This is a genomic window from Streptomyces sp. NPDC058326 (genome assembly GCF_042879855.1).
Taxonomy (GTDB): Bacteria; Actinomycetota; Actinomycetes; order Streptomycetales; family Streptomycetaceae; genus Streptomyces.
In genome coordinates, this window is record NZ_JBHVZO010000007.1 from 167,651 (window position 1) to 330,124 (window position 162,474).

At 71.5% G+C, this 162,474-nt stretch carries 150 protein-coding genes, 1 tRNA gene and 1 pseudogene; 71 read left to right on the forward strand and 81 right to left on the reverse strand.

What is annotated here, in order from left to right:
• The 6 genes and pseudogenes from ACFVYX_RS16000 to ACFVYX_RS16025 form a co-directional block, all read left to right on the forward strand.
• A pseudogene (locus ACFVYX_RS16000) lies at window positions 1–1,566 on the forward strand (hypothetical protein); the annotation flags it as partial.
• 114 nt (window positions 1,567–1,680) lie between these two features.
• Window positions 1,681–2,616 carry a cellulose-binding protein gene (locus ACFVYX_RS16005; RefSeq protein WP_389681969.1) on the forward strand — a complete coding sequence of 312 codons (936 nt, stop codon included), beginning with the start codon at window positions 1,681–1,683 and terminating at the stop codon, window positions 2,614–2,616.
• 103 nt (window positions 2,617–2,719) lie between these two features.
• Window positions 2,720–3,688, forward strand: a complete 969-nt coding sequence (locus ACFVYX_RS16010; protein WP_389681970.1) for an ABC transporter ATP-binding protein — start codon at window positions 2,720–2,722, stop codon at window positions 3,686–3,688.
• Between the two features lie 3 nt (window positions 3,689–3,691).
• Window positions 3,692–4,471: an ABC transporter permease gene (locus tag ACFVYX_RS16015; protein WP_389681971.1), complete on the forward strand. Its 780-nt coding sequence runs from the start codon at window positions 3,692–3,694 to the stop codon at window positions 4,469–4,471.
• A 191-nt stretch (window positions 4,472–4,662) separates the two neighbouring features.
• The gene (locus tag ACFVYX_RS16020; RefSeq protein ID WP_389681972.1) at window positions 4,663–5,814 is read left to right on the forward strand and encodes an ABC transporter ATP-binding protein; all 1,152 of its coding nucleotides are present in this window, start codon (window positions 4,663–4,665) and stop codon (window positions 5,812–5,814) included.
• Window positions 5,811–6,644, forward strand: a complete 834-nt coding sequence (locus ACFVYX_RS16025; protein ID WP_389681973.1) for an ABC transporter permease — start codon at window positions 5,811–5,813, stop codon at window positions 6,642–6,644. The genes ACFVYX_RS16020 and ACFVYX_RS16025 overlap by 4 nt, the downstream gene beginning before the upstream one ends.
• Window positions 6,645–6,662: 18 nt before the next feature.
• Here the strand turns inward: ACFVYX_RS16025 and ACFVYX_RS16030 are convergent, their stop codons facing one another.
• On the reverse strand, window positions 6,663–6,989 hold the full coding sequence (locus ACFVYX_RS16030; RefSeq protein ID WP_389681974.1) for an ATP/GTP-binding protein: 327 nt from the start codon (window positions 6,987–6,989) through the stop codon (window positions 6,663–6,665).
• A gap of 198 nt (window positions 6,990–7,187) precedes the next feature.
• Here ACFVYX_RS16030 and ACFVYX_RS16035 point away from each other — a divergent pair, with 198 nt between their 5' ends.
• Window positions 7,188–8,222 (forward strand): LLM class flavin-dependent oxidoreductase, encoded by a 1,035-nt coding sequence (locus tag ACFVYX_RS16035; protein ID WP_389681975.1) that lies wholly within the window; start codon window positions 7,188–7,190, stop codon window positions 8,220–8,222.
• Window positions 8,223–8,330: 108 nt separating this feature from the next.
• Here the strand turns inward: ACFVYX_RS16035 and ACFVYX_RS16040 are convergent, their stop codons facing one another.
• The gene (locus ACFVYX_RS16040) at window positions 8,331–8,723 is read right to left on the reverse strand and encodes an SCO5389 family protein (protein WP_055641302.1); all 393 of its coding nucleotides are present in this window, start codon (window positions 8,721–8,723) and stop codon (window positions 8,331–8,333) included.
• 248 nt (window positions 8,724–8,971) lie between these two features.
• Between ACFVYX_RS16040 and nucS the strand changes: the two genes are divergently transcribed.
• A complete protein-coding gene (gene nucS, locus ACFVYX_RS16045; RefSeq protein ID WP_389681976.1) occupies window positions 8,972–9,643 on the forward strand; it encodes an endonuclease NucS in 672 nt (223 codons plus the stop codon).
• A gap of 106 nt (window positions 9,644–9,749) precedes the next feature.
• Here the strand turns inward: nucS and ACFVYX_RS16050 are convergent, their stop codons facing one another.
• The 3 genes from ACFVYX_RS16050 to ACFVYX_RS16060 all read right to left on the reverse strand — a co-directional run bounded on the left by ACFVYX_RS16050 (window position 9,750) and on the right by ACFVYX_RS16060 (window position 13,900).
• Complete coding sequence (locus ACFVYX_RS16050; protein WP_389681977.1) at window positions 9,750–12,404, reverse strand: ATP-binding protein; 2,655 nt, start codon at window positions 12,402–12,404, stop codon at window positions 9,750–9,752.
• Window positions 12,405–12,602: 198 nt separating this feature from the next.
• Window positions 12,603–12,926: an STAS domain-containing protein gene (locus ACFVYX_RS16055; RefSeq protein WP_030210572.1), complete on the reverse strand. Its 324-nt coding sequence runs from the start codon at window positions 12,924–12,926 to the stop codon at window positions 12,603–12,605.
• A 125-nt stretch (window positions 12,927–13,051) separates the two neighbouring features.
• On the reverse strand, window positions 13,052–13,900 hold the full coding sequence (locus tag ACFVYX_RS16060; RefSeq protein ID WP_389681978.1) for a 3-hydroxyacyl-CoA dehydrogenase family protein: 849 nt from the start codon (window positions 13,898–13,900) through the stop codon (window positions 13,052–13,054).
• Between the two features lie 221 nt (window positions 13,901–14,121).
• On the opposite strand from ACFVYX_RS16060, the gene ACFVYX_RS16065 reads away from it, so the two are divergent.
• From ACFVYX_RS16065 to ACFVYX_RS16075, 3 genes are read left to right on the forward strand one after another with little or no spacing between them, the layout of a single operon-like run.
• Complete coding sequence (locus ACFVYX_RS16065; protein WP_389681979.1) at window positions 14,122–15,036, forward strand: DMT family transporter; 915 nt, start codon at window positions 14,122–14,124, stop codon at window positions 15,034–15,036.
• Window positions 15,033–15,812, forward strand: coding sequence for a hypothetical protein (locus tag ACFVYX_RS16070; RefSeq protein ID WP_389681980.1), 780 nt, complete (start codon window positions 15,033–15,035; stop codon window positions 15,810–15,812). The genes ACFVYX_RS16065 and ACFVYX_RS16070 overlap by 4 nt, the downstream gene beginning before the upstream one ends.
• A 32-nt stretch (window positions 15,813–15,844) precedes the next feature.
• Window positions 15,845–16,996 carry a cysteine desulfurase family protein gene (locus ACFVYX_RS16075; protein WP_389681981.1) on the forward strand — a complete coding sequence of 384 codons (1,152 nt, stop codon included), beginning with the start codon at window positions 15,845–15,847 and terminating at the stop codon, window positions 16,994–16,996.
• Window positions 16,997–17,015: 19 nt separating this feature from the next.
• On the opposite strand, the gene ACFVYX_RS16080 is transcribed toward ACFVYX_RS16075, so the two are convergent.
• Window positions 17,016–17,654, reverse strand: coding sequence for a TetR/AcrR family transcriptional regulator (locus ACFVYX_RS16080; protein WP_389681982.1), 639 nt, complete (start codon window positions 17,652–17,654; stop codon window positions 17,016–17,018).
• 88 nt (window positions 17,655–17,742) lie between these two features.
• On the opposite strand from ACFVYX_RS16080, the gene ACFVYX_RS16085 reads away from it, so the two are divergent.
• The 3 genes from ACFVYX_RS16085 to ACFVYX_RS16095 are packed head-to-tail and all read left to right on the forward strand — an operon-like array spanning window position 17,743 to window position 19,885.
• A complete protein-coding gene (locus ACFVYX_RS16085; protein ID WP_389681983.1) occupies window positions 17,743–18,516 on the forward strand; it encodes an ABC transporter ATP-binding protein in 774 nt (257 codons plus the stop codon).
• Window positions 18,517–18,549: 33 nt separating this feature from the next.
• Window positions 18,550–19,299, forward strand: coding sequence for an ABC transporter permease (locus ACFVYX_RS16090; RefSeq protein WP_389681984.1), 750 nt, complete (start codon window positions 18,550–18,552; stop codon window positions 19,297–19,299).
• Window positions 19,300–19,312: 13 nt separating this feature from the next.
• Window positions 19,313–19,885: a cob(I)yrinic acid a,c-diamide adenosyltransferase gene (locus ACFVYX_RS16095; protein WP_389681985.1), complete on the forward strand. Its 573-nt coding sequence runs from the start codon at window positions 19,313–19,315 to the stop codon at window positions 19,883–19,885.
• Here ACFVYX_RS16095 and ACFVYX_RS16100 read toward each other — a convergent pair.
• A complete protein-coding gene (locus tag ACFVYX_RS16100) occupies window positions 19,805–20,425 on the reverse strand; it encodes a hypothetical protein (protein WP_389681986.1) in 621 nt (206 codons plus the stop codon). The two genes, ACFVYX_RS16095 and ACFVYX_RS16100, sit on opposite strands and share 81 nt — an antisense overlap.
• A gap of 152 nt (window positions 20,426–20,577) precedes the next feature.
• Between ACFVYX_RS16100 and ACFVYX_RS16105 the strand changes: the two genes are divergently transcribed.
• The 3 genes from ACFVYX_RS16105 (at window position 20,578) to ACFVYX_RS16115 (ending at window position 24,389) form a co-directional block, all read left to right on the forward strand.
• Window positions 20,578–21,774 carry a sensor histidine kinase gene (locus ACFVYX_RS16105; RefSeq protein WP_389681987.1) on the forward strand — a complete coding sequence of 399 codons (1,197 nt, stop codon included), beginning with the start codon at window positions 20,578–20,580 and terminating at the stop codon, window positions 21,772–21,774.
• Window positions 21,771–22,415 (forward strand): response regulator, encoded by a 645-nt coding sequence (locus ACFVYX_RS16110; RefSeq protein WP_389681988.1) that lies wholly within the window; start codon window positions 21,771–21,773, stop codon window positions 22,413–22,415. The genes ACFVYX_RS16105 and ACFVYX_RS16110 overlap by 4 nt, the downstream gene beginning before the upstream one ends.
• Before the next feature lie 126 nt (window positions 22,416–22,541).
• Window positions 22,542–24,389, forward strand: coding sequence for a glycosyl hydrolase family 18 protein (locus tag ACFVYX_RS16115; RefSeq protein WP_389681989.1), 1,848 nt, complete (start codon window positions 22,542–22,544; stop codon window positions 24,387–24,389).
• 56 nt (window positions 24,390–24,445) lie between these two features.
• Here the strand turns inward: ACFVYX_RS16115 and ACFVYX_RS16120 are convergent, their stop codons facing one another.
• From ACFVYX_RS16120 to ACFVYX_RS16240, 25 genes are all read right to left on the reverse strand, one after another.
• The gene (locus ACFVYX_RS16120; RefSeq protein WP_189834231.1) at window positions 24,446–24,892 is read right to left on the reverse strand and encodes a DUF2550 domain-containing protein; all 447 of its coding nucleotides are present in this window, start codon (window positions 24,890–24,892) and stop codon (window positions 24,446–24,448) included.
• A 145-nt stretch (window positions 24,893–25,037) separates the two neighbouring features.
• A complete protein-coding gene (locus ACFVYX_RS16125) occupies window positions 25,038–25,412 on the reverse strand; it encodes a F0F1 ATP synthase subunit epsilon (RefSeq protein WP_024761909.1) in 375 nt (124 codons plus the stop codon).
• Between the two features lie 112 nt (window positions 25,413–25,524).
• On the reverse strand, window positions 25,525–26,967 hold the full coding sequence (gene atpD, locus ACFVYX_RS16130; RefSeq protein ID WP_389681990.1) for a F0F1 ATP synthase subunit beta: 1,443 nt from the start codon (window positions 26,965–26,967) through the stop codon (window positions 25,525–25,527).
• Window positions 26,967–27,884: a F0F1 ATP synthase subunit gamma gene (locus ACFVYX_RS16135; protein ID WP_389681991.1), complete on the reverse strand. Its 918-nt coding sequence runs from the start codon at window positions 27,882–27,884 to the stop codon at window positions 26,967–26,969. The genes atpD and ACFVYX_RS16135 overlap by 1 nt, the downstream gene beginning before the upstream one ends.
• Before the next feature lie 20 nt (window positions 27,885–27,904).
• On the reverse strand, window positions 27,905–29,503 hold the full coding sequence (gene atpA, locus ACFVYX_RS16140) for a F0F1 ATP synthase subunit alpha (RefSeq protein ID WP_376400029.1): 1,599 nt from the start codon (window positions 29,501–29,503) through the stop codon (window positions 27,905–27,907).
• Between the two features lie 145 nt (window positions 29,504–29,648).
• Window positions 29,649–30,464 (reverse strand): F0F1 ATP synthase subunit delta, encoded by an 816-nt coding sequence (locus tag ACFVYX_RS16145; protein WP_389681992.1) that lies wholly within the window; start codon window positions 30,462–30,464, stop codon window positions 29,649–29,651.
• The gene (locus ACFVYX_RS16150) at window positions 30,461–31,006 is read right to left on the reverse strand and encodes a F0F1 ATP synthase subunit B (protein WP_389681993.1); all 546 of its coding nucleotides are present in this window, start codon (window positions 31,004–31,006) and stop codon (window positions 30,461–30,463) included. The genes ACFVYX_RS16145 and ACFVYX_RS16150 overlap by 4 nt, the downstream gene beginning before the upstream one ends.
• 41 nt (window positions 31,007–31,047) lie before the next feature.
• On the reverse strand, window positions 31,048–31,314 hold the full coding sequence (atpE, locus tag ACFVYX_RS16155) for an ATP synthase F0 subunit C (protein WP_055599282.1): 267 nt from the start codon (window positions 31,312–31,314) through the stop codon (window positions 31,048–31,050).
• 94 nt (window positions 31,315–31,408) lie between these two features.
• Entirely contained in the window at window positions 31,409–32,218 is an 810-nt protein-coding gene (gene atpB / locus ACFVYX_RS16160) for a F0F1 ATP synthase subunit A (RefSeq protein ID WP_389681994.1), read from the reverse strand.
• Between the two features lie 225 nt (window positions 32,219–32,443).
• The gene (locus ACFVYX_RS16165; RefSeq protein ID WP_389681995.1) at window positions 32,444–32,857 is read right to left on the reverse strand and encodes a hypothetical protein; all 414 of its coding nucleotides are present in this window, start codon (window positions 32,855–32,857) and stop codon (window positions 32,444–32,446) included.
• A gap of 262 nt (window positions 32,858–33,119) precedes the next feature.
• Window positions 33,120–34,433: an MraY family glycosyltransferase gene (locus ACFVYX_RS16170; protein ID WP_389681996.1), complete on the reverse strand. Its 1,314-nt coding sequence runs from the start codon at window positions 34,431–34,433 to the stop codon at window positions 33,120–33,122.
• Window positions 34,434–34,551: 118 nt separating this feature from the next.
• Window positions 34,552–35,799, reverse strand: coding sequence for a serine hydroxymethyltransferase (gene glyA, locus ACFVYX_RS16175; protein WP_389681997.1), 1,248 nt, complete (start codon window positions 35,797–35,799; stop codon window positions 34,552–34,554).
• Between the two features lie 98 nt (window positions 35,800–35,897).
• Window positions 35,898–36,545, reverse strand: a complete 648-nt coding sequence (locus ACFVYX_RS16180) for a protein-tyrosine-phosphatase (RefSeq protein ID WP_383580035.1) — start codon at window positions 36,543–36,545, stop codon at window positions 35,898–35,900.
• Entirely contained in the window at window positions 36,542–37,189 is a 648-nt protein-coding gene (locus ACFVYX_RS16185; RefSeq protein WP_189834241.1) for an L-threonylcarbamoyladenylate synthase, read from the reverse strand. The genes ACFVYX_RS16180 and ACFVYX_RS16185 overlap by 4 nt, the downstream gene beginning before the upstream one ends.
• Window positions 37,190–37,241: 52 nt before the next feature.
• Window positions 37,242–38,087 carry a peptide chain release factor N(5)-glutamine methyltransferase gene (prmC, locus tag ACFVYX_RS16190; protein WP_158990488.1) on the reverse strand — a complete coding sequence of 282 codons (846 nt, stop codon included), beginning with the start codon at window positions 38,085–38,087 and terminating at the stop codon, window positions 37,242–37,244.
• A gap of 52 nt (window positions 38,088–38,139) precedes the next feature.
• Window positions 38,140–39,216 (reverse strand): peptide chain release factor 1, encoded by a 1,077-nt coding sequence (prfA, locus tag ACFVYX_RS16195; protein WP_389681998.1) that lies wholly within the window; start codon window positions 39,214–39,216, stop codon window positions 38,140–38,142.
• Window positions 39,217–39,325: 109 nt separating this feature from the next.
• Window positions 39,326–39,547, reverse strand: a complete 222-nt coding sequence (rpmE, locus tag ACFVYX_RS16200) for a 50S ribosomal protein L31 (protein WP_030210647.1) — start codon at window positions 39,545–39,547, stop codon at window positions 39,326–39,328.
• Window positions 39,548–39,703: 156 nt separating this feature from the next.
• The gene (locus ACFVYX_RS16205; RefSeq protein ID WP_389681999.1) at window positions 39,704–40,801 is read right to left on the reverse strand and encodes an LCP family protein; all 1,098 of its coding nucleotides are present in this window, start codon (window positions 40,799–40,801) and stop codon (window positions 39,704–39,706) included.
• A 206-nt stretch (window positions 40,802–41,007) separates the two neighbouring features.
• The gene (rho, locus tag ACFVYX_RS16210; protein ID WP_389682000.1) at window positions 41,008–43,062 is read right to left on the reverse strand and encodes a transcription termination factor Rho; all 2,055 of its coding nucleotides are present in this window, start codon (window positions 43,060–43,062) and stop codon (window positions 41,008–41,010) included.
• Between the two features lie 415 nt (window positions 43,063–43,477).
• Complete coding sequence (gene thrB, locus ACFVYX_RS16215) at window positions 43,478–44,395, reverse strand: homoserine kinase (RefSeq protein ID WP_015036193.1); 918 nt, start codon at window positions 44,393–44,395, stop codon at window positions 43,478–43,480.
• A 268-nt stretch (window positions 44,396–44,663) separates the two neighbouring features.
• Window positions 44,664–45,734 (reverse strand): threonine synthase, encoded by a 1,071-nt coding sequence (gene thrC, locus ACFVYX_RS16220; protein WP_389682001.1) that lies wholly within the window; start codon window positions 45,732–45,734, stop codon window positions 44,664–44,666.
• Window positions 45,735–45,740: 6 nt separating this feature from the next.
• Window positions 45,741–47,033 carry a homoserine dehydrogenase gene (locus ACFVYX_RS16225; protein ID WP_389682002.1) on the reverse strand — a complete coding sequence of 431 codons (1,293 nt, stop codon included), beginning with the start codon at window positions 47,031–47,033 and terminating at the stop codon, window positions 45,741–45,743.
• Between the two features lie 150 nt (window positions 47,034–47,183).
• Complete coding sequence (gene lysA, locus ACFVYX_RS16230; RefSeq protein WP_389682003.1) at window positions 47,184–48,575, reverse strand: diaminopimelate decarboxylase; 1,392 nt, start codon at window positions 48,573–48,575, stop codon at window positions 47,184–47,186.
• An 18-nt stretch (window positions 48,576–48,593) separates the two neighbouring features.
• On the reverse strand, window positions 48,594–49,556 hold the full coding sequence (gene nrtL / locus ACFVYX_RS16235; RefSeq protein WP_389682004.1) for an ArgS-related anticodon-binding protein NrtL: 963 nt from the start codon (window positions 49,554–49,556) through the stop codon (window positions 48,594–48,596).
• Between the two features lie 267 nt (window positions 49,557–49,823).
• Entirely contained in the window at window positions 49,824–50,312 is a 489-nt protein-coding gene (locus ACFVYX_RS16240; RefSeq protein WP_389682005.1) for a response regulator, read from the reverse strand.
• 159 nt (window positions 50,313–50,471) lie between these two features.
• Between ACFVYX_RS16240 and ACFVYX_RS16245 the strand changes: the two genes are divergently transcribed.
• Window positions 50,472–50,543 (forward strand) — tRNA-Arg (locus ACFVYX_RS16245).
• Between the two features lie 136 nt (window positions 50,544–50,679).
• Here ACFVYX_RS16245 and ACFVYX_RS16250 read toward each other — a convergent pair.
• From ACFVYX_RS16250 to ACFVYX_RS16270, 5 genes are all read right to left on the reverse strand, one after another.
• A complete protein-coding gene (locus ACFVYX_RS16250) occupies window positions 50,680–52,632 on the reverse strand; it encodes an ABC transporter permease (RefSeq protein WP_389682007.1) in 1,953 nt (650 codons plus the stop codon).
• A gap of 90 nt (window positions 52,633–52,722) precedes the next feature.
• Entirely contained in the window at window positions 52,723–53,526 is an 804-nt protein-coding gene (gene modA, locus ACFVYX_RS16255) for a molybdate ABC transporter substrate-binding protein (protein ID WP_389682008.1), read from the reverse strand.
• 90 nt (window positions 53,527–53,616) lie between these two features.
• A complete protein-coding gene (locus ACFVYX_RS16260; protein ID WP_389682009.1) occupies window positions 53,617–54,006 on the reverse strand; it encodes a molybdopterin-binding protein in 390 nt (129 codons plus the stop codon).
• A gap of 196 nt (window positions 54,007–54,202) precedes the next feature.
• Entirely contained in the window at window positions 54,203–55,816 is a 1,614-nt protein-coding gene (locus ACFVYX_RS16265; protein WP_389682010.1) for a M4 family metallopeptidase, read from the reverse strand.
• A 503-nt stretch (window positions 55,817–56,319) separates the two neighbouring features.
• Complete coding sequence (locus tag ACFVYX_RS16270; RefSeq protein WP_389682011.1) at window positions 56,320–57,408, reverse strand: Ku protein; 1,089 nt, start codon at window positions 57,406–57,408, stop codon at window positions 56,320–56,322.
• A 51-nt stretch (window positions 57,409–57,459) separates the two neighbouring features.
• On the opposite strand from ACFVYX_RS16270, the gene ligD reads away from it, so the two are divergent.
• From ligD to ACFVYX_RS16295, 5 genes are all read left to right on the forward strand, one after another.
• Complete coding sequence (gene ligD, locus ACFVYX_RS16275; RefSeq protein ID WP_389682012.1) at window positions 57,460–58,356, forward strand: non-homologous end-joining DNA ligase; 897 nt, start codon at window positions 57,460–57,462, stop codon at window positions 58,354–58,356.
• On the forward strand, window positions 58,353–59,258 hold the full coding sequence (locus tag ACFVYX_RS16280; RefSeq protein WP_389682013.1) for a DNA ligase: 906 nt from the start codon (window positions 58,353–58,355) through the stop codon (window positions 59,256–59,258). The genes ligD and ACFVYX_RS16280 overlap by 4 nt, the downstream gene beginning before the upstream one ends.
• Before the next feature lie 207 nt (window positions 59,259–59,465).
• Window positions 59,466–61,577: a HEAT repeat domain-containing protein gene (locus tag ACFVYX_RS16285; RefSeq protein WP_389682014.1), complete on the forward strand. Its 2,112-nt coding sequence runs from the start codon at window positions 59,466–59,468 to the stop codon at window positions 61,575–61,577.
• A gap of 114 nt (window positions 61,578–61,691) precedes the next feature.
• The gene (locus tag ACFVYX_RS16290; RefSeq protein ID WP_389682015.1) at window positions 61,692–63,071 is read left to right on the forward strand and encodes an FtsW/RodA/SpoVE family cell cycle protein; all 1,380 of its coding nucleotides are present in this window, start codon (window positions 61,692–61,694) and stop codon (window positions 63,069–63,071) included.
• 28 nt (window positions 63,072–63,099) lie between these two features.
• Window positions 63,100–64,575, forward strand: a complete 1,476-nt coding sequence (locus ACFVYX_RS16295) for a penicillin-binding transpeptidase domain-containing protein (RefSeq protein ID WP_389682016.1) — start codon at window positions 63,100–63,102, stop codon at window positions 64,573–64,575.
• 92 nt (window positions 64,576–64,667) lie between these two features.
• Here the strand turns inward: ACFVYX_RS16295 and ACFVYX_RS16300 are convergent, their stop codons facing one another.
• Together ACFVYX_RS16300 and ACFVYX_RS16305 are read right to left on the reverse strand one after the other, a co-directional pair.
• Entirely contained in the window at window positions 64,668–65,498 is an 831-nt protein-coding gene (locus ACFVYX_RS16300) for a hypothetical protein (protein ID WP_389682017.1), read from the reverse strand.
• A 76-nt stretch (window positions 65,499–65,574) separates the two neighbouring features.
• Window positions 65,575–66,684 carry a ferritin-like domain-containing protein gene (locus ACFVYX_RS16305; RefSeq protein WP_389682018.1) on the reverse strand — a complete coding sequence of 370 codons (1,110 nt, stop codon included), beginning with the start codon at window positions 66,682–66,684 and terminating at the stop codon, window positions 65,575–65,577.
• Between the two features lie 238 nt (window positions 66,685–66,922).
• Here ACFVYX_RS16305 and ACFVYX_RS16310 point away from each other — a divergent pair, with 238 nt between their 5' ends.
• The 4 genes from ACFVYX_RS16310 (at window position 66,923) to ACFVYX_RS16325 (ending at window position 70,526) form a co-directional block, all read left to right on the forward strand.
• Window positions 66,923–67,858 (forward strand): diiron oxygenase, encoded by a 936-nt coding sequence (locus tag ACFVYX_RS16310; protein WP_389682019.1) that lies wholly within the window; start codon window positions 66,923–66,925, stop codon window positions 67,856–67,858.
• 73 nt (window positions 67,859–67,931) lie between these two features.
• Window positions 67,932–68,660 (forward strand): TetR/AcrR family transcriptional regulator, encoded by a 729-nt coding sequence (locus ACFVYX_RS16315; protein ID WP_389682020.1) that lies wholly within the window; start codon window positions 67,932–67,934, stop codon window positions 68,658–68,660.
• Between the two features lie 19 nt (window positions 68,661–68,679).
• Window positions 68,680–68,988, forward strand: coding sequence for a hypothetical protein (locus tag ACFVYX_RS16320; protein WP_389682021.1), 309 nt, complete (start codon window positions 68,680–68,682; stop codon window positions 68,986–68,988).
• 74 nt (window positions 68,989–69,062) lie between these two features.
• Window positions 69,063–70,526, forward strand: a complete 1,464-nt coding sequence (locus ACFVYX_RS16325; protein WP_389682022.1) for a C40 family peptidase — start codon at window positions 69,063–69,065, stop codon at window positions 70,524–70,526.
• 22 nt (window positions 70,527–70,548) lie between these two features.
• Here the strand turns inward: ACFVYX_RS16325 and ACFVYX_RS16330 are convergent, their stop codons facing one another.
• Entirely contained in the window at window positions 70,549–70,818 is a 270-nt protein-coding gene (locus tag ACFVYX_RS16330; protein ID WP_389682023.1) for a DUF6584 family protein, read from the reverse strand.
• Between the two features lie 238 nt (window positions 70,819–71,056).
• Here ACFVYX_RS16330 and ACFVYX_RS16335 point away from each other — a divergent pair, with 238 nt between their 5' ends.
• Window positions 71,057–71,728, forward strand: coding sequence for a DUF4097 family beta strand repeat-containing protein (locus tag ACFVYX_RS16335; protein ID WP_389682024.1), 672 nt, complete (start codon window positions 71,057–71,059; stop codon window positions 71,726–71,728).
• Between the two features lie 117 nt (window positions 71,729–71,845).
• Here ACFVYX_RS16335 and ACFVYX_RS16340 read toward each other — a convergent pair whose 3' ends face one another.
• The 5 genes from ACFVYX_RS16340 to ACFVYX_RS16360 form a co-directional block, all read right to left on the reverse strand.
• Complete coding sequence (locus ACFVYX_RS16340) at window positions 71,846–73,081, reverse strand: styrene monooxygenase/indole monooxygenase family protein (protein WP_389682025.1); 1,236 nt, start codon at window positions 73,079–73,081, stop codon at window positions 71,846–71,848.
• A gap of 29 nt (window positions 73,082–73,110) precedes the next feature.
• Entirely contained in the window at window positions 73,111–73,698 is a 588-nt protein-coding gene (locus tag ACFVYX_RS16345; protein WP_389682100.1) for an ATP/GTP-binding protein, read from the reverse strand.
• Between the two features lie 91 nt (window positions 73,699–73,789).
• The gene (locus ACFVYX_RS16350) at window positions 73,790–74,212 is read right to left on the reverse strand and encodes a DUF742 domain-containing protein (RefSeq protein WP_389682026.1); all 423 of its coding nucleotides are present in this window, start codon (window positions 74,210–74,212) and stop codon (window positions 73,790–73,792) included.
• Window positions 74,209–74,700: a roadblock/LC7 domain-containing protein gene (locus ACFVYX_RS16355; protein ID WP_389682027.1), complete on the reverse strand. Its 492-nt coding sequence runs from the start codon at window positions 74,698–74,700 to the stop codon at window positions 74,209–74,211. The genes ACFVYX_RS16350 and ACFVYX_RS16355 overlap by 4 nt, the downstream gene beginning before the upstream one ends.
• Window positions 74,697–77,648, reverse strand: coding sequence for a nitrate- and nitrite sensing domain-containing protein (locus ACFVYX_RS16360; RefSeq protein ID WP_389682028.1), 2,952 nt, complete (start codon window positions 77,646–77,648; stop codon window positions 74,697–74,699). Before ACFVYX_RS16360 ends, ACFVYX_RS16355 begins: the two co-directional genes overlap by 4 nt.
• 360 nt (window positions 77,649–78,008) lie before the next feature.
• On the opposite strand from ACFVYX_RS16360, the gene ACFVYX_RS16365 reads away from it, so the two are divergent.
• Window positions 78,009–78,800, forward strand: coding sequence for a hypothetical protein (locus ACFVYX_RS16365; protein ID WP_389682029.1), 792 nt, complete (start codon window positions 78,009–78,011; stop codon window positions 78,798–78,800).
• Between the two features lie 76 nt (window positions 78,801–78,876).
• On the opposite strand, the gene ACFVYX_RS16370 is transcribed toward ACFVYX_RS16365, so the two are convergent.
• Window positions 78,877–79,359: a MarR family winged helix-turn-helix transcriptional regulator gene (locus ACFVYX_RS16370; RefSeq protein ID WP_389682101.1), complete on the reverse strand. Its 483-nt coding sequence runs from the start codon at window positions 79,357–79,359 to the stop codon at window positions 78,877–78,879.
• Between the two features lie 231 nt (window positions 79,360–79,590).
• On the opposite strand from ACFVYX_RS16370, the gene ACFVYX_RS16375 reads away from it, so the two are divergent.
• Both ACFVYX_RS16375 and ACFVYX_RS16380 read left to right on the forward strand, forming a co-directional pair.
• Window positions 79,591–80,418 carry a lysozyme gene (locus ACFVYX_RS16375; protein WP_389682030.1) on the forward strand — a complete coding sequence of 276 codons (828 nt, stop codon included), beginning with the start codon at window positions 79,591–79,593 and terminating at the stop codon, window positions 80,416–80,418.
• Window positions 80,419–80,613: 195 nt separating this feature from the next.
• Window positions 80,614–81,486 carry a lytic polysaccharide monooxygenase gene (locus ACFVYX_RS16380; protein WP_389682031.1) on the forward strand — a complete coding sequence of 291 codons (873 nt, stop codon included), beginning with the start codon at window positions 80,614–80,616 and terminating at the stop codon, window positions 81,484–81,486.
• Here ACFVYX_RS16380 and ACFVYX_RS16385 read toward each other — a convergent pair.
• Together ACFVYX_RS16385 and lon are read right to left on the reverse strand one after the other, a co-directional pair.
• Window positions 81,483–82,187, reverse strand: a complete 705-nt coding sequence (locus ACFVYX_RS16385; protein WP_389682032.1) for a DUF4240 domain-containing protein — start codon at window positions 82,185–82,187, stop codon at window positions 81,483–81,485. The genes ACFVYX_RS16380 and ACFVYX_RS16385 overlap by 4 nt on opposite strands.
• A 142-nt stretch (window positions 82,188–82,329) precedes the next feature.
• Window positions 82,330–84,741, reverse strand: coding sequence for an endopeptidase La (gene lon, locus ACFVYX_RS16390; protein ID WP_389682033.1), 2,412 nt, complete (start codon window positions 84,739–84,741; stop codon window positions 82,330–82,332).
• Window positions 84,742–84,872: 131 nt separating this feature from the next.
• Between lon and ACFVYX_RS16395 the strand changes: the two genes are divergently transcribed.
• From ACFVYX_RS16395 to ACFVYX_RS16445, 11 genes are all read left to right on the forward strand, one after another.
• A complete protein-coding gene (locus tag ACFVYX_RS16395) occupies window positions 84,873–85,511 on the forward strand; it encodes a GNAT family N-acetyltransferase (protein WP_389682034.1) in 639 nt (212 codons plus the stop codon).
• A 66-nt stretch (window positions 85,512–85,577) separates the two neighbouring features.
• Window positions 85,578–86,207 carry a hypothetical protein gene (locus tag ACFVYX_RS16400; RefSeq protein ID WP_389682035.1) on the forward strand — a complete coding sequence of 210 codons (630 nt, stop codon included), beginning with the start codon at window positions 85,578–85,580 and terminating at the stop codon, window positions 86,205–86,207.
• Window positions 86,208–86,248: 41 nt separating this feature from the next.
• Window positions 86,249–86,869, forward strand: coding sequence for an RNA polymerase sigma factor (locus tag ACFVYX_RS16405; protein WP_389682036.1), 621 nt, complete (start codon window positions 86,249–86,251; stop codon window positions 86,867–86,869).
• The gene (locus ACFVYX_RS16410) at window positions 86,866–87,777 is read left to right on the forward strand and encodes a zf-HC2 domain-containing protein (RefSeq protein ID WP_389682037.1); all 912 of its coding nucleotides are present in this window, start codon (window positions 86,866–86,868) and stop codon (window positions 87,775–87,777) included. The genes ACFVYX_RS16405 and ACFVYX_RS16410 overlap by 4 nt, the downstream gene beginning before the upstream one ends.
• Window positions 87,774–88,571, forward strand: a complete 798-nt coding sequence (locus tag ACFVYX_RS16415) for an ABC transporter ATP-binding protein (protein WP_389682038.1) — start codon at window positions 87,774–87,776, stop codon at window positions 88,569–88,571. The genes ACFVYX_RS16410 and ACFVYX_RS16415 overlap by 4 nt, the downstream gene beginning before the upstream one ends.
• Entirely contained in the window at window positions 88,568–89,890 is a 1,323-nt protein-coding gene (locus ACFVYX_RS16420) for a hypothetical protein (protein WP_389682039.1), read from the forward strand. Before ACFVYX_RS16415 ends, ACFVYX_RS16420 begins: the two co-directional genes overlap by 4 nt.
• Window positions 89,887–90,486: a hypothetical protein gene (locus ACFVYX_RS16425; RefSeq protein ID WP_389682040.1), complete on the forward strand. Its 600-nt coding sequence runs from the start codon at window positions 89,887–89,889 to the stop codon at window positions 90,484–90,486. The genes ACFVYX_RS16420 and ACFVYX_RS16425 overlap by 4 nt, the downstream gene beginning before the upstream one ends.
• A gap of 119 nt (window positions 90,487–90,605) precedes the next feature.
• Window positions 90,606–91,277 (forward strand): spermidine synthase, encoded by a 672-nt coding sequence (locus ACFVYX_RS16430; protein WP_389682041.1) that lies wholly within the window; start codon window positions 90,606–90,608, stop codon window positions 91,275–91,277.
• A 71-nt stretch (window positions 91,278–91,348) separates the two neighbouring features.
• Window positions 91,349–92,086, forward strand: a complete 738-nt coding sequence (locus tag ACFVYX_RS16435) for a response regulator transcription factor (RefSeq protein WP_384115393.1) — start codon at window positions 91,349–91,351, stop codon at window positions 92,084–92,086.
• Between the two features lie 53 nt (window positions 92,087–92,139).
• A complete protein-coding gene (locus ACFVYX_RS16440) occupies window positions 92,140–93,231 on the forward strand; it encodes an ATP-binding protein (RefSeq protein ID WP_389682042.1) in 1,092 nt (363 codons plus the stop codon).
• Window positions 93,232–93,521: 290 nt separating this feature from the next.
• Complete coding sequence (locus ACFVYX_RS16445; RefSeq protein ID WP_389682043.1) at window positions 93,522–97,340, forward strand: multifunctional oxoglutarate decarboxylase/oxoglutarate dehydrogenase thiamine pyrophosphate-binding subunit/dihydrolipoyllysine-residue succinyltransferase subunit; 3,819 nt, start codon at window positions 93,522–93,524, stop codon at window positions 97,338–97,340.
• A gap of 68 nt (window positions 97,341–97,408) precedes the next feature.
• Here the strand turns inward: ACFVYX_RS16445 and fxsT are convergent, their stop codons facing one another.
• The 7 genes from fxsT to ACFVYX_RS16480 all read right to left on the reverse strand — a co-directional run bounded on the left by fxsT (window position 97,409) and on the right by ACFVYX_RS16480 (window position 109,097).
• The gene (fxsT, locus tag ACFVYX_RS16450) at window positions 97,409–100,432 is read right to left on the reverse strand and encodes an FxSxx-COOH system tetratricopeptide repeat protein (RefSeq protein ID WP_389682044.1); all 3,024 of its coding nucleotides are present in this window, start codon (window positions 100,430–100,432) and stop codon (window positions 97,409–97,411) included.
• Window positions 100,433–100,490: 58 nt separating this feature from the next.
• On the reverse strand, window positions 100,491–101,768 hold the full coding sequence (locus ACFVYX_RS16455; protein ID WP_389682045.1) for an HEXXH motif domain-containing protein: 1,278 nt from the start codon (window positions 101,766–101,768) through the stop codon (window positions 100,491–100,493).
• Window positions 101,769–101,879: 111 nt separating this feature from the next.
• On the reverse strand, window positions 101,880–102,077 hold the full coding sequence (locus ACFVYX_RS16460) for a hypothetical protein (RefSeq protein ID WP_389682046.1): 198 nt from the start codon (window positions 102,075–102,077) through the stop codon (window positions 101,880–101,882).
• 137 nt (window positions 102,078–102,214) lie between these two features.
• Window positions 102,215–105,412, reverse strand: a complete 3,198-nt coding sequence (locus tag ACFVYX_RS16465) for an SAV_2336 N-terminal domain-related protein (protein ID WP_389682047.1) — start codon at window positions 105,410–105,412, stop codon at window positions 102,215–102,217.
• A gap of 7 nt (window positions 105,413–105,419) precedes the next feature.
• A complete protein-coding gene (locus tag ACFVYX_RS16470) occupies window positions 105,420–106,436 on the reverse strand; it encodes an AAA family ATPase (RefSeq protein WP_389682048.1) in 1,017 nt (338 codons plus the stop codon).
• 121 nt (window positions 106,437–106,557) lie between these two features.
• On the reverse strand, window positions 106,558–108,603 hold the full coding sequence (locus tag ACFVYX_RS16475) for a trypsin-like peptidase domain-containing protein (RefSeq protein ID WP_389682049.1): 2,046 nt from the start codon (window positions 108,601–108,603) through the stop codon (window positions 106,558–106,560).
• Complete coding sequence (locus ACFVYX_RS16480; protein WP_389682050.1) at window positions 108,600–109,097, reverse strand: CU044_2847 family protein; 498 nt, start codon at window positions 109,095–109,097, stop codon at window positions 108,600–108,602. Before ACFVYX_RS16480 ends, ACFVYX_RS16475 begins: the two co-directional genes overlap by 4 nt.
• A 94-nt stretch (window positions 109,098–109,191) precedes the next feature.
• On the opposite strand from ACFVYX_RS16480, the gene ACFVYX_RS16485 reads away from it, so the two are divergent.
• A complete protein-coding gene (locus ACFVYX_RS16485) occupies window positions 109,192–109,377 on the forward strand; it encodes a DUF6104 family protein (RefSeq protein WP_030207192.1) in 186 nt (61 codons plus the stop codon).
• A 224-nt stretch (window positions 109,378–109,601) separates the two neighbouring features.
• Here the strand turns inward: ACFVYX_RS16485 and ACFVYX_RS16490 are convergent, their stop codons facing one another.
• Window positions 109,602–110,441 carry a hypothetical protein gene (locus ACFVYX_RS16490; protein ID WP_389682051.1) on the reverse strand — a complete coding sequence of 280 codons (840 nt, stop codon included), beginning with the start codon at window positions 110,439–110,441 and terminating at the stop codon, window positions 109,602–109,604.
• Between the two features lie 147 nt (window positions 110,442–110,588).
• Between ACFVYX_RS16490 and ACFVYX_RS16495 the strand changes: the two genes are divergently transcribed.
• Entirely contained in the window at window positions 110,589–111,464 is an 876-nt protein-coding gene (locus ACFVYX_RS16495; protein ID WP_389682052.1) for a DUF4097 domain-containing protein, read from the forward strand.
• Between the two features lies 1 nt (window position 111,465).
• A complete protein-coding gene (locus ACFVYX_RS16500) occupies window positions 111,466–112,365 on the forward strand; it encodes a PadR family transcriptional regulator (RefSeq protein WP_389682053.1) in 900 nt (299 codons plus the stop codon).
• Window positions 112,366–112,444: 79 nt separating this feature from the next.
• Here the strand turns inward: ACFVYX_RS16500 and ACFVYX_RS16505 are convergent, their stop codons facing one another.
• The 3 genes from ACFVYX_RS16505 to ACFVYX_RS16515 form a co-directional block, all read right to left on the reverse strand.
• Entirely contained in the window at window positions 112,445–113,779 is a 1,335-nt protein-coding gene (locus tag ACFVYX_RS16505) for a cellulase family glycosylhydrolase (RefSeq protein WP_389682102.1), read from the reverse strand.
• A 242-nt stretch (window positions 113,780–114,021) separates the two neighbouring features.
• The gene (locus tag ACFVYX_RS16510; protein WP_389682054.1) at window positions 114,022–114,987 is read right to left on the reverse strand and encodes a zinc-binding dehydrogenase; all 966 of its coding nucleotides are present in this window, start codon (window positions 114,985–114,987) and stop codon (window positions 114,022–114,024) included.
• Between the two features lie 284 nt (window positions 114,988–115,271).
• Window positions 115,272–116,483 carry an NADP-dependent malic enzyme gene (locus tag ACFVYX_RS16515; RefSeq protein ID WP_389682055.1) on the reverse strand — a complete coding sequence of 404 codons (1,212 nt, stop codon included), beginning with the start codon at window positions 116,481–116,483 and terminating at the stop codon, window positions 115,272–115,274.
• 538 nt (window positions 116,484–117,021) lie between these two features.
• Here ACFVYX_RS16515 and ACFVYX_RS16520 point away from each other — a divergent pair.
• Genes ACFVYX_RS16520 through ACFVYX_RS16530 form a run of 3 tightly spaced genes read left to right on the forward strand, consistent with a single transcriptional unit; the run spans window position 117,022 to window position 119,728 of the window.
• Window positions 117,022–117,984 carry an ABC transporter substrate-binding protein gene (locus ACFVYX_RS16520; protein WP_389682056.1) on the forward strand — a complete coding sequence of 321 codons (963 nt, stop codon included), beginning with the start codon at window positions 117,022–117,024 and terminating at the stop codon, window positions 117,982–117,984.
• A 29-nt stretch (window positions 117,985–118,013) separates the two neighbouring features.
• Window positions 118,014–118,964 (forward strand): amino acid ABC transporter permease, encoded by a 951-nt coding sequence (locus tag ACFVYX_RS16525; protein WP_389682057.1) that lies wholly within the window; start codon window positions 118,014–118,016, stop codon window positions 118,962–118,964.
• Window positions 118,961–119,728 carry an amino acid ABC transporter ATP-binding protein gene (locus ACFVYX_RS16530; protein WP_030553409.1) on the forward strand — a complete coding sequence of 256 codons (768 nt, stop codon included), beginning with the start codon at window positions 118,961–118,963 and terminating at the stop codon, window positions 119,726–119,728. The genes ACFVYX_RS16525 and ACFVYX_RS16530 overlap by 4 nt, the downstream gene beginning before the upstream one ends.
• A gap of 62 nt (window positions 119,729–119,790) precedes the next feature.
• Here ACFVYX_RS16530 and ACFVYX_RS16535 read toward each other — a convergent pair whose 3' ends face one another.
• A complete protein-coding gene (locus ACFVYX_RS16535) occupies window positions 119,791–120,540 on the reverse strand; it encodes a class I SAM-dependent methyltransferase (protein WP_389682058.1) in 750 nt (249 codons plus the stop codon).
• A gap of 94 nt (window positions 120,541–120,634) precedes the next feature.
• Between ACFVYX_RS16535 and ACFVYX_RS16540 the strand changes: the two genes are divergently transcribed.
• On the forward strand, window positions 120,635–121,249 hold the full coding sequence (locus tag ACFVYX_RS16540) for a CGNR zinc finger domain-containing protein (RefSeq protein WP_389682059.1): 615 nt from the start codon (window positions 120,635–120,637) through the stop codon (window positions 121,247–121,249).
• Here the strand turns inward: ACFVYX_RS16540 and sodX are convergent.
• Window positions 121,168–121,587 carry a nickel-type superoxide dismutase maturation protease gene (gene sodX, locus ACFVYX_RS16545; RefSeq protein WP_389682060.1) on the reverse strand — a complete coding sequence of 140 codons (420 nt, stop codon included), beginning with the start codon at window positions 121,585–121,587 and terminating at the stop codon, window positions 121,168–121,170. The genes ACFVYX_RS16540 and sodX overlap by 82 nt on opposite strands.
• A gap of 150 nt (window positions 121,588–121,737) precedes the next feature.
• On the opposite strand from sodX, the gene sodN reads away from it, so the two are divergent.
• Window positions 121,738–122,133 carry a superoxide dismutase, Ni gene (gene sodN / locus ACFVYX_RS16550; protein ID WP_015036129.1) on the forward strand — a complete coding sequence of 132 codons (396 nt, stop codon included), beginning with the start codon at window positions 121,738–121,740 and terminating at the stop codon, window positions 122,131–122,133.
• Window positions 122,134–122,140: 7 nt separating this feature from the next.
• Here sodN and ACFVYX_RS16555 read toward each other — a convergent pair whose 3' ends face one another.
• Together ACFVYX_RS16555 and ACFVYX_RS16560 are read right to left on the reverse strand one after the other, a co-directional pair.
• Window positions 122,141–123,295 carry a tyrosine-type recombinase/integrase gene (locus tag ACFVYX_RS16555; RefSeq protein ID WP_389682061.1) on the reverse strand — a complete coding sequence of 385 codons (1,155 nt, stop codon included), beginning with the start codon at window positions 123,293–123,295 and terminating at the stop codon, window positions 122,141–122,143.
• 24 nt (window positions 123,296–123,319) lie between these two features.
• Complete coding sequence (locus ACFVYX_RS16560; RefSeq protein ID WP_389682062.1) at window positions 123,320–123,820, reverse strand: helix-turn-helix transcriptional regulator; 501 nt, start codon at window positions 123,818–123,820, stop codon at window positions 123,320–123,322.
• A gap of 121 nt (window positions 123,821–123,941) precedes the next feature.
• Here ACFVYX_RS16560 and ACFVYX_RS16565 point away from each other — a divergent pair, with 121 nt between their 5' ends.
• The 6 genes from ACFVYX_RS16565 (at window position 123,942) to ACFVYX_RS16590 (ending at window position 129,792) form a co-directional block, all read left to right on the forward strand.
• A complete protein-coding gene (locus ACFVYX_RS16565; protein WP_116158880.1) occupies window positions 123,942–124,136 on the forward strand; it encodes an AlpA family transcriptional regulator in 195 nt (64 codons plus the stop codon).
• A 628-nt stretch (window positions 124,137–124,764) separates the two neighbouring features.
• On the forward strand, window positions 124,765–125,904 hold the full coding sequence (locus tag ACFVYX_RS16570) for a DUF3631 domain-containing protein (protein ID WP_389682063.1): 1,140 nt from the start codon (window positions 124,765–124,767) through the stop codon (window positions 125,902–125,904).
• A gap of 315 nt (window positions 125,905–126,219) precedes the next feature.
• Window positions 126,220–126,771 carry a hypothetical protein gene (locus ACFVYX_RS16575; RefSeq protein ID WP_389682103.1) on the forward strand — a complete coding sequence of 184 codons (552 nt, stop codon included), beginning with the start codon at window positions 126,220–126,222 and terminating at the stop codon, window positions 126,769–126,771.
• Window positions 126,761–128,458, forward strand: a complete 1,698-nt coding sequence (locus ACFVYX_RS16580; RefSeq protein ID WP_389682064.1) for a relaxase/mobilization nuclease domain-containing protein — start codon at window positions 126,761–126,763, stop codon at window positions 128,456–128,458. Before ACFVYX_RS16575 ends, ACFVYX_RS16580 begins: the two co-directional genes overlap by 11 nt.
• 141 nt (window positions 128,459–128,599) lie before the next feature.
• Window positions 128,600–129,142, forward strand: coding sequence for a hypothetical protein (locus ACFVYX_RS16585; protein ID WP_389682065.1), 543 nt, complete (start codon window positions 128,600–128,602; stop codon window positions 129,140–129,142).
• A complete protein-coding gene (locus tag ACFVYX_RS16590) occupies window positions 129,139–129,792 on the forward strand; it encodes a hypothetical protein (RefSeq protein WP_389682066.1) in 654 nt (217 codons plus the stop codon). The genes ACFVYX_RS16585 and ACFVYX_RS16590 overlap by 4 nt, the downstream gene beginning before the upstream one ends.
• Before the next feature lie 110 nt (window positions 129,793–129,902).
• Here ACFVYX_RS16590 and ACFVYX_RS16595 read toward each other — a convergent pair whose 3' ends face one another.
• Window positions 129,903–130,721: a class I SAM-dependent methyltransferase gene (locus ACFVYX_RS16595; RefSeq protein WP_389682067.1), complete on the reverse strand. Its 819-nt coding sequence runs from the start codon at window positions 130,719–130,721 to the stop codon at window positions 129,903–129,905.
• Complete coding sequence (locus ACFVYX_RS16600; protein WP_389682068.1) at window positions 130,718–132,055, reverse strand: helix-turn-helix domain-containing protein; 1,338 nt, start codon at window positions 132,053–132,055, stop codon at window positions 130,718–130,720. Before ACFVYX_RS16600 ends, ACFVYX_RS16595 begins: the two co-directional genes overlap by 4 nt.
• Before the next feature lie 105 nt (window positions 132,056–132,160).
• Here ACFVYX_RS16600 and ACFVYX_RS16605 point away from each other — a divergent pair, with 105 nt between their 5' ends.
• The 3 genes from ACFVYX_RS16605 to ACFVYX_RS16615 are packed head-to-tail and all read left to right on the forward strand — an operon-like array spanning window position 132,161 to window position 134,120.
• Window positions 132,161–132,661, forward strand: a complete 501-nt coding sequence (locus ACFVYX_RS16605) for an ATP-binding protein (protein WP_389682069.1) — start codon at window positions 132,161–132,163, stop codon at window positions 132,659–132,661.
• Complete coding sequence (locus tag ACFVYX_RS16610) at window positions 132,658–133,773, forward strand: hypothetical protein (protein ID WP_389682070.1); 1,116 nt, start codon at window positions 132,658–132,660, stop codon at window positions 133,771–133,773. The genes ACFVYX_RS16605 and ACFVYX_RS16610 overlap by 4 nt, the downstream gene beginning before the upstream one ends.
• Window positions 133,770–134,120: an ASCH domain-containing protein gene (locus tag ACFVYX_RS16615; protein ID WP_043224968.1), complete on the forward strand. Its 351-nt coding sequence runs from the start codon at window positions 133,770–133,772 to the stop codon at window positions 134,118–134,120. Before ACFVYX_RS16610 ends, ACFVYX_RS16615 begins: the two co-directional genes overlap by 4 nt.
• A 32-nt stretch (window positions 134,121–134,152) precedes the next feature.
• Here the strand turns inward: ACFVYX_RS16615 and ACFVYX_RS16620 are convergent, their stop codons facing one another.
• The 3 genes from ACFVYX_RS16620 to ACFVYX_RS16630 form a co-directional block, all read right to left on the reverse strand.
• Window positions 134,153–135,241, reverse strand: coding sequence for a VRR-NUC domain-containing protein (locus ACFVYX_RS16620; RefSeq protein ID WP_389682071.1), 1,089 nt, complete (start codon window positions 135,239–135,241; stop codon window positions 134,153–134,155).
• A 363-nt stretch (window positions 135,242–135,604) separates the two neighbouring features.
• Window positions 135,605–136,234: a hypothetical protein gene (locus tag ACFVYX_RS16625; RefSeq protein ID WP_389682072.1), complete on the reverse strand. Its 630-nt coding sequence runs from the start codon at window positions 136,232–136,234 to the stop codon at window positions 135,605–135,607.
• A gap of 584 nt (window positions 136,235–136,818) precedes the next feature.
• Window positions 136,819–138,309: a SulP family inorganic anion transporter gene (locus ACFVYX_RS16630; RefSeq protein ID WP_389682104.1), complete on the reverse strand. Its 1,491-nt coding sequence runs from the start codon at window positions 138,307–138,309 to the stop codon at window positions 136,819–136,821.
• A gap of 430 nt (window positions 138,310–138,739) precedes the next feature.
• On the opposite strand from ACFVYX_RS16630, the gene ACFVYX_RS16635 reads away from it, so the two are divergent.
• The gene (locus tag ACFVYX_RS16635; RefSeq protein WP_389682073.1) at window positions 138,740–139,153 is read left to right on the forward strand and encodes a MerR family transcriptional regulator; all 414 of its coding nucleotides are present in this window, start codon (window positions 138,740–138,742) and stop codon (window positions 139,151–139,153) included.
• A 173-nt stretch (window positions 139,154–139,326) separates the two neighbouring features.
• Here the strand turns inward: ACFVYX_RS16635 and ACFVYX_RS16640 are convergent, their stop codons facing one another.
• Complete coding sequence (locus ACFVYX_RS16640; protein ID WP_389682074.1) at window positions 139,327–139,812, reverse strand: GNAT family N-acetyltransferase; 486 nt, start codon at window positions 139,810–139,812, stop codon at window positions 139,327–139,329.
• Entirely contained in the window at window positions 139,809–140,777 is a 969-nt protein-coding gene (locus ACFVYX_RS16645; RefSeq protein WP_389682075.1) for a LysR substrate-binding domain-containing protein, read from the reverse strand. The genes ACFVYX_RS16640 and ACFVYX_RS16645 overlap by 4 nt, the downstream gene beginning before the upstream one ends.
• A gap of 184 nt (window positions 140,778–140,961) precedes the next feature.
• Here ACFVYX_RS16645 and snpA point away from each other — a divergent pair, with 184 nt between their 5' ends.
• Window positions 140,962–141,606: a snapalysin gene (gene snpA / locus ACFVYX_RS16650; protein WP_389682076.1), complete on the forward strand. Its 645-nt coding sequence runs from the start codon at window positions 140,962–140,964 to the stop codon at window positions 141,604–141,606.
• A gap of 61 nt (window positions 141,607–141,667) precedes the next feature.
• On the opposite strand, the gene ACFVYX_RS16655 is transcribed toward snpA, so the two are convergent.
• Together ACFVYX_RS16655 and ACFVYX_RS16660 are read right to left on the reverse strand one after the other, a co-directional pair.
• The gene (locus ACFVYX_RS16655) at window positions 141,668–142,087 is read right to left on the reverse strand and encodes a DUF6304 family protein (RefSeq protein WP_389682077.1); all 420 of its coding nucleotides are present in this window, start codon (window positions 142,085–142,087) and stop codon (window positions 141,668–141,670) included.
• Between the two features lie 324 nt (window positions 142,088–142,411).
• Window positions 142,412–142,993, reverse strand: coding sequence for a dihydrofolate reductase family protein (locus tag ACFVYX_RS16660; protein WP_389682078.1), 582 nt, complete (start codon window positions 142,991–142,993; stop codon window positions 142,412–142,414).
• A gap of 113 nt (window positions 142,994–143,106) precedes the next feature.
• On the opposite strand from ACFVYX_RS16660, the gene ACFVYX_RS16665 reads away from it, so the two are divergent.
• The gene (locus tag ACFVYX_RS16665; RefSeq protein ID WP_389682079.1) at window positions 143,107–143,682 is read left to right on the forward strand and encodes a TetR/AcrR family transcriptional regulator; all 576 of its coding nucleotides are present in this window, start codon (window positions 143,107–143,109) and stop codon (window positions 143,680–143,682) included.
• Between the two features lie 90 nt (window positions 143,683–143,772).
• Here ACFVYX_RS16665 and ACFVYX_RS16670 read toward each other — a convergent pair whose 3' ends face one another.
• Both ACFVYX_RS16670 and ACFVYX_RS16675 read right to left on the reverse strand, forming a co-directional pair.
• Window positions 143,773–144,816 (reverse strand): family 2 encapsulin nanocompartment cargo protein polyprenyl transferase, encoded by a 1,044-nt coding sequence (locus ACFVYX_RS16670; RefSeq protein ID WP_389682105.1) that lies wholly within the window; start codon window positions 144,814–144,816, stop codon window positions 143,773–143,775.
• A gap of 106 nt (window positions 144,817–144,922) precedes the next feature.
• Window positions 144,923–146,338, reverse strand: coding sequence for a family 2B encapsulin nanocompartment shell protein (locus ACFVYX_RS16675; protein ID WP_389682080.1), 1,416 nt, complete (start codon window positions 146,336–146,338; stop codon window positions 144,923–144,925).
• Between the two features lie 254 nt (window positions 146,339–146,592).
• On the opposite strand from ACFVYX_RS16675, the gene ACFVYX_RS16680 reads away from it, so the two are divergent.
• Window positions 146,593–147,183, forward strand: coding sequence for an N-acetylmuramoyl-L-alanine amidase (locus tag ACFVYX_RS16680; RefSeq protein ID WP_389682081.1), 591 nt, complete (start codon window positions 146,593–146,595; stop codon window positions 147,181–147,183).
• Between the two features lie 29 nt (window positions 147,184–147,212).
• Entirely contained in the window at window positions 147,213–148,124 is a 912-nt protein-coding gene (locus tag ACFVYX_RS16685) for a 1-aminocyclopropane-1-carboxylate deaminase/D-cysteine desulfhydrase (RefSeq protein ID WP_389682082.1), read from the forward strand.
• Between the two features lie 112 nt (window positions 148,125–148,236).
• On the opposite strand, the gene ACFVYX_RS16690 is transcribed toward ACFVYX_RS16685, so the two are convergent.
• The gene (locus ACFVYX_RS16690) at window positions 148,237–149,835 is read right to left on the reverse strand and encodes a Na+/H+ antiporter (protein ID WP_389682083.1); all 1,599 of its coding nucleotides are present in this window, start codon (window positions 149,833–149,835) and stop codon (window positions 148,237–148,239) included.
• 39 nt (window positions 149,836–149,874) lie between these two features.
• On the opposite strand from ACFVYX_RS16690, the gene ACFVYX_RS16695 reads away from it, so the two are divergent.
• The 3 genes from ACFVYX_RS16695 to ACFVYX_RS16705 all read left to right on the forward strand — a co-directional run bounded on the left by ACFVYX_RS16695 (window position 149,875) and on the right by ACFVYX_RS16705 (window position 151,996).
• Window positions 149,875–150,135, forward strand: coding sequence for a UBP-type zinc finger domain-containing protein (locus ACFVYX_RS16695; RefSeq protein WP_389682084.1), 261 nt, complete (start codon window positions 149,875–149,877; stop codon window positions 150,133–150,135).
• 356 nt (window positions 150,136–150,491) lie between these two features.
• Window positions 150,492–150,905 carry an anti-sigma regulatory factor gene (locus ACFVYX_RS16700; RefSeq protein ID WP_019889334.1) on the forward strand — a complete coding sequence of 138 codons (414 nt, stop codon included), beginning with the start codon at window positions 150,492–150,494 and terminating at the stop codon, window positions 150,903–150,905.
• Window positions 150,902–151,996 carry an RNA polymerase sigma factor SigF gene (locus tag ACFVYX_RS16705; RefSeq protein WP_389682085.1) on the forward strand — a complete coding sequence of 365 codons (1,095 nt, stop codon included), beginning with the start codon at window positions 150,902–150,904 and terminating at the stop codon, window positions 151,994–151,996. The genes ACFVYX_RS16700 and ACFVYX_RS16705 overlap by 4 nt, the downstream gene beginning before the upstream one ends.
• A gap of 6 nt (window positions 151,997–152,002) precedes the next feature.
• Here ACFVYX_RS16705 and ACFVYX_RS16710 read toward each other — a convergent pair whose 3' ends face one another.
• Window positions 152,003–152,422 carry a hypothetical protein gene (locus ACFVYX_RS16710; protein ID WP_389682086.1) on the reverse strand — a complete coding sequence of 140 codons (420 nt, stop codon included), beginning with the start codon at window positions 152,420–152,422 and terminating at the stop codon, window positions 152,003–152,005.
• A gap of 282 nt (window positions 152,423–152,704) precedes the next feature.
• Between ACFVYX_RS16710 and ACFVYX_RS16715 the strand changes: the two genes are divergently transcribed.
• On the forward strand, window positions 152,705–153,673 hold the full coding sequence (locus ACFVYX_RS16715) for a diacylglycerol/lipid kinase family protein (RefSeq protein WP_389682087.1): 969 nt from the start codon (window positions 152,705–152,707) through the stop codon (window positions 153,671–153,673).
• A 317-nt stretch (window positions 153,674–153,990) separates the two neighbouring features.
• Window positions 153,991–154,248, forward strand: coding sequence for a WhiB family transcriptional regulator (locus ACFVYX_RS16720; RefSeq protein WP_003953983.1), 258 nt, complete (start codon window positions 153,991–153,993; stop codon window positions 154,246–154,248).
• A 149-nt stretch (window positions 154,249–154,397) separates the two neighbouring features.
• Here ACFVYX_RS16720 and ACFVYX_RS16725 read toward each other — a convergent pair whose 3' ends face one another.
• On the reverse strand, window positions 154,398–155,864 hold the full coding sequence (locus ACFVYX_RS16725; RefSeq protein ID WP_389682088.1) for a sensor histidine kinase: 1,467 nt from the start codon (window positions 155,862–155,864) through the stop codon (window positions 154,398–154,400).
• Between the two features lie 294 nt (window positions 155,865–156,158).
• Window positions 156,159–156,809 (reverse strand): TetR/AcrR family transcriptional regulator, encoded by a 651-nt coding sequence (locus ACFVYX_RS16730; protein ID WP_389682089.1) that lies wholly within the window; start codon window positions 156,807–156,809, stop codon window positions 156,159–156,161.
• An 83-nt stretch (window positions 156,810–156,892) separates the two neighbouring features.
• Between ACFVYX_RS16730 and ACFVYX_RS16735 the strand changes: the two genes are divergently transcribed.
• Both ACFVYX_RS16735 and nagB read left to right on the forward strand, forming a co-directional pair.
• Window positions 156,893–157,723 (forward strand): SDR family oxidoreductase, encoded by an 831-nt coding sequence (locus ACFVYX_RS16735; RefSeq protein ID WP_389682090.1) that lies wholly within the window; start codon window positions 156,893–156,895, stop codon window positions 157,721–157,723.
• 322 nt (window positions 157,724–158,045) lie between these two features.
• Window positions 158,046–158,831: a glucosamine-6-phosphate deaminase gene (nagB, locus tag ACFVYX_RS16740; protein ID WP_389682091.1), complete on the forward strand. Its 786-nt coding sequence runs from the start codon at window positions 158,046–158,048 to the stop codon at window positions 158,829–158,831.
• Window positions 158,832–158,915: 84 nt separating this feature from the next.
• On the opposite strand, the gene ACFVYX_RS16745 is transcribed toward nagB, so the two are convergent.
• From ACFVYX_RS16745 to ACFVYX_RS16755, 3 genes are all read right to left on the reverse strand, one after another.
• On the reverse strand, window positions 158,916–160,442 hold the full coding sequence (locus ACFVYX_RS16745; protein ID WP_389682092.1) for a glycoside hydrolase family 3 protein: 1,527 nt from the start codon (window positions 160,440–160,442) through the stop codon (window positions 158,916–158,918).
• Between the two features lie 10 nt (window positions 160,443–160,452).
• Window positions 160,453–161,223 carry a carbohydrate ABC transporter permease gene (locus ACFVYX_RS16750; RefSeq protein WP_389682106.1) on the reverse strand — a complete coding sequence of 257 codons (771 nt, stop codon included), beginning with the start codon at window positions 161,221–161,223 and terminating at the stop codon, window positions 160,453–160,455.
• A gap of 92 nt (window positions 161,224–161,315) precedes the next feature.
• Window positions 161,316–162,338, reverse strand: coding sequence for a carbohydrate ABC transporter permease (locus ACFVYX_RS16755; protein ID WP_389682093.1), 1,023 nt, complete (start codon window positions 162,336–162,338; stop codon window positions 161,316–161,318).
• Between the last annotated feature and the right edge of the window lie 136 nt (window positions 162,339–162,474).

A 162,474-nucleotide genomic window follows, 5' to 3' on the forward strand; every position in this document is an offset into this window, starting at 1 on the left:
CAGGCCGACGCGCTCCTCGCCGAAGCCACCACCCAGGCCGAACGGCTCACCGCCGAAGCGGTCGAGCTCATGGAGACCACCGAACAGGACGCCCGACGGCTCCGTACCGAGGCCGAACAGGTCAAGGCCGACGGAGAGGCGCACGCGGAGGCGCTGCGCGCCGCGGCGATCGCGGACGGCGAGCAGGTCCTCGACGAGGCCCGTAAGGCCGCCGACAAGCGGCGCGGCGACGCCGCCGAACAGGCCGACGCGCTCCTCGCCGAAGCCACCACCCAGGCCGAACGGCTCACCGCCGAAGCGGTCGAGCTCATGGAGACCACCGAACAGGACGCCCGGCGACTCCGCGCCGAGGCCGAACAGGTCAAGATCGACGGGGAGGCGCACGCCCAGGCGCTGCGGGCGGCGGCCCTCGCCGACGGCGAGCAGGTCCTCGACGAGGCCCGCAAGGCCGCCGACAAGCGACGCGGCGACGCCGCCGAACAGGCCGACGCGCTCCTCGCCGAAGCCACCACCCAGGCCGAACGGCTCACCGCCGAGGCGAACGCCGAGGCCGAGCGGGTCACCCGGGAGGCGGGCGAGCTCGCCGACGCCCTCACGGCGGACGCGCGCGCCGAGGCCGAGGCGACGGTGGGTTCCGCGCGGCAGGACGCCGAGCGGATCCGTACCGAGTCGGAGCGGCTGCGGGCGGACGCGGAGGCGGCGGCCGAGCAGATGCGGTCGGAGGCCCGCGAGGAGGCGGACCGCACGCTCGACGAGGCGCGGGAGGCCGCGGCCCGGAAGCGTTCGGACGCGGCCGAGCAGGCGGACCAGCTCATCGCCAAGGCCCAGGAGGAGGCGCTGCGCGCCACCACCGAGGCCGAGACGCAGGCGGACACGATGGTCGGCGCGGCCCGCAAGGAGGCCGAGCGGATCGTCGCCGAGGCGACCGTCGAGGGCAACTCGCTGGTCGAGAAGGCCCGTACGGACGCGGACGAGCTCCTGGTCGGGGCGCGCGGCGACGCGACCGCCATAAGGGACCGGGCCGAGGAGCTGCGGAGCCGGGTCGAGGGCGAGATCGAGGAGCTGCACGAGCGGGCGCGCCGCGAGAGCGCCGAGCAGATGAAGACGGCGGGCGAGCGGGTCGACAACCTGGTGAAGGCAGCGACGGAGCAGCGCGCCGAGGCCGAGGAGAAGGCGAAGGAGCTGGTCTCCGAGGCGAGTTCGGAGGCGAGCAAGGTCCGTATCGCCGCGGTCCGCAAGGCGGAGGCGCTCCTCAAGGAGGCCGAGCAGAAGAAGGCCTCGCTCGTCGCGGAGGCCGAGAAGATCAAGGCGGAGGCCGAGCGCGTCAGGTCGGAGGCCCAGGCCGAGGCCGAGGCGACGATCGAGGAGGGCAAGCGCGAGCTCGAGGTGCTCGTGCGCCGCCGCAAGGACATCAATGCCGAGATCTCCCGTGTCCAGGACGTCCTGGAAGCGTTGGAGTCTTTCGAGACCCCGTCGGTCGGGGCGAAGTCCGCCGGGGCCGTGGGCGCGAAGGCGGGTGCGTCAGCGGGGTCCACTCGTTCGGGTGGCAAGCCCCAGGACGACTAGCCACTCAAAAGGCTGGACATTCTCCAGATCAAACGGGCATACGCTCGATGACACGCCGCTTCGGCCCCTAGGATTCCCCCTAACACCTCACCGGTCTCATTCGACAGGAAACCCATGAGCGACACATCCTCCCCCTTCGGCTTCGAGCTCGTGCGGCGCGGTTACGACCGCGGTCAGGTGGACGACCGCATTACCAAGCTCGTGTCCGACCGCGACAATGCCCTGTCCCGCATCACCGCCCTGGAGAAGCGAATCGAGGAGCTCCACCTCGAGACGCAGAACGCCCAGGCGCAGGTCACCGACGCCGAGCCGTCGTACGCGGGGCTCGGCGCCCGGGTCGAGAAGATCCTCCGGCTCGCCGAGGAGGAGGCGAAGGACCTGCGTGAGGAGGCCCGTCGCGCCGCCGAGCAGCACCGTGAGCTGGCCGAGTCGGCCGCCCAGCAGGTGCGCAACGACGCGGAGTCGTTCGCGGCCGAGCGCAAGTCGAAGGCCGAGGACGAGGGCGTACGGATCGTCGAGAAGGCGCAGGGCGAGGCCAACTCGCTGCGTGCCGAGGCGCAGAAGGACGCGCAGTCGAAGCGCGAGGAGGCGGACGCCCTCTTCGAGGAGACCCGCGCCAAGGCCGCCCAGGCCGCCGCGGACTTCGAGACGAACCTGGCGAAGCGCCGCGAGCAGTCGGAGCGTGACCTGGCCTCGCGTCAGGCGAAGGCCGAGAAGCGCCTCGCGGAGATCGAGCACCGCGCCGAGCAGCTCCGCCTGGAGGCCGAGAAGCTGCGGACGGACGCGGAGCGCCGGGCCCGTCAGACGGTGGAGACGGCGCAGCGCCAAGCCGAGGACATCGTGGCCGACGCGAACGCCAAGGCCGACCGGATCCGCAGCGAATCGGAGCGCGAGCTCGCGGCTCTGACGAACCGCCGGGACTCGATCAACGCCCAGCTGACCAACGTCCGCGAGATGCTGGCGACGCTGACCGGTGCCGCGGTGGCGGCGGCCGGCTCGCCGATCGACGACGAGCGTCCGGCCGGTGTCCCGGCCCAGCAGTCCCGCTGACGCGGTCCGCCGAGAGGCCGAACCGGTAACAAGTGCGTAGCGTTGCCCGAACCCCCCGTCATTCCGGTGGCGGGGGGTTTTGTGCGACCGTAGGTTGGTACGCATGATCGAGCTTGAGGGCCTGACCAAGCGTTACGGGGCGAAGACCGCGGTCGACCAGCTTTCCTTCCAGGTGCGGCCTGGCGTGGTCACCGGCTTCCTCGGGCCGAACGGGGCGGGCAAGTCGACGACGATGCGGATGATGCTGGACCTGGACAACCCGACGAGCGGGACGGTCCGGATCGACGGCAAGCACTACCGCGACCTGCCGGAGCCGCTGAAGTACATCGGGGCGCTGCTCGACGCCAAGGCGATGAACGGCGGCCGCTCGGCGTACAACAACCTGCTGTGTCTCGCGCAGTCGAACCGCATCCCGGAGCGCCGTGTCGGCGAGGTGCTGGACCTGGTGGGTCTGACGGCGGTGGCGAAGAAGAAGTCGAAGGGCTTCTCGCTCGGCATGGGGCAGCGTCTTGGCATCGCGTCGGCGCTGCTCGGGGATCCCGAGATCCTGATGTTCGACGAGCCCGTCAACGGCCTGGATCCCGAGGGAATTCACTGGATCCGCAATCTCATGAAGGCGTTGGCGGCCGAGGGCCGGACGATCTTCGTTTCCAGCCATCTGATGAGTGAAATGGCGCTGACGGCTGATCATCTGATCGTCATCGGGCAGGGAAAGCTGCTGGCCGACACGTCGATGGCGGATTTCATCCAGCAGAATTCCCGGAGTTATGTGCGGCTGCGTTCGCCGCAGCAGGAGCGGCTCAGGGACGTGCTGCGGGCCAATGGGTTCGTTCCGGTCGAGGCGGGCAACGGCACCGTCGAGGTGGACGGGGCGACGACCGAGAAGCTCGGCGAACTGGCGGCGGAGAGCGGGCTCGTCCTGCACGAGCTGAGCTCCCAGCGCGCCTCGCTCGAAGAGGCCTTCATGCAGATGACGGCCGGTGCGGTGGAGTACCACGCGCACGGCACCGATGTACACGGTGGCGCTCCGGCGCCCGGCCCCCAGTGGGGCACGACCTCCCAGGGAGCCTGAACGATGGCAGCGGCATCCGCGGTCCTGCAGTCCGAGTGGACCAAGATCCGGACGGTGTCGTCGACCGTCTGGACGCTGGCGAGCGCCCTCCTCGTCACGGTGGCGATGAGCGCGGCCCTGTGCGCGTTGATGAGTTCCACCTTCGACCAGCTGAGCGACGTCGAGCGGGCCACCTTCGACCCGACCCTGATCAGCTTCTCCGGGATGATCCTGGGGCAGCTGGCGATGGTGGTCTTCGGGGTCCTGGTGGTGGGGACCGAGTACTCCTCCGGCATGATCCGCACCTCGCTCGCGGCCGTGCCGCAGCGGGCGACCTTCCTCTTCTCGAAGATCGCGGTGGCCGGCGGTCTCGCGCTCGTGGTGGGTCTCGCGACGAGCTTCCTCTCCTTCTTCCTCGGACAGGCACTGCTCGGCGAGCACCGGACCTCGATCGGCGAGGAGAACGTGCTGCGGGCGGTGATCGGCGGCGGTCTCTACATGGGGCTGATCGCGCTGTTCTCCATGGGTGTGGCGGCGATGCTGCGCTCGTCGATGCTGTCGCTCGGCATCCTGGTGCCGTTCTTCTTCCTGGTCTCGCAGATCCTGTCGGCGGTGCCGAAGGCCAAGGAGGTGGCCCGCTACTTCCCGGACCAGGCCGGCGCGAAGATCATGCAGGTCGTGCCGGACGCCATGAACTCGGAGGAAGCTCCGTACGGCCCGTGGGGCGGGCTCGGGATCATGGTGATCTGGGTGGTGGCCGCGCTGCTCGGCGGCTATCTGGTACTGAAGAAGCGGGACGCCTGATCCCGCCGGTCCTCCCCTGACGTCCCCTGGGTGAGAACCCTGAGGTTTCCCTGGGAGACCGCCCTCGGGCGGTCTCCGCTTTCGCCGGAACCGTCAATGGCTGGATAAGCTCCTAGCTCATACGGGGGGCTCCGGCCGACGGCCGCCACGCCCCGACATGGATGCGACCGACCTGTCGATGGGGCTGGAGAATGATCGAGGCAGTCGGCCTGACGAAGCGCTACGGCGCCAAAACGGCCGTGTACAACCTTTCCTTCCAGGTGAGGCCCGGTGTCGTCACCGGGTTCCTGGGGCCCAACGGGTCCGGCAAGTCGACCACGATGCGCATGATCCTGGGGCTCGACCAGCCCACGGCGGGACATGTCACGATCGGCGGCCACCCCTTCCGGCAGCTGCCGAACGCGCCCCGGCAGGTCGGCGCGCTCCTCGACGCCAAGGCCGTGCACGGCGGGCGGAGCGCGCGCAGCCATCTCCTTTCGCTCGCGCAGCTCGCCGGCATCCCGGCGCAGCGCGTCGACGAGGTCCTGGGCGTGGTCGGCCTCCAGGACGTCGCCAAGCGCCGTTCCAGCGGCTTCTCGCTCGGCATGGGGCAGCGGCTCGGTATCGCGGCGGCGCTCCTCGGCGACCCGCAGGTGCTGCTCTTCGACGAGCCCGTCAACGGTCTGGACCCGGAGGGCATCCTCTGGGTCCGCAACCTGATGAAGAAGCTGGCCGCCGAGGGGCGGACGGTCTTCGTCTCCAGCCACCTCATGAGCGAGATGGCCCTCACCGCCGACCATCTGATCGTGATCGGGCGGGGGCAGCTGCTCGCGGACATGAGCGTCACGGACTTCATCTCGGCGAACTCCGCCGACTTCGCGCGGGTACGGACCCCCCAGGCCGAACCCGGGCAGCGGGAGAAGCTGACGGCGGCGCTCATGGAGGCCGGCGGCCAGGTGCTGTCCGAGCCGGACGGCGCGCTGCGGGTGACGGGCCTGCCCCTGCCGAGGATCAGCGATCTGGCGCACGACGCGGACGTACGGCTCTGGGAGCTGTCCCCGCACCAGGCCTCCCTCGAGGAGGCGTACATGCGGCTGACGCAGGGCGCCGTGGACTACCGCTCCACCGACGACCGGCTCGCGCACCTCCAGCCCCCGCAGCCGGGCGGGCCGGGATACGGCATGCCGCCGCAGCCGGTGGTCCAGGACGTGCCGCAGCAGGGCTGGTACGCGCCGCCGCCGCCCGGACAGAACCCGTACGCCGGGGCTTCCGGCCAGGCCGCCGTGCCGGGCCCGTACGCCCCTCCGGCCGCCGCGCGGCCGAGCAGCCCGCAGCCGAGCGACACCACCAAGGACGCCCGATGACCGCCCCCGCCCCGCACCACGCACCGGCGCCGCACTCCTATGTCTCCCCCATCCCGGTCCGCAGGGCGCACCTCGGTGACGCCCTCGCCTCCGAGTGGACGAAGATCCGCTCGGTGCGCTCGACGCTGTGGACGCTCGGGGTCATGATCCTGCTGATGCTGGCCATCGGCCTGGGGGTGGCGGCGATCGCCGCGGCCTCGGAGGCCCCGATGGGGGACGAGTCCGCGCTCGCCTTCGGCTTCTTCGGGATGCTGCCGGCCTCGATCTGTGTGATCACGCTCGGAGTCCTCACGATCGCCTCCGAGTACGGCACCGGCATGATCCGTACGACCCTGACGGCCTGCCCGAGCCGCGGCCGGGTGCTCACGGCGAAGGCGATCGTCTTCTTCCTGCTCGTCTTCACCGTCACCACCGTGGTGGCCGGCGTCGTGGCGGCGGGCCAGGTCGCGATCGTGGACGCGGCGGAGCCGACGGCGGCCGAGTGGCTGCGGGCGACGGTCGGAGCGGGCGGCTATCTGGCGATGCTGGGGCTGCTGTCGCTGGCGCTCGGGACGGTGATCCGGCACTCCGCGGGCGCGATCACGGTGATGATCGGTCTGCTGCTGCTCCCGCTGGTGGCGGCCCTCTTCATGTTCTCCGAGGCGCTCAGGTCCGTGCAGGAGTGGCTCTTCACGTACGCCATCCCGGCGCAGATGATCGCGCTGTACGCCACGGAGCCGCCGTTCGGCGGGAACGGCCCGGCGGGCTGGGAGCCGCTGCTGATCGTGACGGGGATCGCGGGGGTCGCGCTCGCCGGTGCCTTCGCCCTGCTGAACAGCCGGGACGTGTAGGCCCGGGGAACCCCTGGCTCAGTACCTGGGCGCGTTACGGGACCGCTGCACCCTGCTGGTGCGGCGGTCCTTCGCGTTCCAGCAGGCCTTGTGCCAGTGGCGCCGGTCGTCCACTCCGCCGTACTCCGGCCAGGCGACCAGGTGCGGGGCGCCACCGGGGATCTCCTGGTCGCAGCCGGGGCAGCGGTAGCGCTTGCCGGGCGCGCTCGCCCCGGCGACGAAGCGGATGTACCACTCCTCGCCCTGCCAGGTCTCCGTGCTCTGCACGCCGCCGTACCGGTCGCCGGGATCGCCCTGCTGCGCGGGCTTCTCGCCGCCTCGGGAACGGTTGTGGCGCGGGGACACGGGCACACCTCACGGAGTCTGGGAACACGGACCGTCTTCTCAAGCCTACGGGCCGCGACGCGGTGCCCCGGGCCCCGTCCGCGACGGCTTAGCCGAAAATCGCAAGAACTTCATGAACGGCCGTTGCCTTTGGCACGTGTCAGACGTTGTTGCCAGTGCGAGGGGAGAGCCGCGTCGGTCGCAAGGAGGCAGAAGACGATGCGCGTGGGTACGTTCGTTCTGGCCGCCCAGTTCCCGGGCCAGGGACAGGGTGAGGCCCTGCATCGGGCGGTGCGGACCGCCGAGGTCGCCGAGGAGGCGGGCCTCGACTCGGTCTGGCTGGCCGAGCACCATTTCGTACCGTACGGGGTCTGCCCGTCGGCCGTGACACTGGCCGCGCTGCTCCTGGGCCGCACACGGCGGCTGCGGGTGGGCACGGCGGTGAGTGTGCTGCCGACGGTCCATCCGGTCGCCCTGGGCGAGCAGGCGGCGCTGCTGCACCTCACCTCGGGTGGCAGGTTCACCCTGGGGGTGGGCCGGGGCGGGCCCTGGGTCGATCTGGAGGTGTTCGGCGCGGGTCTCGGCGCGTACGAGCAGGGCTTCCCCGAATCCCTCGACCTGCTGCTGCGCTGGCTCACCGAGCCTCGTGTGGGCGCCGAGGGAGAACGATTCGCCTTCCGTGAGGTACCGGTGGTGCCCCGTCCCGACGAGCTCATCGGCGGGGCGGCGTCCCCCGAGGTGGTGGTGGCCTGCACCTCGCCGAAGAGCGTGCGGCTGGCCGCGGAGCGCGGACTGCCGATGCTGCTCGGCATGCACTGCGGCGACGCCGACAAGGCGGAGATGGTCGCGGCCTGGGCGCGGCACGCACGGGAGGCCGGGCGGGACCCGGACGAGATCGCGCGGATCGGCTCCTGCCACGTCTCGGCGGGCGTCGCCCAGCTCGCGGACCGGGGGGCCGACGCCGCGGAGGCGCTTGTGAAGGCGATGCCGGGCTGGCTGAAGCAGGGCCTCGACGCCCATGTGACGGTCGACGGCCGGCACCGGGCGATGCGGGACCCCGTGGCGTACACGGAGCTGTTGTGCGGGATGCACCCGGTGGGCACGCCCCGGCGCGCGGCGGACCGGCTCGCGGCGACCGCGGAGCGTACGGGCATCACGCGCTTCGCCCTGCTCGCGGAGGGCACGGGCGACCTCGCGGCGACCGAGGAGAACGTCCGGCGGCTCGGTGCGGAGGTCCTGCCGCTTCTGGTGTGAGACCTGTCATGGCGGGGACTGTGCCGCCGCTCCGGCATCTTCGCGCGGCGATGCGCGTCGACACGCATCGATCGCGTCTCGCGCGATGCGGAGCGGCAGCACCATGTCTCAGCAGTCGCGCATCTCCGGCGACTGGTTCAGCAGCTGCCCCCGTACGGACGTGAAGCGGGCGAGCCGCTCGTCCACCGCCGGGTCCAGCGGGAACACCGCGACGCGGTGGCAGTTCTGGAAGGCGAGACGCACCCCGAAATGCCGCTGCAGCGCACCACGAATGGCATCGCTCGCGAGCGCGCGCAGCAGCTGACCACGTGCCTGCTCATTCGGCGGCGGCGTCTGGTTGTCGGCGAACTCTCCGCCGTCGACCTTCAGCTGGGCCACCAGAGAACTGATCATCTCCCATGCGTAGGGCAGGGAGGTCCGGACGCAGTCGACGAAGTCGGCTTCGTCGACCTCGCCTCGCTCGGCCTGTTCCAACAGTGCCGGTGAGACGTCGAGCGACATGGGTTCTCCTCTCGCGACCCCGCGGGCGGGGTCTTGCGGGCAGGGCGAAAGCCGGTCGGCCGCCACGCAGCGTGCACGGACGACGACCTCCAGCTTCCACGGTAAGCGCGCAGTCCTGACCGCACCAGGAGATGGGGAAGACAACCGGCTGATAACCGACGGGTGTTCGGCTCAGGATCATTCATCGGGGGCGCGCGTCCGATGCCCGAATCGCGCGGAAGAGCGCCCGTCTTGTAGCGTTGCCGACCATGCGTCTCGTCATTGCCCGTTGCTCCGTGGACTACGCGGGCCGGCTCACGGCCCACCTGCCCTCCGCGCCCCGTCTGATCCTGATCAAGGCAGACGGCAGCGTCTCCATCCACGCGGACGACCGGGCGTACAAACCGCTCAACTGGATGTCGCCGCCGTGCACCCTCAAGGAGGGTGCGGACGGTGAGAGCGGCATCTGGACCGTGATCAACAAAGCGGGCGAGAAACTGATCATCACGATGGAGGAGATCCTCCACGACTCCTCGCACGAGCTGGGTGTGGACCCGGGTCTCATCAAGGACGGCGTCGAGGCGCACCTCCAGGAGCTCCTCGCCGACCGGATCGAGACCCTCGGCGAGGGGTACACCCTGATCCGCCGCGAGTACCCGACCGCGATCGGCCCGGTGGACATCCTCTGCCGGGACTCGGACGGCGGGACGGTCGCGGTGGAGATCAAGCGGCGCGGCGAGATCGACGGCGTCGAGCAGCTGACCCGCTACCTGGAGCTGCTCAACCGCGACCCGCACCTGGCGCCGGTCAAGGGCGTCTTCGCGGCGCAGGAGATCAAGCCGCAGGCACGGGTGCTCGCGACGGACCGCGGGATCGGCTGCGTGGTCCTGGACTACAACGCGATGCGCGGCATCGAGGACGACAAGCTGCGGCTGTTCTGACGGTCGGCGGTACGGGAGTACGGGGAAGGCCCCGGGTGCGGAGGACGCACCCGGGGCCTTCGTCGTCCCGTACGTCGGTACGTCGACCCGGGCTCCCGTACGTCCGTCAGGCGGGGGTTTCCGCGCTGGTGGAGTCGCCGGGGGCGGGCCGGCCGACGAGGGTGGCGGAGGCGGAGTTGCCGGGGTCCTCCGTCTCCGACGGGGCGGTGGTCGTCGCCGGGGGCGTCGTGGGCGGCTCGGTCGTCGTCGGCGGGCTCGTCGTCGGCGAGGGCGTCGTGGGCGGCTCGGTCGTCGTCGGCTCGGTCGTGGTCGGACGCGGCCCGCTCGGCGTGGTGGGAGCCGTCGGCGGCTTCGTGGTCGTCGTGGGGGGTGTCGTCTCCGTCGGGCTGTCCGAGGGGGAGGGCGAGCGGGTGGCACCGGGGCCGGTGGAGGACGACGACGGGCCGTTGTCCGGACTCGGCGGGCTCGGGGAGCCGGAGTGGGTGGGGTCGCCCGTCTCGCCCGGCTCTGCCCCCTCCTCCTCGGCCGGCGGCTCCTCGCCGTCCACGCCGTCGTCGGTGGTGTCCTCGGTCACCGTGCTGTCGGAGGTGACGCGGTTGGTGGCCGGGGCCTCACCGTTGCCCGAGGTGGCACCGAGGGTCACGACGGTGCCGAGGACCGCGACGAGGAGCGCGCCCGCGCCGACGGCGGCGAGGTTGCGGCGGGCTCCCCCGATGATGCCGCCCTTCAGGCTGGTCCGGCCGCCGCCGGGAGTGGTGTCGGGGCGGGTGACGAGCGTCGGGCCCTCGTCGGCGAAGTCGGGGAACGCGGGGAACGCGGCGGCCGCCGGGGTTCCCGCCGCACCGCCGGCCGGCGGTGACGTCCGTACGGGTCCGCCCGGCAGGGGGGCGGTGACGGGCTCCGGCCGTGCGGGGCGGGCCGCCGGGCCGGGCAGGGCGGGGGTGCCGCGCGGCGGGGAGACGGGCTCGGCGGCGAGGGCGCCGGCCGCGGTGCCGTGCTCCCCGGAGCGGTCGGCGACGAGGGCGAGCGCCCGGCGGCCGGCGACGGTGCCCCGCTTGTCGGCGAGCACGCCGCGCATGCCGATGGAGGCTTCGAGTTCGGCGCGGGCTCGCTCCAGGTTTCCGGTGCAGAGGGCGAGGATGCCGAGCTCGTGGTGGAAGTACGCCTCCTCGGCGACGTCGCCCGTGAGCCGGGCGGCCTCCTGTCCGGCGCGCAGGGCGCGCTCCCAGGCGCCCCAGTGGAGTCCGGCGGCGAAGGCGGGAGCGGCGGCACGGGCGAGGAGGACGGCGGTGGCGCGGTGCTCGGCGGTGACGTCGGCGTCGGCTCCTCTGCCGGTGCCGGAGCCGACGCAGACGGCGAGGGCGGCGAGCAGGGCGTCGGACTCGGCGGCGGCCCGCTCGGGGGTGACGGACGGGTGTGCGGCCCACCAGGCGTAGTGCTGGGCGACCGTGTGGGCGCGGTCGGCGGCCGTGTGGTCGGGTTCGTACCCCTGGGCGAGGAGCTGGGTGAGGACGCCGGCGGCGAGCCGGTAGCGGGTGCCGACCGGGGAGAGCAGGCCGCAGGCCTTGAGTTCACCGAGGGCGGCGTCGGCGTGGGTGTCGCCGACGAGGGCCGGCAGATGGGCCTGGTGGGGGACCTCGCCGCCGAGGGCGACGGCGAATCGCAGCGCGGTCTGGGCGGAGCGGCTGAGCCGGGAGGCGAGCAGGGCGGCGGGGGCGGCGCCCTCGCCGAGGCTGGGCAGGGGTATCTCGCGGAGTTCGACGTCGTGGTCGTCGATGCCGTCGAAGGCCGCGGCGGCGGCGGCCGCTGCCGCGTCGGGATCGGTGGGCCCGAAGGCCTCTTCGAGGGCGCCGAAGGCGTCGAACTCGGCCGGGGTGACACGCAGCCGGTCGCGCTGGCTGAGCAGCGCCCCGGCCTGGACGAAGCGCAGCGGCAGGCCCTCGGATTCGAACCACAGGTCGCCGGCCCAGTTGGCCTCGTCGTCGGTGAGGGTGCGGCCGACCGCGCTCTCCAGGAGCGTGAGGGCGGCGCCTCGGCCGAGGCCGCCGAGGGAGACCTCCTCGACGGGGGCGCCGGAGGTGGGGGCGGGCGTGTCGGGTCCGGCGGCGAGGAGGAAGGCGCACTCGGGGGCGGCGGCGAGGAGTTCGTCGAGGGCGGCGCCTCCGAACTCCAGGTCGTCGACGACGACGACGGCGCCGATGTCGCGGAGCCGGTCGAGGAGTCCGTCACGGCCGGGCCGGTGGTCCGGGGCGTAGCGGACGGCGGCGAAGAGCTCGTGGAGGAGTTCGGTGGGGGTGCGGTGGTGGCCGGAGAGCCGGACGACTCCGTCGGGGGCGAGCCCGGCGCAGTCGGCGGCGACCGCGTCGAGAAGGGTGGTGCGGCCGGATCCGGCGGGGCCGGTGAGGCGGGCGGAGCGGCCTCGGCCGAGGATGCCGACGAGACGCTCGCGCTCCTCCTGGCGTTCGAGGAGGGGCAGCTCGGGGGCGGCGGGTCCCGGCGGGACGGGCGGCGCGGCGGCGCGGGCGGCCTCGGCGCGTTCCTCGGGGGTACGGGGGCGGGCGGGCGCGGGTTCCTGTCCGGGCGGGCAGGGTTCGATCTCGCTGCCGTCGACGGGGTTGACGGTGACGAGCAGGTCGCCGGAGACGAGCCTGACGACACGGGCACGCGCGGGCGCGGGTGCGGGCGTGCCGCGTCCCTGGCGGACGTCGTCGCCCTCGGCGTCGTGTCCGTACTCCTCCGGCCCCCGGTTGATCGGGTCCATGGTCCAAGCCCCCAAGAAGCGGTGTCCGGTGCCCGCCGGGTGGGTCCGTCAATGTGCAGGCGACCGAACCCTAGACCGTGGTCAGGCGGCCGGGAACAGGTGGGGTGCCCCGAAGACCAAGACGTCACGGTCTTGTGAGGATTGAGCGTGACGCCTGGTTCACACAGCTGCTTCACAGGGCGCGGCGGCCCGGGCGGCTCACACCCGGGGCAGGGACTCCAGGGCGAGGCCGCCCTCGATGGCGAGGATGCGGTGCAGCCGGGTGGCGACGAGCAGCCGCTGCATCTGGGGCGGCACCCCGCGCAGGACGAGGCGACGGCCGCAGCGGCCGGCCCGCCGGTGGGCGCCCATGATGACGCCGAGCCCGGTCGCGTCCCAGGAGTCGAGGCCGGTCAGGTCGAGCACCAGGTCGCCGACTCCGTCGTCGACGGCCGAGTGCAGGACCGTACGGGCGTCCGCCGCGCTGCGGACGTCGAGGCGGCCCCCGACGACCAGCTCGACGTGGTCGCCCCTGATGTGCATATGTGCTCCCCGAGAGTCTCCGTCTTCGCAACAACTGACTGCCGAGACAGCAGAAGCGTTGCGCCTTGTCAGCGAACCGGTACCGAAATTCACCCCACGGGGTGAGGCGGGGTGGCGGAACGGGCTCAGTACTTGTAGTAGCCCTGCCCGCTCTTGCGGCCGATGTCACCCGCGTCCACCATCCGGCGCATCAGCTCCGGCGGTGCGAACTTCTCGTCCTGGGACTCGGTGTAGATGTTGTTGGCCGCGTTCACCAGGATGTCGATGCCGGTGAGGTCGGCCGTGGCGAGCGGGCCCATGGCGTGGCCGAAGCCGAGCTTGCAGGCGATGTCGATGTCCTCGGCGGTGGCGACGCCCGACTCCTGGAGCTTGGCGGCCTCGACGACGAGGGCGGCGATGAGCCGGGTGGTGACGAAGCCGGCCACGTCGCGGTTGACGACGATGCAGGTCTTGCCGACGGACTCGGCGAACTCCCGCGTGGCGGCGAGGGTCTCGTCGCTGGTCTTGTAGCCGCGGACGAGCTCGCAGAGCTGCATCATCGGGACCGGGGAGAAGAAGTGGGCGCCGACGACGGCCTCGGGGCGCTCGGTCACCGCGGCGATCTTGGTGATCGGGATCGCGGAGGTGTTGGAGGCGAGGACGGCACCGTCCTTGGCGACCTTGTCGAGCGAGCGGAAGATCTCGTGCTTCACGTCGAGGTTCTCGAAGACGGCCTCGACGATGACGTCCGCGTCGGCGACGGCCTCGAGCTCGGTGGTGGCGGTGATCCGGCCCAGCGCGGCCTCGGCGTCGGCGGCGTCGAGCTTCCCCTTCGCGACGAAGCGGTCGTACGACGCCTTGATGCCGTCGGTGCCCCGGGTGAGGGCGGCGTCGGTGACGTCACGCAGGACGACGTCCCAGCCCGCCTGTGCCGAGACCTGTGCGATGCCGGACCCCATGAGTCCGGCTCCGATGACGGCGAGCTTCCTTGCCACGGTTTTCCACCCCTCAACGCCTGTTCACTTCTGGCTCTCCGGCGGAGATTAGCGGTCGGGGGGCGCCATGTGACCGCTAAGTAACGCGCGTCACGCTGTCTTTGACGGACGTCACACTCACAACACCCCGTTCGGCCACTCGTACGGTCGCGGCATACCCCAGGGGGGTATATAGTCAGGCGCACTTGTCCGACGGTCGTCGTTCGGAAGGAGCTGCCGTCATGCGTCCGTACGCCCTGGGGACCGCCCCCGCCCCGCTGCTCCTGCTGACCGGCATGATCAGCCTCCAGTTCGGCTCCGCCTTCGCGAAGCGGCTCTTCGAACAGACCGGCCCGGCCGGCGCGACCCTGTTACGGCTGCTCATCGCCGCCACCCTGCTCTGCCTGCTCTCCCGGCCCGCGCCCCGGCTCCTGCGCGACCACTGGCGACTGCTCCTCCCCTACGGGGCCGTCTTCGCCGTGATGCAGTTCTCCTTCTACGAGGCGACCTCACGCCTCCCCCTCGGGGTCGTCGTGACCCTGGAGTTCAGCGGACCGCTGCTGCTCGCCGCCTTCACCTCGCGCCGCGCCCTCGACCGGATCTGGGTGACGCTCGCGGGCACCGGCCTGCTCGTCCTCGGCGGCACGAAGGGCATGGACGACCCGGTCGGCCTGGCCGCGAGCCTGCTCACCGGAGCGGCGCTCACCGGGTACATCCTGCTCGGCGCACGGGTCGGCAGGGCCGTCCCCGGCGGCTCCGGTCTGGCCATCGGACTCACGGTCGCCGCCGTCCTCGCGCTGCCCACCGCCCCCGTACTGGGCCTGCCCTCCCCCGGCGTCCTGCTCGACCCGGGGGTGCTCGGGGCCGCGCTCGCGGTGGCCGTCCTCACGACCGTCGTGCCGTTCTCCCTGGAGTTCGCCGCGCTGCGGCGGATGCCACCGCGGGTCTTCGCCGTCCTCTCGACCGTGGAGCCGGTCATCGCCGCCCTGGTGGGCCTCGCCCTGCTCGGCGAACGGCTCTCGTGGGTCCAGTGGGCGGCCGTCCTCTGCGTGGTGGGCGCGGCCGTCGGCACGGCGCGGAGCTCCGCCGCGCCGCCGGACCCGCCGCCCCTACCGAACGACCGAACCCCCTCCCGGAAGAACGGAGTGCCCACGTGACCAGCCCGACGAGCACGACCAGCCCTCTCCCCCCTCGGAGCCGTACGGTCCCGGCCCGGGTCGCGCCCCTGCTCGAGACCGTCTCCCCCACCTCACGCTCGGCGCTCCTCGTCGCGGGAGGCTACTTCGACACGACGGCCGGCATCGGCGCGTTCTCACTCAACTCCTTCGCCCTCGCGCAGGAGACCGGAGCGGCCGCCCGCCGGCTCCACCGCGGCAACAAGGTCCTGTACGACGTCATCGTCAACGACCTCGGCATGTCCTGTTCCACCGACGTCTGCACGCTGCCGGCGGCCGGCCCCGCCGAGACCGACCTCTCCCCGCTCACCGCCTCGGCCGCCGCGGCCGGGATCGACTTCACCGTCACCCGCGAGCGGAACCTGCGCAACCGCGCCGCCCGGTCGATGAAGCGGTGGCTGCGCGACCCCGCCGCCCACCCCCTGTTCACCCGCGAGGGGGACGAGATCGTCTTCCGCTCCCGCCAGTACGAGAAGGTGCTCGCCGGCGTCGTCAAGGACGACCACGTCGTACCGCGCTGCCCACTCATCGTCGCCGAGTACTTCGCGCGCTACTTCGCCCGGCTGCGGGCCTTTCCCGACTGCGCGCACCGCCATGTCGTCGACATCAACTCGCTCGCCGACCGGGACAAGGTGACCAAGGGCGCCGAGATCTACCTCCGCACCCTCGGCACGCCCGAGGAGGAGATCGTGCTTGTCTTCGCCGACGCGGCCTGCGCCGATCCGCTGGCCCTGACCTACACCGCGTACGACTTCTGACCACCCGTCACAGCGGAAGAGGGAGAACCGGCATGGCCACGATCTACCTGGACCACCAGGCGACCACCCCGATGGACCCGGCGGTCGTCGAGGCGATGAACTTCGCCGCCACCCACTGCTACGCCAACCCGTCCAGCCCGCACGCCGCCGGCATCCGCGCCTTCCGCGAGGTCGAGCGCGCCCGCGGCGCGGTGGCCCGGCTCATCGGGGCGGGGCGCAGCGAGATCTACTTCACCTCCGGTGCGACGGAGGGAAACAACCTCGCGATCAAGGGAGTCGCCACGACGACGGGCGGACCCCGCCATGTGGTGACGACGGCGGTGGAGCACAAGTCGGTGCTCGACACGTGCCGTTCGCTGCGGGACGCGGGCCACGAGGTGACGGTGCTGCCGGTCGACGCCGAGGGCCGGGTCGATCCGCGGCGGGTCGCCGCGGCGCTCCGGCCGGACACCGCGCTCGTCTCGGTGATGCTCGCGAACAACGAGGTCTCCACCATCCAGCCGGTCGCCGAGATCGGCGCGCTGACCCGGGCGGCGGGCGTGCCGCTGCACTGCGACGCGACGCAGGGGGTGGGCTCGCTGCCGGTGGACGTACGGGCGCTCGGGGTCGACCTGCTGACCTTCTCCGGGCACAAGATCTACGGTCCGAAGGGTGTCGGCGTGCTGTACGTCGCGAACCGGCTCTCGGACCGGACGCCGCTCGCGCCACTGCTGCACGGCGGCGGGCAGGAGCGGGGGCTGCGCGCGGGCACGCTCAACACCGCCGCGGTCATCGGCCTCGGCGCGGCCGTGGGGGTGCTCGCGGCGGGCCGGGAGGAGGAGGCGGCCCGGCTCGCGGGGCTGCGGGGCCGGTTCCTCGCGGAGCTGGCGGATCTCGTCCCGTACACACTCAACAGCGGTACGGGGCCGGGCTTCCTGCCGCACGCGGTGAACCTGTCGTTCCCGGACGTGGACGCGCAGCAACTGCTCCTGGAGGTCGCCGACCTCGCGGTCTCGACGGGTTCCGCCTGCAACAGCTCGGCGCAGGAGCCGTCGCACGTCCTGCGGGCGATCGGGCTGCCGCCCGAGCGGATCAGGGGCAGCGTCCGGATCGCGTTCGGCCGCTTCAGCACGGAGGCGGAGGCGGTCGGCGCCGCCCGCGCGCTGGCGACGGTCGCGGGCGGACGGCCGAAAGTGACGGCCTAGGGGAGCGCCTGGGGGGCCGTCAGCGCTCGCGTACCGCGTACGTCAGGACCCGCTCGCTCAGCAGCTCCTCGATCTCGTCGAGGAGCACCAGGGCCTGCCGGGAGACGGTGGTCGCCTTGCCGCCGGTGGTCATCTCGCGGGTGATGTACCCGACGACCGCGTTCTCGATCCAGGCGAGCTGCCCGCCGACGAGCAGGGGCAGCGGATCGTCGGCGGGCGCGCCGGTCTCCTCGCGGAGTGTGGTGACGACGGCGTCCTGGACCTGCTCCTGGACGTGGAAGAGCCGGGCCTTGAGGGTGGGGGCGTGCTCGATGACGTTCATGAAGGCGTCGAAGCCGTCCATGAGTCCGTACGCGGGTGAGACGGCTCCGATGTCCTGGCGGAGTTCGCGCAGCACGGCGCGGGCCGCGGACTCCCCCCGGTCGCGGCCCCTGATCATCCGGGCGAGGCGTTGGGTGACGCCGTCCATCCGGTCGAGGAAGAGGTCCTCCTTCGCCGGGAAGTAGTTGTAGACGGTGTTGACGGAGACGTCCGCCGCCTCGGCGACATCGGCGACGGTCACGTGCGCGAAGCCGTGTTCCAGGAAGAGCCCCGTCGCGATGTCCGAGATCCGCTGCTTCGTCTCGCGCTTCTTGCGTTCCCTGAGTCCCTCGGCCATGCGCTCATCCTAGGCTCCCTGAAATTTCGGTGTCACTGAAATTTTGGGGACGTTGCAAAATTTCATCGACTCTGTTTCTGTAGTCGCCATGCCCATCATCAGCACCGCCGGGCTCGCCCGGACCTTCTCCACCAGGAACGGCCCCGTGGAGGCCGTCCGAGGGATCGACCTGACCGTCCGGCCCGGCGAGATCCTCGGACTCCTCGGCCCCAACGGCGCCGGAAAGACCACCACCCTCCGGATGCTCACCACGCTGCTCCCGCCCACCGCCGGCGCCGCGACCGTCGCCGGCCACGACCTCGTACGGGACCCCGCGGCCGTACGCCGCCGCATCGGGTACGTCGCCCAGTCCGGAGGCCTCGACCCGCAGGAGACCGTCCGCTCCGAGCTCGTCACCCAGGGCAGGCTCTACGGAATGAACCGGGCCCGCGCGGCGGCCCGCACCGAGGAACTCGCGGCCGACCTCGGGCTCACCGAGCTCCTCGACCGCCCGACCCCCGCGCTCTCCGGCGGCCAGCGCCGGCGGCTCGACCTCGCGATGGGCCTCACCCACCGGCCGGAGATCCTCTTCCTCGACGAACCGACGACCGGACTCGACCCCGGCAGCCGCGCCGACCTGTGGACGCTGGTCCGGCGGCTCCGCGACGAGTACGGCACCACCGTCGTCCTCACCACCCACTACCTGGACGAGGCGGACTCCCTCGCCGACCGGCTGGTGATCGTGGACAAGGGCACGGTCGTGGCCGAGGACAGCCCCGCCGCCCTGAAGGCCGCCCACGGCGCGGCCACCCTCCAGGACGCCTTCCTCGCCGTCACCGGGCGGGGTCCGGCGCCCGTCGACACCACACCCGTAGCCGTCTGACCCCGCGCGGACCCCGCACCCCTAGGACAACCGATGCTTCTCCACGACACCGCGCTCCTCTTCGGACGCTACGCCCGCCAGACCCTGCGCTCCCCGTTCCAGATCTTCTTCGGCGTCCTGATGCCGCTGCTCTACCTGCTCTTCTTCGGGCCCCTGCTCACCGGACTCCCCCTGGGCCGCGAGGGCGACTCCTGGCAGATCCTCGTCCCGGGCCTGCTCCTGCAACTGGGGCTCTTCGGAGCCTCGTTCGCCGGGTTCTCGATCATCATGGAGAAGAACTGGGGCGTGTTCGACCGGATGCGGGTCACCCCGGTGAGCCGGCTCGCCCTGCTGCTCGGCCGGGTGCTGCGGGACGCCGCGCTCTTCGTCTTCCAGGCGGTCCTGCTCGTCCTGGTGGCCCTGCCGATGGGACTGCGGGCCCCGCTCGCCGGAATCCTGATCGGCTTCGGCTTCGTGGCCCTGCTGTCGGTGGCGCTCGCCTCCCTCTCGTACGCCCTGGCCCTGAAGCTCCGCACCCCGCAGGAGTTCGGCCCGGCGATCAACACGCTCGCGATGCCGGCGATGCTGCTGTCCGGCCTGATGCTGCCGATGACGCTCGCCCCCGGGTGGCTCGACGTGCTCTCGCGCCTCACGCCGTTCCGCTATCTGGTGGACGCCGTCCGGGAGGCGTACGTCGGCCACTACACGACACCGACCCTGCTGTACGGGGTCCTCGTCGCCCTCGGTGTGGCGGCGCTCGCCGTGACGGTGGGCACACGGACGTTCCGGAGCGCCGGTGCCTAACTAGGCTGGGCCCATGGTCAATCTGACGCGCATCTACACCCGTACCGGCGACCAGGGCACCACGGCGCTCGGCGACATGAGCCGGACCGCCAAGACGGATCTGCGGATCTCGGCCTACGCCGACGCCAACGAGGCCAACGCCGCCATCGGCACGGCCGTCGCCCTCGGGCAGCTCGACGAGGAGGTCGTGAAGGTCCTCGTCCGGGTCCAGAACGACCTCTTCGACGTGGGCGCGGACCTGTGCACACCGGTGGTCGAGGACCCGAAGTATCCGCCTCTGCGGGTGGAACAGCCGTACGTCGACAAGCTGGAGGCCGACTGCGACCGCTTCCTGGAGGAGCTGGAGAAGCTGCGCTCCTTCATCCTGCCGGGCGGCACGCCCGGTGCGGCCCTGCTGCACCAGGCGTGCACGGTGGTCCGGCGGGCGGAGCGCTCCACCTGGGCGGCTCTGGAGGTCCACGCGGAGACGATGAACCCCCTCACCGCGACCTACCTCAACCGCCTGTCAGACCTGCTCTTCATCCTTGCGCGGGTCGCGAACAAGGAGGTCGGGGACGTCCTCTGGGTCCCTGGCGGGGAGCGCTGACGCGCCCTCGGGGGCCTTCTTCGGCCAGACCACGTAGCTGAGCACGATCAGGCCGTGAATGCCGACCGCCCGCCAGACGCCGGCGACCGAGGCCTCCAGCTTCGAGGTGTCGCCGGCCTCGCCGACGTACCAGATCGCGGCGAGCAGGAGGGCGGCGGCCACGGAGGCCGCGACCACCGAGCCGAGCCAGATCCGTCCCTCGTGACGGGCGCGGGCCATCCCGTACCGGGGCGGCTTCGGGGGCGGCGGGCCGCCGCCGAGGCGATGGGCGGCGTGGCCGTCGAGCCACTTCACGGTCCGGTGGCCGTGACCGACCGTGTAGCCGATGTAGATGGCGGCGAGGCCGTGCCGCCAGCTCGGCTCGGCCCCGTTCTTGAGGTCGATCGCCGTGACGACGAGGAGCAGGACCTCGAGGAGCGGTTCGCACAGCAGCAGTGCCGCGCCCAGCTTCGGCTTCCTCAGCAGATAGCGGGCGGCGAGGCCGGCGGCCAGCAGGACCCAGAAGCCCACCTCGCAGACGACGATCAGCGTGACGATCACGGCGGTTCCCCTTTCGGTTCCCCTTCAGCGTCCCGTGGGATCCGGCCTCGTACGTCGTCATCGGTGACGACGTACGCCTACATCCTTCGGCGGAGGAACGGATCGGCCCGGACGAGGAGGTCGGGGCGGGCGCGGACGTGTTGGATGAGTACGTGACACTCCCCCGCCCCCACCGCTTCGACCTGCTCATGGGCTTCCTGGGGCTCGCCATCGGGCTGCTCCTGTGGTCCTTCGGCCTCTACACGACCGGCGACCGGGTCCTCGACCAGCGGTGGGCGACGCTGATCCCGCTCACGGTGATGGCCTCGGCGGAGACACTGCGCCGGACCCTGCCACAGACGGCGCTGGTCGTCGGCACGCTCGCGATCGTCGCCGACCAGTTCACCAACGGGAACCTGGTCACCGTCCTGATGTTCACGGACGTGGTCTACGCGGCCGTCGTGTACGGCAAGCCCGCCTCCGCGCGTCGGGTCCCGTACACGACCGGGCTGATCACGGTCGCGGTGACCATCGGCTTCCTCGTCTGGTGGCAGAACGCGATCGCCCTGCTCGTCGGGGTGCTCACCGGCATGATCTCCTTCATGCCCGCGCTGACCGGCGCCGTCGTCCGCAACCACCGGGAAGCGGCGGAGGCCGCCCGGCTCCGGGCGGAACAGACAGCCCTGCTCGCCGAGATGGACCGGGCGCAGGCCGTGGTCGCCGAGCGGGCGCGGATGGCGCGCGAGCTGCACGACATGGTGGCGAACCACCTCTCGGCGATCGCGATCCACTCCACGGCGGCGCTCTCCCTCGACGAGCCGGCCACCACCCGGCAGGCGCTCACCGTGATCCGGGAGAACAGCGTGGCGGGCCTGGCGGAGATGCGACGGCTGATCGGCATCCTCCGGGACAGCAGCGGGGACGCGGAGCCGTCCGTCGCCCCCACCCTCGCCGGTCTGGACGCCCTGGTCGACCGGGCGCGGGCGAACGTCGGGCCGAGCGGTCTCGTCCTCGCCCTCGACGACACCCGGAAGACCGTGGCGCCCCTGCCGGCGCCGGTGGAGCTGGCCGCGTACAGGATCGTGCAGGAGTCCCTGACGAACGCGCTCAAGCACGCGGCGCCGGGCGAGGTGCGGGTGACCCTGGGCCAGGGCCCCGGAGCGCTGTGGGTGCGGGTGACGAGTCCGTACGGGGAGCGCCCCGGCCCGACCGCACCCGGTTCGGGGGCGGGCCTGGTGGGGATGCGGGAGCGGGTGGCCCTGCTCGACGGGATCTTCGAGGCGGGTGCGGTGACGGACGAGGGGGGCCGGAGACTGTGGCGGGTACGGGCGGAGCTGCCCGTGGACGCGAGTGACGAGGAGCGGGCATGACGGTGCGGGTGGTGGTCGCCGAGGACCAGTCGGCGGTACGGGCGGGGCTCGTGCTGATCCTGGGCAGCGCGCCGGACATCGAGGTGGTCGGGGAGGCCCCGGACGGGGAGCGCGCGGTGGAGCTGGCGCGGGAGCTGCGGCCCGATCTGGTCCTGATGGATGTGCAGATGCCCCGGATGGACGGGGTGACGGCGACGGGGATCGTGGTCACGGAGGGGCTCGCGGACGTGCTGGTCCTGACCACGTTCGATCTGGACGAGTACGTCTTCGGGGCGCTGCGGGCGGGCGCGGCCGGTTTCCTCCTCAAGAACGCGGACGCGCGGGAGCTGATCGAGGCGGTCCGGACGGTGGCGCGCGGCGAGGGCCTGATCGCCCCGGCGGTGACCCGGCGGCTGATCGCGGAGTTCGCGGCGACGGGGCGGTCCGCACGGACGCCGGACCCCGGCATCCTCGCGTCGCTGACCCCCCGGGAGCGGGAGGTGCTGTCGGCGCTCGGGCAGGGTCTGTCGAACGCGGAGATCGCGGTACGGCTCGACATGGCGGAGGCGACCGTGAAGACGCACGTCAGCAAGGTGCTGGGGAAACTGGAGCTGCGGAGCAGGGTGCAAGCGGCGGTGCTGGCGCGCGAGTTGGGCGTCTAGGACAACGGCGGCGACGTTGGTCTGGACCTCTTGACGATTGGTCCAGACCTTCCTACGCTCGCGGGGCGCGCGCATCTTCACGGACCACCCCCACCCCCTCGTCCGTCCGCAACTTGAGGAGCACCGTTGAGCACTCAAGCACCGACGCGCAGAACAGGGTTCAGACACCGGGCCGCCGCCGGTCTGACCGCCCTGATCCTGCCCCTGGCCGCCATGGTCGGCCTCGCCACCCCCGCCGAAGCGGCCACCTCGGCCACGGCCACCTACACCAAGACCCAGGACTGGGGCACCGGATTCGGTGCCAACTGGACCATCAAGAACACCGGCACCACCACCATCAGCGCCTGGACCGTCGAGTGGGACTACCCCGCCGGCACCTCCGTGACCTCCGCCTGGGACGCCACCGTCACCAGCTCCGGCACCCACTGGACCGCCAAGAACGTCGGCTGGAACGGCACTCTCGCCCCCGGCGCCTCCGTCTCCTTCGGCTACAACGGCGCCGGCCCCGGCGCTCCCACCGGCTGCAAGATCAACGGCGCCTCCTGCGACGGCACCAGCCAGCCCGGCGACAACGCCCCCTCGGCCCCCGGCACGCCCACCGCCTCCGGCATCACCGACACCTCGGTGAAGCTCACCTGGACCGCGGCCACCGACGACAAGGGCATCAAGAACTACGACGTCCTCCGCAACGGCGCCAAGGTCGCCACGGTCACCGGCCTCACCCACACCGACCAGGGCCTGACCGCCGGCACCGACTACAGCTACACGGTCGTCGCCCGCGACACCGTCGACCAGACCGGCCCGGCGAGCGGCGCGGTCTCCGTCCGCACGACGGGCGGCGGCACCAACCCGCCCGTCGGCAACACCGTGAAGATGGGCTACTTCACCAACTGGGGCGTCTACGGCCGCAACTACCACGTGAAGAACATCGTGACCTCGGGCTCCGCGTCCAAGATCACCCACATCAACTACGCCTTCGGCAACGTCACCGGCGGCAAGTGCACCATCGGTGACGCCTACGCCGACTACGACAAGGCCTACACCGCCGACCAGTCCGTCGACGGCGTGGCCGACACCTGGGACCAGCCGCTGCGCGGCAACTTCAACCAGCTGCGCAAGCTGAAGAAGGCCTACCCGAACATCAAGATCCTCTGGTCCTTCGGCGGCTGGACCTGGTCCGGCGGCTTCGGCCAGGCCGTGCAGAACCCGGCCGCCTTCGCCCAGTCCTGCTACGACCTGGTCGAGGACCCGCGCTGGGCCGACGTCTTCGACGGCATCGACCTCGACTGGGAGTACCCCAACGCCTGCGGTCTCACCTGTGACACCAGCGGCGCCGCCTCCTTCAAGAACATGATGCAGGCCATGCGCGCCAAGTTCGGTACCAACAACCTGGTCACCGCGGCCGTCACCGCCGACGCCTCCGCCGGCGGAAAGATCGACGCCGCCGACTACGGCGGCGCCGCGCAGTACATGGACTGGTTCAACGTCATGACGTACGACTTCTTCGGCGCCTGGGCGGCGAAGGGCCCGACGGCCCCGCACTCCCCGCTCACCTCGTACGCCGGCATCCCGCAGGCCGGCTTCAACTCCGCCGAGGCGATCGCCAAGTTCAAGGCGAAGGGCGTCCCCGCCAAGAAGCTGCTGCTCGGCATCGGCTTCTACGGGCGCGGCTGGACCGGCGTCACCCAGTCGGCCCCCGGCGGCACGGCGACCGGCCCGGCGGCGGGCACGTACGAGCAGGGCATCGAGGACTACAAGGTCCTCAAGGCCTCCTGCCCGGCCACCGGCACCGTCGCGGGCACCGCGTACGCCCACTGCGGCACCAACTGGTGGAGCTACGACACCCCGGCCACGGTCACGTCCAAGATGAACTGGGCGAAGAACCAGGGCCTGGGCGGCGCCTTCTTCTGGGAGTTCAGCGGTGACACCGGCAACGGCGAACTCGTCGGAGCCATCAACACCGGCCTGAACTAGCACGCACGAAAGAAGCGGGGGACGGCGCAGCACGCCGTCCCCCGCTTCTTTCACGTCTACGCGACGTTCACCCTCTGCCCCGGAGGCGCCGCCTCCAGCCAGGCCATGAAACCGGTCCGCGCGTCCTCGCTCATCGCCAGCTCCAGCCGCACGCCCTCGTACATACAGGGCTGGATCACCGCATCGGAGAGCAGCGCTAGCTCCTCCTCGCCCTCCGGCATCCGGCGCTCCAGAGCCACGATGGACGAGCGCTCCAGGACCCGGCGCGGGCGGGGCGCGTACGAGAAGACACGGAACCAGGCGATCTCGTCACCGCTGTAACGGGCGACGCCGTAGACCCAGCCCTTGCCGCTCGGATCCGGATCGTCCGGGACGTTCCAGTGCAGGGAACAGTCGAAGGTGCCGCCGGCGCGCTGGATCAGCCTCCGGCGCAGTCCGAAGACGAAGAGCCCGATCACCACCAGTGCGACGACCAGGCCGCACACGAGCAGAGCGAGGAACATCTTCACCGACCTCCTCGCTGCGTCCCGTAGCCGGCACCGCCGGCAGAACCGAATACAACCTGCATATGCATCGCCTCAGCCGCGGCACGGTCCGGAAAATTCCGGATCGTGCCGCGGCTGAGGGCACTACTGCTCGGCGCGGACCTTAACGGACCGCTACCGCGCGCAGCCGGACATCGGCGCGCCGCTCGGCGGCGGCGTCGGAGTCCGACTTCGCACGCTCCAGCGCGCGCTCGGCGCGCTGGGCGTCGATCTCGTCCGCCAGCTCGCAGATCTCCGCGAGCAGAGACAGCTTGTCGTCGGCAAACGAGATGAATCCGCCGTGGACGGCGGCGACGACGGTCGCGCCCTCGCTCGTACGGATGGTCACCGGGCCCGACTCCAGCACACCGAGCAGCGGCTGGTGGCCGGGCATGACGCCGATGTCGCCGGAGGTGGTACGCGCGATGACCAGGGTGGCCTCGCCGGACCAGACACTCCGGTCCGCGGCGACCAGCTCGACGTGCAGCTCAGCAGCCAAGGGTGGCTCCTCGGGTCACCACCCGGCGGGTCTGCCGGGTGTTGGGGTCAATTCTAATGGGCGTGGAGCGGGGGCGGGACGGATCCCGCCCCCACTCGGGCGAGCACGGGGCTCAGGAGACGCCGAGCTCCTTGGCGTTGTTCTTGAGGTCCTCAAGACCACCGCACATGAAGAACGCCTGCTCGGGGAAGTGGTCGTACTCACCGTCGCAGATCGCGTTGAACGCGGCGATCGACTCGTCGAGCGGAACGTCCGAACCGTCCACACCGGTGAACTGCTTCGCCGCGTGGGTGTTCTGGGACAGGAAGCGCTCGACACGGCGGGCGCGGTGGACAACGAGCTTGTCCTCCTCGCTCAGCTCGTCGATACCGAGGATCGCGATGATGTCCTGGAGATCCTTGTACTTCTGCAGGATTCCCTTGACGCGCGTGGCGGCGTCGTAGTGGTCCTGCGCGATGTAGCGCGGGTCCAGGATCCGGGACGTGGAGTCCAGCGGGTCCACGGCCGGGTAGATGCCCTTCTCGGAGATCGGACGGGAGAGAACCGTCGTCGCGTCGAGGTGGGCGAAGGTGGTGGCCGGAGCCGGGTCGGTCAGGTCGTCCGCGGGGACGTAGATCGCCTGCATCGAGGTGATCGAGTGACCACGGGTCGAGGTGATGCGCTCCTGGAGGAGACCCATCTCGTCGGCCAGGTTCGGCTGGTAACCCACTGCGGAGGGCATACGGCCGAGCAGGGTCGAGACCTCGGAGCCGGCCTGGGTGAAGCGGAAGATGTTGTCGATGAAGAACAGCACGTCCTGCTTCTGCACATCGCGGAAGTACTCCGCCATGGTCAGACCGGCGAGGGCCACGCGCAGACGGGTGCCCGGGGGCTCGTCCATCTGGCCGAAGACCAGCGCGGTCTTGTCGAGAACGCCGGCCTCCTCCATCTCGACCATGAGGTCGTTGCCCTCACGGGTGCGCTCGCCGACGCCCGCGAAGACGGAGACACCGTCGTGCAGCTTGGCCACACGGACGATCATTTCCTGGATCAGAACGGTCTTGCCGACACCGGCGCCACCGAACAGACCGATCTTTCCACCCTTGACGTACGGGGTGAGAAGGTCGACGACCTTCAGGCCGGTCTCGAACATCTCGGTCTTGGACTCGAGCTGGTCGAAGGCGGGAGCCTTGCGGTGGATCGTCCAGCGCGGCGCGTCGGCCACGGTGGACTCGTCGGCGTTCAGCACCTGGCCGAGCGTGTTGAACACACGACCCTTGGTGACGTCACCGACCGGGACGGTGATGCCCGTGCCCGTGTTGGTCACCGGGGCCTGGCGGACCAGGCCGTCGGTGGGCTGCATCGAGATGGTGCGGACGACGCCGTCACCGAGGTGCTGGGCGACCTCGAGGGTCAGCGTCTTGGTGCCACCCTCCACGGCCGGGTCCGGGACCTCGACGTTCAGGGCGTTGTAGATCTCCGGCATCGCGTCGACGGGGAACTCCACGTCGACGACCGGGCCGATGACCCGGGCGACGCGGCCCGTGGCGGCGGCCGTCTCAACAGTGGTCGTCATTACTTGTCACTCCCCGCGGTCGCGTCGGCCAGGGCTGCGGTGCCACCGACGATCTCGCTGATTTCCTGGGTGATTTCGGCCTGGCGGGCCGCGTTGGCAAGTCGGGAGAGGTTGTTGATCAAGTCTCCCGCGTTGTCGGTCGCCGACTTCATCGCGCGGCGCGTGGCAGCGTGCTTGGAGGCAGCCGACTGGAGCAGCGCGTTGTAGATCCGGCTCTCGACGTACCGGGGCAGCAGGGCGTCGAGGACGTCCTCCGCCGACGGCTCGAAGTCGTACAGCGGACGGAGCGTGTCCGAACCGCCGGCCTCCTTCGCCACCTCGTCGAGGCTGAGGGGCAGCAGCCGGGCCTCGACCGCCGTCTGCGTCATCATCGAGACGAACTCGGTGTAGACGATGTGGAGCTCGTCCACACCACCCTCCGCCGTGTCCTGCTCGATCGCCTCGATCAGCGGAGCCGCGATCGTCTTGGCGTCGCCGTACGACGGCTGGTCCGTGAACCCGGTCCACGTACCGGCCAGCTTCCGCTCACGGAAGTTGTAGTGCGCGATACCACGACGGCCGACGACATAGACGGTGACCTCGCGGCCCTCGCCCTCCAGCTTCGCCGTCAGCTTTTCCGCCGCCTTGATGGCGTTGGAGTTGAAGGCGCCGGCCAGACCGCGGTCGCTCGAGAGGAGCAGAACCGCGGCGCGAACCGGGTTCTCCGCCTCGGTGGTCAGCGGGTGCTTGTCATTGGCACCCGTGGCCACCGCCGTGACCGCGCGCGTCAGCTCGGTCGCGTACGGAGTCGACGCCTGCACCTTGCGCTGCGCCTTGACGACACGCGAGGCGGCGATCATCTCCATCGCCTTGGTGATCTTCTTCGTCGCGGTGACGGATTTGATGCGACGCTTGTAGACCCGGAGCTGCGCTCCCATGAGTCAGGTCCCTTCCGTCGTCACTTCGAGACGTTGACGGCGGCAGGAGCGTCCTCGCCCAGCAGCTTGCCGTCAGAGGTCTCGAACTGCTTCTTGAACTCCGCGATGGCGTCACCGACGGACTGCAGGGTGTCGTCGGACATCTTGCCGCCCTCACGGATGGAGGTCATGAGACCCGAGTGGTTCTGGCGCAGGTACGCCAGGAGCTCGGCCTCGAAGCGGCGGATGTCGGCGACCGGGACGTCGTCCATCTTGCCGGTGGTACCGGCCCAGACGGAGACGACCTGGTTCTCGGTGGGCATCGGCTGGTACTGAGCCTGCTTGAGCAGCTCGACCATGCGCTGTCCACGCTCCAGCTGCGCCTTCGACGCGGCGTCCAGGTCGGAACCGAAGGCGGCGAACGCCTCCAGCTCACGGAACTGGGCCAGGTCGACACGGAGGCGACCGGAGATCTGCTTCATCGCCTTGTGCTGGGCGGAGCCACCGACGCGGGAGACCGAGATACCGACGTTCAGGGCCGGACGCTGGCCGGCGTTGAACAGGTCGGACTCAAGGAAGCACTGGCCGTCGGTGATGGAGATGACGTTGGTCGGGATGAACGCCGACACGTCGTTCGCCTTGGTCTCGACGATCGGAAGACCGGTCATCGAACCGGCACCCAGCTCGTCCGAGAGCTTCGCGCAGCGCTCGAGGAGACGCGAGTGCAGGTAGAAGACGTCACCCGGGTAGGCCTCACGGCCCGGCGGGCGGCGCAGCAGCAGCGACACGGCGCGGTAGGCGTCGGCCTGCTTCGACAGGTCGTCGAAGACGATCAGGACGTGCTTGCCCTGGTACATCCAGTGCTGACCGATGGCGGAACCGGTGTACGGCGCCAGGTACTTGAAGCCGGCCGGGTCGGACGCCGGGGCGGCGACGATCGTCGTGTACTCGAGCGCACCGGCCTCTTCCAGGGCGCCGCGAACGGACGCGATGGTCGAGCCCTTCTGGCCGACGGCGACGTAGATGCAGCGGACCTGCTTGTTCACGTCGCCCGAGCGCCAGTTGTCGCGCTGGTTGATGATCGTGTCGACGCACAGCGCGGTCTTGCCGGTCTGACGGTCACCGATGATCAGCTGACGCTGGCCACGGCCGACCGGCGTCATGGCGTCGACGGCCTTGTAGCCGGTCTCCATCGGCTCGTGCACCGACTTACGGGCCATAACGCCCGGGGCCTGCAGCTCGAGGGCGCGACGGCCCTCCGTCGCGATCTCGCCGAGACCGTCGATCGGGTTGCCGAGCGGGTCGACGACGCGACCCAGGTATCCCTCACCGACACCGACGGAGAGGACCTCGCCGGTGCGCTGCACCGACTGTCCCTCCTCGATACCGCTGAACTCGCCGAGGACGATCGCGCCGATCTCGCGCTCTTCGAGGTTCAGGGCGAGACCCAGGGTCCCGTCCTCGAACTTCAGCAGCTCGTTCGCCATGGCCGAGGGAAGACCCTCGACCTTCGCGATACCGTCACCGGCCAGGCTGACCGTGCCGACCTCCTCGCGCGAGGCCGCGTCCGGCTGGTACGACTGGACGAAGTTCTCCAGTGCGTCCCGGATCTCCTCCGGCCGGATCGTGAGCTCCGCCATCTGGGTTCCCTGCTCTCCTTGTTGGGCCCGAAGTTTCTTAAGGGGTCTGGGGGCCGACCCCCAGGAATCTTCTGCAATCTCTGCACGGCCCAACCGGGCCGCTGGTGATGCTGTGGTGCTGTGATGCCTTGTGCTGTGGCTGCCGTCAGCCGGCGAGTCGACGGGTCGCCTCGTCGAGGCGCTCCGCGATGGACCCGTTGATGACCTCGTCGCCGACCTGCACGGTGATCCCGCCGAGGACCGCCGGGTCCACGTCCAGGTTCAGGTGCATCTCGCGGCCGTACAGCTTGGCGAGGACGGCACCGAGGCGCTGCTTCTGCTGGTCCGACAGCGGCACCGCCGAGGTGACGACGGCGACCATCCGGTTCCGGCGCGCCGCGGCGAGCTTGGACAGGGACTCGAGTCCCGCTTCCAGGCTACGTCCACGGGGCTGGGTCACGAGACGGACGACCAGACGCTCAGTGGTCGCGTGGGCCTTGCCGCCGAGCAGGCTGCGGAGCAGCGCGCCCTTGGCGGCGGCCGTGGCGGCCTTGTCCGTCAGCGCCGAGCGGAGCTCGTTGCTGGAGGACACGATCCGGCCGAACCGGAACAGCTCGTCCTCGACGCCGTCGAGCGCGCCCGCCTTCTGCGCCGCGGTGAGGTCGGCGGTGTTCGCCAGTTCCTCGGCGGCGTCGACCAGGTCACGCGAACGCGACCAGCGGGAACGCACCATGCCGGACACCAGGTCGAGGGTCACGCCGTCCACCTGACCGCTCAGGAGTCGCTGCGCGAGCTCGGCCTTGGCCTCACCCGACTGCGCGGGGTCGGTCAGGACCCGGCGCAGCGACACCTCGCGGTCGAGCAGCACGGTGACGGCGGCCAGCTCGTCCGAGAGCTTCGTCGCGTCGACCGAGGTGTTGTCGGTCAGCGCGTCGAGGGACTCACGGGCGGCGGCCAGTGCCTCGCGGCTCGCTCCGTTCATCGGACGGCCTCGGCCTTCTCCTCGAGCTCGTCGAGGAAGCGGTCGATCGTGCGGCTCTGGCGGGCGGTGTCCTCGAGGGACTCGCCGACCAGCTTGCCGGCCAGGTCGGTGGCGAGCTTGCCCACGTCCTGACGCAGCGACGCGGAGGCGGCCTTGCGGTCGGCCTCGATCTGCGTGTGGCCGGCCGCGATGATCTCCTCGCGCTGGCGCTGGCCTTCCGCCTTCATCTCCTGGATGATCGCGGTGCCCTGCTCCGTCGCCTCCTGGCGAAGACGCGCGGCCTCGTGGCGGGCCTCGGCGAGCTGGGCCTTGTACTGCTCCAGCACACTCTGAGCCTCGATCTGGGCCGACTCGGCCTTCTCGATGCCACCCTCGATGGCCTCGCGACGCTGCTCCAGAACCTTGTTGATGTTCGGGAGGAGCTTCTTGGCGAGGAAGCCGAAGACGATGACGAAGGCGATCAGGCCGATGACGAGCTCGTCGAGATGCGGGAGCAGAGGAGGCTGGGGCTCCTCCGCCGCCGCAAGAAGCAGAGCGTTCACATCAGTGCCTTCCGTAAAAAGAATCGGGCAGTCGGTCCGGCTTACTGGTAGACGAAGCCCATGACGATGCCGATGAGGGCGAGCGCCTCACAGAAGGCGAAGCCCATGATCTGGTTGGTGCGGATCAGACCGGCGGCCTCGGGCTGGCGGGCGAGGGCCTGCGTACCGTTACCGAAGATGATGCCGACGCCGACGCCGGGGCCGATCGCGGCGAGGCCGTAGCCGATGGACGCGACGTTGCCGACGAGGGTGGTCTTGGCGGAGTCACCGGGGGCGGCGAGGTTGACCAGTTCGAGAGCAGCGGACATGCCGTTACTTCCTTCTCTTTCAATGACCCGGTGGGGGTTGGCCACCGGACGACTGTTGGATTGGGGGTGAAGCTACGATCCGGGACGGATCGGCTCAGTGGTGCTCGGAGAGCGCGCCCTGGATGTAGCTGCAGGCCAGGAGTACGAAGACGTACGCCTGGACGGCCTGGATGAAGAGCTCGAACGCCGTCATCACAAGGACCATCACGAACGAGGCGCCGGCGTAGACAAAGCCGAGGCCGTTCATGAGGTACCAGGTGGCCAGCGTGAACATCACGATGAGCAGGTGACCGGCGAACATGTTCGCGAACAGTCGCACCGCGTGCGTGAAGGGCCGGATGATGAGGTTCGAGAAGAACTCGAGTACGACGACCATCGGGAGGATCGCGCCGAGGGACTTGTCGTAGCCGACGATGTTCTTCCAGCCACCCACGAAGCCGTGCTTCTTGAAGGTGAGCGAGATCCACATCACGTACACGATCAGGGCGAGACCGGCCGGGAAGGCGATCAGCGACGTGACCGGGAACTGGGCGAGCGGAACGATCGACCAGAGGTTCATGATCCAGACGAAGAAGAACAGCGACACCATGAAGGGGACGTACTTCTCGCCGTCCTTCTTGCCGATGATCTCGTAGACGATGCCGCGGCGCACGAAGTCGTATCCGGCCTCGCCGACCATCTGCAGCTTGCCGGGGATCAGCTTGGGCTTGTTGAAGGCGGCCCAGAAGAACCCGACGATCACGATGGAGCCGAGGATGGCGAGCAGCATCGGCTTGGTGATCTCGATGCCGGCCACCGTCGCGACGGGCTCGTACATGAACGTGTGCAGCCCCGGCGCCGGGAAGCCACATCCACTGAAGATGTGGCAATCCGGGTCGAAGGCAAGCGTCTGGTCAGCACTCACCGCGGGCTCCTTCAGCGTGGCGCATAGGTACGGCAACCTCGTTGTGTCGGCGCGGCACGCAGCCGCGGGTCGGCACTGGACTGGTCTTACGGATAAGGGGGCGGCGGTTCGGCATCGAGCCTCGCGCTGGGACAGGCGCCGCTTCGGATGCCCGCGCCCGCAGTGCCGCAGTTGGCACCGGACGATAGCAGGAAGCCGAACGCGGCTTTATCCCGGCCCTACCCTTCACGACTTCGACCCCGTGTTTCCGGGGTCGATGTACGTGATCTTGGCCTTCATGTAGGCCCGGGCCTGTGCGGCGACCCACACCACGGTCGTCGCGAGCAGCGTGAAGGCGAAGGCCTTGAAGTCGAACAGCGAGGTGTTCTTGAGCAAGGCCAGGAAGATGAAGAGCACCAGCAGCTGGGCCGTGTAGAGCATGAGCCCCATGGCCTGGAAGAGGTGCGGGAACGACTTCGCCGTCCGCTGCAGAACCAGCTGCCCGATTCCCATGAAGAGGAGGACCACCAGGGTGCCGACGACCGCTCCGAGCGCACCCTTGCCACCGGCGACCACCCCGCTGATGACCGTGGCGACGGCGCCGACGGCTGCGGTGGGTACGGCGGTGTGCAGAAGGATGCGTGCGTCGTTGGACGGCATGGCGGTGTCTCCGCTTGCTGAAGGGGGCGATGGTGTCGTCATGGACGAGCGTAAGCCCGGTCCGAGGTGGGTCTCGGGGCCAACGGACCGTCGCACTACGGTCTTTCGGCTCTGTCGCCGGGTCTCGTGAACCGTATCACAAACTATTTGAATAGGTCTTTACCCAGAAGGTGTGCCAACTGTCACACATGAGAGTTACTCCGCGCGTGTGTGCGCGACAGTAGGGCATCTTGTCTGGTAACGGCCGCGGATGCGGCTTTCGTCAACTTGGCGTTCCGGCCTTCCGCCGGTCGGTGAAGCGCGCGCGGTTGCCGATGGCCGTGGAGCCGTTGAGGCCCGCCGGCACCGGAACCCGCTCCTCCTCGACCGCGACCGGCTCCGGAGCGGCCTCCACGACGGGAATCCGCTTGCGGCGGCGGTAGCGGGGCGGTACGACCGACTCCGCCCAGCGGGGCGCGCGCGGCGTGAAGCGCGGCAGCAGGAGCAGCACCAGACCGATCGCGCTCAGCCCGACGACACACAGGACGATCCACATCGAGGCCGAGTGGACCGAGTACGCCAGCGTCCCGAAGGCGATGAGCGCCGACCAGAAGTACATGATCAGCACGGCGCGGCTGTGCGAGTGCCCGATCTCCAGGAGCCGGTGGTGGAGGTGGCCGCGGTCGGCGGCGAACGGCGACTGGCCCTTCCACGTGCGGCGGACGATCGCCAGGACGAGGTCGGCCATCGGGATCGCGATGATCGTCAGCGGCAGCAGCAGCGGGATGAAGACCGGCAGGGCGGCGTGGGTGGCCTCCCGGGTCGAGCCCTCGAAGATCTTCAGCGCGTCCGGGTCGACCTGGCCGGTGATCGAGATGGCGGAGGCCGCCAGGATCAGACCGATCAGCATCGAGCCGGAGTCGCCCATGAAGATCCGCGCCGGGTGCATGTTGTGCGGCAGGAAGCCCAGGCACATGCCCATGAGGATGACGGTGAAGAGCGTCGCGGGGGCGGCGGCCTCGATCGTGTAGCCGTACCAGAGGCGGTACGCGTACAGGAAGAAGGCGGCGGCGGCGATGCAGACCATGCCGGCGGCGAGGCCGTCGAGACCGTCGACGAAGTTGACGGCGTTGATGGTGAGGACGACCAGGGCGACGGTGAGGAGCGTGCCCTGCCAGGGGGTCAGGGAGACCACGCCGACACCCGGGATCGGCAGCCACAGGATCGTCAGACCCTGCGCGACCATCACGCCCGCCGAGATCATCTGCGCGCCCAGCTTGATCAGCGCGTCCAGCTCGAACTTGTCGTCGAGGACGCCGATCAGCCAGATCAGGGCGGCACCGGAGAGCAGCGCGCGCGGCTCGTTGGAGAGCTCGAAGACGCTGTTCAGGTTCTGCAGGTGGTCGGCGACGAGGAGTCCCGCGCACAGCCCGAAGAACATGGCGATGCCACCGAGCCGCGGAGTCGGTTCTCGGTGTACGTCGCGGGCGCGGATCTCCGGCATCGCCCCGGTGGCGATGGCGAACTTCCGCACCGGACCGGTGAGCAGATAGGTCACCGCCGCCGTGACACACAGCGTCAGCAGGTAATCACGCACGGGCTGCCCCACAGGAATCGCTGGCCATCTCAGCCCCACACCCTAGCCGTGCCGTCCATGTGCTTGGAGACACGCGGGCCGCCCGAACGGTTGCGTTCGGTCCTCCCCCGGTCTTTCCTCACCGTCCATACGGGGGAAATCGGCCGGTCAGAGCCCGTACCTCCGCCCGTACCCGGGCGGTCTCCGCGGCGTCCTCCCGCAGCGCGGCGGTGAAGAGCGCGACGATCCGGACCATCTCGGGGGCGCCCATGCCCTGGGTGGTGACGGCGGCGGTGCCGAGCCGGATGCCGCGCGCCTCCCCGTGGGGCAGGGCGCAGGTGTCGAGCACGATGCCGGCGGCGGCGAGCCGGGCGCGTGCGGTCCGCCCCTCGATGCCGAGGGGGGCGGGGTCGGCGGTGATGAGATGGGTGTCGGTGCCGCCGGTGGTCACGGCGAAGCCCTCGGCGGCGAGCGCGGCGGCGAGGACCCGGGCGTTCTCGACCACCTGATGGGCGTACGCGGTGAACGCCGGGGTGGACGCCTCGCCGAAGGCCACCGCCTTCGCCGCGATCGTGTGCATCTGGGCGCCGCCCTGGGTGAAGGGGAACACCGCGCGGTCGATCCGCCCCGCGAGGTCGTCGCCGCAGAGGATCATTCCGCCGCGCGGACCCCGCAGCACCTTGTGGGTGGTCGCGCAGACCACGTCGGCGTACGGGACGGGGCTGGGGGCCGCTCCCCCGGCGACGAGACCGATCGGATGGGCCGCGTCGGCGATGAGATAGGCGCCGACCTCGTCGGCGATCTCGCGGAAGACCGCGTAATCCACGTGGCGGGGGTAGGAGATCGAGCCGCACACGATCGCCTTGGGCCGGTGGTGGCGGGCGAGCGCGGCGACCTGTTCGTGGTCGACGAGGCCGGTCTCGGCGTCCACGCCGTACGGGACGAAGTCGAACCAGCGCCCGGAGAAGTTCGCCGGTGAACCGTGCGTGAGGTGCCCGCCGTGGTTCAGGCCCATGGCCAGCACCGTGTCACCGGGCCTGAGAAGGGCCGCGTACGCCGCCAGGACGGCCGAGGAGCCCGAGTGTGCCTGGACGTTCGCGTGGTCGGCGCCGAAGAGCGCGGTGGCCCGCTCGACGGCGATCCGCTCGGCGGCGTCCGCGTACTCGCAGCCGCCGTGGTGGCGGGCGCCGGGGTAGCCCTCGGCGTACTTGTTGGCGAGCGGGGAGCCGAGGGCGGCGAGGACGGCGGGCGAGGTGAAGTTCTCGGCGGCGATCAACTGCAGGCACTCGGCCTGCCGACGCCCCTCGCCGAGCAGTACGTCGGCGATCTCCGGGTCCTGCCGGCGCAGGACGTCGAGTTCCTCGGCGAGTGGAGCGGTGACCGACATGTCACCAATGTAGACACGCGCCCCGAGGCCCGCCCGTCGAACCCGGTCCCCGCCCCCGTACGCCCGTCAGTCCCGTGCTGGTACGTCCGTCGGGACCGTCAGTCCCGTGCCCGTACGCCCGTCAGTGCCGTCACCACCGGGTCCAGCGCCTGGTTGATCTCGTCGCCGATCGAGCGGAAGAAGGTGATCGGGGCGCCGTACGGGTCGTTGACCTCGTCCGCGTCGACCGACGGGGCCAGAAGCCACCCGCGTAGAGCCGCCGCCGCGCGGACCAGGGCACGCGCGCGTTCCACCATGCCCTCGTCGTGGGCGTCCGGGAGCGTGGCCGGGTCGATCGCGCGGACCAGGCGGGTGAACTCCTTCAGGGTGAAGGTGCGCAGGCCCGCCGAGTGGCCCATCGAGATGACCTGCGCCCGGTGGTCGCGGGTCGCCGTCAGGACCAGGTCCGCGCGGATGACGTGCTCGTCGAGGAGCTCGCGTCCCACGAAGCCGCTGTAGTCCGCGCCGAAGTCGGCGAGGACCAGTTCCGCGTTGGCCTCCATGGGGGCGCCCTCGTGGCCCCAGGTGCCCGCGCTCTCCACGATCAGGCCGCCGCCGAGAGGATCGCCGAGGCGGTCGCTCAGGGCATGGCGGGTCAGCCGCTCGGTGATGGGCGAGCGGCAGACGTTGCCGGTGCTGACGTGGAGGATGCGGAAGGTGTTGCTGTCGTCGAACCCCGCTATGCCACGCCCCTCAGGGGCGGTCAATTCGCCACCTCGAGGTCGGGTACGACCTTCCGGAGCTCCTCCGGGGACAGCGCGCCCTCGCGCAGCAGCACCGGGACCTTGCCCGTGACGTCGACGATGGAGGAGGGGACGATGCCGGGGGTCGGGCCGCCGTCGAGGTAGACGGAGACGGAGTCGCCGAGCATCTGCTGGGCCGCGTCGCAGTCCTCCGGCGACGGGTGGCCGGTGAGGTTGGCCGAGGAGACCGCCATCGGTCCGACCTCGGTGAGCAGTTCGATGGCGACCGGGTGCAGCGGCATGCGGATGGCGACCGTGCCCCGGGTGTCGCCCAGGTCCCACTGGAGGGACGGCTGGTGCCTGGCGACGAGGGTGAGCGCGCCGGGCCAGAACGCGTCGACGAGCTCCCAGGCCTGCTCGGAGAAGTCCGTGACGAGGCCGTGGAGGGTGTTCGGGGAGCCGATGAGCACGGGTGTGGGCATGTTGCGGCCCCGGCCCTTGGCGGCGAGCAGGTCGGCGACGGCCTCGCTGCTGAAGGCGTCCGCCCCGATCCCGTAGACGGTGTCGGTGGGCAGCACGACCAGCTCGCCCCGGCGGACGGCGGACGCGGCTTCGCGCAGACCGGTCACGCGGTCGGTCGCCTCGTTGCAGTCGTATCGCCGTGCCATCAGTTCCCGGCCTCCTCGTACACGTGGTTCGTCATGGCAGAAGTCATGGCCGTCATGGCATGGCCTTGCGGGCGGTCGCGAAGCGCGGCCGGTTGTTCAGGTCCGGGTGGTCGGCGGCGTCGGCCCAGCCGGCCTCCTCGTTGAAGATCCACGGGACCTGCCCGCCCTGGGTGTCCGCGTGCTCGATGACGACGAGGCCGCCGGGACGCAGCAGACGGTGGGCGGTGCGCTCGATGCCGCGGATGGTGTCGAGGCCGTCCTCGCCGGAGAAGAGGGCCATCTCCGGGTCGTGGTCGCGGGCCTCGGGCGCCACGTACTCCCACTCGGTGAGCGGGATGTACGGCGGATTGGAGATGACCAGGTCGACCTGGCCGTCCAGCTCCGGGAGGGCGCTCAGCGCGTCGCCCTGGTGGACGGTGACGCGGGAGCCCTCGGCGTTCTTGCGGGTCCAGACGAGGGCGTCGTCGGAGAGCTCGACGGCGTGCACGCGCGAGCGCGGCACCTCCTGGGCCATGGCGAGGGCGATGGCCCCGGAGCCGGTGCAGAGGTCGACGATGAGGGGTTCGACGACGTCCATGGCGCGTACGGCGTCTATGGCCCAGCCGACGACCGACTCGGTCTCCGGGCGGGGCACGAAGACACCGGGGCCGACCTGGAGCTCCAGGTAGCGGAAGAACGCCCGTCCGGTGATGTGCTGGAGCGGTTCGCGGGCCTCGCGGCGGGCGACCGTCTCCCAGTAGCGGGCGTCGAAGTCGACGTCCTTGACGTTGTGCAGCTCCCCCCGCTTCACGCCGTGCACGAACGCGGCGAGCTCCTCGGCGTCGAAACGCGGTGAGGGAACGCCGGCGTCGGCCAGCCGCTGGGTGGCCTGGGCCACCTCGGCAAGCAGCAGGTTCACGCTGGTCCTCCGTGGTGCGGGGGGGGTGGGGCTGGGAAACGTACGCCGCTGCTTACGCCGCTGCGAGCTTGGCTGCCGAGTCGGCGTCGACGCATGCCTGGATCATGGCGTCCAGGTCGCCGTCGAGCACCTGGTCCAGGTTGTACGCCTTGAAGCCGACGCGGTGGTCCGAGATCCGGTTCTCCGGGAAGTTGTACGTACGGATCTTCTCGGACCGGTCGACCGTGCGGACCTGGCTGCGGCGGGCGTCGGCGGCCTTGGACTCGGCCTCCTCCTGCGCGGCGGCGAGCAGCCGGGACCGCAGGATGCGCATGGCCTGCTCCTTGTTCTGGAGCTGGCTCTTCTCGTTCTGGCAGGAGGCGACGATACCGGTCGGCAGGTGGGTGATGCGGACGGCGGAGTCGGTGGTGTTGACCGACTGGCCGCCGGGGCCGGACGAGCGGTAGACGTCGATGCGCAGGTCGTTGGCGTGGACCTCGACCTCGACCTCCTCGGCCTCGGGCGTGACGAGCACGCCGGCGGCGGAGGTGTGGATACGGCCGGCGGACTCGGTCGCGGGGACGCGCTGCACGCGGTGCACCCCGCCCTCGTACTTGAGGCGGGCCCAGACGCCCTGGCCGGGCTCGGTGGCGCCGTTGCCGCCCTTGGTCTTCACGGCGACCTGGACGTCCTTGTAGCCGCCCAGCTCGGACTCGGTGGCGTCGATGATCTCGGTCTTCCAGCCGACGCGCTCGGCGTACCGGAGGTACATGCGGAGCAGGTCGCCGGCGAAGAGGGCGGACTCGTCGCCGCCCGCGCCCGCCTTGATCTCCAGGATGACGTCCTTGTCGTCGCTCGGGTCGCGCGGGACGAGGAGCAGGCGGAGCTTGTCGGTGAGCTCCTCCCGGTCCTTCTCCAGCTGCTTGACCTCGGCGGCGAAGTCGGGGTCGTCGTGCGCGAACTCGCGGGCGGTCTCGATGTCGTCACCGGTCCGCTTCCAGGCCCGGTAGGTCGCGACGATCGGGGTCAGCTCGGCGTAGCGCTTGTTCAGCTTGCGCGCGTTGGCCTGATCGGCGTGGACCGAGGGGTCCGCGAGCTTCGTCTCCAGGCCGGCGTGCTCGCCGACCAGTTCCTCGACCGCCTCGAACATCGGGGGGCTCCTGGTCTTTTCGTCAGTTGCTGCTCAGTTGCTACGGGGACGGCAAAGCGCCGGTCCCGGTCACCCGCGCGGGGCGACCGTGGACCGGCGCAGGGGCTCGCTACTTCGCGGCGGAGCCGGCCTTGCCGAAGCGGGCCTCGAAGCGGGCCACGCGGCCGCCGGTGTCGAGGATCTTCTGCTTGCCCGTGTAGAACGGGTGGCACTCGGAGCAGACCTCGGCACGGATGGTGCCCTCGGTCAGCGTGCTCCGGGTGGTGAACGACGCGCCACAGGTGCAGCTGACCTGGGTCTCGACGTACTCGGGGTGAATCTCGCGCTTCAAGGTGTCTCCTAGTTTCGGGAGGGCTCCGGGTCGCTTCCGCGGGTTGCGGTGAGCGTGAACCGGGGCCGACGTACCAGTCTGCCAGGACCGGCCGTATCTCCCAAAACCGGGGTCGGGCCGGAAGTATTCCGGGCGTGCTCCTGGAGGGCCCGCGGGCTACTTCACGAGTCCGTCGGCCTTCCCGGTGGCGGCGTCCTTCGTCGCCGACGCGGGGATCGGCCGGTCGTTCTTGATGGCCGTCCAGACCTGTCGGGCCTCGGCTTCCAGGGGGATGACGCGGTTGGGGTCGCGCGGGTCGTACTCGACGGGCAGGGTGACCATGTGGACGTTCTGGGCGCCGATGCCGGAGAGGCCCTTCGCGAAGCCCATCAGCTCCTGGACGGAGTCGAGTTCGGAGTCGGGGGTGACGGCCTTGGTGGCGGCGTCGGCGAGGCCGAGGAGCTTCTTCGGATCGGTGAGGACGCCGACGTCCTTGACCTGCTCGATGAAGGCCTTCATGAAGGCCTGCTGGAGCTGGATGCGGCCGAGGTCGCTGCCGTCGCCGACGCTCTTGCGGGTGCGGACGAGGCCGAGGGACTGCTCGCCGTCGAGGGTGTGGGTGCCCGGTGCGAGGTCGAGGTGACTCTTGTCGTCCTTGATGGCCCGGGTGGTGGTGATCTCCACCCCGCCGAGTTCGTCGATGAGCTTCTTGAAGCCGGTGAAGTCGACCTCGATGTAGTGGTCCATGCGGATGCCGGACATCGCCTCGACCGTCTTGACCGCGCAGGCGGGGCCGCCGGCCTCGTACGCGGTGTTGAACATGGCCCTCCGCTCGCCGGCGACGGTGGCGCCCTGGCCTCCGGTGCAGGAGGGCCGGTCGACGAGGGTGTCGCGGGGTATGGAGACCACGCTCGCCTTCTTGTGGCCCTCGTGGACGTGGACGACCATCGCGGTGTCGGAGCGGGCGCCGCCCTCGTCCTTGCCGTAGGCGTCGTTGTCGCCGGAGCGTGAGTCGGAGCCGAGGACGAGGATGTCCATGGAGCCGTCGTCGATGTCGTCGGGGCGGTCGGTGCCCAGCTGGGCGTTGATGTCGACGCCCTCGATGTTGCCGTCGAGCTTGACGTACACGTAGCCCAGTCCGGCGCCGCCGAGGACGAGGACCGCGGCGGCCCCGGCGCCCAGGATCGCGAGTCCCCGGCCGCGCCTGTCGCGCGGCTTGCGGCGATGGCCGCTTCCCGCGCCGGGTATTCGGCCGCGCCTGCTCTGTTCGGTCATCGTCATCCCTCGGGCCCTCGGTTCACCATGTGTGACGGCGAAGCACCCGAAAGGGTTGCATACGGACCTGTGAGGTTTGGCCGGACACAGCACCGGACACAGCACCGCGCCCACCGTGCGGGCACGGTGGGCGCAGTGGTTCACGCAGGTCACGACGGGGTTACGGGCCCGGGGCCCGGCTCTCGTCGTGTGACGCGGGTCTCACGTCAGTCGTTGTTGGACGCACCAGGCGTGGTCTTCTGGATCTGGAGCAGGAACTCGCCGTTCGACTTCGTCTGCTTCATCTTGTCGAGCAGCAGCTCGATCGCCTGCTGCTGGTCGAGCGCGTGCAGCACGCGACGCAGCTTCCAGGTGACCGCGAGCTCGTCGGCGCCGAGCAGGATCTCTTCCTTGCGCGTACCCGAGGCGTCGACGTCGACGGCCGGGAAGATGCGCTTGTCGGCGAGCTTCCGGTCGAGCTTGAGCTCCATGTTGCCGGTGCCCTTGAACTCCTCGAAGATCACCTCGTCCATGCGCGAACCGGTGTCGACCAGCGCGGTCGCGAGGATGGTCAGCGAACCGCCGTCCTCGATGTTGCGCGCGGCACCGAAGAAGCGCTTCGGCGGGTAGAGCGCGGTCGAGTCGACACCACCGGACAGGATGCGGCCGGAGGCCGGCGCCGCGAGGTTGTACGCGCGGCCCAGGCGGGTGATCGAGTCGAGCAGGACGACCACGTCGTGACCCAGCTCCACGAGACGCTTGGCGCGCTCGATGGCCAGCTCGGCGACGGTGGTGTGGTCCTCGGCCGGACGGTCGAAGGTCGAGGAGATGACCTCGCCCTTGACCGACCGCTGCATGTCGGTGACCTCTTCCGGACGCTCGTCGACCAGGACGACCATCAGGTGGCACTCGGGGTTGTTGGTGGTGATCGCGTTGGCGACCGCCTGCATGATCATGGTCTTGCCGGTCTTCGGCGGGGCCACGATCAGACCGCGCTGGCCCTTGCCGATCGGCGACACGAGGTCGATGATCCGCGTGGTCAGCACGCCCGGGTCGGTCTCCAGACGGAGCCGGTCCTGCGGGTACAGCGGGGTGAGCTTGTTGAACTCGGGGCGGCCGCGGCCGGAGTCGGCGGCCATGCCGTTCGCGGAGTCCAGGCGGACCAGCGCGTTGAACTTCTCGCGGCGCTCGCCCTCCTTCGGCTGCCGCACGGCGCCGGTGACGTGGTCACCCTTGCGCAGACCGTTCTTGCGGACCTGGGCGAGGGAGACGTACACGTCGTTCGGACCGGGCAGGTAGCCGGAGGTCCGGATGAACGCGTAGTTGTCGAGGATGTCCAGGATGCCCGCGACGGGGATCAGGACGTCGTCGTCCGCGACCTGCGGCTCGCCGGCCTGGAAGTCGTCACGGCCGCGCCGGCCACGACGGTCGCGGTAACGGCCGCGGCGCCCGCGGCGGCCGCCCTCACCGTCGTCGTAGTCGTCCTGCGGACCGGCCTGCTGGCCGCCCTGCTGACCCTGGCCCTGGAGCGGCTGGCCCTGGCCCTGGCCGCCCTGGCGCTGACGCTGGCCGCCCTGGCCGCCGCCCTGCTGCTCGTCGCCCTTGCCACGGTCGCGCTGACGGTCACGGCGGTCACGGCGCTCGCCGCGCTCCCCGCGGTCGCCCCGCTCGCCACGGTCACGGCGGCCACGGCCCTCGGCGCCGTCGACGGCGGCCTCGGCCTTGGTGTCGGTCCCCGCGTCGGCCTTGGGCTCGGTACGGGTCTCGGTGCGCGCCTCGGTCTTGACGATCTGGGCGGCCTCGGCCTTGACCTCGCCCTCCGGCGAACCGGCGGGGGCGGTGGCCCGGCGACGACGGCGCTCACCGGCCGGCTGGTCGTCCGACGCCGGCTGGCCCGGGATGTCGATCTGCTGCTGGGCGACGGCCTTCTCGGCCTTCTCGGCCTTGGGCTCCGCGGCCTCGGCGGCGGTCTCGCCCGTACGGGTCTTGGAGGTGGCGCGGCGCTTCGGCTTGGTCTCGGCGGCGTCGGCGGTCTTGGCGGGGGCGGCGGAGCCCCCTCCGGCCTGCGCCTCCTTGATGACCTCGATCAGCTGGCTCTTGCGCATCCGCGCGGTGCCCCTGATGCCGAGGCCGGACGCGACCTGCTGCAGCTCGGCCAGGACCATGCCGTCGAGGCCGGTGCCGGAGCGGCGGCGCCGTGCGGTGCCGCCGGTGGCGGCGGGCGCGGCGGCGTCGACACTGCTGTCGGCAGTCACGCCCATCAGATCGGTGGTGTCGCTCACGAAGGGTCCTTCCCTGGAGCGGACGTCGGCCATCTGGCTCGGCGACCGGTTGTGCTGTCCGGCAGCGGTCCCGTGTGGGTGGACCGTGTCCGGGGCGGTGGTCCCGCCGGGTACGGCGGAGAGAGAACGTGCTGTGGGTCCGGCCCGAGCGCCCCCTGCTCGGCCCTCACTGCGGAAGAGCGAGGGGTGTCGTGCCGGTTCCGGAGCGTGCTCGAAACTGCACAGGCAGGCTGCTCAGGCAGTTGGGGAGGCTCCCGGAAGAATCGGTGGTCCCTGATGGGGACACTCAGCACCGCGCCACAAAGGCGCCGGGTGCTGACTTGAGGTTAACACTACCGGCTCCAACAAACATTCCCCCTCTCCCTCACCGGCAATCTCCTGTCCGGACGCTGCCCGGCGTCCGGCCGCCGTGCGCCTAGGGCGCCAGCGGAAGGACGCTCGCTCCGGACGCGTCGAGGTCGAGCCGGTTGGCGGCCCAGCCCTCGCCCGCCAGTCGGGCGACCTTGTCTGCCGTCCCGTGTTCGGCCAGCGCGAGGACCGTGGGGCCCGCGCCGGAGATGACCGCGGGGACGCCGTCCGCCCGCAGCCGGTTCACCAGGGCGATGCTCTCCGGCATCGCGGGAGCCCGGTACTCCTGGTGCAGCCGGTCCTCGGTGGCCGCGAGCAGCAGCTCGGGGCGGCGGGTCAGGGCCTCGACGAGGAGGGCGGCGCGCCCGGCGTTGGCGGCGGCGTCCACGTGCGGGACGGTGCGCGGGAGGAGGCCGCGGGCGGTCTCGGTGAGGACCGGCTTTCCGGGGACGAAAACCACCGGAACGATGGAATCCGAGGGATCCATCCTGATCGCCCGCGCGGCACCGGACTCGGTCCAGGCGAGCGTGAATCCGCCGAGCAGACAGGCGGCGACGTTGTCGGGGTGACCCTCGATCTCGGTGGCCAGCTCCAGGAGGGCGGCCTCGTCGAGCCTGGCGTCCCCGCCTATGGTCACGGCGCGGGCGGCGACGATGCCGGCGCAGATGGCGGCGGAGGAGGAGCCGAGGCCGCGGCCGTGCGGGATGCGGTTGGCGCAGACGACCTCGAGGCCGCGCGGCTGTCCGCCGAGCAGGTCGAAGGCCGTGCGCAGGGAGCGTACGAGCAGGTGGCTCTCGTCGCGCGGGAGCGTCTCGGCACCCTCGCCGGCGATGTCGACGTGCAGCCCGGAGTCGGCGACACGGACGACGACGTCGTCGTAGAGGCCCAGCGACAGGCCGAAGGCGTCGAAGCCCGGACCGAGATTGGCGCTGGTGGCGGGGACGCGCACCCGTACGGCGGCGGCGCGGAACGCTGGACCGGCCATCGCTCGATGACTCTCCTTGATTGCGACAACGGGTAGTTCAAGAGAAGTACACGGGAACCCGGGGGCCGTTTCGGCCACGGAGGCGACAACGGCAACGACACCGCGCATATGCGTCGGGGCGGGTTCGGTACAGCCTATCGAAGGAAGGTTCTGCCGCGACATAGGGCGCACAGGAGGCGCACGATGCGTGTCGCGAGCCAACCTGTGCGCCTATGTACGTTCCTGATCGGGTTTCGATCAGTGCGTTTCCCTGGGCAGGGGGGTGGGATCAGGCCAGGCCGAGGCGCTCGGCGGCGGCCGCCGCGTCGACCGGGACGGTGACCGGCTGCGGCGCGCCGGCGACGGCCCAGTCGGGGTCCTTGAGCCCGTTGCCGGTGACCGTGCAGACGATCCGCTGGCCCGGGTCGACCTTGCCCTGCTCGGCGGCCTTCAGCAGGCCGGCGACGGAAGCGGCCGAAGCGGGCTCCACGAAGACGCCCTCCTGCGCCGCCAACAGGCGGTAGGCGCGCAGGATCTCACGGTCCGTCACCTCGTCGATGAAGCCGCCCGACTCGTCGCGCGCGGCGATCGCGTAGTCCCACGAGGCCGGGTTGCCGATCCGGATCGCGGTGGCGATCGTCGACGGGTCCTTGACGACCTCGCCGCGCACCAGCGGGGCCGAACCGGAGGCCTGGAAGCCCCACATGCGCGGCCGGTGCGTGGAGACGGCGTCGGCGGCGTACTCGGAGTACCCCTTCCAGTACGCCGTGATGTTGCCGGCGTTGCCGACGGGCAGGACGTGGATGTCGGGCGCGTCGCCGAGCATGTCGACGATCTCGAACGCGGCGGTCTTCTGGCCCTCGATGCGGACCGGGTTGACCGAATTGACCAGCGCCACCGGGTAGTTCTCGGAGAGGCCGCGGGCCAGCGTCAGACAGTCGTCGAAGTTGCCGTCGACCTGGAGGATCTTCGCGCCGTGGACGAGGGCCTGGCCCATCTTGCCGAGCGCGATCTTGCCCTGCGGCACAAGGACGGCGCAGACCATCCCGGCGCGTACCGCGTACGCGGCGGCGGAGGCGGAGGTGTTGCCGGTGGAGGCGCAGATGACGGCCTGCGCGCCCTCCTCCTTGGCCCGGGTGATGGCCATGGTCATGCCCCGGTCCTTGAAGGAGCCGGTGGGGTTGGCGCCCTCGACCTTGAGGTGCACCTCGCAGCCCGTGCGCTCGGAGAGGACCTGAGCGGGAACGAGCGGCGTACCGCCCTCACGGAGCGTGACGACCGGCGTCGTGTCCGTGACCGGAAGGCGGTCCCGGTACTCCTCGATGATGCCGCGCCACTGGTGGGTGCCCTTGCTGGTCATGGGTCCTTACTCCCCTTCAACACGCATGATGCTGGCGACACCGCGCACGGTGTCGAGCTTGCGCAGCGCCTCGACGGTCCCGGAGAGGGCGGCGTCGGGCGCGCGGTGGGTGACGACGACGAGGGAGGCCTCGCCGTCCTTTCCCTGCTGGCGGACGGTGTCGATCGACACCCCGTGCTCGGCGAAGACCGTCGCGACCTGGGCGAGGACGCCCGGCTTGTCGGCCACGTCGAGGCTGATGTGGTACCGCGTCACGACCTCGCCCATGGAGCTCACGGGCAGCTGGGTGTACGCGGACTCGCCGGGGCCGTTGGCCTCGTTGAGCTTGTTGCGGCAGACGGCGACGAGGTCGCCGAGGACGGCGGACGCGGTCGGAGAGCCGCCGGCGCCGGGGCCGTAGAACATGAGCTGCCCGGCGGCCTCCGCCTCGACGAAGACCGCGTTGTACGCCTCGCGGACGGAGGCGAGCGGGTGGCTGAGCGGGATCATCGCGGGGTGCACGCGCGCGGTGACGGATCCGCCGTCGGCGGCCCGCTCGCAGATGGCGAGCAGCTTGATGGTGCAGCCCATCTGCTTCGCGGAGGCGAAGTCGGCGGCGGTGACCTCGGTCATGCCCTCGCGGTACACGTCGTCGAGGCGCACGCGCGTGTGGAAGGCGATCCCCGAGAGGATGGCGGCCTTGGCGGCGGCGTCGAAGCCCTCGACGTCGGCGGTCGGGTCGGCCTCGGCGTACCCGAGGGCGGTGGCCTCGTCGAGCGCCTCGGAGTAGCCGGCGCCGGACGAGTCCATCTTGTCGAGGATGAAGTTCGTCGTGCCGTTGACGATGCCCATCACACGGTTGATCTTGTCGCCGGCGAGGGACTCGCGCAGCGGCCGGATGAGCGGGATGGCACCCGCGACGGCGGCCTCGTAGTAGAGGTCCTGCCCGTGCTGCTGGGCGGCGGCGTAGAGGCTCGCGCCGTCCTGGGCGAGCAGCGCCTTGTTCGCGGAGACGACGGAGGCGCCGTGCTCGAAGGCGGTGGTGATGAGGGTGCGGGCCGGCTCGACCCCGCCGATGACCTCGACGACGACGTCGATGTCCCCCCGTTTGACCAGGGCGGTGGCGTCGGTGGTGATCAGCTCCGCGGGGATGCCCTCGCGGACCCTGTCCGGGCGGCGGACCGCCACGCCGGCGAGCTCGACCGGGGCGCCGATGCGCGCGGCGAGGTCGTCGGCGTGCGTCGTCATGATGCGCGCCACCTCTGAGCCGACCACTCCACAGCCCAGCAGCGCCACCTTCAGCGGACGCGTACGCATCATCCGACCTCTTTCCGTCCTGCTTCGTATCTCTACGTTCGTATCTCTACGGTTCTACGGTTCTCTGCGGTGGAACCAGTCTCACTCACCGGACGGGCGTTTCCGCCCGTTGTCCGGATCCTGAGACGTCTATTTCATCACTCGACTATTTCATCATCCGACGTCGAGGCGCAGGAGATCTTCCTCCGTCTCGCGGCGGACGATCACCCGCGCCTCGCCGTCCCTGACGGCGACGACGGGCGGCCGGAGCGCGTGGTTGTAGTTGCTGGCCATGGAGCGGCAGTACGCGCCGGTGGCGGGCACGGCGATGAGGTCGCCGGGCGCCAGGTCCGAGGGCAGGAAGGCATCCCGTACGACGATGTCACCGCTCTCGCAGTGCTTGCCGACGACCCGGGACAGCATCGGCGCGGCGTCGCTGGTCCGCGAGACGAGGCTCACGCTGTACTCGGCGTCGTAGAGAGCGGTGCGGATGTTGTCCGACATGCCGCCGTCGACGCTCACGTACGTCCGCAGCCCTTCGAGCGGCTTGACGGTGCCGACCCGGTAGAGCGTGAACGCGGTCGGCCCGACGATCGCGCGGCCGGGCTCGACCGAGATGCGCGGAGTGGCGAGACCCGCGGCCTCGCACTCCCGCGTCACGATCTCGCCGAGCGCCTTCGCGATCTCGTGCGGCTCGCGCGGGTCGTCCTCGGAGGTGTACGCGATGCCGAGGCCGCCGCCGAGGTCGATCTCGGGCAGCTCGACGCCGTGCTCGTCACGCACCTCGGCGAGCAGCTGGACGACGCGGCGGGCGGACACCTCGAAGCCGGCCATGTCGAAGATCTGGGACCCGATGTGCGAGTGGATCCCGATGAGTTCGAGCCCATCGAGCCGGAGGGCACGGCGCACGGCCTCCGCGGCCTGCCCGCCGGCCAGGGCGATGCCGAACTTCTGGTCCTCGTGCGCGGTGGCGATGAACTCGTGCGTGTGTGCCTCGACGCCGACGGTCACCCGGATCTGTACGCGCTGGCGCCGGCCGAGGGACTGGGCGATGTGGGCGACGCGGACGATCTCCTGGAAGGAGTCGAGGACGATCCGTCCGACGCCGGCCTCGACGGCCGTACGGATCTCCTCCTCGCTCTTGTTGTTGCCGTGGAAGGCGATGCGCTCGGCGGGCATGCCGGCGGAGAGAGCGGTGGTGAGCTCGCCGCCGGAGCAGACGTCGAGGTTCAGCCCCTCCTCCTTGAGCCAGCGCACGACGGCACGGGAGAGGAACGCCTTGCCCGCGTAGAACACGTCGGCGTCCGCGCCGAAGGCATCGGCCCAGGCGCGGCAGCGGGCGCGGAAGTCGCTCTCGTCGAGGAAGTAGGCGGGGGTGCCGAACTCCTCGGCGAGGTCGGTCACGCTCAGGCCACCGACGGTGGCCGCCCCCCGCTCGTCCCTGGCGACGGTCCGGGACCACACCTTCGGGTCGAGGACGTTGAGGTCGGCGGCCGGCGCGGTGTAGTGGCCCTCGGGAAGGACGTCGGCGTGGCGGGGCCCTGCGGGGTGGGCGGAACGGCTCATGTCTGCTCTTCTGCTCTCTCAGATCCGATCGGGTGCGCTGATGCCGAGCACGGAGAGGCCACCGGCGAGCACCGTCCCGGCGGCTTCGGCGAGCGCGAGCCGGGAGCGGTGGGCGGCCGAGGGTTTCTCGTCGCCGAGCGGCAGAACGGTGTGCTGGAACGCGAGCAGCGCGTCGGCGGTGGCTTCCAGGTGCCGGGCGACCCGGTCGGGGGCGCGGTGGCGGGCGGCGGCGAGGAGGACGACGGGGTGGTCGCCGAGGGCGCCGAGAAGTGCGGGGGCGTCGACGGGGGTCTCGTACCGGGGTGCGAACCCCAGCTGCTCGCCGTTGACGAGCAGCCGCCGCACCCGCGCGTACGCGTACCGGACACGGAAGAGAGGGTTGCGCTCGTGCTGGACGAGGAGCGGCGGCCCGTCGAGGGGCCGGTCCTGGGGCGCGGGCCGGAGGAGGGCCCAGCGGGCGGCGTCGACGCCGAGGGCTTCGGGCTCGTACGCCCCGGGCCGTACGTGGATCCGCCCGGCGCCGCCGAACCCGGCTTCGGCCCCCTGCGTGCGGAGGAGCCGGACGACGGTCTCCGTGACGAGGGCGGCGCGCGGCTCCGCGGGGGCGGCGAAGCGGACGGTGGTCCCGGCGAGGGCGGTGCCGCTCCCGTACCCGGATCCGGCGGCGAGGACCGCGGACACGAGCTCGCCGCCGGCGTCCCGCCGGAGGCTGAAGTTCAGGAACCCCGGGCCGGTGATCTCGACGCCCCGGAGCCCGGGAGCGCCACGGAGCCGCTCCTCCAGGATCCCCGCGACATCGAGGGCGGTGCGCCCGGCGGACCGGGCGAGGGTGAGGGCGATGTTGCTGGCGTACTCGCCGGCGCCGCCGGGACGGGCCCGCTCGACCTTCACGAACGGCGGCACGTCGACCCGCAGCGCACCGTCGTCGACCGCACGGCGCACGGCGTGCAGCACGGTGAGGGAGAGGTCCGCGGGGGTCACGGGTCAAGCCTAGGGGAGGAGGGGGGTCGGAAAGCGAACCGGTTTCGCCATACGGGCAAACGGGAGGGCGGGGGGGCGTGACACCCGGTCCGTGAGAGCTCGGTGTACGCGCTCGGTGCATGAGCTAAGCGCACGAGCTCGATGCATGAGCTCAGCGCACGCGCTCGGTGCATGAGCTCAGCGCATCCGCTCAGCACACGAGCTCAGCGCAGCTGCTGAGCGCACAAGCTCAGTGCACCTGCCCGGCGCCTAGTCCGGTGCGCCCGTTCAGTGCACCCCGGGCGCGCTTCCGGCACGTCGGGTCCCCTGATCCTGCCGCTCCTCGGCCGCGGCCGGTTCCTCTCCCCCGTCGGTCCCGGCCGCCTCCGGCCGCTCCCGCCGCTCGCGGTGCATCAGCTGACGGACCACGCGGACGAGCTCGGCGGGCTCGAAGGGCTTGGCGAGGAACGCGTCGACCCGGGGCGCGACCCCGTCGGCGACCTCGTGCTCACCGCAGGCGCTGATGATCGCGACCGGCAGATCACTGGTGCGCGGATCGGCACGTAGCCGCTCGGCCGTCTTGATCCCGTCCAACCGGGGCATGACGACGTCCAGGGTGACGACATCAGGACGAACCCGATGCACGACATCCAGACACTCGGCACCATCGGCCGCGGTCACGACCTCGAACCCCTCGAGTTCGAGATTGACCCTGATCAACTGCCGGATCACCTTGTTGTCATCGACAACGAGCACCCGACCGGACACCCCTGACACACGAACGAGAGTAGGGCGCCCCGAACGGCTGCGTCCGGGTTTTACCCACTTCTGACCCGTGCGGGGGACCCGACCCCCGGTGACGCCCCGGAAATACCTGTTCACAGCCACTCCCAGAGAGCTGGTAGGGTTCTACCCGTCGCCGCCGAACGCGGCAGCGCCCCCGTAGCTCAGGGGATAGAGCAACGGCCTCCGGAGCCGTGTGCGCAGGTTCGAATCCTGCCGGGGGCACTTCGCAGGAAGTGCCACACAGACCCCGTGATCAGTGGAAACGCTGAGCGCGGGGTCTTGTTGTATGTGCCGTGCCGGCCGAGCGCCGGTCCGTCCGTTTCCTGGCCGGGCCCCGGGCGGACTGACGCCGGGTCGGTCAGAGGGGCACGATCGTCGTCTCCGTTGCCTTCACGCTGGTCCAGACCGGTGTCCCCTCGGCGAGGGCGAGTTCGGCGGCGGCCTGGGGGGTGATCTCCGCGACGAGGTCGGGGGCCTGGGGGGAGGTGACGAGGATTCGCAGTCGGCTGCCGCTCGCGGTGATCTCGCGTACGGTGCCGGGCCAGACGTTGCGGGGGCTGCCCGCGGGCTTCTCCCGGTGGACGGAGACCGCCTCCGGGGCGACGATCGCGAGCGCAGGGGTGCCGGCCGGCGGCGATTCGGCCGCGACCAGGGTGCCGCCGCCGTCGAGGGCGAGGCCGTCGGGGGTGGCCGTGCCGGGCCAGGCGTTGCGGCCGAGCATCCGGGCCACCCACGGAGAGCGGGGGTGGCGGGTGACCTCCGCCGGGGTGTCGTCCTGGAGGGCTCGGCCGTCCTGGAGGACGAGGACGCGGTCGGCGAGGGAGACCGCCTCTACGGGGTCGTGGGTGACGATCAGGCAGACACCGCCGAAGCCGGAGAGGTGGCTGCGCAGGGTGTGCCGTACATGGGCGCGGGTGGTCTGGTCGAGGGCGGCGAGCGGTTCGTCGAGGACGAGCAGCCGGGGCCGGGCGGCGAGGGCGCGGGCCAGGGCGACGCGCTGGGCCTGACCGCCGGAGAGCTGGGCGGGGCGGCGGTGGGCGAGGTGGCCGACGCCGAGGCGGTCGAGCCATGCCTGGGCCTCGCGGCGGGCCTCGGCTCGCGCCACACCCTGGGCGCGCAGCCCGTACGCGGTGTTGGCGAGGGCCGACAGATGCGGGAAGAGGGCGCCGTCCTGCGGCACCCAGGCGACGCGGCGGCGGTGCGGGGGCAGTGCGGTGACGTCCTCTCCGCCGAGCCTGAGCTCGGCGTGGGCGCGGGGGGTGAGGCCGAGCAGGGCGCGGAGCAGGGTGGTCTTCCCGGCGCCGTTGGGGCCGACGACGGCGATGGTGGTGCCGGCTTCGGCGTCCAGGGTGAGCCGGGTGAAGCCGGTGACGTCGGCGCCCAGCGACCAGCGGCCGGCGACGCCGGGGGTCGGCGGGGGCGCATCGGGAGCCGCGTCGGCGGGGACCGGCTCCGGGGCGGCCTCGGGGGCGGTGCGCCGCTTCGTGTCGCTCGGGGCGCCGGTCCACCGTCCGCGCAGGGCGATGAGGACGGCCATGGCGATGGCGAGGAGCAGCAGGGAGACGGAGGTGGCGGCCTCGGGTTCGTCCTGGAGCAGGAGGTAGACCTGGAGCGGCAGGGTCTGGGTGGTGCCGGGGAGGTTGCCGGCGAAGGTGATGGTGGCGCCGAACTCGCCGAGGGCCCGCGCCCAGGTGAGGGCCGCGCCCGCGACGACGCCGGGCGCCACCATGGGCAGGGTGACGGTGAGGAAGACCCGTACGGGCGAGGCGCCGAGGGAGGCCGCCGTCTCCTCGTACCGCGGCCGCAGTCCGCCGAGCGCGCCCTCCAGGCTGACGACGAGGAACGGCATGGAGACGAAGGTGGCGGCGAGGACGGCGCCGGAGGTGTGGAACGGCAGCGTGACCCCGAAGGTGTTCTCCAGCCACGGTCCGAGCACTCCGCGCCTGCCGAAGGCGAGCAGCAGGGCGACACCGCCGACCGTCGGTGGCAGCACCATCGGCAGCAGGACGAGTGAGCGGACGAACGCCTTGCCGGGGAAGGTGACCCGGGCGAGCAGCCATGCCAGCGGTACGCCGAGCAGCAGGGACAGGCCGAGCGCCCAGAACGACACCACGAGCGAAAGTCGCAGCGCCTCGACGGTCCCGGGGGACGTCAGGTGGCCGGCGAGCTCGCCCCATTCGGTCCGCGCGAGGATGCCGACCAGCGGGAGAGCGAGGAAGACCACGGCGAGCAGCGCGGGCAGCGCGAGGGCGAGCGGCGGCCTGGCGCGGCCGGTGCGCCTTCCGGGGGTGCGGATGCCTGCTTGTTTCATCGTGTTCCCGACGGCGTGAGGAGAGGCGGAGCGAGGATCATCCGGTCCCCCGGTACGGACAGTGCCGCGCGGTCCGGGTGGTCCGGTCGGTCACGGCTTCTGGAAGCCGGCGTCCTGGAGGATCTTCCGGGCCTCGGGCGAGGAGAGCCAGCTGACGAACGCGGCGGCGGCCTCGGCGTTCTCCGAGTCCTTCAGTGTGGCGGCGGGGTAGGCGGCGACGGCGTTCTGCGCGTCGGGGATCTCGACCGCGTCGACCTTGTCCCCGGCGCTCTCGGCGTCGGTCCTGTAGACGAGCCCGGCGTCGGCCTCTCCCAGCTCGACCTTGCTGAGCACGGCGCGCACGTTCGGCTCCTGGGAGACCGGATTCACCGTGATCTTCTGGGCGTCGAGGATCTGCCGGCTGTACTTGCCGGCCGGTACCTCGGGGGCGGCGAGGGCGACCTTGAGGCTGGGGTCCGCGAGGTCGTTCAGGCCGTCGACCTTGAAGGGGTTGCCTTCGCCGGTGGCGATGACCAGGCGGTTCTTCGCGATGACCGCCGGTGTGCCGGTGTCGGCCCGTACCTTGTCCATGCTCTTGGTGTCGGCGGTCACCAGGACGTCGGCGGGCGAGCCCTGGGTCACCTGGGCGACGAGTTCCTGGGAGCCGGCGAAGGAGAAGGTGAGCTCGGTGCCCGGGTGGGACTTCTCGTATGCGGCGCCGGCGGTCCTGAAGGCGTCGGTGAGGGAGGCGGCCGCGAGGACCGTCAGCTTCGCCCGGGGCGCGGTGCCGGAGGCCGTGGATCCGCCGGTGTCCCGCGTGGTGTCGTCGCTCGAACAGGCCGCGAGCGGCAGAAGCAGCGCCGCGGTGAGGGCGGCGGCGGCACGGCGGCGGGTGACGGTCGGCATGAGGGCCATGGGGGCGGACTCCTGGGGGCGGAGGGAACGTACGGGGAGGAGGCCGGTCGCGCCGACGGCCGGGAGGCCTCGGTACGGCGTGAGGGGCGATCAGGTGCGGTCGATGTGCACGCTGGTCGACTTCACGCGGGCGGTGGCCCGCACGCCGACTTCCAGTCCCAGTTCCTCCACGGCCTCACGGGTGAGGAGGGAGACCAGGCGGTGCGGTCCGGCCTGGATGGTGACCTGGGCCGCGACGTCGCCGAGCTTGATCGCCGTGACGATGCCCGGGAAGGAGTTGCGCGCCGACGTGTACGGAACCTCGTCGTCGTCGCTCTGCGCGATCTCCACGGAGAAGGCGGCGAGCGCCTCCCCGTCGATCACGCGCCGGCCGCTCTCGTCGCGACGGGTCGCGACGCGGCCGGCGTCGGCCCAGCGTCGCGCGGTGTCGGGGCTGACGCCGAGGAGACGCGCGGCCTGGCCGATGGTGTAGGACTGCATGTGCGACACGTTAGGCCGTGATCTCACGCATCTGCAACTGAATCGTGGGACCCTCCATGGCGGATGAGAGTCTGCTTGGAGGAAGCGACACATACGCGCATACGACGGAGCCGGCGTCCGCGCAGGGGCGGACGCCGGCTCCTTGAGGAGACCGTGGGCCGCCCGGCGGGTTGTCCCGGCCGGGCGGCCCCTGGGGTCACTTGACGTTGATCGCCGTCCAGGCCTTGGCGACCGCCGCGTACTCGGGGCTGCCCGCGCCGTAGAGGTCGGTGGCCGCGGACAGGGTGGCCGTGCGGGCGCCGGCGTAGGTGGTGGAGGAGGTCATGTAGGTGGAGAGGGCCTTGAACCAGATCTTGTAGGCCTTGGCGCGGCCGATGCCCGTGAGGGTGGAGCCGTCGTACGTCGGGGAGTCGTACGAGACACCGTTGAGCGTCTTCGCGCCGCTGCCCTCGGAGAGCAGGTAGAAGAAGTGGTTGGCCGGGCCCGAGGAGTGGTGGACGTCGAGGCGGCCGAGGCTGCTGGACCAGTAGTCGGCGGAGCTGCCGTCACGGCTCGGCTTGTCCATGTAGCGGAGCGGGGTGCCGTTGCCGCGGATGTCGATCTTCTCGCCGATGAGGTAGTCGCCGGCGTCCGAGGCGTTGGCCGCGTAGAACTCGACCGAGGTGCCGAGGATGTCGGAGGTTGCCTCGTTCAGGCCGCCCGACTCCTTGCTGTAGCGCAGGTTGGCCGTCGAGGCGGTGAGGCCGTGGGTCATCTCGTGGCCGGCCACGTCGATCGAGGTGAGCGGCCTGGCGTTGTTCGCACCGTCGCCGTAGGTCATGCAGAAGCAGGAGTCGGACCAGAAGGCGTTGACGTACGCGTTGCCGTAGTGGACGCGGGAGTAGGCCGCGACGCCGTCGCCGCGGATGCCGTTGCGGCCGAGCTCGTTCTTGTAGAAGTCCCAGGTGACGGCCGCGCCGTAGTGGGCGTCGGCCGCGGCGGTCTCCCGGTTCGTGGCGAGGCCGTTGCCCCAGGTGTCGGTGCTGTTGGTGAAGAGGGAGCCGGTGCCGCTGGTGCCGCCGTTCAGGTCGTACGTCTTGTGGCCGCCGCGTGCGGTGTCCGTGAGGGTGAACGAGGGCGCGGTGCCGAGGGTGACCGTACCGCTGTACTGGGTGTGGCCGGTGCCCGTCTCGATCGCCTCGTAGGCGTACAGCTCCTTGCCGGTGGTGGCGTCGGTGATGACGTGGCGCTCGCTCGGGGTGCCGTCGGCCTGGACGCCCGTGACGGTCGTCTCCCAGGCGAGGGCCGGCTTGCCGGTGGCGGCCCAGACCACCTTGCGGGACGAGGAGGGGGCGGCGGAGCGCGCGTCGGAGGACGCCGCGGCGGCCTTCCCCGCGGTCTCGGCGGTGACCTTCGCCGTCGTGCTCGCCACGGATATGCGGGCGTCGGTCGCCTTGGTGGTGGCGCGCGAGCCGTTCTTCTTCTGGTGGACGACGAGGTCGCCGCCGAGGACGGGGAGACCCTCGTAGGTGCGCTCGTAGCGCGTGTGGACGGTGCCGTCGGCGTCCTTGACGACGTCCCGGACGACGAGCTTCTCCTGGCCGGAGAGACCGATGGCCTTGCCGGTGGCGGCGGCTCCGGCCTGCGCCTCGCGCACGGCGGTGGCGCGCTCGGCGCCGGTGAGGACGAGCGCGGTGGCCCCGGCCTCGCGCTGGACATCGGCGCTGGCGGATCCGGTCTGGACTCCGACGACGACCATGGCGGCCGATGCGATCAGGGCGGCGGCGCGGGCGGTGGTGGTGCGGCGGTGCGAGGACTGCTGGCGGGTCACTCGGGCTCCTTCGCTGACAAGCGTGGGGGTGAAGGGTGGGGGGTGGGGGGTGGTGCGGCTGGAAGCGTGCCAGCGAAGAAGCCTTTTTGACAGGTCTGCAACAAGGATTTGACCAGCTGTTGTCCGAAGGACAGAGAACTGTGTTCGCTATGCGGGGTGTTGGGGGGAGAGAGTGGGTCTCCTTGCCCGCAGTCGGGCAGCACGAGGGTGGTCCGGGCGCGGCTCGGGGAGGCGGGGGTTCACCTCTCCCCCGGCGAGCCCGGCGTCTTCGGCGACGGGGCGCGGCGCAGGGCCGGCCGGCTGAGGGAAGTCGTACGGACAGGTCCCACGGACACCGCGACGGCACCGCCCGCACGGGTCCGCGACGCCCGCGCGGGGCTCCGGGCCACCCGGGACCGGATCGACTCGTGGTGCGGGGCCACCCCGACGCCCGCCGCTGACGCGCCGCACCACCGCGGCGCCGGCTCACCCGAGGCGTCGCGGCGGCCGCCCGGCCGGGGGCCTCAGGCCGTGCGCTTGCGCGGGGCCGCCTTCTTCGCCGTGTCCTTCGTCGCGGTCTTCGCCGTGGTCTTCGTCGCCGTCTTCCTCGCCGTGGCCTTCTTGGCCGCGGACTTCTTCGCCGGCTCCTTCGCCTTCGCCGTGCTCTTCCTCGCCGGCGTCTCCTTCGCCGTACCACCGGCCGTCGACGTCGACTTGCGGGCCGGGGCCGCCGTCTTCTTCGCGGGCGTGCGGGACGTGGACTTCTTGCCGCCCGTCTCCTTCGGCGTCCCGCGCGGCTTGAGCTCGGTCACCACGGCGTCCGCTTCCTCGCCCCGGGCCTCCTTCGCCGCCCGGACGCTGCTCTCCAGGGCCGCCATCAGGTCGATGACCCGGCCGCCCGGCGCCTCCTCGGTGGGCGGGGCCGCGACGCCCTCGCCGCCCTCCGCCTTCGCCGCGATCATCTCCTCGACCGCGGTGCGGTAGTCGTCGTGCAGGGTGCTGATGTCGACCTCCCCGAGCGTGGCCATCAGGGCGTCCGCCAGGTCGAGTTCGGCCTCCCGTACGGTCACCGGGCTCTCCGGGGCCACGCCCTCGGGGGCGCGGATCTCGTCCGGCCAGAGCAGGCCGTGCATCGCGATCACGTCGTCCACGACCCGCAGCATGCCGAGCCGCTCCCGCCCCCGGAGGGCGAACTTGGCCACGGCCACCTTGTCGCTGCGCTTGAGCGCCTCGCGGAGCAGCGTGTACGGCTTGGCCGCCGGCACGCCGTTCGCCGAGAGGTAGTACGCGGCGTCCATCTGGAGCGGGTCGATGTCGCCGGCCGGCACGAAGGACACGATCTCGATCGTCTTCGCGGTGGGGAGCGGCAGGGAGGCCAGGTCCTCGTCGGTGATCGGGATCATGGTCCCGTCGGCGTCCTCGTACGCCTTGCCGATCTCCGCCGTGGAGAGCTCCTCGCCGTCGAGCTCGCACACCTTCTTGTAGCGGACACGGCCGCCGTCCTCGGTGTGGATCTGGCGGAAGGAGACCGACCGGCTCTCCGTGGCGTTCACCAGCTTGATCGGGATGCTGACAAGCCCGAAAGATATGGCGCCGTTCCAGATGGATCGCACGTTTCTTCCCTTTCGAGCCTAAAAGCGATGATTCGTGGGGATTCTCATCGTATGACGCCGATCACAGAGGTGGAGGGGCGGCGCCTGGCGCTCAGCAACCTGGACAAGGTGATCCACCCGGTCACCGGCACCACCAAGGGCGAGGTGCTCCACTACTACGCGACGGTCGGGGCCGCGATCCTGCCGCATCTGCGCGATCGCCCGGTGTCCTTCCTGCGCTATCCGGACGGCCCGGACGGGCAGCTCTTCTTCACGAAGAATCCCCCGCCCGGCACACCCTCCTGGGTGAGGACCACCCCCGTGCCCCGCTCCGACGCCCCCGGGGCCCGGCAGGTGGTGATCGATGACCTGGCCTCGCTGATGTGGGCGTCGAACCTGGTCGTGGAGTTCCACACGCCGCAGTGGCGGACCTCCTCTCCCGCCGTCGCCGACCGGCTCGTGTTCGACCTCGACCCCGGGCCGCCCGCGACGGTCGTCGAGTGCTGCCGGGTCGCGCTGCACCTGCGTGAGCGGCTCGCCGCGGACGGGCTCGAGGCCTTCGCCAAGACCTCCGGCGCCAAGGGGCTGCACCTCCTCGTCCCGGTGGCGCCGACACCCTCCGCGCGCGTCTCGGCGTACGCGAGACAGCTCGCCGTCGAGGCGGAGGCGGCGCTGCCGAAGCTGGTCGTGCACCGGATGGCCAAGGCCCTGCGGCCGGGGAAGGTCTTCGTCGACCACAGCCAGAACGCCGCCGCCAAGACGACCGCCACCCCCTACACCCTGCGGGCCCGCGCCCGGCCCGCCGTCTCCGCCCCCGTCACCTGGGAGGAGGTCGAGGAGTGCGCCGGGACCGCCGCCGGCCCGGAGGCCCTTGTCCTCCTCATGGACGACATCACGCCACGTCTGGAGCGGTACGGGGACCTCCTGGCGCCCCTTTTCGCGCCCGGACGGGCGGGGGAGCTGCCGTGAACGGCCCCGGGGCCGTGGTGCTGGTCCCGCCCGTCGACGTCATGCGGCCACGTGCCGCCGACGAGATCCCCGCACAGGCGGAGCCGCCACGGCAGCTCCAGTACTCGCTCAAGCTGGACGGCTTCCGCGCGCTCGCCTTCGTCCTCGACGGCGGCAGGGTCGTCCTCCAGTCCCGCTCCCGCCGGGACCTCGCCCCCGAGTTCCCCGGGACCGCCGCGCACCTGCGGGAACAGCTGCCGCCCGGGATCGTCCTCGACGGCGAGCTGTGCGCCTACCGGGAGGGGCGCCTGAGCTTCACCGACCTGCTCCGCTCCCCCGCGGACCGGGCACGAGCCGGAGTGCCCGTCTCGTACATCGCCTTCGACATCCTCGCGGTCCCCGGGCGTGACGTACGGGGTCTGCCGCTCCGCGAGCGGTGGGAGCTGCTCGGCGCGGCCCTGCGGGAGGTCGAGCCGCCGCTCCAGCGTGTCCTCGCCACCCTCGACGAGGAGACGGCGCGCGACTGGTTCCGGGACCTGCGGGACGCCGGCGTCGAGGGGATCGTCGCCAAGACGCTGGGCTCGGCCTACCGGGCGGGGCCCACCTGGGCCTGGCGGAAGATCCGGCACGCGGAGACCAGCGACGGTCTGCTGCTCGGTGTCCTCGGCCCGGCCGACCGGCCCCGCGCCCTGGTCGTACGGCTTCACGACGGCCGTACCGTGACCACCTCCCCCCGGCTGACCCCGGCGCAGTCGCGGGAGGTCGGTGCGCTGGTGGGCGACCGGGCCGGGCCCCTGGCGACGGACCCGGAGCACGGGCCGGTGCGGTGGGTCGACCCGCCGGTCCCCGTCGAACTGCGGCAGCTCGCGGTGCGGCAGCGGCAGGAGAACGCGACGTTCGTCCGGGTGCGGTCGGAAGGCTGAACCGCCCCTTGCGCCGGGCGCGCTTTCCGATTCGGGGCGAACTCGGTTCGATACCCAGAGCAACTGCCTTGCTCCGTAGCGTACATGGCGGAAAGAAGTCGCAACTCGCGGTCCGTGCGGGCCCGCTGGCGCCGGTAAGGCCTTGCTGTGCCTGCCGTGGTGCACACTTGCTGCCTGGTAGCGCTCACGGGGAAGGCGGCCTGGTACATGCTGACGGGGATCGAGGAGGTCGACTGGGCCTCACTGGGGCACGCGTACGGCCCCGCGGACGACGTGCCGGAGCTCCTCCGCGGACTCGCCTCCGCCGATCCCGCGGAGCGCGAGACCGCCCTCGACGGCATGTACGGCGCCGTGCACCACCAGGGCGACGTGTACGACTCGACGCTCGCCTGCATCCCCTTCCTCCTCGAACTCGTCGCCGACCCCGTCGTCCAGGACCGCGGCCCCCTCGTCGAGCTGCTCACCAGCATCGGCGGCATCGAGCTCGACGACGACGACGAGCTCGACGAACTCGACCCCGACGAGGAGGAGTTCATCCCCGCCGCCAACTACGCGATGGCCGCAGCCGCCATCGCCGCCGGCGCCGACGTCTTCCTCGGTCTCGTCTCCGACGCGGACCCCGAGGTCCGCCTCGCCGCGCCCTGCGCGCTCGCCTCGCTCCACCCCGAGCCCGCCCTCGTGCTCACGCTGCTGCGCGAGCGGCTCACCGTCGAGCGGGACACCGAGGTACGGCTCGCCCTCGTGGCCGCCGTCGGGCGGATCGCCCTGCGGCACGCCTCGCTGCGCGCCGAGACCGTCGACTGGCTCGGCTGGCTCGCCCGCGCCGCCCACGACCCGGGACTCCGTCTCGCGGCCCTCGCGCAGCGGGCGCGCTGCGCCCCGGGTGACATCCCCGACGACATCGTGCCGTGGGTAACGGGGCTCCTGGAGGAAATCAGGGTCACCGCGCAGGCGTCGGCCGCCCCCGGCTCCGAGGGTTCCCGGCACGCCCCGCCGACCCTCATCGGGCAGGTCCGCGAACTCCTGGAGGAGCACGCCGCGGGACGCCCCGCGCCCTGGACGGAGGAGCTGCTGCGGACCCTGCACACGGCGCTCGACGACCGGGTCGACGACCGCGTCGCGCTGATCCTCGCGCAGTTGCGCAGCCCCGACTGGGGACAGCGTTCGGACGCGATCTGGCTGTGCGGCGGGTTGATACGGGTCTGGCGCGGGCGGTACGAGGAGGTCGTCCGGCTCGTCGGCGCGCAGCTCCAGGATCCCGAGCCCCGGCTCCGGGAGGCCGCCACCTCGTTCCTCGAGCGGCTCTTCGAGCTGGGCGCGCCCGCCGCCGACGCGCTCGCCGCCCGCCTCGCCGGCGGCCCGTACGGGCCGGCTCAGGGCGGTGGCGGTCCGGGCGGTTTCCTCGGCCGGTCCGGACGGGACGGGGCGCTCCTCGCGCTGGCCCGCGCCGGGGACGCCCGGGCCGTCCCGCTGCTCGCCCGCGCCCTGGAGGAGGGCGAGGTGCGACGGGAGCTGCTGTACGCCATGGACGGCCTCGGGCCGTCGGCCGCGATGCTCGCCCCGCCGCTGCGCCGCCGGCTCGCCGAGGTCGAGCTCGACGAGCGGCTCTACGACCGGGCCACGCCCCTGCTGTACGCCCTCGCGGCGGTCCGGGGCGGCCAGGCCGTACCCGAGGTCCTGCGCGTGCTGCGCGGAGCGCCGTCGAACCGGCGGGACTGGGTGCGGGAGGCCGCTCTGCGGACCCTGGCGGCCTTCGGTCCCGCCGCCCGGCCTGCCGTACCGGACATCCGGCGGCTCCTGGGCGCCGAGTCGGCCGCGGTCGCGACGACGGCGGCGCGCGCCCTGTGGGCGGCCGAGGGGGATCCCGCGGAGGTCCTTTCGGCCCTGGAGCGGTGGCTGCGGCCGGGCGTCTCGGGCGCCGACCGCTGCTCCGCCGCGCAGGCGCTCGGCGAAATCGGCCCGGCCGCGGCCGCGGCGGCCCCCGCCCTCCTGCCCGGCCTCGCCTCCCGGGACCTGTGGGTGCGGGTCCGCAGCGCCGCGGCCCTGTGGCGGGTGTCCGGGGACGCGGCGACGGCCCTGCCCGTGCTGCTCGCGGCCTGGGAGGAGAACCGGCACGCGCGCGTGGACGTCGCCGAGTGCCTGGCGGAGATGGGGCCGGCGGCGGCGGAGGCGCAGCTGGTGATCCTCACCGAGCTGACCCGGCGGCGCCGCCACAACGCCCGGGAGGGCGCCTCGGGCAGCCATGACGTCCACCTCGACGAGAAGCTGCTGACCTTGTGCCGGGCCGCGCTGGCCCGGATGGAGCGGGGGGTGTTCTAGATCCTGTCCGACAATTCCCGTCGGGCCCGGCCGGATCGGCAAGACACCCACTGACCGCACGGCACACCGTCACACAAAAGGGACATAGGGCATACCGCTTGCTACGTTGCGGCCATGACCGCACCGCGAACGGACGCGCCCCCGCCCGGGGTACGCATCCCGAAGCGCCGCGGCGTGGAACTCTCCCTCCTCGTCTGCGCCGTCCTCATCTCCGTCTGCGGCTACGCCGAGGTCGGCCTCGCCCGCAGCGGTGCCGTGCCGCCGGACGCCGCCCGCTACGGGGCCGGTCTCGGTCTGCTCGCGCTCGTCGCCCATCTCTCGGTCCGGTTCCGCGCCCCGTACGCCGATCCGCTGCTGCTGCCGATCGCGGTCCTGCTCAACGGCCTCGGCCTGGTGCTCATCTACCGTCTCGACCTGGAGACACCGCGCGACCAGGCGGCCGCGACGCAGCTGGTCTGGTCGACGCTCGGAGTGGCGCTCTTCATCGTGGTCGTCCTGCTGCTCCGCGACCATCGCGTGCTCCAGGGGTACGCGTACGTGTCGGTGGCCGCCGCGCTCGCCCTGATGATCCTGCCGATCTTCTTCCCGGCCGTGAACGGTGCCAGGATCTGGATCCGGCTCGGCGGTCTCTCGTTCCAGCCGGGCGAGTTCGCCAAGATCCTGCTCGCGGTCTTCTTCGCCGCGTACCTCGCGGCCAACCGCAACGCGCTCGCGTACACCGGCCGCCGGATCTGGAGGTTCCAGTTCCCTTCCGGGCGGGTGCTCGGGCCCGTCGTGGCGATCTGGCTGCTGAGCGTCGGCGTGCTCGTCCTCGAACGGGACCTCGGTACGTCGCTGCTCTTCTTCGGGCTCTTCGTGATCATGCTGTACGTGGCGACCGGCCGGATCGGCTGGATCGCGGTCGGCCTCGTGCTCGCCTCCGCCGGGGCCTTCCTCGTCGGCTCGCTCGAACCCCATGTGCACAGCCGGGTGCAGGACTGGCTCGATCCGTTCGCGTCGATCCGGGCGGGCGACGGACCGGGGCAGCTCGCCCAGTCGCTGTTCTCCTTCGCCGCCGGGGGGATGCTCGGCAGCGGGCTCGGACTCGGCCATTCCGTCCTCATCGGCTTCGCCACCAAGTCCGACTTCATCCTGGCCACGGCGGGCGAGGAGCTGGGGCTCGTCGGCCTGACCGCGCTCTTCCTCCTGTACGCGCTGCTCGTCGCCAGGGGATATCGCGCCGGCCTCTCGCTGCGCGACCCCTTCGGCCGGCTCCTCGCGATCGGCCTCGCGTCGATCGTGGCGCTCCAGGTCTTCGTGATCGCGGGCGGAGTGATGGGGCTGATCCCGCTGACCGGCATGGCCATGCCGTTCCTCGCCCAGGGAGGTTCCTCGGTGGTCACCAACTGGGTGATCGTGGCGCTGCTCATCCGCGTCAGCGACTCGGCGCGCGCCCCCCAGCCGGACTCCGCCGACACGGGGACGCTCGCGCCGGTGAAGGAGGGCGCCGCGTGAGCCGGTCGTGCCGGACGGGAGGCGCCTCGTGATCCGGTACGCCCGGCGGGCCGCCGCTCTCTGTCTCGTGCTGCTCGTGGCGCTCCTCGTCAACTCCGCCCGGGTGATGCTCTTCGAGGCCGAGTCGCTCGACGACAACCCGGCCAACCGGCGGATCGCGATCTCCCGGTACGCGCAGCCGCGCGGCGAGATCGTCGTCGACGGCAAGCCGGTGACGGGCTCCCGCGACAGCGGACAGCAGCTGCGCTGGGAACGGACCTACCGCCAGGGACCCTTGTACGCCCCGCTGACCGGGTACTCCTCTCAGACGTACGGCACCACCCTCGTCGAGCACGCGGAGGACGCGGTCCTCGCCGGGACCGAACCGATGCTGGCGCCGCTGCCGCTCTGGAACGACCTCACGCGCGGCCGGCAGCCCGGTGGAGACGTGGTGACGACGATCCGCGCCTCGATGCAGGAGGCCGCCTACCGGGGGCTCGGCGGGAAGCGCGGCGCGGTCGTCGCGGTGGAGCCGCACAGCGGCCGCATCCTGGCGCTCGTCAGCTCGCCCTCGTACGACCCGGGCGTCCTCTCCGGTACGGGCATGGGCGTCAAGGACGCCTGGAAGCGGCTGAACACCTCACCGAACCAGCCGATGCTGAACCGGGCGCTGCGGCAGACGTACCCGCCGGGCTCCACGTTCAAGATCGTGACGGCCGCCGCGGCCCTGGACGCCGGGGCCGTACGGGACGTGGAGGCGCCGACCGACACCCCCGACCCCTTCGTGCTGCCCGGCACCCGGCAGGTGCTGCCGAACGAGGCACGGGGGTGCGCGGACGCGTCCCTCGCGTACGCCATCCAGTGGTCCTGCAACACGGTGATGGCCGGCCTCGGCGTGGAGGTGGGCCTGACCGGGATGGTCGACGCGGTGGAACGGTTCGGCTTCAACGACACGGCGCTGCGGGTGCCGTCCTGGGTGGCGAAGTCCAACTTCGACCGGGAGATGAGCCCGGACCAGCTGGCGCTCTCGTCGATCGGGCAGTTCGACACGACGGCCACCCCGCTCCAGATGGCCATGGTGGCGGCGGCCGTCGCCAACAACGGGGAGATCGCCCACCCGTACCTCGTCGACCGCCTGACGACCTCGGGCGGCACGACGATCGACCGCACCGGCCGCCGCAGCTACCGGCAGGCGATGAACCCCTCGACGGCGATGCACCTCCAGCGGCTGATGGTGAAGGCGGTCGAGGAGGGTACGGGGACGAACGCGGCGATCCCGGGCGCCCGGGTCGGCGGCAAGACCGGCACCGCCCAGCACGGCTTCGGCAACACGGGGACCCCGTACGCCTGGTTCATCGCCTGGGCACAGGCCGAGGACGCGGCCCAGCCGGCGGTCGCCGTGGCGGTGGTCGTCGAGGACGCGGAGGCGTCCCGTACGGACATCAGCGGGGGCGGCAGCGCGGCCCCGCTCGCGAAGGCGGTGATGACGGAGGCGCTCCGGCTGGAGGCGGAGGCGCGGGGCTAGGGGGTGTCCGACCATGGGCGTCGGATCCGACGGGAATGGTCGGACACCCCCGGCCACGGCTCCCGAGCCGCCCCCGGCGCGCCCCGGACATGTCAGGCGATCGGCTTGCGGATCTCCGCGCGGATCTTGACCGTGGTCTCGGCCAGTGCGGCCAGGTCGATGTCCTCCGGGTCGGCGGTGGCCGCGTCGGGGGTCACCAGGGCCACGGCGGCCGCGGTGTTGTCGTCGCCCCAGGCGCACATGGGGAGCGTGGTCGTGCCGAGGGCGTCCTTCGACGTGGTGACCTGGCAGCGGACGGTCACGCCGTATCCGGCGGGGGTGAAGTCCTTGGGGCGGACGACGAGCGTGGAGCCCTTCTCCGTGGCCGCGCCCTTGAGGATGGACCCCCGGGTGAACTCGCCGTTCTTGATACGTCCGTGCATCCCGGAGACGACGAGTACGGACTCGTCCTTGCCGCTGTACTGCCCGACGGCCGCCTCGGCGTCCTTCACGGTGAGATCGGGGGTGTCCTCGATCTCCTTGCCCTGGGTGTCGGAGAGGTCGGTGACCAGGGTGTACTCACCGGCGAGCAGCGTCTTCGGGACGACGAGTTCATGGGTCGCCTCGGGGAAGGGGCCGGTGACGCCGACGCCGTCGAGCCCGGCCTTCGCCGCGTAACCGAGACCGCCGACCAGGACCAGGGATCCCAGGACGATGGCGACGACCGCCCCGGCCGACAGCTTCTTCTTCGGCGGCGGCCCCATGGGCGGCTGCCCCCAGACTCCGGCGCCCGGCCCGGGGTACTGGGGCGGGACGCCGTGCGGCGGGAAGCCCTGTTGGGGGAAACCCTGCGGAGACCCGAACGCCCCGGGCTGCTGCGGGGGCGGTACGGGCCCGCCGTACGGGGCGTGGGGAGGCCGGCTCGGCCGGGGCGGCGTGGTCATGACGGGCACGCTACGTCACCGGTACGACATCCCCTCTTCCGGGTCGCGCGCTCCCCGCACGACCACCCGGCGTCCTCTACCCCTCCGCCGCGCCCGCCGCGATCGCCTCTTCGACCTCCGCCACCCGCTCCTGTTCCTCCGCCGCGAACCGCTCGCGGTCCAGCGCCTCCGCGATCTCCTCGTCCTGGGTCATCAGCAGGTCGAGGTTGGAGTCGCCGAGGTCGAAGACGCCCATGTCGAGGTAGGCCTTCTGGAGGCGTTCGCCCCAGAGGCCGATGTCCTTGACGCAGGGGACGATCCGGCTGAAGAGGAGCTTGCGGAAGAGGTGCAGGAACTCGCTCTGCTCGCTGAGCTCCTCCGCCTCCTTCCTCGGGATGCCGAAGTTCTCCAGGACCTCGACGCCGCGCAGCCGGTCCCGCATCAGGTAGCAGCCCTCGATGACGAACTCCTCGCGCTCGCGGAGTTCGGCGTCGGACAGCTGCCGGTAGTAGTCGCGCAGGGCCATCCGGCCGAACGCCACGTGCCGGGCCTCGTCCTGCATGACGTAGGCGAGGATCTGCTTCGGCAGCGGCTTGTCGGTGGTGTCGCGGATCATGCCGAAGGCGGCGAGGGCGAGGCCTTCGATGAGGACCTGCATGCCGAGGTAGGGCATGTCCCAGCGGGAGTCCCGCAGGGTGTCGCCGAGGAGGCCCTTGAGGTTGTCGTTGACCGGGTAGAGCATGCCGATCTTGTCGTGGAGGAAGCGGCCGTAGATCTCGGCGTGCCGGGCCTCGTCCATGGTCTGGGTGGCCGAGTAGAACTTGGCGTCCAGGTCGGGGACCGACTCGACGATCCGGGCGGCGCAGACCATGGCGCCCTGCTCGCCGTGGAGGAACTGGCTGAACTGCCAGGAGGCGTAGTGCCGGCGCAGGTCGCCCTTGTCCTTCTCGGTCATCTTCGCCCAGTGGCGGGTGCCGTGGAGGGTGAGGACGTCGTCGGGGGTGCCGAGCGGGTCGTACGGGTCGACCTCCAGGTCCCAGTCGATCCTGGTGGCGCCGTCCCACTGCTTGTCCTTGCCCTTCTGGTAGAGGGCGAGGAGGCGCTCGCGGCCGTCCTCGTACTCCCAGGAGAGACGGGCTGCTCCGGTGGCCGGGACCTGCCAGGTGGGGGTGGCGGGGGCCGTGGTGTAGAGGTCGCGCGTCGACACTGACGCCTCCTTCGGGGGGATCGGGCCGTTCCCGTGGTGCGTTGCGGTGGTGCGGGTGCGGTGGTGGGCCTGCGCGGGGTGCTGGGCGTGCGCGATGCGGGCCCTCCGGCCAGGCTCACACGGTGGTAGACGAGTCGTCAACAAGTCGCGCGCAAGGGATTGACGGTGTTGCTGACGGGCAGTCTCATAAAGAGCGACCCCTGGTAACGCGACGGCGAGCGCAGCGAGGTGCCTCCCCATGACCCCCTTCACCGAGCCCGACTTCGGTCTCCTCCGGGACGCCCTGGGGCCGCTGCGCGACCGCGAGCAGGTCGCCGCACGCCTCCTGGAGTCCTCCCGCAAGCACTCCTACGACCCGGACACCGAGCTCGACTGGGACGCGCCCTTCGAGGACGGCAAGTGGTTCTGGCCGCCGGAGCTGGTCTCCCTCTACGGCACCCCCTTGTGGCACCGGATGTCCGAGGAACAGCGGATCGCCCTCTCCCGCCACGAGGCCGCCTCGCTCGCCTCCCTCGGCATCTGGTTCGAGATCATCCTGATGCAGCTGCTCGTCCGGCACATCTACGACAAGTCGCTGACCAGCCATCACGTCCGCTACGCGCTCACGGAGATCGCCGACGAGTGCCGGCACTCGATGATGTTCGCCCGGCTGATCCGCCGGAGCGACACCCCCGCGTACCCGGTGCCGAGGCTCTACCACAACCTCGCGCGGATCCTGAAGACCGTCTCCACCACCCCCGGTTCCTTCGCCGCCACCCTGCTCGGCGAGGAGATCCTCGACTGGATGCAGCGCCTGACCTTCCCGGACGAGCGGGTGCAGACCCTCGTCCGCGGAGTGACCCGCATCCATGTGGTCGAGGAGGCCCGCCATGTGCGGTACGCCCGTGAGGAGCTGCGGCGCCAGATGGTGACCGCCCCGCGCTGGGAGCAGGAGGTCACCCGGCTCAGCTGCGGTGAGGCCGCCCGGGTCTTCTCCACCTGCTTCGTCAACCCCCGGGTGTACGAGGCCGTGGGCCTGGACCGCCGCGAGGCCCTCGCCCAGGTGAGGGCGAGCGGACACCGGAGCGAGGTCATGCGGTCGGGTGCCGGGCGGTTGACGGACTTCCTCGACGACATCGGCGTCCTGCGCGGGCCGGGGCGCCGGCTGTGGAAGTCCTCCGGGCTGCTGGCCTGAGGTGCGTGCCGGAGACGCTTCGCCGCCGGCTCCCGCCACCTGGCCCGTGGGCCGCGCGGCTACGCTGCGGAGCATGACGAGTGCCGCCACTCCCGCGTACCGCAGGCTCAGTGTCGAGGAGCGGCGCGGGCAGCTCCTCGACGCCGCCCAGGAGCTCTTCGCCCACCGGACCCCCGAGGACGTCTCGCTCGACGACGTCGCCGAGGCCGCCGGCGTCTCGCGGCCCCTCGTCTACCGCTACTTCCCCGGTGGCAAACAGCAGCTGTACGAGGCGGCCCTGCGCTCCTCCGCCGACGCCTTGAACCGGTGCTTCACCGAGCCTCCGGAGGGGCCGCCCACGGAGCGGCTCGGCCGGGTGCTCGACCGCTATCTGGCCTTCGTCGACGAGCACGACGCCGGGTTCAGCGCCCTGCTGCGGGGTGGCAGTGTCGCCGAGACCTCCCGGACCACCGCGATCGTCGACGAGGTGCGGCGGGCCGCCGCCGAGCAGATCCTCGTCCATCTGGGAGTGGAGCGGCCAGGGCCCCGGCTCGGCATGCTGGTGAGGACGTGGATCGCCGCCGTGGAGGCCGCCTCGCTGATCTGGCTCGACGAGGACAAGCGGCCCCCGGCCGGGGAGCTGCGGGACTGGCTCGTCGACCATCTCGTCGCCCTGCTCGCGGCGACCACGGCGAGCGACGACGAGACGGCGCGGGTGGTCGGGCGGCTGCTCGCCCAGGAGACGCCCGAGGGGCCGGTGGCGCGGCTGGCCCGCCGGGTGATCCCGGTGGTGGGCGAGGCGGCCCACCTGCTGCGACCCTGAGGCGGGGGAGACTGGTGGGGTGAGAAGCGAGAACACCCCCTTCCGCGGCGGCCCCCTCGACGGGCGGGTCCTGCCGATCCTGCTCGGCCCGACCGGCCACCCGCCGAAGTGGTACGAGGTGCCGGTCCCGGCCCATGACGGACGCCCGCCGACGGTGTACGCGTACCGGCGCGAGCCCGCGGGCCACACGAAGCGGCTCGGGCTCCAGCGCGGCTGGGTCTACCAGTACGCGCCCGGGGGCCGCGAGCGGCGCGAGCTGAGGTGGCCGTGGTCGAAGCCGGGCGGCGGTGCGGCCCCGCCCGAGCGGGGTGCTGAGCCGAACGGGTGAGGGCGCCGGACGCGCCCCCGTTCGTACGGTAATCAGATGAAGTGACACGTCATCATCCCCGTGGAGGTGGTGACGTGTCGCGAAGGCTGCTGCGTACGGTCTGCACGGGGGCGCTCGCCGCGGCGGCGACGTTCACCGGGGTGGCGGTCCCGGCGGGCGGCGCCGCACCCGAACCACCGGCCGACCCCGCGGCGGAGGCCCCGATCGCCTGGGCCGACCCGGCGGCGGAGCCCGTGGGACCCGTCGACCCGGAGTCGGAGGGGGCCGCGTCGGCCGCGAGGGAGAAGTCGGCCGAGCCGGAGGACCCGAGCACGGGGACCGATGCGACGGACCCGGCCGACCCTGCCGACCCTGCTGGAGCCGAGGATCCAGCGGTCCCGGTCCCGGTCCCGGTCCCGGAAGACTTGGAGGCCGCCCGCACCCCCGAGCCGCCCGAATCACCGGAATCACCGGAATCACCGGAATCAGCCTCCGCTGCCGCCCCCCTCGACGACGGCGCCGCCCTCCCTCCCCCCGGCGGCGACTCCGTCACCGCCCTGCTCACCCGTCTCCGCACCCTCTACCAGCAGGCCGAGGAGGCCACCGAGCGGTTCAACGCGGCCGAGGAGGCGCTGAAGCGCCAGACCGCCGACACCAAGAAGGTCACGGCCCGCCTCACCGCCGCCCGGACCGCCCTGGCCGGGGGACGTGCGGCGGCGGGGCGGATCGCCCGGGACCAGTACCAGGGCCGGTCCGAACTCTCCTCCTACCTGCGGGTGCTCTTCGCTCCGGACCCCCGGTCGGCCCTGGAGCAGAGCCATCTGATGGCCCGGGCGGCACGCGACCGCGCCACGGCCGTCTCGCGGCTCGAAGCGGCCGAGCGGCGGGCGGACGCGCTGGCGGGCGCCTCCCGGAAGGCGCTCGACCGGCAGCAGACCCTCGCCGCCACGCAGCGCACCCGGCGCGACGAGGTACGGGCCCGGCTGGCGGAGGTCGAGAAGCTGCTCGCCGCCCTCTCCCCCGAGCAGGTGGCCCGGCTCACCGAGCTGGAGCGCGTACAGACCGCCGGGGCACAGCGGGAACTCCTCGGCTCCGGCGTCCTCGACGGCCGGCGCACCCCGTCCCGGGCGGGCGCGGCGGCGCTGCGGTTCGCGGTGGGCCAGATCGGCAAGCCGTACGAGTGGGGGGCGGAGGGCCCGGAGACGTACGACTGTTCGGGGCTGACCCAGCAGGCGTGGGCGGCGGCGGGCCGGGAGCTGCCGCGCACCAGCCAGGAGCAGTGGGCGACCCTGCCCCGCGTACCGCTCGCGGAACTGCGCCCCGGGGACCTGGTGGTCTACTTCCCCGGCGCCACACATGTGGCGGTCTACCTCGGGGAGGGCCTCGTGGTGCAGGCGCCGCGTCCGGGCGGCAAGGTGAAGGTCTCCCCGATCGCGGCGAACCCGCTGCTCGGGGCCGTGCGCCCCGACCCGGACGGGAAGGCCCTGGCCGCGTACACCCCGCCGGTGCTTCCGGCGGGAGCGCGGGACGGCGAGGACGCGGGGTACGACCACGGGTGAAGGCGCCGGGGGCGCCCGGGTCTCAGTCGAAGAGGGCGATGACGCCGATCACCCAGACCGCCAGGAAGGCGACGACCCCGACGAGGCAGCCGGCGCCCGCCAGCACGCCGCCGACCGTCCACGGCTCGGAGGGCGCCTCGCCGTAGAGCCGGTACACCTCGGCCAGACGGCGGCGGAGCGTCAGGTCCTGCGGGTAGGACGAGATGAGGCCGCGCAGACGCTGACGCGCCATGGGCACACGGCCGGCGGTCAGGTCCTCGTCCACGCGGGCCAGGGTGTTCGGCACGGGCATGCGCACATCATCGGCCATCGGGGGCGGAGTCCCTCGCCGGAGGCCTCGTCATAGCGTTCGCTGTCAATCCATTGCAACGAACAGACCTGCGGCATTGCATTACTCGCCATGGCCATCGCAACGATTTCTTACGTTTCACCTGCATGTATAGCGATATCGCGCAGCATGCATGTTGCCGAGACCGTGAACGCAACGTAGCGTTTCACTCAACAGAAACGACAAGCCGAAGGAAGAGACCATGCAGAAGTTCGACACCACCGCCCCGATCTCCGCCGTCCTCGACATCCCCGCCGGAGAGATCCGGTTCATCGCCGCCGACCGCGCCGACACCACGGTCGAGATCCGGCCCGCCCACGCCTCCAGGAGCCGTGACGTGAGGGCGGCGGAGCGGGTCACGGTCGCCTACGCCGACGGCGTCCTGCGGATCGAGGCCCCGGAGGCGAAGAACCGGGTCCTCGGTCACCCCGGGTCCGTCGAGGTCACCGTCCAGCTGCCCGCCGGCTCCCGCGTCGAGGCCAAGGCGGCCACCGCGGAACTCCGGGGTGTCGGCCGCCTCGGTGACGTCACCTTCGAGAGCGCGCAGGGCACGGTCAAGCTCGACGAGACCGCGGGCGCCCGCCTCACCCTCGCCGCCGGCGACATCACCGTCGGCCGGCTGGGCGGCCCCGCGCAGATCAGCACCCGCAAGGGCGACCTGCGCGTCACCGAGGCCATGCGCGGCACGGTCACCCTGCGCACCGAGGCCGGCGAGATCCAGGTCGGCGCCGCCCGCGGAGTCTCCGCCACCCTCGACGCCGGCACCTCCTACGGCCGGATCCACAACTCCCTCCAGAACGCCGAAGGCCCCGCCGCCGCCCTGAACATCCGCGCCACCACCGCCTACGGCGACATCACCGCCCGCAGCCTCTGACCCGTCCCGCCCCCGCACCGAGCGGCCCCTCCATGACGCCCGCACACGCAAGGGCGGCGCACCCCGACATCACGTCGGCGTACGCCGCCCTTCTCAGGTTTCCCCGGGCGCGCGGTGTCAGCCCGCGGCGACCGACGCCAGATACGCGGACGCCTTCTCCGGGTCGAAGAAGAAGTTCTCGAAGTCGGCCGGGTCGTCGAAGCCGTTCGCGACGCGGTCGGCGACGGGCTGGAGCCCGCCGGCCGCGCCGAGCAGGTTCAGGACGTGCTCCGGCGGCGGGGCCAGCATCGCGTTCGTCCACTTGGTGACGTGCTGGGCCGTCTGCCAGTAGCGGTCGAAGGCGCCCCGCATCCACTCCTCGTCGAAGGGCCTGTCGCCGTGCTCGACGATGGCGGCGAGGTACGCGGCGGCGCACTTGGACGCCGAGTTGGAGCCCTGGCCGGTGATCGGGTCGTTGGCGACGACGACGTCGGCGACACCGAGGACCAGGCCGCCGCCGGGCAGCCGGCCGACGGGGTTGCGGACGGTCGGCGCGTACCGGCCGGCGAGGGTGCCGCCGGCGTCGGTCAGTTCGACCTTGGTGGCCCGCGCGTACTCCCAGGGCGTGAACCGCTCCATCAGCTCAAGGGTCAGCGACAGGTGCTCCGCCGGGTCCTTGACGCCCTGGAAGGCGTCGAGGGGGCCGCCCGGGATGCCCTCCCAGAAGAGGATGTCGGCGCGGCCGCCGATGGTGAGGGTCGGCATGACGAACAGTTCGCCGACGCCCGGGACGATGTTGCAGCGCACCGCGTCGAATTCGGGGTGCTCGGGGCGCGGGCCGAGGCCGTGGACGTACGCGACGGCGAGGGCGCGCTGCGGCTCGCTGTACGGGGAACGGGACGCGTCCCGGCCGAACATGGTGACCAGCTCGCCCTTGCCCGCCGCGACGAGCACCAGGTCGTAGCTGCGGGAGAAGTAGTCGAGGTCGCCGACGGCCGCGCCGTGGATGACCAGCTGGCCGCCGCGCTGGGCGAAGGTCTCCATCCAGCCGGCCATCTTCACGCGCTGGTCGACGGACTGGGCGTACCCGTCGAGCTTCCCGACCCAGTCGATCGCCCGGCCGGCGTCCGGGGCGGCGACGGAGACGCCGAGGCCCTCGATGCGCGGGGCCTGGGACGCCCAGAAGTCGAGGCCGAGGTCACGCTCGTGCTGGAGCGCGGTGTCGAACATGCACTGGGTGGACATGACCCGGCCGGACCGGATCTCGTCGGCCGTCCGGTTCGACATGAGGGTGACCTCGTACCCCGAGGACTGGAGTCCGAGGGCGAGCTGCAGACCGGACTGGCCGGCGCCGACTATGAGTATCTTCCGCATGGGTGGTGCTCCTGGCGTGACGGTGAGGACTATTCGGGGGTGGCTTCGAGCGCGTGCGCGACCATCGCGAGCAGGCTCTCGACGACGCTGTACCGCTTGCGCGCGTCCATGATCACCACGGGTACGTGGGGCGGCACGGTCAGAGCCTCCCTGACGTCCTCCGGCTCGAACAGCTCCGTACCCTCGAAGTGGTTGACGGCCACGATGTACGGAAGCCCACAGCTCTCGAAGTAGTCGAGGGCCGGGAAGCAGTCGGTGAGCCGGCGGGTGTCGGCGAGCACGATCGCGCCGATCGCCCCGCGCACCAGGTCGTCCCACATGAACCAGAAGCGCTGCTGCCCCGGCGTGCCGAAGACGTACAGCACCAGGTCGTTGTCGAGCGTGATCCGGCCGAAGTCCATCGCCACCGTGGTGGTGAGCTTGTCCGGGGTGGCGGTGAGGTCGTCGGTGTCCTCGCTCGCCCGCGTCATCAGGGCCTCGGTCTGGAGCGGGGTGATCTCCGAGACCGCGCGCACGAACGTGGTCTTGCCGACGCCGAAACCGCCCGCGACGACGATCTTCGTCGCGATCGGGGCACGGGTGTGGTCGAGCTGCCAGTCCTGCGCGCCGTCCTCCACCGCCGGGCCGGCGGTATCCCGTTCGAACGGATCGGCCTTGGGCTGCGCGGGGATGCCGGCGACCGACGGTGAGTCGGAGACGGCGGAGGCGTCAGAGACGACGGAGTCCACTCAGCACCCTTTCGAGGAGCGCGCGGTCGGGCTGGCCGGTGGCGTGGCCGGTCCCGTACACACGGATCTTTCCCTGGTCGGCCAGGTCGCTGAGCAGCACCCGGACGACCCCCAACGGCATCTTCAACAGTGCCGAGATCTCCGCGACCGTCCGCATGCGGCGACAGATCTCGACGATGGCCCGCATCTCCGGCATCAGACCGCGGGCACCGGGCCCGCCGTCCGTCAGGACCTTGCGCACGGCGGGCGCCTCGAGCGCCGCCACGAAGGTCTCGACGAGCAGGACGTGTCCGAAGCGGGTACGGCCGCCGGTCAGCGAGTACGGGCGTACGCGCGCGGGGCGCCGCCCGTCTCCCCGTACCGGCAGGCGATGGGCGTGATACGCCGAGGATGCGGACGTCACTGGGTGCTCTCCATCGATTTGCGCAGCTCACTGCGGACTTCGGGGGTGAGTACGTGACCGGCGCGGCCCACGAAGAGCGCCATGTGGTAGGCCACCACGCTCATGTCGCAGTCGGGCGTGGCGTGGACGCCGAGCAGCGAACCGTCGCTGATCGACATCACGAAGACGCTGCCCTCCTCCATCGCCACCATGGTCTGCTTGACCCCGCCGCCGTCCATCAGACGGGCGGCGCCGACGGTCAGGCTGCCGATGCCGGAGACGATGGTGGCCAGGTCGGCGCTGGAGCCGCGCGGCCCGTCGGGACGGCCGGCTTCGGCGGCGGCCGTCGTGCTCTGCTGGATGGCCGGGTCGGACGAGAGCAGCATCAGGCCGTCCGAGGAGACGACGGCGACCGAGTGGACGCCGGGCACCTCCTCCACCAGGTTTCCCAGCAGCCATTGCAGGTTGCGGGCTTCCGTGCTCAGTCCGAACGTTCCCGTCGCAGTCAACTGCGTGCCTCCTCGACTGTGTCCCCCGTCATCTCCTCTGTACGTGCAGGCTCTACGTCTTCTGTCCGCGCCGTGTCCATCTCCGCCTCCACGTCGCGGCGCCCGGCCTCGGCGCCCTTGTGGAAGCCGCCGAGCCGGCGGCGCAGGGCCTCGGCGTCCACGCCGCCCTTGCGGGGCGTGGCGGCGGCGCCGGCCTGGCGGACCACCTGCGGGGTGCGCTTGGGCAGGCCCTTGTCCGTGATCCGCTCCCACTGGGCGGGACGCGGCCCGGGAACCGGCTGGTCGGCGACCGGCTCCGGGTCGGACGGGGCGGAGCCGGACGGGGCCGGGTCGTACGGGGCCGGGGGCTCCGTGTGTATCGGCTCCGCGTACGGCGCGGGGTCGGTGGCGCGCTCGTGGGCGTCCGGCTCCGGCGGCGGCTCCGGCAGCCGGACCTGGAGCGTGGTCTCCGAGACGGACTCCCCGAGGGGGGTTTCGTACGACGGCTCGGTCTCCGCGTACGCGGGCTCGGGCGCGTCGTACGCGGGTTCGGGCGCGTCGTGAGCCGTCTCCGGCTCCCGCTGTTCCTTCGCCGCGTTCACCTCCGCCGCCAGGAACGCCCGCTCCGCCGCCTCCACGAGCGGGTCCCGCGTGCGGGACGGCAGCGTGTTGGAGTTGGCCTCCGCGACCGAGCCGGGCAGCTGGAGCGAGGGCGCCGCGCCCGCCACCCGTACGGGCTCCGTGACGGTGGTCGGCGGGGCGGTCGGCAGCAGGGGTTCCGGCAGGACCACGACGGCCGCCGTGCCGCCCGGCTTCTGCTCGCGAAGCTCGACGCGGACGCCGTGGCGGGCGGCGAGCAGGGCGACGACACGCATGCCGAGGCCCTCGCCCTCGAAGGCGGCCGGGTCGGCCTCCGCCAGACGCGCGTTCAGCTCGGCGAGCCGGGAGGCGGTCATGCCGATGCCCGCGTCCTGCACGGAGAGCATCACCTCGCCGGACTCCAGGAGCCAGCCGGAGAGCTGGACCTCGGCGTCGGGCGGCGAGAAGGAGGTCGCGTTCTCCAGGAGCTCCGCGATGAGGTGGCTCAGGTCGTCCGCGGCGAAGCCGGCGACCTGGGCGTGCGGCGGAAGGGACTGGATGGTGACCCGCTCGTACCGCTCGATCTCGCTGACGGCGGCGCGCAGCACGTCCACGAGCGGGACGGGCCCGGCGTGGCCGTGGACGTGCTCGTGCCCGGCGAGGACGAGGAGGTTCTCGCTGTGGCGGCGCATGACGGTCGCCATGTGGTCGAGCTTGAAGAGGGTGGCGAGGCGGTCCGGGTCCTGCTCGCGCTCCTCCAGCTTCTCGATGACGCCGAGCTGCCGCTCGACGAGCCCGAGGCTGCGCAGCGAGAGGTTGACGAAGGTGTGGTGGACGGTGCCCCTGAGCCGTTCGAGCTCGGCGGTGAGGAGGGTGACCCGGCCCTGCAGTTCGGCGCGCTGGGTGGCGAGCTCGGCGCCGAGGGCTTCCTTGGCCGCGGCGAGCTCCGCCTGGTCCCCGGTGAGCCGCTCGGTGTGCGCGGCGAGGCCGGAGAGCTTGCCGTGCAGGGTGTTGAGGGAACGGACGGCCTGGGCGAACTCGTCGTTGCGGCCGGTGAAGCGGACCGGCTCCTCGGTGTGCGGCGCGGGGGCTCCGGCGAGCCGGGCGGCGCCGATGCGGAGGACCGCGAGCGGCCGGGTGAGGGTGCGGGCGACGTAGGTGGAGATGCCGATGGCGACGAGCAGGCAGCCGCCGAGGAAGGCGATGCGCAGTTCGAGGGCGGTGACGTCGTCGTCGCGGAGCGCGCCGAGCCGTTCGACCCGCTCGGCGGCGAGGGCGGACTCGACGCCGCGCATCTGCTCGATACGGGCGGAGAGGGCCGCCTCGAGGCCGGCCCGGTCGGTCTCGCGCTCGGTCTCCGTCAGCCGGGGCTGGTCGGTGAGGGAGGCGAGGAGGCGCTCGGCGCTCTTGACGTCGGGCCCCGTGACGGTGGCGGCGAGGGAGTCGCGGGCGGTGGAGCCGGCGGCCTGGTCGAAGTCGCCGAGGGCGGCGAGTTCGCGGACGCGGGCCTGCTGGGCGGCGGCGGCGAGGACGTCACGGGCCCGCTCGGCCTCGGCGGTGCCCTCGGGGACGTCGGGGACGTAGGTGCCCGTCTGGGGGTCGTAGTGGACGTCCCCGGTGGGCTCGGGCTGCGGTACGGAGAGCGCGGCGAGGAGCAGACCACGGGTGGCAGAGGCCTGTTCGACGGCGCGGCCGAGGGCGGCGGGGGCGCGGGTCGCTCCGGTGAGCGCGGCGTCGGAGGCGCGGGCCGGGGCCTTGTCGGCCAGTTCGTCGGCGAGGGCCTGGAGTTTGCCGATGACCTCGGAGTACGCCCGGTGGGCCTCCACGGCGGTGCCCTTGCCGGTGAGGGCGGCGCGGCGGACGGAGGGGACGCCGGCGAGGTCGCGGCGGAGTTCGGCGGAGGCGGCGGGCCTGATCTCGTCGATCTGCCGGTCGACCCGGGTGGACCGGACGCTGGTGACCTGGCGCTTGTCCTTGGCGTCGCCGCTCTGGGCGTCGCGGCCCGCGGCGATGTAGGCGACGACCTCGTCGCGCTCGTCGGCGAGGGAGTGGGCCAGGGTGACGGCCTGCCGGTCGAGTTCGGCGAGGGTGACCAGGCGCTGGGAGGCGGTGAGCTCGGTGGAGGCGGCGAGGATCGCGGGAGCTCCGGCGGCGAGGACCGTGACACCGACGAGGGCGACGCCGGCGACCAGACGGTTGCGGACGCGCTTGGGGCGGCCGGCGGGGACGCCGGCCGGGGTGATCGCGGCCGGGCCGGGGGCGGCGCCCGGGGTGGCGTCGCCGGTGGGCGCCGTGGCAGCGCCGCCGTCCGGGCTCGTCGTCACACCGGGGGTCTGGCTCCGCGCGCCGTTCTTGCTCCGAGGCCGCTTCATCTGCACCGGTGCTCGCATTCTTGACTCGTCCGCCCACAAAGCAGAGATGACGGCCGGTCACATGGAGCGCCCCCACCCCTGGTACGGCTTCCGACCATTCCAGCGCTTCTGGGAAGGAGGCGCGCATCGGCCGCTCCGCCACCCGAACGAGTGAACAACACTCCTGAGTTGGTGAACAACTTCTCCGGGCGGCGCCCCGGGCCCCTGAGGGCCCCCCGGTTGGATCTTCCGCGCGTGCTTTGGCAGGATGCCCGCCCGCAGCTCCACGGAGGCGGCCGTTCCGCCTCCGGCGCGCCCCTTCGGCGGCTTGGTACAGGCCATTTCCGGTCATCTGCAGGTCTCGTGAAGGAGCGCGAAGGGCCGGGCACACTGGTCGTCATGCGCAGCGACGTCGCCTCCCTCCCCGGCAGCCCCGAACGCCCCAACGAGGACTGGGCCACCGTCACCCTTCCCGCCTCGGGCTGCGGCGGAACCGTCGTCCTCCTCGACGGCGTCACCCCACCCGCCGGGGATGACGGTTGTGTGCACACGGTGCCGTGGTTCACCGCGCGGCTGGGCGGAGCTTTGACCGAACTGTCCGCTTCCCGGCCGGACATGCCCCTGTCCGGGGTCCTGTCGCTGGCAATCCGGCGCACCGCGGACGCCCACCGCGACACCTGTGACCTTTCTCACGTACGTACGCCCCAGGCGACCGTGGTGCTCGCCCGCTGGAACGAGACCTCGGTCGAGCACCTGGTCCTCTCCGACTCCGTCCTCCTCCTGGAGTCCCCGGACGGGGCGGTACGGGCCGTGCTCGACGACCGGCTCGACCGGGTGCCGGCCGAGGTCCTGCGTTCCCTGGCGGCGACGGACCGGCTGCGGAACCGGGAGGGCGGCTTCTTCACCGCGGCGGCCGATCCGGCGGTCGCGGAGCGGGCGGTGACCGGGACGACCCCGCGCGCGGAGGTACGGGCCCTGGCCGCGCTCACGGACGGGGCGAGCCGCTGGGTGGATCTGTTCGCGGAGGGCGACTGGACGGACTGCTTCGGCGTCCTGCGCGAGGAGGGGCCGCACGGCCTGCTCCACCGGGTGCGGACCCTTGAGGCGGCGGACGAGCGAGCGGGCGGGGTGCGCCGCTGGAAGCGGCACGACGACGCGACGGCCGCCTGCGTGGAGCTGCCCGGCGGCTGAGCGGTCGGCCCTCCGGCCCGGAGTCTGAGCGGTCGGCCCTCCGGCCGGACGGCTGAGCGGTCGGCCGGTCGGCCCGTCAGCCCTCGAACCGGACGTTGAAGTGGTTCAGGAGCCGGGCGAGTTCGGCGACCTCGGCGCGGTCCCAGTCCGTGAGCTTGCGGACGTATCGCTCACGCCGGGCGTCGCGTACGCGCCGGAACCGCCGGCGGCCCTCCTCGGTGAGCCTGACGAGCGAGGCGCGGCCGTCGGCGGGGTCGGGGTCGCGGGCGACGAGCCCGAGGTCCTCAAGGGCACGGAGCTGGCGGCTCATGGTGGCCTTGCCGACCCCGAAGTAGCCGGCGAGTTCGGTGGCCCGCTGGGGGCCGGTGTCGTCGAGCCGTACGAAGAGCCCGTAGGCGGCGGGCTCCAGCTCGGGGTGGACCTCGCGGGCCATCTCGCCGGACTGGGCGCGGGCACGCCGCAGGAAGACGGCCAGCTCACGTTCGAGCGCGAGGAACTCGGGGTCGACGGCGCCGGGCGGTGCGACCCTGCCGTCACTTCCCGTACCGCTTCCGTGCACGTCAGCACCTCCCACGCGTTCTCCGGTGACCCTCGGCAGCTTTCGGGCCGCTGAAAGTTTCTTCCGGCCGCGGCCATCACCGCAGCTCCTTCAGTATTTCGCAGGCGTAGACCAACGGCGGCATCCAGGCCCTCTTCCGCCACCCGGGTCTACGTGCGTAGCGTCCTCGATGACATGTCCACACCAGGACATGCCGGCATCGCTCACCCACCGAGCCTTTCGGAGGCACGCATGCGTGTGCACAGATCCGGAACGACCCTCGCCGGCGCCGCGCTCGCGGCCCTGGCCCTCCTCCTGCCCCTCGCCGGCTCCGCCGGTGCCGCCCAGGACCCGGGCGGCAAGCCCGTGCGCGGCTCCGCCTACATGGGCATGGGCGTGATCGCGCACGACGGCAAGGGCGCGAAGCCGAGCGGCGGCGCCACGGCCCTCGCCGTCCAGACGGAAGGCGTGGACGTCTCCAGCCACCAGGGGAACGTCGCCTGGTCCACGCTGTGGAACAGCGGCGTCAAGTGGGCCTACGTCAAGGCGACGGAGGGCACCTACTACAAGAACACCTACTTCGCCCAGCAGTACAACGGCTCGTACAACGTCGGCATGATCCGCGGCTCGTACCACTTCGCCACCCCGGACACGACGACCGGCGCCGCCCAGGCCGACTACTTCGTCAACAACGGCGGCGGGTGGTCGAAGGACGGCAGGACGCTGCCGGGCGTGCTCGACATCGAGTGGAACCCGTACGGGGCGACCTGCTACGGCAAGACCCAGGCCGGGATGGTGGCCTGGATCCGCGACTTCGTGAACCGCTACAAGTACCGGACCGGCCGGGACGCCGTCATCTACACGGCGACCAGCTGGTGGACCCAGTGCACCGGCAACTACTCCGGCTTCGGGTCGACCAATCCGCTGTGGGTCGCGCGGTACGCCTCCACGGTGGGCGAACTCCCGGCCGGCTGGCCGTACTACACGATGTGGCAGTACACCTCGTCCGGTCCGACGGTCGGCGACCACAACCACTTCAACGGCGACCTGTCGCGCGTGCAGGCGCTCGCGAACGGCTGACGCCCCCGCCCCCTCCGCGGCGGCCTCCGGGTGTGCGGCACCCCGGGGGCCGCTCCGGCTTTTTCCGCCCTCCCTCTTGCCCATTGGTATGGACCAATGCGAGTCTCTTCGACGATCGCACGGACGCTCAACGTCCGTACGCTCAGCGCGCGTTGCTCGTCCCGTCCTCCCCCACGCACGAGAGAGAGCCCCCGCATGCCGTCCTCCCGCCGCACCGTCACCGGCGCCGCCGCGCTGTCCGCCGCAGCCGCGCTCGTCAGCCTCACCCCCACCGCGGCGAGCGCCCACGGAGCCGTCTTCAACCCCGTCAGCCGGGTGGCCGCGTGTTACGCGGAGGGCCCCGAGACGCCCAGGTCACAGGTGTGCAAGGACCTCGTCGCCGACTCCGGCACCCAGCCGCTCTACGACTGGAACGAGGTCAACATCGCGAACGCCGCCGGGCAGCACCAGGCCCTCATCCCCGACGGCAAGCTCTGCTCGGCGAACCGCGAGAAGTACCGGGCCCTGGACTGGGCCCGCACCGACTGGCCGGCCACGGCGGTCAGCGCGGGCTCCTTCGACTTCAAGGTCCGAGTGACGGCCGCCCACTCCGGCACGATGACCGTCTACATCACCAAGCCGGGCTTCGACCCGACCCGGCCCCTCAAGTGGTCGGACCTCGACGCGACCCCCGTCGCCGTGTACGCCACCACCCGCACCGCCACCAACGGCTTCTACGACTTCACGGGCCACCTGCCCGCCCGTACCGGCCGCCACATCGTCTACAAGGTGTGGCAGCGCAGCGACAGCCCCGAGGCCTTCTACAGCTGCTCGGACGTCACCTTCGGCGGCACGGCGGCGCAGCGGGCCCAGGCGCCGACCGAGGCGAGGATCGCGGCGGGCGCGGAGCTGTCCACCGTGAGCCACGCGGGCCACGGCGGCGACGAGCGGGCGCCCGCCCTCTCCGCCGAGGCCGCGGCCACCCCGTCCTCGCCGCTCCCCCCGGCCCTCGCGGGCGCGGGCGCCCTCGCCGCCTTCGGGGCGGGCAGCCTGCTCCTCGGCCGCCGCCGCAACTCCTCCGCCTCCTAGGAGCCGGAGGGCCCGGGCGGGAAGAGGGCGGTGAGCCGGGGAAGCGCCACCCCCTCCGCGCGAGCCCCCCGGGGGTCGTCGCCCTCTTCCCGTTCACGGGAGAAATCGTCGGGGAACCCTCCCGGGGAGTCCCCCGGGAAATCCCCGGGAAAGTCCTCGGGGAACTCGTCCGACAAGTCCTCGGGCCCGTCGTCCGGCAGCCCGCCCGACAGCTCCGCGAGCTCCTCGGCCGCCTCCTCGACCGCGTCGAGGAACTCCTCGCCGTCGTCGTCGTCCTGGTCGGTCAGCTCGTCGTACGCGTCCTGGGCCACGTAGTCGAGCTCCTCCCACTCCAGCCACTCGTCGTCGTCCCACTCGTCCCGGTGCCGCCCCACGAGGGCCCGTACCTCCGGCACGTCGGCCAGTGCGTCCGGGTCGGCGAGGATCGACTCGTACACCTTCCGCCCCTGCCCCACCAGCCAGAGCGTGAAGTAGTGGAAGCCGTCGTCGGTGCAGGCACCGCTCTCGATCCGGTTCGCCGCACGCCAAAGGGCGCGCGTGTCGGCCCGCCCGCACGCCTCCTCGAGGCGCACCTGGAAGTGCACGGCCTCGGAGACGGGCCGCCGCATCAGCTCCTCGCGCAGCCACTCCTGCCGCTCCTCCCGGTCGCCGGGTCGGCGGCTCAACTCGTCGATGAGAGCCCAGAAGGCGTCGTCGTTCATGCGTACGAGCATGACAGCCTCCAGTGACATCCGGGTACGCGCACCGGAGCGGGGTGCCCCGTGAAAGGACACCCCGCTCCGGTGGACGCTCCGCGTCGCCCCTGCCTCGGGGCGCCGGGCGGCCACCCCTGCCGTCATGGCGTCAGGCGGCGACCCCCACCGCCACCTTCGCCGGTGCCAGCGCGATCTCCAGGACCTGCCGGACGTCGGCCACCGGGTGGACCTCCAGCTTCTCCAGGATCTCGGCCGGGACGTCGTCCAGGTCGGCCTCGTTCCGCTTGGGGATCACGACGGTCGTGATGCCCGCCCGGTGCGCGGCGAGCAGCTTCTGCTTCACTCCGCCGATCGGGAGGACCCGGCCGGTGAGGGAGACCTCGCCGGTCATGGCCACGTCCGTGCGGACCAGGCGCCCGCTCAGCAGGGAGGCCAGGGCGGTCGTCATGGTGACGCCCGCGCTCGGCCCGTCCTTGGGGACCGCGCCCGCCGGGAAGTGGATGTGCACGCCCCGGTCCTTGAGACCGGTGACGGGCAGCTCCAGTTCCGCGCCGTGCGAGCGGAGGAAGGAGAGCGCGATCTGCGCCGACTCCTTCATCACGTCGCCCAGCTGACCGGTGAGGGTAAGGCCCGCGGCGCCGGTCTCCGGGTCGGCGAGGGACGCCTCGACGAAGAGGACGTCACCGCCCGCGCCGGTCACGGCGAGACCGGTGGCGACGCCGGGCACCGCGGTGCGGCGCTCCGCCGGGTCCTGGGCCGACTCCGGCACGTGGTGCGGCCGTCCGATCAGCTCCCGCAGGTCGTCCGGGGTGACCGTGAACGGGAGCTCGCGGTCGCCCAGTTCGTGCTGGGCCGCGACCTTGCGGAGCAGCCGGGACAGCGCGCGCTCCAGGGTGCGGACGCCCGCCTCCCGGGTGTACTCGCCGGCCAGCTTGCGCAGGCTCGCGTCCTCCAGGGCGACCTCGCCGGGCTCGAGGCCGGCCCGCTCCAGCTGCCGGGGCAGCAGGTGGTCGCGGGCGATGACGATCTTCTCGTCCTCGGTGTAGCCGTCGAGCCTGACCAGCTCCATGCGGTCGAGGAGGGCCTCGGGGATGGCTTCGAGGACGTTGGCGGTGGCGAGGAAGACGACGTCGGAGAGGTCGAGTTCGACCTCCAGGTAGTGGTCGCGGAAGGTGTGGTTCTGTGCCGGGTCGAGGACTTCGAGGAGCGCCGCCGCGGGGTCGCCGCGGAAGTCGGAGCCGACCTTGTCGATCTCGTCGAGGAGGACCACCGGGTTCATGGACCCGGCCTCCTTGATGGCGCGGACGATACGTCCGGGCAGTGCGCCGACGTAGGTCCTGCGGTGGCCGCGGATCTCCGCCTCGTCCCGTACGCCGCCGAGGGCGACCCGGACGAACTCGCGTCCCATCGCGTGGGCGACGGACTCGCCGAGGGAGGTCTTGCCGACGCCGGGCGGGCCGACGAGGGCGAGGACGGCGCCGCCGCGGCGGCCGCCGACCACACCGAGGCCGCGCTCGGAGCGCCGCTTGCGCACGGCGAGGTACTCGGTGATGCGTTCCTTCACGTCGTCGAGGCCGGCGTGCTCGGCGTCGAGGACGGCGCGGGCGCCGCGGATGTCGTACCGGTCCTCCGTGCGCTCGTTCCAGGGGAGTTCGAGGACGGTGTCCAGCCAGGTGCGGATCCAGGAGCCCTCGGGGGACTGGTCGCTGGACCGCTCCAGCTTCTCGACCTCCTTGAGGGCGGCCTCCCTGACCTTCTCGGGCAGGTCTGCGGCCTCCACGCGGGCGCGGTAGTCGTCGGACTCGTCGCCCTCCGCCTCGCCGTTGAGGTCGCGGAGTTCCTTGCGGACGGCTTCGAGCTGGCGGCGGAGCAGGAATTCACGCTGCTGCTTGTCGACGCCTTCCTGAACGTCCTTGGCGATGGTCTCGGCGACGTCCTGCTCGGCGAGGTGCTCGCGGAGCTGGGCGGTGGCGAGCTTGAGGCGGGCGACGGGGTCGGCGGTCTCCAGGAGCGCGACCTTCTGCTCGACGCTGAGGAAGGGCGAGTAGCCGGAGTTGTCGGCGAGGGCGCCGACGCCGTCGATCTGCTGGACGCGGTCGACGACCTGCCAGGCGCCGCGCTTCTTGAGCCAGCTGGTGGCCAGCGCCTTGTACTCCTTGACCAGGTCGGTGACCTGACCGGGCAGCGGGTCGGGCAGGGTCTCCTCGACGGTGCTGCCCTCGACCCACAGGGCCGCGCCTGGCCCGGTCGTTCCGGCGCCGATGCGTACGCGGCCGAGGGCGCGGATCAGCGCGCCGGGGTCGCCGTCGGAGAGGCGGCCGACCTGCTCGACGGTGCCGAGGACGCCGGTCGCCGCGTAGGTGCCGTCGACCCGGGGGACGAGCAGGACCCTGGGCTTGCCGGTGCCGGACCGTGCGGCGGCCTGGGCGGCCTCGACGGCGGCCCGTACGTCGTTGTCGGAGAGGTCGAGGGGCACCACCATTCCGGGCAGCACGACCTCGTCGTCGAGCGGCAGTACGGGCAGAGTGAGCGGCACGGACGGCGTGGACGCAGAAGCCATGATCTCCCCTTCGGCAGTCAAGTTGAGTTATACGGACTCAATGCATGTGAGCCGGTGGATGTTCCCGGAGGCCTGTTCGCTCTGAGCGATCACCCCGCCCGACGGGCCGCTTCGAGGGATGTAATAGCTCAATGGATATAGCGTCTATTACTTCCGCCTGGGTTGCGGGCTGGACCGTCTCGCGGGGCACCCCGGCCGCCGTCACGGAACCCTGGGGATACCGGATCGACGTGGGCCTCCCCGGGCACGTCGTACGGCATGTCCTGCCCGCCCCCGACGCGGCCTCCGTCGGCGCGCTCTGCGCCCGGCTCACCGCCCCGTACAGCTGGCTCAAGGTCATGGCGGAGCCCGAGGACGTCGCGCCGTGGATCACCGAGGGGTGGACCGTTCCCGACGACCCGGGATTCATGATGGTCAAGCCGCTGGACCCGGGCGCCCGGCCCGCACCGCCGGAGGGGTACGCCAGGACCACCGAGGTCAGGGACGGCGTCATCCGGGTCCGCGTCCTCGCCCCCGACGGCACCCTCGCCGCGCGCGGCCAGATCGCCCCGACGGGCTCGACCGCCGTCGCCGACCAGATCGAGACCGACCCCGCGCACCGGCGGCGCGGCCTCGGCGCCAACGTCATGCGCACCCTGGAGGCGGCCGCCGCCCCGGCGGGCGCCGGGACCGGGGTGCTCTCCGCGACCACGGACGGCCTCGCGCTGTACGACTCGCTGGGCTGGCGCCACCGGGGGCCGCTCACCGGCATCGTCCGGGCGGAGAGCTGACCGCCTGGCCGCTCGCTTCCGGGCGCCCGGCTGCGCGGGGAGCCCCCGGCGGGGCATGCTCGGACCATGGTGCGAGGCGTACGGAAGACAAGGCGCGGGGCCCTGCTCGTCGCGGCGGCCCTGACCGCCGGGGCCCTCGGCGCGAGCGGCTGCGGACCGGAGACCCCGCCCGCGCCGGGCGGCCCGGCATCGGGCGTGAGCGTGCCGCCCGGGCCCGCCACCTCGGCCACGCCCCCTTCCCCGGCGACGCCGGCACCCAGGCCGACCCCGACCGGCCCGTCCACATCCCCGCCGGCGCCCACCGCACCCACCACCCCCACCGGTTCGACCCCACCCTCCGCGGAGCCGCGCGGGCAGGAGGTCCTCGTCGAGGTGGTCGTCAGCGGCGGTCTCGCCGGGGTCCGCAACCAGCTCGTCGTCCGCTACGACGGCACCTGGACCAGCCGCTCCGGCACCGAGCCGCCCCGCACCGGCCGGATGACCCCCGCCGAGGCCGCCGAACTGCGGGCGGCGCTCGAAGACCCCGCGTACGCGCGCGTGCCGACGCGTCCGACCGGTGCCCCGGTCCCCGACGGCTTCCAGTACTCCGTCACCCACCGCCACCGGCTCGTCGTCGCGGGCGACGGCGAGCGCCCGCCCGCCCTCCAGCGCGTCTTCGCCGCCCTCCCGGAGGGCGGCCCGCCCACCGGTCCGTGAGCGCGTGAACCGTCCGGCGCCCTCCCGGCGATAGAGAAGGCGTGAGACTGTCGCGCCCCACAGGGGGAGGCCCCTCCGGGGGCGACGAGGACGACTCCGCGCTGCTGCGCAAGGTCGCCAGGGGGGACACCGAGGCCCTCGCCGTCCTCTACGACCGGCACGCCGGCTGGCTGCACGCCCGGCTCGCCCGGCGCTGCCCCGACGAGGAGACCGTACGGGAGGTCCTCCAGGACACCTTCGTCACCGTCTGGCGCTCGGCCGGCGGCCACCGGGGCCGGGGCGAGGCCGGTGGCTGGCTCTGGGTGATCGCCGCCCGGCGCCTGGTGGACGCCCAGCGCGCCCGGGCCCGTACCGACCGCGCCACCGCCCACGCCGCCGCGCCCTCCGAGGCACCGGCCGCTGCCCCCTCCGCCGAGGACCGGGTCCTCGCGGGCCTGGAGTATGGGGAGGTGGGCGCCGCCCTCGACCGGATCTCGCCCGAGCTCGCCGAGGTCCTGCGGGCGACCGTCGTCGACGGCCTGACGACCCGTGAGACCGCCCGGCTCCTCGGCCTACCCGAGGGCACCGTCAAGACCCGCGCCCTGCGCGCCCGCCGCGAGCTGCGCGCCGCACTCGCGGCCGGGAACCCCGGGGGCCCGCACGCCTTGGGAGGCACCGCATGACAGCGTCCCGGCCCGACCACCGACCCGCACCCCGGCCCGGACAGCGGCCGCCCTGGCACGTCACCGACGCCCTGGCGCTGCGGTACGCGGAGGGCACCGCCGCCGAGACGGACGCCTGGTCCCTGGAGAAGCACGTCGAGACCTGCGCGGCCTGCGCGGGCCGCGTCTCGGCCGCCGTACGCGCCGGCGCCGCGGGCCCCGCCCTCGCGGCCGTCCGCGCCGAGCTCCTGTCCTCCCTCGGCCACCGGCCCGCCCCCGCGGCCGCCGCCGGGAACCCCCTCGGACGGTGGGCACGGCTCTGGTGGGCCGTCGGGCCCGCCCTCCGCGGGTCCTGGGTGGTGGCCCTCGTCCTCGTCGTCGGCGGGGCCTTCGGACTCGCCTACGGCGCCGGGTCGCGGGGGGCGGGAGGCCTGCTGCTCGCCGTCTCCCCCGTCCTTCCGCTCGCCGGTGTCGCCGTGTCCTACGGCCGGCACGCCGACCCCCTGTACGAGATCACGGCCGCCACCCCGTCGGGCGGGCTGCGGCTGCTGCTCACCCGTACCGCCGCCGTGCTCGGCGTGTGCGTACCGCTGCTGACCGCGGGCGGTGCGCTGCTGCCGCCGGTGGCCGGCCTTCCGGGGGCGGCCGCCTGGCTGCTTCCCGGTCTCGCGCTGACCCTGGCCACCCTCGCGCTCGGCTCGTTCGTCGGCTGCCGGGCGGCGGCCCTGACGCTCGGCGGCGGATGGCTGCTCGCCGTGACGGGGCCGCTCCTCGGCGGGCCCGACGCGGACCCGGGGGCGGGAGCCGCCGCGCTCGCCCCCTACTTCTCCGGCTCCGCCGTGCAAGGGGGGTGGGCCGCCGCCGCGCTCGCCTGTGCGGCCCTCCTCGTGCTGCGGCGCCGTTCCTTCGACCACCTGGAGCCCCGGTGAACCCCTCGCCCTCCGTCGCGGTGACCGGACTGACCGTCCGTCACCGCCGTACCATCGCCCTCGACCGCCTCGACCTGACCCTGGGGCCCGGCGTGCACGGCCTGCTCGGACCGAACGGAGCCGGGAAGACCTCCCTCATCCGGGTCCTCGCGACCGTCGCCGCGCCCTCCTCCGGCCGGGTGGAACTGCTCGGCGGGGACGCCACGAACCACCGTGACCGCACCGGGATCCGGCGCCGGCTCGGCTATCTGCCGCAGGAGTTCGGCTACTACCCGGCCTTCACGGTGCGGGAGTTCGTCGCCTATGTCGCCTGGCTCAAGGAGCTGCCCGCCGACCGGGTCCCGGCGGCGGTGGAGCGCGCGGTGCGGCGGGTCGGGCTCGCCGACCGGATCGACACGAAGATGAAGACGCTGTCGGGCGGCATGGTCCGGCGCGCCGGGATCGCCCAGGCCATCGTGAACGAGCCGGAGCTGCTGCTGCTCGACGAGCCGACGGCGGGCCTCGACCCGGAACAGCGGGTCGACTTCCGTGACCTGCTGCGGGAGTTGGGCACGGAGACGACGGTGGTGGTCTCCACACACCTGGTGGAGGACGTGGCCGCCGCGTGCGGCGAGGTCGCCCTCATCGAGGCGGGGCGGCTCGCCTTCCAGGGCACCACGGCCGAACTCACCGGACTCGGCGGGACGTCGGGCGGACCGGACGACTCCACGGCCCACGCCGTCGAACGCGGCTACACGGCCGCCCTGCGCGCCCACCGCACACGGGAGGACCACGCGAAGGGGGCGCTCCGATGACCGCCACCCTCACCCCGCCCCGTTCCGGCGGATCCACGCCCGCGCGTACCCCCTCCGCGCTCCGCACCGAGCTGCGGCGCGGTCTCGGCCCCTGGACCGGTGCCGCCGTCGCCCTCACCATCCTCGTCACGATGTACAACAAGGGCCCCGGCTGGCAGGGCCGCTGGGCCGACGCCACGAACATGCTGCACGTCGCCACCGGGCTGCTCGCCGGGCCGCTCGCGCTCGCGGCGGGCTGCTGGCAGGGCGGCCGGGACCGGCGGCGCGGGACGACGGACCTGTGGGAGTCCGTGTCGCGCTCCCCCTTGCGCCGCCTGCTCGTCGCCGTCGCCCCGTCCGTGTTCTGGCCGACCGCAGGGCTGCTCCTCGCCGACGCCGTCGTCCTCCTCGCGACCTGGCCGTACGTCTCCGGGGGCCGTCCCTACCTGGAGCTCGTCGCCGCCGACGCCGTCGCCGTCGCCGCCCTCGGCGCGCTCGGCCACGTCGTCGGCCGGGTGGTGCGCTGGCGGCTGACCGCCCCGCTCCTGGGGATCGTCGGGTACGTCGTCATGATCGCCACCGCCTACGCGGACGGCCCGGCGCGCTGGCTCGGCCCGGCCGCCGAGCACCAGTTCTTCTGGGACCGGCCGGTGTGGTGGTTCGGCCCGGTGTCGATGGCGTGGACGGCGGGGATCGCGCTCGCCGCACTCCTCGCGTACGGGCTGCGCCCGGCCCGGCTGCGGCCGCTCGCCCTGGTACCGCTCGCCGTGGCGGTCACCGCCGCCGGCCTGATCCTGCGCCTGCCGGTGGACGAGGGCCCCTGGCGCCCGGACCCGGCCCTGGCCCGGCAGGTCTGTGACGACGGCACTCCGCAGGTGTGTCTGACGGCCGTGGACGAGAAGCTGCTGCCGGACGTGTCGGCGGCGCTCGCCCCGCTGAACGCCCGCCTCAGGGGGCTGCCCGGCGCCCCGGTCCGCTGGGTGAGCGGACTCGGTGACACCCGCCCCGGGGACGTCGCGCTGCCCAACACCGACCAGGAGGCGGTGCGCGGCCGGCTCGTACGCCCCGACCTGTATCTGTATGCGGCCGTGAACTGGCTGTTCTCGGACAGCTGCCGGCCTGGCGACGGCACGGGCCCGAACGCCGAGCGGGCGAGCGTCATCCACCTCGCCGTCTCGGAGTGGCTGGCGCCCGCCCCGGACGACTACGGCGTCGACCCCACCGCCGCCCGGCCGTACATCGACCGGCTCAAGGCCAAGTCCCCCGCCGCCCAGCGCGACTACCTCGCCCGCTACCTGGCGGCCGACAGCTGCCGCCCGGACGAGGTGCCCGTCCCATGAGGCTCTATCTGCGCTCCCGTGCCCTCCCCACCGCGCTCGCCGCGCTCGTCGGCACGGCGGCGGCCGCCGCCGGGTCGGCCCGGTGGCTGGTGTCGCTGCCCGACTTCGACCACACGGCCCGGCTGCCGGTCGTCGTCCTCGGCCCGCTGCTCGCGGCGGCCACGGTCGGCGCGAGCCTGCACACCCCGAGCGACGAGCTGGACCGCACGGCGGTCAAGCCGTGGTGGCCGCGGCGCCTCGCCCACGTACTGGTCCCGACCCTGCTCGCCGCCGCGCTGTTCGCCCTCGCGCTGCCGGGCCACATGGAGGCGTACGGAGCGCCCGCCGCCGTACGGAACACGCTGGGGCTCATGGGGGTGACGGCGGGCGCCGCCGCTGTCGTCGGCGCCCGGCTGAGCTGGCTGCCGCCCGTGTTCTTCGTGGGTGTGGTCTATCTCGCGGCCCCGTCCGAGCCCGGCGGTGCGGCGCAGTGGTGGGCCTGGGTGATGCAGCCGGGCCCGCAGGCCGGCGCGTGGACGGTGGCGGTCGCCGCGTTCGTGACGGGCACGGGCGGGTACGCGTGGCGGGGAGCACGGCGGGTGACCGGCGAGTCGTGAGGTCCCGGGGCGGCCCCAGGGCGTAACGCCGGGACTCCGTAAGGTGTTTGTCCCGGTCGGCCCCGCCCGCGAGAATGGCGGGGCCGTCTGCCGAGACGACGAGAACGGAGTGACGAACGATGTCAGGTCCCGTGACCCTCGACCGCCGCGAAGGACCGTACGGAGAGGTCGTGCTGCGCCGCCGGGCCGAGCACTACGAGATCATCGCCAACGGCACCTTCCTGATGGACACCTCCGACGGGCGCTCCGAGCGGCTCCTGATCGACGCGGCGCGGGACGCCCTGCCCGAGGAGGTCCGGGCCGGCGCGTCCGTCCTGGTCGGCGGTCTCGGCGTCGGTTTCTCCCTCGCGCACGCCGCCGAGGACCCCCTCTGGGGCCGGATCGCCGTCGCCGAGCGTGAGGAGGCGATCATCGAATGGCACCGGCAGGGGCCGCTCGCCGCGATCTCCGGGAGGGCGCTCGCCGACCCGAGGACGGTGATCCTGCACACGGACCTCGTGGAGTACCTCCACACCTCCACGGACACCTACGACGCCCTCTGTCTCGACATCGACAACGGCCCCGACTGGACGGTCACCGAGGGCAACGAATCCCTGTACGGAGCCGAGGGATTGGCCCTGTGCGCGGCCCGTCTGAACCCGGGCGGAGTGCTCGCCGTATGGTCCGCCCGGCCGTCCGCCGATTTCGAAGAGACATTGCGGAATGCCGGATTCAGCGGGGTACGGACGGAAGAGATCCCCGTTGCCCGGGGCGTCCCCGACGCGGTCCACCTCGCGGTGCGTCCCGGATAGCTCCTGGATAGCCGGGACGCCACCGGTACCTCTAGGCTGCTGAGCCGACATCGGCGACGCGAGGCGGGGCAATGGAGCAGACACACACCACTCACCACGGTGCGGCGGCCACTCCGGGGGCTCAGCGACGTGTCCTGGTGGTCGAGGACGACGCCACGATCGTGGAGGCGATCTCCGCGCGGCTGCGCGCAGAGGGCTTTCTCGTGCAGACCGCGACCGACGGTCCCGCGGCCGTGGAGGCGGCCGAGGCCTGGCAGCCGGACCTGATGGTCCTGGACGTCATGCTGCCCGGTTTCGACGGTCTGGAGGTGTGCCGCCGGGTCCAGGCCCAGCGCCCCGTCCCGGTCCTCATGCTGACCGCCCGCGACGACGAGACCGACATGCTGGTCGGCCTCGGCGTGGGCGCGGACGACTACATGACCAAGCCGTTCTCGATGCGGGAGCTGGCGGCCCGGGTGCATGTGCTGCTGCGCCGGGTGGAGCGGGCCGCGCTCGCGGCCGTCACCCCCCGCAGCGGCATCCTCCGCCTGGGCGAACTGGAGATCGACCACGCGCAGCGCCGGGTCCGGGTGCGCTCCGAGGACGTGCACCTGACGCCGACCGAGTTCGACCTGCTCGTCTGCCTGGCGGGCACCCCACGGGCGGTCCTCTCCCGCGAGCAGCTCCTCGCCGAGGTGTGGGACTGGGCGGACGCCTCGGGCACCCGGACCGTGGACAGTCACATCAAGGCGCTGCGCCGGAAGATCGGGGCCGAGCGCATCCGCACGGTCCACGGCGTCGGGTACGCGCTGGAGACCCCGGCGCTGTGAGCCGGCGGAGGCCCGGGCGACCGCAGGGGCAGCGGGAACGGGGTGAGCGCCAGGTGAGGCAGGGTGCGGCCGAGGCGCGCAGGCCGCGCCGGATCGTGATCTCGATCAAGACCAAGCTGGGCGCCCTGGTCGTCGGGGCGGTCCTGCTGACCTCCTGTCTGGCCCTGGTGGCGATCCGCACGTCCACGGAGTTCCGGTACATCACGATCTTCGCGATGATCGCGACCCTGCTGATCACCCAGTTCGTGGCCCAGTCCCTGACCGCGCCGCTCGACGAGATGACGACAGTGGCCGGGACGATCTCGCGCGGCGACTTCAGCCGCCGGGTGCGGGGCGCGGACCGGCGGGACGAGCTGGGCGACCTCGCCTCGACGATCAACCGCATGGCGGACGACCTGGAGGCCGTCGACCGGCACCGCAAGGAGCTGGTCGCCAATGTGTCGCACGAGCTGCGCACCCCGATCGCCGCGCTCAGGGCCGTACTGGAGAACGTCGTGGACGGGGTGTCCGAGCCGGATCCGGAGACCATGCGGTCGGCGCTCAAGCAGACCGAGCGCCTTGGCCGGCTGGTGGAGACGCTGCTGGATCTGTCACGTCTTGACAACGGTGTCGTCGCGCTGAGGGCGAGCCGCTTCGAGGTCTGGCCGTATCTGTCGGGGGTGCTGCGGGAGGCGAACCTGGCCGCCTCGCAGCGGGGCCTCTCGTCCACCTCCGGGCTCCACAACCGCACGGACGTGCATCTCCACCTGGACGTGTCGCCGCCCGAGCTGGTGGCGCACGCGGACGCGGAGCGGCTGCACCAGGTGATGGCGAACCTCATCGACAACGCGGTGAAGCACTCGCCGCCGCACGGCCGTGTCACTGTCCGGGCCCGGCGCGGCCCGTACCCGGACTCGCTCGAGCTGGTGGTCGAGGACGAGGGCCCCGGCATCCCGGAGTCGGAGCGGCACAAGGTCTTCGAGCGCTTCAACCGGGGCACGGCGCCGCTGCGGCAGGGACCGGGGAGCGACGGCGGCACGGGGCTGGGTCTCGCGATCGCCCGCTGGGCGGTGGATCTGCACGGCGGCGGGATCGGTGTGGCCGAATCCTCACGTGGCTGCCGCATCAGAGTCACTCTTCCGGGCAGCCGTCCCCCGACAGGTTGACGTAGGGTTCGAACCGGAAGAGCGCGTTCTGCGTGTACGTGAGCAAGACCTGCGTGCACGTGAGCGGGGTGCGATCAGGGGTGCGGCCGAAGCGGGCCGTGCCTGCGCTTTCCCGTACCCTCACACATGCGGAACCACGCTTGTTTCCCGCCATTCACGCCCCCGAAACACCTCGTCAAGTGTGACTTGCGCGACGTTGGAGCGCCCGGCCTGCACCTCTCGGCCGGACAGGCGTAGCCTTTATTTCCGCTGTCCATCACCTTGTGAAGCGGAAGAGGGCGGTTGCCGCCGTGTCGTCTCAGTCCCCCAGTACCCCGAGCTCCCCGACCGACCAAGACGGGCAGGGAAAGAACCCTGCGACCGCCTTCGGTGCCAATGAGTGGCTCGTCGACGAGATCTACCAGCAGTACCTCCAGGACCCGAATTCGGTCGATCGTGCCTGGTGGGACTTCTTCGCCGACTACAAGCCCGGAGCGTCGGAGACCCCGACCGCCCCGGCACCCACCACCCAGAGCGCGCCTGCCGCGCAGCAGGCGGGCCCCGCACAGGCCGCGCCTGCCGCTCCGGCGGCCGTTCCCGCTCCCGCGGCCGCTCCGGCCCCGGCTGCTCCGGCCCCGGCTCCCGTGAAGCCGGCCGCGGCTCCCGCCGCCCCGGCCGCCGCGAAGCCCGCCGCCGCCGCTCCGGCCGCCGTGAAGGCCGCCCCGGCCAAGCCCGCGGCCGCTCCGGCGACCGAGGCCCCCGCCGGCCCCGAGCTGATCACGCTGCGCGGCCCCGCCGCCGCGGTCGCGAAGAACATGAACGCCTCCCTGGAGGTGCCGACGGCCACGTCCGTCCGCGCCGTCCCGGTGAAGCTGCTCTTCGACAACCGGATCGTGATCAACAACCACCTGAAGCGCGCCCGGGGCGGGAAGATCTCCTTCACGCACCTCATCGGCTACGCGATGGTGCAGGCGATCAAGGCCATGCCGTCGATGAACTACTCCTTCGCGGAGAAGGACGGCAAGCCGACCCTGGTCAAGCCGGAGCACGTGAACTTCGGTCTCGCGATCGACCTGGTGAAGCCCAACGGCGACCGCCAGCTCGTCGTCGCGGGCATCAAGAAGGCCGAGACGCTCAACTTCTTCGAGTTCTGGCAGGCGTACGAGGACATCGTCAAGCGCGCCCGCGTGGGCAAGCTGACGATGGAGGACTTCACCGGCGTCACGGTCTCCCTGACCAACCCCGGCGGCCTCGGCACCGTCCACTCCGTGCCGCGTCTGATGCCCGGACAGTCGGTCATCATGGGCGTCGGCTCGATGGACTACCCGGCCGAGTTCCAGGGCACCTCCCAGGACACCCTGAACAAGCTGGGCATCTCGAAGGTCATGACCCTGACCTCGACGTACGACCACCGCGTCATCCAGGGCGCCGCCTCCGGCGAGTTCCTGCGCGTCGTCGCCAACTTCCTCCTCGGCGAGCAGGGTTTCTACGACGACATCTTCAAGGCGCTGCGCATCCCCTACGAGCCGGTCCGCTGGCTCAAGGACATCGACGCGTCGCACGACGACGACGTCACCAAGGCCGCGCGCGTCTTCGAGCTCATCCACTCCTACCGGGTCCGCGGCCACGTCATGGCCGACACCGACCCGCTGGAGTACAAGCAGCGCAAGCACCCCGACCTGGACATCACCGAGCACGGCCTCACCCTGTGGGACCTGGAGCGGGAGTTCGCGGTCGGCGGCTTCGCCGGCAAGTCGATGATGAAGCTGCGCGACATCCTCGGCGTGCTCCGCGACTCGTACTGCCGCACCACCGGCGTCGAGTTCATGCACATCCAGGACCCGAAGCAGCGCAAGTGGATCCAGGACCGCGTCGAGCGCCCGCACTCCCGTGTGGAGCGCGAGGAGCAGCTGCGGATCCTGCGCCGGCTGAACGCGGCGGAGGCCTTCGAGACCTTCCTGCAGACGAAGTACGTCGGCCAGAAGCGGTTCTCCCTGGAGGGCGGCGAGTCCGTCATCCCGCTGCTCGACGCGGTCATCGACTCAGCCGCCGAGTCGCGCCTCGACGAGGTCGTCATCGGCATGGCCCACCGCGGCCGGCTGAACGTCCTGGCGAACATCGTCGGCAAGTCGTACGCGCAGATCTTCCGCGAGTTCGAGGGCAACCTCGACCCGAAGTCGATGCACGGCTCCGGCGACGTCAAGTACCACCTGGGCGCCGAGGGCACGTTCACCGGTCTCGACGGCGAGCAGATCACGGTCTCCCTGGCCGCGAACCCCTCCCACCTGGAGGCGGTCGACCCGGTCCTGGAAGGCATCGTCCGCGCCAAGCAGGACGTCATCAACAAGGGCGGCACGGACTTCACCGTCCTCCCCGTCGCCCTGCACGGTGACGCGGCCTTCGCCGGCCAGGGTGTCGTCGCCGAGACGCTCAACATGTCGCAGCTGCGCGGCTACCGCACCGGCGGCACGGTCCACATCGTCATCAACAACCAGGTCGGCTTCACCGCCGCCCCGGAGTCCTCGCGTTCCTCGATGTACGCGACCGACGTGGCCCGCATGATCGAGGCGCCGATCTTCCACGTGAACGGCGACGACCCGGAGGCCGTGGTCCGCGTCGCGCGGCTCGCCTTCGAGTTCCGCCAGACGTTCAACAAGGACGTCGTGATCGACCTCATCTGCTACCGCCGCCGCGGTCACAACGAGGGCGACAACCCGCAGTTCACCAACCCGCAGATGTACAACCTGATCGACAAGAAGCGTTCGGTGCGCAAGCTGTACACCGAGTCGCTCATCGGTCGCGGTGACATCACCCTCGAAGAGGCGGAGCAGGCGCTCCAGGACTTCCAGGGGCAGCTGGAGAAGGTGTTCGCGGAGGTCCGCGAGGCCACCGCGGCCCCGGCCTCGGCGACCGTGCCGGACGCCAAGGCCGCCTTCCCGGTCGACGTCACCACCGCGGTCTCCCAGGAGGTCGTGAAGCGGATCGCCGAGTCGCAGGTCAGCATCCCGGAGCGGATCACGGTCCACCCGCGTCTGCTGCCGCAGATGCAGCGCCGTGCCGCCTCCATCGACGACGGCACCATCGACTGGGGCTTCGGCGAGACCCTCGCCATCGGCTCCCTCCTCATGGAGGGCACCCCGGTCCGCCTCTCGGGTCAGGATTCCCGCCGCGGCACCTTCGGCCAGCGTCACGCGGTGCTGGTGGACCAGGAGACCGGCGAGGACTACACCCCGCTGCTCTACCTGACCGACGACCAGGCCCACTACAACGTCTACGACTCGCTGCTCAGCGAGTACGCGGCGATGGGCTTCGAGTACGGCTACTCGCTGGCGCGTCCGGACTCCCTGGTCATCTGGGAGGCCCAGTTCGGTGACTTCGTCAACGGCGCGCAGACCGTCGTCGACGAGTTCATCTCCTCGGCCGAGCAGAAGTGGGGCCAGACCTCCGGCGTCACGCTGCTCCTGCCGCACGGCTACGAGGGCCAGGGCCCGGACCACTCGTCCGCGCGCCCGGAGCGCTTCCTCCAGATGTGCGCCCAGGACAACATGACGGTCGCCATGCCGACGCTGCCGTCGAACTACTTCCACCTGCTGCGCTGGCAGGTCCACAACCCGCACCACAAGCCGCTCATCGTCTTCACCCCGAAGTCGATGCTGCGTCTGAAGGCCGCGGCGTCCAAGGTGGAGGAGTTCACCACCGGCGGCTTCCGCCCGGTGATCGGCGACGTGACGGTGAACCCGGCCGACGTCCGCAAGGTCGTCTTCTGCGCCGGCAAGGTCTACTACGACCTGGAGGCCGAGCGTCAGAAGCGCGGGGACACGGAGACCGCGATCATCCGTCTGGAGCGTCTGTACCCGCTGCCGGGTGCCGAGCTCCAGGCCGAGATCGCCAAGTACCCGAACGCGGCGAAGTACATCTGGGCGCAGGAGGAGCCGGCGAACCAGGGTGCCTGGCCGTTCATCGCGCTCAACCTGATCGACCACCTGGACCTGGCGGTCGGCGCGGACATCCCGGCGGGCGAGCGCCTGCGCCGGATCTCGCGTCCGCACTCGTCCTCCCCGGCGGTCGGCTCGGCCAAGCGTCACCAGGCGGAGCAGCAGCAGCTGGTCAACGAGGTCTTCGACGCCTGATCAGCGACGTACGTGAGGAGGCCCGGCACCCTTTGGGGGGTGCCGGGCCTCCGGCGTTTCGCCGTGCCTCAGAGGTTGGCCTCGAAGTCCCAGTACGGGCGGTTGCGCTGGCGGGCCGAGAGGGTGTGCGGGTGCTGGGCGCCGAGCGTCCTGGTGAGGGTGAGCAGCGCGTCCTCCTCCAGCTTCCCGGCCTCGTCGGTCTCGCGGAGGCCGCGCAGGTCGGTGGCGAGCGCGACCTGGCAGGAGAGAGTCAGGGGGTGCTCGTTCCCGAGGGTGTGCCGGGCCCGGCGCAGGGTGTCGCGGCTGAGTTCGGCGGCTTCGACGACCCTGCCGTTGAAGTTGCGGGCGGCGGTGGTGTTGAGGGCGCAGCCGAGCACCCAGGGGTGGTCGGAGCCGAGGGTGGCGGTGAGTCCCGCGAGCGCGGACTCCAGCATGGTCAGGGCCGAGGCCCGTTCGCCGGAGGCCTGCATCACGAGGGCGGTGTTGGCGAGGACGCCGGTGGACACGGGGTGGGCGGGGCCGAGGAGGGCGCGGTAGCCGGCCTCCGCCTCGGTGATGAGTTCCCTCGCCAGGTCGAGGTCGCCGTGCTCACGGAGGAAGTTGGCGTAGTTGGTGACGGCCGAGAGCGTCACGTAGTGGTCGCGGCCGTAGGCCTGCTCCAGGTGGTCGAGGACGGAGGCCATCATCGAGCCGATGTCCTCCTTGAAGCCTCCCTCGCGGCGGCGGCAGAGCGCGAGCTGGCTCCGCGCGTACAGGGTGTGGAGGTGCTGCGGCCCGAGGATCTTCACGTGCAGCTTGACGTTGGCCTCCTGGCGGCCGAGCGCCTCGCGGTAGCGGCCGAGCAGCCGCAGGTCCTGGGCGACGGCGTTGTTGGAGTTGAGCGTGGAGGCGTGGTGGGGGCGCAGGACGCTCTCGCAGCGGGCGAGGGTGTCGGTGTCCTGTTCGTACGCCTCCTGGTAGCGGCCCCGCATGCGCAGCACGACACCGAGGTTGTGGCGGGCGACGAGGGTGAGGAACTGGGTCTCGCCGAGCAGGCCCCTGGCCTCGGCGAGGGCTTCCCGCTGGAGCTGCTCCGACTCCTTGTACTGGCCGAGGAAGCGCAGGTCGCGGGCGATGGAGATCTTGGTCTGGAGCTCGCCGAGCTGGTCGGTGCCCTCGGCGGCGGTCAGCCGCTCGCGCTGGGCGAGGTCGAGGTCGTACGCCTCCCGGAACCGGCCGTAGCGGCGCAGGATGTCGCCTTCCAGGGTGGTGAGTTCCTGCATGTGCGGGGCGAGCGGCTCCATGAAGGACGTCCACTCGTCGCGGATGCGCCCGGCGAGCCGGATGCCCGCCTTGTACTCGCCGCTGCGGTCGCAGAACCGCAGGCAGTTGAGGACGGCGACCTGGATGCGCGGGTCGGTGCTGCGGAGGGCGCCCGACGGTTCCAGGTGGGGCAGGAGTTCGGAGTAGCGGGGCCAGTGCCTGCTGTCCGTGGGGTTGCCGGGGTCGGCCTCGGCGAGCAGGGTGCGGACGGCCTTGCGGTGGGCGTCGCGGTGCTCGCCGTCGGTGAGCCGGGCGACGATGTCGTGCACCAGGCGGTGCATGTGGATCGACTCCTGGTGGGGGCCGACGTCGTCGGTGGTCATGGGGCCGCGGGTCTCGCGGGTGAGCACCGAGTAGTTGACGAGGGTGTCGAGCGCGCGCGTCCAGGCGGGCAGGTCGGTGGCCATCCAGCGGAGGTCCTCGGGCAGCTGCGCCTGCGGGTAGGCGCGGACGATGCCGAGCGGGATGCGGCCGGGGGCGAAGGAGGCGCACAGGCTGAGGATGTCGATGGCCTGCGGCTGGGCGCGGCGGAGCCGGTTGATCAGTATCGACCAGGAGGTGAGGGAGGCGTTGGGCATGCCGTCGCCGGCCGAGGGTTCGTCGACGGTGGAGAGCCGGCCGTCGCGGACCATGCGGAGGTATTCGGGGGCCTCCATGCCGGACTCGCCGAGCCAGGCGGCGGCCTGGACGAGCGGCAGGGGTACGTCGCCGAACTCGGCGGCGACCTCGTCGGCCTCGGCCGCGTTGATGTGCGGGGCGCGGCGCATCAGGTAGCCGGTGGACTCGGACCGGTCGAAGCCGGGGATCTCCAGGACGTCGGTGTGTTCCCGCCAGCCTCGGTTGCGGGAGGTGATGAGGACGTGGCCGGGGCCCTGGGGGAGCATGACGTCGATGCCGTCGGTGTCGTCCCAGCCGTCGAAGACGACGAGCCAGCGGGTGTGCGGGTCGCCGCGGCGCAGGGCCTCCCGGACGGCGCGGATGCGTTCGCCGGGTTCACTGCCGGTGGGCAGGGTGAGTTCGACGGCGAGTTCGCCGAAGCGGTCACGCTGGATGTTGCGGTCGTCGGAGTTGACCCACCAGATGACGTCGTAGTCGGGGCTGAAGCGGTGGGCGTACTCGGCGGCGATCTGGGTCTTGCCGATGCCGGACATGCCGAGCAGGGTGCACGCGGCGTTGCCGCGTTCGGCGTCCATGAGCCGTTCCTGGAGCTCGGTGAGGAGGTCGTCCCGGCCGGTGAAGCGGGGGTTGCGGCGGGGGACGTCGCCCCAGATCTCGGGCGGGGTGTCGGGGTAGCGGGCCAGGGCGCCCGCCGGGATGCGGCGGCCCGCGTTCCTGCGGGGTTCGATCGCGAGCCGGCTGAGGAGCCGGGCCTCGGCCTCCTCCTCGCCGACGCCCCAGAGGCTGACAGGTTCGAGGACGGCCGTGGAGGGGAGCAGGGTGCGGTTGGTGAGGTTGACGGCGGCGAACCGTTCGGCGTGGGCGGCGACGAAGCCGCGGAGGACGTCGTTCCATTCGCCGGCCGGCCGGGGGCCGAGTTCGAAGAACCAGTCGTTGAGGACGAGGAGGACCTGTCCGCGCGCGAGGAGCAGGTCGCCGAGGGAGTCCTCGAGAGGGACCTCGCGGGGCGGGTCCCAGCGCTGGAGGGTGGCGCGTACGCCGTGCGCTTCGAGGCGCTGGTTGATCCAGGCCGCCCAGGGCCGGTGGTATCCGGGGAAGACCACCAGGACGTGTTCGGGCGCGGCCCTGCCCCCGTGGCTCTCCGCGCCTCCGCCCGACCGCTGTTCCGCCATCTGTACGTCTCCCGTCCCGCTCACGCGCAACGCAGTGTCATGTGCCGTGGGCACAGTGTTACCCACCGGCCCTGGGGCTCGCGCCGAGGCTCGCATGGAGCTGCCTCATTTGCCGGGCGAACTCCCGCCCCTCATTGGTCAGTTCATCGGATTCAAGCAGCATCGCAAGGGCTTCGCCCACCTGATCGTGGACATGGTCGAACTGCTGCACGGCCCGGGTACTCCATGCTCCGGGCACCCCGGGGGCGTCCCTCGCCCTCCGCCACAGATCGGCCAACGCCAGGTGGGCGTACGCCCCTTGGAAGACTCCGGCGACCGGACGCGCGTCGGTGCGCCAGCCGACCCGGTACACCGCGGCCCGGCCGGGGCGGTAGAGCGGGACGAGTTCGTGGAGGGTGGAGAGCTTGCTGTGGTGCAGCTCGTGGACGAGCGTCTCCGCCATGTCGAAGGCGCCGGCCGACGGCGTCATGAGGACGGCTCCGGGGGCGACGCTCAGGGTGGCGCCGACGGAGCGTGGTCCCTGCGGGAGCAGCGGTACGAGCGCGCCGACGGTCCGCCCGACCTCCGCCGCCCGCTCCCGGTCGGTCCGCCGCAGCAGTTCGCGGGCGGCGCGCCAGTGCCCGGACCAGGTGGCGTGGTCGATGTCGGGACGCTCTGCCGCCATCCGGGCCGGGGTCCCGACCCCGCCGGGCGGCACCCGGTACGGGTCCAGGTCCTCCAGGCGGGCCGCTCCGCCGGACAATCCACGCAGGCCGCGCCAGCCGGGGCCGCTGCCGGTCACGGCGCCGGTGCGGGCATCGGCGAGCCTGAGCAGCGCCGCCGGGGCCCCCGGGGTGCCGTCGGCATGGACCCGTACGACCTGGGAGCGTGAGGTCAGCCGGACCGGTCCCGCGGCCAGCAGGACGCTCCCGGCACCCGGCAGCGAGAGCACCCCGCCGGGGGCGTGGACGACGAGGTCGACAGGGCGGCCGGCCCGGAGGGCGGCGGTGGCGGCGACCAGTCCCAGGCGGGTCAGGTGCCGGTCGAGGGCGGGTCCCACGGGCTCGGTGAGGGCGGCCGCGAGCCAGGCCCCGGTGGTCGGGTAGTCGAGGACGGTACGGACGGCTCGGGGTGCGGCGCGCTCCGTCCGTTCGAGGAGGCGCCAGGCGGTCTCGAAGCCCCGGAGGGTCTCGGGAGCGACCTCGTCGCGATGGCGCAGGACCCGTACGAGGAGGGCTTTGAGCAGCAGCAGCCGGCGGGCGTGCGCCCCTGACCGCAGGAAGGACGCGCCGGCCGGAGCGGGCCGGGTCGCCGCGAGCGCGGCGAAGGCCGCGGGCCGCGGCGGCGGGGCGATCACTCCCGGCTCCGGGCCGCGACCGGGGGCGTGCGTCCGGTGGATACGGCCGGAAACGAGTGGTCGGCCCGTGTGCGGTGCGCGGCCCGCCGGGCGGTTCGGGGCGCTCGTACGTCAGTCGACGAAGGCGTCCTCGGGCCAGGAGACGACCAGATCCGAGGGGTGGCGCAGTACTCTCTCGACCGCCGCGCCGAGGACGGCGTCGTCCGTGACGCGCAAGGTCCGCAGATCAACGGCCGCGAGATCGGGCAGATGCGGAGACCTGCCGGCCCTCCGGCCGGCACCGGTCGCCCACTCCGTACGCTCGAACACTCTCGGCTCCTCCTCACCGACGCTGTCCCCCACGGTCGTAGCGGCGCAGCGGTTCTTCCCGACGCCGGGAGACCGGAAACCCATTCGATTCAACTGCGCCCATTCACGCCCCCGTTATCCAGCCGATCGTCGGCAGCTCATCCGGTGGTACCGCTCCAGGTCCACCAGGGTGGTGCGATCCTGCGCCGGTCCTCGCTGGAGAGCCTCCCGTGGCCTTCTCCCGCCGCTCCTTCCACCTCCCTCAGCAAGGCCCTGGTCCGCTCCACGTCCGCCCAGTCCACCTCCACGAGCCGCCCGGTCAGCCGCCGCCACTGCTCGGTGGCGGCGAGCAGCGCGGCCCTGGCCCGGCCCGGTCGGCCCATCAGCCACAGGACGGCTCCCTGGGCGTGCGCCGCGCGGGCGCCGGTGACCGTTCCCGGAGTGTCGCCGTCGGCGGTACGGGACTCCTCGCCGGCGTTGCGGTAGGCGGTGAGCGCGTCACCGATGAGCCCGTCCCGCGCCGTCTCGGCCAGTTCGAGCCGCACCCGGCCCAGTTGCAGCCACACTTCGGCCCGGGCCGCCGGGTCGTCGGTGCCCCGGAGGGCCTGTTCGAGCAGATGGCGGCTCTCGAAGAGGTCGGGCAGGAACCCGGCGCGGTGGAAGCGGAGGGCGAGGACGCTGCCGATCAGTGTCCGGGCGCGGGCCCGTTCGGGCGCCCCGGCGGGCAGCCGGGTGAAGGCCTCCCGCAGGACGCCTTCGGCCCGGTCGACGGGGGCCGTGCCGGTGCCGGCCGCGGCGCGCCGCAGCAGCGACCCGCCCCAGGTGAGCAGCAGCGGGCCGCGCTGCGCGCTGTCGGCGGGGGCGAGCAGGGTGGCCTCCTCGTACGCGGCGTCGGCGGCGGCCCCGTCACCCTCCGTGTCGTACAGCCGGGCGCGCGCGGTGATGAAACGCAGCCGCAGGGCGCGGCCGTCACCGAGGAGGGGTTCGGCGCGGTCGAGCACGGGGCCGACCCTGGCCGGGTCCGCCTCGGCGAGGCGGAGGGCGTCGGCGAGGTCGAGGAGGGCGGCGGCGCTCTCGTGGAGGGTGAGGGCCGCGGTGAGCTCCCCGGCCGCCGCCTCTCCGTCGCCGCGGGCGAGGAGCAGGCGGCCACGGCGGAGGTGGAGGGTGTGGCGGGCGGTCTCGGGCCACCGGTCGGCGTCCTCGGCGAGGGCGGTGAGGGCCGCGTCGAGATGGCCGGTCTCGTCGGTCTCGCGCCACAGCGCGTGGTGGACGACGGCGAGTTCGAGCCGGGCGTCGGCCCAGGCCTCGTCGCCGGCCGGGGCGAGTTCACCGGCCCGTACGAGGGTGTCGGCGGCCTGGCCGAGGAGCTCCGGGCGGCGGCCGTTGCGCCGGGCGGCGGCGGTGCCCGCCTCGGCGTACAGCGCGCGGGCGAGGACGATCCGGGCCTCGACGGGTTCGGCGGGGAGCGCCGCCTCGGCGCGCTCGCGGGCGCCGGCGAGGAGGGCCGGGTCGGACTGGCCGCGTCCCTGCGCGAGAAGGCGGCGGGCTTCGGTGAGCGGGTCGGGGGTGATGAGGTCGGGGTGGTAGAAGCGGAGGACGCGCGCGGGGATGCGGGCGAAGAGTTCGGTCTCGGCGCCGTCGGGACCGAGGGGTTCGTCGGTCTCGTAGGTCGCGTCCTCGGCCCTGTCGGTCCTGTGGGACCCGTGGGTCTGGTGGGTCTCGTGGCGTGCTTCGCCGGGGCCCCTGGTGGCGCCCCGGCCGGGCTCGGTCCCGGTCCCCGCGAGCCGGGCGGCGGCGAGCGCCGGGAAGTTCCGCATGCCCTGGCCGAAATTGCGCTCCACGTAGGCGGAGCAGTGTTTGAGGACGAGGGCGGCGGCGCTGGGGTCGAGCGAGCCGAGGAAGTGCTGCTGGATGCCGGGCGGATAGCTGAAGCAGGGGTACGGGGTGGGTCCTGGCAGCCGTCGCAGGAGCCCGCTGAGCAGGACCTCGGCCAGCTCCATGGGCCCGGTGTCGGGCAGCATGGCGCGCTGGACGAGCTGCATGACGGGCAGCGTCAGGGGGGCCGCCGCGAGGTGGACGGCGAGGCGGAGCGCGCCGGGTGAGGCTCCCGCCCGGAAGGCGCGCAGGAGCTCGTCGTCGCCCCGGGGCGCGCGGGGCGTGCGGGACGCGCGCGGCTCCGCCGGCGCGGGGCCGAGCCAGGCGGCCCAGCCGCGTACGGCGTTGCCGCCGTGCCCGGTGTGGAGCCGGGTCCAGGAGGCGAAGGCCTCGGGGGTCGGGGTGAGCACGGGGACGGCGCGGCGGCCGGGGGCCCGGGGTCCCCAGGGTTCGTCGTCGGAGCGGAAGACGGTGTGGCCGCCGGGCGTCGCGGAACGCTGGAAGGTGCCGGGTTCGACGGGGAGCGCGGTACGGGGCCAGAGCCGGGGCGGCAGGGGCTGGACGAGGGCGAGCGGCGAGTGGCGGGGCCACTGGCGGAGGAAGCGCTGGGCGGCGCCGCGCTGCCAGAGGGGTCCGACGCAGTCGCTGACGACGAGGGTGAGGCGGCGACCGGTGGGGTCGTGCAGCTGGTCGACGGGGCGCAGCCGGGGCCGGCCGTCGGCGCCGGAGGTGGTGGTGACGAGCGGGGGGCCTTCCCCGGTGTCGTACAGACGGTGGACCTGGACGTCCCGGAAGGCGCCGGACTGCTGGCAGGCCTGGCGGAGTTCCTCGACCATCCGGCTCCAGACGACCATGGCGGGGCCCGTGTCCATGAGGAGCTGGATGTCGGGGCGGCGTCCGGCCGCGGGGCGAAGGACGGGGGTGAGGATGCCGGCGGCGGCGCTGCGTTCGGCCGTGGCCTCCTCGTCGAGGGTGCCCTCGCCGGGGCGGTGCGGTGCGAGGGCGTAGCCGCGCAGGGGGCGGAGGGCCTTCTGGAGGCTCAGGAGGCCGGGCAGGGCGTTGGCGCCGGGGGCGCGGACGGGCAGGGTGGCGCCCCGCTCCGTGCGCCCTGTTCCGCCGCCTGGTCCGCCGTCCGGTCCGGCGGCTCCGCGCGTTCCGATGACCATGTGCAGGGAGACGGACTCGTGGGCGCCGGGCCCCGGCGGCCCGCCCGCCGCTCCTTCCGCTCCCCCGCCGTCACGCCCGACGCCGTTCCGGCTCGGGTCCGGGTGCCCGTCCGACCGGCGCGGACCCGCGGAGGCGTCCCCGGCCGTCTCCGCCGGCCGGTCGCTCTCCGGGCTCCGCGGTCCTTCCCGCCCGCGTGGAGCGGGGCCGGGGAGCCACTGGGCCAGCCAGAGCGCGTCGGCGACGTCCTCGGCGGTGGGGTCCTGGCCGCCGTCCCGCAGTCTGCGGGTGAGCTCTTCCAGATGCATCCGGTGCATCCGACCGTCACCTCGGCTGATCGAGCGGTTGCATGAGCATGTCGGCGATGCGTTCCCTGGTGACTCGTTCGGCGCGGGAGGCGTGCTGGGTCAGGTAGAGGGCGTTGAGCAGCTGGTCGGTGGCGATCACCTCGCCGGGCTCGCGGTTGAGGAAGCGCTGGACGAGGCCCTGTTCCCCGTCGCCCGCGGCGGCCTCGGTCCCGAGGTGGGCCTCGATCATGGCGCGGAGCTGCTCCTCGCCCGGCGGTTCGAGCTCCAGGCGGATGCAGCGGCGCAACAGGGCGGCGGGGAAGTCCCGTTCGCCGTTGGAGGTGAGCACGATGAAGGGGAAGGTGGTGCAGCGGACCCGGCCGCCGAACACGCGCACCTTGCGGCCGTCGTCGCTGAGCACCTCGACGACGGGCTCCCGGTCGGCGAGCCGTTCCAGCTCGGGGATGGCGAACTCGCCCTCCTCCAGGGCGTTCAGGAGGTCGTTCGGCAGGTCGAGGTCACTCTTGTCCAGCTCGTCGATGAGCAGCACCCGGGGCTGCTCGGAGGGGAGCAGCGCGGTGCCGAGCGGTCCGAGCCGGATGTACGAGCCGATGCCGGCCGGGGCCGCGGCGGCGGAGCCGGGCGATCCGGCCTGGGCGCGCTCCAGCTGGACGTCCTGGAGCCGGCCGATGGCGTCGTACCGGTAGAGCCCGTCCTGGAGGGTCGTACGGCTGACGATCGGCCAGCGCAGCACCCGGCCGAGGCGCAGTTCGTGGGCGACGGCGTGCGCGAGGGTGGACTTGCCGGTGCCGGGGTTGCCGGTGACGAGGAGCGGGCGGCGCAGGTACAGGGCGGCGTTGACGGCGTCCGTCTCGGCGGGCCGGGGGTGGTGGTTCTGGACGAGTCTGCGCTTGACGCCGAGCCGCCGGTCGGAGCCGGCCAGGGTGTCGTCCGCGCTGCCCGTCGAGAAGTCGCGCCAGGGCGGCGGGGCGGGCAGCCGCTGTATCTCGTCGTGCGGAAGACCGGCACCACGGTAGATCCGCCAATCGTTCACGATGGACTCCTCCTGGCTGTGGTGTCGATGCCGGGTCCGTCGACGGTACCGCCCGGGGGCGGGGCCTGCCGATGGCGTAACCGGACGGATCGCGGCGGCGTCGTCCCGGTGGCCGCTCCGGTCACTGCTCCCCCTCCCCGAGCAGGGGCGGGGCCTCCAGGCGCCCGCCGTGCGGCGGCCGGTCGGGCGGGTCGAGGAGGACCGCGATGCCCTCGGCCCATGCGTACGCGGCCCGCGCCTCGGGCCCGGCCGCCGGGTCCGTGGCGCGGGTGCGCAGGGAGCGGACGGGGGCGCGTACGTCCCAGGCGGTGAGGGCGGCGGCGAGCAGCCGGTCGGCCCGTTCGTGGAACTCCGCGCAGTCGGTGTGGTCGTGGGCGCCGGTACGCCAGAGGGCGAGCGGATGGCCCGCGGCGAGGGCCGCGTTCATCGCCATGAGCCCGTCGCCGCTCCCCACCTGGCCGCAGTACACGGGGACGGCGCCGGCCTCGGCCTCGCGGAGCCGGTCGTACGTCTCCGCCCAGGTCTCCCGGCGTACGCGCGGGGTGTGGGCGTCCGGACCGGCGCCCGCCACCTCGGCGCGCAGGGGGGTGGCGCGGAGCGGGCCGCGCTCGCCCGCCTCCCAGCGCTCGCGCCATTCGGGGGCCGGTTCCCGGTCGTGGCGGCGGGCGTCGCGGATGACGACGATCCTGCGCTGGCCGAGCGTGGTCGCCCAGGCGTCGTGGGGGCCCTGCGGGGGTTCGAGCCGCCAGGTGTCGAGGGGTTCGTCGAAGAGCTCGCGCGGCAGCACCGCCTCCACGGCGGCCAGGTGCGGCCCGCTGTCGCCGCGCCGCAGGGCGTCCGCGAGCGGTTCGCGGAGGGTCTCCCTGAGACGGGCCCGCTCGACGCCCCGGTCGTCGCAGTGGAGCGGGCTGACGGTGTGTCCGTCGAGGAGGAGCTTGACCCGCCAGGGGTAACGCCGGTCGTAGCGGGGGGTGTCGATCTCCAGGAGAACGTCGGCACGCGCGCGAGGTTCGCGTACGGAGAGCGGCGCGGGCCTGCCCGGGGTGACGAGCCGGTCGATCTCGCGCCGGAGGTGCCGGTCGGCGTCGCCCGACTCGTCGACGATCCAGCGGGTGAGCGCAGCGGTGTCGGCCCGGTCGCCGTACCGTCCGCCGACGTGCCGGACGACATGGGCCGCGTACAGGAGCACCGCGTCCAGGTCGAGGTCGCGGACGCCGTCCCTGCGGGGCGCCCGCAGTCCGCGCAGGAGCCCGGCGCCCTCGCTCCAGGTGCGCGGGTCGTCCTCCAGTGCGTCCGGCAGGTCGTCGTCCCTGATCCAGGCCTTGACCTGGTCGATCAGGTCCATGATCTCGCCGGGCGCGGTGGGCGCGGGCAGTTCGGCGAAGTGCCCGTACAGCTGGGTGCGCAGGCCGGGGCTGACGCCCTGGGCGCCGGCCAGTTTCCGCTGGGTGCGGGTCCAGTCGGGCCGGTCGTCGAGCGAGCGGTAGCGGGCCAGGTGGTACCGGTCGTGGGCGCGCAGCGCCTCGCCCATGGCCTCGCCGCCGGGGAGGTCGTGCAGCCCGCGCAGGGCGGTGACGGGGACGACCGCCCCGCCGTCGCGCCCACGGCCCTTGTTGAGGCCGACGACGGCGCCCTGCTGGTGATCGACGACAGGCCCGCCGGAGCAGCCCTCGACAGGCATGACCCAGTCGGTGATGAGAGCTTTCCCGTCGCTGCCGATCAGGGTGCCGTGGACGTGCCGGACGCCGAGCTCGCCGGTCTCCCGTGACCAGCCGTGGAGTCCGACGGCGGTCGGCGGGACGGGCGGGCGCTCGCTGAGGCGCACGCAGGACGCCTTCTGCGCTCCGGACACCCTGATGAGCGCGAGGTCGGGGAAGGCCCACCGGTCCGGCGGGTCGTCGGGCCGGTCGGGGCGCGGCAGCGCGAGCACGACGGTGCCGGTGGTCTCCCGGGTGGTCTTGCCGTCCTCCCAGGTGACGCCGACGGCAGGCTCGCTCCTCCACACCGCGCTTCCCCCCTCGGCCACGACATGGGCGCAGGTCAGCACCCAGCCGGGGGCGATGAAGAAGCCGGTGCCCCAGTACCGGTCGCCGTGCGGGTCATACCCGCAGCCGGGGGCGGCGATGCGTACGAGCGCGGGGCGCACGAGAGCGTCGAAGGCGCTCATGCGCGCTCATCGGCCACCGGGCGCGCTTGGGGGGCTCTGTGGGGTGTGTCCTGGGCCTGGGCGGGGACAGGGGCGGGGGCGGTATCGGTCGCGGGCGCCGGTGTCGGCGCCGGGTCCGCCGCAGGGGCCGTCGCGGGGTCCGTCGCCGGGTCCGTCGCGGGTATGGGGCCCGGTTCGGTCCAGGTGAGGGAGACGTTCACCGAGGCCTTGCCCGAGCCGTCCGCGAGGACCCCGATGACCTTGCCGGACTGCGCCGACAGTTCGATGCCGAAGCTGACCGCGACCTCCACGGAACCCTGCGGGTCGAGTCCGGCGCGCAGCGAGCCGACCACCCCGCGCACCACGTCCGTGAGCCCGCCGGCCATCGAGACCACCCGGTCCCTGACGCCGGTGTCCTGGAACCCGCCGCCCCTGCCGAGTTCCTGCACGTCACTGACCCGGGCCCACACGGGCGTGCCGTCGTCCAGCCGAATTCGAGCGATCCCGTGTGTCACAGCGCCCCCGCTCCCCGAAACGATGATGAGGAAGGCTAGTCGGTGGGACTGACGGGCGACAGGGGACGGGAGAGGTACGGCCTATCCTGATCGCATGTACTTCACCGACCGTGGCATCGAGGAACTGGAGAAGCGGCGAGGCGAGGAGGAGGTCACCTTCGAGTGGCTCGCCGAGCAGCTGCGGACGTTCGTCGATCTCAACCCCGACTTCGAGGTGCCGGTCGAGCGCCTCGCGACCTGGCTGGCCCGTCTGGACGACGACGAGGACGACGAGGAGTAGAGCGCACCCGCGCGGGGCCGGGATCCTTCCACGCGCGCGCGTGATCGAGTGCTCCCGGACGCGCGCGTGTGCTCCTGCTTAACGCGCGCGTGGGCGATGTCGCTCCCGGATCCGCGCGTGGACGACGTGCTCCCGGACGCGCGCGTAGGCGACGTTTCCGCCCCCGCGCCCGGAGAGCCTCCCGCAGCCGGTCGCGTTCAGGCCCCCCCCGTAGCCGATCGCGTTCAGGCCCCCCGTAGCCGGTCGCAGGCGAGACCGAGCACGCCGTACGCGACGAGCAGTGCCCCGGCCGTCGCCCAGCCGCCGTTGCGCCGGCCGATGCCCCGGAGCAGGAGCGGCAGACCCACCGCGAGTTGGACCCCGCCCAGCACCCGCGCCGTGGAGCCGTCCGGTACGCGTACGGCGGGGCCGCGCGCGTACGGCCCGAGGGGGCCGCCCTCCGCCGCGTCGGGTTCGGCGCGGTCGGCATCCTGCCGGCCGGACCGTTCGAACTGCTCGGCGTCCTGGGCGAGGGCGACGGAGCGGAGCCGGTCGGCGCTCTCGCCGGGGAGGAGCCCGGTCGGCAGGGCGAGTCCGGCGCGGGCGAGGACGGCGACGATCCCGACGAGCCGGCTCCGGGCGTCGGCGTCCCGGTCGGGCACGGTGAGCGGCTCCAGGGCCTGGAGGTCCAGGACGGGGTCGAGGGCGAGCCGGGCGGCGAAGGTACGCATGGCCTCGTCCTCCCCGACGGGCGTGCCGTCCGCGAGCCAGGTGTAGCCGACCGCACGGCGGAAGCCGGCGGCGAGCGTGAGGCCGGCCCCGTCCCTGTCCCACCAGAGCGCGACGACGGGCCAGGTGGCGGCCGAGACGGCGAGGGCGGTGGCCCAGCCGGTGACGACCTGTTCGACGGCCTCCCCGCCGGGGAGCCAGGGCTTGCCCTCCGGTACGAGGACGCTCCAGCCGTCGCCCGCGGGGGCGAGGAGCAGCCGTTCGCCGAGCAGTCGGGCCGGTCGCCGGACCGCCGGGGGATCGGCACGGCAGAGCAGCAGCGCCCCGGCGGCGCTCGGTCCGGATGTCGCGTTCATGGGCTCACGCTAGGCCAATTTGTCCGCATACGACGGAGATTGCACACCCTGTCAGGGGAGAGTCAGGGTTGACTTCACTTGGCCGCGATATATCGTGTGTATCGCAAGACGCGATATGTTGCGTTGCCGAAACGGGAGGTCAGCACCATGACAGAGTGGTCCGTCACCGAGCCGACGAAGCTGGCGCCGGCCGACCCCGTGACCCGCCTGCAGATCCGCGTCGTCAACGGCACGGTGAACGTGGTGGGGACGGACGAGAGTTCCGCCCGGGTGGAGATCACCGAGATCGAGGGCCCGCCGCTGACCGTGAAGCAGGACGGCTCCGCCCTGATCGTGGGCTACGACGACCTGCAGTGGAAGAACATCCTCAAGTGGCTCGACCGCAAGGAGTACCGGCGCCGGGTCGTCGTCTCCGTCGCCGTCCCCGCGGGCATCGACGTCGAGGTGGGAGTGGTCGGCGCCGAGGCCGTCGTCACCGGCATCCGGGGGCGTACGGAGGTGCGCGGCGTCACGGGTGACACCACCCTCCTCGGGCTCTCCGGACCGGTCCGCGCCGAGAGCGTCTCGGGGAGCCTGGAGGCCCAGTCGGTCACGGGCGCCCTGCGGGTCAACTCCGTGACGGGGGACGTGACGGTGATCGAGGGCGCGGGGGCCTCCGTGCGGGCGGAGACGGTCAGTGGCGACATGGTCATCGACCTCGACACCGCCGGCCTCGAAGGGCCGCCCGCCGACATCCGGCTCTCCAGCGTCTCCGGCGAGGTCGCCATCAGACTCCCGCACCCGGCCGACGCCCGGGTCGAGGCGAGCACCACGAGCGGCTCCGTGTCGAACGCCTTCGAGGACCTGCGCGTGGGCGGCCAGTGGGGCGCCAAGTCCGTGACCGGCACCCTGGGTGCGGGCCGGGGCACCCTCAAGGCGACCACCGTCTCCGGCTCCATCGCCCTGCTCCGGCGCCCCGAGCCGGACGGGGACACCGACTCCACCCCCTCCCCCGCCCCCTCCGCGACCGGAAAGGTGCTCTGACATGCCGCCCGTCTTCGCGCACGGCCGCCTCCGTCTCTATCTGCTCAAGCTGCTCGACGAGGCCCCGCGCCACGGCTATGAGGTGATCCGTCTCCTGGAGGAGCGCTTCCAGGGGCTCTACGCGCCCTCCGCGGGCACGGTCTACCCGCGGCTCGCCAAGCTGGAGGCCGAGGGCCTCGTCACCCACGCCAGTGAGGGTGGCCGGAAGGTGTACTCGATCACCGACGCGGGCCGCGCCGAGCTGGCCGGGCGCGGCGCCGAACTGGACGACCTGGAGCGGGAGATCCGCGAGTCGGTGTCGGAGCTGGCGGCGGAGATCCGCGACGACGTCCGCGGCGCGGCCGGCCGGGTGCGCAGCGAGATGCGCGCGGCGGCGGGCCGGACCAGAGCGGCGGAGTCCTCCTCGTTCGCCGACGCCAAGGAGGAGCTGCGCCGGGTCGGTCAGGAGTGGAAGGAGCAGGCCCGTCAGGCCCGCGCCGAGGCGAAGTCCGCCCGCCACCAGGCCAGGGAGTTCCAGCGAATCGCCCAGCAGGTGCAGGAGGAGGTCCAGGACCGGTTCTCGCGGGGCGACTGGCCGAAGGGGGTCTGGGAGGGCCTCTCGGGCATCACGGCCCAGCTCGGCGACCTGGTGACGGGCACGACGCACCCGAAGGCCGCCGGCCAGGAGCCGCCGTTCACGACCGCCCCGGCCGGCGAGGCGCCGGAATGGGCGCGGGACACGGCGGGTTCGGGCGACCCGGCCCGTGACCTCGACCGGCTTCTCGACCGCTTCCGCGACGAGATCCGCGACGCGGCCCGCGACCACGGGGTGAGCCAGGACCAACTGGCCGAGGCCCGCGACCAGTTGTCCACGGCGGCGATCCGCATCACGGGCCTGCTGCGGTCACGGCCCAGAGCGTAGGAGGACGGTCGGGCGAGGCCCGCCGGGTCACGCCCGGCAGACCCGCCCACCCCGCCCCGCCCCCAGGCGGCGCCGGGTCTCAGCCCCGGGTGACGGTGACCGTCACCCGGGCGCCGGGAGCGGCGAGGATCCAGGCCTTGCCCGTGGTCTTGCGGAGCACCAGCGCCCCGCCCCCGGCCTTCACGCGCCAGGTGCCGGCCGGCAGGGAGAGCTCGGTGACGCGGGGGCCGCGCCGCCCGGCGGAGTCGTACGACAGGCGATAGGTCCCGGTCGCCTGGTCGTAGACGGCGGAGCGGACCGTGCCGGCGACCGCCTCCGCGTACGGCTCAGCGGTCAGCTCCTTGTTCGTCCGGAAGGTCCCGGCGCCGTCCACGGCGCAGTAGCCGCCGCCGTAGCACCAGACGTATCCGGCCCAGCCGGAGCCGTAGCGGCCGAGGGAGGCCATCGCCTCGCGGTAGAAGCGGTTCATGTTCGGCAGGGAGTTGTTGAGCGGCCCCCACTCGCCCACCACCACGGGCACCTTGTACTCCTTGGGGTACAGGGTGACGGCCTGCTCGTAGCTCTCGATCCAGCCGGCGGCGGGGTCGTAGTCGGCTCCCGCCTCCATGCCGGTGTTGTAGAAGTGCGGCGCGTAGACGATCTTCGGGTCGTCGATCCGTCCGAGCCCGGTGGGCACGCCCTCGCCCACGATCGGGGTCGGCTCGACGAAGATCCAGGTGGACGGGTCGACCGACCGGACGGCGTCCGCGAGGCGGTTGTACAAGGGGGTGAGCTGGTCCCGCTCGATGCGCCGGGCCGCCGTGGCCAGGTCCTCGCCCTCCCTGAGCTCACCCATCGGCTCGTTGATCAGGTCGTAGCCGATGACGGCCGGGTGGTCCTCGAAGCGGTCGGCGAGCACCCGCCACATGCGGGCCTGGGCGAGCCGCAGGTCCTCGTCCCCGTAGAGGTGGCTGAAGGCCCGCTGGACGGCGGGTTCGAAGTACTCGGAGAACCAGTCGTCCGGGCGCGGGGTGAAGGGCAGTCCGTCGGTCCTGGTCGCCCAGGCGGGCACGCCGCGGTGGCCGAAGGCGGGCCCGAAGACGTCCTGGTGGGCGTCGATGAGGACCTTGACGTCGTGCTTCTCGGCCCAGTCCAGGATCCGTTCGATCTTCCGCAGGTAGCCCTGGCTGTACTGACCGGGCCGGGGCTCCAGGTCGTCCCAGAAGACGAGGAGGCGGGCGAAGTTGAACCCTCTGGCCCGCATGTCGCGGAAGTGCCGCTCGGTGATCGCGGAGAGGGCGGCGTCACCGCGGTTCACCTTGTCCTCGACGTTCCAGCCGCGGAGGGTGAGGACGCGGCCGTGTTCGTCGGTGAGAGCGGGTATCCGGTCACCGCCGGGGCTCTCGGCGCGGGCGACACCGGTCGGGGCGAGCAGCGCGGCGACGACGGCGCCCGCGGCAAGGGTCGTTCGCGATGTTCTCGACGTTCGCAACAAGGAGGACCTCCGGCACGAGGATGTGAGAGATGTTCACGTTTCGCGTGCCGGAGATCCCATCAGCATCATGACGAGTCATCAAGGGGTCGTCAGGAAGTCCCGAGAAAGCTTCGGGGAGTCGGGAGGTCACCAGGAAGTCGTCAGGAGGCCTTGGAAGGTCTGAGGAGGTCTTCAGGAGGTCTTCAGGAGGTCTTCAGGACGATCTTCCCGAAGAGTTCGCCGGAGGCCATCCGTTCGAAGCCCTCCCGCGCCCGGTCGAGCGGCAGGACCTCGTCGACGACCGGCCGGACGCCCGTCGCCGCGCAGAAGGACAGCAGGTCCTCCAGCTCGTCCTTGGAGCCCATGGTCGAACCGACCACCTTCAGCTCCAGGAAGAAGATCCGGGTCAGCTCGGCGTGCGCGGGCCGGTCACCGCTCGTGGCGCCCGAGATGACGAGGGTGCCGCCCGGCCGCAGCGACTTGACCGAGTGGGACCAGGTGGCGGCACCGACGGTCTCGATGACCGCGTCCACCCGCTGCGGGAGCCGCGCGCCCGGCTCGTAGGCCTCGACGGCCCCGAGCTCGACGGCCCGCTTGCGCTTCGCCTCGTCGCGGCTGGTGGCGAAGACCCGCAGGCCGGCCGCCTCGCCGAGGGCGATCGCCGCGGTGGCGACTCCGCCGCCCGCGCCCTGGACGAGCACCGAGTCCCCGGGCCGTACCCCGGCGTTGGTGAAGAGCATCCGGTACGCGGTCAGCCAGGCCGTGGGCAGGCAGGCAGCCTCCTCGAAGGAGAGCTCCTTCGGCTTGGGCAGCACGTTCCAGCGGGGCACGGTCACCCGCTCGGCGAACGTGCCCTGGTAGCGCTCGGTGAGGATGGACCGGGGCTCGTCGGGCCCGACGCCGTGACCCGTCTGGCCGATCACGGAGTGCAGGACGACCTCGTTGCCGTCCTCGTCGATGCCGGCGGCGTCGCAGCCGAGGATCATCGGCAGCTTCTCCTCGGGCAGCCCGACCCCGCGCAGCGACCACAGATCGTGGTGGTTGAGCGAGGCGGCCTTGACGGTGACGGTGGTCCAGCCGGGCCGCGCCTCGGGTTCGGGGCGTTCGCCCAATTCGAGGCCGTTCAGGGGCTGGTCGCGGTCGATTCGGGCAGCGTAGGCAGCGAACATGGCCCCGACCCTAGGCCGCCACGGACAGCGAGGGGAACCACACCCCGGTGTGACCCGCGTCGCCCAGGGGCCCGCCCCCGACCTGCCCCGCAGCACGCGAGAGGCCCAGGCCCGCCGTACGCCACAAGCCCCCGCCCGGCCGTACGCCAGAGACCCCCGCCCCGCCGTACGCCGAAAGGCCCCCGCCCCATCGCACGCGAAAGGGCCCCGTCCCGGCGTACGGAACAGGGCCCTTTCGGCGTACCGGCGGACGTGCCGGCGGGTGACACTCCGAGGTGCGCGCGTCAGCGGCGGGCGACGCCCTCGGCGCGGGCGGCTGCGGCGACCGCGGCCGCGACGGCCGGGGCGACCCGCTCGTCGAACGGCGACGGGATGACGCAGTCGGCCGCGAGCTGGTCGCTGACCACGTCCGCGATCGCGTTGGCCGCGGCGATCTTCATACCCTCGGTGATCCGGGAGGCCCGGACCTGGAGCGCGCCGGCGAAGATGCCGGGGAACGCGAGGACGTTGTTGATCTGGTTCGGGTAGTCCGAACGGCCGGTCGCCACGACGGCCGCGTACTTGTGCGCGACGTCGGGGTGGACCTCGGGGTTCGGGTTGGCCATGGCGAACACGAAGGCGTTCGGAGCCATGGAGGCGACGGCCGCCTCGGGGACCGTGCCGCCGGAGACGCCGATGAAGACGTCCGCGCCGGCCAGGGCGCTCTCCAGGGAGCCGACGAGCCCGGCCTTGTTGGTGAGCTCGGCGAGCTCACGCTTGACGTCCGTGAGGTCCTCGCGGTCGCGGCTGACGATGCCCTTGCGGTCGGCGACGGCCACGTCTCCGAGCCCCGCCTCCAGGAGGAACTTGGCGATGGCGACGCCGGCCGCACCCGCGCCGGAGATGACGGCGCGCAGGTCGCCGAGGGTCCGGCCGGTCAGCTTCGCCGCGTTACGGAGGGCGGCGAGGGTGACGATCGCGGTGCCGTGCTGGTCGTCGTGGAAGACGGGGATGTCGAGGCGCTCCTGGAGCTTGCGCTCGATCTCGAAGCACCGCGGCGCCGAGATGTCCTCCAGGTTCACGCCGCCGAAGGACGGGGCGAGCCGGACGACGGTCTCGACGATCTCATCGGTGTCGGTGGTGGCGAGGGCGATCGGGACCGCGTCCACGCCGCCGAACTGCTTGAAGAGGATGGCCTTCCCCTCCATGACCGGGAGGGAGGCCTCCGGGCCGATGTCACCGAGGCCGAGCACCGCCGTGCCGTCGGTCACGACCGCGACGACCTGGGACTTCCAGGTGTAGTCGTTGACCAGCTCGGGCTGCTCGGCGATCGCGGTGCACACCTTGGCGACGCCGGGCGTGTACGCGAGGGACAGGTCGTCCCTGTCCCGCAGGGGGACGGTGGCCTGAATGGCCATCTTGCCGCCCCGGTGAAGGGCGAAGACAGGATCGAAGGGCTCCTCCGGAGCCCCTTCCGTACCACTGTCGTTGCGAGGATTGACGATCTCCGCTGCCATTGGGTTGAACCCCTTAAGTCTGTTTCATTTGAGGGTGGCCACTCCCGGTTGAGGAGGGGTGGGGAGGCACCGCGGCCGCCGTGTCTGGCAGCCGCGCGGGCGCGCCGCACAACGCGCCCTGAGCCCCGGATGAGGGGTGTAAGGATCCTTCTTACCGGACGGACGGCACCGCAGACGAGTCCATATCCGCTCGGTGACGCGACTCATACCGAGCGCATTCGGACACGGACGGAGAACGACACGTCACCCCATGTCCCGATAGATGCATTCCGCACCCGATTGGCGGCCTTCCACTCGTCCGAATGGCGAGATACACAGGAGATTTTTCGGTGGCGGGGAAGGGATCCCGAAGAAGATCCGGCCCTGATGTACCGGCCTGTCGGCATTCGGCCGTCACCCGTTACCCGATTTTGACATCCGCAGCCGTCGGTTTGGGGCGGTCCGAATGGCAAGATGCCGTAATCACACGAGGTCACGACACTCGAAGAGGTGTACGTGACCACCTGGCAACTCCCTCACACGCCGGAGGAACCCGATCATGACCGCACGCACCACGCGTTGTACGACCGCCAAGACCCGCACGTCCCGTCTTGCCGCGGTCGCCGCCGTCGCGGTCGCCGGCTCCATGCTGCTGACCGCCTGCGGTGACCAGACCGAGGGCGGATCCGCGTCTCCGACGAAGAGCGGCGGCTCCGCGAACGCCGCCCCGCTCTTCTCGAAGCTCCCCGCCGACATCCAGAAGGCCGGTGTCATCAAGGTCGGCACCGACGCCTCGTACGCCCCGATGGAGTTCACCGAGGGCGGCAAGATCGTCGGTGTCGACCCGGACATCGCCGCGGCCCTGGGCAAGCAGCTCGGCGTCGAGTTCAAGTTCACGTCCGGCACCTTCGACGGTCTGATCACCTCGATCTACACCGGCCGCCAGGACCTGATCATGTCCTCGATGACGGACAACAAGAAGCGCCAGGAGGGCCTGGACGACAACGGGAAGAAGATCGGCAAGGGCATCGACTTCGTCGACTACTTCAGCTCCGGCGTCTCCCTCCTGGTCAAGAAGGGCAACCCGCAGGGCGTCAACTCCCTCGACGACCTCTGCGGCAAGACCGTGGCCGTCCAGCGCGGCACGATCTACGAGGACACCTTCAAGGCCCAGGCCGCGAAGTGCGGCGCCAAGAAGCTGACGATCCAGGCCTTCGACACCGACGCCGAGGCCCAGACCCGCGTCAAGGCCGGCGGCGCCGTGGCCGACCTGAACGACTACCCGGTGGCCGCGTACATCGCGAAGACCTCGGGCGGCGGCAACGACTTCGAGGTCGTCGGCAGCCAGAGCGACGTCGGCCTCTTCGGCATCGGCGTCTCGAAGGACAACCCGCAGCTGCGCGACGCCGTCAAGGAGGCGCTCGACGCCATCATCAAGGACGGCACCTACGCCGAGGCCCTGAAGAAGTGGAACGTCGAGGGCAGCGCCGTCAAGTCGGCCACCGTCAACGCCGGCAAGTGACCTCCCCGCTCCACTGAAGGGCAGTCGTCGTGACTGACAAGATCAGCAAGGACCCGGCCGCCGCTCCGGCCGGGCCCGGCGCCTCGGGCACTCCGTACGAGGCGATCAAGGCCATCCCCGTGCGGCACTACGGGCGCTGGGTCAGCGCCGTCGTGGTCGTCGTACTGCTCGGCTGGCTCGCCTACGCCTTCTCCCAGGGCAACATCATCTGGGACACGGTGTGGGACAAGGTGTTCGACACCTCGATCATCAGCGGCCTGTGGAACACCATCATCATCAGCGTCGCCTCCATGGCCCTCGGCCTCGTCCTCGGCGTCCTCTTCGCCGTGATGCGGCTCTCCAAGAACCCCGTGACGGGCGCCGTCGCCTGGCTCTACATCTGGTTCTTCCGCGGCACCCCGGTGTACGTGCAGCTGCTTGTCTGGTTCAACCTGTCGCTGATCTTCCAGTACATCGACCTCGGGCCGATCTACAAGAACGAGACCGTCGACGTCATGACGCCGTTCATGGTGGCGCTGCTCGGCCTCGGCCTCAACGAGGGCGCCTACATGGCGGAGATCGTCCGCGCGGGCATCCAGTCGGTCGACGAGGGCCAGACCGAGGCAGCGCACGCCCTCGGCATGTCCCAGACGAAGACCATGGGCCGCATCGTTCTTCCGCAGGCGATGCGAGTGATCGTGCCGCCGACGGGCAACGAGTTCATCAACATGCTGAAGACCTCGTCGCTGGTCTCGGCCGTGCAGTACACCGAACTCCTTCGGGCGTCCTCGAACATCGGCAGCACGGCCGGTGCCGTGATGGAGATGCTCTTCGTCGCCTCCATCTGGTACCTCGCGCTGACCAGCGTCTTCAGCGTCGGCCAGTACTACCTGGAGCGCCGCTTCGCCCGCGGTTCGACCCGTAACCTGCCGCCCACCCCGTGGCAGCGGGTCAAGGCGAACCTGACCACGTTCAAGCGTTCCCCGGAGGCAGCGGCATGACCGGCCAGCCCATGGTCAAGGCGGAGGGCGTCCACAAGTCGTACGGCGCCGCCCACATCCTCCGTGGCATCGACCTCGAAGTGCAGAACGGCGAGGTCTTCTGCCTCGTCGGCCCGTCCGGCTCCGGCAAGTCGACCTTCCTCCGGTGCATCAACCACCTGGAGCGGATCGACGGCGGCCGGCTCTCGGTCGACGGCCATCTGGTCGGCTACCGGCAGAAGGGCGACAAGCTCTACGAGCTGAAGGACAGCGAGGTCGCGGTCCAGCGCCGTGACATCGGCATGGTCTTCCAGCGCTTCAACCTCTTCCCGCACATGACGGCCCTGGGCAATGTCATGGAGGCCCCGATCCAGGTGAAGGGCGAGTCCAAGGCGGTGGCGCGCGAGCGCGCCGAGCGCCTGCTCGACCGGGTCGGTCTGCGGGACAAGATGGGGAACTACCCGTCGCAGCTCTCCGGTGGCCAGCAGCAGCGCGTCGCCATCGCCCGCGCGCTGGCGATGGAGCCGAAGCTGATGCTCTTCGACGAGCCGACCTCGGCGCTCGACCCGGAGCTGGTGGGTGACGTCCTCGACGTCATGCGGGACCTCGCCGAGTCGGGCATGACGATGATCGTCGTCACGCACGAGATGGGCTTCGCCCGCGAGGTCGGCGACTCGCTGGTCTTCATGGACGGCGGCGTGGTCGTCGAGTCGGGCAACCCGCGGGACGTCCTGGGCAACCCGCAGCACGACCGGACGAAGGCGTTCCTGTCGAAGGTGCTGTAGAGGCCCGGAACAGACGAAGGGGCGGTACGGGTCTCCCGTACCGCCCCTCTCGCCTGCCCGGGCTACTTCACGGCGAGGAGGAGGGTGTCGGAGGGCGAGGCCCAGACGGCCCTCGCCTCGCCGAAGCCGGCGGCGAGCAGGGTGTCGGCGTGCCAGCGCGGGGAGGGCATGTCGCCGTCGGCGTGCTCGCCGTAGATCTCGAAGCGGCGGGCGGTGGGCTCGGCGAGGACGGGGTCCTTGGCGGCGAGGGCCCACCAGTCGGCCCAGTCGAGGACCCCGGCGGCCTTCTCGACGTCCATCCTGGCGTGCCGCTGGGCGCGCTCGGCGGCGTTGATGCGGGGAGTGGTCCCGTCGATCATGTGGTCGGCGTTCATGAAGACGCCGCCGTCGCGGACGAGACCCGCGATCTGCCCGTAGAGGGCCGTCAGGGGCTCGCTGTGCAGCCAGTGGAGCGCGGTGGCGGTGAGGACGGCGTCGTACGAGCCGTGGGGCAGCCGCGCGGCCCACGCGGGGTCCTTGAGGTCGGCGGTCACGAAGGTGACGCGCTCGTCGCCGGCGAAGTACCCCTCGGCGATGGCGAGGAGGGCGGGGTCGAGGTCGACACCGGTACTGGTCGTCTCCGGGAACCTCTTCAGGAGCCGATCCGTGATACTTCCCGTACCGCACGCGAGGTCGAGGACGCGGGGCCTGGGCCCCACCAAGGCCTCGACCATGTCGAGCATCACCCGGAACCGCTCCTCACGGTCCGGCATGTACCACTCCTGCTGACGGTCCCAGCTCTGCTGCCAGCCCGCCCAGTCGGTTCCGGTCATCGCCGCTCCTCCCCCTCGCGTAATACCCTGACAGGGGCAACAGTCGTTACCCCCTACCGACCACGACACTAGACCGCCAGAGTAAGGACTACAAGTGGAACTGGCCTATTACTCGGATTACGCCGTGCGTCTGGTCAACACCGAGGAGCCGACCCGCAACAAGGACGCCCTCACCTCCGTCGAGGTCATCCGCGAGCTCTTCGGCCCCGCCACCCAGATGGCCCGGCGCGCCACCGACTCCGACGTGACCCGCTTCCGCGCCGTACGCGCCCGGCTGCGGGCGGTCTTCACCGCAGCCGACGAGGGCGACCACACGGGAGCCGTGGACCTGCTGAACTCCCTCCTCCTGGAGTTCCCCGTCAGCCCCCAGATCTCCGGCCACGACACCCTCGACGAGGACGGCCGGCCGCGGTGGCACATGCACCTCGCCGACCACCCCTCGAACGCGACCGCGGGATACGCGGCCATCGCGGCCATGGGCCTCGCGTTCCACCTGACGGAGTTCGGCGCCGACCGGCTCGGCCTCTGCCAGGCACCGCCCTGCCGCAACGCCTACCTCGACACCTCCACCAACCGCTCCCGCCGCTACTGCTCCGACCGCTGCGCGACCCGCGCCAACGTGGCCGCCTACCGGGCCCGCAAGCGCCTGGAGGCCACGGGCCTGACCGCCGAGAGCAGCCAGGAGACCATCACCACCGGCGACCGCTGACGCCCCGGCGTCACCGGCCGGTACCGCGCCCGCACCCGCCCGAGAACGAGCTCGGGCGGTACGGCTCCGAACACCCGGCTGTCCCCCTCGGCGTCCGGGTTGTCCCCCAGCACCCACCAGCCGCCGTCCCGTCGCTCGATCAGCCGCTTCACGATGAGCAGATCCTGCTGGAGCGGATGCCGCAGCACGGCCACGCACCCGGCCCGCAACCGCGCCCCGTACTGCACGAGCAGCTGGTCACCGTGGAGCAGCGTGGGCACCATCGACACCCCCGTCACCTCGGCGACCCCGAACGGAGCCCCGGCCTCCGCCACCCGCTCCCGCCCCGATTCCCTCATCCGGCACCTCCCGGTCCGCTCGTCCACTCGTACACGAGTCCCATGGTCACCCTGGACTTTTGACCTAAGCCCCAGGGGGCGCCCGCGAAATCGCCCTTCTCACCGAGTAATGTCCCACCTGAGAAGACGATCACGAGGAAGGACGGCACAATGCTCTCCCGCCTGTTTGCCCCCAAGGTGAAGGTCAGCGCCCACTGCGACCTCCCGTGCGGCGTGTACGACCCGGCCCAGGCCCGCATCGAGGCCGAGTCGGTCAAGGCTGTCCAGGAGAAGTACCTGGCGAACGAGGACGCGCACTTCCGCGCCCGCGCCACGGTCATCAAGGAGCAGCGCGCGGAGCTCGCCAAGCACCACGTGTCGGTGCTCTGGAGCGACTACTTCAAGGCCCCGCACTTCGAGAAGTACCCCGAGCTCAACCAGCTGGTCAACGACACCCTGAAGGCCCTCTCGGCCGCCAAGGCGTCGACGGACCCGAAGACGGGCGAGAAGGCGCTGGAGCTCATCGCCGAGATCGACCGCATCTTCTGGGAGACGAAGAAGGCTTGATCTCCTTCTAGGCGGCCTGACCTGCACTTTCGCGGGTCTGGCTACCTACCTGTCCGCACCCGGTCCGCAGGCCGCCGAGCACGGCGTCCATGACGGCCCGGGTGCGGTCTTCTTCGCCCGGCCACAGGTGGGCGTAGATCCGCAGCGTGATGACGGCGGACGCGTGCCCGAGGACGAGCTGCACCTGCTTGACGCTCGCGCCGCCGGCGATGAGCGCGGAGGCGTAGAAGTGCCGCAGGTCGTGGGTGACCATGTGCGGCAGCTCGACGGGCTTGCGGCCTTCCCGCTCGGCAGCCCCGTTCTCGGCCGCTTGGAGCGCCTTGCGAGCCCCGTTCCACTCGGTCTTCCAGCGCCGATAGTTGAGCGGCTCGCCCTCCTCCATGGTGAACAGCCACTCCCTGGACGGACGTGCGGCAAGATGCGCGAGGAGCGCGTCGGTGACGACCTCTCCGACCGGGACCGTGCGCCGGGACTTGGCAGTCTTCGGTGGGCCGATCTTCCCGGACTGAAGCCGCTGCCGCTCGACGCGGATGGTGCCGGCCTTGAAGTCGACGTCCGACACCTTCAGGCCGAGCAGTTCACCGATGCGCAGACCTGATCCGGCGAGGGTGACGATCGCCGCGCGGATGTACGGCGGCATCACGCGCGCCATCGCCTCGACCTGCTCGACCGTGGGCGGGGTGACCTCCTCGTCCGGCATGGCCGGGAGGGTGATCCGGCGGCACGGGCTGGAGGCGATGACCTTGTCGTCCACGGCCGCCGTCATGACGCGTACGAGGACGTCGTAGACGTTCCGCACGCTGCCGGGGCCGAGCTGGTCGGAGAGGTGCTTGAAGAGCACCTGTATGTCGTTGCGGCGTATCGCCGCCATGGAGCGGGCGCCCAGCGCGGGTACGAGGTGGAGCCGCAACGCGTTGTCCGTGATGCGCTCGCCCGCCTCGCTGACGATGAGCGAGCCTTCCCACTTCTCTGCGTACTTCTCGAAGGTGACGCGGCCGGCACGGGGATCGACGTACTGGCCGGTGACCATGCTCGCCGTGACCTCGTCGAGCCAGCGCTGAGCGTCGAGTTTCCGCTCGAAGTGGCGCGCGTGCTCCTTGCCGTCGAGATCGCGGTAGCGGGCCCGCCACTTGCCGTTGGGGCGCTTCTGAATGTTGGCCAAGTGGCCTCTCCTTCGTGTCGGTTGTCAGTAGTGGCCGCCGTCCGCGATGTCGTTGCTGAGGGTGCGAGCGTCGCGCTCGTCGCCCATGAGGCGGAGGCACTGCTCGTGGATCGCCCGCGAGCTGTCGGGGTGGGCCTTGATGTGGTCGGAGATGGCGACCACGGCGTGATGGAGGCGGTCGCGCGCGTCGCGGGCCTCGTAGAACGCTTCGACGGCCTCCTGGACGAGCCGCCGGCTGTCGATGTCGAGCCCCTCCAGGGGCGGGGACATCAGCTCTTCGAGGGGGAGCTCGAAGACGCGGGAGAAAGCGAGGGCCTCGTCGAGGTTGATGCGCCGGCGGGGGGTGCCGTTCTCGATGCGCCAGACCGCCGTCTGGTTCATCTTGACGCCCGCTCTGGTCACCCGCTCCGCCAGCTCGGTCGTGCTCCACCCTCTGACCTCGCGCTCCAGGGCCACACGCGCGGCCACGTTCCCCTCGCTGTAGAGCAGCGGCACCTCGCCACCTTCGGGCCTGTCGCCTGCCATCGAACCTCCATCGTCACCGTCGCTATCCATATTGAAACATGGACTTCCCGATTTGGGTAACCGGGGATCGTCGGGTACAACTCTATGCAGATCGAATCGCTACCTAGCCGAATGGGAATGCATGCGATACCTGACCACCGCCGAGGTCGCCGAGCGCTACCGCACAGCCGAGAGCACCGTCCGCTACTGGCGCCAGATCAAGAAGGGGCCGCGCGGCATCAAGGTCGGCAAGCGGGTGCTGTACCCCGAGGCCGAGCTGCTGCGCTACGAGCGCACGCTGATCGCCGGCCAGGAGGAATGGGGCCTGGCCTCGTGAGCCGCCGGCAGCCCCGGACACAGCAACGGCCCCCGGCGCGCCAACGCCGAGGGCCGGAGATTCCCCTGCACATCGCCCATCCCTGAACGAATGAACCGGTGAAGGGCGGGACCTTGCCCGTCCCGTCCCTCACCTGAGAGGAACGCCGATGGAGGACTCTACGTCCCCCGCCATCTCGAACACATCCCACAAGGCCGTCTGGCCTGCCACCGCGGTCCCCGGCCAGGGCATCCCGTGGCTCAACCCGGACCGAGCGGACGGCCGGCCCGCCCTTCTCGGGACCGACGATCGACCGGACCGACCCGCGACCGAAACCCGGACCGGAGATCCGGTCAACCCGGACCAGGAACCCGGACCGACGGAGAACGCGCAGCTCAGCGGCCTACCGGACCGGACCGGGAACCCGGACCATGGGCCCGGTCCGGAAGCCGAGGACCGGACGGAGAATTCCGGTCAGTCGGACGGTGAACCCGGACCGCCGGTCCGGGTTGACCACGGTGCTCCGGGGACGGTCCCCGAACCCGGACGGGGAACTGGGGACCGCGAGAGTGTCAGCCTCACGGCGGACCGGGACCAGGACGGGACCGCCGTACTGGACGAGCTGCGCGCCGCGATCGGCCGGTACGTCGTGCTGCCGAGCGAGGAGGTCCTGACCGCGGTCACCCTGTGGGTGGCGGCCTCCCACATCCAGCCCGCCCTCCAGCACGCGCCGCGCCTGGCGGTGGTGGGACCAACGAAGGGCTGCGGCAAGTCCCGCGTCCTGGACGTGCTCCACGAGACCGTGTCCCGGCCGATGATGACGGTGAATACCTCACCGGCGGTGGTCTTCCGCGTCATCGGCGAGGACCCGCCGACGCTGCTGGTGGACGAGGCCGACACCATCTTCGGCCCCAAAGCCGGCGACAAAGAGGATCTGCGCGGCCTGCTGAACGCCGGACACCAGCGAAACCGCCCCGCCTGGCGGATCTCCGGCCCGGAACACAAGGCGACTGCGTTCCCGACCTTCGCCATGGCCGCGCTGGCGGGCATCGGCGGCCTGCCGGACACGATCATGGACCGGGCCGTCGTGCTCCGCATGCAGAAGCGAAAGCCGGGTGAGCGCATAGCCCCGTTCCGCTCGCGGTATTCCGTCCCGGAACTGAACGCGCTGCGCGACCGGCTGACCGCCTGGCTGGCCCCGCTGCGGAGCGCCGCAGAGGGCTTGGTTCCGCAGATGCCGGTCGAAGACCGGGCCGCCGACACGTGGGAACCGCTGGTCATCGTCGCCGACCTGGCCGGCGGGCACTGGCCCTCGCGGGCTCGTGCGGCCTGCCTGGCGATGACGCGCAACGAGGTGGTCCAGGACGAGCAGACGACGCTTAAGACCCGGCTGCTGCGGGACATCCGACGTGTCTTCGAGCAGCAGGGCGACCGAGAGGCGCTGCGCAGCCACGACCTGCTCGCCGCGCTCATCCAGGACGCCGAGGCGCCGTGGGCCGAGTACGGGACGAAGGGCCTGAACGCCTACCACCTGGCCAACCTGCTGCGCGAATTCGGCATCAGCCCGGCCAACCACCGCTTCGAGAACGGCAGGCAGGCCAAGGCGTACGCCCGTAACCAGTTCCTCGACGCCTGGGCCCGCTACTGCCCCGACCCCGCCCCACCGGCACCCGCAGCCGGCGAGACCGTGGTCGCACGTCGAGCCCAGGGCAAGCCACTGACCCCTCCGACCGGGACCCTGCCCATCGGCCCGCCCGGCGGGCCTGCCGGCCCCAGGCCCACTCGCTGACCCCAGCTCCGTATCAATCCGTCGCATCCGTCCCCGCGCAGGTCAGCGCGGGGACGGAGTTCCTTGCCGATACGGATCACTCCGTACCTGCGACCACCTCCGTACCTGTCCTGACCAGCTACGGGACGGATGCAACAGACGTGACGAAGCCCGACCCCACACGACCACCGGAGCATCACCATGCCCGAAACGAGCACCGACAACGCCCCCACCCGCCGCCGCAAGGGATTCTTCGGCCTCACCCGCCGATCAGCAGCAAGCTGGAGCGAACGAGCCTCTAACGAGGCTTCGTCCGCGCTTGCCCCCGCCCCAGGGGTGACGGAGGAGAAGGCCGAGCGCCAGGGGGCGCCCGAGCCGGATGGGGTCATAGCCGACTCCGCTGCCCTTCGCACCCAGCCACCGACCGACGTCCAACCGCCTGTCGAGCAGCCCTCCTGGCGGGACCTCGACGCCCCCGTCCTGCCCGCGCTGATGAACCGCAAGCGCACCGTGGAGAAGCGCGACCAGGAGAAGACCATCCGCTTCACGCGAACCGCGGTCGGCGTGATCAGCGCCGCAGCTCACCAGCGCGGGCAGAGGTTCGCCGGATTCGTCGGCGACGCCGCCCTCGCCGTCGCCCTGGGCAAGGCAGGGCTGGTCGGCAGCCCGGAGGGCGATCCCATCCGCCCGCTGATCGAGGCCGTCGAGGCACACACGGTCGCGCTGAACCGCATCGGCAGCAACCTCAACCAGATCACCGCAGCCATCCACCGAGGAACAGTGCCCGAGCGCGCCGAGACGGTGCTAGCCCGAGTCGAGCAAGCAGCCGAGAGCAGCTACCAACTGATCGACCAGCTCCTGACGGAAGGCACCGCGCATGGTTCCTGACGTCTCCACCGGCTCCAACACCCGCGGACTGATCGCCTACCTCTTCGGCCCCGGCCGCCGCGACGAACACACCGACCCTCACATCGTCACCGCCTGGGACATGGCCGGCGCCCCCGACCCCGGCCGCGACCCGGCAGCCACCTACTCCCAGCTCGCCAAGCGCCTCGACCACCACGTCGACCTGCGCACCCGCGAACTGGGCGGCAAAAAGCCACCCCAGCACGTCTGGCACTGCCCGGTCCGCACCGCGCCCGGCGACCGCTACCTCACCGACACCGAGTGGGCCGAGGTCGCCCGCCGCATCGTTCACGCCGCCGGTATCGCCCCCGAAGGCGACGACAAGGCATGCCGGTGGATCGCCGTGCGCCACGCCGACGACCACATCCACATCATGGCCACCACCGTCCGCGCCGACGGACGCCGCCCACGCACCCACCACGACGGACAGCGCGCCCAAGCCGAATGCCGCAAGATCGAAGCCGAGTTCGGCCTGCGCCGCCTGAAGCCCGGCGACCTCACCGCGCCCCGCACCCCCACCGGCGCCGAACGCGCCAAGGCCGAACGCCAAGGCCAAACGGTCACGGCACGGCACTGGCTACGCGAGCAGGCGTACGCGGTCGCCGCCGCCGTACGAACGGAAGCCGACTACTTCACCGTGCTGGACTCCCTGGGTATCAAGGTCAAGACACGACTCGGCCCGGAAACCGGAGACGTGATCGGCTACAGCCTCGCCGCCCCCGGCGACACCAACGCGGCCGGCGAAGCCGTCTGGTACGGCGGCTCCAAACTCGCCCCCGACCTCTCCATCAACCGCCTACGCGAACGCCTCCCCGACCAGAAGGCGGCCGACCACCCCCGGCAGGTGGCGGACCCCGCCGACCCATGGCGCCACACCACCACCGCCATACACGCGGCACGCACCGTACTCGACTCCGGTGACGATGCCGCCGCCCAGGGCCACCTGGCCGCCTTCGGCGACGCTCTCTACAACATCGCCAGCGCCACAACCGGCCCCCACCGGGCAGAACTGGAGGCGGCGGCGATGGCGTTCAACCGCGCCCGCCGCTCCGCCACCCGCGCCGACCACCAGGCCGCCACCGCCCTGCGCAAGGCCGCCAAGGAACTCGCCTACGCCTCCAACCAGCCGGGCGGACTCGCCATCGCCCTGCTCCTCGCCACCGTGCACCTGGCCCGCGCCGCCGCCAAGTGGCACGAACAACGCGGCCACGAACAGCAGGCGGCGGCAGCCGAGGAAGCCTTCCGCCACCTTCAGGCGGGCTACCAGCAGGCCGCCGCACCCGTCCTGGCGGACCTGGCCCGCCGCGCACCACGAGCCGCAACCGCCAGCCGCTTCGAGCAAGACGTTCGCGCGACCCTCCCCGATCACGCCGACCGAATCCTCACCGACCCCACCTGGACCGCCCTGACCACAACACTCGCCCACGCCGAAACCGCCGGCCACAACCCCCGACGCCTCCTAGCCGAGGTAGGCACGCAACGAGAACTCGACAGCGCCGAGCACCCCGCCGAGGTCCTCAACTGGCGCATCACCGCTCAGCCGAACCGACGGACGCAAGCCGCTCACAGCCGAAGCGCCACGAGCGGCACCTCGACCAGGTCCGCCACACCACACCCTCCGGCCACACCAGTGGCTACGAGGCCCGAAGAACGCAGTCGACACCGCTAACCCCGGCCTGATGCCCCGCCACGCCTCGTGGCAGGGCATCGGGTCCGACCTGGTGCGGCGGGCCATCAGCCGCGCGTTCTGGGTGTGGGCAGAACTGCAAAGGCTGGGTGTCGTGTCGTAGGCCGCTCGTACACTGCGGCGATGGACAAGGGGTGGATGGCCGTATGGCCAGTGGCAGCGTTTTTCCTCGGCGGCCTGGCTACCCAGCTCACGGGCTGGCTGGCGCACCGTCGGCAGCAAAAGGAGCGTCTCCAGGATGCGGCTGCGGCCTTCCGCGAGCGCCGGGAGAACTTCGAGCTGGAGAACCTACAAAGGCTCACCGAAGCCCTGCAGGTGCTCGGCAGGACGACCGCACAGGCTCATCACGCAGACATGATGGCGAGCCGTGAAACCCGCCTCTACGGAGTGGAACTACTTGGCGAGGAGCTGGCCGAAGAGAACCGGGTGGCGAACCAGATGGTGCACATGCTGGCTGGTTTGGTGCTCGACGACCAGTTGCGTGAGCAGGTGAAAGCGGCCCGGACGGCACTCGGCAGACCAGCTGGCATGCATCGTGTCGATCCCAGGGAAGTGGACGCGGTTTTCATGGCCAGCCTCGAGCAGCTTGCGCAGGTGCAGGATCAGATAGCGGCCCGGATCCGGGAGGTCTACGTGAAGTCGACCGCTGCCATGGCGGTGCTGTGAGCAGCTTCGACGGCTACAGCTACGAGGTAGCCATCAGTTCAGGCGGGGTCGACTACTGGGGGCACACCACCGACCCGTCCCCTGATGTCACATGCTGTTTCGCCCGGCACGGCGCGTTCTCTGCCGAGCAGGAGCTACTGGGTACGGCGTTCCATGAGGCTGGGCATGCGGTCGTTGCGCGCCTGGCGGGGATACCCGCCGTGCCGGTGGAGATTATTGCGGGCCCAACCTGTGAAACGTGCGGTGCTGTCAGGTGGGCTGGTCGGAACGTGGCGGTGCCGTTGGATGCTGGCTCGGCCTACGACACGCTGACGGCCTTGGCCGCGGGCGTGCAAGCGCGGCTGCTGTGGTGTGAACAGTTGGGCCCGGTGGCCGCCAGTCGCCGGTGGGCAGTTGAGATCGGCGGCTTCGGGGACCAGGTTCTCGCTCGTGAGGTCTGTGCCGCGACCGCAGGTCTTCCAGGGGTTGGCTGGCGGGAACTGGACTACGGACCGCCGGGCCTGCAGCCGCAGCCGTGGAACTGGGGGCACCAACAGCAGCGAGCTAGGCAGGCCCTGGTGAGCGCTTGGGCGTACGTCGAGAAGCTCGCCTGTCGAGTGGCAGGGGACACCCACGTCTCAGTCAAGGACGTGACCGCGATCCTCGCTTAGTCACTTCCTGCACCGCCCAGGGTCCGCATCCAAGTGCGGCAACCTCCGCGGGCCCCACAGCGCCCTGAGCTGATCGTCGCTTACCGCTAACGGGGATCGCGCCAACCGCCTCATCGCTGACAGACGAGGATGCCACCGTGGCAGGTGATCTTGTATGCACCATGCCGAGCGATGTGCTCAATCACCAACGCGCGTGCCCGGTCGATGGTCGCTTCGAAAGGAACGTCGTGCTGGTCCGCCCAAGCGTGATACGAAGCCATGTGAGCAATGACGGGCTCAGGGTCGCGGACTGTAATGATCCCTGGCAGTTCGACGACCTCCACGCGACTGAACTCCTTGCCGAGGAAGGCCGTGGCCTTCTCCAGTGAGAAGCGGGCACTGAGCGAGATTCGGGCCGGGCCTCGGTCGATGCCGAGCACGTCGCCGGCGGCCCGCTGCCAGAGGTCGTCGAGTTCGGCCTTGTCGCGGTCGCTGTTGGTGGAGGCGACCACCACCCCGTCACGGGCCACGACCCTGGCCAGCTCCCGGACCGCCTGGGGAATGTCGGATACGTGGTAGAGCATGTGCAGCGCGAGAGCGGCGTCGACGCTGCCCGCCGCCAGCGGAAGCCGCGTGGCATCCGCCACGGCGACCGAGCCAGGGACGCCGGCGAGGATGCCGGGCGCGATGTCGAGACCGAGCAGGGACAGGTCCGGACGGTCCTGGCGAAGCCGCTGGATGAACTTGCCGTTGCCACAGCCGATGTCGACGACGCGCCCGCGTACGTCGCCCAGCCACTCGGCGACGAGGCCGGGCAGGTCGTACCGGGGCGTCTGCCACCGGTAGAGCGACTGCCGGGCCGCGAGGTCCCGGTCTCCGTTGTAGGCGCTGCCCGCCAGGCGGGCCCGGTCGGTGACGGCGGCGTCGTGGGCGGCGGACAGGTCGGTCACGTCGGCAACTCCGGAGGGTGGGCGGCGGGCAGGGACGCACGGACGGCCGTGTGCTGGAGTCGTTCGCGCAGGTGCACCGCCTGCGCGGCTCCACCGTACTGCGGCCCTTCCAGCTCCCGCCCGAGAACGGTGAGCCGGCGCACGATACTGGCCGACATGCGCTCCGGCGAGGACTGGAGAACGAAGCCGAGCGTCTCCTCCGTGCCGTCCAGGTCGCCCAGGAGCAGGTGCCCGCTGGCGAGGTCGAGGTGCGCGGCGAACAGGTCACCGACCGACTGGTCGTCTCCGTCCGCGCTGCGATAGAGGCGGATCGCCGTCTCCGCGCTGTCGATGGCCCGCTGGACGTGCTCCTGCCCTCCCACGGCCAGGAGGGTCGTTCCGGCGTACGCGAACTGCTTGGCCGCGGGGAAGTCGAAGACTCCCAGTACCTCGTCCCGACCCGAGATCGCCTCGCGCGATCGTTCGGCATCCGACAGGGCGGCGAGCGCGCCTGCCGAGTCGCCGACTATCGCCAACGTCCGCGCCTCCAGACTCGCCAGCCGTGCGCCGATGCTGCCGCTCGCCCTGTGCCGCCGGCCGGCTTGCGCCAGTCGGGCCGCCTGTTCGTACCGCCCTGTCCAGTACGCAATCAACGATTCCACGGCCCGTACCCAGGCCAGCATCCCCTCGTGCCTCGCCACCTCGGCACAGGCGCGTGCGGTGCGGGCGTGGGTGGCGGCGGAGTCGTAGTCACCGAGGTCGAGGCAGACGTGCGCGGACAGGCCACAGAGGCGAGAGGCGGAAAGGTAGAGGTCGGTGGTCTGCCGGGGGTGCTGGCGCCCGCGCAGCAGCTCGAACACCCCGTCCCGTAACCGCTTGATCTCGACGTACTGCTCCATCAACGGGTGGCTGACGTACGTACGAGCGAGTCGGCCGACATCCGCCTCCAGTTGCTCGACGACGAACTCGTCGGCGTTGCGCTGCGCGATGAACCGGGCGAACTCGGCCGACGTCACCGCGTCCTCAGAGAGTGGGGTTCCACGGACGTGGGTGTCTTCAGGCGGCAGCACCGGCGGCATGAACTCGACCTCGGCGGCATCGGACCCGTCCCGCTGCCCCTTGCTGACGGCAACAGCTTGGTCGAGCACGGCGACATCGACACCGAAGACCTGCGCCAGGTACTTCCGGGCGTAGGGAACGGGAACTCGCGCTTCGCGCTCGTACCGCCCGATCTCTTTGCCGGTCTTCGCGGAACGCCCCTCCAGTGCGTTGTACTCATCGGCAACCCTCTGCTGGCTCCAGCCACGCTCGGTGCGCAGCCGGACGAGCAAGGCGCCGATCCCGGTGTCGCCCATGCCGTCCCCCCAGGAACACGTGACCTCTGGCCCCCATAGTGGCCCCCGCTTTGGCCCCCGTGTTGGCTCCCGACCCAAATGAGTTAAGTCGCTTTGCTGTTGACCATGGCAAGCAGACTCACCAACGAGGCGACCGACGCCGCCCCCGATCTCCTTCCGGGCACTGGCCGGCACCGCACCATGCTGTTCCCCCGCCGCCGGACCACACCGCGTACCGCTCGCAATTTCGTCGTCGCCACGCTGACCGAATGGGGCGAGACCAGCCGCCTCGACGACATGCGGCTGTGCACCTCGGAGCTCGTCACCAATGCCGTGCTTCACGGAGTGCCCGTGGGCCGACTGGTCCTGGTACGGGTCGAGTCCCTCGACGCGGAGCTGCGGATCGAGGTCCACGACAGCGGCGAGAAGAGGCCGACGAAGCGCGTTCCCGAGGAGTCCGCCGTCGACGGCCGCGGTCTGCTGATCGTCGCCGCGACCGCCGACAGCTGGGGCGTGAAGGAGCGGACGGGCCCCGGAAAGTACGTCTGGGCCGCATTCGACCGTGCCAAGAACGGGGCCGCTCCCCTGCCGCCCCACACCACCGGCCCCCAGGGAGACACCTCGTGACCACGCACCCCGTCTCGCCGAACACCGTTCTCGCCAACGCCCTCCACCACGCCGAGGACGTCCTGACCCCGCGCATCCTGGCTGCCCCGCCCGAGCGGATCGTGCTGGTCGTCGGCACCCAGATCAACGGCGCCCCGCACATCGGCACCTCGCTCGTACAGTCCCTGGCCTTCGCCATGGCGGTCCGCCTGCGCGACCGCTTCGGACTCCCCACCGAGGTGCTCTTCAGCGCCCTCGACAACGCCCCGTACGAGCTGGCCACCGACCCGGCCAGCGGCCACCGCTACCAGCGCGCCTACGCCCAGGCCCTCGGTGAGCAGGCCCTGCTCGACCTCGTCACCGCCCTCTACCAACCACTCTTCACCGCCCTGTCCCGGCGCCTGGGCATCCCGCACCACATCGAGACGTACACACAGCAGCAGGCCGGCGAGCACTACCGCCGCACCTGGCTCCGTCTCCTCCCCCGAATCGACGCCGCCCGCTGGTGGCTCGCCCCCTCCACCGGCACCCCGCACCTCCGCGTCCCCTGCCCGTACCCCGGCTGCGGCTGGGCCGAGAAACACGCCGAACGCACCCGGGTCCGCCTCACCGGGCCCGAGTCGGCGGTGGTCTCCGCCGTCTGCCTCCACCACGGCCCGTACGAGGCCACGATCACGCCCACCGCCGGCGCGTACCTGGACCTGGCCACCCTGTACCGCAACCTGGTCAAGGAACTCGCCCTGACCAGCCCCAACGGCACCCTGCACGTCATGGTCAAGGGCGGCGACTGGGTCTTCGGCTCCCACCTCGTCGACGAGGCCCTCCAGGCCGTGGGCCTCACCCGCACCCAGCTCCCGGCCCGCCTGTTCTGCCCCCAGGTCGTCACTGACACCGGTGCCAAGCTGTCGAAATCCCTCATACGAGAAGGCCGTGCCCTCTTGCCGGAGGGAGCCGCCCCTTGGATGCTCGACACCCGGCAGTGGCCCGGCACCGTCACCGAGTACGCCGACCAGCTGCTCGCCATGGCCGAGACCCTGCTCTCCGACCCCCGCCACTTCTTCCGTTCGTACTCGGCCGCCGAGATCGGCCGCCTGATCACCGCGCCGTCCCCCAGGAGCGTCTCGTCCCGATGACCGACCGCACCGCCCGCGTCCGCGAGCTCAACCTCTACCGCCAGTACTTCGAGCTCGTCGCCGCGGGCACCAAGACCATCGAGGTGCGGGTCAAGTACCCGCACCTCGCCGACCTCGCCGCCGGCGACACCATCCGCTTCCGCATCAAGGACACCGACGAGACCTGCAGCGTGAACGTCCTCCGCGTCACCGAGTACCCCAACTTCGAGGCCCTCCTCGACGGCGAGGGCCCGTCCAACGTCAACCCGACCGCCACCCGCGACCAGCAACTCGCCAACATCCGCACCATCTACGGCCCCGAGAAGGAGGCCCTCGGAGCCTTGGCTATCCAGATCCTTCTCGCGTGACCATATAGCCCCGACCCCTTCACCTCATGCGGTCACGGCCTAACCAGTTGCTGAGCCCTATGCACCTTGGCGATCTTGAAAGAGAGCTGGAGGAACTCTGCATTGCCAGCGATCCAGTCCCGCTGATCTTCACTCAGCTTGTCACTGCTCGACTTGACCTCGACAAATTCGACACCCTCAACTCTGCCGTCGATTTCAAGCCATGACACCAGATCAGGCCATCCGAGATATCGACCCCAATAGTCACCTGCGAGAAACCCGAGGATTTCAACCACTCGCTCCGGACCCAGAATCTCAATTAGTCTGCGACCCCGCACGATGTCAACTTCCCGATGCGCCCAAAGATACTGCAGCAAGCCTTGTGAATGCGAAGTCCAATAATCGAACAACCAAAGCAGTTCATCCGTCGAGCGCGGAAGACTATCAAGATGCTGCCTCAATGCGCTCGCTCGACGCGTGGCATGCCGCGGACTTCCGAAGTCGTCAGGCAGCACCGTCCAGATAAGGTCACCTTGCCCGAAAGAATTCTCGTCGCGCCCACCGAATCCGGCAGCCCGATTATGAGAATCCCTTGGATCTTGCACCCACAGCCACATCAAGGTTCCATAGAGAGCATGGATCGGCCGGCTCTCACACAGCATGACCTGCCGCCCGGCCTCTCGAAGGCGCCCGGCCACAAACTCCTCCACACTTAGTGCCGAATGAAGATCCTTCGAACCAACCGGGAGAACCTCTACGTGGCCGATCGTGGGGGTGACATAGCAAGCGGGGTAGTCATCCACCGCGACACCAAAGGAAGTTAGAATTTCAGAATCTGAAGGCCTGGTGAAGTCGTACTTCGGATCGCGCACATGCGAGCTGCGAATATCGCTAACGACCGAGCGCTCGATCTCTTCATATTCACCCCGATACTGGCGAGAAAGAGCGGAAACTACAGGATACCCACCCTCTCCCACGAGGCTCACACCTTGGCTCAGCAACCGCTCGATAAAACGATGATTCACCTCCCTATAGATTTCTCGCCAGTAGTACCGATGAACCAGACTGGCCGCTCCGCGGTGCGGCTTCCTTGGAAAAGCCGGGGGCATCTCGCCGCGACAGTCATGGCACACGCCATCCACCAAGGGAAAGGTAACTTGGAGCGTCTTACCGGTCTCGGCGTCAGTAGTCAGTCCAGCTTGATGCGGGAGCACATAGAGGGCAAGTTCTCGGTCGCATGCACACGTTAGAACGGCCTGGCACTCTCGACAGGAATATTTCCGCAACAGTTCGTACGGGTCGACAATCGACAACTCCGTATGGCGACAAGACGAACCCTCAGCACCCTTAAACGACCTCACATCCACCCCAATCAAGAAAGACTTCGCCCCCGCTTGTCACCGCAAAGCAATCCCGGGAGGCACAACTCACCTATTCACCGGCGGAGAATCAATACATACCCGCAAACGGATCTAAGGGTTGAAAGTTGACTGGCGCGACGCGAGTTAGAGATTGAGTCTGTCGACGATCTTGGAAAGATTCTTAATCGATCGATCGGATGCACCCCTCGCCGCCATGGCACCCAAAATAAATTCGCGGTCAAGGATTCCCGCATCACGCAAATCGCGCAGGATATTCCCAGCTTGCTGTTTACCGAACTGATCGCCGAATCCGTTGTTGCCGTAGAAGTCCAGGCGCTCGATGGCCTCCACCAAGCGAGGGGGAATCTGCTCAGGCTCGTCATTTGGACGCGTGAGATCAATGGCACCCAATTGCTGCGCCCAACCGCGAAGCGGAAAGAGGGTGCCTTCGATGACAGCAATAGAAGATCCACGAGCCAGGCTCATTGCAAAGTCCAGCGTCTTCTCTGTAGGGGCATACACGAGGACCGGTCCGATACCACAGCCGACGCGGCTTCGATCGGCACGGGGCGTCGTGCAAGCGTGCAGGGCACTAAATCGCCGAAGAGCTGGGCTGTGATCCTGGGCGCCGAAGGCGTTCAGGACCAACACGCCGCCAGCATCCTGCTCATCGCACTCCTGTTGGATCCAGGCCACCGCTAGTTGTGCAGCAAGCTCCCAATCCCTCTCAGGGTCGTCGTCCGGCACCCACGCGGCGCGCTGTACGTTGCCCACCCTCGCCATAAGTCCTCACCCCGCTACTCAGGGCAGAGCTACCTGCCCACGGCCGACCATCAACACCAGCACGCTAGTACCAGGCACTGACATCGCGGGCCAAAAAGGGTGATGTGCTACCGACACGCCGGACGTCCGGCAACTTGGGCGGCCTGAGCAACAGAGTATGAGCCGCGCTTCAGCTTCAATCGACCCGTCGCAGTTAAACGTGCACAGGTTCATCGGGCTGGACTCCAGCCGGTCCGCACACAGTCCGCAGGACACCCGATCAGGACCGTCGCATCCCATCGCCAGCCAACAGCAAAAGGCCAGGTCAGCGGCCCGCAGGGAAGATCCCCGCAGGTCACCGACCCGGCCCGTTACTAGGAGACGAAGAAGGCCTGACCAAGGTCTCTCCCGCCCCCTGCTCCGGCCCAGGCCAGAGGGCAAACCGAACGGCCCGCCCGGTCATCCCGGTGCGGGCCGTTCGCGTCTTCGGCGGCGGCCCCCAGGTTCGATGGGGCCCGGGCCGGCGCAGTCGATCGCGAACAGCGCAGAACCCCGGCGGGTGGGCCGGGGTCCTGTTGCGTGGGTCGCGGGGCTGGTCAGTGACCGGCGGCGAGTTCGCCGCTGAGCTTGTCGTGCAGGTGAGCGCTCGGGGTGTTGAGCCCGGTGATCTCCACGGTCTTGCCACGCTGGGCGTACTTGGTCTCGATCGCGTCGAGGGCGGCGACGGAGGAGGCGTCCCAGATGTGCGCCGAGCTGAGGTCGATGATCACCTCGTCCGGGTCGGTGGCGTAGTTGAACTGGCCCACCAGGTCGTTGGAGGAGGCGAAGAACAGCTCGCCGGTGACCCGGTAGACCACCGTCGTGCCGTCGGGGTCGACCACGGCGGTGACCTCGGCGAGGTGGGCGACGCGCTTGGCGAAGATGACCATGGCGGTGATGGAGCCCAGGACGACGCCGATGGCGAGGTTGTGGGTGGCGACGACCGCGGCGACGGTGATCACCATGACGGCGATCTCGCCGGCGGGCATCCGCTTGAGCGTCTTCGGAGCGATGGAGTGCCAGTCGAAGGTCGCGAACGACACCATGATCATGACGGCGACGAGAGCGGCCATCGGGATGTCGGAGACGACCGGGCCGAAGACGATGCACAGCACCATCAGGAACGCGCCGGCGAGGAACGTGGACACGCGGGTGCGGGCGCCGGAGACCTTCACGTTGATCATCGTCTGGCCGATCATGGCGCAGCCGCCCATGCCGCCGAAGAAGCCGGTGACGATGTTGGCGACGCCCTGGCCGACCGACTCGCGGGTCTTGTTCGAGTGGGTGTCGGTGATCTCGTCGACGAGCTTCGCGGTCATCAACGACTCCATCAGCCCGACCAGCGCCATCGCGAACGCGTACGGGGCGATCGTCGTCAGGGTGTCGAGCGTGAACGGCACGTCCGGCAGGCCCGGCACGGGCAGGGAGGACGGCAGTTCGCCCTTGTCGCCCACGGTCGGCACCGCGATGGCCGCACCGACGGTGATCACGGTCAGGATGACGATGGAGACCAGCGGCGCGGGGATCACGGTCGTGATCCTCGGGAAGAACACCATGAGTGCCAGACCGCCGGCGATCAGCAGGTACACCCCCCAGGGCACGTTGCTCATCTCGGGGACCTGGGCCATGAAGATCAGGATGGCGAGCGCGTTGACGAATCCGACCATCACCGATCGCGGGATGAACCGCATCAGCTTCGCCACCCCGAGCGCGCCGAGGACGACCTGGAAAACGCCCGCCAGAATGACCGCGGCCACGAGGTAGCCGAGACCGTGCTCACGGTTCAGTGGTGCGATCACGAGGGCGACGGCACCGGTCGCGGCGGAGATCATCGCCCGTCGGCCGCCGACGATCGAGATGACGACGGCCATGGTGAAGGAGGCGAACAGACCGATCGCCGGGTCCACGCCCGCGATGATCGAGAACGAGATGGCCTCGGGGATCAGCGCGAGGGCGACGACCAGGCCGGCCAGGACCTCCGTGCGCCAGACCTTCGGGTCGGAGATCCAGTCGGGCTTCAGGCCCCGCAGGCGCGCGGCCGGGGACACAGCAGTGGCAGCAGAAGACAAGGGAGACGGAACCTGTCGTGCTCGGGCACGCCCCGTTCGGCAGGCCGGGACGTGCGGGAGGGCGCGGAGAGACCAGGCCGGCACTCCGCGGGCGGCGCCGCGAAACGCGGGGCCGGAAGTCGAAGGAGGACGGGGCAGGGAACGGCCGTCGGCGCGGCCAGGCTCACGTCCGGGGGCGAAGCGTCACGGCGGGCAGGCGGCGGCGCCGGGCGTCATGAACTCGCGCACGCTTCTCTCCTGCAAGAATCGATACTTCGCCGGGGGCACCATCGGCCCCGACACCGCAACAGCGGGGCCGCGGAACGCCGCCCTCACACCAGCAACTCTACCCTAACGTTAGAGTAGAGATCGGCGGCGCCCACCAGGGCCGAGGCCGCAGACCGAGGAGAAGGGCCAGGGGATCACGGGCGTGGACGGCAAGCACATGCAGATCGGCGAGGTCGCGGCACGGACCGAACTGTCCCTGCGCACGATCCGCCACTACGAGGAAACCGGGCTCGTCACCCCCTCCGCACGGTCTCAGGGCGGCTTCCGCCTCTATACCGAGAACGACGTCTCCCGCCTCATGGTCATCCGCCGCATGAAGCCGCTCGGCTTCACCCTGGACCAGATGCGCGACCTTCTCGACGCCACCGACCGCCTCGACACCGACGCCACCCTCAGTGCCGACGAGCGCGAGGCCCTCCTGGAACGCGTCCGCACCTACCAACAGGAAGCCGCCGAGCAGGTCGGGAAGCTCCGCGTCCAGCTCTCCCGCGCCGAAGACTTCGAAGGCACCCTGCGCGCCCGTCTGGAACGGAACGCGCCCGCCGCCCGAGCCTGACGACCGCCGCCGCAGGAGTCAGCCGCGGTCCGCACACCGTACGCGGGACACGTCGCACCCCTCGGTGTACCTGGGTCGCCTTCCGGCGCGGGCGTCATGGCTGGGCCTCCCGCCGGTCCCCCGCCCGGCAGACTGCTGCCCGGCGGGCGACTGCCCGGCGGCCCCTGGTGCTTCTACTCCCCCGTGCCGAGGGTGTAGCGGCGCTTCTCCTTCGAGGTGGCGCCCAGGCGGTCGTAGAAGCGGATCGCGTTCTCGTTCCACTCGGGGGTCTGCCACTGGATCTCGTCGAGGCCCAGAGCGCGGGCCTCCGTGCGGATCGCGGCCATCAGGAGGAGGCCGAGGCCGTGGCCGCGGGAGGTTTCGGTGAGGTAGAGGCAGTCCATGTGGAGGTACTCCGTGCCGTCCCACGTGGAGAGCTCCGGCGCGCAGGTGGCGTAGCCCGCGAGGGTGCCGTCGGGGAGGGCGGCGACCAGGCAGCGGAGGCGGGGCCGCGCCGGGTCGAAGAGGAGGCGGGTGAGGCGGTCGGCGAGGCCGGGGGCCGGGGGTGACGCCTTCTCGTACGCCGCGTGCTCGGCGATGAGTTCGACGACCCTGGCCATGTCCTCGGGGCGTGCGTGACGCACCACCGCCCGGTCGTCCCGTGCCTCGCGTTCGTTCATACCGCCATCATGCACGGGCCCACCGACAGCCCCGCCGCCGTTCCCTGGCGGCGGAGCCACTCGCGGTACGGGGCGGCGCGCAGGGCCACCTCGCGGTAGGCCGCGGCGAGTTCGGCGTACAGCGTGTCCAGGGGCGCTCCGGGGCGCGCGTACAGCAGGAGCCGGACCGCCAGCGGGTCGCCCCGTAACGGGCGGACGGCCATGTCCTCGCGCGGGACCGAGGTCGGCTGGCAGGGCGCGACGGCCTCGCCGAGGACGATGAGGGAGGCGGCCGTGTGGTAGTCGCCGTGCAGCAGGGGCGGGTCGATGCCGGCGGCGTCCAGGACCCGCCGGAGGCCGTCCCATTCGCCGTCCACGGTCGGGTCGACCATCCAGTGGTCGGTGGCCAGGTCGGCGAGGTCCACCACGGGCCGGCCGGCGGCCGGGTGGTCGCGGGCCAGGGAGACGAACTGCGGTTCGCGGGCGACCAGGACCCGTCGCTCCAGGCCCTCGGGGACCCGCAGCGGGCAACCTTCCACCTCGTGGACGAAGGCCACGTCGAGCCGGCCCGCCGCGACCGCGCGCAGCAGCGCGTTCGCCGAGACGTCCATGCGGAGGCCGATGTCGGTGCCGGGCAGCCGCTGGCGGAGCCGGCGGAGCCAGCCGGGGAGCGCCCGGCTGGCGGTGGAGCCGACGCCGAGTCCGGGCCCGCCGGTGCGGGCCGCCGCGACCCGGGTCTCGGTGACGAGGGCGGCCATGTCGGCGACGAGGGGGCGGGCCCGGCTGATGAGGGAGCGGCCGAGCGGGGTGGGCCGGCAGCCGGTGCGGCCGCGGGAGAAGAGTTCGGCGCCCAGGGAGTTCTCGATGCGGCGCAGCTGGGTGGTCAACGACGGCTGGCTCATGCCCAGTTGCCTGGCCGCCTTGTGCAGGCTGCCCGTGTCCGCGATCGCGCAGAGCGCGCGCAGGTGTCTCACCTCCAGCTCCATGCCCCGAGGGTAGGGCGGCGCCCTGAGTCGCACCAGACGCCGGGCGTCACTCGACTCCCCGCGTGGGGCCGGGAGTTGGCCCATACGGGTGCGGTGATGCGGTGGGGTTATCGGCGGTTGGCATCATCCCCGGAGGCCGCGGCTCCCCCAGACTCTCCCCAGTCCCCTGAAGGAGGAGCCCCCCATGCGTCACCCCAAGGTCCTCACCTCCGTACTGACCGCCACCCTCGGTCTCGGTCTCGCCGCCTCCCTCGGCGTCGCCCCGGCGGCGGCCGTGAGCTCCGGCCAGACAGGCAACGCCGCTGTGGCGTACGCCGGTTCCGCGGAGGAGGCCAAGGCCAATCAGGCCTTCTTCGAGGCCGTCGTGAAGTCGGTCGCGAAGAAGCGGGCCGCCAACCCCGACGCCCTCGCCGTCACCGTCGTCTACAGCGCCGCCAACGCGCCCAGCTTCCGCACCCAGATCGCGCGTTCCACCCAGATATGGAACAGCTCGGTGGTGAACGTCCGGCTCGTCGAGGGCAGCAACCCGGACTTCCGTTACTACGAGGGCAACGACTCCCGTGGCTCGTACGCGAGCACCGACGGCCACGGCAGCGGCTACATCTTCCTCGACTACCGGCAGAACCAGCAGTACAACTCGACTCGGGTGACCGCCCACGAGACCGGGCACGTCCTGGGCCTTCCGGACCACTACAGCGGTCCGTGCAGCGAGCTGATGTCGGGCGGCGGCCCTGGCACGTCCTGCCAGAACGCCCAGCCGAACGCCCAGGAGCGCTCCCGCGTCGACCAGTTGTGGCGCTACGGTCTCGCCTCCGCCTTCAAGGGCTGAGCGACCGGGGCGTGAAACACGGCGGCGACGCCCCCTCCCCGGGGCGCCGCCGTCCTCGCGCTCAGGCCGCCTGGAGCAGCCGGCGGGAGAAGTCCGCGCCGGGCGGGAGCTGCCGGCGGACAAGATCAAGGGCTCCGTCGAAGTCACCGCCGGCCACGCACGACTCGAAGGCGGCGCCTCCGCAATGCAGGGTCAGGCTGAGGTCCGCGCGCTCACCGAGCGTCAGCAGGCAGCTCAGGGTGGCCTGCTGGGTGGCGCCGTCCACGACGACGGGGAGGGGCAGGTCCCACTCCAGGACGCAGCCGGTGAGCGGCTGCCCGCCCTCGCCGGCCGCGCTGAGCGCGGCGAAACCTTCGCCCGTGTACTCGACCCCCCTGATCCGGGTGGCGACGTGCCGCCCGTCGGCCGTGATGACGATCGCTTCCGCGCCGCTGCGGTCCCGGTACCAGCCGGTCCAGACTTCTGTCGACTCCGATGACATGCGCGGACTGTAGCGGTATGACCGGCTCCGGCGCGCGCCCGGTCACCCCGAGGCCGGACTTCTCCCGATCTCGTCGTTCTTGCCGGTCACGGGCGTGCTCGTGGCTTCCGCACCCTCGGGGAGAGGGCATGCGGGGTTGCGGCACGGCTGTACTTCCCACTCCGGCACCCAGGCCCCGAGGACCTTGTGCCGGGTGGCCACGGTGGCACGGGGACTGCCGCAGGCCGGACACAGGTGCTCGGCCCGGGGGTCCCGCGTCGTGCGAGGCGCCTCTTCACCCATGCCTCCAGGGTAGGACGCCCCGCGCGGAAGTGCTTCCCGCCGCTACCGCTTCCTGGTGTACGTACGGACGAGCACGCCGTTGTCGAAGGCGCGCACCGCGCCGAGCTCGAAGTCGCGGGGCTCGAAGCCCGCGCCGAACATCGGCATGCCGCTGCCGTAGACCTGCGGATACGTCTTGATGATCAGCTCGTCGATCTCCTCGATGAGCTCACCGGCGATGGTGGAGCCGCCGCAGAGCCAGATGCCCAGGGGGCCGTCCTCGGCCTTGAGCTCGCGGACGCGGCCGACGAGGTCATCCGCGATCAGCTCGACGGCGGGGTCGGGCGACTCGGCGAGCGAGCGGCTGGCGACGAACTCCCGCAGGTGGCTGTACGGGCTGGTGACGCCGATGTCCAGGGCGAGCTGGTACGAGCCCAGCCCCTGGATGACGGTGTCGAAGGACTTGCCCTCGGCGTCGATGCCGAGAGCTTCCCGGCCATGCGTCGGGATGGTCTCCGGGAACTCGGTGCCCATCCACTCGAGGTAGGGCCCGTCGGAGTACTTGAACATCGACGTGGCATCGCCCTGGGGGTCGCCGATGAAGCCGTCGATGGTGCAGGCGATGTAGTACGTGAGCTTGCGCAAGCCGGTCCTCTTCTGCTTCGGAGCGTGACTGCAGTCGCAACCACGACGGCTATAGTGCTTCACCTGTAGTGGTTACGCAAGCCCTCTTGTCGAAAATCCGAAGGGAGCCCGACGTGGCGAGAAATCCGGAACGCCGTACGGCCCTGCTCGACGCCGCGATCGAGGTGCTCGCGGACGAAGGTGCCCGGGGGCTGACCTTCCGCGCGGTCGACGCCCGGGCGGGCGTCCCGACGGGCACCTCGTCCAACTACTTCCGCGACCGGGACCAGGTGCTCTCCCAGGTCGCCGACCGGATCTTCGTACGGCTCACCCCCGAGCCCGGCGTCATCGACGCCTCCCTGCTGCCCACGCCGAGCCGGGCCCTGGTCGTCGAGCTGATGCGCCGGCTCGCCGAGCGGCTCGCGGCCGAACGCACCTGCTACCTCGGCCTCTTCGAACTGCGCCTCGAAGCCGTCCGCCGACCCGAGCTGCGGACCCAGCTCACCAAGGTGCTCCGCGCCGACCTGGACGAGAACGTCCGGCTGCACCTGGCCTCCGGGATGCCCGGGGACGCCGACACGGTCCGGCTGCTCTACTTCGCCCTCACGGGGCTGCTGCTCGACCACTTCACGGTCCCGGGTCTCCACGGCGACCGGGACCTGGACGAACTGATCGAGACCGTGGTCACCCGGATCGTTCCCGACGCCTGATCACCCGCTCCGAGGCTCAGCGGGTACGACGCCCGATCAGCCGCTCCGAGGCCCGCGCGGACGACGCCCGGTCACCCGCTCCGAGAAGGCTCAGCGGGTACGGCGGGTGACGAACTCCGCGAGGGCGAGCAGGTCGCCCGCGGCGTCGAGGTCCGGGACCGCCTGCGCCAGGTACTCGACGGCGCGGCCCATGCGCTCGGCCGCCTGCGCCTGGGCCCAGTCGCGCCCGCCGGCCCGCTCGACCGCGTCCGCCGCCGCCAGGACCGCAGCTGGGTCGAGGACCGGACGGGAGTACAGCTCGGCCAGCTCGTCCCCCGCCGGGGTGCCCGACGCGAGCGCCGCCACCACCGGGAGCGACTTCTTGTGGGCGACGAGGTCGGCCCCCGCCGGCTTGCCCGTACGGTCCGGGTCACCCCAGATTCCGATCAGGTCGTCGATCAGCTGGAAGGCGAGGCCGGCCTCCCGGCCGAAGGCGTCCATCGCCGCGACCTCCTCGTCCCCCGCGCCGGCGTAGAGCGCGCCGAGTGCGCAGGAACAACCGAGGAGAGCGCCCGTCTTGGCCGTCGCCATGGCCAGGCACTCGTCGAGGGACACCTCGCGGGGGCCGCGCTGCTCGAAGGCGCAGTCCGCCTGCTGTCCCGCGCACAGCTCGATGATGCAGGCCGCCAGTCGCGCGGAGGCCGCCGCCGAGGCGGGATGCGGGTCCTCGGCGAGCAGCCGCAGAGCGAGCGCGCTCATCGCGTCACCGGCGATCAGCGCGTCCGGGACGCCGAACACGGTCCAGGCGGTGGGCCGGTGTCTCCGGGTCACGTCCTCGTCGACGATGTCGTCATGGAGCAGCGTGAAGTTGTGCGCGAGCTCCACGGCGGCGGCGGCCTTCACGGCCTTGGCCTCCTCGGCGCCGAGCGCGCGGGCCGCCGCGAGGACCAGGGCCGGGCGTATCGCCTTGCCCGCCTGCTCGGCGGCGGGCGTGCCGTCGGCGTGCTCCCAGCCGAAGTGGTACATCGCGACCCGCCGCATGGAACCGGGCAGGGTCTCGACGGTCGAGCGCAGTTGGGGAGTGACGGCCGTCCGCGTCCGGTCCAGGAGCGCCACGGCCCCCTGACCGTCGGTGACGGCATCCCCGCTGGTCATGGTCACGGTCACTTCCTTCGTATCCTCCGTGGCGAGACTCCGCGACGACGAGCCGGGAACGCCCGGGGGCGGGAGGGTTCGGTCCCCGCCCCCGGGCGTCGTCGGCTCAGCGCCAGCGGCTGACCTCGACGTTCTCCAGGACACCCAGCGCGTCGGGGACGAGGACCGCCGCCGAGTAGTAGGCCGTCACCAGGTAGGAGATGATCGCCTGCTCGTCGATGCCCATGAAGCGGACGGAGAGGCTGGGCTCGATCTCGTCGGGGATGCCGGTCTGGTGCAGACCGATCACGCCCTGGTCGGCCTCACCGGTACGCATGCAGATGATCGAGGTGGTCCGGGCGTCCGAGACCGGGATCTTGTTGCACGGGTAGATCGGCACACCGCGCCAGGTCGGGATGCGGTTGCCGTTGACGTCGATCGTCTCGGGCACCAGGCCGCGCTTGTTGAGCTCGCGGCCGAAGGCGGCGATGGCGCGCGGGTGGGCGAGGAACATCTTGGAGCCGCGGCGGCGGGAGAGCAGCTCGTCCATGTCGTCGGGGCTGGGGGCGCCGTCGTGGGGCTGGAGCCGCTGCCCGTAGTCGCAGTTGGAGAGGAGACCGAACTCCTTGTTGTTGACCAGCTCGTACTCCTGGCGCTCGCGGAGCGCCTCGACCGTGAGCCGCAACTGCTGCTCGGTCTGGTTCATCGGCTGGTTGTAGAGGTCGGCGACGCGGCTGTGGACCTTCAGCACGGTCTGGGCGACGCTCAGCTCGTACTCGCGGGGCGAGGCGTCGTAGTCGACGTACGTGTGCGGGACGAGGGCTTCGCCGACGTGGCCTGCGGAGAGGTCGATCTCGGCCTCGCCGTAGTTGTTGGTCCGCTGGTGGGGCAGCGCGGCCACGCTCGCCAGGTGGGCGGCGAGCGAACCGGCCCGCTCCGCGAGGTTCCGCACGTCGTCCCGGGCGAGCTCGAGGACCGTACAGGCGGTGGCGGCGCGGGCGCTCCACTCCCAGGTGGCCTCCGGGTCGACGAGGGCGGCGTCACCGAAGTAGGCGCCGTCGGCGAGCACGCCGAGGACGGCCTCGTCGCCGTACGGTCCCTCGCCGACCTGCTCGATCCTGCCGTGCGCGAGGAGGTGGACGCGGTCGGTCGGCTCGCCCGCGACGGCGATCACCTCGCCGGCCGCGTACTCCCGCTGGCGGCAGCGTGACGCGAGCTCGGCCAGGGCCTCCTCGTCCTCGTAGCCGCGCAGGACGGGGAGTTCGCCGAGTTCGGCGGGGATGACCGCGACGCGCTCTCCGGTCTGGACGAAGGTGACCCGGCCGTCACCCACGGAGTAGCTGAGCCTCCGGTTCACCCGGTACGTACCGCCCTGCACCTGGACCCACGGCAGCGCCCGCAGCAGCCACCGTGAGGTGATCTCCTGCATCTGCGGCGCCGACTTGGTGGTCGTGGCGAGGTTCCGCGCGGCGGCGGTACCGAGACTCTGCTGCGGGGCCTGCTGCTCCGCGCGGACCTCGTCGCCAACCGAACCAACGGACATGGAACTCCCTCTCGTATGACTGAGTTGCGATACGAAGCCTTTCAGCACGGAGCGTGTCCGCGCCATTACACATTCGAGTGGGACTGTTCGACGATCTTCGGGGCATGTCACGTGATTTCCATCCGAACAGCGGAGTCCCACCCGTCACGGCGGCGGGTGTCCGGATCGGCTCGTACGCGGCTCGAACGGATGGCAGCGGTGTAGCGGACTCCGGTACTCCGGAAGCTCACCCCGTTCTCCGGAGGGAGTCGGTCATGTCCACACCCATGTCCGCGAGCAGATTCCGCGACGCGCTCCGCGGCGAGGGCCTCGCGATCGTCGAGGTCGGCGACTGGTCCACCCACAACCGCAACCACAAGGGCCCCTGGGGCCCGGTGCACGGCGTGATGATCCACCACACCGTGACCCGCGGCACCGCCAACACCGTCCGGATCTGCCGGGACGGCCACGCGGCCCTGCCCGGGCCGCTCTGTCACGGTGTGATCGCCAAGGACGGCAAGGTCCACCTCGTCGGCTACGGGCGGGCGAACCACGCGGGGCTCGGTGACGACGAGGTGCTCCGCGCGGTCATCGCCGAGCGGGGCCTGCCACGGGACGACGAGGCCACCACGGACGGCAACCGTCACTTCTACGGCTTCGAGTGCGAGAACCTCGGGGACGGCGAGGACCCGTGGCCGAAGGTCCAGCTGGAGGCCATCGCGAAGGCGGCGGCGGCTCTGTGCCGGGTGCACGGCTGGACGCACCGCTCGGTCATCGGGCACCTGGAGTGGCAGCCGGGGAAGGTCGACCCACGCGGTTTCACCATGGGCTCGATGCGGGAGCGGATCGCCGACCTCCTGCGCTGAGCGTGCCGGCCGGCACGGACAATGGCCGGGTGAACGCGTTCGACCTCTCCCGTCTGCGGCCCCGGCTCCCCTCGCCCCTGGAGCCGGTGGAGGACGAGCGCTTCGCCCGGCGCGGGCTCACGCTGCTGCTCAAGCGCGAGGACCTCATCCACCCCGACCTGCCGGGCAACAAGTGGCGCAAGCTCGCCCTCAACCTGGCCGCGGCGGGCGGGCGTCCGGTGCTCACCTTCGGCGGCGCCTACTCCAACCACCTTCGGGCGACGGCCGCCGCGGGCCGGCTGCTGGGCTTCCCCACGGTCGGCGTCGTCCGCGGCGACGAGCTGGCCGGGCGCCCGCTCAACCCCTCCCTCGCGCGGTGCGCCGCGGACGGGATGCGTCTGGAGTTCGTCGACCGGGCCACGTACCGCGCGAAGAACGATCCGGCGGTCCTCGCGGCACTCCTGGAACGGGCCCCCGCGGGCGCGTACGTGGTCCCGGAGGGCGGCAGCAACGCGCTCGCCGTCCAGGGCTGCGTGGAGCTGGGCCGCGAGCTCGCCGGGGCGGCGGACACCGTCGCCGTCGCCTGTGGCACGGGCGGCACCCTCGCGGGCCTCGCGGCGGGCCTCTCCCCCGGGCAGAGGGCGCTGGGCGTCCCGGTCCTCAGGGGCGGGTTCCTCGGCGGGGAGGTCCGCGCCCTCCAGGAGGCGGCGTTCGGAGGGCCGCGCGGGGAGTGGACGCTGGACGACCGCTTCCACGCCGGGGGGTACGCGCGCACGTCCCCGGCTCTGGAGGCCTTCGCACAGGACTTCGAGGCGCGGCATGGACTCGCCATCGAGCGGCTGTATGTGGCCAAAATGCTCCACGGCCTGACGGTCCTGACGGAGGAGGGCGCGTTCCCGGCGGGTACCCGGCTCGCGGCGGTGGTGACGGGCGCCCCCGACAGGGACCCCGTCGGACCCTGACTCCGGCGGACGGGCCTCGACCTCCCCGACTTCGGCGGACGGGCCTCGACCTCCCCCCGGCTCCGGCGGGCGGGCGGGCCCCGGCCGCCGCATGACTTCCGGCGGACGGTTCTCAGCCGTCCGCCTCCTCGCGGTAGGCGGCCGCCTCCTCCAGGTCGAGCCGGCGGAGCAGGGTCCGCATCATCTCGTCGTCGATCCGCCGCGCGTCACGCAGCCGCACGAAGACCTCCCGCTCGGCATCGATCATCTCGCGCGAGAGCCGCCGGTAGGTGTCGTCGGCCGTCTCCCCCGTGGCCTCGTTGACGGCTCCGAGCCGCTCCCAGACCGCGTTGCGGCGACGCTCCAGAACCGTCCGCAGCCGGTCGGCGAGGGGCTGCGGGAGAGCGTTGCGCTCATCGGCGAGGAGGGCGCCGAGGCGCTCCTCGGCGGCCCGTGAGGCCTCGCTCTGCGCCTGCGCCTCGGCGAGGGTCTCGGCGTACCTGTCCCGACCGGGGAGCTTCAGGAGCCGGATGAGGGGCGGCAGGGTGAGGCCCTGCACCACGAGGGTGCCGATGACGGTGGTGAAGGTGAGGAAGAGGACGAGGTTGCGGGCGGGGAACTCCTCCCCGTCGACGACGAGGGGGATGGAGAAGGCGATGGCGAGCGACACGACGCCGCGCATACCGGCCCAGCCGACGATGAGCGGCGCCCTCCAGTCCACTCCGGGTTCCCGTTCTCTGACGCCGGCGGAGAACCAGCGGGGCAGGAAGGTCGCCGGATAGACCCAGACGAAGCGGACGACGACCACGGCCACGAAGACCCCGACGGCGTACCAGATCGCCTCCCCGACGCCGTACCGCCCGAGGCCCTGGACGACGTACGGCAGTTGGAGGCCGATCAGGGCGAAGACGGAGGATTCCAGGACGAAGGCGACCATCTTCCAGACCGCCTCCTCCTGGAGCCGGGTCGCGAAGTCGACCTGCCAGGCCCGGTGGCCGAGGAAGAGGCCGACCACGACGACGGCGAGGACCCCGGAGGCGCCGACCTCCTCGGCCGCCGCGTAGGCGATGAAGGGGATGAGGAGGGAGAGCGTGTTCTGCAGGAGGGAGTCGCCCAGGCCCCGGCGGAGCCAGTGGATCGGGACCATGAGGACCAGACCGACGCCGATGCCGCCGAGCGCCGCGAGCGCGAACTCCCCGATGCCGCCCGCCCAGCTCACGCCCTCGCCTACGGCCGCCGCGAGGGCGACCTTGTAGGCGGTGATGGCGGTGGCGTCGTTCACCAGGGACTCGCCCTGGAGGATCGTGGTGATCCGGTGGGGAAGGCCGAGCTTGCGGGCGATGGCCGTCGCGGCGACGGCGTCGGGAGGGGCGATCACGGCGCCGAGCACGAGGGCGGCGGTGAGCGGCAGATCGGGCACGAGGACGTACGCGAGGCAGCCCACGGCCACGGTGGCGAAGAGGACGTACCCGACGGAGAGCAGGGCGACGGGCCGGATGTTGGCCCGCAGGTCGAGGTACGAGGAGTCGACGGCGGCCGTGTAGAGGAGCGGCGGCAGGATCAGCGGCAGCACGATGTGCGGGTCGAGGGTGTAGTCGGGCACCCCGGGGGCGTACGAGGCGGCGAGGCCGGCGGCCACGAGGAGCAGCGGGGCCGGCACGGGGGTCCTGCGCGCGAGTCCCGCGATCGCGGCGCTCGCCGCCACCAGTGCCACCAGCTGCAGTGCGTCCATGCCCGTCCCTGTTCTGAGCCGCAACGTAACCTGGCCATCATGAGCGAGTGCCCGCACCTTGCCGAAATGCCGCGCCCCGAACCGGCGCCGCTGGCCGACACCTGCCCCGAGTGCCTGGCGGACGGTACGCATCCGGTCCAGCTGCGGCTCTGTCTGAGCTGCGGGCACGTGGGCTGCTGCGACTCCTCCGTGGGGCGGCACGCGACGGGGCACTACTCCTCGACCGGGCACCCGCTGATGCGGACCTTCGAGCCGGGCGAGGCCTGGCGCTGGTGCTTCGTGGACGGCGCGATCGTCTGAGCGGCCACCGTGTGCCACTTGTCCCGGTTTGCCATACCGGCTCGATCCTCCGACCGTACGACCGTCCGGCGATTCGGCCGTCCGGCGATTCGCCCGCACCCCGGGTGGGTACGTCACCCCTCCGCCGGTCGCTCGGTTCCGGCCTCCGCAGACCCCTGTCCACCGTCCGCATCCATGGGCCTACCATGGGTGATGACCGGTGGCCGGGGGGTCCACGGGGGCGGGAGGCTCGCGGCGACACGGCGGGACGGATCGCGATAGCGTCACGGCGGACTGCGCAGCCCCCTGCGTACCGCCCGGTTCGGGGGCCTCTCCCCCCGAGCCCCGAATGAGCTTGTGCCACCTTGGAGGTGAGGGTGTCCCAGATCGCAGGCGAGCCCGGGACCCAGGACTTCGTGGAAGTCCGGCTGCCCGCTGCGGGTGCCTATCTGTCCGTGCTGCGTACGGCCACGGCCGGCCTCGCGGCGCGCTTGGACTTCACCCTCGACGAGATCGAGGACTTGCGGATCGCGGTCGACGAGGCCTGCGCCATCCTGCTCCAGCAGGCCGTGCCGGGATCCGTACTCAGCTGTGTCTTCCGGCTGGTCGACGACTCCCTCGACGTGACCGTCTCCGCGCCGACCACCGACGGCCGCGCGCCCGAGCGGGACACCTTCGCCTGGACGGTGCTCTCGGCACTGGCTGGGAAGGTGGAGTCGTCGGTGGCCGATGACCGTACGGTCTCGATCAGCCTGTACAAACAGCGCGGCGCGGGGCCAGGCCCGGCGTGAGGAGCGGGGACGCGACGGCCGGCATCCCTGAGCAGCAGGCGCGGCCGCATGAGGTCGCTACGGAGCAGGCGGACCAGATGAGCGAGCACGAGCAGCACCACGAGACACCCGAGACACCAGGCGTCTCCGCGGCCCCCCGGGGTCCCGCGGGTGCCGACGGCGCTCCCGTGGCCACCGGGGCTGCCGGGGCTGCCCAGGGGCCGGGGTCTCAGCGGTCCGAAGCGGCAGAGGGGTCGGAAGAGCCGCCGGAGTCCGCGGCGAAGCCCGCCTCCGGCGGTGCAGGGGCCGACGACGAGGCCGACGAGGCCCCGGACACCGCCCACGTCGCCCCGGACCCTCATGACCGGAGCGGCGCCCGCGCTCTCTTCGTCACGCTGCGCGAGCTGCCGGAGGGCTCCCCGGAGAAGGCGGAGCTGCGCAACCGGCTGGTACGGATGCATCTGCCGCTGGTGGAGCACCTGGCCCGGCGCTTCCGCAACCGGGGCGAGCCGCTCGACGACCTGACCCAGGTGGCGACGATCGGCCTGATCAAGTCGGTGGACCGGTTCGACCCGGAGCGCGGCGTCGAGTTCTCGACGTACGCGACCCCCACGGTCGTCGGTGAGATCAAGCGCCACTTCCGTGACAAGGGCTGGGCGGTCCGGGTGCCGCGGCGGCTCCAGGAGCTGCGGCTGTCGCTGACCACGGCGACGGCGGAGCTCTCCCAGCAGCACGGCCGCTCGCCGACCGTGCACGAGCTGGCCGAGCGGCTCGGGATTTCGGAGGAGGAGGTCCTCGAGGGTCTGGAGTCGGCGAACGCCTACTCGACGCTCTCCCTGGACGTCCCCGACACGGACGACGAGTCGCCGGCGGTGGCGGACACCCTCGGCGCGGAGGACGAGGCGCTGGAGGGGGTCGAGTACCGGGAGTCGCTCAAGCCGCTCCTGGAGGACCTGCCGCCCCGGGAGAAGCGGATCCTGCTGCTGCGCTTCTTCGGGAACATGACCCAGTCGCAGATCGCGCAGGAGGTGGGCATCTCGCAGATGCACGTCTCCCGGCTGCTCGCCCGGACCCTGGCGCAGCTGCGGGAGAAGCTCCTGGTGGAGGAGTAACCCTCGTCAGGCTTCCTGACCGGGGCGCCGGATGCCGAGCGCCTCGGTCGTGGCCGGGTTCACCAGGAGGACGAGCCCGGCGACGGCCAGGACGCCGAGGACGACCCCGGCCGGGATCATCGCGCTGTCCGCCTGGAGCATCTGCCAGGCGACCGGCAGGGCGAGGATCTGGGTGATCACGGCCGGGCCGCGGCTCCAGGAGCGGCGCAGCCAGAGGCCGCGGGCGGCGGCGAGCGGGATCAGACCGAGCGCGACGAGCGTCACGGCGCCCGTCAGAGCACCGGTGAGGTCGCCGGACGTCCGGGTCAGCGCGTCCACCAGCATGTAGACACCGCCGGCGAAGAGTCCGAGGGCCTCGACACCGGTCACGGCCGCCGCGGCGGCGAGACGGGCGGGACGGGGGGTCTGCTCCGTGCTGCTGCTCATACAAGGCAGGGTATCGGGGACCCACCGGGGCCGGCCGCCGGGCTGGACGGGAGGGGCGTCGCGGGCCGTGCAAGCGGCGGCCGCCGGGTACGGATGAGCGGGCGTCGGGGCCGGTCACCGGGATCGGACGGGCAAGGCGTCGAGGCCGGTCGCCGGGCTCGGACGGGCAAGGCGTCAAGGCCGGTCGCCGGGTACGGACGAGCGGGCGTCGGGGCCCGTCGCCGGGTCCCGCGGAGCGGACGGGGGTGGGACCGGTACCGCCGGGTAGGTACGCTGAAGCTCATGCGCGCACTTCTCGTGGTCAATCCGGCAGCCACCACCACCAGTGCCCGCACCCGCGACGTGCTCATCCACGCGCTCGCGAGCGAGATGAAGCTGGAAGCGGTCACCACCGAGTACCGCGGGCACGCACGGGACCTCGGCCGGCGGGCCGCCGAGGCCGGGAACATCGACCTCGTGGTGGCCCTCGGCGGCGACGGCACGGTGAACGAGGTCGTCAACGGACTGCTGCACGACGGACCCGACCCCGACCGCCTGCCCGGCCTCGCGGTGGTTCCCGGCGGCTCGACCAATGTGTTCGCCCGCGCCCTCGGACTGCCGAACGACGCCGTGGAGGCGACCGGCGCCCTGCTCGACGCGCTCCGTGAGCGGCGGGCACGCACAGTGAGCCTCGGGCTCGCCTCGGGGACGCCGGGCACGGAGGACGAGTCGGTGCCCTCCCGCTGGTTCACCTTCTGCGCCGGTCTCGGGTTCGACGCCAGCGTCATCGGCCGGGTCGAACAGCAGCGGGAGCGCGGGAAGAGATCCACGCACGCCCTTTATCTGCGCCAGGTGGTACGCCAGTTCCTGGAGGAACCGAACCGCCGGCACGGCACGATCACCTTGGAGCGCCCCGGCGCCGAGCCGGTCGAGGACCTGGTCCTCTCCATAATCTGCAACACCTCCCCCTGGACCTACCTGGGCAATCGTCCGGTGTACGCGTCCCCGGAGGCCTCCTTCGAGACCGCGCTCGACGTGCTCGGACTGCGCCGTCTCTCCACCCCGGCGGTGGCCCGTTACGCCACCCAGCTGCTCACCTCGACCCCGGAGCGGGGCCCGCGCGGCAAGCATGCGACGACTCTGCACGACCTGACCGACTTCACCTTGCATTCGAAGGTTCCGCTCCCCCTCCAGATGGACGGAGACCACCTCGGATTGCGTACAAGCGTGACGTTCACAGGCGTACGCCGTGCACTGCGTGTGATTGTGTGAGTGGAAGGGGCGAAAGTCCTTTCACTCGAACGTTTAGGCGCGCATCCACCCCTTAGAAGTACGGCTGTGACCTAGCCGACACCGAGGAATCAAAAAAAACTTTCCTGAAGGGGTTGTATCCGTTGCCGGGGTTTGGGAGTCTCTTCTTGGCGATCGGGACGGCCCGCAACACCGGCCTCCACTGAGAGCCAGAACCCCTCCTCAGTCTTAGGACCACACCAGTTGATCTGGCAGTCGGCCCTTCCCTTGCGGGGGGATTCGTGAAAGCGTTCACATTCACAAGCAATCCGCACGTCACACCAAGAGAGGTAGCAGCCATGGACTGGCGTCACAACGCCGTTTGTCGTGAGGAAGACCCCGAGCTGTTCTTCCCCATCGGCAACACCGGTCCTGCGCTGCTGCAGATCGAGGAAGCCAAGGCCGTCTGCCGCCGCTGCCCCGTCATGGAGCAGTGCCTGCAGTGGGCGCTCGAGTCCGGCCAGGACTCCGGCGTCTGGGGTGGCCTCAGCGAGGACGAGCGCCGCGCGATGAAGCGCCGCGCCGCTCGCAACCGGGCGCGTAACGCCAGCGCCTGACGCCCACCGACAGCCTGAGGCCGGCGGCGCATACATCGCGTATGCACTCACCGCCCTTGAGCCGCAGCGCGCAGCAGTAACCCACAGCATTCGAGCCCCGGACCGATCTCCTCGGTCCGGGGCTCGCTGCTGTGCACCGCCGTGCGCGACTACTTCTGCGGCTGTACGGGGATGTCGAGGACCACCTTCGTGCCGCGCTCGGCGCCGGGCAGCATGTCGAAGGATCCTCCCAACTCCCCTTCCACCAGGGTCCGTACGATCTGGAGGCCGAGGTTTCCTGCCCGCTGCGGATCGAAGCCCTCGGGCAGCCCCCGGCCGTCGTCCCGCACCGTGATCAGGAGCCGGGCATCGGCCCTGGCCTCGCCGCGCACGGCGGTGACCTCGACGGCGCCTTCGTCGCCCGGGGCGAACGCGTGCTCCAGGGCGTTCTGCAGAACCTCGGTGAGAACCATGGAGAGCGGGGTCGCGACCTCGGCGTCGAGAATGCCGAAGCGGCCGTTGCGCCGGCAGGTGACCCGGCCCGGGGAGATCTCGGCCACCATCGCGATCACCCGGTCGGCGATCTCGTCGAACTCCACCCGTTCGTCCAGGTTCTGAGACAGCGTCTCATGGACGATGGCGATCGAACCGACGCGCCGCACGGCCTCGTTGAGCGCCTCACGGCCCTGGTCGGAGTCCATCCGGCGGGCCTGGAGACGCAACAGGGCGGCCACCGTCTGGAGGTTGTTCTTCACCCGGTGGTGGATCTCCCGGATGGTGGCGTCCTTGGTGATCAACTCTCGCTCACGGCGACGCAGTTCGGTGACGTCCCGGAGGAGGACGAGCGAACCGATGCGGGTGCCCTTCGGCTTGAGCGGGATCGCCCGCAGCTGGATCACCCCGCCGTTGCCCTCGACCTCGAACTCTCGCGGCGCGTAGCCGGAGGCGAGCGTGACCAGGGCCTCGTCCACGGGGCCCCGGGAAGGGGCGAGTTCGGCCGTGATCTGACCGAGGTGCTGGCCGACGAGGTCGGCGGCGAGGCCGAGCCGGTGGTACGCGGACAGGGCGTTGGGCGAGGCGTACTGGACGACGCCCTCGGCGTCCAGCCGGACGAGTCCGTCGCCGGCCCGGGGCGAGGAGTCCATGTCGACCTGCTCGCCGGGGAACGGGAAGCTCCCGGCCGCGATCATCTGGGCGAGGTCGGAGGCCGACTGGAGGTAGGTGAGTTCGAGCCGGGACGGGGTGCGGACCGTCAGCAGGTTGGTGTTGCGGGCGATGACACCGAGGACCCGGCCCTCGCGGCGCACGGGGATGGACTCGACCCGGACCGGAACCTCCTCGCGCCACTCGGGGTCGCCCTCGCGGACGATCCTGCCCTCGTCGAGCGCGGCGTCGAGGAGCGGGCGGCGGCCGCGCGGCACCAGATGGCCGACCATGTCGTCCTGGTACGAGGTCGGGCCGGTGTTGGGCCGCATCTGGGCGACCGAGACGTACCGCGTGCCGTCGAGGGTCGGGACCCAGAGGACGAGGTCGGCGAAGGAGAGGTCGGAGAGCAGCTGCCACTCCGACACCAGCAGGTGGAGCCACTCGAGGTCGGAGTCGCTCAGGGCGGTGTGCTGGCGCACGAGGTCGTTCATGGAGGGCACGGTGCGAGCGTACCCGCGGAATAAAGGGGCGGTGAACCTGGATCTCTGCGGCTTCGTGCTGGAGGATGGGCCAGGAAGCACCGCGTTCCTGTGGATGGACAGACAAGAATGGTCTAGTCCACAATGAACGCTGTAGACCTCCATCCTCCCCGCACAGGAGGATGGAACGAGGTACCCGACGCTCTCTGCCCTGACTGCGTCGAGACCTCCCACGACGGCCGAGGGACCGCACACCCCCGGCCGGAGCAACTCCGGGCTGCGGTGCCGGGCGGGCTGAGGGTCCCGTCAGGCGCCGCGGCCCGCGGGTGTTTCCGGGGCCGTTTCCGCCGGGAAGCGTGCGGGAGGCCTGGGCCACGCCCGCATCGCCGTCTCGGCCACGGCCGTCAGCTCACCCGCCGTCGCCCCGTCACGGGCCTGCTGGGACATGCCCTGAAGGACCGCGCCGCTGAAGCGGGCCAGCGCCCGGGCGTCGGTGTCGGCCGGCAGCTCACCCGCCTCGACGCCCCGCCGGATGCGGGCCTCGAAAGACGCCAGGTTGGCATTCCTGCGCGCTCTCAGGGATTCCTCGACCTCGGGGGTCGAGCAGTTGGTCGCGGCGGAGATCATCAGGCAGCCGCGGGGGTGACCGGGCTCCGTGAAGAGCTCGGCGGCCTCGCCCAGGAGTCGGCCGATGGCGCCGCGGGCGGTGGGCTCCTCCGCGAAGGCACGGCCGCCGTACGAGCCGTACGAGCCGGCGTAGGCCTCGACGACCTCCTCGAACAGCGTCTTCTTGTCCCCGAAGGCCGCGTAGAGGCTGGGCGCGCTGATGCCCATGGCGCGGGTGAGATCGGAGACGGAGGTCGTCTCGTAGCCGTGCTCCCAGAAGGCCATCGTGGCCTGCTCCAGGGCCGTGAGCCGGTCGAAGGAGCGGGGGCGGCCTCGCGGTGTCGTCACCATGGAGTGAATTCTATAGCGTCCATTACGGAAGTGGGGTACGGTCTTTCCATAGCGACCGCTACAGAAATGAGGGGGGCGTCGTCATGGGCGTGCTCGAGGGCAGTACGGCAGTGAAGACCGCGACCGCGAAGACGGTGACCGTGGAGAACGGGACGGCCGGGAGGCTGGTCGGGAAGACCGCGCTGGTGACGGGCGGCAGCCGGGGCATCGGGCGGGGGATCGCCGAGCGGCTCGGCCGCGAGGGGGCCCGGGTCGCGGTGCACTACGGAAGCAACGAGGCCGCGGCGAAGGAGACGGTCGCGGCGATCGAGGAAGCGGGCGGCGAGGCCTTCACGCTCGGCCAGGAGCTGGGGGTGCCCGGGGACGCGGCGGCACTCTGGGAGGCGTTCGACACGGCTGTCGGCGGCGAAGGCCTGGACATTCTGGTGAACAACGCGGGGATCGCGGCCTCGCAGCCCTTCGCGACGCTCACCGAGGAGGAGTACGACCGGGTCTTCGCCATCAACACGAAGTCGCCGTTCTTCCTGGCCCAGCTGGGCGCGGAGCGACTGCGGGACGGCGGCCGGATCGTCAACGTCTCGACGGGACTGACCAAGGCGGCCCTCATGCCGGAGCTGATCGCGTACTCCATGTCGAAGGCGGCGCTCGACGTCTTCACCCGGGACCTGTCGAAGGTCCTCGGCCCGCGTCGGATCACGGTCAACGCGGTGGCGCCGGGGATCGTGGACACGGACATCAACGCGACCTGGCTGCGGGGCAGCGACGAGGCCTGGGCGGGGGCGGCGGCCCTCTCGGCCCTGGGCGGGGTCGGCACCCCGGCGGACATAGCGGATGTGGTGGCCTTCCTCGCCTCCGACGATGCCCGCTGGGTGACGGGCCACTGGATCGACGCGACGGGCGGCTCCCTGACCTGAACCCGAGCCGGGAGGCAGATCGCCGGAGGGGAGGCTTTGGCGCGAGCGTCCGAGAGCGACCCCGGGGGCGGTCCCGGAGGGGCGGTCCGGGGGGTCCGGCGGGCGGTCCGGGGGCGGCCATGAGAGGGGAGGAAGTGGGCCCGGCGGGGGCCGTGGGGTTCGAGTGGCTGGGGCGACGAGGGCGGCCGACGATGGAGGCGGCGGGGGCGTCCGTGGGGCGGAACGGCATGAGGAGAAGGCCCCTCCTCTGCTAGATTTGCCCTTAGATTGGTCTATACCACACGACCCCTCACCAGCCCCTCACCAGATCGGCAGGCACAGCGTGGAAGTTGTCATCGTCAAGGACGCCAAGGCGGGCGGCGAACTCATCGCGGACGGTATCGCCGACCTCCTGCGCCGCAAGCCCGACGCGCTGCTCGGCGTTGCCACGGGCTCGACTCCGCTGCCCATCTACGAGGCCCTGACCGCCCAGGTCGCGGCCGGATCCGTGGATGCCTCCCGGGCCCGGATCGCCCAGCTGGACGAGTACGTCGGCCTGCCCGCGGGCCACCCGGAGTCGTACCGCTCCACCGTGCTCCGCCAGGTCGTCGAGCCGCTCGGACTCTCCCCCGACGCCTTCATGGGCCCCGACGGCTCCGCCGAGGACGTCCAGGCGGCCTGCGAGGCGTACGACAAGGCGCTGGCCGCGGCCGGGGGCGTGGACCTGCAGATCCTCGGCATCGGCACCGACGGGCACATCGGCTTCAACGAGCCGTGCTCCTCGCTCGCCTCCCGTACCCGGATCAAGACGCTCACCGAGCAGACCCGCGTGGACAACGCACGGTTCTTTGACAACGACATAGAGCAGGTGCCGCACCACGTCATCACCCAGGGCATCGGCACCATCCTGGAGGCCCGCCACCTGGTGCTGCTCGCCACCGGTGAGGGCAAGGCCGAGGCCGTGGCGCAGACCGTCGAGGGGCCGGTGGCGGCGCTCGTGCCGGCGTCCGCGCTCCAACTGCACCCGCACGCGACGGTCGTGGTGGACGAGGCCGCCGCCTCCAAGCTGAAGCTCGCGGACTACTTCCGCCACACCTTCGCCGCCAAGCCCGCCTGGCAGGGCATCTGAACCGTCCGGAACCCCCGGTGAACAGCGAAGGGGCCCGGCACCGGTTCAGGTGCCGGGCCCCTTCGGGGGCGGGTGCCTCGCGGGTCAGGCGCCGGTTCCGACGACCGCCTCGGCGGCCGCGCGGCCGCAGACCCGGGCCGCGCCGTGCGTGGCGATGTGCAGGGCGCCGCGGGGCTCCGCCTCGTTGAGGCCCATCTCCACCACGACGGTGTCGGGGCGGGCCGCGACCAGGCCGTCCAGGGCCTCGGTCATCCACGGGTGCCGGTGGGCGTCGCGTACCACCGCCACGATCCGCCGCTCCCCCGCGGCGGCCAGGACGGCGTCGGTGGCGGGCTCGTCGTAGGAGCCGGTCTCCGTGCCGGGGAGCAGGCGCTCCAGCTCGGCCGCGATGCCCCAGGGCGTCTCGTCGCCGACCGCGAAGTTCGCGACCGGGGTGAAGGAGGCCACGTAGGGAGCGCTGGTCATCGGCGTGTACGGCCGCTCCCCCCGGGTCACCCTCAGGGCCCTGCGGGCCGCCACGAGTCCGATGTCGGCGCCGGGCGCGGTCCCCTCCTGCACTGCCGCGCCCGGCACCGTCTCAGCCCCGCCCCTCGCCCGGTGCGCCTGGGTCCAGGCCGCCAGCGCGCGTACGCGCGCCGCGGCGTCGGCCAGCCGCTCCTCGGGCAGTTCACCGGTCCGTACCGCGGTGACGAGAGCGTCACGCAGCCGCAGCACGGTGTCCTCGTCGCACAGCCCGCCGCCGACGCAGATGGCGTCGGCGCCCGCGGCGATGGCGAGGACGGATCCGCGCTCGATGCCGTACGTCGCCGCGACGGCCTGCATCTCCATGCCGTCGGTGACGATCAGCCCCTCGAAGCCCAGTTCCTGGCGGAGCAGACCGGTGAGGATCTGCGGGCTCAGGGTGGCCGGGCGGTCGGGGTCGAGCGCGGAGAGCAGGATATGCGCGCTCATGACCGCTTTGGTACCCGCGGCGACGGCGGCGCGGAAAGGTACCAGCTCACGGGCGTGCAGTGTGGTGAGATCCACATCGATCCGGGGCAGCGCGTCGTGGGAGTCGACGTTCGTGTCGCCGTGTCCGGGGAAGTGCTTCGTGCAGGCCGCGACCCCGACGCCCTGAAGGCCGTCGACGTACGCCACGGTGTGCCGGGCGACCAGGTCGGGGTCGGGCCCGAAGGAGCGGACGCCGATGACCGGGTTCTCGGCGTTGGAGTTGACGTCGGCGGACGGCGCCCAGTTGAGGTCGACCCCGCACGCGGCGAGCCGGCGGCCGAGCTCGCGGGCCACGGCCCGGGTGAGTTCGACGTCGTCGACGCTGCCGAGCGCGTAGTTGCCGGGGAAGGACGAGCCCTGCTTGACCTCCAGGCGGGTGACGTCCCCGCCCTCCTCGTCGATGGCGACGAGGACGTCGTCCCGCTCGGCCCTCAGCTGCGCGGTGAGCGCGGTGAGCTGTTCGGGGGTGACGATGTTCCGGCCGAAGAGGCCGACCGACGACAGGCCCTCGCCGATGCGGCGGAGCAGCCAGTCGGGGGCGGTGGTGCCGACGAAGCCCGGCTGGAGCACCGTGAGCGCGTCACGGGTCAGGGTGTCCGTGGCGTGTACGAGTGTGGTCATGGGGAAGCCCTTATCCCTTCACCGCGCCGGCGGTCATGCCGCCGACGGCCTTGCGCTGGAGGAAGAGGAAGACGACGAGCACGGGGAGGGCGAAGAGCGTCGAGGCGGCCATGGTGGCGCCCCAGTCGTCGCCGAACGCGGTCTGGAACTGGGTGAGCCAGAGCGTCAGGGTCTGCGACTCCTTGTCCTTGTTCAGCATGAGGATCATGGCGAACTCGTTCCAGGCGGTGATGAAGCCGAAGAGCGAGGTCGACATCAGGCCGGGGGCGAGCAGCGGGAAGATCACCTTGCGGAACGCCTGGGCGCGGGTGCAGCCGTCGATCTGAGCGGCCTCCTCCAGCTCGACCGGGACGGCCGCGATGAAGCCGCGCAGGGTCCAGATCGTGAAGGGGAGGACCATGACGAAGTAGATGAGCGTGAGCGTCGGGATGCTGTTCAGCATGTCGTTCTCACGGGAGATCATGTACATCGCGATGACCATGACCTCCCAGGGGGCCATCTGCGCCATCATCACGATGAGGACGATGCCCTTGCGTCCCTTGAACCTCAGGCGGGCGATCGCGAAGCTCGCGGCCAGGGCGACGAGGAGCGCGAGCAGCACGGCGCCCAGGGTGACCATGAGGCTGTTGCCGACGTAGGTCCAGAAGAGGTCGACCTCGGTCGCCGTCGTGTAGTTCTCGAGCGTCGGCGTGAAGACGAAGACGGGGTCCTTCGTCATGATCTCGTGCTGCGGCTTCAGCGAGGACGAGAACATCCAGTAGACGGGGAAGACGAACACCATCGCGATGACGAGGGCGCTGAGGTTCTTGGCGACCGCGCCGACCGTGAGCGGCTTCCTGGTGCGCAGCTTCTGCGGAGTCCGGATGGTGGTGCTCACAGCTCCTCCTCCTGCTTCAGGATCAGGCGGAAGTAGAAGGACATGACCGCGACGAGCATCACGATCGTCAGGATGGAGATGGCCGCGGCCACACCGTAGTGGAACTGGCCGACGCCCTCGATGTAGGCGTAGACGGGGAGGGTCTCGGAGCCGCGGTCGGGGCCGCCCTGGTTCATGGCGTAGACCTGGGCGAACGCCTTGAAGATCCAGATGATCTCCAGGAACGTGGTGATCATGAAGAAGGACTTCAGGTTCGGGAAGACCACGGCCCAGAAGGTCCGCCAGCCGCTCGCGCCGTCCATCTTGGCGGCCTCGTACAGCTCGGAGCCGATGGTGGTCAGGCCGGCGTACATGTTGAGGGCGACGAAGGGGACGGAGCCCCAGACGAGCAGGAGCAGGATGATGACGAGGGCGGAGAAGCCGGTCTCGAACCAGCTGTGCTGCTCGTAGCCGGAGAAGCCGAGGGTGCGCATCACCCAGTTCGCGACACCGAACTGCTCGTCGAAGAGCCAGCGGAAGACGGTGACGGAGGCGACGATCGGCATGGCCCAGGCGAACATCAGGGACAGCGAGAGGACCAGCCGCATCTTCTTGCCGAGGCGGTTGAGCAGCAGACCGATGCCCGTACCGATCGCCATGATGAGGGCGACGTTGACGGCCGTGAAGACGACGCTCCGGAGGGCGACGGTCCAGAAGTGCGAGTCTCCGAGGAGCTCGGTGTAGTTGTCGAAGCCGATCCAGACCGTCTCGCGGGTGATGAACTCCTTCCGGTTGAGCTGCTGGAAGGAGAGGATCACATTGCGGATCAGCGGGTAGAGCAGCAGCACCGCCATGGACAGCAGGGCGGGCGCGACGAGCAGGTACGGCAGCAGCCCGCCGGGCAGGGAACGTCTGCCGCGTGGAGGCTGAAGGACTTCCTTCGGGCCCGAAGAGGGAGGCGGAGTCTGAGACTTCCCTGCCGCCCTTCCGGGCGCGTCCTGAGGATCGGCGGTCGCCGTCCCCTGGGAGTCCACGGTCATGGTCTTATTCCTCGCGGTTCTGGGGCTCCCGCGCCCACCGGGGCGCGGCCCGGCGGAGCGGGCCGCTGATCACTGCATCACTGCATCACTGCATCGCTGCACAACGCCCGGTGGTGCGGCCGGTGCGATACCGGCC

Bases quoted from the DNA above. Each gene is read 5' to 3' on its own strand.
- ACFVYX_RS16005 (WP_389681969.1), top strand. From the start codon at position 1,681: ATGAGCGACACATCCTCCCCCTTCGGCTTCGAGCTCGTGCGGCGCGGT.
- ACFVYX_RS16010 (WP_389681970.1), top strand. From the start codon at position 2,720: ATGATCGAGCTTGAGGGCCTGACCAAGCGTTACGGGGCGAAGACCGCG.
- ACFVYX_RS16015 (WP_389681971.1), top strand. From the start codon at position 3,692: ATGGCAGCGGCATCCGCGGTCCTGCAGTCCGAGTGGACCAAGATCCGG.
- ACFVYX_RS16020 (WP_389681972.1), top strand. From the start codon at position 4,663: ATGATCGAGGCAGTCGGCCTGACGAAGCGCTACGGCGCCAAAACGGCC.
- ACFVYX_RS16025 (WP_389681973.1), top strand. From the start codon at position 5,811: ATGACCGCCCCCGCCCCGCACCACGCACCGGCGCCGCACTCCTATGTC.
- ACFVYX_RS16035 (WP_389681975.1), top strand. From the start codon at position 7,188: ATGCGCGTGGGTACGTTCGTTCTGGCCGCCCAGTTCCCGGGCCAGGGA.
- ACFVYX_RS16040 (WP_055641302.1), bottom strand. From the start codon at position 8,723: ATGTCGCTCGACGTCTCACCGGCACTGTTGGAACAGGCCGAGCGAGGC.
- nucS (WP_389681976.1), top strand. From the start codon at position 8,972: ATGCGTCTCGTCATTGCCCGTTGCTCCGTGGACTACGCGGGCCGGCTC.
- ACFVYX_RS16050 (WP_389681977.1), bottom strand. From the start codon at position 12,404: ATGGACCCGATCAACCGGGGGCCGGAGGAGTACGGACACGACGCCGAG.
- ACFVYX_RS16055 (WP_030210572.1), bottom strand. From the start codon at position 12,926: ATGCACATCAGGGGCGACCACGTCGAGCTGGTCGTCGGGGGCCGCCTC.
- ACFVYX_RS16065 (WP_389681979.1), top strand. From the start codon at position 14,122: ATGCGTCCGTACGCCCTGGGGACCGCCCCCGCCCCGCTGCTCCTGCTG.
- ACFVYX_RS16075 (WP_389681981.1), top strand. From the start codon at position 15,845: ATGGCCACGATCTACCTGGACCACCAGGCGACCACCCCGATGGACCCG.
- ACFVYX_RS16080 (WP_389681982.1), bottom strand. From the start codon at position 17,654: ATGGCCGAGGGACTCAGGGAACGCAAGAAGCGCGAGACGAAGCAGCGG.
- ACFVYX_RS16085 (WP_389681983.1), top strand. From the start codon at position 17,743: ATGCCCATCATCAGCACCGCCGGGCTCGCCCGGACCTTCTCCACCAGG.
- ACFVYX_RS16090 (WP_389681984.1), top strand. From the start codon at position 18,550: ATGCTTCTCCACGACACCGCGCTCCTCTTCGGACGCTACGCCCGCCAG.
- ACFVYX_RS16095 (WP_389681985.1), top strand. From the start codon at position 19,313: ATGGTCAATCTGACGCGCATCTACACCCGTACCGGCGACCAGGGCACC.
- ACFVYX_RS16110 (WP_389681988.1), top strand. From the start codon at position 21,771: ATGACGGTGCGGGTGGTGGTCGCCGAGGACCAGTCGGCGGTACGGGCG.
- ACFVYX_RS16120 (WP_189834231.1), bottom strand. From the start codon at position 24,892: ATGTTCCTCGCTCTGCTCGTGTGCGGCCTGGTCGTCGCACTGGTGGTG.
- atpD (WP_389681990.1), bottom strand. From the start codon at position 26,967: ATGACGACCACTGTTGAGACGGCCGCCGCCACGGGCCGCGTCGCCCGG.
- ACFVYX_RS16135 (WP_389681991.1), bottom strand. From the start codon at position 27,884: ATGGGAGCGCAGCTCCGGGTCTACAAGCGTCGCATCAAATCCGTCACC.
- atpA (WP_376400029.1), bottom strand. From the start codon at position 29,503: ATGGCGGAGCTCACGATCCGGCCGGAGGAGATCCGGGACGCACTGGAG.
- ACFVYX_RS16145 (WP_389681992.1), bottom strand. From the start codon at position 30,464: ATGAACGGAGCGAGCCGCGAGGCACTGGCCGCCGCCCGTGAGTCCCTC.
- atpE (WP_055599282.1), bottom strand. From the start codon at position 31,314: ATGTCCGCTGCTCTCGAACTGGTCAACCTCGCCGCCCCCGGTGACTCC.
- ACFVYX_RS16165 (WP_389681995.1), bottom strand. From the start codon at position 32,857: ATGCCGTCCAACGACGCACGCATCCTTCTGCACACCGCCGTACCCACC.
- glyA (WP_389681997.1), bottom strand. From the start codon at position 35,799: ATGTCGGTCACCGCTCCACTCGCCGAGGAACTCGACGTCCTGCGCCGG.
- ACFVYX_RS16185 (WP_189834241.1), bottom strand. From the start codon at position 37,189: ATGGCACGGCGATACGACTGCAACGAGGCGACCGACCGCGTGACCGGT.
- prfA (WP_389681998.1), bottom strand. From the start codon at position 39,216: ATGTTCGAGGCGGTCGAGGAACTGGTCGGCGAGCACGCCGGCCTGGAG.
- ACFVYX_RS16205 (WP_389681999.1), bottom strand. From the start codon at position 40,801: ATGACCGAACAGAGCAGGCGCGGCCGAATACCCGGCGCGGGAAGCGGC.
- thrB (WP_015036193.1), bottom strand. From the start codon at position 44,395: ATGGCCGGTCCAGCGTTCCGCGCCGCCGCCGTACGGGTGCGCGTCCCC.
- thrC (WP_389682001.1), bottom strand. From the start codon at position 45,734: ATGACCAGCAAGGGCACCCACCAGTGGCGCGGCATCATCGAGGAGTAC.
- ACFVYX_RS16225 (WP_389682002.1), bottom strand. From the start codon at position 47,033: ATGATGCGTACGCGTCCGCTGAAGGTGGCGCTGCTGGGCTGTGGAGTG.
- lysA (WP_389682003.1), bottom strand. From the start codon at position 48,575: ATGAGCCGTTCCGCCCACCCCGCAGGGCCCCGCCACGCCGACGTCCTT.
- ACFVYX_RS16250 (WP_389682007.1), bottom strand. From the start codon at position 52,632: ATGAAACAAGCAGGCATCCGCACCCCCGGAAGGCGCACCGGCCGCGCC.
- modA (WP_389682008.1), bottom strand. From the start codon at position 53,526: ATGGCCCTCATGCCGACCGTCACCCGCCGCCGTGCCGCCGCCGCCCTC.
- ACFVYX_RS16260 (WP_389682009.1), bottom strand. From the start codon at position 54,006: ATGCAGTCCTACACCATCGGCCAGGCCGCGCGTCTCCTCGGCGTCAGC.
- ligD (WP_389682012.1), top strand. From the start codon at position 57,460: ATGACGCCGATCACAGAGGTGGAGGGGCGGCGCCTGGCGCTCAGCAAC.
- ACFVYX_RS16285 (WP_389682014.1), top strand. From the start codon at position 59,466: ATGCTGACGGGGATCGAGGAGGTCGACTGGGCCTCACTGGGGCACGCG.
- ACFVYX_RS16290 (WP_389682015.1), top strand. From the start codon at position 61,692: ATGACCGCACCGCGAACGGACGCGCCCCCGCCCGGGGTACGCATCCCG.
- ACFVYX_RS16300 (WP_389682017.1), bottom strand. From the start codon at position 65,498: ATGACCACGCCGCCCCGGCCGAGCCGGCCTCCCCACGCCCCGTACGGC.
- ACFVYX_RS16310 (WP_389682019.1), top strand. From the start codon at position 66,923: ATGACCCCCTTCACCGAGCCCGACTTCGGTCTCCTCCGGGACGCCCTG.
- ACFVYX_RS16315 (WP_389682020.1), top strand. From the start codon at position 67,932: ATGACGAGTGCCGCCACTCCCGCGTACCGCAGGCTCAGTGTCGAGGAG.
- ACFVYX_RS16330 (WP_389682023.1), bottom strand. From the start codon at position 70,818: ATGCCCGTGCCGAACACCCTGGCCCGCGTGGACGAGGACCTGACCGCC.
- ACFVYX_RS16335 (WP_389682024.1), top strand. From the start codon at position 71,057: ATGCAGAAGTTCGACACCACCGCCCCGATCTCCGCCGTCCTCGACATC.
- ACFVYX_RS16340 (WP_389682025.1), bottom strand. From the start codon at position 73,081: ATGCGGAAGATACTCATAGTCGGCGCCGGCCAGTCCGGTCTGCAGCTC.
- ACFVYX_RS16360 (WP_389682028.1), bottom strand. From the start codon at position 77,648: ATGCGAGCACCGGTGCAGATGAAGCGGCCTCGGAGCAAGAACGGCGCG.
- ACFVYX_RS16365 (WP_389682029.1), top strand. From the start codon at position 78,009: ATGCGCAGCGACGTCGCCTCCCTCCCCGGCAGCCCCGAACGCCCCAAC.
- ACFVYX_RS16375 (WP_389682030.1), top strand. From the start codon at position 79,591: ATGCGTGTGCACAGATCCGGAACGACCCTCGCCGGCGCCGCGCTCGCG.
- ACFVYX_RS16380 (WP_389682031.1), top strand. From the start codon at position 80,614: ATGCCGTCCTCCCGCCGCACCGTCACCGGCGCCGCCGCGCTGTCCGCC.
- ACFVYX_RS16385 (WP_389682032.1), bottom strand. From the start codon at position 82,187: ATGAACGACGACGCCTTCTGGGCTCTCATCGACGAGTTGAGCCGCCGA.
- lon (WP_389682033.1), bottom strand. From the start codon at position 84,741: ATGGCTTCTGCGTCCACGCCGTCCGTGCCGCTCACTCTGCCCGTACTG.
- ACFVYX_RS16395 (WP_389682034.1), top strand. From the start codon at position 84,873: ATGGATATAGCGTCTATTACTTCCGCCTGGGTTGCGGGCTGGACCGTC.
- ACFVYX_RS16400 (WP_389682035.1), top strand. From the start codon at position 85,578: ATGGTGCGAGGCGTACGGAAGACAAGGCGCGGGGCCCTGCTCGTCGCG.
- ACFVYX_RS16410 (WP_389682037.1), top strand. From the start codon at position 86,866: ATGACAGCGTCCCGGCCCGACCACCGACCCGCACCCCGGCCCGGACAG.
- ACFVYX_RS16420 (WP_389682039.1), top strand. From the start codon at position 88,568: ATGACCGCCACCCTCACCCCGCCCCGTTCCGGCGGATCCACGCCCGCG.
- ACFVYX_RS16425 (WP_389682040.1), top strand. From the start codon at position 89,887: ATGAGGCTCTATCTGCGCTCCCGTGCCCTCCCCACCGCGCTCGCCGCG.
- ACFVYX_RS16430 (WP_389682041.1), top strand. From the start codon at position 90,606: ATGTCAGGTCCCGTGACCCTCGACCGCCGCGAAGGACCGTACGGAGAG.
- ACFVYX_RS16435 (WP_384115393.1), top strand. From the start codon at position 91,349: ATGGAGCAGACACACACCACTCACCACGGTGCGGCGGCCACTCCGGGG.
- fxsT (WP_389682044.1), bottom strand. From the start codon at position 100,432: ATGGCGGAACAGCGGTCGGGCGGAGGCGCGGAGAGCCACGGGGGCAGG.
- ACFVYX_RS16465 (WP_389682047.1), bottom strand. From the start codon at position 105,412: ATGCACCGGATGCATCTGGAAGAGCTCACCCGCAGACTGCGGGACGGC.
- ACFVYX_RS16475 (WP_389682049.1), bottom strand. From the start codon at position 108,603: ATGAGCGCCTTCGACGCTCTCGTGCGCCCCGCGCTCGTACGCATCGCC.
- ACFVYX_RS16485 (WP_030207192.1), top strand. From the start codon at position 109,192: ATGTACTTCACCGACCGTGGCATCGAGGAACTGGAGAAGCGGCGAGGC.
- ACFVYX_RS16490 (WP_389682051.1), bottom strand. From the start codon at position 110,441: ATGAACGCGACATCCGGACCGAGCGCCGCCGGGGCGCTGCTGCTCTGC.
- ACFVYX_RS16495 (WP_389682052.1), top strand. From the start codon at position 110,589: ATGACAGAGTGGTCCGTCACCGAGCCGACGAAGCTGGCGCCGGCCGAC.
- ACFVYX_RS16500 (WP_389682053.1), top strand. From the start codon at position 111,466: ATGCCGCCCGTCTTCGCGCACGGCCGCCTCCGTCTCTATCTGCTCAAG.
- ACFVYX_RS16510 (WP_389682054.1), bottom strand. From the start codon at position 114,987: ATGTTCGCTGCCTACGCTGCCCGAATCGACCGCGACCAGCCCCTGAAC.
- ACFVYX_RS16515 (WP_389682055.1), bottom strand. From the start codon at position 116,483: ATGGCAGCGGAGATCGTCAATCCTCGCAACGACAGTGGTACGGAAGGG.
- ACFVYX_RS16520 (WP_389682056.1), top strand. From the start codon at position 117,022: ATGACCGCACGCACCACGCGTTGTACGACCGCCAAGACCCGCACGTCC.
- ACFVYX_RS16530 (WP_030553409.1), top strand. From the start codon at position 118,961: ATGACCGGCCAGCCCATGGTCAAGGCGGAGGGCGTCCACAAGTCGTAC.
- ACFVYX_RS16535 (WP_389682058.1), bottom strand. From the start codon at position 120,540: ATGACCGGAACCGACTGGGCGGGCTGGCAGCAGAGCTGGGACCGTCAG.
- sodX (WP_389682060.1), bottom strand. From the start codon at position 121,587: ATGAGGGAATCGGGGCGGGAGCGGGTGGCGGAGGCCGGGGCTCCGTTC.
- sodN (WP_015036129.1), top strand. From the start codon at position 121,738: ATGCTCTCCCGCCTGTTTGCCCCCAAGGTGAAGGTCAGCGCCCACTGC.
- ACFVYX_RS16560 (WP_389682062.1), bottom strand. From the start codon at position 123,820: ATGGCAGGCGACAGGCCCGAAGGTGGCGAGGTGCCGCTGCTCTACAGC.
- ACFVYX_RS16565 (WP_116158880.1), top strand. From the start codon at position 123,942: ATGCGATACCTGACCACCGCCGAGGTCGCCGAGCGCTACCGCACAGCC.
- ACFVYX_RS16580 (WP_389682064.1), top strand. From the start codon at position 126,761: ATGGTTCCTGACGTCTCCACCGGCTCCAACACCCGCGGACTGATCGCC.
- ACFVYX_RS16585 (WP_389682065.1), top strand. From the start codon at position 128,600: ATGGACAAGGGGTGGATGGCCGTATGGCCAGTGGCAGCGTTTTTCCTC.
- ACFVYX_RS16600 (WP_389682068.1), bottom strand. From the start codon at position 132,055: ATGGGCGACACCGGGATCGGCGCCTTGCTCGTCCGGCTGCGCACCGAG.
- ACFVYX_RS16605 (WP_389682069.1), top strand. From the start codon at position 132,161: ATGGCAAGCAGACTCACCAACGAGGCGACCGACGCCGCCCCCGATCTC.
- ACFVYX_RS16615 (WP_043224968.1), top strand. From the start codon at position 133,770: ATGACCGACCGCACCGCCCGCGTCCGCGAGCTCAACCTCTACCGCCAG.
- ACFVYX_RS16640 (WP_389682074.1), bottom strand. From the start codon at position 139,812: ATGAACGAACGCGAGGCACGGGACGACCGGGCGGTGGTGCGTCACGCA.
- ACFVYX_RS16645 (WP_389682075.1), bottom strand. From the start codon at position 140,777: ATGGAGCTGGAGGTGAGACACCTGCGCGCGCTCTGCGCGATCGCGGAC.
- snpA (WP_389682076.1), top strand. From the start codon at position 140,962: ATGCGTCACCCCAAGGTCCTCACCTCCGTACTGACCGCCACCCTCGGT.
- ACFVYX_RS16655 (WP_389682077.1), bottom strand. From the start codon at position 142,087: ATGTCATCGGAGTCGACAGAAGTCTGGACCGGCTGGTACCGGGACCGC.
- ACFVYX_RS16670 (WP_389682105.1), bottom strand. From the start codon at position 144,816: ATGACCAGCGGGGATGCCGTCACCGACGGTCAGGGGGCCGTGGCGCTC.
- ACFVYX_RS16675 (WP_389682080.1), bottom strand. From the start codon at position 146,338: ATGTCCGTTGGTTCGGTTGGCGACGAGGTCCGCGCGGAGCAGCAGGCC.
- ACFVYX_RS16680 (WP_389682081.1), top strand. From the start codon at position 146,593: ATGTCCACACCCATGTCCGCGAGCAGATTCCGCGACGCGCTCCGCGGC.
- ACFVYX_RS16690 (WP_389682083.1), bottom strand. From the start codon at position 149,835: ATGGACGCACTGCAGCTGGTGGCACTGGTGGCGGCGAGCGCCGCGATC.
- ACFVYX_RS16695 (WP_389682084.1), top strand. From the start codon at position 149,875: ATGAGCGAGTGCCCGCACCTTGCCGAAATGCCGCGCCCCGAACCGGCG.
- ACFVYX_RS16710 (WP_389682086.1), bottom strand. From the start codon at position 152,422: ATGAGCAGCAGCACGGAGCAGACCCCCCGTCCCGCCCGTCTCGCCGCC.
- ACFVYX_RS16715 (WP_389682087.1), top strand. From the start codon at position 152,705: ATGCGCGCACTTCTCGTGGTCAATCCGGCAGCCACCACCACCAGTGCC.
- ACFVYX_RS16720 (WP_003953983.1), top strand. From the start codon at position 153,991: ATGGACTGGCGTCACAACGCCGTTTGTCGTGAGGAAGACCCCGAGCTG.
- ACFVYX_RS16725 (WP_389682088.1), bottom strand. From the start codon at position 155,864: ATGAACGACCTCGTGCGCCAGCACACCGCCCTGAGCGACTCCGACCTC.
- ACFVYX_RS16730 (WP_389682089.1), bottom strand. From the start codon at position 156,809: ATGGTGACGACACCGCGAGGCCGCCCCCGCTCCTTCGACCGGCTCACG.
- ACFVYX_RS16735 (WP_389682090.1), top strand. From the start codon at position 156,893: ATGGGCGTGCTCGAGGGCAGTACGGCAGTGAAGACCGCGACCGCGAAG.
- ACFVYX_RS16745 (WP_389682092.1), bottom strand. From the start codon at position 160,442: ATGACCACACTCGTACACGCCACGGACACCCTGACCCGTGACGCGCTC.
- ACFVYX_RS16750 (WP_389682106.1), bottom strand. From the start codon at position 161,223: ATGGTGTTCGTCTTCCCCGTCTACTGGATGTTCTCGTCCTCGCTGAAG.
- ACFVYX_RS16755 (WP_389682093.1), bottom strand. From the start codon at position 162,338: ATGACCGTGGACTCCCAGGGGACGGCGACCGCCGATCCTCAGGACGCG.